The sequence below is a fragment of the Rhizobium sp. RAF36 genome, assembly GCF_052114105.1.
Lineage (GTDB): Bacteria > Pseudomonadota > Alphaproteobacteria > Rhizobiales > Rhizobiaceae > Rhizobium.
Genome location: NZ_JBFREC010000001.1, coordinates 54,508 through 276,201, shown reverse-complemented (window position 1 = coordinate 276,201; position 221,694 = coordinate 54,508). Strand labels below are relative to the sequence as shown.

Annotated in this window: 222 protein-coding genes, 2 pseudogenes and 1 other annotated feature (2 of these 225 cut by a window edge); of the genes and pseudogenes, 125 read left to right on the top strand and 99 right to left on the bottom strand. The window is 61.7% G+C overall.

Annotated elements, in window-relative coordinates:
- Positions 1-728, bottom strand: partial view of a putative DNA modification/repair radical SAM protein gene (locus tag AB4Z25_RS01425; protein ID WP_112537833.1) — the 5' portion only. 505 nt of this gene lie to the left of the window's left edge; 728 of the gene's 1,233 nt are visible here — the first part of the coding sequence; it begins with the start codon at positions 726-728; the stop codon falls past the left edge of the window.
- Between the two features lie 241 nt (positions 729-969).
- Here AB4Z25_RS01425 and greA point away from each other — a divergent pair, with 241 nt between their 5' ends.
- Positions 970-1,446 (top strand): transcription elongation factor GreA, encoded by a 477-nt coding sequence (gene greA / locus AB4Z25_RS01420; RefSeq protein ID WP_112515781.1) that lies wholly within the window; start codon positions 970-972, stop codon positions 1,444-1,446.
- Between the two features lie 30 nt (positions 1,447-1,476).
- A complete protein-coding gene (locus tag AB4Z25_RS01415; RefSeq protein WP_112538011.1) occupies positions 1,477-2,526 on the top strand; it encodes a glycosyltransferase family 4 protein in 1,050 nt (349 codons plus the stop codon).
- A gap of 91 nt (positions 2,527-2,617) precedes the next feature.
- On the opposite strand, the gene AB4Z25_RS01410 is transcribed toward AB4Z25_RS01415, so the two are convergent.
- Positions 2,618-3,592, bottom strand: coding sequence for a glycosyl transferase (locus tag AB4Z25_RS01410; protein ID WP_112537834.1), 975 nt, complete (start codon positions 3,590-3,592; stop codon positions 2,618-2,620).
- A 115-nt stretch (positions 3,593-3,707) separates the two neighbouring features.
- On the opposite strand from AB4Z25_RS01410, the gene AB4Z25_RS01405 reads away from it, so the two are divergent.
- The gene (locus AB4Z25_RS01405; RefSeq protein WP_112537835.1) at positions 3,708-4,757 is read left to right on the top strand and encodes a polysaccharide pyruvyl transferase family protein; all 1,050 of its coding nucleotides are present in this window, start codon (positions 3,708-3,710) and stop codon (positions 4,755-4,757) included.
- 29 nt (positions 4,758-4,786) lie between these two features.
- Here AB4Z25_RS01405 and AB4Z25_RS01400 read toward each other — a convergent pair whose 3' ends face one another.
- Genes AB4Z25_RS01400 through AB4Z25_RS01390 form a run of 3 tightly spaced genes read right to left on the bottom strand, consistent with a single transcriptional unit; the run spans position 4,787 to position 6,795 of the window.
- Positions 4,787-5,446, bottom strand: coding sequence for a glycosyltransferase family 29 protein (locus tag AB4Z25_RS01400; protein WP_162698680.1), 660 nt, complete (start codon positions 5,444-5,446; stop codon positions 4,787-4,789).
- Between the two features lie 28 nt (positions 5,447-5,474).
- On the bottom strand, positions 5,475-6,320 hold the full coding sequence (locus AB4Z25_RS01395; RefSeq protein WP_112537837.1) for a hypothetical protein: 846 nt from the start codon (positions 6,318-6,320) through the stop codon (positions 5,475-5,477).
- A gap of 10 nt (positions 6,321-6,330) precedes the next feature.
- A complete protein-coding gene (locus AB4Z25_RS01390; protein ID WP_112386306.1) occupies positions 6,331-6,795 on the bottom strand; it encodes an Lrp/AsnC family transcriptional regulator in 465 nt (154 codons plus the stop codon).
- Between the two features lie 235 nt (positions 6,796-7,030).
- On the opposite strand from AB4Z25_RS01390, the gene trxB reads away from it, so the two are divergent.
- The 6 genes from trxB (at position 7,031) to AB4Z25_RS01360 (ending at position 13,138) form a co-directional block, all read left to right on the top strand.
- Positions 7,031-8,005, top strand: coding sequence for a thioredoxin-disulfide reductase (gene trxB / locus AB4Z25_RS01385; protein WP_112386305.1), 975 nt, complete (start codon positions 7,031-7,033; stop codon positions 8,003-8,005).
- Positions 8,006-8,028: 23 nt separating this feature from the next.
- A complete protein-coding gene (locus AB4Z25_RS01380) occupies positions 8,029-8,925 on the top strand; it encodes a LysR family transcriptional regulator VtlR (protein ID WP_112386304.1) in 897 nt (298 codons plus the stop codon).
- 548 nt (positions 8,926-9,473) lie between these two features.
- Positions 9,474-9,767, top strand: coding sequence for a metalloregulator ArsR/SmtB family transcription factor (locus AB4Z25_RS01375; RefSeq protein ID WP_112386303.1), 294 nt, complete (start codon positions 9,474-9,476; stop codon positions 9,765-9,767).
- A 2-nt stretch (positions 9,768-9,769) separates the two neighbouring features.
- Positions 9,770-10,936: an MFS transporter gene (locus AB4Z25_RS01370; RefSeq protein ID WP_112537838.1), complete on the top strand. Its 1,167-nt coding sequence runs from the start codon at positions 9,770-9,772 to the stop codon at positions 10,934-10,936.
- Positions 10,937-10,963: 27 nt separating this feature from the next.
- The gene (locus AB4Z25_RS01365) at positions 10,964-12,088 is read left to right on the top strand and encodes an alkene reductase (RefSeq protein ID WP_112537839.1); all 1,125 of its coding nucleotides are present in this window, start codon (positions 10,964-10,966) and stop codon (positions 12,086-12,088) included.
- Between the two features lie 252 nt (positions 12,089-12,340).
- Positions 12,341-13,138 (top strand): aminoglycoside phosphotransferase family protein, encoded by a 798-nt coding sequence (locus AB4Z25_RS01360; RefSeq protein WP_112537840.1) that lies wholly within the window; start codon positions 12,341-12,343, stop codon positions 13,136-13,138.
- On the opposite strand, the gene AB4Z25_RS01355 is transcribed toward AB4Z25_RS01360, so the two are convergent.
- Entirely contained in the window at positions 13,135-14,139 is a 1,005-nt protein-coding gene (locus AB4Z25_RS01355; protein ID WP_112537841.1) for an NAD(P)H-binding protein, read from the bottom strand. The genes AB4Z25_RS01360 and AB4Z25_RS01355 overlap by 4 nt on opposite strands.
- 87 nt (positions 14,140-14,226) lie before the next feature.
- On the opposite strand from AB4Z25_RS01355, the gene AB4Z25_RS01350 reads away from it, so the two are divergent.
- Complete coding sequence (locus AB4Z25_RS01350) at positions 14,227-15,135, top strand: LysR family transcriptional regulator (protein WP_112537842.1); 909 nt, start codon at positions 14,227-14,229, stop codon at positions 15,133-15,135.
- A gap of 33 nt (positions 15,136-15,168) precedes the next feature.
- Here the strand turns inward: AB4Z25_RS01350 and AB4Z25_RS01345 are convergent, their stop codons facing one another.
- Positions 15,169-15,453: a DUF2188 domain-containing protein gene (locus tag AB4Z25_RS01345; RefSeq protein ID WP_112537843.1), complete on the bottom strand. Its 285-nt coding sequence runs from the start codon at positions 15,451-15,453 to the stop codon at positions 15,169-15,171.
- A 224-nt stretch (positions 15,454-15,677) separates the two neighbouring features.
- On the opposite strand from AB4Z25_RS01345, the gene AB4Z25_RS01340 reads away from it, so the two are divergent.
- On the top strand, positions 15,678-16,775 hold the full coding sequence (locus tag AB4Z25_RS01340) for a calcium:proton antiporter (protein WP_112537844.1): 1,098 nt from the start codon (positions 15,678-15,680) through the stop codon (positions 16,773-16,775).
- Positions 16,776-16,781: 6 nt separating this feature from the next.
- On the opposite strand, the gene AB4Z25_RS01335 is transcribed toward AB4Z25_RS01340, so the two are convergent.
- The 3 genes from AB4Z25_RS01335 to AB4Z25_RS01325 form a co-directional block, all read right to left on the bottom strand.
- On the bottom strand, positions 16,782-17,042 hold the full coding sequence (locus tag AB4Z25_RS01335) for a type II toxin-antitoxin system Phd/YefM family antitoxin (protein ID WP_442207815.1): 261 nt from the start codon (positions 17,040-17,042) through the stop codon (positions 16,782-16,784).
- An 83-nt stretch (positions 17,043-17,125) separates the two neighbouring features.
- Positions 17,126-17,422, bottom strand: coding sequence for a nucleotidyltransferase domain-containing protein (locus AB4Z25_RS01330; RefSeq protein WP_112537846.1), 297 nt, complete (start codon positions 17,420-17,422; stop codon positions 17,126-17,128).
- A gap of 105 nt (positions 17,423-17,527) precedes the next feature.
- Positions 17,528-18,730, bottom strand: a complete 1,203-nt coding sequence (locus AB4Z25_RS01325) for a pyridoxal phosphate-dependent aminotransferase (RefSeq protein WP_112537847.1) — start codon at positions 18,728-18,730, stop codon at positions 17,528-17,530.
- A 364-nt stretch (positions 18,731-19,094) separates the two neighbouring features.
- On the opposite strand from AB4Z25_RS01325, the gene AB4Z25_RS01320 reads away from it, so the two are divergent.
- From AB4Z25_RS01320 to AB4Z25_RS01310, 3 genes are all read left to right on the top strand, one after another.
- Positions 19,095-21,434, top strand: coding sequence for a marine proteobacterial sortase target protein (locus AB4Z25_RS01320; protein ID WP_112537848.1), 2,340 nt, complete (start codon positions 19,095-19,097; stop codon positions 21,432-21,434).
- The gene (locus tag AB4Z25_RS01315) at positions 21,434-22,201 is read left to right on the top strand and encodes a class GN sortase (RefSeq protein WP_112537849.1); all 768 of its coding nucleotides are present in this window, start codon (positions 21,434-21,436) and stop codon (positions 22,199-22,201) included. Before AB4Z25_RS01320 ends, AB4Z25_RS01315 begins: the two co-directional genes overlap by 1 nt.
- A gap of 68 nt (positions 22,202-22,269) precedes the next feature.
- Positions 22,270-23,412 (top strand): PQQ-dependent sugar dehydrogenase, encoded by a 1,143-nt coding sequence (locus AB4Z25_RS01310; protein ID WP_112538012.1) that lies wholly within the window; start codon positions 22,270-22,272, stop codon positions 23,410-23,412.
- Here the strand turns inward: AB4Z25_RS01310 and AB4Z25_RS01305 are convergent.
- A complete protein-coding gene (locus AB4Z25_RS01305; RefSeq protein ID WP_112537850.1) occupies positions 23,409-23,828 on the bottom strand; it encodes a DUF3052 domain-containing protein in 420 nt (139 codons plus the stop codon). The genes AB4Z25_RS01310 and AB4Z25_RS01305 overlap by 4 nt on opposite strands.
- A gap of 151 nt (positions 23,829-23,979) precedes the next feature.
- Between AB4Z25_RS01305 and AB4Z25_RS01300 the strand changes: the two genes are divergently transcribed.
- The 3 genes from AB4Z25_RS01300 to AB4Z25_RS01290 all read left to right on the top strand — a co-directional run bounded on the left by AB4Z25_RS01300 (position 23,980) and on the right by AB4Z25_RS01290 (position 26,163).
- Positions 23,980-24,870, top strand: coding sequence for a DMT family transporter (locus tag AB4Z25_RS01300; RefSeq protein ID WP_112386343.1), 891 nt, complete (start codon positions 23,980-23,982; stop codon positions 24,868-24,870).
- Positions 24,871-25,352: 482 nt separating this feature from the next.
- On the top strand, positions 25,353-25,568 hold the full coding sequence (locus AB4Z25_RS01295; RefSeq protein ID WP_003581120.1) for a cold-shock protein: 216 nt from the start codon (positions 25,353-25,355) through the stop codon (positions 25,566-25,568).
- A gap of 178 nt (positions 25,569-25,746) precedes the next feature.
- A complete protein-coding gene (locus AB4Z25_RS01290) occupies positions 25,747-26,163 on the top strand; it encodes a BA14K family protein (RefSeq protein WP_112537851.1) in 417 nt (138 codons plus the stop codon).
- A gap of 57 nt (positions 26,164-26,220) precedes the next feature.
- Here AB4Z25_RS01290 and AB4Z25_RS01285 read toward each other — a convergent pair whose 3' ends face one another.
- The gene (locus tag AB4Z25_RS01285) at positions 26,221-26,865 is read right to left on the bottom strand and encodes an MBL fold metallo-hydrolase (protein WP_112537852.1); all 645 of its coding nucleotides are present in this window, start codon (positions 26,863-26,865) and stop codon (positions 26,221-26,223) included.
- A gap of 257 nt (positions 26,866-27,122) precedes the next feature.
- Here AB4Z25_RS01285 and AB4Z25_RS01280 point away from each other — a divergent pair, with 257 nt between their 5' ends.
- From AB4Z25_RS01280 to AB4Z25_RS01260, 5 genes are all read left to right on the top strand, one after another.
- A complete protein-coding gene (locus AB4Z25_RS01280) occupies positions 27,123-27,749 on the top strand; it encodes a DUF1236 domain-containing protein (RefSeq protein ID WP_112516100.1) in 627 nt (208 codons plus the stop codon).
- 428 nt (positions 27,750-28,177) lie between these two features.
- Positions 28,178-28,621 carry a MarR family winged helix-turn-helix transcriptional regulator gene (locus AB4Z25_RS01275; RefSeq protein ID WP_112386341.1) on the top strand — a complete coding sequence of 148 codons (444 nt, stop codon included), beginning with the start codon at positions 28,178-28,180 and terminating at the stop codon, positions 28,619-28,621.
- Positions 28,622-29,320: a response regulator gene (locus AB4Z25_RS01270; protein WP_112386284.1), complete on the top strand. Its 699-nt coding sequence runs from the start codon at positions 28,622-28,624 to the stop codon at positions 29,318-29,320.
- A 28-nt stretch (positions 29,321-29,348) separates the two neighbouring features.
- Positions 29,349-30,725: an ATP-binding protein gene (locus tag AB4Z25_RS01265; protein WP_112537853.1), complete on the top strand. Its 1,377-nt coding sequence runs from the start codon at positions 29,349-29,351 to the stop codon at positions 30,723-30,725.
- A gap of 10 nt (positions 30,726-30,735) precedes the next feature.
- On the top strand, positions 30,736-31,314 hold the full coding sequence (locus AB4Z25_RS01260) for a DUF1349 domain-containing protein (RefSeq protein ID WP_112537854.1): 579 nt from the start codon (positions 30,736-30,738) through the stop codon (positions 31,312-31,314).
- Here AB4Z25_RS01260 and AB4Z25_RS01255 read toward each other — a convergent pair whose 3' ends face one another.
- From AB4Z25_RS01255 to AB4Z25_RS01240, 4 genes are all read right to left on the bottom strand, one after another.
- Positions 31,315-31,656, bottom strand: coding sequence for a tRNA-binding protein (locus AB4Z25_RS01255; protein ID WP_112537855.1), 342 nt, complete (start codon positions 31,654-31,656; stop codon positions 31,315-31,317).
- A 6-nt stretch (positions 31,657-31,662) separates the two neighbouring features.
- Positions 31,663-32,481 carry a pyrroline-5-carboxylate reductase gene (proC, locus tag AB4Z25_RS01250; RefSeq protein ID WP_112537856.1) on the bottom strand — a complete coding sequence of 273 codons (819 nt, stop codon included), beginning with the start codon at positions 32,479-32,481 and terminating at the stop codon, positions 31,663-31,665.
- A gap of 6 nt (positions 32,482-32,487) precedes the next feature.
- Positions 32,488-32,988 (bottom strand): YbjN domain-containing protein, encoded by a 501-nt coding sequence (locus AB4Z25_RS01245; protein WP_112515757.1) that lies wholly within the window; start codon positions 32,986-32,988, stop codon positions 32,488-32,490.
- 394 nt (positions 32,989-33,382) lie between these two features.
- The gene (locus tag AB4Z25_RS01240) at positions 33,383-33,643 is read right to left on the bottom strand and encodes an accessory factor UbiK family protein (RefSeq protein ID WP_112386278.1); all 261 of its coding nucleotides are present in this window, start codon (positions 33,641-33,643) and stop codon (positions 33,383-33,385) included.
- A 193-nt stretch (positions 33,644-33,836) separates the two neighbouring features.
- Here AB4Z25_RS01240 and lgt point away from each other — a divergent pair, with 193 nt between their 5' ends.
- The 7 genes from lgt to AB4Z25_RS01205 all read left to right on the top strand — a co-directional run bounded on the left by lgt (position 33,837) and on the right by AB4Z25_RS01205 (position 40,448).
- Positions 33,837-34,685, top strand: a complete 849-nt coding sequence (lgt, locus tag AB4Z25_RS01235) for a prolipoprotein diacylglyceryl transferase (protein WP_442207814.1) — start codon at positions 33,837-33,839, stop codon at positions 34,683-34,685.
- Between the two features lie 22 nt (positions 34,686-34,707).
- Positions 34,708-35,808, top strand: a complete 1,101-nt coding sequence (locus tag AB4Z25_RS01230) for a class I SAM-dependent methyltransferase (RefSeq protein ID WP_112537858.1) — start codon at positions 34,708-34,710, stop codon at positions 35,806-35,808.
- Between the two features lie 100 nt (positions 35,809-35,908).
- Positions 35,909-36,703, top strand: a complete 795-nt coding sequence (gene pgeF, locus AB4Z25_RS01225; RefSeq protein WP_112538013.1) for a peptidoglycan editing factor PgeF — start codon at positions 35,909-35,911, stop codon at positions 36,701-36,703.
- A gap of 4 nt (positions 36,704-36,707) precedes the next feature.
- Positions 36,708-37,859: a M24 family metallopeptidase gene (locus AB4Z25_RS01220; protein ID WP_112386274.1), complete on the top strand. Its 1,152-nt coding sequence runs from the start codon at positions 36,708-36,710 to the stop codon at positions 37,857-37,859.
- Positions 37,860-37,957: 98 nt separating this feature from the next.
- The gene (locus AB4Z25_RS01215; protein ID WP_112537859.1) at positions 37,958-38,785 is read left to right on the top strand and encodes a hypothetical protein; all 828 of its coding nucleotides are present in this window, start codon (positions 37,958-37,960) and stop codon (positions 38,783-38,785) included.
- Between the two features lie 105 nt (positions 38,786-38,890).
- Positions 38,891-39,823 carry a ribose-phosphate pyrophosphokinase gene (locus AB4Z25_RS01210; RefSeq protein WP_112386272.1) on the top strand — a complete coding sequence of 311 codons (933 nt, stop codon included), beginning with the start codon at positions 38,891-38,893 and terminating at the stop codon, positions 39,821-39,823.
- Positions 39,824-39,941: 118 nt separating this feature from the next.
- Complete coding sequence (locus tag AB4Z25_RS01205) at positions 39,942-40,448, top strand: Kazal-type serine protease inhibitor domain-containing protein (protein WP_442207897.1); 507 nt, start codon at positions 39,942-39,944, stop codon at positions 40,446-40,448.
- 62 nt (positions 40,449-40,510) lie between these two features.
- Here the strand turns inward: AB4Z25_RS01205 and AB4Z25_RS01200 are convergent, their stop codons facing one another.
- Positions 40,511-42,118, bottom strand: a complete 1,608-nt coding sequence (locus AB4Z25_RS01200) for a hypothetical protein (protein WP_442207813.1) — start codon at positions 42,116-42,118, stop codon at positions 40,511-40,513.
- A 95-nt stretch (positions 42,119-42,213) separates the two neighbouring features.
- The gene (locus tag AB4Z25_RS01195) at positions 42,214-44,301 is read right to left on the bottom strand and encodes a sensor domain-containing diguanylate cyclase (RefSeq protein ID WP_112538015.1); all 2,088 of its coding nucleotides are present in this window, start codon (positions 44,299-44,301) and stop codon (positions 42,214-42,216) included.
- 319 nt (positions 44,302-44,620) lie between these two features.
- On the opposite strand from AB4Z25_RS01195, the gene AB4Z25_RS01190 reads away from it, so the two are divergent.
- The 5 genes from AB4Z25_RS01190 to AB4Z25_RS01170 all read left to right on the top strand — a co-directional run bounded on the left by AB4Z25_RS01190 (position 44,621) and on the right by AB4Z25_RS01170 (position 49,791).
- Entirely contained in the window at positions 44,621-45,235 is a 615-nt protein-coding gene (locus AB4Z25_RS01190; RefSeq protein WP_112386270.1) for a 50S ribosomal protein L25/general stress protein Ctc, read from the top strand.
- A gap of 190 nt (positions 45,236-45,425) precedes the next feature.
- Positions 45,426-47,783 carry an EAL domain-containing protein gene (locus tag AB4Z25_RS01185; protein ID WP_112537860.1) on the top strand — a complete coding sequence of 786 codons (2,358 nt, stop codon included), beginning with the start codon at positions 45,426-45,428 and terminating at the stop codon, positions 47,781-47,783.
- Positions 47,784-47,808: 25 nt separating this feature from the next.
- The gene (locus AB4Z25_RS01180; RefSeq protein ID WP_112386268.1) at positions 47,809-48,522 is read left to right on the top strand and encodes a substrate-binding periplasmic protein; all 714 of its coding nucleotides are present in this window, start codon (positions 47,809-47,811) and stop codon (positions 48,520-48,522) included.
- Positions 48,523-48,608: 86 nt separating this feature from the next.
- Entirely contained in the window at positions 48,609-49,328 is a 720-nt protein-coding gene (gene pth / locus AB4Z25_RS01175; RefSeq protein WP_112538016.1) for an aminoacyl-tRNA hydrolase, read from the top strand.
- 4 nt (positions 49,329-49,332) lie between these two features.
- Positions 49,333-49,791: a GNAT family N-acetyltransferase gene (locus AB4Z25_RS01170; protein ID WP_112537861.1), complete on the top strand. Its 459-nt coding sequence runs from the start codon at positions 49,333-49,335 to the stop codon at positions 49,789-49,791.
- 2 nt (positions 49,792-49,793) lie between these two features.
- Here the strand turns inward: AB4Z25_RS01170 and AB4Z25_RS01165 are convergent, their stop codons facing one another.
- From AB4Z25_RS01165 to AB4Z25_RS01150, 4 genes are all read right to left on the bottom strand, one after another.
- Positions 49,794-50,177: a hypothetical protein gene (locus AB4Z25_RS01165; RefSeq protein WP_112537862.1), complete on the bottom strand. Its 384-nt coding sequence runs from the start codon at positions 50,175-50,177 to the stop codon at positions 49,794-49,796.
- An 80-nt stretch (positions 50,178-50,257) separates the two neighbouring features.
- Entirely contained in the window at positions 50,258-50,569 is a 312-nt protein-coding gene (gene clpS / locus AB4Z25_RS01160; protein WP_112386265.1) for an ATP-dependent Clp protease adapter ClpS, read from the bottom strand.
- 59 nt (positions 50,570-50,628) lie between these two features.
- Positions 50,629-51,036, bottom strand: coding sequence for a type II toxin-antitoxin system VapC family toxin (locus AB4Z25_RS01155; protein WP_442207812.1), 408 nt, complete (start codon positions 51,034-51,036; stop codon positions 50,629-50,631).
- Positions 51,033-51,353, bottom strand: coding sequence for an AbrB/MazE/SpoVT family DNA-binding domain-containing protein (locus AB4Z25_RS01150; protein ID WP_442207811.1), 321 nt, complete (start codon positions 51,351-51,353; stop codon positions 51,033-51,035). The genes AB4Z25_RS01155 and AB4Z25_RS01150 overlap by 4 nt, the downstream gene beginning before the upstream one ends.
- Before the next feature lie 73 nt (positions 51,354-51,426).
- On the opposite strand from AB4Z25_RS01150, the gene ychF reads away from it, so the two are divergent.
- On the top strand, positions 51,427-52,530 hold the full coding sequence (gene ychF, locus AB4Z25_RS01145) for a redox-regulated ATPase YchF (RefSeq protein ID WP_112537865.1): 1,104 nt from the start codon (positions 51,427-51,429) through the stop codon (positions 52,528-52,530).
- Between the two features lie 41 nt (positions 52,531-52,571).
- On the opposite strand, the gene AB4Z25_RS01140 is transcribed toward ychF, so the two are convergent.
- Positions 52,572-53,693, bottom strand: a complete 1,122-nt coding sequence (locus AB4Z25_RS01140; RefSeq protein WP_442207810.1) for a hypothetical protein — start codon at positions 53,691-53,693, stop codon at positions 52,572-52,574.
- Between the two features lie 173 nt (positions 53,694-53,866).
- On the opposite strand from AB4Z25_RS01140, the gene AB4Z25_RS01135 reads away from it, so the two are divergent.
- Both AB4Z25_RS01135 and AB4Z25_RS01130 read left to right on the top strand, forming a co-directional pair.
- Positions 53,867-54,337, top strand: a complete 471-nt coding sequence (locus AB4Z25_RS01135) for a MaoC family dehydratase (protein WP_112537867.1) — start codon at positions 53,867-53,869, stop codon at positions 54,335-54,337.
- Complete coding sequence (locus AB4Z25_RS01130) at positions 54,334-54,801, top strand: MaoC family dehydratase (protein ID WP_112537868.1); 468 nt, start codon at positions 54,334-54,336, stop codon at positions 54,799-54,801. Before AB4Z25_RS01135 ends, AB4Z25_RS01130 begins: the two co-directional genes overlap by 4 nt.
- Before the next feature lie 13 nt (positions 54,802-54,814).
- On the opposite strand, the gene AB4Z25_RS01125 is transcribed toward AB4Z25_RS01130, so the two are convergent.
- The 5 genes from AB4Z25_RS01125 to AB4Z25_RS01105 all read right to left on the bottom strand — a co-directional run bounded on the left by AB4Z25_RS01125 (position 54,815) and on the right by AB4Z25_RS01105 (position 60,382).
- Positions 54,815-55,357: an adenine phosphoribosyltransferase gene (locus AB4Z25_RS01125; protein WP_112515742.1), complete on the bottom strand. Its 543-nt coding sequence runs from the start codon at positions 55,355-55,357 to the stop codon at positions 54,815-54,817.
- A gap of 117 nt (positions 55,358-55,474) precedes the next feature.
- Positions 55,475-56,356: a cytochrome c1 gene (locus tag AB4Z25_RS01120; protein ID WP_112386257.1), complete on the bottom strand. Its 882-nt coding sequence runs from the start codon at positions 56,354-56,356 to the stop codon at positions 55,475-55,477.
- A gap of 25 nt (positions 56,357-56,381) precedes the next feature.
- Positions 56,382-57,647, bottom strand: a complete 1,266-nt coding sequence (locus AB4Z25_RS01115) for a cytochrome b (protein WP_112386256.1) — start codon at positions 57,645-57,647, stop codon at positions 56,382-56,384.
- A gap of 14 nt (positions 57,648-57,661) precedes the next feature.
- A complete protein-coding gene (gene petA, locus AB4Z25_RS01110; protein ID WP_112515740.1) occupies positions 57,662-58,240 on the bottom strand; it encodes a ubiquinol-cytochrome c reductase iron-sulfur subunit in 579 nt (192 codons plus the stop codon).
- A 240-nt stretch (positions 58,241-58,480) separates the two neighbouring features.
- Complete coding sequence (locus tag AB4Z25_RS01105; protein ID WP_112537869.1) at positions 58,481-60,382, bottom strand: ABC transporter ATP-binding protein; 1,902 nt, start codon at positions 60,380-60,382, stop codon at positions 58,481-58,483.
- Positions 60,383-60,546: 164 nt separating this feature from the next.
- Between AB4Z25_RS01105 and AB4Z25_RS01100 the strand changes: the two genes are divergently transcribed.
- The 3 genes from AB4Z25_RS01100 to AB4Z25_RS01090 all read left to right on the top strand — a co-directional run bounded on the left by AB4Z25_RS01100 (position 60,547) and on the right by AB4Z25_RS01090 (position 61,416).
- Entirely contained in the window at positions 60,547-60,777 is a 231-nt protein-coding gene (locus tag AB4Z25_RS01100; RefSeq protein WP_112386253.1) for a CopG family transcriptional regulator, read from the top strand.
- A gap of 48 nt (positions 60,778-60,825) precedes the next feature.
- On the top strand, positions 60,826-61,038 hold the full coding sequence (locus AB4Z25_RS01095) for a type II toxin-antitoxin system RelE/ParE family toxin (RefSeq protein WP_442207809.1): 213 nt from the start codon (positions 60,826-60,828) through the stop codon (positions 61,036-61,038).
- Between the two features lie 87 nt (positions 61,039-61,125).
- Entirely contained in the window at positions 61,126-61,416 is a 291-nt protein-coding gene (locus tag AB4Z25_RS01090; RefSeq protein WP_112386251.1) for an addiction module antidote protein, read from the top strand.
- Positions 61,417-61,458: 42 nt separating this feature from the next.
- On the opposite strand, the gene AB4Z25_RS01085 is transcribed toward AB4Z25_RS01090, so the two are convergent.
- On the bottom strand, positions 61,459-63,315 hold the full coding sequence (locus AB4Z25_RS01085) for an ABC transporter ATP-binding protein (protein WP_112537870.1): 1,857 nt from the start codon (positions 63,313-63,315) through the stop codon (positions 61,459-61,461).
- Between the two features lie 374 nt (positions 63,316-63,689).
- Between AB4Z25_RS01085 and AB4Z25_RS01080 the strand changes: the two genes are divergently transcribed.
- The 5 genes from AB4Z25_RS01080 (at position 63,690) to AB4Z25_RS01060 (ending at position 69,227) form a co-directional block, all read left to right on the top strand.
- Positions 63,690-64,151: a tRNA (cytidine(34)-2'-O)-methyltransferase gene (locus tag AB4Z25_RS01080; RefSeq protein ID WP_112537871.1), complete on the top strand. Its 462-nt coding sequence runs from the start codon at positions 63,690-63,692 to the stop codon at positions 64,149-64,151.
- Between the two features lie 180 nt (positions 64,152-64,331).
- A complete protein-coding gene (locus AB4Z25_RS01075; protein ID WP_112537872.1) occupies positions 64,332-65,006 on the top strand; it encodes a L,D-transpeptidase in 675 nt (224 codons plus the stop codon).
- 12 nt (positions 65,007-65,018) lie between these two features.
- Positions 65,019-65,555 carry an OmpA family protein gene (locus AB4Z25_RS01070; protein WP_112515733.1) on the top strand — a complete coding sequence of 179 codons (537 nt, stop codon included), beginning with the start codon at positions 65,019-65,021 and terminating at the stop codon, positions 65,553-65,555.
- 61 nt (positions 65,556-65,616) lie between these two features.
- Positions 65,617-67,560: an adenylate/guanylate cyclase domain-containing protein gene (locus AB4Z25_RS01065; RefSeq protein WP_442207808.1), complete on the top strand. Its 1,944-nt coding sequence runs from the start codon at positions 65,617-65,619 to the stop codon at positions 67,558-67,560.
- A 74-nt stretch (positions 67,561-67,634) separates the two neighbouring features.
- Positions 67,635-67,690: a sequence feature (sul1 is cis-regulatory element that is thought to sense ions involved in sulfur or methionine metabolism; They are found in Alphaproteobacteria), on the top strand.
- 70 nt (positions 67,691-67,760) lie between these two features.
- Positions 67,761-69,227: a SulP family inorganic anion transporter gene (locus AB4Z25_RS01060; RefSeq protein ID WP_112537874.1), complete on the top strand. Its 1,467-nt coding sequence runs from the start codon at positions 67,761-67,763 to the stop codon at positions 69,225-69,227.
- Between the two features lie 66 nt (positions 69,228-69,293).
- Here the strand turns inward: AB4Z25_RS01060 and AB4Z25_RS01055 are convergent, their stop codons facing one another.
- On the bottom strand, positions 69,294-70,274 hold the full coding sequence (locus AB4Z25_RS01055) for an SDR family oxidoreductase (protein WP_112537875.1): 981 nt from the start codon (positions 70,272-70,274) through the stop codon (positions 69,294-69,296).
- Between the two features lie 183 nt (positions 70,275-70,457).
- Here AB4Z25_RS01055 and AB4Z25_RS01050 point away from each other — a divergent pair, with 183 nt between their 5' ends.
- Both AB4Z25_RS01050 and AB4Z25_RS01045 read left to right on the top strand, forming a co-directional pair.
- The gene (locus tag AB4Z25_RS01050; protein ID WP_112537876.1) at positions 70,458-71,108 is read left to right on the top strand and encodes a glutathione S-transferase family protein; all 651 of its coding nucleotides are present in this window, start codon (positions 70,458-70,460) and stop codon (positions 71,106-71,108) included.
- A gap of 265 nt (positions 71,109-71,373) precedes the next feature.
- A complete protein-coding gene (locus AB4Z25_RS01045; protein ID WP_112386243.1) occupies positions 71,374-73,020 on the top strand; it encodes a Na/Pi cotransporter family protein in 1,647 nt (548 codons plus the stop codon).
- Positions 73,021-73,029: 9 nt separating this feature from the next.
- Here the strand turns inward: AB4Z25_RS01045 and AB4Z25_RS01040 are convergent, their stop codons facing one another.
- Entirely contained in the window at positions 73,030-73,293 is a 264-nt protein-coding gene (locus tag AB4Z25_RS01040; RefSeq protein ID WP_112386242.1) for a hypothetical protein, read from the bottom strand.
- A 165-nt stretch (positions 73,294-73,458) separates the two neighbouring features.
- Between AB4Z25_RS01040 and hemF the strand changes: the two genes are divergently transcribed.
- The 3 genes from hemF to AB4Z25_RS01025 all read left to right on the top strand — a co-directional run bounded on the left by hemF (position 73,459) and on the right by AB4Z25_RS01025 (position 75,056).
- On the top strand, positions 73,459-74,370 hold the full coding sequence (gene hemF / locus AB4Z25_RS01035; RefSeq protein ID WP_112537877.1) for an oxygen-dependent coproporphyrinogen oxidase: 912 nt from the start codon (positions 73,459-73,461) through the stop codon (positions 74,368-74,370).
- 119 nt (positions 74,371-74,489) lie between these two features.
- The gene (locus AB4Z25_RS01030) at positions 74,490-74,756 is read left to right on the top strand and encodes a hypothetical protein (RefSeq protein WP_112386240.1); all 267 of its coding nucleotides are present in this window, start codon (positions 74,490-74,492) and stop codon (positions 74,754-74,756) included.
- 114 nt (positions 74,757-74,870) lie between these two features.
- A complete protein-coding gene (locus tag AB4Z25_RS01025) occupies positions 74,871-75,056 on the top strand; it encodes a DUF1059 domain-containing protein (protein ID WP_112386239.1) in 186 nt (61 codons plus the stop codon).
- Here the strand turns inward: AB4Z25_RS01025 and AB4Z25_RS01020 are convergent, their stop codons facing one another.
- Genes AB4Z25_RS01020 through AB4Z25_RS01010 form a run of 3 tightly spaced genes read right to left on the bottom strand, consistent with a single transcriptional unit; the run spans position 75,057 to position 77,577 of the window.
- Positions 75,057-76,310 (bottom strand): CCA tRNA nucleotidyltransferase, encoded by a 1,254-nt coding sequence (locus tag AB4Z25_RS01020; RefSeq protein ID WP_442207807.1) that lies wholly within the window; start codon positions 76,308-76,310, stop codon positions 75,057-75,059.
- A complete protein-coding gene (locus AB4Z25_RS01015; RefSeq protein ID WP_112537879.1) occupies positions 76,307-76,957 on the bottom strand; it encodes a CoA pyrophosphatase in 651 nt (216 codons plus the stop codon). The genes AB4Z25_RS01020 and AB4Z25_RS01015 overlap by 4 nt, the downstream gene beginning before the upstream one ends.
- A complete protein-coding gene (locus AB4Z25_RS01010; protein WP_112537880.1) occupies positions 76,954-77,577 on the bottom strand; it encodes a DUF1285 domain-containing protein in 624 nt (207 codons plus the stop codon). Before AB4Z25_RS01010 ends, AB4Z25_RS01015 begins: the two co-directional genes overlap by 4 nt.
- A gap of 157 nt (positions 77,578-77,734) precedes the next feature.
- Here AB4Z25_RS01010 and AB4Z25_RS01005 point away from each other — a divergent pair, with 157 nt between their 5' ends.
- The 5 genes from AB4Z25_RS01005 to AB4Z25_RS00985 all read left to right on the top strand — a co-directional run bounded on the left by AB4Z25_RS01005 (position 77,735) and on the right by AB4Z25_RS00985 (position 85,064).
- The gene (locus tag AB4Z25_RS01005; protein ID WP_442207806.1) at positions 77,735-78,745 is read left to right on the top strand and encodes an AAA family ATPase; all 1,011 of its coding nucleotides are present in this window, start codon (positions 77,735-77,737) and stop codon (positions 78,743-78,745) included.
- Between the two features lie 19 nt (positions 78,746-78,764).
- On the top strand, positions 78,765-79,685 hold the full coding sequence (locus AB4Z25_RS01000) for a DUF58 domain-containing protein (protein ID WP_112386234.1): 921 nt from the start codon (positions 78,765-78,767) through the stop codon (positions 79,683-79,685).
- Positions 79,682-82,495: a DUF4159 domain-containing protein gene (locus AB4Z25_RS00995; protein ID WP_112537882.1), complete on the top strand. Its 2,814-nt coding sequence runs from the start codon at positions 79,682-79,684 to the stop codon at positions 82,493-82,495. The genes AB4Z25_RS01000 and AB4Z25_RS00995 overlap by 4 nt, the downstream gene beginning before the upstream one ends.
- 1 nt (position 82,496) lies before the next feature.
- Positions 82,497-84,566, top strand: coding sequence for a hypothetical protein (locus AB4Z25_RS00990; protein ID WP_112537883.1), 2,070 nt, complete (start codon positions 82,497-82,499; stop codon positions 84,564-84,566).
- Between the two features lie 69 nt (positions 84,567-84,635).
- Entirely contained in the window at positions 84,636-85,064 is a 429-nt protein-coding gene (locus AB4Z25_RS00985; RefSeq protein ID WP_112537884.1) for a GNAT family N-acetyltransferase, read from the top strand.
- On the opposite strand, the gene AB4Z25_RS00980 is transcribed toward AB4Z25_RS00985, so the two are convergent.
- Both AB4Z25_RS00980 and AB4Z25_RS00975 read right to left on the bottom strand, forming a co-directional pair.
- Positions 85,061-86,374 carry an MFS transporter gene (locus AB4Z25_RS00980; protein WP_112537885.1) on the bottom strand — a complete coding sequence of 438 codons (1,314 nt, stop codon included), beginning with the start codon at positions 86,372-86,374 and terminating at the stop codon, positions 85,061-85,063. The genes AB4Z25_RS00985 and AB4Z25_RS00980 overlap by 4 nt on opposite strands.
- A 68-nt stretch (positions 86,375-86,442) precedes the next feature.
- The gene (locus tag AB4Z25_RS00975) at positions 86,443-86,943 is read right to left on the bottom strand and encodes a GNAT family N-acetyltransferase (RefSeq protein WP_112537886.1); all 501 of its coding nucleotides are present in this window, start codon (positions 86,941-86,943) and stop codon (positions 86,443-86,445) included.
- Positions 86,944-87,224: 281 nt separating this feature from the next.
- On the opposite strand from AB4Z25_RS00975, the gene AB4Z25_RS00970 reads away from it, so the two are divergent.
- Positions 87,225-88,211, top strand: coding sequence for a glutathione S-transferase family protein (locus AB4Z25_RS00970; protein WP_112537887.1), 987 nt, complete (start codon positions 87,225-87,227; stop codon positions 88,209-88,211).
- Between the two features lie 3 nt (positions 88,212-88,214).
- Here AB4Z25_RS00970 and AB4Z25_RS00965 read toward each other — a convergent pair whose 3' ends face one another.
- Complete coding sequence (locus tag AB4Z25_RS00965) at positions 88,215-88,694, bottom strand: NUDIX domain-containing protein (RefSeq protein ID WP_112537888.1); 480 nt, start codon at positions 88,692-88,694, stop codon at positions 88,215-88,217.
- A 71-nt stretch (positions 88,695-88,765) separates the two neighbouring features.
- On the opposite strand from AB4Z25_RS00965, the gene AB4Z25_RS00960 reads away from it, so the two are divergent.
- The 4 genes from AB4Z25_RS00960 to AB4Z25_RS00945 all read left to right on the top strand — a co-directional run bounded on the left by AB4Z25_RS00960 (position 88,766) and on the right by AB4Z25_RS00945 (position 91,892).
- A complete protein-coding gene (locus AB4Z25_RS00960) occupies positions 88,766-89,674 on the top strand; it encodes a metallophosphoesterase family protein (protein WP_112515717.1) in 909 nt (302 codons plus the stop codon).
- A gap of 133 nt (positions 89,675-89,807) precedes the next feature.
- Entirely contained in the window at positions 89,808-90,368 is a 561-nt protein-coding gene (locus tag AB4Z25_RS00955; protein WP_112537889.1) for a hypothetical protein, read from the top strand.
- A 165-nt stretch (positions 90,369-90,533) separates the two neighbouring features.
- A complete protein-coding gene (locus AB4Z25_RS00950; protein ID WP_112537890.1) occupies positions 90,534-91,043 on the top strand; it encodes an RNA polymerase sigma factor in 510 nt (169 codons plus the stop codon).
- Positions 91,044-91,046: 3 nt separating this feature from the next.
- The gene (locus tag AB4Z25_RS00945) at positions 91,047-91,892 is read left to right on the top strand and encodes an anti-sigma factor family protein (protein WP_112537891.1); all 846 of its coding nucleotides are present in this window, start codon (positions 91,047-91,049) and stop codon (positions 91,890-91,892) included.
- Positions 91,893-91,960: 68 nt separating this feature from the next.
- Here the strand turns inward: AB4Z25_RS00945 and leuA are convergent, their stop codons facing one another.
- Complete coding sequence (gene leuA, locus AB4Z25_RS00940) at positions 91,961-93,694, bottom strand: 2-isopropylmalate synthase (RefSeq protein ID WP_112537892.1); 1,734 nt, start codon at positions 93,692-93,694, stop codon at positions 91,961-91,963.
- A gap of 324 nt (positions 93,695-94,018) precedes the next feature.
- Positions 94,019-95,203 (bottom strand): benzoate/H(+) symporter BenE family transporter, encoded by a 1,185-nt coding sequence (locus AB4Z25_RS00935; protein ID WP_112537893.1) that lies wholly within the window; start codon positions 95,201-95,203, stop codon positions 94,019-94,021.
- Positions 95,204-95,390: 187 nt separating this feature from the next.
- Between AB4Z25_RS00935 and AB4Z25_RS00930 the strand changes: the two genes are divergently transcribed.
- Positions 95,391-95,627 carry a hypothetical protein gene (locus tag AB4Z25_RS00930; protein ID WP_112386220.1) on the top strand — a complete coding sequence of 79 codons (237 nt, stop codon included), beginning with the start codon at positions 95,391-95,393 and terminating at the stop codon, positions 95,625-95,627.
- A 45-nt stretch (positions 95,628-95,672) separates the two neighbouring features.
- Here AB4Z25_RS00930 and AB4Z25_RS00925 read toward each other — a convergent pair whose 3' ends face one another.
- The gene (locus AB4Z25_RS00925) at positions 95,673-96,257 is read right to left on the bottom strand and encodes an ATP-dependent Clp protease proteolytic subunit (RefSeq protein ID WP_112386219.1); all 585 of its coding nucleotides are present in this window, start codon (positions 96,255-96,257) and stop codon (positions 95,673-95,675) included.
- A gap of 160 nt (positions 96,258-96,417) precedes the next feature.
- Here AB4Z25_RS00925 and AB4Z25_RS00920 point away from each other — a divergent pair, with 160 nt between their 5' ends.
- Positions 96,418-97,137, top strand: a complete 720-nt coding sequence (locus AB4Z25_RS00920) for a hypothetical protein (RefSeq protein WP_112537894.1) — start codon at positions 96,418-96,420, stop codon at positions 97,135-97,137.
- A gap of 99 nt (positions 97,138-97,236) precedes the next feature.
- A complete protein-coding gene (locus AB4Z25_RS00915; protein WP_112386217.1) occupies positions 97,237-98,019 on the top strand; it encodes a DUF2076 domain-containing protein in 783 nt (260 codons plus the stop codon).
- 44 nt (positions 98,020-98,063) lie between these two features.
- On the opposite strand, the gene AB4Z25_RS00910 is transcribed toward AB4Z25_RS00915, so the two are convergent.
- From AB4Z25_RS00910 to emfA, 4 genes are all read right to left on the bottom strand, one after another.
- Positions 98,064-98,636, bottom strand: coding sequence for a cytochrome b (locus AB4Z25_RS00910; RefSeq protein WP_112515710.1), 573 nt, complete (start codon positions 98,634-98,636; stop codon positions 98,064-98,066).
- 206 nt (positions 98,637-98,842) lie between these two features.
- Entirely contained in the window at positions 98,843-99,307 is a 465-nt protein-coding gene (gene queF, locus AB4Z25_RS00905) for a preQ(1) synthase (RefSeq protein ID WP_112516094.1), read from the bottom strand.
- 146 nt (positions 99,308-99,453) lie between these two features.
- On the bottom strand, positions 99,454-102,114 hold the full coding sequence (locus tag AB4Z25_RS00900; protein ID WP_162698681.1) for an autotransporter outer membrane beta-barrel domain-containing protein: 2,661 nt from the start codon (positions 102,112-102,114) through the stop codon (positions 99,454-99,456).
- Positions 102,115-102,659: 545 nt separating this feature from the next.
- Positions 102,660-103,574 carry a CDF family cation efflux transporter EmfA gene (emfA, locus tag AB4Z25_RS00895; RefSeq protein WP_112516093.1) on the bottom strand — a complete coding sequence of 305 codons (915 nt, stop codon included), beginning with the start codon at positions 103,572-103,574 and terminating at the stop codon, positions 102,660-102,662.
- 202 nt (positions 103,575-103,776) lie between these two features.
- Here emfA and AB4Z25_RS00890 point away from each other — a divergent pair, with 202 nt between their 5' ends.
- Positions 103,777-104,268, top strand: a complete 492-nt coding sequence (locus tag AB4Z25_RS00890; RefSeq protein WP_112537896.1) for a MarR family transcriptional regulator — start codon at positions 103,777-103,779, stop codon at positions 104,266-104,268.
- Positions 104,265-104,945 carry a GNAT family N-acetyltransferase gene (locus AB4Z25_RS00885; RefSeq protein WP_112537897.1) on the top strand — a complete coding sequence of 227 codons (681 nt, stop codon included), beginning with the start codon at positions 104,265-104,267 and terminating at the stop codon, positions 104,943-104,945. The genes AB4Z25_RS00890 and AB4Z25_RS00885 overlap by 4 nt, the downstream gene beginning before the upstream one ends.
- A gap of 20 nt (positions 104,946-104,965) precedes the next feature.
- Here AB4Z25_RS00885 and AB4Z25_RS00880 read toward each other — a convergent pair whose 3' ends face one another.
- From AB4Z25_RS00880 to AB4Z25_RS00845, 8 genes are all read right to left on the bottom strand, one after another.
- A complete protein-coding gene (locus AB4Z25_RS00880; RefSeq protein ID WP_112537898.1) occupies positions 104,966-105,619 on the bottom strand; it encodes an Isoquinoline 1-oxidoreductase subunit in 654 nt (217 codons plus the stop codon).
- A gap of 11 nt (positions 105,620-105,630) precedes the next feature.
- Entirely contained in the window at positions 105,631-107,790 is a 2,160-nt protein-coding gene (locus AB4Z25_RS00875; protein WP_112537899.1) for a xanthine dehydrogenase family protein molybdopterin-binding subunit, read from the bottom strand.
- Between the two features lie 3 nt (positions 107,791-107,793).
- A complete protein-coding gene (locus AB4Z25_RS00870; RefSeq protein WP_112515704.1) occupies positions 107,794-108,252 on the bottom strand; it encodes a (2Fe-2S)-binding protein in 459 nt (152 codons plus the stop codon).
- A gap of 142 nt (positions 108,253-108,394) precedes the next feature.
- Positions 108,395-109,090 carry a DUF2161 family putative PD-(D/E)XK-type phosphodiesterase gene (locus AB4Z25_RS00865; RefSeq protein WP_112537900.1) on the bottom strand — a complete coding sequence of 232 codons (696 nt, stop codon included), beginning with the start codon at positions 109,088-109,090 and terminating at the stop codon, positions 108,395-108,397.
- A 9-nt stretch (positions 109,091-109,099) separates the two neighbouring features.
- Positions 109,100-109,339, bottom strand: coding sequence for a hypothetical protein (locus AB4Z25_RS00860; RefSeq protein WP_112386207.1), 240 nt, complete (start codon positions 109,337-109,339; stop codon positions 109,100-109,102).
- A gap of 51 nt (positions 109,340-109,390) precedes the next feature.
- The gene (locus AB4Z25_RS00855) at positions 109,391-110,098 is read right to left on the bottom strand and encodes a TIGR02117 family protein (RefSeq protein ID WP_112537901.1); all 708 of its coding nucleotides are present in this window, start codon (positions 110,096-110,098) and stop codon (positions 109,391-109,393) included.
- A 70-nt stretch (positions 110,099-110,168) separates the two neighbouring features.
- Positions 110,169-112,358: an anthranilate synthase gene (locus AB4Z25_RS00850; protein ID WP_112515702.1), complete on the bottom strand. Its 2,190-nt coding sequence runs from the start codon at positions 112,356-112,358 to the stop codon at positions 110,169-110,171.
- A 256-nt stretch (positions 112,359-112,614) separates the two neighbouring features.
- On the bottom strand, positions 112,615-114,726 hold the full coding sequence (locus AB4Z25_RS00845; protein ID WP_112537902.1) for a TonB-dependent receptor domain-containing protein: 2,112 nt from the start codon (positions 114,724-114,726) through the stop codon (positions 112,615-112,617).
- A gap of 278 nt (positions 114,727-115,004) precedes the next feature.
- Between AB4Z25_RS00845 and AB4Z25_RS00840 the strand changes: the two genes are divergently transcribed.
- The 3 genes from AB4Z25_RS00840 to AB4Z25_RS00830 all read left to right on the top strand — a co-directional run bounded on the left by AB4Z25_RS00840 (position 115,005) and on the right by AB4Z25_RS00830 (position 116,564).
- Positions 115,005-115,937: an extensin family protein gene (locus AB4Z25_RS00840; RefSeq protein ID WP_442207805.1), complete on the top strand. Its 933-nt coding sequence runs from the start codon at positions 115,005-115,007 to the stop codon at positions 115,935-115,937.
- Between the two features lie 94 nt (positions 115,938-116,031).
- Entirely contained in the window at positions 116,032-116,277 is a 246-nt protein-coding gene (locus AB4Z25_RS00835) for a CopG family ribbon-helix-helix protein (protein WP_442207804.1), read from the top strand.
- Positions 116,274-116,564 (top strand): type II toxin-antitoxin system RelE/ParE family toxin, encoded by a 291-nt coding sequence (locus AB4Z25_RS00830; RefSeq protein WP_112537905.1) that lies wholly within the window; start codon positions 116,274-116,276, stop codon positions 116,562-116,564. The genes AB4Z25_RS00835 and AB4Z25_RS00830 overlap by 4 nt, the downstream gene beginning before the upstream one ends.
- A 2-nt stretch (positions 116,565-116,566) precedes the next feature.
- On the opposite strand, the gene AB4Z25_RS00825 is transcribed toward AB4Z25_RS00830, so the two are convergent.
- A complete protein-coding gene (locus AB4Z25_RS00825; RefSeq protein ID WP_112538017.1) occupies positions 116,567-118,288 on the bottom strand; it encodes a formate--tetrahydrofolate ligase in 1,722 nt (573 codons plus the stop codon).
- Between the two features lie 157 nt (positions 118,289-118,445).
- Between AB4Z25_RS00825 and AB4Z25_RS00820 the strand changes: the two genes are divergently transcribed.
- Positions 118,446-118,979 (top strand): TIGR00645 family protein, encoded by a 534-nt coding sequence (locus tag AB4Z25_RS00820; protein ID WP_112444202.1) that lies wholly within the window; start codon positions 118,446-118,448, stop codon positions 118,977-118,979.
- A gap of 8 nt (positions 118,980-118,987) precedes the next feature.
- Here the strand turns inward: AB4Z25_RS00820 and AB4Z25_RS00815 are convergent.
- Positions 118,988-119,941, bottom strand: a pseudogene (locus AB4Z25_RS00815) (hypothetical protein); the annotation flags it as partial.
- 382 nt (positions 119,942-120,323) lie between these two features.
- Between AB4Z25_RS00815 and AB4Z25_RS00810 the strand changes: the two are divergent.
- Positions 120,324-121,049: a helix-turn-helix transcriptional regulator gene (locus AB4Z25_RS00810; RefSeq protein WP_112537906.1), complete on the top strand. Its 726-nt coding sequence runs from the start codon at positions 120,324-120,326 to the stop codon at positions 121,047-121,049.
- Between the two features lie 43 nt (positions 121,050-121,092).
- Positions 121,093-121,536 (top strand): diguanylate cyclase, encoded by a 444-nt coding sequence (locus AB4Z25_RS00805; protein ID WP_112538018.1) that lies wholly within the window; start codon positions 121,093-121,095, stop codon positions 121,534-121,536.
- Positions 121,537-121,546: 10 nt separating this feature from the next.
- On the opposite strand, the gene AB4Z25_RS00800 is transcribed toward AB4Z25_RS00805, so the two are convergent.
- On the bottom strand, positions 121,547-122,692 hold the full coding sequence (locus AB4Z25_RS00800; protein WP_112537907.1) for a DUF2333 family protein: 1,146 nt from the start codon (positions 122,690-122,692) through the stop codon (positions 121,547-121,549).
- A gap of 209 nt (positions 122,693-122,901) precedes the next feature.
- On the opposite strand from AB4Z25_RS00800, the gene AB4Z25_RS00795 reads away from it, so the two are divergent.
- Positions 122,902-124,308 (top strand): adenylate/guanylate cyclase domain-containing protein, encoded by a 1,407-nt coding sequence (locus AB4Z25_RS00795; protein WP_112537908.1) that lies wholly within the window; start codon positions 122,902-122,904, stop codon positions 124,306-124,308.
- 3 nt (positions 124,309-124,311) lie between these two features.
- On the opposite strand, the gene AB4Z25_RS00790 is transcribed toward AB4Z25_RS00795, so the two are convergent.
- The 3 genes from AB4Z25_RS00790 to AB4Z25_RS00780 form a co-directional block, all read right to left on the bottom strand.
- Positions 124,312-124,941 carry a GNAT family N-acetyltransferase gene (locus tag AB4Z25_RS00790; protein WP_112537909.1) on the bottom strand — a complete coding sequence of 210 codons (630 nt, stop codon included), beginning with the start codon at positions 124,939-124,941 and terminating at the stop codon, positions 124,312-124,314.
- A gap of 96 nt (positions 124,942-125,037) precedes the next feature.
- Positions 125,038-126,111 (bottom strand): hypothetical protein, encoded by a 1,074-nt coding sequence (locus AB4Z25_RS00785; protein ID WP_112537910.1) that lies wholly within the window; start codon positions 126,109-126,111, stop codon positions 125,038-125,040.
- A gap of 66 nt (positions 126,112-126,177) precedes the next feature.
- The gene (locus AB4Z25_RS00780) at positions 126,178-126,780 is read right to left on the bottom strand and encodes a thymidine kinase (protein WP_112515688.1); all 603 of its coding nucleotides are present in this window, start codon (positions 126,778-126,780) and stop codon (positions 126,178-126,180) included.
- A 236-nt stretch (positions 126,781-127,016) separates the two neighbouring features.
- On the opposite strand from AB4Z25_RS00780, the gene AB4Z25_RS00775 reads away from it, so the two are divergent.
- From AB4Z25_RS00775 to AB4Z25_RS00750, 6 genes are all read left to right on the top strand, one after another.
- Positions 127,017-127,973 carry a choline ABC transporter substrate-binding protein gene (locus tag AB4Z25_RS00775; RefSeq protein WP_112537911.1) on the top strand — a complete coding sequence of 319 codons (957 nt, stop codon included), beginning with the start codon at positions 127,017-127,019 and terminating at the stop codon, positions 127,971-127,973.
- A gap of 80 nt (positions 127,974-128,053) precedes the next feature.
- Positions 128,054-128,899 carry a choline ABC transporter permease subunit gene (gene choW, locus AB4Z25_RS00770; RefSeq protein WP_112386191.1) on the top strand — a complete coding sequence of 282 codons (846 nt, stop codon included), beginning with the start codon at positions 128,054-128,056 and terminating at the stop codon, positions 128,897-128,899.
- Positions 128,896-129,948, top strand: coding sequence for a choline ABC transporter ATP-binding protein (choV, locus tag AB4Z25_RS00765; protein ID WP_112537912.1), 1,053 nt, complete (start codon positions 128,896-128,898; stop codon positions 129,946-129,948). The genes choW and choV overlap by 4 nt, the downstream gene beginning before the upstream one ends.
- Before the next feature lie 32 nt (positions 129,949-129,980).
- Positions 129,981-130,736 (top strand): HugZ family pyridoxamine 5'-phosphate oxidase, encoded by a 756-nt coding sequence (locus AB4Z25_RS00760; RefSeq protein WP_112386189.1) that lies wholly within the window; start codon positions 129,981-129,983, stop codon positions 130,734-130,736.
- 106 nt (positions 130,737-130,842) lie between these two features.
- Entirely contained in the window at positions 130,843-131,160 is a 318-nt protein-coding gene (locus AB4Z25_RS00755; RefSeq protein ID WP_112386188.1) for an ArsR/SmtB family transcription factor, read from the top strand.
- Between the two features lie 317 nt (positions 131,161-131,477).
- Positions 131,478-132,803 (top strand): aspartate aminotransferase family protein, encoded by a 1,326-nt coding sequence (locus AB4Z25_RS00750; protein WP_112386187.1) that lies wholly within the window; start codon positions 131,478-131,480, stop codon positions 132,801-132,803.
- A 79-nt stretch (positions 132,804-132,882) separates the two neighbouring features.
- On the opposite strand, the gene AB4Z25_RS00745 is transcribed toward AB4Z25_RS00750, so the two are convergent.
- A complete protein-coding gene (locus tag AB4Z25_RS00745) occupies positions 132,883-133,833 on the bottom strand; it encodes an HD-GYP domain-containing protein (protein WP_112537913.1) in 951 nt (316 codons plus the stop codon).
- Positions 133,834-134,351: 518 nt separating this feature from the next.
- Here AB4Z25_RS00745 and AB4Z25_RS00740 point away from each other — a divergent pair.
- From AB4Z25_RS00740 to AB4Z25_RS00725, 4 genes are all read left to right on the top strand, one after another.
- Positions 134,352-135,458 carry a branched-chain amino acid ABC transporter substrate-binding protein gene (locus tag AB4Z25_RS00740; protein WP_112515680.1) on the top strand — a complete coding sequence of 369 codons (1,107 nt, stop codon included), beginning with the start codon at positions 134,352-134,354 and terminating at the stop codon, positions 135,456-135,458.
- A 130-nt stretch (positions 135,459-135,588) separates the two neighbouring features.
- Positions 135,589-137,286 (top strand): adenine deaminase, encoded by a 1,698-nt coding sequence (gene ade / locus AB4Z25_RS00735; protein ID WP_112537914.1) that lies wholly within the window; start codon positions 135,589-135,591, stop codon positions 137,284-137,286.
- 56 nt (positions 137,287-137,342) lie between these two features.
- A complete protein-coding gene (locus AB4Z25_RS00730; RefSeq protein ID WP_112538019.1) occupies positions 137,343-137,543 on the top strand; it encodes a hypothetical protein in 201 nt (66 codons plus the stop codon).
- Complete coding sequence (locus AB4Z25_RS00725; RefSeq protein WP_112537915.1) at positions 137,540-137,797, top strand: ParE family toxin-like protein; 258 nt, start codon at positions 137,540-137,542, stop codon at positions 137,795-137,797. The genes AB4Z25_RS00730 and AB4Z25_RS00725 overlap by 4 nt, the downstream gene beginning before the upstream one ends.
- A gap of 11 nt (positions 137,798-137,808) precedes the next feature.
- Here the strand turns inward: AB4Z25_RS00725 and bglA are convergent, their stop codons facing one another.
- On the bottom strand, positions 137,809-139,449 hold the full coding sequence (gene bglA, locus AB4Z25_RS00720) for a beta-galactosidase BglA (RefSeq protein ID WP_112537916.1): 1,641 nt from the start codon (positions 139,447-139,449) through the stop codon (positions 137,809-137,811).
- 267 nt (positions 139,450-139,716) lie between these two features.
- Here bglA and AB4Z25_RS00715 point away from each other — a divergent pair, with 267 nt between their 5' ends.
- The 8 genes from AB4Z25_RS00715 to AB4Z25_RS00680 all read left to right on the top strand — a co-directional run bounded on the left by AB4Z25_RS00715 (position 139,717) and on the right by AB4Z25_RS00680 (position 147,987).
- Positions 139,717-141,297, top strand: coding sequence for a peptide ABC transporter substrate-binding protein (locus AB4Z25_RS00715; protein ID WP_112537917.1), 1,581 nt, complete (start codon positions 139,717-139,719; stop codon positions 141,295-141,297).
- A gap of 48 nt (positions 141,298-141,345) precedes the next feature.
- Entirely contained in the window at positions 141,346-142,269 is a 924-nt protein-coding gene (locus tag AB4Z25_RS00710; RefSeq protein ID WP_112386177.1) for an ABC transporter permease subunit, read from the top strand.
- Positions 142,266-143,183: an ABC transporter permease gene (locus tag AB4Z25_RS00705; protein WP_112537918.1), complete on the top strand. Its 918-nt coding sequence runs from the start codon at positions 142,266-142,268 to the stop codon at positions 143,181-143,183. Before AB4Z25_RS00710 ends, AB4Z25_RS00705 begins: the two co-directional genes overlap by 4 nt.
- Position 143,184: 1 nt before the next feature.
- Positions 143,185-144,177 carry an ABC transporter ATP-binding protein gene (locus AB4Z25_RS00700; RefSeq protein WP_112515665.1) on the top strand — a complete coding sequence of 331 codons (993 nt, stop codon included), beginning with the start codon at positions 143,185-143,187 and terminating at the stop codon, positions 144,175-144,177.
- Positions 144,170-145,153 (top strand): oligopeptide/dipeptide ABC transporter ATP-binding protein, encoded by a 984-nt coding sequence (locus tag AB4Z25_RS00695; RefSeq protein ID WP_112537919.1) that lies wholly within the window; start codon positions 144,170-144,172, stop codon positions 145,151-145,153. The genes AB4Z25_RS00700 and AB4Z25_RS00695 overlap by 8 nt, the downstream gene beginning before the upstream one ends.
- A gap of 151 nt (positions 145,154-145,304) precedes the next feature.
- Positions 145,305-145,652 carry a hypothetical protein gene (locus AB4Z25_RS00690; RefSeq protein WP_112537920.1) on the top strand — a complete coding sequence of 116 codons (348 nt, stop codon included), beginning with the start codon at positions 145,305-145,307 and terminating at the stop codon, positions 145,650-145,652.
- Positions 145,653-145,778: 126 nt separating this feature from the next.
- Positions 145,779-146,690, top strand: coding sequence for a sugar kinase (locus tag AB4Z25_RS00685; RefSeq protein WP_112537921.1), 912 nt, complete (start codon positions 145,779-145,781; stop codon positions 146,688-146,690).
- A 139-nt stretch (positions 146,691-146,829) separates the two neighbouring features.
- A complete protein-coding gene (locus tag AB4Z25_RS00680) occupies positions 146,830-147,987 on the top strand; it encodes a glycosyltransferase family 4 protein (protein ID WP_112537922.1) in 1,158 nt (385 codons plus the stop codon).
- Between the two features lie 253 nt (positions 147,988-148,240).
- Here the strand turns inward: AB4Z25_RS00680 and der are convergent, their stop codons facing one another.
- The 3 genes from der to AB4Z25_RS00665 form a co-directional block, all read right to left on the bottom strand.
- Positions 148,241-149,656, bottom strand: a complete 1,416-nt coding sequence (der, locus tag AB4Z25_RS00675; RefSeq protein WP_442207803.1) for a ribosome biogenesis GTPase Der — start codon at positions 149,654-149,656, stop codon at positions 148,241-148,243.
- A gap of 15 nt (positions 149,657-149,671) precedes the next feature.
- On the bottom strand, positions 149,672-150,355 hold the full coding sequence (locus tag AB4Z25_RS00670) for a tetratricopeptide repeat protein (RefSeq protein WP_112537924.1): 684 nt from the start codon (positions 150,353-150,355) through the stop codon (positions 149,672-149,674).
- A gap of 100 nt (positions 150,356-150,455) precedes the next feature.
- Positions 150,456-151,052, bottom strand: a complete 597-nt coding sequence (locus AB4Z25_RS00665; protein ID WP_112537925.1) for an NnrU family protein — start codon at positions 151,050-151,052, stop codon at positions 150,456-150,458.
- Positions 151,053-151,177: 125 nt separating this feature from the next.
- On the opposite strand from AB4Z25_RS00665, the gene AB4Z25_RS00660 reads away from it, so the two are divergent.
- A complete protein-coding gene (locus AB4Z25_RS00660; RefSeq protein WP_112537926.1) occupies positions 151,178-152,173 on the top strand; it encodes a polysaccharide deacetylase in 996 nt (331 codons plus the stop codon).
- 217 nt (positions 152,174-152,390) lie between these two features.
- Here AB4Z25_RS00660 and sbmA read toward each other — a convergent pair whose 3' ends face one another.
- Positions 152,391-153,659 carry a bacteroid development protein BacA gene (sbmA, locus tag AB4Z25_RS00655; protein ID WP_112537927.1) on the bottom strand — a complete coding sequence of 423 codons (1,269 nt, stop codon included), beginning with the start codon at positions 153,657-153,659 and terminating at the stop codon, positions 152,391-152,393.
- A 122-nt stretch (positions 153,660-153,781) separates the two neighbouring features.
- On the bottom strand, positions 153,782-154,963 hold the full coding sequence (locus AB4Z25_RS00650; RefSeq protein ID WP_112538020.1) for a YbfB/YjiJ family MFS transporter: 1,182 nt from the start codon (positions 154,961-154,963) through the stop codon (positions 153,782-153,784).
- A 158-nt stretch (positions 154,964-155,121) separates the two neighbouring features.
- Between AB4Z25_RS00650 and AB4Z25_RS00645 the strand changes: the two genes are divergently transcribed.
- Positions 155,122-155,712 (top strand): PadR family transcriptional regulator, encoded by a 591-nt coding sequence (locus AB4Z25_RS00645; protein ID WP_112537928.1) that lies wholly within the window; start codon positions 155,122-155,124, stop codon positions 155,710-155,712.
- Between the two features lie 17 nt (positions 155,713-155,729).
- On the opposite strand, the gene AB4Z25_RS00640 is transcribed toward AB4Z25_RS00645, so the two are convergent.
- From AB4Z25_RS00640 to AB4Z25_RS00615, 6 genes are all read right to left on the bottom strand, one after another.
- Entirely contained in the window at positions 155,730-156,962 is a 1,233-nt protein-coding gene (locus AB4Z25_RS00640; protein ID WP_112537929.1) for an acyltransferase family protein, read from the bottom strand.
- A gap of 178 nt (positions 156,963-157,140) precedes the next feature.
- Entirely contained in the window at positions 157,141-157,899 is a 759-nt protein-coding gene (gene map / locus AB4Z25_RS00635; protein ID WP_112390296.1) for a type I methionyl aminopeptidase, read from the bottom strand.
- 43 nt (positions 157,900-157,942) lie between these two features.
- Positions 157,943-159,004, bottom strand: coding sequence for an LLM class flavin-dependent oxidoreductase (locus AB4Z25_RS00630; protein WP_112537930.1), 1,062 nt, complete (start codon positions 159,002-159,004; stop codon positions 157,943-157,945).
- Positions 159,005-159,202: 198 nt separating this feature from the next.
- A complete protein-coding gene (locus AB4Z25_RS00625) occupies positions 159,203-159,670 on the bottom strand; it encodes an SRPBCC family protein (protein WP_112390294.1) in 468 nt (155 codons plus the stop codon).
- A gap of 102 nt (positions 159,671-159,772) precedes the next feature.
- Positions 159,773-161,032 (bottom strand): RNA polymerase sigma factor, encoded by a 1,260-nt coding sequence (locus AB4Z25_RS00620; RefSeq protein ID WP_112537931.1) that lies wholly within the window; start codon positions 161,030-161,032, stop codon positions 159,773-159,775.
- Entirely contained in the window at positions 161,029-161,403 is a 375-nt protein-coding gene (locus tag AB4Z25_RS00615) for a YciI family protein (protein WP_112537932.1), read from the bottom strand. Before AB4Z25_RS00615 ends, AB4Z25_RS00620 begins: the two co-directional genes overlap by 4 nt.
- Before the next feature lie 187 nt (positions 161,404-161,590).
- Between AB4Z25_RS00615 and AB4Z25_RS00610 the strand changes: the two genes are divergently transcribed.
- Positions 161,591-162,544 carry a hypothetical protein gene (locus tag AB4Z25_RS00610; protein ID WP_112537933.1) on the top strand — a complete coding sequence of 318 codons (954 nt, stop codon included), beginning with the start codon at positions 161,591-161,593 and terminating at the stop codon, positions 162,542-162,544.
- Here AB4Z25_RS00610 and AB4Z25_RS00605 read toward each other — a convergent pair.
- From AB4Z25_RS00605 to glpK, 3 genes are all read right to left on the bottom strand, one after another.
- Positions 162,534-163,091 carry a TetR/AcrR family transcriptional regulator gene (locus tag AB4Z25_RS00605; protein ID WP_112537934.1) on the bottom strand — a complete coding sequence of 186 codons (558 nt, stop codon included), beginning with the start codon at positions 163,089-163,091 and terminating at the stop codon, positions 162,534-162,536. The two genes, AB4Z25_RS00610 and AB4Z25_RS00605, sit on opposite strands and share 11 nt — an antisense overlap.
- Before the next feature lie 12 nt (positions 163,092-163,103).
- Positions 163,104-163,565 (bottom strand): nuclear transport factor 2 family protein, encoded by a 462-nt coding sequence (locus AB4Z25_RS00600; RefSeq protein ID WP_112537935.1) that lies wholly within the window; start codon positions 163,563-163,565, stop codon positions 163,104-163,106.
- Between the two features lie 298 nt (positions 163,566-163,863).
- Entirely contained in the window at positions 163,864-165,357 is a 1,494-nt protein-coding gene (gene glpK, locus AB4Z25_RS00595; protein ID WP_112537936.1) for a glycerol kinase GlpK, read from the bottom strand.
- A 242-nt stretch (positions 165,358-165,599) separates the two neighbouring features.
- Between glpK and AB4Z25_RS00590 the strand changes: the two genes are divergently transcribed.
- The 8 genes from AB4Z25_RS00590 to xdhC all read left to right on the top strand — a co-directional run bounded on the left by AB4Z25_RS00590 (position 165,600) and on the right by xdhC (position 174,760).
- A complete protein-coding gene (locus AB4Z25_RS00590) occupies positions 165,600-166,208 on the top strand; it encodes a YkoF family thiamine/hydroxymethylpyrimidine-binding protein (protein WP_112537937.1) in 609 nt (202 codons plus the stop codon).
- Positions 166,209-166,235: 27 nt separating this feature from the next.
- Positions 166,236-167,024: an ABC transporter permease gene (locus AB4Z25_RS00585; protein ID WP_112537938.1), complete on the top strand. Its 789-nt coding sequence runs from the start codon at positions 166,236-166,238 to the stop codon at positions 167,022-167,024.
- On the top strand, positions 167,021-167,785 hold the full coding sequence (locus tag AB4Z25_RS00580; protein WP_442207802.1) for an ABC transporter ATP-binding protein: 765 nt from the start codon (positions 167,021-167,023) through the stop codon (positions 167,783-167,785). Before AB4Z25_RS00585 ends, AB4Z25_RS00580 begins: the two co-directional genes overlap by 4 nt.
- A complete protein-coding gene (locus AB4Z25_RS00575; protein ID WP_442207801.1) occupies positions 167,782-168,798 on the top strand; it encodes an ABC transporter substrate-binding protein in 1,017 nt (338 codons plus the stop codon). The genes AB4Z25_RS00580 and AB4Z25_RS00575 overlap by 4 nt, the downstream gene beginning before the upstream one ends.
- A 76-nt stretch (positions 168,799-168,874) precedes the next feature.
- Positions 168,875-169,651 carry a 3-hydroxybutyrate dehydrogenase gene (locus tag AB4Z25_RS00570; RefSeq protein WP_112537941.1) on the top strand — a complete coding sequence of 259 codons (777 nt, stop codon included), beginning with the start codon at positions 168,875-168,877 and terminating at the stop codon, positions 169,649-169,651.
- A gap of 29 nt (positions 169,652-169,680) precedes the next feature.
- Positions 169,681-171,147 carry a xanthine dehydrogenase small subunit gene (gene xdhA / locus AB4Z25_RS00565; protein ID WP_442207800.1) on the top strand — a complete coding sequence of 489 codons (1,467 nt, stop codon included), beginning with the start codon at positions 169,681-169,683 and terminating at the stop codon, positions 171,145-171,147.
- Positions 171,148-171,390: 243 nt separating this feature from the next.
- The gene (xdhB, locus tag AB4Z25_RS00560; RefSeq protein ID WP_112537944.1) at positions 171,391-173,730 is read left to right on the top strand and encodes a xanthine dehydrogenase molybdopterin binding subunit; all 2,340 of its coding nucleotides are present in this window, start codon (positions 171,391-171,393) and stop codon (positions 173,728-173,730) included.
- A 223-nt stretch (positions 173,731-173,953) separates the two neighbouring features.
- Positions 173,954-174,760: a xanthine dehydrogenase accessory protein XdhC gene (gene xdhC / locus AB4Z25_RS00555; RefSeq protein WP_112537946.1), complete on the top strand. Its 807-nt coding sequence runs from the start codon at positions 173,954-173,956 to the stop codon at positions 174,758-174,760.
- Here the strand turns inward: xdhC and AB4Z25_RS00550 are convergent.
- Positions 174,739-175,047 (bottom strand): hypothetical protein, encoded by a 309-nt coding sequence (locus AB4Z25_RS00550; RefSeq protein WP_112537947.1) that lies wholly within the window; start codon positions 175,045-175,047, stop codon positions 174,739-174,741. The genes xdhC and AB4Z25_RS00550 overlap by 22 nt on opposite strands.
- On the opposite strand from AB4Z25_RS00550, the gene AB4Z25_RS00545 reads away from it, so the two are divergent.
- Positions 175,046-175,951, top strand: coding sequence for a LysR substrate-binding domain-containing protein (locus AB4Z25_RS00545; protein WP_112537948.1), 906 nt, complete (start codon positions 175,046-175,048; stop codon positions 175,949-175,951). The two genes, AB4Z25_RS00550 and AB4Z25_RS00545, sit on opposite strands and share 2 nt — an antisense overlap.
- Here AB4Z25_RS00545 and AB4Z25_RS00540 read toward each other — a convergent pair.
- Together AB4Z25_RS00540 and AB4Z25_RS00535 are read right to left on the bottom strand one after the other, a co-directional pair.
- On the bottom strand, positions 175,945-176,277 hold the full coding sequence (locus AB4Z25_RS00540; protein ID WP_112537949.1) for a hypothetical protein: 333 nt from the start codon (positions 176,275-176,277) through the stop codon (positions 175,945-175,947). The genes AB4Z25_RS00545 and AB4Z25_RS00540 overlap by 7 nt on opposite strands.
- Before the next feature lie 84 nt (positions 176,278-176,361).
- Entirely contained in the window at positions 176,362-177,060 is a 699-nt protein-coding gene (locus tag AB4Z25_RS00535; RefSeq protein ID WP_112537950.1) for a Type 1 glutamine amidotransferase-like domain-containing protein, read from the bottom strand.
- 128 nt (positions 177,061-177,188) lie between these two features.
- Between AB4Z25_RS00535 and puuD the strand changes: the two genes are divergently transcribed.
- From puuD to AB4Z25_RS00520, 3 genes are read left to right on the top strand one after another with little or no spacing between them, the layout of a single operon-like run.
- Entirely contained in the window at positions 177,189-178,433 is a 1,245-nt protein-coding gene (gene puuD / locus AB4Z25_RS00530) for a urate hydroxylase PuuD (RefSeq protein ID WP_112537951.1), read from the top strand.
- Positions 178,430-179,737 carry a guanine deaminase gene (gene guaD / locus AB4Z25_RS00525; protein ID WP_112537952.1) on the top strand — a complete coding sequence of 436 codons (1,308 nt, stop codon included), beginning with the start codon at positions 178,430-178,432 and terminating at the stop codon, positions 179,735-179,737. Before puuD ends, guaD begins: the two co-directional genes overlap by 4 nt.
- 26 nt (positions 179,738-179,763) lie before the next feature.
- A complete protein-coding gene (locus tag AB4Z25_RS00520) occupies positions 179,764-180,681 on the top strand; it encodes an adenylate/guanylate cyclase domain-containing protein (RefSeq protein ID WP_112537953.1) in 918 nt (305 codons plus the stop codon).
- A 31-nt stretch (positions 180,682-180,712) separates the two neighbouring features.
- Here AB4Z25_RS00520 and AB4Z25_RS00515 read toward each other — a convergent pair whose 3' ends face one another.
- Positions 180,713-181,516: an SDR family oxidoreductase gene (locus AB4Z25_RS00515; RefSeq protein WP_112537954.1), complete on the bottom strand. Its 804-nt coding sequence runs from the start codon at positions 181,514-181,516 to the stop codon at positions 180,713-180,715.
- Between the two features lie 86 nt (positions 181,517-181,602).
- On the opposite strand from AB4Z25_RS00515, the gene AB4Z25_RS00510 reads away from it, so the two are divergent.
- From AB4Z25_RS00510 to AB4Z25_RS00490, 5 genes are all read left to right on the top strand, one after another.
- Entirely contained in the window at positions 181,603-181,977 is a 375-nt protein-coding gene (locus AB4Z25_RS00510; protein WP_112537955.1) for a winged helix-turn-helix transcriptional regulator, read from the top strand.
- Between the two features lie 90 nt (positions 181,978-182,067).
- Positions 182,068-183,210, top strand: coding sequence for an alpha-hydroxy acid oxidase (locus AB4Z25_RS00505; protein WP_112538021.1), 1,143 nt, complete (start codon positions 182,068-182,070; stop codon positions 183,208-183,210).
- 110 nt (positions 183,211-183,320) lie between these two features.
- A complete protein-coding gene (locus tag AB4Z25_RS00500) occupies positions 183,321-184,475 on the top strand; it encodes a PspA/IM30 family protein (RefSeq protein ID WP_442207799.1) in 1,155 nt (384 codons plus the stop codon).
- A 4-nt stretch (positions 184,476-184,479) separates the two neighbouring features.
- Complete coding sequence (locus AB4Z25_RS00495) at positions 184,480-185,136, top strand: OB-fold-containig protein (RefSeq protein WP_442207798.1); 657 nt, start codon at positions 184,480-184,482, stop codon at positions 185,134-185,136.
- Positions 185,133-186,836, top strand: coding sequence for a flotillin domain-containing protein (locus AB4Z25_RS00490; RefSeq protein WP_112537958.1), 1,704 nt, complete (start codon positions 185,133-185,135; stop codon positions 186,834-186,836). Before AB4Z25_RS00495 ends, AB4Z25_RS00490 begins: the two co-directional genes overlap by 4 nt.
- A gap of 8 nt (positions 186,837-186,844) precedes the next feature.
- Here the strand turns inward: AB4Z25_RS00490 and AB4Z25_RS00485 are convergent, their stop codons facing one another.
- The 13 genes and pseudogenes from AB4Z25_RS00485 to AB4Z25_RS00425 form a co-directional block, all read right to left on the bottom strand.
- Positions 186,845-187,582, bottom strand: coding sequence for a metallophosphoesterase family protein (locus AB4Z25_RS00485; protein ID WP_112537959.1), 738 nt, complete (start codon positions 187,580-187,582; stop codon positions 186,845-186,847).
- Positions 187,583-187,585: 3 nt separating this feature from the next.
- A complete protein-coding gene (gene uraH / locus AB4Z25_RS00480; protein WP_112537960.1) occupies positions 187,586-187,942 on the bottom strand; it encodes a hydroxyisourate hydrolase in 357 nt (118 codons plus the stop codon).
- On the bottom strand, positions 187,939-188,439 hold the full coding sequence (locus tag AB4Z25_RS00475; protein ID WP_112537961.1) for an ureidoglycolate lyase: 501 nt from the start codon (positions 188,437-188,439) through the stop codon (positions 187,939-187,941). Before AB4Z25_RS00475 ends, uraH begins: the two co-directional genes overlap by 4 nt.
- A 2-nt stretch (positions 188,440-188,441) precedes the next feature.
- Entirely contained in the window at positions 188,442-188,804 is a 363-nt protein-coding gene (locus tag AB4Z25_RS00470; RefSeq protein ID WP_442207797.1) for a HepT-like ribonuclease domain-containing protein, read from the bottom strand.
- Complete coding sequence (locus AB4Z25_RS00465; protein WP_112537963.1) at positions 188,801-189,094, bottom strand: nucleotidyltransferase family protein; 294 nt, start codon at positions 189,092-189,094, stop codon at positions 188,801-188,803. The genes AB4Z25_RS00470 and AB4Z25_RS00465 overlap by 4 nt, the downstream gene beginning before the upstream one ends.
- Positions 189,095-189,143: 49 nt before the next feature.
- Positions 189,144-189,413: pseudogene (locus AB4Z25_RS00460) on the bottom strand (nucleotidyltransferase family protein); the annotation flags it as partial.
- Between the two features lie 65 nt (positions 189,414-189,478).
- The gene (uraD, locus tag AB4Z25_RS00455) at positions 189,479-189,976 is read right to left on the bottom strand and encodes a 2-oxo-4-hydroxy-4-carboxy-5-ureidoimidazoline decarboxylase (RefSeq protein ID WP_112537964.1); all 498 of its coding nucleotides are present in this window, start codon (positions 189,974-189,976) and stop codon (positions 189,479-189,481) included.
- Positions 189,976-190,899 carry an allantoinase PuuE gene (puuE, locus tag AB4Z25_RS00450; protein WP_112537965.1) on the bottom strand — a complete coding sequence of 308 codons (924 nt, stop codon included), beginning with the start codon at positions 190,897-190,899 and terminating at the stop codon, positions 189,976-189,978. The genes uraD and puuE overlap by 1 nt, the downstream gene beginning before the upstream one ends.
- Before the next feature lie 111 nt (positions 190,900-191,010).
- Positions 191,011-191,316 carry an AzlD family protein gene (locus AB4Z25_RS00445; RefSeq protein ID WP_112537966.1) on the bottom strand — a complete coding sequence of 102 codons (306 nt, stop codon included), beginning with the start codon at positions 191,314-191,316 and terminating at the stop codon, positions 191,011-191,013.
- Positions 191,313-191,978: an AzlC family ABC transporter permease gene (locus AB4Z25_RS00440; protein WP_112538022.1), complete on the bottom strand. Its 666-nt coding sequence runs from the start codon at positions 191,976-191,978 to the stop codon at positions 191,313-191,315. The genes AB4Z25_RS00445 and AB4Z25_RS00440 overlap by 4 nt, the downstream gene beginning before the upstream one ends.
- Before the next feature lie 106 nt (positions 191,979-192,084).
- On the bottom strand, positions 192,085-192,942 hold the full coding sequence (locus AB4Z25_RS00435; RefSeq protein ID WP_112537967.1) for an AraC family transcriptional regulator: 858 nt from the start codon (positions 192,940-192,942) through the stop codon (positions 192,085-192,087).
- A 47-nt stretch (positions 192,943-192,989) separates the two neighbouring features.
- Positions 192,990-193,697 carry a DUF1045 domain-containing protein gene (locus AB4Z25_RS00430; protein WP_112390259.1) on the bottom strand — a complete coding sequence of 236 codons (708 nt, stop codon included), beginning with the start codon at positions 193,695-193,697 and terminating at the stop codon, positions 192,990-192,992.
- 115 nt (positions 193,698-193,812) lie between these two features.
- Positions 193,813-194,988, bottom strand: a complete 1,176-nt coding sequence (locus AB4Z25_RS00425) for an NAD(P)/FAD-dependent oxidoreductase (RefSeq protein ID WP_442207796.1) — start codon at positions 194,986-194,988, stop codon at positions 193,813-193,815.
- Here AB4Z25_RS00425 and mnmD point away from each other — a divergent pair.
- A complete protein-coding gene (gene mnmD, locus AB4Z25_RS00420; protein WP_112537969.1) occupies positions 194,987-195,706 on the top strand; it encodes a tRNA (5-methylaminomethyl-2-thiouridine)(34)-methyltransferase MnmD in 720 nt (239 codons plus the stop codon). The genes AB4Z25_RS00425 and mnmD overlap by 2 nt on opposite strands.
- Here mnmD and AB4Z25_RS00415 read toward each other — a convergent pair.
- The gene (locus tag AB4Z25_RS00415) at positions 195,701-199,081 is read right to left on the bottom strand and encodes a response regulator (RefSeq protein ID WP_112537970.1); all 3,381 of its coding nucleotides are present in this window, start codon (positions 199,079-199,081) and stop codon (positions 195,701-195,703) included. The two genes, mnmD and AB4Z25_RS00415, sit on opposite strands and share 6 nt — an antisense overlap.
- Positions 199,082-199,402: 321 nt before the next feature.
- On the opposite strand from AB4Z25_RS00415, the gene AB4Z25_RS00410 reads away from it, so the two are divergent.
- Positions 199,403-199,705, top strand: a complete 303-nt coding sequence (locus AB4Z25_RS00410; RefSeq protein ID WP_112390255.1) for a hypothetical protein — start codon at positions 199,403-199,405, stop codon at positions 199,703-199,705.
- A gap of 43 nt (positions 199,706-199,748) precedes the next feature.
- On the opposite strand, the gene AB4Z25_RS00405 is transcribed toward AB4Z25_RS00410, so the two are convergent.
- Both AB4Z25_RS00405 and AB4Z25_RS00400 read right to left on the bottom strand, forming a co-directional pair.
- Positions 199,749-200,150, bottom strand: coding sequence for a GFA family protein (locus AB4Z25_RS00405; RefSeq protein ID WP_112515585.1), 402 nt, complete (start codon positions 200,148-200,150; stop codon positions 199,749-199,751).
- Positions 200,151-200,218: 68 nt separating this feature from the next.
- Positions 200,219-200,803 (bottom strand): TetR/AcrR family transcriptional regulator, encoded by a 585-nt coding sequence (locus AB4Z25_RS00400; RefSeq protein ID WP_162698682.1) that lies wholly within the window; start codon positions 200,801-200,803, stop codon positions 200,219-200,221.
- A gap of 153 nt (positions 200,804-200,956) precedes the next feature.
- Here AB4Z25_RS00400 and dctP point away from each other — a divergent pair, with 153 nt between their 5' ends.
- From dctP to AB4Z25_RS00385, 3 genes are all read left to right on the top strand, one after another.
- Positions 200,957-202,045: a TRAP transporter substrate-binding protein DctP gene (dctP, locus tag AB4Z25_RS00395; protein WP_442207795.1), complete on the top strand. Its 1,089-nt coding sequence runs from the start codon at positions 200,957-200,959 to the stop codon at positions 202,043-202,045.
- Between the two features lie 365 nt (positions 202,046-202,410).
- Positions 202,411-204,066, top strand: a complete 1,656-nt coding sequence (locus tag AB4Z25_RS00390) for a DEAD/DEAH box helicase (protein WP_112537972.1) — start codon at positions 202,411-202,413, stop codon at positions 204,064-204,066.
- A 262-nt stretch (positions 204,067-204,328) separates the two neighbouring features.
- Complete coding sequence (locus AB4Z25_RS00385; RefSeq protein ID WP_112537973.1) at positions 204,329-206,113, top strand: radical SAM protein; 1,785 nt, start codon at positions 204,329-204,331, stop codon at positions 206,111-206,113.
- Here the strand turns inward: AB4Z25_RS00385 and AB4Z25_RS00380 are convergent, their stop codons facing one another.
- The gene (locus AB4Z25_RS00380; protein ID WP_112537974.1) at positions 206,114-207,004 is read right to left on the bottom strand and encodes a DMT family transporter; all 891 of its coding nucleotides are present in this window, start codon (positions 207,002-207,004) and stop codon (positions 206,114-206,116) included. It abuts the gene before it with no gap.
- A 171-nt stretch (positions 207,005-207,175) separates the two neighbouring features.
- Positions 207,176-208,168 (bottom strand): inositol 2-dehydrogenase, encoded by a 993-nt coding sequence (gene iolG, locus AB4Z25_RS00375; RefSeq protein ID WP_112537975.1) that lies wholly within the window; start codon positions 208,166-208,168, stop codon positions 207,176-207,178.
- 154 nt (positions 208,169-208,322) lie between these two features.
- Between iolG and AB4Z25_RS00370 the strand changes: the two genes are divergently transcribed.
- Positions 208,323-208,568, top strand: coding sequence for a hypothetical protein (locus tag AB4Z25_RS00370; protein ID WP_112537976.1), 246 nt, complete (start codon positions 208,323-208,325; stop codon positions 208,566-208,568).
- Here the strand turns inward: AB4Z25_RS00370 and AB4Z25_RS00365 are convergent, their stop codons facing one another.
- The gene (locus tag AB4Z25_RS00365) at positions 208,569-209,072 is read right to left on the bottom strand and encodes a hypothetical protein (protein WP_112537977.1); all 504 of its coding nucleotides are present in this window, start codon (positions 209,070-209,072) and stop codon (positions 208,569-208,571) included.
- Positions 209,073-209,135: 63 nt separating this feature from the next.
- On the bottom strand, positions 209,136-210,137 hold the full coding sequence (locus AB4Z25_RS00360) for a LysR family transcriptional regulator (RefSeq protein ID WP_112538024.1): 1,002 nt from the start codon (positions 210,135-210,137) through the stop codon (positions 209,136-209,138).
- 273 nt (positions 210,138-210,410) lie between these two features.
- Here AB4Z25_RS00360 and chvE point away from each other — a divergent pair, with 273 nt between their 5' ends.
- From chvE to AB4Z25_RS00315, 9 genes are all read left to right on the top strand, one after another.
- Positions 210,411-211,475 carry a multiple monosaccharide ABC transporter substrate-binding protein gene (gene chvE, locus AB4Z25_RS00355; RefSeq protein WP_112537978.1) on the top strand — a complete coding sequence of 355 codons (1,065 nt, stop codon included), beginning with the start codon at positions 210,411-210,413 and terminating at the stop codon, positions 211,473-211,475.
- Positions 211,476-211,572: 97 nt separating this feature from the next.
- Positions 211,573-213,111 (top strand): multiple monosaccharide ABC transporter ATP-binding protein, encoded by a 1,539-nt coding sequence (mmsA, locus tag AB4Z25_RS00350; RefSeq protein ID WP_112537979.1) that lies wholly within the window; start codon positions 211,573-211,575, stop codon positions 213,109-213,111.
- A complete protein-coding gene (gene mmsB / locus AB4Z25_RS00345) occupies positions 213,108-214,313 on the top strand; it encodes a multiple monosaccharide ABC transporter permease (protein WP_112515568.1) in 1,206 nt (401 codons plus the stop codon). Before mmsA ends, mmsB begins: the two co-directional genes overlap by 4 nt.
- A gap of 113 nt (positions 214,314-214,426) precedes the next feature.
- Positions 214,427-215,422 carry an AraD1 family protein gene (araD1, locus tag AB4Z25_RS00340; RefSeq protein WP_162698683.1) on the top strand — a complete coding sequence of 332 codons (996 nt, stop codon included), beginning with the start codon at positions 214,427-214,429 and terminating at the stop codon, positions 215,420-215,422.
- A gap of 69 nt (positions 215,423-215,491) precedes the next feature.
- Positions 215,492-216,925, top strand: coding sequence for an aldehyde dehydrogenase family protein (locus tag AB4Z25_RS00335; RefSeq protein ID WP_112537981.1), 1,434 nt, complete (start codon positions 215,492-215,494; stop codon positions 216,923-216,925).
- Between the two features lie 60 nt (positions 216,926-216,985).
- Positions 216,986-218,725, top strand: coding sequence for an L-arabinonate dehydratase (gene araD, locus AB4Z25_RS00330; protein ID WP_112537982.1), 1,740 nt, complete (start codon positions 216,986-216,988; stop codon positions 218,723-218,725).
- A 117-nt stretch (positions 218,726-218,842) separates the two neighbouring features.
- Complete coding sequence (locus AB4Z25_RS00325; protein ID WP_112537983.1) at positions 218,843-219,085, top strand: hypothetical protein; 243 nt, start codon at positions 218,843-218,845, stop codon at positions 219,083-219,085.
- 43 nt (positions 219,086-219,128) lie between these two features.
- Positions 219,129-220,013, top strand: coding sequence for a transglutaminase-like domain-containing protein (locus AB4Z25_RS00320; protein ID WP_112537984.1), 885 nt, complete (start codon positions 219,129-219,131; stop codon positions 220,011-220,013).
- A gap of 89 nt (positions 220,014-220,102) precedes the next feature.
- On the top strand, positions 220,103-220,996 hold the full coding sequence (locus tag AB4Z25_RS00315; RefSeq protein WP_112515561.1) for a transglutaminase-like domain-containing protein: 894 nt from the start codon (positions 220,103-220,105) through the stop codon (positions 220,994-220,996).
- Here the strand turns inward: AB4Z25_RS00315 and AB4Z25_RS00310 are convergent.
- Positions 220,944-221,694, bottom strand: the 3' portion of a protein-coding gene (locus AB4Z25_RS00310; protein ID WP_112537985.1) for a transglutaminase-like domain-containing protein. 74 nt of this gene lie beyond the right edge of the window; 751 of the gene's 825 nt are visible here — the last part of the coding sequence; the start codon falls outside the window, past its right edge; it ends in the stop codon at positions 220,944-220,946. The genes AB4Z25_RS00315 and AB4Z25_RS00310 overlap by 53 nt on opposite strands.

The window sequence follows — 221,694 nt, the reverse complement described above, 5'->3', positions numbered from 1 at the left end:
GCACTGGTGTCAAGAATGGTGGCATCATTGGCGCCATCGGCTCCGATGATCATCTGCGTGCTCTGCCCGGCCGGCACGAAGCGCTTGCGCCGCTTCGTCTGCAGCGTTGGCTCGCCGGCTTCCTCGATCTTCAGCCGCAGATCCCCCATCGAACGTCGGATGCCAGAGGGTTTCTTTTCCGGCGCCAGACGGGTGATGCCGCTATCGGTCGGCAGCTCGATATTGAGCGATAGGCGGTCAGCATAGAGCCCCGCCTCCTCGATCAGCTTCGCAGACGCCTCCGGAATGGATTTCAGATGGATATAGCCGCGGAAATTATGGGTGACGCGCAGCTCCCGCACGACCCGCACCATCTCCTCCATCGTGTGATCGGATGAGCGAATGATCCCCGACGACAGGAACAGGCCCTCGATATAATTGCGCCGGTAGAATTCCAGCGTCAGCCAGACCACCTCCTCAGGCGTGAAGCGCGCCCGCTCGACATTGCTGGACGAGCGGTTGATGCAGAAGGCGCAGTCATAGATGCAGAAATTGGTGAGCAGGATCTTCAAGAGCGAGATACAGCGTCCGTCAGGCGCATAGGCATGGCAGATACCGGACCCTTCCGTCGAACCCAGGCCGCCGCTCGCTCCCGAATCACGCTTCGTGGTGCCACTGGAAGCGCAGGAGGCGTCATATTTCGCAGCGTCCGAAAGGATCGCCAGTCTTTCTTTCAGCGTCTTCTTCATTGTTTTGTTCACTATATGTTCCATCGCTAAAAGTCAAGCGAACCACGGGCATTTGCCGGAAACGGCTGCGAATACAGCGCTGGGTTGGAGATCCCGATACGAATTTTATGGCAATCGGCATTTGCGATCTGCTATAAGCAAAGCAACTAGGATGGTTTGCACGGTTCCGAAGTTCTCTTCGGGACCTGTTTTCTTTTGTGTCTGTGCCTACCGGAAGACACGAAGATCAAAGGACGGGAAAATGGTAGATAAGGTACCGATGACGCAGGGTGGTTTCGTCAAGCTGCAGGAAGAACTGCGCTGGCGCCAGCAGGAAGAGCGTCCCCGCATCATCGAAGCGATCGCCGAAGCACGTGCTCATGGCGACCTGTCGGAAAATGCCGAATATCACGCCGCCAAGGAAGCCCAGAGCCATAACGAAGGCCGTATCGGCGAGCTCGAGGATCTGACGGCGCGCGCCGAAGTCATCGACCTCTCCAAGATGTCCGGCGACAAGATCAAATTCGGCGCCAAGGTAAAGCTCGTCGACGAGGACACCGAGGAAGAAAAGACCTACCAGATCGTCGGCGATCAGGAAGCCGACGTGAAGGCCGGCCGCATCTCCATCTCCTCGCCCATCGCCCGCGCGCTGATCGGCAAGGAAGTCGGCGATTCCATCGAGGTCAATGCGCCCGGCGGCTCGAAGGCTTACGAAATCCTCCAGGTTTCCTGGGGCTGATCTTCCGTGGCCGCAGATCGCGACCCCGCCATCATCGATATCCGTGACGTCGAGATCATCGCGCCGAACTTCAAGCGGCGCCTGTCCGGCGTCACGTCGACGATCATCCAGTTGATTCCCGTGCAGCGGGCGCTCGGCCAGAAGATCGCCGCCCTCGGCCCCGGCCTGCCCGCAAGCCTGCCGCATATCCGCTTCCGCGACCTCATCCATCTCTGGACGCCGCCAGCAGGCAGGAAACACCGCGTCTGGCACGCGCGGCGCAATGTCGAGATGCTGCCGGCGATCATCATGCGCGATCTGCTGCGCATGAAGCTGAAGATCGTCTTCACCTCGGCCTCCCAGCGCAAGCATACCGGCTGGACCAAATGGCTGATCTCGAAGATGGACGCGGTGATCGCCACCAGCGGCAAGACCTCGGCCTATCTCGAAGTCGCGAACACCGTCATCCTTCACGGCATCGACACTGCCCGCTTCTCTCCGCCTGCTGACAAGGCGGCGGCAAAGGCAGCCGTCGGCCTCGACTCCACGAAGAAAATCGCCGGCTGCTTCGGCCGTGTGCGGCATCAGAAGGGCACCGACCTCTTCGTTGACACGATGATCCGCCTCCTCCCGGATCGCCCGGACTGGATCGCCATCATCGCCGGTCGCGCCACCGCCAAGCATATCGATTTCGAAAATCGCCTGAAAACCCGCGTCACCGCAACAGGCCTTACAGACCGCATCCTTTTCGTCGGCGAGCACACCGATATCAACGAGTGGTACCGCGCCCTCGACCTCTTCATCGCCCCCCAACGCTGGGAGGGCTTCGGCCTGACGCCGCTGGAAGCGATGGCATCGGGCGTGCCTGTCATCGCCACGGATGTTGGGGCGTTTCCGGAGCTGCTGATGAATAGCGGCGATGGCCCGGAGGCCATGATTGCACGCGACAGCCTCGAGGCGATGGCAAGCGCGGCAGCGCTGTACATGGATGATATGCCGCTGCGCGAAACGCTGGCCGAAAAAGGGCTTTCCCACGTTCTTGAAGATTTTCAGATCGACATGGAAGCCAAGCGCATCGCCGCCGTCTACCGCTCCGTTTGACGCAAATTACTGGCCGCGCTTGAAAAACTCGAATCTGCGCGGCAGACCGCCCAGAGCACGGCTTAGCGTCTGAATTCACGAACGATACGCATCATTCACTATGTTCGACGGCCAAATCATCCTTCTGCGCGGAAGCCCAGGCATAGCGTGAATCATACGGCAATCCGCATTCAGACAGTGCGGAAATCGGCGAGAAATTCAGTACTTCAGTCCCTTGAGCGATACAGACGCCGATCCCAAGCACGATGTGGGCGAGAATACGCCGTTTCGCATGCGCTATTCCCGACTTCGCGATGCTACCAATTCTCTCGTAGAAGCGCGGCCCGTTTGCATTGGAAATATCGACGCCAAAGAAACCGATGGTCGCCGGGTTGCAGTAAGCAGCAAACTGAAACGCGCTAATCGCCACCGAACCACCTTGAAAGACACCTTTGGATGGGTCGGATGAAAATCCGGCCTCGTCGGCATGGACCCGTACGAAGTCCAGGTCAGCCAACTGATAATATTCCCGCCGCTTGCCGCCGTAAGGTTTGCGAATGTTGTCGATCAGGATCACGGTCTTGTCAGCAAGCCAGTCGTCATTGATTTCGCATATGGCGCGGATAACCGCCGTCGAAAACAGGCAGGTACTTCCCGCCCCAATCTTTTCGGCCATAAGCTGGAAATGCCTCCAGACAAAGCGCTCATCCTCTATAGCGATAGCGAGGGGCGCATCGATCCCTTCCGTCAACAGGCTGATCGCCCCGTTCAGCAGGATAGCCGTGCGCGGACCAATAAGGGACAAATCGTTCGACCGCAGAGAAGGGCCCGAGCCGATGATGAAAATTTCCTGACTTGCAGAGTTCTTCAAGACAGCGGGGTGCAACAGGGGCGAAATGCTATTGCCGCGATAGACGATCGTTCCTGTCTCAAATGGCTGCTGTGGAATGGTCAAAGAGAGGCCGGGTAGCCAGTCCTGAGTGTGCGCTCCGCTTCTACCCCACAGAACGTACATAAGAATTCTAAAGATGGACCGGCGCCACGGCCGTTCGGATCCCAGCACAATAAGGCCTTCCTTGCCCACCATTTACTTTGCCATTCAAACAGGAAATCGCAAACGCACCGGCAGGCGTCAAGCATGCAAAAGTTGATAGGTATTCTGCGAGAGCGTAAACGCTTTAAAGGCATCGATAGTTCAATAGATGGCGACCTGGGAAGGCACCGAATTGTCAATAAATGCAGTCATTTTGAACGATACGCGCGGCGACAATCATTTCGGCTGTTTCCGTGTGATGCGAACCATCGAAGACAATCTCGTCAGTCGCAGAATCAACATTGCCGCGCGGAGCATTGTCCGCAACAACTGGGAACACGACAAGCCGCTTTTGCGTGCCATCGCTGAATGCGACCTCATCATCATCAATGGCGAGGGTACACTGCATCATGGAGCGCGCGCCGGCGAGCGTTTATTGCGGATCGCCACCCATCCGGCGCGCGGCAAAAAGCCGGTCGCCCTGATCAATGCGCTCTACCAGGAAAACCCGCCGGAGTGGGCTCGATATCTTGAGCGCATAGATTTGATATCGACCCGCGATTCCTGGAGCGCCGAGGCCGCATCCGCTGCCGCTGGCCGAAAGATCGACTTCCTGCCGGACCTCTCGCTTTGCAGCGACCCCATCAGCCCCAATGCCACAGTTGCGCGCGATATGCTTCTTGTTGGAGATTCAGTGTCTCGAGAGGTATCGAAAGCCCTGCTTGATCTGGCTGCATCCCGCCCTGACGCGCGTTTGCTGCCAATCCTCAAGACCATCAAGGCCAGCAAACCACATTTCCCAGCACCGCTGAAAATGTTACGCGAGGCCTACATTCGCCTCCATGCAGAAGCTTTCAGACTGCGGAGGCGCAACGTCTGGTTCAACAAGGACGAAGCCGGTTTCATCAATGCGCTTCAGCATGGCTACCTGCATGTGACAGGCCGTTTTCATGCCGTATGCCTCTGCATTCTGTCAGGCACGCCCTTCCTGGCTCTGAAATCCAACTCCTGGAAGACAAAAGCCCTGCTCAAAGACCTTGGCCTAGATGACAGCCGCCTGACCGAAATCGGACAGCTTCAGGAGCGTTTGAGAAGGCCGGAAGAGTTTGCCTACACATCGGAAGAAGAAAAAGCGATCGCCAGTGCCCTCCACCGGGCCAGCATCGATGCTTCCAAACTTTTCGATCGCATTCGGGCTCTGGCTGACGATCGGCGATGACGAAATTACGCCGCCTGCGCCCTCAATATTCAAGCATTGATATTCAGCGAGAATCGGTGATCGGAAGCCAGAAGCTTCCGGACATAGCTTTCCTCTGTGCCGTAGTCGTGCGGTGTCTCGCGGCTGTTATGCTCGTTGGACAATGAAAGGCTCCGATAGAAATCAAAGCCATAGAGCGACACCGCCAGGCATGGCGAACGTTCGAGCAGATCAACCAGCATCAGTCCTGTCGTCGGCCTATTGCCAACTTTAGCGCAGAGTGCCTTGTGGCTCGCAGGCGGGTAAAGGAAAAAATTCGGCCATTTCAATATCCAGCCCGGTAGCGCGTTGCGTGGCGGCGACATCCACAACAGGTGGCTGGCTCCCTTTTGCGCCATGATCTGGCGATCGAGTTCTATGCTGGTCGCAATCCAGTCTGTTCTCGCCCCGTGAGAACGCTTGTCAGGCATAGGCGCCTGATTGCAGCGAATGACAAGGTCGTGGCTATCGATCGACGCGCCGAAATCACTCTCAGACAGGCTACGCGCATTGCCAACCAAGGCGACGGACTTGAACCGGAGGGCTTCGAACATATCGGCCTCGCTCAACGGCGACACATAGGTCAGGCCAAACAGCCGGCGAAACTTTCCGACCACGCGGCCTCGCCTCTTCTCCAGTTTAGCGCTGAAGCGATTGGTCAGCCGCTGCAAGGTTCCTCTGCTCACAGACGCGCCCCGATCATCTAAGCGCTGATGCATCGGTCACCAGCGCATAGACGAGCCGGGCCAGATACATGTTCTTCGGCCGCAGAAACTTTCTAAAATAAGGGATGTCAGACAGATCCCGCTCATCCATCGCACGCTTTTGACGCTGCGAAAGCTCATGAAACTCGTAGGTCCCCCGGTAAAACGGCAGAAGCGAACGCTTCTTCTTGCCGCCGCGATATGAGACCGGAAACGGTACATGCATCATGATCGGGGTGAAGGGAAACAACCGGACGCATCCCAAACGGCTCAACATTTTCTTGTTGTCGGCTTCGCTGTCGCGAAATTCCCACTTGAGCGAATTCAGCACAGATAGCCGGATGATGCCTACGTCAGCATAGGAGCGGCGCGGGTCGCCTGCAGGAAACGCGTAAGCGCGCTGCGGCTCCAATATTTCATATTCGTATCCCTTCCGCAGGAACCGGGGATCGACCTGCAGAACCATTTTATCGCTGTTGAACAGATCGTAATATTGCTGGCAAATAGCCTCATCCATCGGCCGCACGAACTGCATGTCGTCCTGGATCAGGAAGATATACTCGTAGCCCTGAGCGCCTGCCAGCTCGCACATTCTTTGAATGTTGTTGTATAAGTGGCCGTGGCGGCGCCCTTCTTTGGCACCTTCCGATGTCAGGCAATACCGGAACGAACCGCGATGCCTGTGGATGACCGCCCTCGTCTGTTCGTCCTCGCTCTGATCATCGATGATCGCCAGATCAAAGCCCGGGCACATCTTGAGCGTCGACAAGATACACCGCTCCAAGGTCTGCCCCATATTGTAGGAGAAGATGCAAAGCAGCGTATTTTCGGCAGTGAGCATAGCCTGCCCCTTAAACCTCAACCAGTCCCAACCGCTTGACCTGCCGGATCGTCAGCATCGTGCGCACGGTATCGACATGCTCGTTCGCCGTCAGCACCTCGATCACGAAGTCTTGGAAGCGGGTCAAATTCTCCGCCACGCAATGCAGCAGGAAGTCGCTGTCGCCGGAGACCATCCAGGCCTGGCGGACCAGCGGCCAGTTGGACGTGGCGGCGGCGAAGGCTTTCAGGTTGGCTTCGGACTGGTGCTTCAGGCCGACCATGCAGAAGGCGACGAGGTCGAAGCCGAGCTTCGGGCTGTTCAGCATCGCGTGGTAGCCCTCGATGATACCGGCTTCCTCGAGCTTGCGTACGCGGCGAAGGCAGGGCGGCGCCGAGATGCCGACCCGGTCGGCGAGCTCGACATTGGTCATGCGGCCGTCCGCCTGCAGCTCTCTCAGAATCTTTATGTCGATGACATCGAGTTCGGCACGCACAGAGCCTTAGCCTTTCTTTAATTCGGTCGCGCCAGCTTCTATATAAAGTGCCGTAATAGGCAAGAATGTTTCGCCGTCGCGGTGGATTCTTGCACAGCAGATCGCAATGCCTTGTTGGTAATGCAAGGCTGCCCTTGAATAAAAGCACTGGACGTTCATAAATGAGCGAGGAACGCGAAACGGCCTCATTCGCTCTCTAGCCGCAGCGTCCCCGCCAGTCGAAAGGAAATCAGACATGTCCGCCCGCCACACGAAGGTGCTCATCATCGGCTCCGGCCCTGCCGGCTATACGGCTGCCGTCTATGCGGCGCGTGCGATGCTGAAGCCGGTGCTGATTGCAGGCATGGAGCAAGGCGGCCAGCTGATGATCACGACCGACGTCGAGAATTATCCGGGTTTTGCCGATCCGATCCAGGGCCCGTGGCTGATGGAGCAGATGCTGCAGCAGGCCAAGCACGTCGGCGCCGAAATCGTCAACGACCTCGTCACCGAAGTCGAGATGAACCAGCGCCCCTTCGTCGCCCGCACCGACAGCGGCCAGGTCTGGACCGCCGATACGCTGATCATCGCCACCGGCGCCAAGGCCAAGTGGCTCGGCATCGAGAGCGAGCAGCATTTCCAGGGCTTTGGCGTGTCTGCCTGCGCCACCTGCGATGGTTTCTTCTACCGCAACAAGGACGTCATCGTCGTTGGCGGCGGCAACAGCGCCGTCGAGGAAGCGCTTTATCTCTCGAACATCGCCAAGTCGGTCACGGTCGTGCACCGCCGCGACAGCTTCCGCTCGGAAAAAATCCTGCAGGAGCGCCTGTTCGCCAAGGAAAACGTCAAGATTCTCTGGAATACCGAGATCGCCGAAATCACCGGCACCCCGGCCAAGCCGCCGATGCCGCCGTCGGTTTCGGGCGTCAGGCTGCGCGATACGCGCACCGGCGCAATCTCCGATACCGTCATCGACGGCGTCTTCGTGGCGATCGGCCACGCGCCGGCCACCGAACTCTTCAAGGGCAAGCTGAAGCTCAAGGACAACGGCTATCTCTGGACTGCCCCCGATTCCACCGCAACCAGCATAGAGGGTGTCTATGCTGCCGGCGACGTGACGGATGATACCTTCCGGCAGGCGATCACCGCCGCCGGTCTCGGCTGCATGGCCGCGCTCGAGGCCGAGCGATATCTGACGGGCCACATGCCCGTTGCCGTGGCCGCGGAGTAAGCATGGCTATGAGGGGTGGGGGAATGCCATTGGATTGGGACAAGCTGCGTATTTTTCACGCAGCTGCCGAAGCGGGTTCATTCACGCATGCGGCCGATAAACTGCATCTGTCTCAATCCGCCATCAGCCGCCAGGTCAGCGCGCTGGAGCAGGATGTCGGCACCAAGCTGTTTCACCGCCACGCGCGCGGCCTGATCCTGACGGAACAGGGCGAGCTTCTGTATCGCACCGCGCATGACGTGCTGCTGAAGCTCGAAACCGTGAAGATGCAGCTTACCGAAACGACGGAAACGCCGTCCGGCAAGCTGCGCGTCACGACGACGGTCGGTCTGGGCCAGGGCTGGCTGACGGACAAGATCCAGGAGTTCATGCAGCTCTATCCGGATGTTCAGATCCAGCTGATCCTCGACAACGAGGAAGTCGACGTGAACATGCGCCACGCCGATTGCGCCATTCGCCTACGCCAGCCACAGCAGTCGGACCTCATCCAGCGCAAGCTGTTCACCGTGCATATGCACGTCTATGCGGCCCCCTCCTACATCAACCGTTACGGCGAGCCGCAGACGGTGGAGGATCTCGACAATCACCGCATCATCACCTTCGGTGAGCCGGCGCCGAACTACCTGCTCGACGTCAACTGGCTGGAGATCGCCGGCCGCTCGTCGGACAACAAGCGCATTCCGCATCTGCAGATCAACAGCCAGACCTCGATCAAGCGCGCCTGCCTGCTCGGCATGGGCGTCGCCTGCATGCCGGATTATATCGTCGGCCGCGACCCCGGCCTGATCCAGCTGGCGATCAATGCGGACGTGCCGTCCTTCGATACCTATTTCTGCTATCCCGATGAAATCAAGAACGCCGCGAAGCTCAAGGCCTTCCGCGATTTCATCGTCACCAAGGCCAGAAACTGGAACTTCTAGGCGGCGTTTCCTGGAATAAATTGCCGACTATGCAACTCACGCATGACTGACATGCACAAAAGGGGGTTGCCGTTTGCCCATTTAAACACCATATCGCACATAGCTGATGCACATGGCGGCTTTTCCTCCCAGTTCCGCCGCATTAGCTGTTCCCCTCTGGAGGTTTTTGACCTTCACACCTTAAAAGGGCCCCGAGCTTTCGGTGGCCCTCTTTTTTTGCCCAAAATTCGCTGCACCGCAGCATAATTTGTGCAGCGCATAGCAGGCATGCACAAAAGTGCATTGCAACCTGCCCAATAAACCACCATATCGCACATAGCTGATGCATTTCGTGGTTCTCTCCCAGTGCCACCGCATTAGCTGTTCCCCTCTGGAGGTTTATTGACCTTCACACCTTTAAAGGGCCCCGGCTTTCCGGTGGCCCTCTTTTTTTGCTTAAAATTTAATCAGAAAAATATCTCGCAGGAGCTCACACCGTCGTGACTTGCATATCGTAGACCGTCGATCCATATATCGGGAAATTTCGATTTACGGATCGGCACGGAACGATGGATAAGGACGAAATCCTCAAGGCGCTTTCTCATCCGACACGGATGGAAATCCTCAACTGGCTGAAGAATCCCGAGGCACATTTCAAGTCTCAGGAGCATCCGCTGGAAATGGGTGTCTGCGCCAGCCAGTTCGAACGTTGCGGTCTGTCGCAATCCACCGTCTCCTCGCATCTCGGCACCCTGCACCGCGCCGGCCTAGTGACCACCCGCAGGGTTGGCCAGTGGATCTTCTACAAGCGAAACGAAGAAACGATCGCCGACTTCCTCAAGCAGCTCTCCCGGGATCTTTGATCATGCCCCTCGCCCTCCTCGTCCTTGCCCTGAGCTCCTTTGCGATCGGCACCACGGAATTCGTCATCATGGGCCTGTTGCCGGAGGTCGCTGCCGATCTCTCCGTCAACATTCCCCAGGCAGGCTGGCTCGTCACCGGCTATGCGCTGGCTGTTGCCGTCGGCGCGCCGCTGATGGCCGTCTCGACCGCCAAGCTGAAGCGGCGCACGGCGCTGATCGCGCTGATGGCGATCTTCATCGCCGGCAATATGCTCTGCGCCATCGCCCCGAACTATTGGGTGCTGATGTTCGCGCGCGTCGTCACCGCGCTCTGCCATGGCGCCTTCTTCGGTATCGGCTCTGTCGCCGCCGCCGGCCTCGTCAGCGAAGACCGCAAGGCGCGCGCCGTCGCCCTGATGTTTACCGGCCTGACGCTGGCAAACGTGCTTGGCGTGCCGATCGGCACCGCCATCGGCCAGGCCTATGGCTGGCGCTCCACCTTTGCCGTGGTCACCGTCGTCGGCATCGTCACCATCCTCGGCCTGATCGCCATCCTGCCGAAGGACAAGAACGAAACGCAGGGCAGCCTGCTCGCCGAAATCTCGGCGCTGCGCAACGGCCGCCTGTGGCTGGCGCTGTCGACCACCGTGTTCTTCTCGGCCTCGATGTTCGCGCTCTTCACCTATATCGCGCCGCTTCTGCGCGACGTTACCGGCCTGTCGCCGAAGGGCGTCACCTGGACGCTGTTCCTGATCGGTCTCGGTCTCACCGTCGGCAATCTGCTGGGCGGCAAGCTCGCCGACTGGAAGCTCGGCGTAACGCTTGCCGGCGTCTTCGCCGCAATCGCCGTCACCTCGATCGTCTTCAGCTATACCAGCCGCTTCTTCATCCCGGCCGAAATCACCCTGCTCGTCTGGGCGATCGCCACCTTTGCCGCCGTCCCTGCCCTGCAGGTCGGCGTCGTCAGCTTCGGCAAGGATGCTCCGAACCTCGTCTCGACCATCAATATCGGCGCCTTCAACACCGGCAATGCGCTGGGTGCCTGGGCCGGCGGCATGGTGATCGAGAGTGGCTTCGAGCTGACCCGCGTTCCCCTGGCCGCAGCGCTGATGGCCTTTATCGGCCTCGGCGCCACGGCACTCACCTATCTCTCCGCCAAGGGCAAGACAGCCCCCGCCCCGGCCGAGTGATCTCCCGCCAGAAAAGGAAATACCTTTATGACCAAGCTTTTTGAACCCACACAGGTTGGCGATATCGCCGTCAAGAACCGCATCGTCATGGCGCCGCTGACGCGCAACCGCTCGCCGGGTGCCGTTCCGAACGACCTGAATGTCGAATATTACCGCCAGCGCGCCACCGCCGGCCTGATCATCACCGAAGCAACCCCGATCACCCATCAGGCCCAGGGATATGCCGACGTGCCCGGCCTCTACACCAAGGAAGCGCTCGACGGCTGGAAGCGTGTCACCGATGCTGTTCACGCCGAAGGCGGCAAGATCGTCGTGCAGATGTGGCATGTCGGCCGAATCTCGCACACCACGCTGCAGCCCAATGGCGGCAAGCCTGTTTCCTCCACCAATCGCGCCGCCAAGGGCAAAACCTATCTCGTCAATACCGACGGCACCGGTTCCTTCGCCGAGACGTCCGAGCCCCGCGCGCTCGAAACCTCCGAAATCCCCGGCATCATTGAGGATTACCGCAAGGCCGCACGCGCAGCCATCGATGCTGGTTTCGACGGTGTCGAAATCCATGGTGCCAACGGCTACCTGCTCGACCAGTTCATGCGCGACGGCATCAACGACCGCACCGACCAGTATGGCGGCTCGATCGAAAACCGCACCAAGCTGACCTTCGAAGTGGTCGACGCCGTGACCAAGGAGATCGGTGCCGGCCGCACCGCGATCCGCCTGTCGCCGGTCACACCCTCCAACGACAGCTACGATTCCAACCCGCAGGCGCTGTTCACCCATGTGGTCGAAGGCCTGGCGAAATATGACCTTGCCTATATCCACATCGTCGAGGGCCAGACCGGCGGCGAGCGCGACTACAAGCAGGGCGACAATCCGTCCTTCGACTACAAGGCGCTGTGCCAGGCCTATGAAAAGGCCGGCGGCAAGGCCGACTGGATGGTCAATAACGGCTACGACCGCGCAACGGCCATCGACGCCGTCGAAACCGGCCGTGCCGACCTCGTCGCCTTCGGCAAGCCCTTCATCGCCAATCCCGATCTGGTGAAGCGCCTGGAGAAGAACCTGCCGCTCAACACCCCGGATCAAACCACCTTCTATGGCGGCGGCCAGAAGGGCTATATCGACTACCCGCTGGCCGACAAGGTCGCGTAAGCCTGCAAAAGACAGTTGGAGATCCCGCCTTCGTGGCGGGATTTCTTTTTGGGCCCGCCTCCACGGTTTCCCTCATTCCTGTGCTTGTCACAGGAATCCAGCGCCGCGCGTCTGCGCGGCAGAAGACTTCCCCAACGCTGTCATTCACGCGCAGACGCGCCGTGGCTGGATTTCTGTGACAAGCACAGAAATGAGGGCGTGCGGGAGCCGGAACTCTTCAAACGCAGGTCCCGGCCCACTACCTTCACCCACATGTTCGAACCCTACCTCTCCCGCTGGGCGCTCACCCCGGACGGCTCGCCGATCACCACCCATTGCAGCAATCTCCTGCCCGTCATCTGGCGCGGCAAACCGGCGATGCTGAAAATGTCCGACGACGAGGCCGAGCAAGCTGGCGGGGCGGTGCTCGACTGGTGGGATGGCGACGGCGCGGCCAAAGTCTATGCACATGACGCGCATGCGGTTCTCATGGAGCGCTCGCTCAGCACCCGCTCGCTGCTGACCATGGCGCGACAGGGCAGCGACGACGAGGCAACGCGGATCATGTGCCGCACTGCCAAGAGGCTGCATGCCTCGCGCGGCAAACCATTGCCGAAGCTGATACCGCTGGAACAATGGTTCCGCGACCTTGCACCCGCCGCCGCCCGCCATGGCGGCACGCTCGCCGATTGCGACCGGATCGCCCGCCAGCTTCTGGCGACCCCTCAGGATATCACCGTGCTTCACGGCGACATCCATCACAGCAACATTCTAGACTTCGGCGATGACGGCTGGCTGGCGATCGACCCCAAGGGCCTCCATGGCGAACGCGGCTTCGACTTCGCCAATACCTTCGCCAACGAGGATCTGGAGATCATTGCCACACCCGGCCGGCTGCAGCGCCAGTTGCCCATCGTCGCCGAAGATACAGGCATCGATCCACGCCGCCTGCTGCAATGGATCGCCGCCTATTCCGGTCTTTCCGCTGCCTGGTTCCTGGGCGACGGCTCGACGGAGAGTGCCGAGCTGCAACTCACCATTGCCCGCATTGCCATCGCCGAACTCGGCTAGCGCACCACAGCCGCGCGGCTATCGCTCAGCAATCCCGCCGGCTTCGGCAGGCAGCCGAGCGCCATCAATGAGGCCCGCACAGCGTCGTCGACAGGCGTCTGCGGCTCACGCCCAAGCTCTGCGACAAGCTTCTCGTTCGACATGCGGATCGGCTCCTTCCAGAGGTAGCCCATCTCCTTGACCTCCCGCATGACGGTGACGAAGGGCGCCGCAAGCGGCACGATCCACCACGGAAAGGCGCCGATCTTCGCGCGCCCGCCGGAGACGCGGCGGATCGCCTCGGCCATCTGCCTGCCGTCGCGGTCCCAGAAACCGTCCATGTGATAGACGGCGAAATCAGGCAGCGAGGATGCCCGTTCGATAAGCTCGGCCATCGTTTCGGCGACATCCGGAAGATAGGCCCATTGATGGCCGATGCCTTTGGGCGACGGGTTCTTCAGGGTCTTTACCGGCTTTCCGGGCGCGACGATCTGCGAAAACCAGCTGTTGCCGGTCGCACCCGGCCCGAAGAAATCGCCGGCACGGACGATGATGACGCCGGTCCCCGCATCCGCCGCACGCTTCAGCCGCCTCTCCATCTCGGCACGGATCGCGCCCTTGCGGGTGACGGGGTTTTGCGGGCTATCTTCCCGCAGGATGGGAAAGGCGTCCGGGCCGAAATTATAGACCGTTCCCGGCAGCACGATCCGCGCGCCAACTGCCCGCGCCGCGGCGATCGTATTGCCGAGCATCGGCAGCACCAGCTTTTCCCAATCGCGATAGCCTGGCGGATTGACGCCGTGGACGATGACGCTGGCGCCATCGGCGGCGGCGGCAACATCAGCAGCATTCATCGCATCGCCCTGTACCCACTCGAATGCCGGCTGGCTTCTGGAAGCCTTCGCGGCGTCGCGATTAAGCGCCCGAATATGCCATCCGCGTCCAGCGAGGTTCCGCGCCACCGAGCCACCGATGCCGCCTGTCGCACCAAGCACGAGCGCAATCTTCCGATCTTCAGTCATATCGATCTCCTTTGATGGAGATGATTGTCCCGCAGATGACAAATAAACGAAATTGACGAAATAAATGCATCATCTATACATAAATTTATGATCGAAGAGCCGAGCTGGGATTTCTACCGCACCTTTCTGACCGTGCTCCGCCACGGATCGCTCTCGGCCGCCGCCCGCGAACTCGGCCTGACACAGCCGACCGTCGGCCGCCATATCGACGCGCTGGAGCAGGCTGTCGGCACGCAGCTGTTTACCCGCTCGCAGAGCGGATTGCTGCCGACCGAGGCCGCCCGCGCATTGGCGCCCTTCGCTGAAACCATGGCGTCAAGTTCGTCGGCGCTATTGCGGGCCGCATCAGGTCACCGCGACCGGATCGAGGGAACGGTGCGCATCAGCGCCAGCGAGGTGATTGCCGTCGAAGTGCTCCCGCCGATCCTTGCATCCCTGCAGGACCGCCACCCGGCGCTCGAGATCGAGCTGTCCGCATCGGATGACGTCGAGGACCTGCTGAACCGCGAGGCCGACATTGCTGTGAGGATGATGGAGCCGCAGCAGGATGCCCTTGTCGTCCGGCGCATCGGCGACATCCCGATTGCCTGCTACGCTCACCGCGCCTATCTGGCGCGCCACGGAACACCGGAAACGCTTGAGGATATCGGCAATCACCGGCTGATCGGCTTCGACCGGCAAACGGCCTATGTGCGGACGATGGTGCAGCGCTTTCCGGCCGCCGGCGGCATCGCCTTTGCGTTCCGCACCGATAGCTACCTGGCGCAACTCGCCGCCATCAGAAGCGGCTGCGGCATCGGCATGTGCCAGACCGGTCTCGGTGACGCCGACCCGAACCTCGTGCGCGTCCTTCCTGGCATCATGGACATGCATATCGGCACCTGGGTGGCGATGCACGAGAACCTGAAGACCTCGCCGCGCTGCCGCGCCGCCTTCGATGCCCTGGTCGAAGGGTTGAAGATCTATCTGGACAATTGCGTGAGCACGCGCGCCTGACGGCGCACGATCGAAAGACGGATTTCCGGCGCCTCAGGCGCCGGGAGAGGCTTCCGCCCCGCGGCGGCCGGCAAGAAGGCCATCCACCACTTCGGTTTCCGGACGGTCGCCGCCCTCGGCATATTCCTCGTGCCACTTGCCCTTGTCGTCCTGCCAGCTGATCTCGGCGGAATCGCCGCCGACCTGCTGTTCGGCAGCAACGATACGGGCCGCTTCGAGCGCCTCGGCATGCGACGGAAAGGCCTCGGAATAGACGCCACCGAGCCTGTAGGCCCAGCCTCCGTCATGCGGGACAACCTCATAAACCACCTTGACCATGCACCTCTCCTTTTTCTCGTGGGCGCGACGAAAAACTTCCGGGAGTGATCCGGCCGGTCGCGGTGGCAAAAGAAGACGAGGGCACGCCGCGATTGTGTCCGGCAAACCGATGAGGCAGTATTCCATTAAATTCGCATTAGCGCAAACTGCACCCTCGAAGCGCCATCTTGATTAAAGAAATCATCGGCTTAGATTGATCGCATGAATCAAATCCGGAGCCAGGCGTGACACTGATTTCACGATTGCGGGACGAGAAATTTCTGATTGTCGCGTTCCTTGCCGCCATCGCCGGCTACGGGCTCGAACATAGCGTCATGGCGATGGGCCGCGGTGCCGCGCTGATCGCCGCAGCAGCCCTTGTCGGCACCATAGTTCTCGCCTCGATCCGGGTGGCACACCATGCCGAAATCCTCGCCGTCAAGGTCGGCGACCCCTATGGCACGATGATCCTGACGCTGTCGGCGGTGATGGTCGAAGTCATCATCCTCGCCATCATGATGTCCGGCGAAAGCTCGCCGACGCTGGTGCGCGACACGATCTATTCGGCGCTGATGCTCGACATCAACGGCATCCTCGGCCTCGCTGCCCTGCTCGGCGGTCTGAAGCATGGCGAGCAGCCCTATAACGACAACTCCGGCAAGACCTATGGCGTGATGATCCTGACGGCCATCGGCATCTCGATGATCGTCCCGGAATTCGTGCCGGAAGCCAAATGGCACTATTACTCGGCCTTCACCATCGTCGCGATGATCGCCCTCTACGGCCTCTTCCTGCGCATGCAGGTCGGCCAGCACAGCTATTTCTTCAGCTACAGCTACCCTCGCGTCGAGCGGAAGGCAGGATCCGCAGACAAGGAACATGCTGACGAACCGGCATCCGCCTCGATCATCACCATTTTGGTCGGCGTCGTCATCATTGGCGGTCTTGCCGAATTCATGTCGGCCTTCATGACCGAAGGCCTGCGCGACACCGGCGCTCCGATCGCCCTGACCGCCATCGTCGTCGCCGCCATCTCCGCCGCCCCCGAAATCCTCACTGCCCTTCGTGCGGCGCTGAAAAACCGCATGCAGGCAACCGTCAACATCGCCATGGGCGCCTCGCTCTCGACGGTGATCCTGACCGTCCCGGTGATGGAAGCCATCGCGCTCTACACCGGCCAGCCCTTCGTCATGGCGATGACGCCCGTCCAGACCGTGATGGTCGCCATCACCCTGATCGCCGCCGCCATCAACCTCAACGACGGCGAAACCAACGCCATCGAGGGCATGACGCATTTCATCCTGTTCGCAACGTTCCTGATGCTGACGGCTCTGGGGCTTTAGATCAAGTCACGGCAGGGGCCGGAGCAGAAAGTCTTCAGGCAAGGGATTGTCGAAGTCATCGGCGATAAAGCCAACAGCGTTCTTTATGCCGCGCGATTCCAGATACGCTTGTCCTGCGGCAAGGTTGATACCGCCGCGAGACTTATGCGGCACAAGATCAAAAACCGGACGTCCGTAGCGAGTAACAACGACCGTTTCGCCCTGCTCCACCTCGCGGGCAAGTTCGGTTAGCCGTTTCTTGGCGTCGCTTATCGATACAGTTTTCATGAGCCTACTTTAGCTACAGCGGCTGCATCGTCAAATCAGATCGTTCAGCCTTGCAGTCGGGTCAATGCGAGCCCTCCGCGCCATCAAAAGACCCGGATGGCGTTCTGCTCGATATCAGCCTTCAGCATCGGATGCAGGCTGTCGCGGGTTGTGACATCGACTTCCACGTCGAGCTTGTCCTCAAGAAACTGCTTGATGGCGACCAGATCGAGAAGCGAGAAATGCAAGCCGGCTTCATGGTCGATGAAAATATCGAGATCGCTATCGGGAGTCGGCTCATCGCGGGCCACCGAGCCGAAAAGATAAAGGCCCGTCGCGCCCATGCCGCGAACGGCATCGGAATGCTCCTTCAAGCTTTCGAGCGCTTTTCTTCTATCCATGAGCGAAAAACTAACACATGCGCCGGCCGATCTCCACAGCCGCCTGCCCAAACAAAAAGCCCGCCGTCTCCGGCGGGCTTCTGTCGTTCCGATTATTGACGTCGCTTACTTGCAAGCGCCGCAGAAGCGCTGGATGCGCCGGCAAGCTTCTTCCAGCAGGTCTTCCGAGGTCGCATAGGAGATACGGAAGTTCGGGCCGAGGCCGAAGGCCGAGCCGTGGACGACGGCGACGCCTTCGGATTCCAGCAGTTCGGTGACGAAGTCTTCGTCGTTCTCGATCACCTTGCCCGAGGGCGCAGTCTTGCCGATCAGGCCCTTGCAGGACGGATAAACGTAGAACGCGCCTTCCGGAACCGGGCAGGAAATGCCCTTGGCCTGGTTCAGCATCGAGACGACCAGATCGCGGCGTCCCTCGAAGATCTTCTTGTTGGTCCCGATGAAGTCCTGCGGACCGTTCAGCGCCTCGACGGCTGCCCACTGGGCGATCGAGGTCGTGCCCGAGGTCTGCTGGCCCTGGATCATGTCCATCGCCTTGATCAGCTGCAGCGGTCCGGCTGCATAGCCGATGCGCCAACCGGTCATGGCATAGGCCTTGGAGACGCCGTTCATCGTCAGTGTGCGGTCGTAAAGCTTCGGCTCGACTTCGACAGGGGTCGCGAACTTGAAGTCGCCATAGGTCAAGTGCTCGTACATGTCGTCGGTCAGAACCCAGACATGCGGATGCTTGACGAGGACGTCGGTCAGCGCCTTCAGCTCGTCATGCGTATAGGCGGCGCCCGAGGGGTTGGACGGCGAGTTGAACATGAACCACTTGGTCTTCGGCGTGATCGCCTTTTCGAGGTCGGCTGCCTGGAGCTTGAAGTTGTTCTCCTGGGTCGTTGCGACGAAGACGGGCGTGCCGCCGCAAAGTGCGACGATCTCAGGATAGGAAACCCAGTAAGGCGTCGGGATGACGACCTCGTCGCCGGCATTCAGCGTCGCCATGAAGGCGTTGAACAGAATGTGCTTGCCGCCGGTGCCGACGATCGTCTGCTCCCAGGTGTAGTCGAGATTGTTCTCGCGCTTGAACTTGGCGGCGATCGCCTTGCGCAGTTCCGGGATACCGGAGATCGGCGTGTACTTCGTCTCGCCGCGCTTGATCGCGTCGATCGCTGCGTCCTTGATATTATCAGGCGTATCGAAATCCGGTTCACCGGCGCCGAGCCCGATCACGTCGCGTCCTTTGGCTTTCAGCTCGCGCGCTTTCTGAGCGACGGCGATGGTGGCTGAAGGCTTCACACGGGAAAGAGCATCGGCAAGAAAGGCCATGATATCGGTCCTATACGGTTGAAACGGGCAGAAGACCGGGACCGGAGTTCTGCGCTAAGGTCTATGTCCAATGTGCGCAGGCATTTCAAGCGCAAAGGCGCGATGACGCCGATGATTCTTATTGATCGATTGCCGCACCCTGAGAAATCGTTTGTGACGGATAGTTGAATCAGTTTGCGAGGATCTTGAATCAATCTCTGATGCCATCGGGATTTACCCCTTAAAAACAGAAACTTCCCCGTTTCGGGCCTTTGCCGCAAATAAGCCGCAACAAATACCGCGGCATGCCGCAATTCCGTCGTGAGCCCGCCGGGATCGGAGCCTCAATCTTGCACATCCGAAGTTGGTTATTGAGGGTATGCCAATGTTTCTGGAAGACGAGTTTGCGACGGAGCGGCTCCGCGTCCGCCGTGTGGCCATTTCATTCCTTATTGCGTTCACCGCATTTTTTGCATCGATCATGATGACGGCAGGGCTGGTGTCCGTTGCCCGCGCCGAAGAGGCCGCTGCACCGAAGGCCACGCAGCTGGCCGGTCTCGTTCGCCCGAACGATGTCAACAGCGGCTCGCTGCTCTTCCCATCGAAGGACCCGGGCTTCTTCATCGAGGCGCCGCGGCTGAAGACCGATGTCGAGATGGACGTCTCCGGCCCGGTCGCCCGCGTCAAGGTCACCCAGCGTTTCCAGAATCCCAGCAAGGGATGGGTCGAAGGCACCTATGTCTTCCCGCTGCCGGAAAATTCTGCCGTCGACGAATTGAAGATGCAGATCGGCGATCGCTTCATCGAGGGCCAGATCAAGCCGCGCCAGGAAGCCCACGAAATCTACGAGCAGGCGAAAGCCGAGGGCAAGAAAGCCGCCCTTCTGGAACAGCAGCGCCCGAACATCTTCACCAACCAGGTTGCCAATATCGGCCCCGGCGAAACCATCGTCGTGCAGATCGAGTATCAGCAGGCCGTCCATCAGTCCGGCGGCGAATTCTCGCTCCGCTTCCCGATGGTCGTCGCGCCCCGCTACAATCCGGCTCCCGTCGTCCAGACCGTCGAGTTCAACAATGGCGCTGGCTTCGCCGTGCCGACCGATCCGGTTCCGAACCGCGACAAGATCGAGGCACCGGTGCTCGATCCGCGCGAGAATGCCAAGATCAACCCTGTCGCGCTGACCGTGAACCTGAAAGCCGGCTTCCCGCTCGGCGACGTCAAATCCGCCTTCCACGATGTCGATATCAAGCAGGACGGCGACCAGAACCGCGTCATCAGCCTGAAGGGCGAGTCCGTACCCGCCGACAAGGATTTCGAGCTCACCTGGAAGGCAGCACCGGGCAAGACGCCGAGCGCCGGCCTGTTCCGCGAAGTGCTGGATGGCAAGACCTATCTGCTTGCCTTCGTCACCCCGCCCGCAACGCCGGATGCATCGGCTGCACCTTTGAAGCGCGAAGTCATCTTCGTCATCGACAATTCCGGCTCGATGTCCGGCGAGTCGATCGCCCAGGCGAAGGAAAGCTTGGCGCTGGCGATCTCCAAGCTCGGTGCGGACGACCGCTTCAACGTCATCCGCTTCGACGACACCATGACCGATTATTTCGGCGGCCTCGTCGGCGCCACGCCCGACAATCGCGAAAAGGCGATCGCCTATGTCCGCGGCCTGACGGCCGACGGCGGCACCGAGATGCTGCCGGCGCTCGAAGACGCGCTGCGCAATCAAGGTTCGGTCGCCAATGGCGCTCTCCGCCAGGTCGTCTTCCTCACGGATGGCGCGATCGGCAACGAGCAGCAGCTGTTCATGGAAATCACCAACAACCGCAGCGATGCCCGCGTCTTCACCATCGGCATCGGTTCGGCGCCGAACTCCTATTTCATGACCAAGGCCGCCGAACTTGGCCGCGGCACCTTCACTCATATCGGCTCGACCGATCAGGTCGCCACCCGCATGGGCGAGCTCTTCGCAAAGCTGCAGAACCCGGCGATGACCGATATCGCCGCCACCTTTGAAGACACGCAGGCAAGCGACATCACCCCGAACCCGATGCCCGATCTCTATACCGGCGAGCCGGTTGTCCTGACGGCGGAACTGCCAACAGGTAAACCCGCAGGCAAGCTGCAGATCACCGGCAAGACCGGCGCCCAGCCCTGGCGCGTCGAGATGGACATCGCCAATGCGGCCGATGGCAAGGGCCTATCCAAGCTCTGGGCCCGCCGCAAGATCGACGATCTCGAAGCCCGCGCCTATGAGCGCCAAGATCCGGCCGCACTCGACAAGGATGTAGAGACGATCGCCATGGCGCATCATCTCGTCTCCCGCGTCACCAGCCTCGTTGCCATCGACGTCACGCCATCGCGCCCTGACGGCCAGCCGGCTACCTCGACCAGGCTGCCGCTGAACCTGCCCGATGGCTGGGATTTCGATAAGGTGATGGGCGAACCCGCAGCCCCTGCTCCGGCAGGCAGCGCACCGGATCACGCCATGGCCAAGCCGCAGATGGAGTTCGCGGCCCTCGCCAACCAGATGGCCGCCGCTCCGACCCCGGCCGCCGCCAACCTGATCGCGCAGCGTTCCGCCTCGGTAAAGCTGCCGCAGACGGCAACGCTCGCCGACCAGCAGATCATGCAGGGCCTGACCATGCTGTTGGCAGCGCTCGCCGCAGCCGGTGGCTTTGCCATCTGGCGCCGCCGCCTGCGCGGCCTCGTCATCCCGGGAGGCCGCTGATGGCGAATATGCAGAGAGGCAGCTGGAGCGAGGAAACGGGCGAATTCGCGCCCCTTCCGAGCTATCTGGAAATGATGATGGCGAATGCGGCCGCTACCGCATTTGACGTGGAGCAGCCGCGCAGGAGCTTTTTCTCCCGACTCTCGCCGATGGAAAAGATCGTCGCCGTCGGCATTCTCGGTCTTGGTCTCTATGGTGTCGCACTGGTGAGTAGCGGCTTTTATCTGAAGGGCAAGGCGGAGCTTTCGCAGGTTCTCCTGAAGCGCGCCTTCGCCGCGGAGCTGCGGGGCGAAGATGCCAAGCCGTGGCCCTGGGCCGATTTCACCACCGAAGCCGAAGTCAGCGCCCCGCGTCTCGGCAAGACGGCGATCGTGCTGTCGGGCGCATCCGGCGAAGCGCTGGCCTTCGGCCCGGCCTGGCTCAGCAACACGCCGCAGCCGGGCGACGAAGGCACATCGGTGATCGCCGCCCACAGGGACACCCACTTCCGCTGGCTGAAAGACGTCAAACCCGGCGACGACATCGAAATCAAGCGCCGTGACGGCACCGTGCTGACCTTCAAGACCACCGACGCCCGCGTCGCGCGGTGGGACGAAAGCGGCATCGATGCGGCGGCAAACGGCCGCCATCTGGTGCTGACCACCTGCTGGCCCTTCGGCGCCACCGAGCGCGGCCCGATGCGCTACATCGTCGAGGCCGAGCTGGTCGATACGATCCAGACCGGCACCGTTCAAACCGGCAACACAAAACCGTTATCCGGCACCTAGCGAGGTTGAAGCGATCGCCCCCGCGCGCCACCTAACCGGCTGGATGGTAAAACGGGGAGATCATGAACATGCTCAAGGGATTGCGCATCGCTTTGACGGCAGGTGCCGCATTTGCAATGGCTGGCGCTGCATATGCAGCCGACAGGGTGCAGACCAAGGACGTCGCGGTCAGCGTCGATACGCTGGCAACCGGGCTTGATCATCCCTGGGCTGTCGAGGTCATGCCCGATGGCGCTTATCTCGTGACCGAACGTCCCGGCAATATCCGGATCATTCGCGATGGCAAGGTCTCAGAACCGCTTGCCGGCGTGCCCGAGGTCAGCGCCCGCGGCCAGGGCGGCCTGATGGATGTGGCGCTCTCCCCCGATTTCGCCCAAAGCCGCATTTTCTATTTCACTGCCGCGACTGCCAATGCCGGGGGATCCGGCACCGAAGCCTTTTCCGCAAAGCTCTCGGCCGACGAAAGCAGGCTCGAGGACGTGAAGCCGATCTTCACCATGGCGAAATTCACCGGCGGCAACATCCAGTATGGCTCGCGCATCGCCATCGCTGGTGATGGCAGTCTGTTCATCAGCGTCGGCGACCGCGGCAGCCGCGACCGTTCGCAGGACTTCAAGGATGACGCCGGCTCGATCGTCCATGTGAACGCCGATGGCACCATTCCTGCGGATAATCCGTTCCGCGACGGCGCCAAGGCACGGCCCGAAATCTGGTCGAAGGGTCACCGTAACCCGCAGGGCATCACCTTCGATGCCGCCGACGGCAAGCTCTACACCGTCGAGCACGGCGCCCGCGGCGGCGACGAGATTAATCTCATCGCGCCGGCCAAGAATTACGGTTGGCCCGTCATCACTTATGGCGTCGATTATTCGGGCGCCAAGATCGGTGAAGGAACGGAGAAGGCCGGACTGGAACAGCCCCTCCACTATTGGGATCCATCCATTGCCCCCGGCGCCATCGCCGTCTATCGCGGCAAGATGTTCCCGGAATGGAATGGCGACATGCTGGTCGCCGCGCTGAAATTCCAGCTGCTGTCGCGCATGCAGCGCGATGGCAGCGGCAAGTTCGTTGGCGAGGAGCGCATGTTCGAAGGCCAATACGGCCGCATCCGCGATATCACCGTCGCACCCGATGGAGCATTGCTGATGGTGACGGACGAGCGCGACGGCGCCTTGCTGCGCGTCTCACGCGCCACAAACCAGGATGGCTAACTGCCCCTGAGCTCTCTGCGGACGACGAATTTCAGGCCCGACCATATCTCGTCGATCGCACAGACTTTCACATCGACGAGACCGGTCGGCAGCAGCACCTCACGCAGCACATCTTCAGCAATATCGGTCGGCAGCTTCGATGCCTTCTTCGGCCAGGATATCCAGATCATGCCGTCAGGCTGCACCAGCTGCCGCAACCGCGGAGCCAATGCTTCCAGCGCTGCACGCCGGGTCTCGAAGATATGGATGTAGTCGAAGCGTGCCTCCTCTTCAGGCGCCACTACTTCGACCCGGCTGAAATCCGTGAAACCGTTAAGCGCTGGGACGCTTTGGGGCACGCCGATCAGCAGCGCTGCCTGCCCTGCCTTCAGCCCCAGCTTCTTTTCGAGCGGCGTTCCCGAATAGCCGGCGCTCATCTAGCCGTGCCGGCTGATGGCAAAACGTCCTGCCGTTATGCTGCGTCATCCGATCACCCTTGAGACCATCCTCTCCGTTTATTCCGGCTTGCTGAAACAAAAGGCAACTGCTAACCACGATTTCATCACCCTCCCCGCATCGAGGAATGCCATGACTCGCGTCCAAGCGAACCTGTTGCTGTTGCTTGCGGCCGCCATCTGGGGCGGCGGGTTTGTCGCGCAATCGACGGCGATGGAAGCCATCGGCCCGTTCTGGTTCATCGGCCTGCGTTTCGCAGTTGCCACCGCCGCCGTCCTGCCCTTCGTCTTTCTGGAAAGCCGCAAGGCGAAAGTAAAAACCAGCAAGCGGCAGCTCGGCATCTATCTTGCAATCGGACTGGCGCTCTTCGGCGGCGCCTCGACCCAGCAGATCGGCTTGCAGACCACATCGGTCACCAATTCGAGCTTCATCACCGGCCTCTACGTCGTCTTCGTCCCGGTCATCGCGGTTCTCTTCCTGCGCCGCCCGCCGCACTGGATCATCTGGCCGGCAGCGGCCATGGCGATCGCCGGCATCTTTCTTCTATCGGGCGGCCATCTTTCGGCACTCACGGTCGGAGACGGATTGACGGTGATCTGCGCCGGCTTCTGGGCCATCCAGATCACCCTTGCCGGCATCACCGTCAAGGAGACCGGGCGGCCGCTGGCGCTCTCGGCATCGCAGTTCGCCGTCACCGCGGTCTGCGCCCTCATCGTCGCTGCCATCATCGAGCCGATCAGCCTCGACGCCATCCGCGGCGCAGCACCCGAGATCCTCTATGTTGGTATCTTCTCGTCGGGCGTCGCCTTCGTGCTGCAGGTCATCGGCCAGCGCTACACGACGCCGTCGCAGGCGGCGATCTTCCTGTCTTCGGAAGCTTTGTTCGGTTCGTCGCTGGCCGCCCTCATCCTCGGCGAAACCATTCCGCCTGTCGGCTATATCGGATGCGCGCTGATGTTTACCGCTATGCTTGTGGTCGAGATCGTCCCGGAATTGACCCGCCGCCGCACCCAGCCTGCCTGAAACCGCATCCACTACGCGCACCCTGCCCGATTCGAAATTTTTTTTCGAATGCTCCGATAACCCGCTAGCGTTGTGTTTTTGGGAAAATCTCCTCACAAAATATATTGCAGACGATACAAAACGTTAATCATGCGCGCGCGGGGAGCGATTTTTTGCGTTTTGGCGCAAATAGGATACCCGGCGGGACTGCGCCCCGGACAACACGTTAAAAAACTTTTGCTTGCCAATTCTCAATAATCGCAGCAATCTCGGGGCGTTCGGGCATTTTGCGAGCATGGGAAGTCCTTAAGAAAGTGCGCGCCGGAAACGCTAATATTCCGGTCAGCCAGTCTCAATAAGATGGGGAATAATCCCACCACGAGACAGGCCGAGGTAGAGGGGACCTTTTTCTCGAAATTCAAGAACTGCCTGCCAACGCTCCGGAAGGGGCTTAATTGATGCTGCCCGTGTGGATGGCGGGCAGAGAGAAAAGGACCTGACGCATGGCCGAGACTGGGACTGTGAAATTCTTCAATACTGACAAGGGCTTCGGCTTTATCAAGCCGGACAGGGGTGGCGCGGACATCTTCGTTCACATCTCTGCCGTTCAGGCTTCCGGCTTGGCCGGCCTGACGGAAAATCAGAAGGTAAGCTTCGACACGGAGCCGGACCGCCGCGGCAAGGGACCGAAGGCCGTCAATCTTCAGATTTCCGGCTAAATCCCGAAACAACGCGATCTATTCGAGTGGAAGCCCGGCAGAGATGCCGGGTTTTGTTATTCAGCATCCGTTCAGATAACCGCCACTATCGTCTCATCCTAACGGCGCAGGAACCCGCTGCCGCTTTGAAGAGTTTATAGACAGCACTTCTCGCTGTCTTGGAAAGTAGGACAAGGTCATGAACAACATCGCAAAGACACTTATTCTGACGGCCGCAGCCGCCGCTCTCAGCCTTTCCGCTGTCAGCGAAGCCTCCGCCGACAGCTGGCGCCGTCACCACAACAACGACGCCCTCGTTGGCGGTGCTGTGGGCCTCGCAACCGGCCTGATCGTTGGCTCGGCAATCGCCAACTCGAACCAGCCGCGCTACTATTACGACGAGCCGCGCTATGCCGAACCGGTCTACGAGCCGGAATATGACGCGCCGGTCTATCGTGCGCCGCCGCCGCGCTACTACCAGCCGGTCCGCGCTGGCCTTGAGCCCTGGACGCCGCAGTGGCAGCGTTATTGCTCGTACCGTTACCGCAGCTTCGACCCGGGCACCGGCACCTTCATCGGCAACGATGGCCGCGAGCATTTCTGCACCGCTGGCTGAGTTCGCAAGCTGTAGCGAATAACGAAGCGCCGCTCATCGAGCGGCGCTTTTGTTTTGTCAGATGCTCTGCAGAAATGGATTGCTGCGCCGCTCGTCGCCGATCCGGCTCCCTGGCCCATGACCGCAGATGAAGCCGACGTCATCACCCAGTGGCAGCACCTTCTCGCGAATGGACTGAAGCAGCTGCTCGTGATCGCCGCCCGGAAGATCAGTGCGGCCGATCGAGCCGTTGAACAGCACGTCGCCGAGATGGGCGAAGTTTTGCGCGCGGTTGAAATAGATGACATGCCCGGGCGCATGGCCCGGCGTGTGATAGACCTCAAATTCGTGGCTGCCGAAAGACACCTTGCCGCCATCTTCGAGCCAGCGATCAGGCTCGACATTCTTCAGCCCCGTTATGCCGTATTTCTGCTGCTGCGTTTCGATCCGCTGCAGCAGTGGCAGGTCATCCTTGTGCGGACCGACGATATCGATACCGAGCGCCGCCTTCAGATCCTTCGCTCCTCCGGCATGGTCGAGATGGCCATGCGTCAGCCAGATTTCCTTGATCTTGAAGCCGTTCTCCTTGATCACATCCAGGATCGCCGGAACGTCGCCGCCCGGATCGACGATCACGCCCTCCTTGGTATCGGGGTCGAAAAGAACCGTGCAGTTCTGCTGGAAGGGTGTCACCGGAATGATGCCGGCCTGGAGCATGCCCATGTGTGCCTCTCTTGTTTCAGGCCCTAGCTATAGCCGGAAAGCCGTCCGTTGAAAGCAGCTTTTGCCCAAGCCTCACGCGGCCGCGACAGGTCGTAACAACAGTTTACAGCGCAAGAGCAGGTTAAAAATTCATCGATAATTACATAACATCAATAACTTACAGAAATATCACCCGAAGGTGGAATTAATAGGCTGGCCGGTTTTGGAACCGGAAAGTGAACGGTGCGTTTCCAGCCCAGCAAAAAGGAGAAATGGAAATGACCATGACGAGAAACCTTTTCCTGGCAGGCGCCGTGCTTGCCGCAAGCGCTGGCTTTGCCAATGCGGAAATGGCCGCCACGGCCATCAACGATCTCAACGTCCGCGCCGGCCCCGGCCCTCAATATCCATCTGTGGGCATCGCGACCCGGGGCTCTTCCGCCTATCTCGATGGCTGTATCGAGGGTAGCCGTTGGTGCCGCGTCGATGTGAACGGTGTTCGCGGCTGGGTCTATGCCGATTATCTGCAGGTCGAGCGCGAAGGCACGCCTGTCGTCGTACAGCAGAACCAGACAACGCTTGGCGTGCCCGTCGTAACCTATGAAAGCACATCGAGCGTGGTTGCCACAGATCCGCAGCCTGTCGATCCGCAGCCCGGTGACGAACTGATTGGTCCGGTCGGATCGGTCGAGGAAGTCACGCCTCCGGAGATGGTCCGCACCTATATCGACACCAATCCCGGTCAGACTGTCGAGCTTGGCGGTCAGGTGGTCGTCGGTGCCGAAGTGCCCGATGACGTGACCTTCCAGGAAATTCCGGACTATCAGTACCGCTATACGCGGATCAACGACCGGCCCGTCCTGGTTGATCCCGGCACGCGCCGCATCGTCTACGTCTATCAGTAAGACCGGCCGGACGTTCCGCAATGAAACAGAAAAGGCGGCCGCCTGGCCGCCTTTTTGCATTTCTGTGGACAAGTTACTCCGTAAAGGTTGCCGCAGGCGTGAACAGGAGAGTGCAGCCGCAGTTTATCCTTCGGCGCGCGCATGCCATCCCTTGTTGATTGTTGTCCCGTTTGCGTTTTATCGACTGACGCCGCCGGGAAAATATGCCTTGTATTGGGAAGCGGAGATCGGCCGGCTTCGAAAGAGGCGGGTCGAGGCCGATACTCTGCAAAGTCCGGGGGAACTGTCGGCAGCATAGATTTGCATCGGATAATGCTGAGCCGTTGTCTGCGCGTATTTCCCGGAACGCATTGGATGAGAAAGGAAATGACGTGCCGGCAAGACAGACAAGCCCGAGAGCAGGCAAGCCTGAACCGTTGGCCACGCCGATGGAAAACACCGGCATCATCGACTTCGAGATCATCGAGCTGTTCTTCTTCGCCTACCGCGATTTCGTCTCCGATCCGGACGCGATCCTCGAAACCAGCGGCTTCGGACGGGCGCATCACCGGGTGGTACACTTTGTTAACCGTGAACCCGGCATGACCGTTGCCGATCTTCTGGATACATTGAAGATTACCAAGCAGAGCCTCGCTCGAGTGCTCAAACAGCTGATCGATTCTGGATATATCAGGCAAGTCGCAGGCCCGGAAGACCGGCGCCAGCGCAAACTCTATCCGACAAAGACGGGGCGCGAACTGGCGCTTGCTCTGGCGGAGCCGCAATCGCGCCGCATTGAGAGGGCATTCGACAATGCTTCTCTTGAGACGCGCGAGAGCGTGAAGGCATTTCTGAGGGGCATGCGGGACAGGCAAACATCGAAAGCGGACTGAATGACGGGAAAGACAATCATTTCAGATGATGCGGCGCATTTGCTTGTCGTCGACGACGACACACGCATCCGGGCGCTGCTGAACCGTTACCTGACCGAGAACGGCTTCAGGGTAACCGTGGCGGCAGATGGCGCCGAGGCGCAGCGCAAGCTTGCCGGCCTCGACTTCGACCTGATCATCATGGACGTGATGATGCCGGGAGAGTCGGGCATCGACGTCACCCGCGGATTGCGGGCGATCAAGAACGTTCCGATCATCATGCTGACAGCGCTGGCAGAGTCGGACAATCGCATCGCCGGGCTTGAGGCCGGCGCCGACGATTATCTGTCGAAGCCTTTCGATCCGCGCGAGCTGGTGCTGCGCGTCAACAACATCCTTCGCCGCAACGCATCGGATGCGCCGAAGATCGAGCAGATCATGTTCGGCCCCTACACCTTCTCGCTGACTCGCAAGGAGCTGAAGAAGGCGGCGGAAGTCATCCGCCTGACCGATCGCGAACAGGAAATCATGCTGCTCTTCGCCAAGCGCGCCGGCGACACCATTCCGCGCCACGAGCTGATCGGCGACGATGTCGAGGTTGGAGAACGAACCATCGACGTGCAGATCAACCGTCTGCGCCGCAAGATCGAGGACGATCCGGCGAACCCTGTCTGGCTGCAGACGGTTCGTGGTATAGGATACAGGCTGAGTATCGATTGAAGCTCCGGACGTCAGGATCGCAACTGAGATGGTGACTTTCGAAAGCCTGCGGCGCGAAGAGCGCTTGCCCGCCACCGGCTGGAAGTGGTTCGCGCGCTTTCTGCGCCGCCGCCTCCCCACGGGCATCTACGTCCGCTCGCTGTTGATCATCATCATGCCGATGCTGCTGTTGCAGTCGGTGGTCGCCGCCGTGTTCATGGAACGCCACTGGCAGATGGTGACGCAGCGCCTGTCGATGGCCGTCACCCAGGATATCGCCGCGATCATCCAGATCATCGATACCTATCCGCAGGACGCCGACTATACCGCGATCACGCGGATCGCCCGCGAGCAGATGAAGCTGCAGATTTCGGTCGAGCCTGATGGCGACCTGCCCCCGCCGCGCGAGAAACCGTTCTTCTCGATCCTTGACGGCATCCTGTCCGATGAGCTCACCGACCAGATCAAGCGGCCCTTCTGGCTCGATACGCTCGGCGATTCCAATCTCGTCGAAATCCGCATCAAGCTGGACGGCAAAATCCTGCGGGTTCTGACCAAGCGCAATCAGACATACGCCTCGAACACTCACATCTTCATCGTCTGGATGGTCGGCGCCTCCCTGGTGCTGATCGGCGTCTCCATCCTCTTCCTGCGCGGCCAGATTCGGCCGATCCAGGCGTTGGCCGCCGCCGCGGAAAGCTTCGGCAAGGGCCAGAAGGCCGAGAACTTCTATCCGCGCGGCGCGGACGAGGTCCGCCGCGCCGGCCTTGCCTTCATCCTGATGCGCGAGCGCATAGAGCGGCAGATGGAGCAGCGCACCGCCATGCTGACGGGCGTCAGCCACGACCTGCGCACCATCCTCACCCGCTTCAAGCTGCAGCTGGCGCTCGCTGGCAACAATCCCGACCTGCAGGGCATGGCCGACGACGTCAACGACATGCAGTCGATGCTCGAGGCCTACATGGCTTTCGCCCGCACGGAGGTGGAGGAAGATGTCGGCGAGCTGAAGCTCAGCGAGATCATGGAACGGATCGAGGCCGACTTCTCGCTCCACGAAAAGGCCCTCACCTATTCTATCGAAGGCGACGACGAGATTTCCGTCCGCCCCAACGCCTTCACCCGGTTGGTCATGAACCTCGCCTCGAATGCACGCCGCTACGCCAGCTCCTTGAATATCGAGGCCAAGCACAGCGCCAAGTGGCTGACGCTGACGTTCGACGACGACGGCCCCGGCATTCCCGAGAAGAACCGCGAAGACGTCTTCAAGCCGTTCTTCCGTCTCGACGAAGCCCGCAACCTCGACGATTCAGGCACCGGCCTCGGCCTCGCCATCGCCCGCGACATCGCCCGCAGCCACGGCGGCAACGTGACGCTCGGCGAAAGCCCGTTGGGTGGCCTGCGCGCCATCATCCGCGTTCCCGCGTGAGGTCTTGGCAATGACCGATTTCAACCAGATGACCTGGCTTAACCCGCCTGTTTCAGCAGATGTCCGCGACGGCGCGCTGCAGGTGCGCTCCGGCGAGAAGACAGATTTCTGGCAAGGCACATATTACGGGTTCCACCGCGACGACGGGCATTTCCTGCATCAGCTACGCAATGGCGATTTCACCGCCGAGGTGAGCTTCTCCGGCCGCTACGAGGCGCTCTATGATCAGGCGGGACTGATGATCCGCGCCGATGAGAGGCGCTGGATGAAATGCGGGATCGAATATACCGACGGCGCCATGCATTTCAGCACCGTCGTCACCAACACTCATTCCGACTGGTCCGCCTTCCGCATCGACCACGCTTTCGACGTGATGTCCGTCCGCGTCACCCGCAACGGCGACGCGCTGTTCATCCAGTATCGCACGGATGTCATGACCGAATGGCGCATGGCGCGCCTCGCCTGGTTCGACCCATCGATAGAGGACTTGCAGGTCGGTCCCGCGTTCTGCTCACCGCAACGCGCCGGCTTCGAGGCAACATTCCATTCCTTCGCGCTGACTGACCCGGTCTCGCGCGATATTCATTGATTACATCAACTTCTTGCCGTTTGGCACCGGCTTGTCCGTTGCCGCAAGCACGATGGCGCCTGCCTCATCCTCGAAGCCGAGCGTTAGCACTTCCGAGCGGAACGGGCCGATCTGGCGTGGCGGGAAGTTGACGACGCCGAGGACCTGGCGGCCGACGAGGTTGTCGAGATCGTAGTGTACGGTGATCTGTGCCGAAGACTTCTTGACGCCGATCTCGGGGCCGAAATCGATCAGCAGCTTGATCGCCGGCTTGCGCGCCTCGGGAAATGGCGAGGCTTCGATGACTGTGCCGACACGGATATCGACGCGTTCGAAATCGGCATAGGTGATCTCGTCAGCCATATCGGGTCAGCCTGCCAGTTCCTGCGCGCGCGCGCGCGCCGCCTCGAGAGCTTCGTCGAACAGCGGCTGCATTCCCTCCTCCGCCATCAGCACGGCAAGAGCTGCGGCAGTGGTGCCGCCGGGAGACGTAACATTCTGGCGAAGTTTGGAAGCGTCGTCGGGGGACTGGTGGAGAAGTTCACCAGCCCCCGCGACCGTTTCCCGTGCAAGACGCATGGCCAGGTCCGCCTGCAGGCCAAGTTTACGGCCTGCCTCAGCCATGCACTCGACGAGATAAAACACGTAAGCAGGGCCGCTGCCCGACAAGGCCGTAACGGAATCGATGTCGGACTCGGCCGGAACCCACTCAACTGGACCGGATACGCGAAGAAGAGAATGAACACGGTCGCGCTGATCGGCGCTGACCTTGGAATTGGCAAAAGCGCCGGTGACGCCGCGCCCGACCATAGCAGGCGTATTCGGCATGGCGCGAACCATGGCCGCTTCGCCGAGATGCTTTTCGAGGAAGCCGAGCGTCTTGCCAGCCGCGACCGAAACCACGACCGTGTTCGGCCCGACCGTCTTCTTCACTGGCGGCAGAACCGCTTCCATCACCTGCGGCTTGACCGCGATGAACAGGACGCCGGCCTTCAGACCATCCGGAGCCGCCGTCACATGCGTGGCACCGGCATCGGAGATCGTCTTCATCATCGCCGGCGACGGACCGGGATCGACGACGACCACGGACGAACCGGGCACGCCGTTCTTCAGCCAGCCGGAGAGCATCGCGCCCCCCATATTGCCGGCGCCGATGAGAACGATGGGATCAGAAGACAGGCTGGACATGAGGAATTACGCTTCGCCGACGGTTTCGAACAGAACGGCTTCCATCGCCTTGGCGGCATCGAGGCCGGACCAGATGACGAACTGGAACGCCTGATAATAGACTTCGCAGGTATCGAGCGCGCTGGAAAGCAACACTTCGACCTGACGGTTGGTGGGTTCCGCGCCACCGGCCAGCAGCAGCGACTGACGGAAGATCACGACGTCTTCCTGGCGCCACAGGTCGAAATGGCCCATCAGCACCTGACCGTTGATCGCCGCGAGCAGCTTGGTGACCTCGTTGACCCGATTTTCCGGCACCTTGATGTCGAAGGCGCAGCCGAGATGCAGGGCTTCGAACTCCTCCATCCAGGAAAAGGAGATGTGGTAATCGGCCCACTTCCCCTCGACCGTCATCGCGATCTCGTCCTCGCCTGACCGTTCAAATGCCCAGTCATTATTGGCGGCGACGTACTCGATCATATCGACCGGGTTCGACTGACGCTCGAATTCAATTTCCATCAGGCTCATGCAGCACCTTCTTGACCGGGAATGAATGCGACTGACTTGGGTCTACAAAACACAAGCAAAGCACACGCAAAGACCGGAACACCATTTCGATGACCCTTGAACCGCAACCCAGACTTAACGCAGGAAACCTGCCTGGAGCTTACCGCCGTCCGGTTCGAATCATCATTTAAAATCAGTGTATAATCAGACCGGCGACAAGCCAGCCCCCGACCGGGCTATTTCCCGAAAGGTACTGTGGACAGCTTCTCGAAATCAGATTCAGGAGGGGGAGATAAGCGACTCTGCCCATTGGCTTTTTTGGCAGTGTCCACAGGTGGATAAACCCACCCGATTTTCTGTCTGAGATGCGGCGTGTCGCAAAAGCGCCACACCACATCTTGTAGCAAAACGGGAATTATTTCTTCTTTGCGGCCAGTTGCGCCTCAAGCGCTGCGACTCGTGCCAGCAGCGCATCGTTTTCGTCGCGCGCCTTGATGGCCATCTCGCGCACGGCTTCGAATTCCTCGCGCTTGACAACGTCCATGCTGTTCAGCCAGCGCTCGGCCTGAGCGCTGAAGGCCGTCTCGACCTCCTTGCGCACGCCCTGGGCGGCGCCGGCTGCGTCGGTCATCAACTTTGCGAATTCGTCCATGATGCGGTTTGTTCCAGTCGTCATGGCAGTCTTCTCCTTCGCGCGACAAGTTTCTTCAGGCCCGTGGCCTCTGAAAATGGAGGTAGGGCTTCGCCGTTAAGGATGCAAGCGCTTTGCTCTGGATAAGAGCCCGCCTCGCCCTGCCCTGCCTCACAATCGACTTGACCGCCTCGTATCGCAACGCCATGTTCCGCGCACATCAACGGGTGGGAAAGCCTTGCCGACTGCAGCCAATCTTATGGCAATCATGCCGTTTCCGGATATCGATCCGATCGCCTTCTCGATCGGCCCGCTCGCCATCCACTGGTATGGCCTGGCCTATGTCGTCGGCATCATGCTCGGCTGGTCTTACGCGCGGCGCATCGCCGGCAACGACAGCCTGTGGCCGGGCAATGCTTCGCCGGTCACCAAGACGCAGCTCGACGATTTCGTCGTCTGGGCCGCCCTCGGCATCGTTCTCGGCGGACGCATCGGCTACATCCTCTTTTATGACATGCCTGCGGTGATCGAGAGCCCGATCCGCGCCATCCAGATCTGGAACGGCGGCATGTCCTTCCATGGCGGCATCATCGGCACGACGCTCGCCATGATCCTCTTTGCCCGCAAGAATAGCATCCCGATCTGGAGCCTGTTCGACATCGTCGCCGGTGTCGTTCCGATCGGCCTGTTCTTCGGCCGCATCGCCAATTTCATCAACGGCGAGCTCTGGGGCCGCCTTGCAGACGTTCCCTGGGCCGTCGTCTTCCCCAGCGGTGGTCCCTTTGCCCGCCATCCGAGCCAGCTCTATGAAGCGGGCCTTGAGGGCATCGTTCTTCTCTCCGTTCTGGCGCTTCTGATCTACGGCTTCCGCGCCCTTAAATCGCCGGGCCTCATTTCCGGCGTCTTCGTCTGCGGCTATGCACTGTCGCGTATCCTCGTGGAATTCTTCCGCGAGCCGGATGCGCAGCTTGGCTACCTGCTCGGCACCGGCTGGCTGACCATGGGGATGGTGCTGTCCTTCCCGATGATCCTGCTTGGCCTCTGGGCGATCATGCGCGCCCGCCGCCAGGTCGCGCTGCAGAACTGAACGCAGACCGGACGCGACCACCATGACCACCGCACTCGGTGAAAAGATCAAGGCGATCATCCAGGCGAACGGCCCGATCAGCGTGACCGATTACTTCTCGCTGTGCCTCGCTGACCCGGAACACGGCTACTACCGTGTCCGCGAACCCTTCGGCCGTTCCGGCGATTTCGTCACCGCCCCGGAGGTCAGCCAGCTGTTCGGCGAGATGATCGGCGTGTTCATCGTTCACGCCTGGCAGCAGCATGGCACACCGGCAGGTGTCCGCCTCGTCGAGATCGGCCCCGGCCGCGGCACGATGATGGCCGACATGCTGCGCGTCATCGCCCGTCTCGCCCCGCCGCTCTTCGAAAACATGAGCGTGCATCTGGTCGAGACCAGCGAGCGGCTGCGCGACGTCCAGAGCCAGACGCTCGAGGCTCATGATGGCAAAATCACCTGGCACAATGATTTCGACGAGGTCCCTGATGGATTCACGCTGATTGCTGCCAACGAACTCTTCGACGCCATCCCGATCCGCCAGTTCGTCAAGACACCGACCGGCTTCCGTGAACGCATGGTCGGCCTCGACGCCGAGGGCGAGCTGACATTTGCCGCCGGTGTTGCCGGTATCGATCCGGCGCTGCTGCCGGATGGCGCGCAGACCATGCCTGCAGGCACGCTGTTCGAATTCTCGCCGGCCCGCCAGTCGGTGATGATCGCCATCTGCGAGCGGCTCAAGGCCTTCGGCGGCACAGCGCTCGCCATCGACTACGGCCACCTCGTCAGCGGCTTCGGCGATACGCTGCAGGCGGTGCGGATGCATGAATTCGACCCGCCGCTCGCCAATCCCGGCGAAGCCGATCTGACCAGCCATGTGGATTTCGAACATCTGGCCAGAACCGCCGTTGCGGCTGGACTGCATCTGAACGGTGCGCTGCATCAGGGCGACCTCCTCGTCGGCCTCGGCATTCTCGATCGTGCCAGCGCTCTTGGGCGCGACCGCGAGCCGCGGACCCAGCAAATCATCCAGAGCGCCGTCGACCGGCTGGCAGGTTCGGGTGAAGGCCGCATGGGCGAGCTTTTCAAGGCGATGGCGGTCTCCTATCCGGCCGTCGATCTCATGCCTTTCCGCCCGGTGGATTGACAGAGCGCGCCGCCCTGCGCCAACATCCGGCGCAATCGACAATGCTTCACCGGACGATCCGGTGAACAATGACCCCGTTCTAAACATCCCGGAATCGCTGATGCAAAACGCGGCTTCACCCGCACCGATCGAAAGCGCGCTGCTGAAACAGGCTGCGGACGATGCGATCATTCATGGCTACTTCACCCGGCAGGGCGGCGTCTCCGAAGGTCTCTATCGCGGCCTCAATGTCGGCCTCGGATCGAACGACGACCGCGACCATGTCAACGAGAACCGCCGCCGCGTCGCCGCCTGGTTCGGCCAGCCGCTGGAGAAGCTGGCGACCGTCCATCAGGTCCATTCGCCCGATGCCGTGACCGTCGATGGAAAGTACGATGGCGATCGCCCGCAGGCCGACGCGCTGGTAACGGCGACGCCCGGCATCGTCCTCGGTGTGCTAGCCGCCGATTGCGGCCCGATCCTGTTTGCCGATGCCGAAAACCGCGTTATCGGCGCAGCCCACGCCGGCTGGAAGGGGGCGCTGACCGGCGTGCTCGAAAACACGATCATTGCCATGGAGAAACTGGGAGCCCGGCGCGAGGCGATCGTCGCCTGCCTCGGACCATCGATCAGTCAGGCAAGCTATGAGGTCGGTCCGGAATTCGTCGATCGCTTCGTCACGCAGGATCCTGCTTACGCGCAATATTTCATTCCGTCGGCAAAGCCCGGTCATTCGATGTTCGACCTGCCGGCCTTGACGGTCGGCCGGTTGAAGAAGGCCGGTGTGCGCGCCGAAAGCGTCGGGCTCTGCACCTATCCGGATGCCGAGCGCTTCTTCTCGTACCGCCGCACCACCCATAACAACGAGCCGGATTACGGCCGCCAGATTTCAGCGATCAGCATCAGGGAGATTTGAGACAATGGCACTGCACTTCGAACGGAGCGAATTCGCCAGCCGCCTTGCCCGCGTCACCGAGCAGATGCGCGAGGAAAAGCTCGACGCTCTCCTGATCTTCGCCCAGGAAAGCATGTACTGGCTGACCGGCTATGACACCTTCGGCTACTGCTTCTTCCAGACGCTGGTGGTCAAGGCGGATGGCACGATGGCGCTGATCACCCGCTCGGCAGACCTTCGCCAGGCCAAGCACACCTCGATCCTTGAGGACGTCCATGTCTGGGTCGATCGCGTCAACGCCGATCCGACCGTCGATCTCAAGAACCTGCTGGTCGAAATGGATCTGCTCGGCGCCCGCATCGGCATCGAATACGACACGCACGGCATGACCGGCCGCGTTGCCCGCCTGCTCGACGCGCAGCTTTCGAGCTTCGGCCAGATCAGCGATGCCTCCTATCTCGTCAGCCGCCTGCGCCTGATCAAGAGCGCCGCAGAAGTCGCCTATGTCGAGCGCGCCGCAGCCCTCGCCGACGATGCGCTGGATCAGGCAATCCGGCTCACCAAGGCCGGCGCCGACGAAGCCGACATTCTCGCGGCCATGCAGGGTGCCGTCTTCAGCGGCGGCGGCGACTATCCGGCCAACGAATATATCATCGGCTCCGGCGCCGACGCCCTGCTTTGCCGCTACAAGGCCGGCCGCCGCAAGCTCGATGCCAATGACCAGCTGACGATCGAATGGGCAGGCACTTACGCGCATTACCATGTGGCGATGATGCGCACGATCGTCGTCGGCGAGCCAACCCACCGTCACCGCGAGCTGTTCAGCGCCTGCCTCGAGAACCTGCAGGCGATCGAAACCGTGCTGACGCCCGGCCACACATTCGGCGACGTGTTCGACATGCATGCGAAGATCATGGACGAGCGCGGCCTTGCCCGTCACCGCCTGAACGCCTGCGGTTATTCGCTCGGCGCCCGCTTCTCGCCGTCCTGGATGGAGCACCAGATGTTCCATGTCGGCAATCCGCAGCCGATCGAGCCCAACATGTCGCTCTTCGTGCACATGATCATCGCCGATTCCGACAGCGGAACCGCCATGACGCTCGGCCAGACCTATCTGACGACATCAGGTGCACCGCGGGCGCTTTCCCGCCACGGACTGGATTTCCTCGGCGCCTGAGAGACTTCACCGGCAAGAATCCGGAATTGACACAAGACCATCCCCGCCCGCATAAACTGGGCGGGGCTGATGCGAATGACGGAAGGAAAGCTGGAAGGATGACGCGATCGCTGACTGCGCCAGCACTTCTTGCATGCCTCGCCAGCCTGCTTGCCGCCTGCAATACGACCGATGCGATGACGCCGCTCGTCGATATCGGCGATTCCTCCATGGCGCCGCGCTCCTCGCCGGTGACCCAGCGCGAAGTCGAGCGTATGGCCGGTTCGCAATCCCGCCAGGCCTTCGCCGCCGAGCCGCAGGAAGGCTACCACCCCGCCTATAATCAAGCCTACCGCCCCGGCCCCGGCGCACCGCCGACATCCATGCAGGCCCAGGCCGACGCCCTTTCGGCGCAGGCGCCGCAAAGCTATCGCGCGCCCGAGGCTGTCGAGAGCGAGCCGCTTTCCAACGCCGAAGCCGAAGAGCAGGATATGGGCGACCAGGCGCCGCCGCCGCGCCGGCAGCGTCAGGAGACACAACAGGTGGCCGCCATCGATCCGGTCGAGTCGGGCTCGACCCGCGGCAATACCGTCCGCTTCCTGCCGATCATTGGTGCTCCCGTTCAGGCCGTCACCCCGCTCTCGCGCCAGCTCGGCACTGAGGCCCGTTCGCATGGCCTTGCGATCAAGAGTTCGACCGACAACAGCAGCGATTACATCCTCAAGGGCTATCTTTCGGCCTTCACCGACGCGGGCAATGTCACCGTCACCTATGTCTGGGACGTTCTCGACAGCAGCGGCGGCCGCCTGCACCGCATTCAAGGCGAAGAGAAGGTCCCCTCCGCCGCTCAGGACCCCTGGGCCGGTGTCCCGGCCTCGGTCATGCAGCAGATCGGCACCAAAACCATCGCCGAATTCAACGTCTGGCGCCAATCTCAGGGCGGTTAGCAACAGGGTTTTGATAAATATCAAGGCCTGTGTCGCCTTTGCGCTTGCATTCAGAAGCAAGCTGGCTAAAAAGCGCGGCTATCAGCAGACAATAGGCGGGCCAAAATGAAGGTTTTCGCAGGCAATTCGAACCGGCATCTCGCCGAAGCGATCTGCACCTATCTCAATGTGTCCTTGGGCAAGGCCAGCGTCAGAAGATTTGCCGACCAGGAAATCTTCGTCGAAGTTCAGGAGAATGTGCGCGGCGAGGACGTGTTCCTCGTTCAGTCGACATCGTTCCCGACCAACGACCATCTGATGGAATTGCTGATCATGATCGATGCGATGCGCCGCTCGTCGGCCCGCCGCATCACGGCAGTTCTTCCCTATTTCGGCTATGCCCGCCAGGATCGCCGCGCCTCGGGGCGCACGCCGATCTCGGCCAAGCTGGTCGCCAACCTAATCACCGAAGCCGGTGCCGATCGCGTTCTGACGCTCGACCTGCATGCCGGCCAGATCCAGGGCTTCTTCGATATCCCGACCGACAACCTTTATGCCGTGCCGGTCCTGACGCGCGACATCAAGGCTCATTACGACACCAGCAACATCACCGTGGTTTCGCCTGACGTCGGCGGCGTGGTGCGCGCCCGCGCGCTTGCCAAACGCCTCGACTGTCTGCTGGCGATCGTGGACAAGCGCCGCGACCGCCCGGGTGAATCCGAAGTCATGAACATCATCGGCGAAGTCGAAGGCAAGGACTGCATCCTGATCGACGACATCGTCGATTCCGGCGGCACGCTCTGCAATGCTGCCGATGCGCTGCTCGCCCAGGGCGCAGCCAGCGTCACGGCCTATATCACCCACGGCGTTCTCTCGGGCGGCGCGGTCACCCGCATCACCTCGTCGAAGCTGCGCGAACTTGTGATCACCGACACCATCCAGCCGACCACGGCTGTGCAGTCTGCCCACAACATCCGCGTCATCACGACCGCTAACCTGATCGGCGAAGCCATCAACCGCACCAGCCAGGAAGAGTCCGTCTCCAGTCTCTTCGACTGACGGTTCCATCCTTTCCCCGTTCGGAGCGGCGAAGTTGCATTTGCCGCTTCATCACGTTGACTGTTTCAACTAGGCTTCCTCTGTGATTTGTTTGCACGGGGGAGCAATTGTGACGAACATCCGAAACCATCTGAAAACCGGCAGGCGCCTGGCGCTGGTAGCGCTTATTCCGCTGCTATCGGCCTGCACCGTCGATGTCGATCCCGGCTACTCGCGGCCACCGCCGCGTCCCCGGCCGCCGCAGCCGCAGATGTGCACGATGGAATATGCCCCGGTCTGCGGCGAGCGCGGCGGGCGCACGCAAACATTCAGCAATTCCTGCCAGGCGCGCAGCAGCGGCTTCATGATCGTTGGACGCGGCGAATGCCGCGGCGGACCACCAACCTTCCCGCGCCCGGAACCAGACCGTCCCGGCCGCCCGGACTGGCCGGATGGTCCAGGCAGGCCCGACCGGCCTGAAAGACCGGATAGACCCGACCGCCCGGGCCGCCCCGATGGCATCTGCACCCGCGAATACCGCCCGGTCTGCGGCGAACGCGGCCGTCAGACGCAAACCTTCCCAAATGCCTGCGAAGCCGGCAATGCGGGCTTCCGCATCATCAGCGGTGGAGAGTGCCGCCAGTAGGCCCGCATTTTCCACTATCCAGCCGAACGAAAAAGGCCCGCTTCGAAGCGGGCCTTTCTAAATCAGGGCTTGGTCTCTTCGGAGGGCGTAGCATCATCCGAGGGCGCCGCGTCGTCAGACGGAGCGGTCTCATCCGGAGTAGCCTCGTCTGAAGGAGCGGCCTCATCCGAAGGATCCGTCTCGTCGGAGGGAGCAGCTTCTTCAGTGGCCGGTGCATCCGGACCCTTGATCTGCTGGCCATTGACGCTGACCGAGCCGTCGCTTGCTACAGCCACATCCCAGCGCTGCGCGCCATCAGGATCAGCCTTGGCAAAACCCTTGATCATCATCAGGCCGAAGGATGCCTGGGTCAGGTCCGGGTTGGTCTTTGCAAGTTCCTGGATGGCGGCGATCGTCTTGTCGTAGTCGCGCGCCACGATCGAAGCATTCAGCTTGTAATCTTTCTGCGTATCGACCCGGCCTTCCAGCTCGCCGGAAACCTCGACGTCATAGACGCTGGACTTAGCGCTGACCTTCGGAAAATCGACCCTCAGAATACCGCCTGGGAAAAGCTTCTCGGCAGCCTGCTGCCCGGCCTTCTCGCTGTCGTCGGTGGACTTGGTGAAGTCCATCTTCATGAACTCGTCCGCGAAGGCCGCAAAATCCATGCCGGGAACGCCGAACTGGATATCGAGCGCCTGCGGCAGGAAGGCGGTGTAACCGGCAGGAACGAGCGCGCTGTCGAGTGTCACGTCGGCAGCATCCATCGCGACGCCGATACGCGTTGCATTGCTCGGACCATCGACGGTGAAGTGATAGCCGAAGGACTTGGCGCCGCCGCTGCCAACCGCACTGGTGACGGCGAGGTTGTTGAGCTTGATGGTTTCCTCAAGCGAGCTCAGCAGCGGGAAGGCATTGCCGAGCATGCCCTTCAGCTTCGCCTCGCTCTCCTTGGTCAGCTGCTTCTCATCGGCATGATCGAGCACGAAAAGGACCATCTCCTTGATGTCTTTGGCGGCGATGCCGTTGACCTTGGCATCGAAATCCAGGCTGTCGGCAGAGATCTGGATCGGCGGCATTTCCTTGCCGCTGACCTGCTCGGCAAAGGCGCTGAACTTGCCGTTGGCGGCAAAATCCAGACGCCCGGCCGTGGCGCTGTCTGCCGAGCTCAGCTTGTAGACCATGTCCCCGAAGCTGGCATTGACGGATTCCGTATCGGTCGTGGAGCTGATCTTCAGGTCCTTGGCGCTGAAATCACCCGAGCGCAGATAGCTGATCGCCGGGTCGAAGACCGAGGTGAAATCCATCTGCGCGATCGAGTAGGTGAAGTCCGTGCGCGCCTTGTCCGGTCCGCCGAAATGACCGGTCACATTCAGGTTGTTGTTGCCTTCGAGGTTCCACAGCCCGCTATCCTGCGGTGTCGCGAACATCTTGAACGGCACGAGACCCTTGATCTCGAAATCCTGCTTCTTGACCTTCTCCAGGAGCTTGGCGAAATCATAGGTGATCTCGTAGCGCGAGCCTGCCGGCTTGACGGTGACCGGCTGGCTCTTGGCGATGTCCTTCGGCAGCAGGTGATTGAGATTGTCACGGATGGCGTTCGCGCCGTCCTGACTGATGTCAGCGGCGGACGCTCCCGTGGCCAAAGCCAGAACAATGGCGCTCGTCGCCGTGATAAGCCTGTGACGCATCTCGATAATTCTCCCTTGGGGCATGAAGGCGCGCATGTGAGATTGCCAGAGGCCGGATGTCAAGCCAGCCTCATCCGCGGGTTGATATTTTCTTCTCAGGCGGCTGCCGCGGCCTTGATCTCATCCACAGCCATCACTTCAGGTTGAGGCTTGGCGGGCGCGTTGGTGCCGACGATCGCCTCGATGCCCGACCGCGGCACCGGCTTACCGAACAGGAAGCCCTGCACCTGCAGGCACCCTTCCCGGCGCAGGAAGTCGATGTGATCTTCATTCTCGACGCCTTCGGCCAGAACCGGGATGTCGAGACTTGCGGCCAGGATCAGCGTCGAGCGGACGATTGCCGCCGACTGCTTGTTGGTGACGACGCCATCGACGAAAGCGCGATCGATCTTGATCTTGTCGAAGGGGAAGCTCTGCAGTGTCGAAAGCGACGAGTAGCCGGTCCCATAGTCGTCCATGGCCACTTTGATCCCCAGCGCCTTCAGCCTGCGGATCGCATGCAGCGCGTGCTGGTGGTCGGCGATGATGCCGGATTCGGTGATCTCGATTTCGAGGCGCGAAGCCGGGAGGCCGGTCTGCAGCAGGATTTCGTGGACGATCTGCGGCAGGCGGGGATCGCTCAGCTGCTGTGGGGCGACGTTGACGGCGATGCGCAGCGGGTTCTTCCAGGTCGCAGCCTCCGCGCAGGCGGCTCGCATCACCCATTCGCCGAGTTCCAGAATGAAGCCGTTGCGCTCGGCGATCGGAATGAATTCCATCGGCGCGATATAGCCGCGCACCGGATGCTTCCAGCGCAGCAAGACCTCGAAGCCAACGACCTCGCGCGTCACCGTATCGTTCTGCTGCTGGTAGAACAGTTCGAACTCCCGGCGCCGCAATCCTTCACGCATCTCGATTGCAAGCGCGTTCCGCTCGCGGGAGATCTGGTCCATCGAGGCATCGTAGAAGCAGATGCTGTTGCTAGAGGTCGATTTCGCCCGGTACATGGCAATGTCGGCCTGCGACAGCAGATCGTCGATCGTGGTTGCCTGGCCCGGGAAGGTCGAGATGCCAACGCTGGTGCCGACGCAGAGCGTCTGCTCTTCCCAGGAAACTGGCTTGGCGATCTCGTCGATGATCCGTTGCGCCAGAGCGGTGGCATCCGCGCGGATGAAATACTTATGCATCACGGCCACGAACTCGTCGCCGCCGACGCGGGCCATGAACTGGCTGTCGTTGCTGAGCAGCATCAGCCGCTCGGCAACCGTCCGCAGCACGGCGTCGCCAGCCGCATGGCCGTGGACGTCGTTGATTTCCTTGAAGCGGTCGAGATCGAAGGAGAGCACAGCGATATTCGCCGTCATGTCCTTCGGCCGTTTCGTCAGCGCCGCGAGATGCTCGTTGAAGGCGGCGCGGTTGGGCAGATTGGTCAGCGGATCGTGCAGCGACAGATGGCGATAGCGCTCGACGGCCGCCTGGCTGGACTGAATGTCGATGACATAGGTCGAGGCACCAAGCGCGAGGATAACCACCATGACTGCGACGACAAGGCCAGTCATGATGTTGACGGAGATCAGCTCTCCCGCAACCGGAATGGCGCTGTCGGGAACGATCGTCAGGCCAGCCATGCCGGTAAAATGCGTCAGCACGATCGCAAGGATCAGCGCCAGGCCGGAGCCGTGCTTGCAGAAGCGGGTGACCGGACGCGCAACGCGATTGGTAGCGACGGCGCCGAAGGCAGCGGCCAGCACCAGCGAGGTCAGGACATAGGACTGGCTCCAGACCATGTGGCCTGCAACCTTGTATCCGGCGATCCCGACATAATGCATGCAGGCAATACCAAGGCCGACGATCGCCCCGCCCGCTTCGACCAGCATGGTCTTCGGCGTGCTGGCGGCAACGGTGAAACCAATGATGCTGGCAGCGATGCCGATGAACAGCGACATCAGGGTGAGTTCGGGCTCATAGCCGTTCATCGCCGGCGACTGGTAGCCGAGCATGGCGATGAAATGCGTCGTCCAGATCGTCGATCCGCCGACGAAGCCGGAGAGAAACAGCCAGTTGAATTTCTGCAGGCCCTCTGTGCGCCGTACCCGGGTGAAAAGCCGCATCGTCAGCAGTGAGCCCAGAACGCAGATCACGGTCGCGAAAAGGAGATGCGACAGGCTGTGTTCGACTGTGATGCAGGAGATGATACGCAACATGATTGAGACCGCGATTGAAACCGTGATCACCTATATGTATTCGCATAGTAGGATTCATTAATTGGCGTTTTAATTGCGATTCATTGGTTAAATAAGCGTCAGATTTTACAACCACGCAAAAGAAAGCCACAACCACAGGAGCAAAGGGCGCGCCCGGCCCTGCCGAGCTTGCGTTTCAGCCGGACTTATACTATAGCGCACGCGTCCGCACAGACACCCTTGGAGGCAATGCGGATGAAGCTTCCCAAAAAGGTGCTTCCAGTCAAAGGACGGCATATGCCGGACTTCGACTCTCCATATAACCTCGAAAGGAATAGCCATGAGCCACGAAACTTACGAGCTCAAGGCCGAGGCGCGCGAACGGGTTGGTAAGGGGTCCGCCCGTGAACTTCGCCGCAACGGTTTGATTCCCGCTGTCATCTATGGTGACAAGCAGGCCCCGATTTCCATTACGCTCAACACCAACGAGGTGACGAAGCGTATCCATGCCGGCGGTTTCATGACCACCGTTGCCACGATCGACCTCGGCGGCAAGAAGTACCAGGTTCTCCCGAAGGACTACCAGCTCGACCCGGTTCGTGACTTCACGATGCACGTGGATTTCCTCCGCGTTTCCGGCAACACGCAGGTTACCGTTGAGATCCCGGTTCACTTCATCAACGAAGAGAAGTCGCAGGGTCTCAAGATCGGTGGCGTTCTCAACATCGTTCGTCACGAAGTTGAAGTTCACTGCCCGGCCAATGCCATCCCGGAATTCTTCAATGTCGACCTGAGCGGCAAGAAGATCGGCGACAGCATCCACATCTCGGAAGTGACCCTTCCGAAGGGTGTCACCACGGTTATCGACCGTGACTTCACGATCGCCACCATCGTTGCTCCGGCAGCTGGCGTCGAAGAAGACACGTCTGAAGCCGAAGGCGGCGCTGAAGCCTGATAAGCTTCCTATCAATTTGTAAAGCATAAGGCCCGCTTCCTTCCCGGAAAGCGGGCCTTTTCATTTGCTGGCTACAACCGTTTCAGCAAGCTTTAACACATTCATGGAAGCATTCTCCCCAAAGTTATTGCCATATCGCCGTATATTAGAAGGCGGCCGAAGAAGAAGCGGCCGGGGAGAAAACGGAACAATGAATAATTCCGTTGAAAATAGATTTTTTGCGATTGTCTGCGGTGCGCTACTTGTTTTTGTCGCGCCGCTTTTTGTGCTTTTTCTCTTCCTCTCTTCAGAACGCGCCGACAAGGAAATCCGCGACCACATCTCCGTGCTTCTGGTTGCCAACTCCCAGGCGCTCGCCAAGCCGCTCTGGGATCTCGACGAAGACAGCGTCACGCAGATTTCCGCGACGATCGTTTCCCAGGGTGCCATCGTCAAAGTCGAGGTCCGCGACCAGTCCGGCCAGCTTGATATCACCCAGAGCACCATTCCAAAGTCGTTCAGCGGCGAGCTGGAGCAGGTCTCGCGTGCCATTATCTACAACAATGTCGACGGTCCGAAGAACCTCGGCAGCATCTCCGTCTACTATCCGAAGCTCGGCCTCTTCTCCGGCCTCAAGCATGAGGAAGTGGTCTTCATCTCGATCTTCATCTTCGCCGTTCTCGCCGTTTTCGGCAGCGCGCTGATTGGCAACCGCATCTTCGTCATCCACCCGCTGATGCGCCTGATCGCCGCCATCGAAGCCACCAGCCAGCTTGGGTCGCGCCATCACGTCGACTGGCAGTCCGGTGACGAGATGGGCCGCCTTGCCAGCAGCTTCAACGACATGCAGACCAAGCTGGAGCGCGAGGAAAAGGAGCTGAAGCTCGCCCATCGCCGCGCCACAGACATCTACGACCTGACGCCCGCCATGCTCTTCTCGCTCGACGAAGACGACCGCATCACAGCCGTCAGCGATTACTGGCTGGTCGCCACCGGCTACAGCCGCACCGACGCCGTCGGCCGCAAGTTCGCCGATCTCGTCATGCCGGATACCCGCGACATCTTCCTGTCGCGCAGGAACACTGCCGAGGAGGGCGCACTCGACGTCACGGTCAAGTTCAGATGCGCCGATGGCCGCGTCATCGACGTACTGATCCTGGAATCCAACGCCGCGACCGGCGGCACCGACAAGCTGTCGCTGTCGGTCATGACCGACGTGACCGAGCTCAAGGCCTCCGAAGACCGCAACCACCGCCAGGCAATCACCGATCACCTGACCGGCCTCTTGAACCGCCAGGGCTTCGAAGCCGTGCTCGACCGCAAAATCGCCGAAGCGGACGCAGCGGGCCAGGAGCTTGCGTGCCTGTTCGTCGATCTCGACCGCTTCAAGTGGATCAACGACAATATGGGCCATGCCGAAGGCGACCGGGCGCTGCGTGAGCTCGTTGCCCGCTTCAAGACCCATCTCGCCCCATCCGACGAAGCCGCCCGCCTTGGCGGCGACGAATTCGCCATCCTGCTGCCCGCCGCCGATGCCGAGAAGCGAGCGCGGGCCATGTGCGATCAGATCGCCACGATCTTCGACACGCCTTTCGGCCCCGAACTGCATCTGAGCGCCTCCGTCGGCGTCGCCATCTATCCGCGCCATGCGGCCAATGCAGCAGAACTGCTGCAGAAATCCGACATGGCGATGTATGCCAAGAAGCGCGACGGCAAGAACGGCGCCCGCCTGTTCGACAACGCGATGCTCGATACCGCACGCAGCCGCGCCGAGATCGAAAGCTGCATCGAGGCAGGCCTCGCCGAGGACTGGTTCGAAGCCTACCTGCAGCCAATCGTCGGCCTGACCCACGGCAACATCGCAGGCTTCGAAGCGCTGATGCGCCTCAACCACCCGCAAAAGGGCCTGATGCCACCGGCCGAGATCATCAACGTCGCTGAAGAGACCGCCAAGATCGTCCGCATCGGCAACGTCATCATGGAGAAGGCGATCTCCAACCTCTCCCGCATCTCCCGGATCACCGGCATGCAGGACACCTATCTGGCGATCAATTTCTCGCCGCTGCAGTTCGAGCCCGCCCTGCCCTCGCGTCTGGCCGGTCTGCTCGGCCGCCATGGCATACGTCCCGAACGCATCGTCGTCGAGATCACCGAGGCCGTGCTGATGCACGACAACCCGCAGATCCGCATGATCGTCACCGAGCTGCGCCGCTTCGGCTGCCGCATCGCGCTGGATGATTTCGGCACCGGCTACTCGTCTCTGAGCTATCTCAACCGTTTCCCGGTTGATATCATCAAGATCGATCAGTCCTTTACCCGCGCCATCAACGAAGGCAACGACGATGTCGGCATGAAGAGCCGGATGCTGATCGAGGCGATCACCACGCTGTCGCACAAGATGAACTGCACCGTGATTGCCGAGGGCATCGAGACCGAAGAGGAATGCCGGACGCTGCAGCAGATGGGGCTGGATTATGGACAGGGCTATCTCTTCCACCGGCCGCAGACCGCAGCGCAGCTGATCGAGAAGCTGAGCGGCGTCATCCCCTTCGTGGCGCGTGCGTCATAGACCAACGAACATCAGGAGTTATGCGATGAAAAAGCTGCTGCTTCTCGCCTTCCTCATCCTGCCTGCCGCAGCCTCCGCGCAAACGGTGTCCTTCACGACTGAAGACTACGCACCCTTCAACTACCGCGACGGCAAGGTCATCAAGGGCGCCACCGTCGAGCAGGTCGAGAAGGTGATGGCCGATATCGGCGTCGATTATACGATCGAGATGATGCCTTGGGCCCGCGCCTATACGCTGGCGCAAAGCACGCCGATGACCTGCGTCTTCGCCACAGCCCATAACGGTCTTCGCGATCCCCTGTTCAAATGGGTGGAGCCGCTGCTCATCGACCGCAACATCCTGATCAAGGCCAAGGACTCCGCTGTCACCGCCGACAATCTGGAAGAAGCCAAGAAGTACCTGGTCGGCACCTGGCGCGAGGACTACACCGAGACGACGCTGAAGGAAAAAGGCTTCCCCAAGCTCGATGTCGCCAGCGATTTCAACGCCACGATGCGCAAGCTGCTGGGCGGCCGCATCGATATGATGCCGATCTCGGAGCTCTATTTCGACAAGCTGAAGCAGGATCAACCGCTGGAGATGGTGACGGTGCTCTCCAGCCAGCCGATGGGCATTGCCTGCCAGAAGGACTTTCCGGACGATCTGCTGCGCAAGATGCAGGCCTCGCTCGACAAGCTGATTGCCGATGGCACGCAAAAGCAGATCTTTCTGAAATACGGCCTCAACCTGCTGCAATGACAGGCTGCTCCAGCCTTAGCGCTTGACTTCACGCCCGTTTCGCGGTGGTGAAACGGGCATCGGATTTTCAAGGAATGGATTGGCCCATGCTGATCATCGCGGGTCTCGGCAATCCCGGCAGCAAATATGCCGGCAACCGCCACAATATCGGTTTCATGGCCATCGACGCCATTCACCGCCGCCACCGCTTTTCGCCCTGGTCGAAGAAGTTCAAGGCCGAGATATCGGAAGGCGAACTCGACGGCGAAAAGGTGCTGCTGATCAAGCCGCAGACCTACATGAACCTGTCGGGCGAATCCGTCGGCGAAGCCATGCGTTTCTACAAGCTGCAGCCGTCCGATCTCGTCGCCATCTATGACGAGCTGGATCTGGCGCCCGGCAAGGCGCGGCTGAAGACCGGCGGCGGCCATGGCGGGCACAACGGCATCAAGTCGCTCGACGCCCATTGCGGCCGCGAATACCGCCGCCTGCGCCTCGGCATCGGCCACCCCGGCGTCAAGGAAATGGTTCAGCATCACGTCCTCGGCGATTTCGCCAAGGTAGACCAAAGCTGGCTGGAGCCGCTGCTGGACGCGCTGGCCGACAATGCCGGCATGCTGGTTCGTAACGAGGATTCGCAGCTGATGAACAAGCTGGCGCTTGCCACCGGCGGCAAGGCCGACGAAGAAAAGCCGAAGGCGGAGAAGAAGCCGGTGGCCAAATCCCATATCCATCAGGCCCGCAACCACAACCAGCCTAAGATCCTGCCGGCCAGCGGCCCGATGGCGGAGATGCTGAAGAAGCTGCTCGGCAACAAGGGCGACTGACCGGATGAGCACACCGCTCGCGATCCGCGTAGCCGAGGCCAGCGATCTCCCTGCCCTGCTTGGGCTCTATGCTCAGCTCAATCCAGCCGATCCGCCGATCGAGGCAGCCGTTGCTATCGAGCGCATGACCGCGATCCTGGCACAGCCGGGCATGCGCATCTTCATCGGCTTTGCCGGAAAGGTGGCCGCCGCCACCGTGACGCTGGTCGTCGTCCCCAATCTCACCCGCGCAGGCGCATCCTACGCGCTGATCGAGAATGTCGTCACCAGTGCTGACCATCGCAAGCAGGGCTTTGGCGCGGCACTGATCGCCCATGCGATCGACGCAGCCTGGGTCGCCGGATGCTACAAGGTGATGCTTTTGACGGGCTCGAAGGATCCGGCCACATTGCGCTTCTACGAGGGCTGCGGCTTCGCGCAGGACAAGACCGGCTACCAGATGCGGCGCCCGGCAGGGCGCTGACCTCAGAACAGCCCGGTCTCGTGCAGCCGGTAGAGAAAGAGGTTCCACAGCGCCGAAAGCCCGCTGTCGATCATCCAGGCGACAGCACCGGAGGCACCCGGCGAAAACAGCATGACAAGCAATCCGCCAGCTGTGCTGAGCATCACCGAGATGCGGAAGTTCTTGAGACTGTCTAGCCGGTAATAGCCGTTGTCGTCATATTCGGTGCCGAACAGCAGGTCGGGAAGATTGTAGCCGCTGGAGAGGGGGAGATCGAGCAATGGCCGGTCGGTGATACGGTCCGGCAATACGTTGAACACCGCCCTGCAGACATGGCCGATCGCGCCGAGCAGCGCAAAGATCGCCGCCGCCACGAAATAATGCCAGGTCGCCGCTTCCGCAGGCATCTCGAGCCTCCGCCGTTTCCGCCATGCTACCGGAAAACCTCGGACATTCGATTAAGGAGGCTGGTTAAGAGATCGCCAAGCTATTCCTCGGGCTCGGCCGTCAGCATTAGCGGGAATCCCGCTTCCTTGGCATAGTCCATCGCCTCCTTGACCTTGGTCTCGGCGATGTCCTTGGTGCAGACGACCACGACGCTCGACCCGAGCTTGTGCGCCGTCAGCATGACGCGATAGCCCGCCTCCTCACTCATCCGGAACACGGCCTTCAGCACCATGGTCACGAATTCGCGCGGCGTATAATCGTCGTTGAACAGAATGACCTTGTAGAGCTTCGGCTTGTCGAGCTTCAGCTTCGTCTTAGTTTTCGGTGTCAGGACAACATCATTGTCACTCATCGGAAGTCTGCCATTATCACATGGGAAAGATGCGCCTGATCGCGATCAGCTATGCGCAATCATTTATGTGGCCGTAGAAGTCTGCAGTTCAAGCCCGAAGCAGTGAGAAGTGCCACAGCCTTCTTGTCGAAGCTGACGAAAGTCTCGCCACCGAGACGCCTGCCGTCGAGGGCGATGAGACCATAGGCAAAATCGCCGCCCCGCTCCATCATGTTTAATCCCGCCTCGACGGCAACCCGGTCCATAAGAAGCTTATCCGTTTCAAGAAGACGCCTCACAAACGCCTGCAACGGCTCTCTTCCGACCTTATAGCGGCTTCGCAGAACCCATATTGCTTCGCAGATTGCGACAACAGGTACAACAACCCGGCTGGCGCTGGCCAAGGCATCCTGCGCTTGCTCCGTCTCTCCGGTGTCATCTTCGATCACCAAGCGCAACAGCACGTTCGTGTCGATGACAACCGTCATCGCCTGTTGGCCCACCCGTCAGCAATCGCTTCGTTGATTTCGTCAATGGTAAGATGCACGCCTGCCTCGTTCTTGATCATCCCAAATAGGGATTCGATCGGCAGCTTGCCTGAAATCGCATGGAGTGTTGCCTGACGCTGCGGTTGAAGATTGACGTCGATCTCATCGCCCGGGCTGATGCCCAGGTGATCGAGCACCTCCTTCTTCAGCGTGATCTGTCCCTTGGCGGTCACTTTCAAGCGAACCATCGACTTCTCCTTCTCTTTTAAAGTAAGGCAAATCTGCCTTACCGGCAAGGTTGATGCCTCGCGGATCATTGCAAGTCTTGACCGCGGGGCGCCATTCCCCCATAGGCAAGGCAACGATTTTAGCGAATACGGACATTCAGCCATGGGCTTCAAATGCGGTATCGTCGGTCTGCCGAATGTCGGCAAGTCGACCCTTTTCAACGCGCTCACCAAGACGGCAGCGGCGCAGGCGGCAAACTATCCGTTCTGCACGATTGAGCCGAACACCGGCGAAGTCGCCGTTCCCGACGCGCGCATGCAGAAGCTGGCAGCGATTGCCGGCTCAAAGGAAATCATTCCGACGCGCATCTCCTTCGTCGATATCGCCGGCCTGGTGCGCGGTGCGTCGAAGGGTGAAGGCCTCGGAAACAAGTTCTTGGCCAACATCCGCGAAGTCGATGCCGTGGTCCACGTGCTGCGCTGCTTCGAAGACGACGACATCACCCATGTCGAGGGCCGCATCAATCCGGTCGGCGATGCCGACACGATCGAGACCGAGCTGATGCTCGCCGACCTCGAGAGCCTGGAGCGCCGCGTCGAGCAGACCCGCAAGCGCGCCGCCAGCAAGGACAAGGATTCGCTGGCCCAGCTGCCGGTCATGGAAGCCGTCATCAAGCTGCTGAACGAAGGCAAGCCGGCCCGTCTTCTCCTGAAGACGCTGGCACCGGAAGAGATCGAGATCCTCAAGGGCCTCAACCTCCTCACCTCGCATCCGGTCCTCTACGTCTGCAACGTCGCCGAGGCAGACGCCTCCACCGGAAACGAGCACACCAATGCCGTCGCCGAAATGGCAAAGCAGCAGGGTGCGGAATGCGTCGTCATCTCTGCGGCGATTGAATCCGAAGTCGCACAGCTGCCGGAAGAGGAATCGAAGGAATTCCTCTCCGCGCTCGGCCTGGAAGAAGCCGGTCTCGACCGCCTCATCCGCGCCGGCTACCACCTGCTCGACCTGATCACCTATTTCACCGTCGGCCCGAAGGAAACGCGCGCCTGGACGATCGTGCGCGGCACCAAGGCGCCTGCCGCCGCCGGCGTGATCCACACCGATTTCGAGCGCGGATTCATCCGCGCCTTCACCATCGGTTACGACGACTACATCAACTTCAAAGGTGAAGTCGGCGCCAAGGAAGCTGGCAAGGGCCGCGACGAAGGCAAGGAATACGTCGTCGCCGACGGCGACGTCATCCACTTCCGCTTCAACACCTGATCAAAAAGCGCTGCCGCCCTGGCGGGCAGCTCATGCCGGCGTTATCGCAACGCCGGCAATTTTGCCTGCAGGCCGAGCGGCAGCCTACCGACGATGGCACGGCGCAATGGCAGCCAGCTCATACCGATCAGCAGCACGAAAATTCCGATAGTGACGAGCTCTGCGGACAGCAAGCCGTCCATCCGCATATTGCTGTGCTGCAGAATTGCGCTGAGCGCGACACCCAATGAAAGCAGGCCGGACGTGACGAACGCACGGCGGTCGATGATCAGCCCAACCGCCATCATGACAAGGACGATAGCAACCACGACAGCCGGTCCGGTGTAGTTGTCGACATCATTCGTGGTCACGCCGAGCAGCAGGAAGCACAACAACACCGTTCCATAGAGAAGCGCCGGCGCAGTCGCGAGATGCATCCAGAAAGCAACGTCAGAACTGCGCGTCACCCGCTCGCGATCCCTGAGATCGAACGACATGGCAACGGCGAACATGAAAATCACGCAGACGAAGAAGATGCTGACGGTCTGATATCGTATGGAGCCTGTTGCATCGTGCCACCCGGCCGCAGGCGCCATGAAAGCCAAAACGCCTGCGAGGAACACGAGGAAGAGCGAAATCAAAAGCGCCGCGAGGGCTATTGGTACACGATAGCGCCAATGAAACAGCGCCAGTAGCGGTGGAAAAGGCACGAGCAACAGGAACGCGCCCAAAGACGGGTACGGGTGGATGTATCTCTGCTCCAGTCCGAGAGAGGGGTCCGTGGTCAATAGCATGACTGAAGCTCCTATCCAGAGCACCGTCGCGACGGTAAGCGCGACGGCTGGAAGCGCTAGCCTCTGGCGGCGAACAAATATTTCGGCAAAAATGATGATCGCAGGCAGGGTTGCATAGACGGAACCCACCCCGCCGAAGCCGAGAAGCGCAACGATGATGCCGATCGTGATCAGAATGTCATGAAACCCGCGAACGAACCTGGGCGCCTCGCTATCTTCCAGCGGGTTGGCGTCATCTCCTTGGCGTTTCGCCAGCAGTTGCTCTCCCCCCGCGGTCGGCTCGGCCGCTGCAAGTCTTTGGCCGAGATAGGAAAACAACGTCTGCGCCTGGGTTTCGGTGATGATGCCGTCTTCGGCTGCGCCCTGCAGCGCCGTCTCCAGATTGCTCATGAACATCCCGCATCGTTGAATACAGCCCATGAAGATCACAGGATCATTTCGCAATCAATAGGCGAAAAGCGTGGCGATCCCGTGCCTGACGGTCCCGTCTCCATGTCTGAAAAGACTTGCACTCCCGACACCTCACATGCCATCTGCGAAGGCAGGGATTGACGAGGCCTGCAATGAACAATCAGAAACTGAGCTATGAAGATTTCGCGCCGGGCCGCAGCTTCCCGCTTGGCCCGATCCCTGTCACATCAGAAGAGATCATCGAATTCGCCACCGAATTCGATCCGCAGCCGATGCATACTTCCGAAGCCGGCGGCAAGGCGAGCATCCTCGGCGGCCTGGCCGCTTCCGGTTGGCACACCTCGGCCTTGTTCATGCGGATGATGGCTGAGGGCTATCTCTTGAACTCCCATTCGCAGGGCGCGCCGGGCATCGACATCATGGAATGGAAGAAGCCGGTTCTGGCGGGAGACACGCTCTCCGGCAGCTCGATCGTGCTCGAATCCCGGCTGATGCGCTCGCGCCCCGGCATCGGCATCGTCCGCTTCAAGCACGAGATCGAGAACCAGCGCGGCGAGCTCGTCTGTTATTCGGAAAACTGGATCATGTTCAGCACCCGCGAAGCGGCGGAGGCACGCCGATGAGGATGACCGAGCTATATGCCATCGGCCAGAAGGTCGAGATCGGCAGCTACACCTTCACCGAGGAACGCATCGTCCATTTCGCCACCCGCTTCGATCCCCAGCGCTTCCATGTCGACCGCGAGGCCGCGAGGCACACGCTGTTCGGCGATCTCTGCGCCTCCGGCTGGCACAATTGCGCCGCATGGATGCGCACCTTCCTGGATTACTGGATGGCGCAGAGCGTCCGGCTGGCGAAGGAGGGTCTTGCGGCGCCCAAGCTCGGCCCCTCGCCCGGCTTCGAGAAGCTGCAATGGCTGAAGCCCGTCTTCGTCGACGAGACGGTCACCTATTCGGTGACCTTCCTGTCCAGCCGCCCGCTGGCATCGCGCCCGGGCTGGCATCTGAACAAGATCCTCAACGAAGGCATCAACCAGGACGGCATCCCGGTGATCCGCTTCGAAAGCAGCGTCCTCGAATTCGAATAGGACAAGCCGGGCGTCAGTGCCCGGCAAACTCCACCAGCGTGTGAACGTCGACGCCGAGCTCTTCGAGCTTCTTGCGGCCGCCGAGATCCGGCAGGTCGATGACGAAGCAGGCGCCGACGACTTCGGCGCCGATCTGGCGCAACAGCTTCGTCGCGCCGACCGCCGTCCCCCCGGTCGCGATCAGATCGTCGACGAGGATCACCTTCTCGCCCGGCTGCACCGCATCCCGGTGCATCTCCATTTCATCGACGCCATATTCAAGGCTGTAGGCGATCCGCACCGTCTCATGCGGCAGCTTGCCCTTCTTGCGGATCGGCACGAAACCGGCGGACAGTTGGTGCGCCACGGCGCCGCCGAGAATGAATCCACGCGCTTCCATGCCGGCGATCTTGTCGACCTTCAGACCGGCATAGGGCTGCACCAGCTCGTCGACGGCGCGGCGGAAGGCGCGCGGATTGCCGAGCAGCGTGGTGATGTCGCGAAAGATGATGCCGGGCTTCGGATAATCGGCGATGGAGCGAATGCTGGCGGCAAGCTCCGAGGCAATGTTGTTCATGGAAAGTCCGTCTGTCTGCGAGGGCACAAAGAGGCTGCACCCTATCAATTGCCATTCCCGGAACCAACAAAAAAGGCGGCCCGGAGGCCGCCTTTTGCTTATTCGAACGAGAACCGCTCAGTGGTCCTTGCTGGCATAGACCGAGCGCTTCGTCAGGTAGATGAGGCCCGAGAAGATCAGCAGGAAGATCATCACCATGAAACCGGTGCGCTTGCGCTCTTCGAGATGCGGCTCGGCAGCCCACATCAGGAAGGCCGAAACGTCGCGCGAATACTGATCCACGGTCTGCGGCGAACCATCGTCATAGGTGACCTGGTCGTCGGAGAGCGGCTTCGGCATGGCGAAAGCGGCGGCGGCGTGGAAGTACGGGTTATAGTGTGCACCAGCCGGAACCTGGAAGCCAGCCGGCGGATCCTGGTAGCCCGTCAGCAGCGAGTGGATGTAATCCGGGCCGCTTTCCTGGTACTGCGTGAAGATATCGAAGACGAACTGCGGGAAACCGCGCTCGACTTCGCGTGCCTTGGCGAGCAGCGACATATCCGGCGGGGCAGCACCATTGTTGGAGGCCGCAGCCGCTTCCGGGTTCGGATATGGCGACGGGAAATGATCGGACGGAACAGCCTTGCGGGTGAACATCTCACCGCTGGCGTCAGGGCCGTCCTGCACTTCGTAGTTGGCCGCGAATGCCTTCACCTGCGCATCCGAGTAACCGAGGTTGCTCAGCATGCGGAACGGGACGAGGTTCATCGAGTGGCAGGCGGAACAGACTTCGGTATAGACCTTCAGACCGCGCTGCAGCTGACCCTTGTCATAGTGACCGAAGGGACCAGCGAAGCTCCACTTTTCCTCGGTCGGCTCCTTCAGGGGATAATGAGGCGTCGCTTCCTCGTGATGAGCAGGCGCTGCGCCAGCCGCGGGCGCCGCGTCTTCGGCAAGAGCAGCACCGGCGAAGGTGGCTGCAATTGCGAGCGACAGAATGCTTGTAACAAGCTTTTTCATGTTTTTAATTCCTTCCGCCGCTCGGTTATGCCTTGGCCGCAGACTTGTTCTTCTTCTCGAGCACCGCTTCGGTGATCGAGTTAGGAACGCGCAGCGGTGTCTCGACAAGACCCAGCACCGGCATCGCCACCAGGAAGAAGGCGAAGTAGAGGAGCGTGCAAATCTGCGAGATGGTGGTGAAGAGACCTTCAGCCGGCTGGGAACCAAGCCAGCCGAGGATGATCGCGTTAATCACGAACAGCCAGTAGAACAGCTTGTACCACGGACGGTAGACGGCCGAACGGACCTTCGAGGTATCGAGCCAGGGCAGGAAGAACAGCACGATGATCGCGCCGAACATCACCAGAACGCCGCCGAGCTTCGAGTCGATCGGGCCGACATTGAACGTGATCGAGCGCAGCATCGCGTAGAACGGCAGGAAGTACCATTCCGGAACGATGTGAGCAGGCGTCTTCAACGGGTCAGCCGGGATGTAGTTGTCGGCGTGGCCGAGGAAGTTCGGCAGGTAGAAGACGAAATAGGCGTAAACCAGCAGGAAGATCGAAACGCCGAGCGCATCCTTGAGGGTCGCGTAAGGCGTGAAACGGACGGTATCCGTCTTCGTCTTGACTTCGACGCCTGTCGGGTTCGTCTGGCCGGTCACGTGCAGTGCCCAGATGTGCAGGATAACAACGCCTGCGATCATGAAGGGCAGCAGGTAGTGCAGCGAGAAGAAGCGATTCAGCGTCGGCTGATCAACGGCAAAGCCGCCGAGCAGGAACTGCTGGATCCATTCGCCGACCAGCGGGAAGGCCGAGAAGAAACCGGTGATAACGGTCGCGCCCCAGAAGGACATCTGACCCCAGGGCAGAACGTAGCCCATGAAGCCGGTTGCCATCATCAGAAGGTAGATGACGACGCCGAGGATCCAGAGGATTTCGCGCGGCGCCTTGTACGAACCGTAATAGAGGCCACGGGCGATATGCAGGTAAACTGCAACGAAGAAGAACGATGCGCCGTTGGCGTGCATGTAGCGCAGCAGCCAGCCGTGATTGACGTCACGCATGATCTTTTCAACCGAGTTGAAGGCGATCGACGTGTCGGCGGCGTAGTGCATGGCAAGCACGATGCCGGTCAGGATCTGAACGATCAGCATGACCGAAAGCATGGCACCGAAGGTATAGGCATAGTTCAGGTTACGCGGAACCGGGTATGCGACGAAGCTGTCATAGATCATACGCGGCAGCGGAAGGCGCGCATCGATCCATTTTTCCAAGCCGGTTGATGGCTCGTAGCTGGAATGGCCACTCATGTATCAGTCTCCCCTCAACCGATCTTGATCTTAGTGTCGGACACGAACGAAAAGGTCGGAATAGCCAGGTTCTGCGGCGCAGGGCCTTTACGGATACGGCCGGCCGTATCGTAGACAGAACCATGGCAGGGACAGAACCAACCGTTGTATTCGCCGGCCTGGCCGAGCGGTACGCAACCGAGGTGGGTACAGGTACCAACCATGACGATCCAGTTTTCCTTGTCCTTGCCGGCGGAGCGATCGAGGTCGGTCGCCTGGGCATCGGGAGCAAGGTTGGCATTGCGCGCAACCGGGTCCTTGAGGTCGGCCAGCGGCGTATCCGCAGCAGCCTTGATCTCTTCCGGCGTACGATTGCGGATGAAGATCGGCTTGCCGCGCCACTTGACGGTCAGCGACATGCCGGGCGTCAGACTCGTCACGTCGACTTCGATCGAAGCCAGTGCCAGCGTCGATGCGTCCGGACGCATCTGATCGACGAACGGCCATGCAACCGCAACGGCGCCGACAGCACCCGCCATACCAGTGGTGAGATATAGGAAATCACGGCGAGTGGGCTCTGATGAAGCCCCGCTTGTCGTATCGTGTTCGCTCACGGCTAAACCATCCTCTGCGCAATTTTCGCGGAATTCCGCCCTGCCCCTCTCAGCGACGAATCTGTTGAAGACACAATTCGGCCACAGACTCCCCACCAATCCGGCGCGTTCTATGCTTGATCGCAAATTATGTCTACCCTTGACAAGGGGCTGACGGCACAATGTCGCGGGAAATTTCGGATGAAATTTTCAAGTCAATCCGTAGGCTTCGCGGGATTGGAGGGCGCTGGAGCCTCTGCTCTAGACCACCTTGGCCTCGCGTCCGCCCGTACCCTCGCCAGCGCCGTCATCGGAGGCGAGGAACCCGCCGGACTGCCGGGCCCAGAGTTCGGCGTAAAGCCCGCCCTTGGCAATCAGCGCCTCATGCGTGCCTTCCTCGATGATTCGCCCCTGATCGACGACGATCAGGCGGTCGAGCGCGGCGATGGTCGAGAGCCGGTGAGCGATCGCCAGCACCGTCTTGCCGTCCATGATGCGGTTGAGGTTCGACTGGATCGCCTCCTCGACTTCGGAATCGAGCGCCGAAGTGGCTTCGTCGAGCACCAGGATCGGCGCATCCTTCAGCATGACGCGAGCAATCGCGATACGCTGACGCTGGCCGCCGGAAAGCTTGACGCCGCGCTCGCCGACATGGGCGTCGAAGCCCTTTCGGCCGTTCTGGTCCTGCAGCCTGTCGATGAAACCCATGGCTTCGGCGCGCTTCGCGGCTTCGATCAGCTTGCCCTCGCCTGCATCCGGGCGGCCGAACAGAATGTTGTCGCGCACCGAGCGGTGCAGCAGCGACGTATCCTGGCTGACGACACCGACCTGCATGCGCAGCGTCTCCTGGCGCACGGCGGCAATGTCCTGGCCATCGACGAGAATGCGGCCGCCCTCGACGTCGTACATCCTGAGCAGCAGGTTCACGAGCGTCGATTTTCCGGCACCTGAACGCCCGACGATACCGACCTTTTCGCCGGGTGCGACTGTCAGCGAGAAGTTATCGATCACACCCTTGCTCTTGCCGTAGTGAAACGAAACGTTCTCGAAGCGGATGCTCGGCTCGCGGATGACCAGTTCCCTCGCATCCGGCTGATCGACGAGACCGAGGGGCTGAGAAATCAGCTCCGCGGAGTTCTGGATCGTGCCGAGATTGCGCATGATGCCGTTGAACTGCGTCATCAACCGGCCCAGCAGGAAATTCAGGCGCAGCACCAGCGCCAGCGAAAAGGCGACGGCGCCGGAGCTTATGAGTCCGCGCAGCCACAGATCGACGCTGAGACCTGCCATGGTGACGATCATCAGGCCCGACAGCAACGCCATCGAGGCGCGCACGCCGGTGATGAAGCGTGTGAAGCGCAGCACCGTTTCCTGATAGATATCGAAGCCCTGCCGCATGTAGCGGTCGCTTTCCTCGTCGCGGGCAAACAGCTTCAGCGTCTGGATATTGCTGTAGGAATCGACCATGCGGCCATTCAGCATCGACGCCGCCTCGGCCGTTTCGCGGGAGTGGAAGCGGATGCGCGGCACGAAATAGCGCGCCAGCACGCCAAAGGCGACGATCCAGAAAAACACCACGGCCGCGAGCGAGAAATCGAGCCTCGCAACGAGCACCAGCGTCGCCGCCGCATAGATGCCGACGAACCAGACGCTCTCCATCAGCGACGTCACGAGATCGCCGACCGCCTGCCCCGCCGACCAGACCTTGGAAACGATACGGCCGGAAAAATCACTCTGGAAGAACTGCAGCGACTGGCGCGACACATGCAGATAGGACTGCCAGCGGGCCAGATTGTAGAATCCGGGCGTGATTACCTGCTGATCGACCAGCGCGATCAGGAAGGCGACGACGAAGCGCACGATGCCGATCAGCGCCAGCATGCCGAAGAGCTCTGCGCCGTGATCGCCCAGCAGTTTGCTCCAACCGTCGCCGGGCTTGATGGTGCTCAGGATATCGACGAGCCGGCCGACGAACCAGAAGAGCGCCGCCTCGATCGCCGCCGACATTCCGCCGAGCACGAGCATCGCAATGAAGGGCCATCGTGCCTGGCCGATATAGAACCAGATGAAGCCCAGCGTCGAACGCGGCGGCTGGATATTATCCCGCTGACGGAAGGGGTCGATCCACGTTTCGAACAGGTTGAGAATGGGGCGCAGCAACATGATTGCCGATATAGGCAAAAACCCCGGACCGGCAAAGAGTAACGGCGGCTGACACAACCTTATATTTTGGTAATATTCGATAATATCGGCGTGAGGCGTGTTGAATGCCGCTGACCTCGCCACAATCTCGGAGTACAATCGCCGCTCAACGGAGACATCCAGGCATGGAAACGAAAATGCTGAGAGTGCATATTCCGCTTCCAATTGCGGAAAGGCTGATGGCCGCCGCCGAACATCTCGGGATCGAGCACGACGCGATCGTCAGCGAGGCCGTCGCCGTATGGCTGGAGCGAGAAGAAGAACGCCGCCTGCTCGACCTGCGCACGCTCGCCAGCGCCAACACCATGTTCATCGTCGAGACCCACCGCATCCGCGACTGGGCGGATAGCCTTTAGGCGTCACACTTGAAAAATTCAGGTTTGTGATTTATAAATCACAAACCAATGATCAGACTTTCGCAAACCGATATCTATCGAAAATGGGAGCGAAAGCTGAGGGACGAGCGCGCTCGTGCGGCTATCGCTGCCAGATTGACGCGGTTGAGCTATGGCCTAACGGGCGATGTAGAGCCGGTTGGCGACGGCGTCAGCGAGTTGCGCATTCATTACGGGCCGGGCTACCGGCTCTATATCACCTGGCGCGCGGCAAAGAGCTGATCATTCTTCTCTGTAGAGGAGACAAGAGTTCGCAGAGCCGCGACATAGCGCTTGCCAAGAGGCTTGCGCGCGAACTGGACGAGAACGATGGCTGAGAAATTACACGATTACGATCCGGCGGATGCGCTGACCTCGGACGAGGCGATCGACGAATTCATGAAGGACGCGTTTGAAAGCAGAGACGCGGGCTATATCGCCCATGCGCTCGGCATCGTCGCAAGGTCGCGCGGGATGAGCGAAATCGCCAAGGAGACGGGTTTGGCACGCGAAGCACTCTACCGTTCCTTCGCCGAAGATGGGAACCCGACGCTGAAGACGGTCCTGGCGGTGATGCAATCGCTGGGCTTGGAACTCACCGCAAAACGCCATACCGCCTAAGCAAAAGCCCTCCCGGCTTCCGCCGGAAGGGCTTTCTGATTTTCACTCCGCCGCGGCGTCGGCTTCTTCCTCGTGATCGGCCAGGAAACCGCCGGACTGGCGGGTCCAGAGGTCGGCATAGATGCCGCCCTCGCCGACCAGTTCGCTGTGCGAGCCTGACTCGATGATCTTGCCCTTGTCGAGCACGATCAGCCGGTCCATCTCGGTCAGCGTCGAGAGGCGGTGGGCGATGGCGATGACTGTCTTGCCCTGCATCAGCGCGAAGAGGTTTTCCTGGATCGCCGCTTCCACTTCGGAATCGAGCGCCGAGGTTGCCTCGTCGAGCACCAGGATCGGCGCGTCCTTCAGGAAGACGCGGGCGATCGCGATACGCTGGCGCTGGCCGCCCGACAGTTTCACGCCGCGCTCGCCGACCTGCGCATCCAGCCCCTTGCGGCCATGCATGTCGGAAAGCCCGTCGATGAACTCCCAGGCATTCGCCCGCTTCGCCGCCTCGATCACCTCGGCGTCCGTCGCATCCGGACGGCCGTAGGCGATGTTGTCGCGGATCGAGCGGTGCAGCAGCGACGTGTCCTGCGTCACGACACCGATCAGCGCCCGCAGGCTTTCCTGCGACACGGCGGTGATATCCTGACCGTCGATGGTGATACGCCCTGCTTCCAGGTCGTAGAACCGCAGCAGCAGGTTCATCAGCGTCGTCTTGCCGGCGCCCGAGCGGCCCACCAGACCGACCTTCTCGCCGGCCTTGATGTCGAGCGACAAGTTCTCGATGACGCCCTTGCCCTTGCCGTAGTGGAAGCCGATCCGCTCGTAGTGGATCGCCCCGCGCTTGGCCTGCAGCACCGGCGCACCCGGCAGATCGGTGATGTCGTGGTTCTTCGTCATCATATCCATGCCGTCATAGACGGTACCGATATTCTCGAAGAGCGCCGACACTTCCCACATGATCCACTGCGACATGCCGTTGACACGCATCGCCAGGCCAATGGCGATGGCAATGGCGCCGACCGAAATCTCGCCGTTCAGCCAGAACCAGATCGACAGGCCCGAAATCACGAACAGCGCGATGCAGTTGTTCATGTAGACCGACATGTGGAACAGCGTCACACGGCGCATCTGCGCATGCACCGTCTGCAGGAATTCGTCCATGCCTTCCTTGGCATAGCTCTCCTCCCGCCCGGCATGCGAAAACAGCTTAACGGTCGCGATGTTCGTATAGCTGTCGACCACGCGGCCGGTCATCATCGAGCGCGCATCGGCCTGCTGCTTGGCGATCCGGCGCAGCCGCGGAACGAAATAGGAGACGATGCCGACATAGACGCCGAGCCAGACGAGGATCGGGATCATCAGCCGCCAGTCAGCCGCAGCGATCACCACGATCATCGAGATGAAATAGGTGACGACATAGACGAAGACGTCGAGGATCTTCATCACCGTTTCGCGCACAGCAAGCGACGTCTGCATCACCTTGGTGGCAACGCGTCCGGCGAACTCGTTGGCGAAGAAGGTCATGCTATGACGCAGCAGGAAGCGGTGCATCTGCCAGCGGGCGATCATCGGATAGTTGCCGAGCAGCACCTGATGCATGATCAGCGAGTCGATACCCGCTGCCAGCGGCAGGCCGATCAGGATCAGCGCGCCCATCCAGGCGAGCCTTTGCCACTCGTTCTGCATGAAGGTCGCCTTGTCGGCGTTGCCGAGCCAGTCGACGATATCGCCCAGGAACTGGAAAAGCGCCACTTCGCCGACAGCGATCAGCGCGGTGAGGACCGCCATGATCGCCAGCCAGGGTGCCGCCGGCTTGGTATAGTGCCAGCAAAAGGCGAAAAGCCCCGTGGGAGGCGCCACAGGCTCCTCGCTGGGGAAGGGATTCAACCGCTGTTCGAACCAGCCAAACATGAAAATGCTCCGGAACCGTACCGTTCCGTCTCCCGGCCCGCGCAAATCCGCGCTTGAGCACATATGGGAACCGGACGTTCAAGGGGCGAGGCCACAACAGCCGCGCAATGGATCAATGGGGGATTTTGAGAAAGCTTTTGCGCGTCAGGAACGCGCCATCACCAGCGGTCGGATGACGGCCGGAAGGCGCGTGAGCAGCAAAATATTCATGTCGGCCTCCCTGCTGGCGTTTGAAGATGTGCACCGATAACGCGAAAATCGCCAAATTTCCAGCTGAAAATCGGCAGAAATTGAACATTTCAGGGTCAAAACGCGTCCTGTTGCGTTCAAAACACACATGTTCTAGGGCTGGCACACCCTTCCCGGAGATAACGATGACCGACCTCAGACTGGCGCTCTACCAGCCGGACATTCCCGGCAACACCGGCACGATCCTGAGACTGGCCGCCTGTCTGGGTTTTGCCGTCGATATCATAGAGCCAGCCGGCTTCGACATATCGGACCGCAATCTGAAGCGCTCCGGCATGGACTACATCTCATCGGCCGCCCTCACCCGCCATGTCAATTTCGACCGCTTCGAGGAATGGCGCGCAACCACAAGGCGCCGCCTTATCCTCGCATCGACCAAGGCCTCCAGCCCCTACACCAGCTTCGCCTTCCGGCCTGATGACATCCTGCTCTTCGGCCGCGAAAGCGCCGGCGTGCCCGACCACGTCCATGACAAGGCCGATGGGCGGCTCCTCATCCCGATGGTCGAGGGACAGCGCTCGATCAACGTCGCCGTCTCTGCCGCGATGATAACGGGAGAAGCGATGCGGCAGACGGTTTGGAGCTGAAGCGCCGGGCCGCTTCGGCGAAATATTGGGGCGAGATTGCCATCGCCGAGTAACGGCGAAGGAACCAGTTTCCCGAAAGCCGTAACGTGAGCCACCCATGCTGGAGAATTTTCTGTTGTAGCAAATAGAAAACCTGATTTACTGCGGTTTCGCTGCTTGGCTTTGAGGGGGATCTTGCCGATGGAGTGGACCCGCAGGACTGTTTTGCATGGGGGCATGGCATTACTTGCAGCGGGCGCGGTTCAGCGCCCGGCATTTGCCGCCGCCGCCTCGTATTTTGCCGGAACCGCCGTCGATAACGGCACAACCTATCAAAGCACCAACTTCGCCAAGATCGACAGGCGCTGGCAGCGCCAGGTCGTCAAGTATTTCAGCACCGAGCCGATCGGCACCGTTGTTGTCGATACCCGGCACCATTTCCTCTACCTGATCATGGAAAACAAGACGGCGATCCGCTACGGCGTCGGCGTCGGCCGCGAGGGTTTCAAGTGGTTCGGACGCGCCACGATCGACCGCAAGGCGCTCTGGCCACGCTGGACGCCGCCGCCGGAGATGCGCAAGCGCCATCCGGAACTGCCGGAATTCGTAGCCGGCGGCTCGCCGAAGAACCCGCTCGGGCCACGCGCCATGTATCTGCTGCGTGATGGCGTCGATACCGGTTACCGTTTCCATGGCACGCTGGAGCCCTGGAGCATCGGCAAGGACGCCTCGAGCGGCTGCATACGCATGTTCAACGAGGATGCGATCGACCTCTATCAGCGCTGCCCGATCGGCACCGCGGTGCAGGTCCTGCCGCATATTGCCGATCAGGCAGAGCCTGCAGCCCAGGTCAGCCAGACAACCCCGGTCGAATGAGGAAATCACCAGATGCCTTTCAAGACCGGATTTGCCGGCCGTCTCGCCGCCACAGCCATGCTGATGGCCCTTGCCTCCTGCACCACGAGCAATATTGCGTCGGTGGAGGAACCCGCGCCAACGCCGATGACCGGCAAGACTAATGACCCCGCCCCAGGCTTCGAGACGGTCGCGGCGGGCAGCGAGGAGGACTTCATCCTCAATGTCGGCCGCCGCATCTATTTCGCCCAGGATTCCGCCACGCTCGATTCCGTTGCCATGGCAACGCTGGACAGCCAGGCCGCATGGCTGAGCCGCAATCCGGCATGGCTGATCAAGCTGCAGGGTTTTGCGGATGATTCCGGCTCCGAATCCAAGATGCAGACGCTGTCGCAGAAGCGCGCCGATGCCGCCATGGCTTACCTCGTCTCGAAGGGTGTCGATGCCAAGCGCATGTGGGCCAAGGGCTACGGCAAGGACCGCGAGGTTCGCGACTGCACGGACCGCTCCTGCAAGGTGCAGAACCGCCGCGTCGTGACCAATCTGCGCAAGGAACCGGACGCCGTCTGATCGGATTGGTGGCGCGCTTTCTCCAAGCGCCGCCGCCTCTCCTGATGTCGAGGAAAATCGCGTGGGCTGGTCCAAACCCCTAAGGCTGCATCTCGGCGTCCTCGTCGTCGCATCGTTGCTCTGTACCTCGACGCCAATCATCTGGCTGGCCTTCAGCCATGGCCGCGAGGCGGCTGTCAGCGCCGGCGTGCAGCAGATGCGCGAAATGAGCCTGCGGCTGATCGATGGCTATCGCAACACGCTGCAGGGCGGCACCGAGGCCGTTGCCCTCGCCTCGACCTTGCCACAGCTCGCCTCCCCTCCGCCGCAGGATCTGCAGGCAAAGCAGGAATTTCTGCTCGAAGCCCTGCGCAATATTCCGGATGCTACGAGCATCTATACCGGCTATCCCGATGGATCCTACGTACAAGTCATCAACACCAGCAGGCGCGATGTGCGCCAAACCCTTGCGGCACCCGATGGCACCGCCTTCGCGATCAGAACCATCGCCGGACGGCAAAGCGCCGACGTCATTTCGACGCTCCGTTTTCTCGACAGTCAGGCAAGACCGCTCGGCGAGAAGAACATCGACTACGCTTCCTTCGATCCGCGCCAGCGCCCATGGTATCAATCCGCCGTTCGAGATGGCCAGGCGATCTCGAACGGCCCCTATGTCGCCGGAACGCTCCAGATCCCGACACTGACCGTCGCCGCGCCGATGCGCGACAACGTCAAGGTCGTCGTCGGCATCAATATCCACCTGCAAACCGTCGGCCGCCTGCTCGATGCGCAGGGTATCGCTCCGCGTGCACGCGCCTATATCATCGACGATGCAGACGACCTGGTTGCCCACTCCGACCCTGCCATCATGCAAAGGCTGCTCGATATCTGGTCGAAAAGCACGGGCCCGGCCGATACGACCGCCAACAGCTTCGACAGCAGCCTCGAAACCGTGGCCCGGCTGCGCCACGACCCGGCCTTTGCCAATGGCGGGTTGGCGCGCATCGAGCTCGACGGCGAAAGACACCTGCTGCAGATCGCCCCGGTCAGCGTCTCCGGTCTGTTCAAGGGCGATGTCGTCGCCATCGTCGTGCCGCTGGAGGATTTGGTAGCGCAGGCCAACCGGCTGCTGATCCACAATCTCCTGATCGCCGCGGGGTTCCTGATCGCCGGTGTCGCGGCATCGGTGATCCTGTCGCGCATCGTCAGCCGCTCGCTGAACAGGCTTGCCGACGAGGCCCGGCGGATTGGCGATCTCGATGTCGGCGAGAAGGCGGCCTCGCATTCCTGGATCTCGGAAATCAACACGCTGGCGACGGCGCTGGCTGCAAGCCGCCACGCCATCCGCCAATTCGCGCTCTATGTTCCCCGCGAAGTGGTCCGGCGGATCGTCGGTTCCGAAGACCGCACGATGGTCAAGGCGAGACGGCAGGAAGTCACTGTCCTCTTCACCGATATCCGCGACTTCACCACCATATCCGAGCAGCACTCGCCCGAGGACGTGGTCGATATACTCTCGGCCTATTTCGAGCTCTTGAACACCATCGCCGAGCGCCATGGCGGCACCGTCGTCCAGTATCTCGGCGACTCCATCTTCGTCATGTGGAACGCCCCCGTCGAAGATCTGAGGCACGCCGAAAACGGCTGCCGCTGCGCGCTCGCCATGAAGGCTGCGATCGATGCGATGAACGAAACCAATTCCGGAAACGGCCTGCCGGAACTCTTCACCCGCTTCGGCCTGCACACCGGCCCCGCCGTCGTTGGCAGCTTCGGCGCCATCTCGCGGCAGCAATACACGGCCATGGGCGACACGATCAACGTCGCCTCGCGGCTCGAAGGGCTGAACAAGCAGTTCAACACCTCGATCCTGCTGAGTGCGGCAACACGCGATGCCGTTGCCGGGCAGTTCGAAATGCACCCGCTCGGTCTGGTGCAGGTCAAGGGGCGCGCAGAGAAGGTGGATATATGGGAGCTTGCGGGGGTAGGCAGCGAGGAGAACATCGACGAACGGAAGGTCGCCGGATGATGTAGCAGCCGTTTCGCGCCAGAGCGGCGCCATATTGCATTGCGGAAGAATTGCGATAATACGAATTCACTCACCACGGACCCGGTGAAACTCCGGGTGGCTCTTCTGGCCGCCGATCCGCCAGACCACGCAAAACCTGCATGCCAATCAACCGGCCGCTCGTAAGAGCGCGCTAGTCATGCTTTGCGAGAACTTATCACATGCAATTTTCTTCCGTCCGCAGGGATTGGTCCGCCAATCCCAAGCGCGAAATGCTCGCTGGAGCAGTCGCGACATTCGCTTTGATCCCGGAGGTCATCGCTTTCTCCTTCGTCGCCGGTGTCGATCCTCAGGTCGGCCTGTTCGCGTCCTTTGTCATCGGCATCGTCATTGCCTTCACGGGCGGCCGTCCGGCAATGATATCGGCTGCGGCAGGGTCGGTCGCTCTCGTCGCGGCACCGCTGGTTCATGCGCACGGACTTCATTACCTCTTCGCCGCCGGATTGCTCGCGGGGCTGGTTCAGATCGCCTTCGGGATTCTGCGCCTCGGCGTCCTGATGCGCTATGTCTCGAAATCCGTACGAACGGGCTTCGTCAATGCGCTGGCAATCCTGATCTTCGCCGCTCAGCTGCCGCACATCATCCACGGAGACTGGCTGGCTTACTGCATGTTGGCCGCGGGTCTGGCGGTTATCTACATCGCGCCCAGGGTGACCACCGCCATCCCCTCTCCGCTGATTTGCATTCTGGTGCTGACGGTCGCTGCGATCTCGTTCAACCTTCCGGTGATGAGGATTGCCGATCTCGGCAAACTTCCTGATTCCCTCCCGGTCTTCGGCTGGCCCGCCGTCCCGATCACGCTCGAAACACTGACGATCATCGCCGGACCGGCGCTGGCCATTGCCATGGTCGGGCTGCTGGAATCGATGATGACGGCGAGCGTCGTTGACGATCTGACCGGAACGCCGAGTTCGAAGAACAGGGAATGCACTGGCCTCGGCATCGCCAACATGGCCTCCAGCCTGTTCGGTGGAATCGCCGGATGCGGCATGATCGGCCAGACGGTGAGCAACGTGAAATACGGCGGCCGTGGCCGGCTTTCCACTCTCTTCGCCGGCGCGTTGCTGCTCGTGCTGATGGTGCTGCTGAAGCCTTGGGTCTCTCAGGTTCCGGTCGCCGCACTCGTTGCCATCATGGTCATGGTGTCTATCGATACCTTCGACTGGTCGTCGTTGAAGACGATGGTCGTTCACCCAAAAATGTCGAGCGCCGTCATGCTCGTAACTGTTCTCGTCACGGTGTTCAGCGCCAACCTGGCTCTGGGCGTCACCGTCGGCGTCCTGCTGAGCGGCGTGTTCTTCATGTTCAAGGTGGCCCGCCTCCTGCAGGTGAAAACGGAGATCGACGCCGATGCCGGTCAGGTCAGATATCTGGTGTCGGGGCAGGTATTTTTTGCCTCGGCCGACGTCTTCATCGACGCATTCGACATCGAGCAGTCCAAGGGCATGGACGTGACGATCGACGTTTCAAAGGCCCATTTCTGGGACATCACGGCAGTCGCCGCACTCGATCGGGTCGTAGACCGTTTCAATACCCATGGCATCGCATCCCGTGTCTTGGGATTGAATGATGCCAGTGCCACTCTGATCAAAAGCCTGGATGGCTCAACGAAGCTTGAAGAAATCTGACCACGCCTCGGCAACGGGATCGATGACGGCAGATCGTCGTCATCGATCGTTTGCTCAAGGGAAGCCCTACCCCAACGCGCTCTGCGCCGCGCAGATCCGGTCGATCAGCGCATCGAACTCGCCCTTCGGCGGGCGGTTCTTCGCCAGACGCTGCTTCAGATGCAGGATCGGTTCCGCCAGGATGTCGTCGAGGTTCTCGGCACAGCTGAAATCACCCGCCACGCGCTTGACCTTCGAATTGTCGAAGATGGCGGTCCAGGCCTTGTCGCCGACCAGCGGACCGACCCAGTCCGGATTGTACTTGATCAGCGTGTCGGTCGGGACATGGACGATCTTGGCCTCGACGCCGAGCAGCCGCGCGATCGCTTTCTGAATGTCGTTCCAGATATGGGCGCGGTCGGAAGTGATGTGGAAGATCTCACCGAGCGCCGCCTGCTTGCCGAACAGTCCGGCAAAGGGAACGGCGAAATCGACGGAACGCGTCAGGGTCCAGGGCGTGTGGCCATCGCCGGCGACGATCGTCGGCTCGCCATCCAGCATGCGCCGCGCCATGATATCGCTCTCGCCCATCATGATCGGCAGGCCGGTGCGGACGGTATGGCTGGGCCGGACGATCGTCCAGGCGAGATTGCCGGATTTCTTAAGCAGCTCCTCGCAGGCGATCTTCGCCTGGCTATAGGGCCAATAGGGATTGATGGCAGGCGTGTTCTCGGTGATCACATAATGGCGCGCCGGCTTTTCATAGACCGAGGCCGACGAGATGAAGATGTATTGGCCGCAATGGCCGGAGAATATCTCGATATCGTGGGCGATCTGATCCGGCGTGAAGGCGATGAACTGGCAGACCACGTCGTAATTGGCCTTGGCGAGATCGGCATAGGCTGCCGATCCGAGTTCGCCGGTGATCGAGGTCACGCCGGCAGGCAGCGGATCGCCCCTGAGCCCGCGGTTGAAGACGCTGACATGGTGCCCCTGCGCAACCGCGCGCTCGACGCAGGGATAAGAGATCTGGCCGGTACCGCCGATGAAAAGCACGTTCAAAGCCATGGAAAAGACCTCGGTATGTGATGGGCAGGATCTGTGGTTGCTTTTCATAGCGCGAATGGGCCTGATCGTCTCCCGCAAATCCTAGGGGCGCGCCGCGGCCGGAAAGCGGTGCCAAGATACAAGCCGATGTCGGAACCCTGGCTGTCCGGACGTCTTCAAGAGAGACATGTTCTGGAGGAAACGATGACGATCACCATCACCGCCTTTGAATGCTCGCCCGATCGCGGCCGCGGAATGGCCCGCGACATGCGCGTCCGCTGGGCACTCGAAGAGATCGAGCAACCCTATGAGGTCCGTCTCGTGTCCTTCGAGGCGATGAAGCAGCCCGCCCATCTGGAGCTCCAGCCTTTCGGGCAGATCCCGACATACGAAGACGGCGACCTGGCGATCTTCGAGTCCGGCGCCATCGTGCTCCATATCGCGCAACAATTCCCCGGCCTGCTGCCCGCGGATCAGAACGGCCGCGCTCGCGCCATCGCCTGGCTGTTTGCCGCCGTCAGCACCATAGAGCCGCCGATTGTCGAACGGGAAGCGACAGGCTTTCTGGAGCGCAACGAGACCTGGTACGAACAACGCCTCCCCCTCCTCACCGGCCGCATCCGCAAGCGGCTGGCCGAGCTGTCACGACGCCTCGGCACTGCCGATTGGCTGGACGGCGATTTCAGCGCCGGTGACCTGCAGATGATCTCGGTCCTGCAGCGGCTCAAAAGCTCCATTCTGCTCGATGAATTCCCGAACCTTGCGGCCTATGTCGCCCGCGGCGAGGCGCGGCCAGCCTACAAGCGCGCGTTCGACGCACAGTTGGCAGTTTTTCTCGCCTCCTCGCAGAGGTGACCAAGGCCCTCCGAACCCGAAATCATCTGCGGCATCCGGTAGCATTCGCCGCCGGATGCCATTGATTTCCAGCGGCTCCGCCGTAGATGACGGCACATCCCTGCAATATGTCGCAAACGGCGTTGTGTTGCTGCCAAATCGGCCTATTATTGTTAGCCGGGCAAACAAAAATCCGTCACTGCGCAGCAATTTCAACGAATTGGCAATGACGTGATTCTAATATGCACAGCATTGCAAACGCCAACCAAGAAGAAGACTGCTGATAATGGAATCCACGATCGTCATGATAAACCTGTTCGGTGCCGTAGCCTTGCTGCTATTCGGCCTGGCGCAGGTCAAGGATGGCGTGTCGCGGGCCTTTGGCGCCAAGCTCCGGACAGGGCTTGCGACCGGCACGCGCAGCGGTCTGCGCTCCTTCTTCTCCGGTTTTGTCGCCACCGTCGCATTGCAGAGCTCGACGGCCACCGCGCTGATGGTCGCCTCCTTCGTCGAACGTGAGCTGGTCAAGCCGCGCATGGCGCAGATCGTGCTGCTCGGCGCCAATGTCGGCACCGCCGTCACCGCCTGGATCGTCGCCACCGGCATCGAATGGCTGTCGCCGCTGGTGATCCTTGCCGGCATCGTGCTTTATCGCAGCGGCTCCACCTCCCGCCAGGGCGGCGGCACGGCGCTGATCGGCATCGGCCTGATGCTCCTGTCGCTGCACCTGCTGAGCAGCGCCACAGAACCGATGCGCCAGTCGCCGGCACTCGCGGCCTTCGTCGGCCTGCTCGACAATGCCTGGCCGGTTGCGCTCGCCTTCTCGGCAGGCATTGCCTTCATCTCCTCGTCCAGCCTGGCTGCGGTGGTGCTGATCCTGTCGCTGGCATCAACAGGCATCCTCTCTGCGGATCTGGTGATCATCCTGGTGCTCGGCGCCAATCTCGGCGGGGCCATTCCGCCGGTTGTGGCCTCGCTCTCCGGCCCGGCTTCGGCCAAACGGGTGACATTGGGCAACCTGATCGTGCGCGCCATCGGCTGTCTCATCGCCCTGCCGCTCGCAGGATACGGCGCCGAATTGCTGGAGCTTCTGCCGCTGGCGCCTGCAAAGCTGCCGGTCGACGCCCATCTCGGCTTCAACCTGATGCTTGCCGCCGTCGCCTGGCCCTTCTCACGCCTGCTGTCGAAGCTGATGCTGCGTCTGGTGCCGGAAGAAGCGCAGCCCGATAACGCCCCGAAATATCTGGATCAGGGCGAACTTTCGACCCCGGTCGTGGCACTCGCCAGCGCCACCCGCGAAACGCTGGGTGTCGGCGATCTCATCGAGCGCATGCTGATGCGCGCCTCCGATGCCTTCGAGAAGGACGATCTCGCCAAGCTCAAGGAAATTCCCTCGCTCGAAAAGCGGGTCGATAGCCTGCAGCAGGAGGTGAAGATCTATCTCTCCAAGCTCGGCCGCGAAGGGCTCAGCGAAGAGAACGGCCGCCGCTCGATCGTCATCATCGACTATGCGATCAATCTCGAACATATCGGCGATATCATCGAGAAGGGTCTGCTGCCGCAGGTCACCAAGAAGGCTTCGCTCGGCCTGAAATTCTCCGAGGACGGCTATGAGGAGCTGAAGAAGCTTTTCCACCTGACGATCGACAATCTTCGCATCGCCCAGACGATCTTCGTCACCCGCGATTTCAAACTCGCCAAGCAGATGATGGAAGTGAAGGTCGAGGTCCGCAGGATGGAGAAGCAGTCCTCCGAGCGCCACCTGGAGCGCCTGCGTGACGGCCGCGCCGACAGCCTGCAGACCAGCTCGCTGCATCTCGACATGCTTCGCGACTTGAAGCGCATCAACGCCCATATCGTCTCGGTCGCCCACCCAATCATGGACGAGCATGGCCTGCTGATCGAAAGCCGCCTCAAGGACGCTGCGGAATAGGGATCGAAGTCAATCTGCCGATGGCAGCCGGCGCATCGTGAATTCTATCTGATCATTGTCCAGCTGCCGCCAGCTCTCGACCTCGGTCCAGTAGGCTGCCTTCGGATATTCGGCAAACCATTCGCGGGCCTTGGCCCGCGCATCGAGCAGCGCAAGCCGGTATGTTTCGCGCACGAAGCGGTCCGCGCCCGTTCGGGGCGTCCCCTCGGCACGATGCCGCTCGATCCTTCGTTTCAAGCCGTCGAATGACGGAGGTCCCGGAATTTTATTCATGAAACCTACCTCTGCCGGAAAAAGGTAGTATCGAAGCCGCTAATTTGCGAGTCGAATCTTGGCTGCGGCCTTCCGCCCGCTGGCGACTGGCGTTCCTAGCTGATAGGAGGCGTCGCAATCAGGAATGACGGGTCGCGGCTCCGGCTGCGGCCTATGGGGGTTAGTATGGAAAGACCAGTATTGCCGGCAGGCCTTCCCGCCGACATCGAAGACAAGAAGCTTGCGGCCCAGACGTGGTTCCGGCAGCTGCGCGACACGACCTGTTCCACCTTCGAGGCACTGGAAGACGAACTCGCCGGACCGATGTCCGATCGCGAGCCGGGCCGCTTTATCGGCAAAGACTGGTCGCGTGACAATGGCGCGGGCGGCGGCGGACGCATGTCGATGATGCATGGCCGCGTCTTCGAAAAGGTCGGCGTCCACACCTCGACCGTCTATGGCGAATTCGCACCCGATTTCCGCGCCCAGATCCCCGGCGCCAACGAGGACCCGCGCTTCTGGGCCTCCGGCATCTCGCTGATCGCCCATCCCGTGAATCCGAATGTGCCCGCCGTCCACATGAACACCCGCATGGTCGTCACCTCCACCCGCTGGTTCGGCGGCGGTGCGGACCTGACGCCGGTTCTCGACCGGCGCCGCAGCCAGGAAGACGAGGATACCCAGCTCTTCCACAAATCACTGGAGCTCGCCTGCCGCCAGCACGCGGTTGCCGATTACGATGCCTACAAGGCATGGTGCGACGAATATTTCTTCCTGAAGCACCGCAACGAGCCGCGCGGCACCGGCGGCATCTTCTACGACTGGCTGCATTCGAGCCCTGAGGCCGGCGGCTGGGACGCCGATTTCGCCTTCACGCAGGACGTCGGCCGGGCCTTTGCCGCAGTTTATCCACAGATTGTTCGCGCCAATTTCAACAAACAATGGACGGAACAGGATCGTGAGGAACAATTGATTCGTCGCGGCCGCTATGTGGAGTTTAATCTCCTTTACGATCGCGGTACGATCTTCGGGTTGAAGACGGGTGGCAATATCGAGTCGATTCTCTCGTCCATGCCGCCGACGGTGAAATGGCCGTAGGCGCCGCAGATCAGACTGTACGATAACGTACGGGTAAAAACATGTTGAATGCCCTTCAAGAAGGGTGAACGCGTTCTAAATCAATTTGTATGTGCATAACAATCGGAGGAGGATTGTCCATGACGATACAAAGCGGTTCATCCGCGGATGCGCAGCAATCATCCCGCGTAATCGATGCCCCGGAATTTCTGAGCCGTCTCGCAGAAGACATGCGGGCGAAAAGCGGCTCGGATCTGCCCCTTTCCTGCTTCATCGAGCAGGTCAAGCTTCAGCTCGCCGGCGGAAAGTCGCCCGAAGAGCTGCAGGGACAGGGCCGCGAAAGCGCCAATTCCAACACGCCTTACCAGTCTTCGGACTGCTACCGTTTCTGGGCCATGCCGGAATAACGATATCAATCCGGCCGATCGCCGCGATCGGCCGGAACCTTCTCCTCTCTTTGCACATTCAAGCTACGCGTGAATTTGCGCGATCCTGTCACGTTCCGGATCAAGGAGGATACAATGCGACTATTCGAATGTGGTACGCTCGTTCCAGGCTGCGACTGGCATACCCGTGCCAATGACGACGCCGAAGTCGTCCGCCGCGCGGTCGAGCATATGAAGACCGCCCACGGCGAGACTACCATCCGCGAAAACATGGTCGACAATATCAAGGCCCGCATCCGCAACGAAGCGAACGCGGCCTGATCATTTCGTGAGATCGTTCAGCCGGGCGAGCAGCGCCGCCCGGTCGGCAACGAAATTCTCATCGACCCATTGCTCTTCAAGCGTCTGCAACAACTGGCCGACGCGCGGACCCGACGGTATGCCGAACGCCATGACATCGCCGCCGCTCAGCGGAAATTTCGGCTTCTGCCACCGCTCCGCCTGCTCGAGCAGCTTGCCGAGACGCGCCGCCCGGCTCATCTCCTTCATGTCACCTTCCGCTTTGCTCCGCGCCACCGCAAGCGCCAGCTTCAGCCGTGCGATGATGCCTTCGGGCGCATTGCGGTAAAGCAGCCGGTCAAAGGCGGCAGACGAAATCTCGTCGTTGACAGGAACGGCAAGCGCCCAGGTTTTCAGCCAGGCAGCTTCGGCATTGGCAAGCTTCAGCCGCGCCGACATCGCCACCAGGCGGGGAACATCGGGCGGCACGATCGAGGCCAGCCGGAGCAGCGGATCCGGCGTCCAGCCCAGCGCCTGCTCGGTCGCCACCAGCCCCGGAATGGCGTCGATGCCCCACTTCTCCGTTTCTGGCAGGATCTCGTTCAGCGTCGCGACGGTTCGCATCCAGAGCAGCGCGCGGCCGGGATCCTTGGCCGACAGCAGCTTGCGAAGCTCGGACCAGACACGCTCGGCCGAAAGCGTTGCGAGCTTCGAGCGCGCCGCAGCAGAAGCTTTCAGCCCGGCCGCATCAGGCCTGCCGGAGCCGTAATAGGCGAAGAACCGGAAGAAACGCAGGATCCGCAGATAATCCTCGGATATCCGTGTCGCCGCATCGCCGATGAAGCGGATGTGGCGTGTCTCGATATCCGCAAGCCCGCCGACGAGATCGATCACCTCGCCCGCCGCATTGGCATAGAGCGCATTGATCGTCAGGTCGCGGCGCTCGGCGTCAACCTGCCAGTCGGTGCTGAAGGCGACCTTGGCGTGCCGTCCATCGGTCTCGACGTCGGTGCGCAGCGTCGTCACCTCGAAGGGCTTGCTGTCGAGAACCAGCGTCACCGTGCCATGCGCGATCCCTGTCGGCACCGCCTTGATACCCGCGGCCTTCGCCCGCTCGATCACGGCCTCCGGCGTCAGCGTCGTGGCCATATCGATATCGCTGACATCGAGCCCCATCAGGCTGTTGCGCACCGCGCCGCCGACGACCCTGCCCTCGCCGCCATCGGCATTGAGCAGCGAAAAGACGCGCGTCAGGCGCGGATCCTGAAACCAGGCTTCGTGAGCCACACTGGTCATGCATACATTCTTTCGTAAATCGTGCGGATGATGCCGGCGGTAATGCCCCAGATCATCCATTCCTCATAGGGCATGCGGTAAAACTGGCGCTGCACTCCGTTCCAGGGGCGGCTGTCCAGCGCGTGATTATCAGGGTTCATCAGGAATGACAGCGGCACCTCGAACACGCTTTCCACCTCATCCGGGCTCGGCGTCAGCGTGAAGCCGGGCTTGATTACGGCAAGAACCGGGGTGATGCGGAAGCCGGTCGCCGCCAGATAATCCGGCAGGCGGCTGACCGGTTCGATGAACATGTCGGCGAGGCCGATCTCCTCGCCAGCCTCGCGGATCGCCGCCATCTCCAGCGACTCATCGGTCGGATCCATCGAACCGCCCGGAAATGCGATCTGGCCGGAATGCTTGCGCAGCGTCTCGGTGCGCTTGGTCAGGATCACCCGCGCGTCGTCGCCGTCATCGATGACAGGCACCAGCACCGCCGCATCGCGCAGCTTGATGGTCTCGACATAGGGCAGAAGATCCTGGTTGATCAGGTGATCGCCATGATCGCGCCAGGCGAGATCGATCGGCCCGCCCTTCTGGTTGAGCGCCCGGCGGCGGAATTCGTCCGCCGAATAGAGCGGATAGCGGGAAGCAATCGGTTCGGTCATCGGGACAGCGCATCCAGTTCGTCTGCAGGCATGACGGGAAAGATCCGCCCGCCGGATCGAAGGCAGAACATCTGGCGCCCCTCAACCTCGATCACTTCGCCAAGCTCGACCAGCTCGTACATCACAGGACGCGCAACCAGCGCCTCCAGTCTGCCGCGCACATGCAGATAGGGCTTCAGCTCACTGTTCTCGCCATGGATGACGAAACGCAGCGCATGCTCGTCTCCGGCCTCGACGACATCGCCGGTATTGGTGCGAAACGTCAGCACCTGCGCGTTCCCACGTCCCGTCACACTCATCTCGACGGCGAGAAACGGCGCATCGGCGACGCGGATGCCGACCTTTTCCACAGGAGTCACAAGATAGGTCTTGCCGTCCTCATCCTTGCGCAGGACCGTCGAAAAAAGGCGGACAAGCGGCGCCCGGCCGATCGGCGTGCCCATGTAGAACCATGTGCCGTCGGCGCGGATTTCCATGTCGATATCGCCGCAAAAGGGTGGATTCCACTTGTCCACGGGCGGAAGACCGCGCGTTTTGCCACCGGTTTCGCCGGCGGCACGCGAAATCAGCGCGGCCAGCCCCGCTGCATCTTCGCTCGCCCTGATCTCTTCGCCTGCCATTCTTCTGTCCCGGTTTGCACTTAACGAGGGAAAGTCACGAGATAGTCATTCGAAACGAACTTGTCAGCCCGCAACATCTTCATAACTCTATCGGGTATGAGGCAGAGGTGTAAGTCCGCCGATTCGCGACGAATGATTTAGCCGTTGGAGATGCCTGATGGGTATGATGAAGACCGAAGACAGCCTCGATGAAAAGGCGATCGTTGCTGCCGCCGAAAAGGCGCTTGCCGATATCGCCCTTGTCCGTGAAGAAGTTTCGAAGGTGATCTTCGGTCAGGAAAGCGTCGTCGAGAACACGCTTCTCGCCGTGCTTTCGGGCGGCCATGCGCTGCTGGTCGGTGTTCCCGGCCTTGCCAAGACCAAGCTCGTCACCACCCTCGGCGAAGTGCTCGGCCTCGGCGCCAACCGCATCCAGTTCACCCCGGACCTGATGCCCTCGGATATTCTCGGCTCCGAAGTCATGGACCAGGACGAGAGCGGCCGCCGCTCCTTCCGCTTCGTCAAGGGGCCGGTCTTTGCCCAATTGCTGATGGCCGACGAAATCAACCGCGCTTCGCCGCGCACCCAGTCGGCGCTGCTGCAGGCCATGCAGGAATATCACATCACCGTCGCCGGCCAGCGCTACGACCTGCCGGCGCCGTTTCACGTTCTCGCCACCCAGAACCCGCTGGAGCAGGAAGGCACCTATCCGCTGCCCGAAGCACAGCTCGACCGCTTCCTGATGCAGGTCGACGTCAACTATCCGGAGCTTGCTGCCGAGCGGCAGATCCTGCTCGAAACCACCGGCCTCAGCGAGACCAAGCCGCAGGCGGTGCTCGATGCGGGCCGGCTGACGCAGATCCAGAGCCTGATCCGCCAGATGCCGGTCAGCGACAAGGTGGTCGATGCCATCCTCGCCCTCGTGCGCTCGGCCCGTCCCGGCCAGGGCAATGCGGCGACCGACAAGCATGTCGCCTGGGGCCCCGGCCCGCGCGCCGGCCAGGCGATGATGCTCTGCGCCCGTGCACGCGCACTCTACGAAGGCCGCCTCGCGCCTTCGCTCGATGACGTCTATGCTCTGGCCGAACCCGTGCTCGAGCATCGCATGGCCCTCACCTTCGCCGCCCGCGCCGAAGGAATGTCGGTCCGCGATGTGATTGCCGGCCTCGTCAAGCAGGCCCGGGGATAAGAACAAGGATAGAGAACGCGTGGCGTCTATCGGACAGATCGTCAATCCGACACCGGGCAGCGATGCGCTTGCACGAGCAAGGCAGCGCGCCTCGCTGGTGCCCGATTGTCTGGTCGAAGCCAAGCGCATCGCCAACACGGTGATCGCCGGCTGGCACGGCCGCCGCAAGCGCGGCATCGGCGAGAATTTCTGGCAGTTCCGCCCCTATACCGAAGGCGAAAGCCTGTCGCGCATCGACTGGCGCCGCTCGGCCCGCGACGACCACACCTATATCCGCGAACGCGAATGGGAAGCCGCCCACACGATCTGGCTCTTTGCCGACATGTCGCCGTCAATGATGTACAAGTCGACGCTCGGCAGCGTGTCCAAGGAAAGCCGCGCGCTTGTCATCATGCTGGCGCTCGCCGAAATCCTGGCGCGCTCAGGCGAACGCATCGGCTGCCCCGGCGTCATGGAGCCGGTTTCGGCACGCAATGCCGCCGAGCGTCTGGCAACCGCGCTGATGCATTCGCAGCTCACCGGCGGCCTGCCCGAAGTGGCGATGATCCGCGGCTGGAGCGATCTGGTACTGATCGGCGATTTCCTTGACGATGCCGATGCCGTCATGGCGCGGCTGACGCCGCTTGCCCGCCGCGGCCTGCGCGGCCATGTCGTCGAAGTGGCCGATCCGGCCGAGGAAATCTTCCCCTATAGCGGCCGCACCGAATTCACCGATCCGGAAACCGGCTCCAAGCTCGTCTCCGGCCGCGCCGAAAATATCCGCGATGCCTACACCCGGGCCTATCTCGCCCGGCGCGACAGTCTCGGCCAGTCGCTGCGTCATCTCGGCTGGACCTTCGTCACCCACCGGACCGACCATCTGGCATCCGAAGCGCTGGTGGCGATCCACATGTATCTCTCCGGCATGCCGGCCAAGGCAACGCATGGAGGGCAGCTGTGAACGCCCTTCCCTTCGCTTTTGCCTACCCCGCCATCCTCGGCGCTCTCATCGCCCTCCCCGTCATCTGGTGGCTGCTGCGTCTCACGCCGCCGCGCCCGAAGACCGAAGTCTTTCCGCCGCTGAAAATCCTCGCGACCGTTCTGAAGCGCGAGGAAACACCGGCGCAGAGCCCTTGGTGGCTGACGCTGCTGCGCATGCTGCTCGCCGCCGCGGTGATCCTGGCGATCGCCGACCCCGTCTTCAATCCGCGCACCAATTCGCTGGCCTCCGGCGGCCCGCTCGTGCTCTTCGTCGATAACGGCTGGGCAACCGCACCGGATTGGGAGCGCCGCGTGCAGACGGCCGAAGCGCTGATCGACGACGCGGAATCCGCAGGCAGCCCCGTAGCCATCGCCTTCACCGCCGACCCGACCAACGATGCCGTTCCCGGCACCGCGGCCGTCGCCCGCGACAAGCTGCGCGCCGCCGAACCCAAGCCGCTCGTCCCTGACCGCCAGCGCGCCTTCGAAGCATTGCGCGCCGCCTTGAACGGTACCAAGCCCGGCACGCTCGCCTTCCTGTCCGACGGCGCCGCCTCCAGGGACAACGAAACCGTCGTCCGCGACCTCGCCAACCTGCAGCCGGCAGAACTGCGGCTTGTCGAAGGCGATAGGGCGCAGACGATCGCCATCACCGGTGCTGCCAACGCCGCCGATGCGATGACCGTCACCGCCACCCGCCTCGACACGTCGGCCGCCTCGCAATTGCCGCTGACGGCGCAGGACGCCCAGGGCCGTGCGATCGCCGCCGGTTCCGTCACCTTCCAGCCCGGCCAGTCGGTGGCAACAGGGTCGATCGCCGCGCCCTTCGAGATGCGCAACGATTTCGCCCGCGTCAGCATCGACGCCCACGCGACGGCCGGTTCCGTCCACCTGCTCGACGACGGCTTCAAGCGCCGCCGCGTCGTGCTGCTCTCGGGCGAAGCAGGCGACGAATTCCAGCCGCTGCTCTCGCCGCTCTATTACATCCAGCGCGCGCTGCAGCCCTACGCGGATCTGATCGAACCGAATTCGCCCGATCTCGCCACCTCGATCCCGGATCTTCTTGCGCAGAACCCGTCTGTGATCATCATGGCCGATATCGGTCGCCTGCCGCAGGAAACCTACGAGCCGCTGCAGCGCTGGATCGCCAATGGCGGCACGCTGATCCGCTTCGCCGGTCCGCGCCTTGCCGCAGCCCCGGCTGACGATCCGCTGGTGCCGGTGACGCTGCGCCAGGGCGAGCGCGCGCTCGGCGGCGCGCTCTCCTGGGCCGAACCGCAGCCGCTCGCCGACTTCCCGAATTTCGGCCCCTTCGCCGGCATGGCGAGGCCAACCGACGTGACGATCAAGCGGCAGGTGCTCGCCGAACCGACACCTGACCTTGCCGAACGCACCTGGGCCAGCCTTGCCGACGGCACGCCGCTCGTCACCACCAAGCCGATCAGCGCCGGGCGCATCGTGCTCTTCCATGTCAGCGCCGAGGCCACATGGTCGAACCTGCCGATCTCTGGCAACTTCGTGGAAATGCTCCGCCGCATCGTCCAGCTCTCCCGCTCCGGCGGCGTGACCTCCGAGGCCGGTGCGGCATCCACCGCCGAGGCGCTGCCGCCCTTCCGGCTGCTGGACGCCAAGGGCGTGCTGACCACAGAAACCGGAACCGCCCGTCCGCTGATCCCGAACGCCAAGGCCGCACCGGTCTCGAATTTCGACAATCCACCCGGACTCTATGGTTCAGAAGATGGCTTTACCGCGTTGAATGTATTGCCTGATAATGCCGAACTGAAGCCGCTGGACACCGCAGGCGTCACCGTCATCCGCGCCGGATTGATCGGCGGCGAGACATGGTCGGCCAAGCCTGCGCTCTTCCTGATCGCCTTCCTGCTGCTGCTCGCCGACAGCCTGATCGTGATGTTCATGAGCGGCGCCTTCTCGCGCCTTCGCCCCGCCGCCCGCAGCGCCGCGCTGATTGCCGTGGCGATCGCCGCCGGCCTCTTCCTGCAGCCGCATGATCTCAGGGCCGACGATTCCAAACCCGGCGACGACCTGATCCTGCAACGGCTCGACAACACCCATCTCGCCTACGTCGTGACCGGCGAACAGGACGTCGACAACATCTCCGAGCGCGGCCTCGAAGGGTTGACGGAATTCCTCACCTACCGCACGACCTTGGAGCCCGCACCGCCGGTCGGCCTCGACCTGACCAAGGACGAGCTCTCCTTCTACCCGATCATCTACTGGCCGGTTTCCGCCTCCGCCCCGATGCCCTCGACGGCAGCGATCAACCGCATCGACGCCTATATGCGCTCGGGCGGCACGGTGCTCTTCGATACCCGCGACCAGTTCAGCGCCCTCGACAATTCCGGTGGCGCGCAGAGCGCCAATGGCGAGCGGCTGCAGCAGATCCTTGCCAATCTCGATATTCCGCCGCTCGAACCGGTGCCCTCGGACCACGTGCTGACGAAGTCCTTCTATCTGCTGTCGAGCTTCCCCGGCCGCTATGCCGGCAGCCCGCTGTGGATCGAGGCGCGCCAGGACAATCGCGCCAGCGATCCCAAGTCCGCCGCCTCCGCCGACGGCGTCTCGCCGATCCTGATCACCGGCAACGACTTTGCCGGTGCTTGGGCGGTCGATGAAAACGGAACGCCGCTGCTGCCGACCGTGCCGCCGGACGAGGCGCAGCGCGAATATGCCTATCGCGCCGGCGTCAACATCATGATGTATATGCTGACCGGCAACTACAAGACCGACCAGGTCCACGTCCCCGCCCTCCTCGAACGTCTGGGGCAGTGACATGACGCTCAATTTCGCCCCCTTCATTCCCTGGCCGATCCTTGCCGTCCTCGCCGTGATCGTCGCTGCCGTTGCCGCGCTTGCCATCCTGCGGGGCGTCCGCGGCGCCTGGATCCGCACGGTCGCGGCCATCGCCCTGCTTGCCGCCCTCGCCAACCCCCTGCTGATGCAGGAAGACCGCGAGCCGCTTTCGACGGTAGTCCCTGTCATCGTCGACCGCAGCCAGAGCCAGCAGACGCCTGAGCGGATCAAGATGACCGACGATGCGCTGGCGCAGCTGAAGGACCGCCTGTCGCGCTTCCCCGATATCGAGCCGCGCTATGTCGAGGCGACCGAACCCGAGGATTCCGACGCGCCCTCGACACGGCTGTTCAACGCCCTGTCAGCCGCCATCGCCGACGTTCCGCCCGCCCGCATTGGCGGCGCGATCATGTTGACCGACGGCGAGGTTCATGATGTTCCCGGCGTCAATCAGGCACTCGGTTTCGACGCCCCGATCCACGGGCTGATCACCGGCAAGCCCGACGAATTTGACCGCCGCATCGAGGTCATCAAGGCGCCGCGCTTCGGCATCGTGAATGAGGAGCAGCAGCTTGTCCTGCGGGTCTTCGACGATGGACCGAGCCCGGGCGGCACGGCGACCGTTACCGTCAAGCTGAACGGCGACGAGATCGCCACGCTGCAGGCCACACCCGGTCAGGATACGCCCTTCTCTTTCCGCGTTCCGCGCGGCGGCAGCAACGTGCTGGAATTCGCCGTCGCCGCCCTGCCGGGCGAAGTGACGGAAGCCAACAATCGCGCCGTCCATGTCATCGACGGTATCCGCGAAAACCTGCGCGTGCTCTTGGTGTCAGGCGAGCCGCATGCCGGCGAACGCGCCTGGCGCAATCTGCTGAAGTCGGATGCCTCGGTCGATCTGGTGCATTTCACCATCCTGCGTCCGCCGGAAAAGCAGGACGGCACGCCGATCAACGAGCTGTCGCTGATCGCCTTCCCGACCCGTGAGCTGTTCGTCGACAAGATCAAGGATTTCGATCTCATCATCTTCGACCGCTACCAGCATCGCGGCGTGCTGCCGATCCTCTATTACGATTACATCGCTCAATATGTCGAAAACGGCGGCGCGCTGCTGATCGCCGCCGGCCCCGAACATGCCGGCCAGGATTCGATCGCGCTGACGCCGCTGCAATCGGTTCTGCCTGCGGCACCGACGGGCCAGATGATCGAGAAAGCCTTCTATCCACGCCTCTCGGACGAGGGCCGCAAGCACCCGGTCACCCGCGGCCTCGACGGTTCCGCCGACGAGCCGCCGCATTGGGGCCGCTGGTTCCGCTCCGTCGGTGTCGAGCAGCCGCAGGGCCAGACCGTCATGGTCGGCGCCGACAACAATCCCCTGCTGGTCCTGAACCGCGCCGGTCAGGGCCGTGTCGCCATGCTGCTCTCCGATCAGGGCTGGCTCTGGGCCCGCGGCTTCGAGGGCGGTGGCCCGCACGTCTCGCTCTATCGCCGCATCGCCCACTGGCTGATGAAGGAACCGGCACTCGAGGAAGAGGCGCTGACCGCCCGCGCCCAGGGCCGCATGCTTGAGATCACCCGCCAGACGATCGGCGGCGATCCCGGCGAGGCAACCGTCCGCTACCCATCCGGCAAGACCGAGAACCTGCCGCTCGCCCAATCCGAACCGGGCCTCTACAAGGCCGAGAAGAAGATGGACGAGATCGGCCTCTTCGAGATCCGCAACGGCGACCTGACGACCCTCGTCCATGTCGGCGCCGTCGATGCGCCGGAATTCAAGGCGATGGTATCGACGACCGAGGCGCTGAAGCCGATCACCGACAAGACCCGCGGCCTCGTTGCCCGTGTCTCGGACGCAACTGGCGCCATCGAAGTGCCGCCGGTTCTGCCGGTGCGCGGCCAGATCCGTGTCGCCGACAGCGAGCGGATGCAGATCAAGCTCACCAACGAGACCGTGCTCAAGGGCATCAACACGCTGCCGCTGTTTGCCGGTTTTGCCGGTGTCGGCGTTCTGCTGCTGGCCTTCGGCGCCATGTGGTGGCGCGAAGGGCGCTGAGCGGCTTTGTGCGAAGGCGAGACTCTGATATCGGCAGGGCGATAGCAATCGCCGCCGAAGAGTGCAGCCATGGCCCCGCAGAAGCTGAAGGTCACCAAGGTTCTTTCCAAGAAGGACCGCAAGAAGATCGCCGACCCGCTGATCGCCTACAATCTCGCCCGCTTCGGCGAGAGCGGCCGCGAAAAGCTGGCGATCCGCCTGCGCGGCGATGACGGCGAGATATCCGGCGGGCTCGTCGGCTACACCGCCCGCGACTGGCTCTATATCGAGATGCTCTTCGTTCCCGAGGACCTGCGCGGCAAAGGCATGGCGGGAACGCTGCTGCAGATGGCAGAAGATGAAGCGAAGCGCCGCTGCTGCATCGGCGCCTTTATCGATACGATGAGCCCGGACGCCCTGAAGGTCTACCAGCGCTATGGCTATGAGACGATCGGCGCGCTCGGCGAATTCGCCGGCGGCCACACCTTCACCTGGCTGAAGAAGCGTTTCGAGGCTTAAGCAAGCGAGGCCTGGCGCGTTTCCGCGTCGATCGCCAGCGCCGCCAGAGCTGCAATCACCAGCAATCCGGCAAACAGCCCGATCGCCACGCCAAGCCCCATCGTCACCACGAAGGTCATCACCGAAGGCGCGACGAGACCGCCGAGGCGGGCCATGGCGCCCGCAGCACCCATGCCGGTGGCGCGCGATGCGGTCGGATAGAGTTCGGGCGTATAGGCGTAAAGCGCACCCCAGGTGCCGAGCAGCGCGAAGCTCATGATCAGCAGCGATGCGCCGATCAGGAGATCATCGGGCGACAGGACGAACAGCAGGCACCCGGCAGCTGACAGCAGGCAGAAACCGATGAGCGTCGGGCGCCGTCCCCACGCTTCCACGCCGTAGGCCGCAAGCGCATAGCCCGGGATTTGTGCCAGCGCGACGAAGACCAGGAAGCCGTAGCCGCGCACGAAACCGAAGCCTTCGCCCGCCAGCTTTGCAGGCATCCAGGTGAAGACGCCGTAATAGGAAACCGAGACCAGGAACCAGATAGCCAGGATCATCAGGCTGCGGCGGCGAAGATCGGGCGAAAACAGCCCTTCCGAGACGGCATGCGGCGCGGCGACAATCTCGTCGGCGGCGGCAAGCGGTGGCTTCCCATGGGCCTCGAGCATCCGGTTGACGATCGCTTTGGCATCGGCAGCCCGGCCCGACCGCAGCAGGTAATGCGGCGATTCCGGTACGAAGAAGCGAAGTGCCACGCCGAGGATCGCCGGTACCGCCGTGACGGCAAAGATATAGCGCCAGGCGTCTGCCACGCCCGCCACACTTGCCGCCCAGGCCGCGAGTGCCACGATCAGCGTCCCGATCGCCCAGAAGCCTTCGAGCATCACCAGCCAGCGGCCACGGTTCTTCGACGGCAGGAATTCGGCCATCATCGCGTAGTCGACCGGCAGCGTGCCGCCAACGGCCATACCGGTCAGGAGGCGCAGGATCAGCAGGCTGGTAAAATCAGGCGCAAAGATCGACAGCAGCCCGAAGATCGCATCGCAGGCGACGGTGAGGATCAGTACGTAGCGCCGCCCCAAGCGATCGGCCAGCCGCCCGAAGACGACGGCACCAATCAGCATGCCCAGGAAGAATACCGTCCCGGTCTGCAGTGCCTGCGCCACGGTGATCTCGAAGGTCGCGGCGATCGAGGCGGCGGTAAAGCCGACGGCCAGCACCTGCATCGCATCCGCTGTCCAGACGAGCCCGAAGATCCCCATCAGCCGCCGCTGGAAAGCGCCGGTTCCGGCACGCTCCAGCGCTTCGTCCATCGATAGTCCGCTCATGCCGCCCCCCAGCTGAAACTCGCCTGGTGAGTCCCAAGCAAAATCAGGGGCTTGATAAAGCATAAGCTCTATTTACGCCAGCTAATTGAGCCCCTGAGCCGCTGATGCGCGTCATCGCTGACCGGCACGACAAGAACGCGCGCCGGATCGACCGGCCCCGGGAAGGCCAGCGCGTTAAGGGCGACCCTTTCGAAGCCGAGCTGGCAGTAATAGGGCGGATCGCCGACGAGAATGATCGCCTCCGAACCCTTGCGTTTTGCGGCTTCCACCGCAATCCGCACCAGTTCGCGCCCGATGCCCCGGCTCTTGTGCGACGGGCGCACCGCGAGCGGCCCCAGCAGATGCCCCTTGACGCCGCCGGCCTGCACCGGCGTCATTCGCACCGAGGCGATCGTCTCGCCGTCGTCGGCGCAGATGAAGGAGAGCGACAGATCATGCGGCCCCTGCTCGCGGATACGCGCTGCCGCCCGGGTGTGCCGGCCGGGACCAAATGCTTCTTCGTTGATGAGTTCGATTGCGGCGTCGTGAGACGCATCCTCAGTGAGGTAGACCAGATCGTGCTTGTGCATGATGAGACAGAAACCGGATAGACAGAAAGCTGGGGTTCTCGAGCACGCCCTCAGGCGTTCGGGAGCTTCAGCGTCGTCGCAGGCTTCTGATTGCGTGCATCAAATCGGGTTCCGCAGGAAAATCGTGAAAAGGCCGATAGCAGGAAAAAAATCCGCCGTCCAACGCAAAATGCAGGCCGCGCAAAATGGCCTGTGACGCACTGTTCAATCTTTGCCCGCTGCAAAGACCGGCCGTCTGCGATATCTTTGCCTCAACGAGACCAATTCGAAGGAAACACACAATGGGCATGCTGGTGGAAGGCGTCTGGCATGACGTCTGGTACGATACGAAGGAAACCAAGGGCCATTTCAAACGGGCCGCATCGCAGTTTCGCAACTGGGTGACCGCCGATGGCGCAGCCGGCCCTTCCGGCACCGGCGGTTTCAAGGCCGAGCGCGACCGCTACCATCTCTACGTCTCGCTCGCCTGTCCCTGGGCACACCGCACGCTGATCTTCCGCAAGCTGAAGAAGCTGGAAGACATCATCTCCTTCTCCGTCGTCGATCCGCTGATGGTGGAAAACGGCTGGGAATTCCAGATCAGCGAAGGCGCCACCGGCGACCACCTGTTCGGCGCAAAGGCGCTCTGGGAAATCTACGTGAAGGCCGATCCGAAATATTCGGGCCGCGTCACGGTTCCGGTTCTCTGGGACAAGAAGACCGGCACCATCGTCAACAACGAGTCGGCCGAAATCATCCGGATGTTCAACAGCGCCTTCGACGGCATCACCGGCTCGACGCTCGACCTCTATCCGGCCAATCTCGCCACCGGGATCGATGAGCTGAACGCGCTGATCTACGACACCGTTAACAACGGCGTCTACAAGGCCGGTTTCGCGACCACGCAGGAAGCCTATGGCCAGAGCGTCGTCAAGCTGTTCGAAACGCTGGATGTGCTGGAAGCCCGGCTTGGAAAGGGCCGCTACCTGTTCGGCGATACCCTGACGGAGGCAGACTGGCGGCTGTTTACCACACTGGTGCGCTTCGACCCCGTCTATGTCGGCCATTTCAAGTGCAATATCCGCCGCATCGACGACTACCCGAACCTGCCGGGCTACCTGCGTGATCTCTACCAGACGCCTGGCGTCAAGGAGACGGTGAACATGCGCCACATCAAGGAGCATTATTACCGCAGCCACAAGACGATCAACCCGACCGGGATCGTCCCTGTCGGCCCTGAGCTCGATCTCGACCGGCCGCATGGCCGCGCCAAGCTTGCGGCCGCCTGACCCCTACCAATATTGAGCGGCCGGCTCTGCGCCGCTCAATTCCCTGAGGCGGCGCTTTGTCGCCTCGGTGGTTCCCTCCGGCAGCGCATCGAGCGCGAAGAAACCGCTCTCGACGATTTCCATATCGGGCTGGCGTGGCGCAGTCTGCTCGACATCGGCACGGTAGAAGACGACATGGTCGCGCCGGCTGGCCGACATGTTGAGATAGACCTGAAAGAGCTTCGGCTCGCCGATGATCCGAAGGTTCCCCTCTTCCCGCAATTCCTTGACCAGCGCCTCATGCGACGTTTCCCGCCGCTCGATGCCGCCACCCGGCATATGCCAGCCCGGCACATAGCTGTGGCGGACCAGGAAGACGCGGCCTGACGGATCGAAACACGCGGCCCTGACACCCATCGTCATTCCCCGCGTCGCGGCGAAATAGACGTGGACGACCCGCATCAGGATTTTCGACTGCCAGGACCTGATCTCGTTGCTCGCCATCGTTCCGTTTTCACTATTTCGTTCAAGCAGATGTGTTTGAATTGTAAATATCCTGGTCTATGTGTCGTAGCATGTTCAAGCTCGCGCATATCTCAGACATTCACCTCGGCCCACTTCCCCGTCTTTCATTCCGCGAGCTCTTCTCGAAGCGCATCACCGGCTTTGTGAACTGGCACCGTAACCGGCGCAAGCATCTTTTCGGCGGAACGCTGGATCTGCTGCTGGAGGATATCCGCGCCCACAATGCCGATCATCTGGCGGTCACCGGCGATCTCGTCAATCTGGCGAGCGGGCTGGAAATCCGCTCCGCCGCCGGCTGGCTGCGCGATCTCGGCGATCCCGAGGAGACGTCGATCGTCCCCGGCAATCACGACGCCTATGTGCCGGGTGCCTACGAGAAGTCGATGCGCGCCTGGTACGACTATGTGCGCGGCGACCTGGCGCCTGCCGAATGGCAGGAAGACAAGCACATCTTTCCCTATCTGAGGGTCCGCGGTAAAGTCGCGATCATCGGCTGCTCGACGGCTGTCGCAACGCCCCCCTTTGCCGCCAGCGGTTTCTTCGGCCAGCGCCAGGCCCGAGAGGCGGTCAACATGCTGCGCGCCGCAGGCGAAGCCGGGCTCTTCCGCGTGGTGATGATCCACCATCCGCCGATCCGCGGCGCCACCTCGTTCCACAAGCGGATGATCGGCATCCGCCGCTTCGCCGCCGTCGTCACATCAGGCGGCGCCGAGCTCGTGCTGCACGGCCACACCCATCTCAATACGCTATACTGGCTGAAGGGACAGACAGGCCCGGTCCCCGTCGTCGGCATCGCATCCGCCTCTCAGGGCCCCGGCGGCATGAAGCCGCGCGCCGCCTATAATCTCTTCTCGATCGATGGCTCGCCCGGCGCCTGGGAACTGAAGGGCGAACGCTTCAGCCTCAACGATCAGGGCGATGGCGTTTCGCCCGAAAGCGTCGATATTTTCAAGCTTTAGCAGCAAAAGCGGAATCAGTTTCGCCGCAGCTTGAATCGCTTTGCGAGGATTTTTCCCGCGCGGTAATCCTGCCCTTGGTATTTCCAGATCGAGGCGTACAATCGCGCCATCGACGCCGATCAGGGAGCCTCTCATGCGCATCGCCGCCAGCCGTATCTGCCGCCTCACCCTCGCCTTCGGCCTTGCCGCCGGGCTTGCCGCACCGGCCTTCGCGGTCGGTGACGAGAACGACGAGACGAGCCCGCCGCCGAAAACCGAGACGACAACCAAATGCGCTGACGGCAAGGTGTGGGACAAGGACAAGAAGGAATGCGTCGATGCCAAGAAGCAGAGCTTCAACGACGACGACCTTTACAAGTTCGCGCGTGAATTCGCCTATGCCGGCCAGTATGAGAATGCCATCAACATTCTGAACCTCGCCAAGAACCAGAGCGATCCGCGCATCCTCAACTATCTCGGCTATGCCAACCGCAAGGCCGGCCGCTTCGAACTCGGCATGTCCTACTACCGCAAGGCACTGCAGGCCGATGAGAATTATATCCTCGCCCGGTCATACATGGGCCAGGCTATGGTGGAACAAGGAGACGTGCAGGGCGCCAAGGTTCAGCTCGTCGAAATCCGCGATCGCGGCGGCGAAAACACCTGGGCCTACCGCGCGCTGCTGCAAAGCCTGAACGGTTACAGGACCTATTGAAACACGAGCGTGTGATGAGCGGCGGAAAACCTTTGGGAAATCGCCGCTTAGCCTCTCTTCTTGTTGCGAAGCACGTCAAACTTGTTTCATAAAGGTCACATTCGCGATATAAAATCGTTTACCCGCACCGGCGCTTCGCGCCGGACATGTTCATGAAATGAGACTATGCGTCAGCCCGTAACGACCATCGACATCCGACGCGACCTAGTCGGCTTGCTGCCGCGGTTGCGCCGTTTTGCGATGACGCTGACGGGTGATGTCGCGGCAGCCGATGAACTGGTGCAGAGCGTCTGTCAGCGCGCCGTCGCCAAGAGCCAGCAGTGGAACGGCGAAGGACGGCTGGAAAGCTGGGTCTATACGCTGGCGCGCCACCTCTGGAACGACGAAGGCCGCAAGCGCCGCCCCCGCCCTGCCGCGCCGAAAGGCAACGTCACCGACATCCGCGAGGCCGCCCGCGAGCGCACCACCGTTACCGATACCGATCTCGTCCACCGGATGCTTGCCGAAATGCCCGAGAACCTCGCCAGCATCTTCCTGCTGAACGTGGTCGAAGGTCACAGTTACGAGCAGACGGCCGAGATCATGGGCATTCCGGCAATCGGCGTTTCGGCGCAGCTTGCCGCCGCGAGACTGCATTTCGCCAGCCTCGCCGACGACTTTCACCACAGGTACTGACCTTTGCCGGATTTCAAGAAACTGCCGCTCGATGCACAGCTGACCGCCCTTCTCGACGGCGAAACGACGCCGGAGCAGAAGCATGAGCTGGAAGAGCGCATCGCCACAGACGAAGGCGCCCGCCGGCTTTACGACAAGCTGAGGCACGGCGCCGATTTCGGCCGCCGCAGGCTTGAGGATGTGCTGAAGGAGCCCGTTCCTCTGGCGCTGGTGCGCTCGATCAAGAGCGTGCAGCCGCCGAAGGCGCCTGTCGCGCCGCGGGCCACGCGCCCATCGCTGAAGCTGTCGCCTTCCGGGCCGAAGGCGCTTGCCGCCGCACTCATTCTCTTCGCTGCCGGCTGCGGCATCGGCTATCTCGTCGGCATCGGCCCGGGCGATCCGACGCCGGGCGACGACCAGCACGTCACCGACGACAGCCCGCGTACCAAGGACTGGCTGAACGATGTGGCCGGCTATCAGCGGATGATCATCCGCCAGCCCCGCCATCTGGTGGAAGTGCCTGCCTCGCAGGCGGAAGAGATCTCAAGCTGGCTGACCTCGACCGTCGGCGTCGCCTTCCGCGTACCCGACCTGACCGGCGAAGGCTGGACGTTCCAGGGCGCCCGTGTCGTGCTTGGCGATGGCCGTCCGGCCGGGCAGCTGGTCTATTCGAGCGCCGACGGCGACCTGATCTCGATCTATTTCCGCAAGGATAGCCAGCCTGCCGATACCGAGGACTTCAAGGAAACCATCAAGGACGAAGTCGGCCTGGTGACCTGGCACAATGCCGGTACGTCCTACGCCCTCGTCGGCCCCTCCGCCGAAGCCTCGCTCAGCCAGATCGCCATGGAAGTCGCGGCAGAGATCTAGGCTGATAGCAAAACGGAATCAAAAAGGTGCAGCGGATCGCTCCGCTGCACCTTTTCATTTTCGATATCTCAGTTCTTACCGGCCTTGACGTCGAGCACGCGGTTGGCGGCCGAGACGATCGCTTCCAGCGAGGCGCCGACGATATTGGTGCTGATGCCGGCGCCGAACAGCTTTCCACCCGGATAGGCGGTCTCGACATAGGAGATCGCCGAGGCGTTCGAGCCGTGCTGGAGTGAGTGCTCGGAATAATCCTGCACCGACATCTCGACGCCGAGATAGTCCGAGAGCGCGTTGATGAAGCCGTCGATCGGGCCGTTGCCGCGGCCTTCGATCTTCTTGGTCACGCCGTTGTCGGTGATCTCGGCGGCAACCACACGCACGCCCTTGCGCTCGGGATCGGCGAAGGTGTGGTGATCGACGAACTTGATGCGGCCCTTCGGCTGCGTCACGTAGCGGTCGATGAAGTGCTCGTAGATCCGCTTCGACGGCACTTCCTTGCCTTCTTCATCGGTGATCCGCTGGATTTCCTCGCGGTATTCGACCTGCAGGTTGCGCGGCAGGTTGAGCCCGTAATCCTGCTGCAGGATATAGGCGATGCCGCCCTTGCCCGACTGCGAGTTGATGCGGATGATCGCCTCGTAGGAACGGCCGACATCCTGCGGGTCGATCGGCAGATACGGCACTTCCCAGACCGGATGATTGGCGACCTTGATCGCCTTCATGCCCTTGTTGATCGCATCCTGATGCGAGCCGGAGAAGGCGGTATAGACCAGTTCGCCGACATAGGGGTGGCGCTCCGGAATGACCATCTCGTTGGAATATTCGTAGACGGCCTTGATCCGCTCAATATCGGAGCAATCCAGTTCCGGATCGATCCCCTGCGTGTACATGTTCAGCGCCAGCGTGACGACGTCGACATTGCCGGTGCGCTCGCCATTGCCGAACAGCGTGCCTTCGACACGGTCGGCACCCGCCATCAGACCGAGTTCGGTCGCGGCGATGCCGGTGCCGCGGTCGTTATGCGGATGCAAGGAGATGATGATGTTGTCGCGGTTGTCGATCTGCCGGCACATCCACTCGATCTGGTCGGCATAGATGTTCGGCGTCGCCATCTCGACGGTCGACGGCAGGTTGATGATCAGCTTGTTGTCGGCGGTCGGCTTCACTTCGGCGATAACCGCGTTGCAGATTTCCAGCGCCACTTCCAGCTCGGTGCCGGTAAAGCTCTCCGGCGAATACTGGAAGCGATAGCCACCACCGGCCTTTTCCGCCATGTCGGTGATCATTTTCGCTGCATCGACGGCGATCTGCTTGATGCCGTTGACATCCTTGGCGAACACCACGCGGCGCTGCAGCTCGGAGGTCGAATTGTAGAAATGGATGATCGGCTTGTGGGCACCCTGCAGCGATTCGAAGGTGCGGGTGATCAGTTCGGGACGGCACTGCACCAAGACCTGCAGGGAAACGTCGTCAGGCACACCACCCTCTTCCACGCACCAGCGGGCGAAGTCGAAATCGGTCTGCGAAGCCGAGGGGAAGCCGATCTCGATTTCCTTGAAACCCATGTCGAGCAACAGCTGGAACATCCGGGCCTTGCGGTCGTGGCCCATCGGGTTGACCAGCGACTGGTTGCCGTCGCGCAGATCCACCGAACACCAGATCGGTGCCTTGGTAATGGTCTTCGACGGCCAGGTACGGTCAGGAATGTTGATCGTCGGATAAGCGCGGTATTTCAGCCCGGCTTCGGGCATGCCGGCCTTCGGGGAGGTGCTGGTTTTGGAGGAATTGCTGTTGGCATCCATTGTCGTCGTCTCTTCTCGCTTCACGCATAAGCCGGCGCCCGTTCGGGGATGAGCCGTCTTCGATGCGGACCTGTAGGGGTCTTGTGTGGCCTGGTCTTGAACGTTCGTGAGAGGAGCTCTTATGCCGGCAGGCTTTTCGGCCGCCGGGCGCTCCTCAACGGACCCGGCAACCGCGCGTAAGGCCGAGGAGAAGAAGCGAGGTCAGGGCATGCGCGTTGTCGCGCAGGGCGATACGCCCGCGTGCAATCGTGCCAGAAATCTTTGCGCCTGTGGTCTTCATGCTCGGGCTTATAGCCGTGCGCTAAAAAACTGGCAACCCCCCACCTATGCTTTTGCCTTTTTCACCAGATGCTGCAGCGTCAGCATCAATCCGCCCGCCAGCAATCCCCAGAAAGCACCGGAGATCCCCGCAAAGGAGACGCCAGACGCTGTGACCAGGAACGTGATCGCCGCCGCCTCGCGCGATTCGGACGCCTGGAACGCCGCCATGGCGGAGCTCGAGAAGGCACCGACCAGCGCAAGACCGGCGACCGCCTGGATCAGCACCGGCGGCGCCAGCGCCACCGCAGTCGTCACGGCACCGGCAAGCGGCCCGAGGATCAGGTAGCAGATGCCACAGACCAGCACTGCCCAGTAGCGGCGGGCCGGATCCGGATGCGCATCGGGACCGGCACACATCGCCGCGGTGATCGCCGCCAGATTGACCGCATGGCCGCCGAATGGCGCAGCCAGCAGCGAAAAGACGCCGGAGATAGCAAACAGCGGCCCCGGCTTCGGCTCGTAACCGTTGACCTTCATGACCGCGATGCCGGGAATATTCTGCGAGGCCATGGTGACGATGAACAGCGGCAGGGCGATCGAGATGAAGGCCGGCAGATTGAAGACCGGGGCGACAAACGCGACGGTTGGCAGCAGCGCCCGCCCGACCGCCGCCCCTGCCCCGTCGGGAACATCGACGCCGAAGACCACGACCAATCCGAAGGCCGCAAGCGCTGCCGGAACCGCCCAGAGCCGCTTGAAGGCGCCGACAACCATCCAGGTGAGAACGATCGGCAATCCGAGCAGCGGATTGAACGCCACGGCCTTCACCGGCGCAAAGCAGAGCCCAATCAGCACGCCCGCCAGCATCGCATTGGCAAGCGGCGCGGGAATGGCCGCCACTGCCCGACCCAGCGGCTTGAAGAGACCGGCAATCACGATCAGCAGCGCACAGACGATGAAAGCGCCGACAGCCGCATTGAAACCGCCCTCGACGATCCCGGTACTGGCAAGCAGCGCCGCCCCCGGCGTCGACCATGCCATGCTGACCGGCAGCCGTGTGGTGAAACTCAGCACTATGGCGCAGATCCCGAGCCCCAGAGACAGTGCCATCAGCCCCGAAGCCGCCTGCGCCTCTGTGGCACCAACGGCCTGCAGCCCGTGCAGCACGACGGCAAAGGAACTGGCGAAACCCGCGAAGGCCGCGAGAACGCCCATGAACAGGCTTTGAACGGAAAAGTCTTTGAGCATGGCGGGACTCGGGGGATGACTGAGGTCGTGGCATGGAGCACGAGGCGCGCCCGGCATGCAAGGCCGCCGGCACTTCAAGCCGTACGACAAAACACGTCAGGTCGAACACACAACTGGCAAATGCTTGCTATGCGAGCAAAAAAGCCTAATTTAGTTGCGGTGGAGAACCAAAAATCCAGGTGAATGAATGTCGGACGATCCCGATGACCTCAGCAGAGCAGCGGTTGGCCTTTCTTCGGCGGCAATTCTCGCATCGCTCATCAAAACATTGAACGAAAAGAATCTTCTTTCGGACGACGAGGAAAACGCCGTCTATGACGCGGCGATCGCGCTGCTCGGCGACAATGCGGGCGAAGATGAAGATGGCGTCTTCGAACTGGCGCAGGAGATCATCGAAGAGCGCTGGAAGCCGGCGCCGGGCTGACCGGCAGGCGGAAAGAAAAACGGGGCGCGAACGCCCCGGCTTGTATCAGATCTCGCTCTGCGAGGTGATGACGCGCGACACCAGGCCGTAATCCTTGGCCTCTTCGGCCGAAAGCCAGTAGTCGCGATCCGTGTCCCTGGCGATCTTGTCGACCGGCTGGCCGGTTGCCACCGAGAAGATCTTGTTCAGACGCTCGTTCATCTTGATGATTTCGCGTGCCTGGATTTCGATGTCCGACGCCATGCCGCGCGTGCCGCCGGAGGGCTGGTGCAGCAGGAAGCGGGTGTTCGGCAGGCAGAGACGCTGTTCCTTCGGAACGGCGACATAGATCAGCGCGCCGGCAGAAGCGACCCAGCCGGTACCGATCATCCAGACCTTCGGCTTGATGAACTTGATCATGTCATGGATCGAATCGCCCGACTCGACGTGGCCGCCAGGCGAGCTCACGTAGATGCGGATGTCTTCGTCGCTGGCTGCGGCAAGCGCCACGAGCTGCGAGCAGACCTTCTGGCCGAGCTCCATGGTGATCGGGCCGTAGATGAAGATCGAACGCGATTTGAAGAGGTTAGCCTCTGCGTCCTTCCCCAAAGACAGTTCCTTGGTCTTGTCCTCTTGTTCTTCGTCGTTCATTCGAACCTCTCTCGGCTTCATTCGGGTTTCCCGGACATAGTGTGACTCAATGCGTAAAACAATGCGGGAAAAAGACAAGCCACGGAACGGGTGAAGATATTCTTATGACAAACCCGAGAACTGCCAGCATTATGCTGCTATCCCCAGGCGGGAGGAAAAGATGACATCGCTTTTGCTTCATCGCGCCGTCAGAAACAACGCGCTCTGGTGCGACATCGTCTCAGCCGTGCACGGCCAGCGCGGCGAGTTTACCCGCACACTCTGGCTGCATCGTCAGGGCACCCCGCCCTTCTATCCCGATGCGATCACGCTGACCGGCGCCGGCAGTGCCGCCGAACAGGAAGAAGCAATCGCTGTCCTCACCCGCTCGCGGCCGGGCGGCTGGGGCATCAAGGACAGCTACTGCGCCCTCGATCTCGCGCCGCAGGGTTTTACCGTGCTGTTCGAGGCCGAATGGATCGGTCTCGATGCCGATGATGACCTTGATGACGACGGCTCTGGCCTGACATGGGAGCGTGTCGAAACCGCCGGGAAACTGGCCGCCTGGGAGAAAGCCTGGGCGGGCGGAGAACCGCAGGCCACACCCATTTTCGCCGAACCGCTGCTGCAGAGGCCCGAGATCGCCTTCCTCGCTGCCTATTCCGACAAGGCGCTGCAGGGCGGCGCCATTCTCAATCACCAGGCCGAGGTGATCGGCCATTCGAATGTCTTTGCCATCGGCGGCAATGAGCAGCCGATCCGCACCGGGCTCGTCAGAGAAGCGCGGCGGCTTTTTCCCGGCGAACCTATCGTCGGCTATGAGAGCGGCGACGACCTGGAAAATGCCCTGGCGCTCGGCTTTACCGCGCTCGGCCGGCTGCGGATCTGGGCGCGCGACTGAGCTTACCGAAATGTAAGTTGCCAAGGCTTTGAAAAGCCGGAATCCGTTCCTACGTCATTTGTAGGCGGGCTTATCCCGCACGTAACACAGGAGAGAGCCATGTCACCAGAAGAACGCCAATTGCTGACCGGCCTTTTCGACAGGGTACGCACCGCATCCGCAACGCCGCGCGATCGCGACGCCGAGGCGCTGATCGATCAGGGCGTGCGCGAACAGCCCTACACGACGTATTATCTGGCACAGGCCGTTATCGTGCAGGAAAAGGGGCTGGAAGCAGCCGCCAACCACATCAAGGAGCTCGAAGAGCGCGTCCGCCAGCTGGAAGCCGGCGAGAGCGAGCACCGCCAGGCCGAGCAAGGCGGCGGCTTCCTGAGCTCGATCTTCGGCAGCGGCCAGACACAACAGGCGGCCCAGCCTTCCGGCCCCTGGGGCAATGCCCCGCGCCAGAGCTATCAGGACCGCGGCTATGACGACAATGTACGCCCGATGCAGCCGCGGCAGCAGCAGCCGTCCGGCCCCTGGAACCCGCAGCCGGACGCTCCTTCGGCCGGTGGCAGCTTCCTGCGCGGCGCGCTTGGCACGGCAGCCGGCGTTGCCGGCGGCATGCTGCTCGCCAATTCGCTGAGTGGCGTCTTCGGCAATCACATGTCGTCGCTCGGCTGGGGTTCGCCCTTCGGCTCAAGCCCGTTCGGCAACACGCCTGCACCCACGGAAGAGACCGTCATCAACAACTACTACGGCGGTGACGACAGCAAGCAGGCGGCCGACAATTCGGCCGGCAACGACGACAACAGCAATATCCAGCAGGCAGACTACGATCCGTCCGACGATGACGATAGCTTTGACGATTCACAGGATAGCGGCGACACGTCGGACGTCTGATATGGGTGGCATACGGCGCAGGGCGCCGTATGCCACCTCGATGGTTAGCCGTGCGGCATCATCCGCTTGAGAACGCCGTCTCGCAGCAGATAGTGGTGGCCGAGCGCTGCGAGCGCGTGGCCGGCGGCCAGCACGATGATGATCCAGGCCGCATCGTTGTGCAGCATCTCATAGGTATGAGCGAGCGGCTTGTCCTGCGCAAACAGGCTCGGCACCGAGAACAGCCCGAAAAACTCGAAAGGCTCGCCCTGCGCCCAGCGCAGCAGGAAGCCGAGAACCATCTGCGCAATCAGCAGACAGTAGAGAAGCCAGTGCATGCCCCTGGACAACAGCGCGTTGATGCCGGCCTCGGCGGCCGCGAGCCGCTTGCCGCCAGAGCTGCGCCAGACGAGGCGGACGATGAACACGACGGTGAACAGCAGTCCGAGCGAAATATGAATGGCCTGCAGCTCCTTGCGAAGCGGCGTACCCTTTGGAAGCGAGTTCCAGACATAGGCGGCGGCAAAGAGCGCAATCACGAGGATCGCGGTCAGCCAGTGCAGGGCAATCGTCATTTTGTCGTAGCGGGACGTATCGGCGGCCGCGCGCGGGGCTGCGGCGGCTTGATCAATGGCCATGATTTTATCTCTTGAATGAAGTGTGTGACAGGATGCCCTCCGCACATAGCGGGGAGGAAACTCTGCTGCAATCCAAGCCACTTAACGCAAAAAGGCGGCCGCGAAATCCGCGACCGCCAAAAGATGATTATAAATATCGACTTAACGCCGATGCGGAACGCCGCGGCAGGTTTTGCCCAACGATCACATTTTCGTGCGCGCGCAGGTCAGCCCCGGCCGCGATAGGTCGCGACGCCCTGATCCGGAAGCCAGACATGCTCCGGCGGCTTGCCGGTCTGCCAGAAGACGTCGATCGGGATGCCGCCGCGCGGATACCAGTAGGCGCCGATGCGCAGCCATTTCGGATCGAGCAGCTCAACGATCCGCTTGGCGATATAGACCGAGCAATCCTCGTGGAACGCACCGTGATTGCGGAAGGAATGCAGGAAAAGCTTCAGCGACTTCGATTCCACCAGCCAATCGTTCGGGATGTAATCGATGACGATATGGGCGAAATCCGGCTGACCCGTCATCGGGCAAAGCGAGGTGAACTCAGGCGCCGTGAAGCGCACGACATAGTCGGCGCCCTGGCTGCCGTTCGGCACCTTTTCGAGAACGGCCGCTTCCGGGCTCGTTGGTGATTCAACCTGCGAACCGAGCTGCGAAAGCCCGCTGACATCCGTCATCGCCATTTCCATGTTCCTTCCAAATCGATCGTCCGTCCACGGGCGCCGATCGTCGCGCACCACATGGATTGCTCATGTGGGACCGCAAATAGTCCTTTTGCGCCGATCTTCCAAGCGGACAAAAAGCGGCGGCGTCTGTCAGCCGGCTTGGCCTACCACTTGACGCGAACGCCCAGCGAGCCGCCCTGGGAGAAATTTTCACCGGCGCCAGACAGCGAGGATTTCGCGGCCATCTCGCCATAGACCGAATAGCGTTCGTCGCCCCAGCTATAGGAACCGCCAAGACCAAGCCCCGCAGAAAGGTCATCGCCACGGCTGGCGAAATGGCTGCCGGCCACGTTCACCGAGACACCGTCCAGAAACTCGTAATAGAGATTGGCCGCGCCATAGAGCTTGAGCCGTGTCGCGGTCCCGTCGTCGGCTTGCCAGCTCGCTTCCCGATCGACCGCCATCCCCAACCGGCCGTTCAGGCTGGCGCCGCGATCAAGCGACACCTCGGCGCCGAACTTGTCGTAGAAGCTGCCGAAATCCACGGATGAATAGGTCAGCTGCGCCTGCGGCGTAACCGACCAGGAGCCTGCGATATCAAGACGCTGGCCGGTCTCGATGCTGAGAATGTAGCCGGCGGCGCCACTGCCGCTCTTCAGCGGCGAAGCGACGAGATCGGAGCTCAGGTTGCTGTCGTAGAAATTGAGCTGGCTCTGGGCATCGGCATAGAAGCCCTGATCGCCGTACCACGTCAGGGTGCTGCCAAGTCCGAAGCCCGACGTATCGATATGGCCATTGCTGATGCTGGAACTCAGGTCGCTCGACATCGTGCCAAACTGCGCCGTCAGCCCGCCGATCAGCCTGCCATTACTGCCGTCATAAAGCGCGCCGTCCAACCCGCCCTGCACTCGCCAGATGTCGTAATCATGGCTCGTATCGACGGTGCCATCATTGGCCGTGAGGCGGCCATGCAGACCTTCGGTGCGCATCCACACGCCTTCGATCTCATCCGCGGCTCCGCCTGCAGATCCATCGGAAACTGTCTGGAAATCACTCGACAGCATCCGGTCGCCGATGCGCTGCTGAAGCGTGCCGGCCTGATTGAGCCCAAGCAGCATCAGCAGTGGATAGGCCTGATAGACCGGAATACCGGGCTGCAAACCGGCCGAGCGCAGATACCAGTCGCCATTGCCCGGGGTGGCGATGCCGTTCTGATAGAGCCGGTAGGCATAGGCGCCGCCCACGACGGCCTGCTGTCCGTCCAGCACGTAGTCGCCGATGAGCGAGAACGTCCCCGCCGAGGTGCCACCGGCATCGACGATCTTGATGCCCTCGACCGTCTGCCCGCCTGCACCACCGAGATTGACGACACGGACATTGGTATTGCCCGACGTATTGCCGGTCACCACGAGACGGTCGGTCGATGAGGTATCGTCGCCGAGCACACTCTCGATTTCGAGCACGCCGCCGCTGCCGGCATAGTCGCCTGAAATCGTCAGCGTGCCAATCGAATTGCCGGGCGCGATCGTGCCGGCATTGACCGTATTGCCAACTTGCCCAATGCCCTGCAGCCGCCCGCCGGAGAATATGTCGAGCGTGCCGCCGAGAATGCCGTTGACCGACAACGTTCCAGCCTCGACCGAGGTGGTGCCGGCAAAGGCCGCGTTGTTGCCCGTCAGGAAAGTCGTGCCGCTGCCGATCTGGCGGATCGTACCGCTGCCGGTGACGAGATTGGCGAAGGTGAAACTGTCCGAACGGTCAAAGGCGAGCGTGCCGTTGTTGGTGATATCGCCGGTGACACTGCCGCTGGTGCCGCCATTGCCGATCGCCAATGTGCCCGCCTGGATATCCCAGTCGGTCACCGCGCTCCCGGTGCCGGTCAGGAACCAGATGCCGGTGCCGGTCTTCTGGAAGATATCGAAATTCTGGTACTGCGGGCCAATCGCCGAAACATCGAAACTGTCGCTGCCCGTACCGCCGAGGCGCAGCGTATCGGTGGCAACCCCAGCCCCTGCCACGACATTGCCCTCGATCACCGACCCTGCCTGCAATTCAAGCGTCATGGTACCCGTGGTCGCCGCAACGGTGCGCGTGATCGCGTCGCTCTGTCCTGCACCGGCCCGGATGGTACCGCTATTGGTGATGTCGATATCGCTAGCCCCGGTGTTCGACAGGATAGCCACTCCCCCGGCGCCACCTTCGATCGTTCCGCTGTTTGTGACCGCGCCGCTGCCAGCGCGGACAATCAGACCGACACCGCCCAGGCCACCGGTAAGGCCGCCGTTGCCGCCCCGGATCGTCCCATTGTTGACAAGCGTGCCAGCGGCGCCGATGCCGCCGAAATCGACGGCCGCTCCACCCGCACCGGAGGCGCTGGAACCACCGGCAATCGTGCCGTTATTGACCAGGCTCGAACTGGCAAAAATGCGAGTTCCCACACCGCCCGAGCCACCGGCGCCGCCGCCTGCGCCACCGGTGATCGTCCCATTGTTGGTAAATGCGGTACGTGTCGTCCACACCGCCACCTGCCCCGCAGTCGTATCCGCCGCACCGGCATTGCCACCGGTCAGCGTTCCCGAGAACGTGACGCCGATACCACCAGATCCGCTTTCCTGAATCGTCAGATTGGCGCGTGTACCGACGGTCGAGGCGTCATAGAGCCCGGTCAGCGTGAAGCCCTGCGTATCGATCGAAATCGGACTGGTCGGCTCCGGCAGGATGCCGGCCGATATCGAGAAGCTGTTGGCCATGACGATCGTCGAACTGGGATCGCCGCTGGCATTTGCCGACGTGATCGCATTGCGAAGCTCCGTCTCGTTGGTCACCACATAGTCGGCCGCGCACGCAGGAGTGGGCGATAGGCAGGACAGAACGATGGCTGAAAAGCTGACACTTGAAAGCAAGATTGCGGATATCGGTTGGCGCGCAGAGTCAACGCCGCATGAAATGGCACGCTTGTAAGGTCCGGTCATGGAAATCCTAGATATTGCTAAAACAGAATAATAAGTTTGCAATTCAAAATGTCGGGCCAAGACTTTGACTTCGGCGATCTAGGGATCGATTAGATTGGAATTATTAAACCGATATTGCAGCGCAACAGAGATTATTACTGGACAAAATTGTAGTACTGCGCGGCGCGGCGAAGCAACTTTATGATGCATAGCAAATTGAATTTATATGCAGCTCCCGGAAGCACAGAGCGAACACCGGCTCTATTGCAACCCGAAGATGCCGTCACCATCAGCAACGTTGCACCGCGCCAATGCTGCCGCGCACATGCAGATTTTCACATTACCCACATGCTCAGGAGCGCTCTGAGAGTGTCTCCGTTCGGAGACCTTAACCGGCAGACGACCATATCGGCGCGCCGTCAGGCTTCCTTTATGACTTTGACGCGCAACCCATGGGCTTTTTCGCCTTCCGGCTCGACGTGAATGGCAATGCTGGCGCCCGGATGCACCGCGCGGATGGCATCTTCAAGGCGGTCGCAGATATCATGCGCCTGGCGCACCGACATGGCAGCCGGAACGACCATATGAAAGTCCACGAAGGTCACCGCCCCTGCGCGGCGCGTCTTCAGATCATGGACGCCGAGAGACCCCACCGCATGCGTAGCGATCGCCTGTTTGATCGCCTCCTCTTCTTCCGGTTCCGCCGCATGGTCCATCAGCCCGCCGATCGAGTGGGAGATGACCTTGTAGCCCTGATAGAGAATGTTGATGGCGACCAGGATGGCGAGCACCGGGTCGAAGATCGGATAGCCGGTGGCAAGCGCCAGAAGCAGGCCAACGAGCACGCCAACTGAGGTCACGACATCCGACATGATATGCTGGCCGTCGGCTGTCAGCGCCGCCGAGCGATGCTGCGTTCCAACCCGGATCAGCAGCCTTGCCCAGACGAAGTTGATGACACCGGCCGCAAAGTTGATGGCTAAGCCAAGCACCGGCGCTTCCAGCATCTTGGGATCGCTGAGAAACCCGACGGCTTCCTTGACGATCAGGATGGCGGCGACGACGATCAGCACGCCCTCGGTGACCGCAGAAAGATATTCGGCCTTGTGGTGGCCGAACGGATGGTCGTGGTCGGCAGGCTTCTGCGCATAGCGGATCACGAAGAAGGCGATGAAGGCCGCCACGACATTGACGAAGGATTCGAGGCCGTCGGAGAGCAGCGCCACCGACCCCGTCACCCACCAGGCGGCGAGCTTCAGCCCCATCACGCCGAGCGACATCGGGATGCCCCAGAATGCCAGCCGCCGGACTGTCATATTGCCTTGTTCCGTCATCTCGTATCCCTCTGCGGATGCGAATGAATTGCAGCATTTGGCCCATTCAAACGCAAAACCGCCCACGCGAAAATCGCGCAGGCGGCTAATGCGGCTCATATGGTCGAAGACGGACGATTTGTCAAAGGGCAAGCTCATAAATCCACGTTGACGGATATTACATAACGCGTTATATAACTCGGCATACATAATGGAGCACAGCATGGTCGAAGACATCGTGCGGACATCGGGCCTGTTGACACTCGGCAGCCGCATGCGCCGCATCGGCGAGCGCCTGCAGGCCGACACGCAACAGTTCATCGACGAGGCGGGCCTCGGCATCCAGGCTGGACAATATCCGTTCCTGGCGGCGATCGACGGCGCTGGAGCGCTGACGATCGGCGAGCTTGCCCAGTCGGTCGGTATTACCCAGCCCGGCGCCACGCGCACCGTCGGCCAGCTATTGGAGCTCGGACTGGTCGATATGCAACCGGCGCCGGACGATCAGCGCCGCAGGCTCGTGTCGCTGACGGAAAAGGGTAAGCATCTCGTCGATTTCTCGCGCGCCGACGTCTGGCCGCGCATCGCCGGCGCCGTCGCCGACCTCTGCGGCAGCCTCGACGGCCCGCTTCTCGATCAGCTTGCAACAATCGAAGACGGCCTGACCGCAGCATCGCTCATCCGCCGCGCGCCGCCGAAGGAGAAGACACCATGACACATATCCTCGACCGCCCGATCTGGAACGCGCTGCAGACGGCGCATGCAGGCATCGCCGAAGGCGGCCCGCTGGCCCGGCGCTACCCGCCAGGCATCGTGCCCTTCGCGGCGGCGGCTGACGACACGCCGGAGAGCCTGGAAGCGTTGGCTGCGCTCCCCCGGCCCGATGAGACGATGGCGCTTGTGGAGCCCGGATCGGCGACAGTTCCGGATGGTTTCGACATCGTCGGCGCAGCAACGCTGATCCAGATGATCGCTAGGACGCCGCATGATCCGCTTTCCGATCCCCGTATCACTCCGCTGACAGAGGCCGACGCCGAAGAGATGCTGGCGTTAGCGCAGCTAACCAAACCCGGTCCCTTCACCCTCGGCGCCCAGAAACTCGGCACTTTCTGGGGAATCAAAAACAGCGGCAAGCTGATCGCCATGGGCGGCCAGCGGTTGCGCCAGACCGGCTTCACCGAACTCAGCGGCCTCTGCACCCACCCGGACTTCCAGGGCAAGGGTTTCGGCAAGCTGCTCTTCCGCTATGTCGCAGGCCATATCGCGGCATCCGGCGCAACTGCGTATCTGCATGTCAACGCGCTCAACACCGGGGCGATCGCGCTTTACAAGACGCTGGGCTTCGAACAGCGCTGGGAACTCAATCTGAAAATCGTCAGGCGCCGGGACTGACCGGCGCCTGAATGCTCGTCTCAGCCTGCCGGGCAGGCAGCACCGGTATCGACCCAGGCCTTGATCAGATCGCCGAATTCGGCCTGCGTGCCGGGCGCCGGCTCGCGCCCGTCGCCCGGGTTCCATCCCCAGCCGACCAGACTGTCATGCGCCATGTGCTCAACGATCTTCGACAGATCGCGCCCGCCATTGCGCTTCGGGTCCTTCAGCTGCTGGCAGATCTCGCCGAGCGACTTGCCCACCCACGCCATCTCGATCGGCGCCAGATGCCAGGCGGGATTACCGGGGATGCTCTTCAGCGTCGGCGACTGGCCGACAATCGCCGCATTGTCAGGCCCGTGGCAGGTGTTGCACATCATGCCCGGCACGCCCATGCCGCCATCGCCGCGCGTCACCGGCGGCTGGTGCGGATGCATCGCCATCGTCTGAAGTGGCCTGTCGCCCGCCGGATGGCAGTTCAGACATCGCGGATGCTCGATCACCTTGCCCGCCTCTTCGAAGAGGGCCACCGACCGCGCCTTCTGATCGGCAATCGATGCGAAGGAGGCGACCGGCTTTAGGGTCGTCTTGTCGGTTTCAGGCGCCGTCTCGGCCAATGCCATAAACGACGCGGGCAAGGCCGCAAGGAGCGAGAGACCGCCTGCCATGCAGGCGAGTACCAATTTACTTGTCATCTCCGCCCCCCTCAGCTCGTCGCCACGGCAACGATCGGCAGGCTGCGCACCGGCGCACCAGTGAGCCGCCGCCAGGCATTGGCCGTCGCGGGTCCGACCGGCGGCACGCCCGGCTCTCCCACCCCGGTGGGCGGCTCGCCGGATTTGATGACGGCGACCTCCACATCCGGCATCTCGTTGATGCGGATCGAGCGGTAATCGTGGAAGTTCGACTGCATGATCGCCCCGCCCTCGCCGAGCGTCACCGCATCGAACAGCACCGCACCAAGCCCGTAGCCGATGCCGCCCTCCATCTGGGCCTTGACGACATTCGGATTGATCGCGACACCGCAATCGACGGCGCACCAGACCTTGTGGACCCTGGGCGCCCCGTCGGCACCGGCAGAGACCTCCACCACCTGGCCGACATAGGTGTTGAAGCTCTTGACCACGGCAACGCCACGCTGCCGTCCCTCGGGGATCTTGCCGCCCCAATCGGCCATCTCCGCCGCCTTCTTGAGAACGCCGGCATAGCGCGGGTCCTCCGTCAGCTGCTCGAGCCTTCCCTGCACCGGATCCTTGCCTGCCATCTGGAACAGCTCGTCGAGGAAGGTCTCGACCGCGAAACCGGTATGCGTATGGCCGACCGAACGCCACCAGAGCGGCGGGATCGCCAGCTTCACATTATGTGAGATGACCCTGAGGTTCGGCACATCGTAAGGCAGGTCGGAGGCGCCCTCGACCGAGGTGCTGTCGAGATCGGCCTTGCCCATGATCGACTGCCCGACGATCGCCTGATCCCAGGCGACGATCCGGCCATCGGCATTGATCGCGCCACGCATCTTGTGGAGATACATCGGCCGGTAATAGCCGCCGCGAATATCGTCTTCGCGCGTCCACATATGCTTGACCGGCCGCGACTGGTCGGTCGCGGCGAAGACCGACGCCGCCTCCTGCATATAGGGCGAACCGAACTGCGCCTTTCGCCCGAAACTGCCGCCGGTGATCTGCGTGTTCAGACGCACCTTCGCCGGATCGATGCCGGTGATCTTGGCCGCCGTCGCCTTGTCCATGCCGGGGAACTGCGCCCCGTTATAGACATCGAGGCTGCCGTCCGCCGCCTTGATGAACACCGCGTCGAGCGGCTCCATCGGCGCATGCGCCAGGAACGGGAAGATGATCTGCGCCTCCAGCGTCTTCAGCGAGGTATCGGTGAAGGCCTTCTCGACGTCGCCCTTTTCGGATGCGGTGATGCCCTTCTCCGTCAGCGCCTTCGCATAGTCGGCCGAGAGCTGACCACTCGAACGTGTCTCCGCCTGCGACAGATCCCAATCGACCTTCAGCACAGACCGGCCCTTCAACGCCGCAAACGTGTTGTCGGCATAGACGGCAACGCCCTGCGGCAGCTGCTTGACATCGACGACGCCCTTGACCTTACGCGTCTCGCTATCGTCGAAGGATTTCACCGCCGCGCCGAAATGGTTCGGATGCGCGACGACGGCGACCAGCAGATCGTCAGGAATGATGTCCAGCGTATAGATCGCCTGGCCATTGGTCTTCGACACCGTGTCGAGCTTCGGCAGTTCCTGGCCGATCAGCGTGAACTTGGAGGGATCCTTGAGCTTCACGTCGGCCGGCGGCTTGATACCGGCAGCCTTGGTGGCCAGCGCTCCGAAGCCGCTGTCCTTGCCGGAGGCCGCATGTTTGACCCGACCTTTCTCGACGGTGATCTCACTGGCCGGAACCTTCCACTCATCAGCCGCCGCGGCGACCAGCATGGCGCGCGCCGTTGCCCCCGCCTGACGGAACTGCTCATAGGAATTGGCGATCGACGACGATCCGCCGGTCCCCTGCAGGCCGAAAGCGAGGTTCGCATAGACCTTGTCATCGGCCGGCGAATGCACCGCGCGCATCTGCCCCCAGTCGGCATCGAGCTCTTCGGCGACCAGCGTCGCAAGACCGGTGAACGGCCCCTGCCCGAATTCGATATGCTTGGAAAGGATCGTCACCGTATCGTCAGTGCCGATCCTGACGAAGGTGTTCAGCGTCACCAGCGCGTCCGCGCCGCCCGCCTGCACACCCTTTTCTGCGGCAAAGGCCGAAGTCTTCGGCAGCAGCGCAAAGCCGATCACCAAGCCGCCTGTTGCGGCCAGAAAGCCGCGGCGTGTCGTTGCAATCTCCTGAATGGTCATCGCTCAACCCTCCATCGACGCGGCGGCATTGTGAATGGCCGCGCGGATCCGATGGTAGGTGGCGCATCGACAGATATTCCCGGCCATCGCCCCGTCGATATCCTCGTCGGTCGGCTGCGGGATGTTCTGCAGCAGCACCACGGCCGACATGATCTGGCCGGATTGACAGTACCCGCATTGCGGCACGTCGATCTTGACCCAGGCAGCCTTCACCGCATCGGCTTCCTTGCCTTCGACACCTTCGATTGTGAAAATCTCGGATCCATCGACGGTGGAGATCGGAGTGATGCAGGAGCGGCGGGTGAAGCCGTCCATATGCACGGTGCAGGCGCCGCACTGGGCGACACCGCAGCCATATTTGGTGCCGGTCAGCTTCTCGAAATCGCGGATGACCCACAGCAGCGGCGTATCCGGATCGCCGTCGAACGTTTTCGTCTGTCCATTGAGCGTGAAAGTAACCATGGTCGAGCCTCGGGAAATTTGGCTGGACCCATTGCGGCCCCAGCGAGCATCGCAGCTTTGTTCACGACGAATAAGCTAGGGCGACGATCAACCTCGGCCATGGCAAGAACTGATAAAAGCGCGGCGTTCCAAACGCCTGAGATCAGGCGCCCTCTACGGACGCCTCACCATCATCGGTGCCAAAGACGACAGTCTGCGGCCAGCGCAGCAGCGCCTCGGCGCCCGCAGGCGTCAGGGCATAGACGCCCTTCGCCTGCTTTTCGAACCAGCCATAGACATTGCCGAGCAGGATTTTTCCGGCATCCGGCGCATACGCCTTCATATCCCGCGGCCTGACCAGCCCCTGCTGCAGAGCGGCGGCGCAGATCAGCGCCTGCTGTCGGTAGGCAGTCATCTGCGGCACGCGCGTGCTCCCGCCGAGAACGGGATCGCCACGGCGGCGCTGATGCTCCCTGACCAGCCGCGACCGCCGTTTCGGATTGGTCCGCGGCATCGGCGAGATGGACGAGACGATGACGCTCACGTCGCCGGTATCGGAAACGCCGAGCATGCCGATCCCCAGCCTGCGGCAGAGATCGCGATAGCGCTTGTCTGCCTCGCGCCCGCGCCCCTTGGCCGAAACCCGCGCGGCGATCCAGACTTCGTCGCTCATCGCCGCCCGGTCGACCGCCTGCAGGATAAGCTCGAGATTGAAGCTGAGCTTCAGCTCGCAAACGACGACCACGCTTGGGTCGCCTTCGCTGAGGCCCACGAGATCGCATCCGCCGATCTCGCCTTTGACGGCATAACCCGCCGCCTCCAGAAAGGCTTTGACCGGCAGATAAAGCGAAGTTTCCATCGGGAAGCGTTATGCCGGATTGAGATCGGCGATCTCGCCATGGCGAATGAGCAGCCGCGGCGACGACATATCGCCGGTCTCGTCATCGACCATCACCGCATAGGCGGCTACGCCGATAAACCGAGCGGCCATCGAGGTCGCAATCTTTTCTGCACTCATGGCATTCGATGCTTGCCGCATCTCGCCCGGCACCAGGTTGCCCCGGTTCTTGCGGTACGGGAGGACGATAAACTTCTCAGCATTGGCCACGACGATATCCTTATTCATCGTTCCTGAAATGTTCTGATTTGGAATGGGAAGTCAACCAGTTACTTCCTCTCCTGGGCGAAAGGCCCCGGGAGGGTTGTGAAGCCGGAGCGAAATACGCAGCAGCCACGGCAGCGGCGTCCACAGGCCGGTCGCAATCCCGGCTTCGCGCAAGCCGGCAGCGGTCCACGTATTGCAGCCGACAAGCGCGTTGAAACGGCCCTGCCCCTCGAAGAAGGCGTCGCCCTGACCATAGGAGAAGCCAAGCGGCACAGGCTTTTCATCGCCAACGGTGAAACTCGACGCGATGTAGTCCGACAGCCGCGCGAAACCTGCGGCGGACACGTCGATCGGCGTCACATCAGGATGATCAAGCGGAATATCTCCCGCCAGTTGCACATGCATGACGGCGCTATCGAGCGTCAGGCTCTTGAACACCGGCATCGGCTTCAGGTCGGCCCAGGTCGGCGTTTCGGTATAGAAAGCGCGCCCTCCCCAGCCGAAGATGATGTAGCGCACATCAGGATTGCCGAGATCGAGACCGGCATCGGCGAGAAAGCTGAAACGCTTGAGAATATCGGGCGTGGCAGGGATCGCGAAATCTGTGTGAATGGGATTGCTGAGAACGAGAATGCGGTCGGTCGCACTCGTCGTTTCGGGCGGCGGCGCACGCCAGGGCCTTGGAATCACCGTTCCGGCAACGACGGCCATGGCGGCCAGCACGACAATGATCACCAATCCCTTGAGCAGCTTCACGAGCATGCGATCTTCCGCACGAGAGATGGGAAAATGATCGGCCACCGGATGGCGGCGGCCGATCGGTATCCTTGGCTCAGGCAGCCTTAGTCTTCGCTTTCCGCGCCAGATGCGCCACCACATTCTCGATCATCCGCATCCCGGCATCGCCGCCGAGCGTCATGATCGATTCCGGGTGGAACTGCACCGCCGCGATCGGCTCCTTCGTATGCTCGATGCCCATGATCGTGCCGTCCTCGCTTTCCGCCGTGATCATGAACTCACGCGGCAGGGTCGAGGGATCGGCGAAGATCGAGTGGTAGCGGCCGACGGTGACTTCCTTGCCGAGGCCGGAGAACACCAGGCCGGGCTCCAGAACGCGGATGCGCGACGGCTTGCCGTGCATCGGCAGCGCCAGATGGCGAAGCTCGCCGCCATAGGCCTCGGCGAGCGCCTGCAGACCCAAGCAGACGCCGAAGATGGGCAGGTTGCGGGCGCGCGCCTTCTTGATCGTCGCCTTGCAATCGAAATCCTTCGGATTGCCCGGTCCCGGCGACAGCACGACCAGGTCAGGATCGAGCCGGTCGAAGATTTCGTCCGGCACCGGCGTGCGCACGGTCGAGACCGTCGCGCCCGTCTGGCGGAAATAGTTCGCCAGCGTGTGGACGAAGCTGTCTTCGTGGTCGATCAACAGGATATTGACGCCCTTGCCGACGGCAGCGACGTCGCGGCTGACCTTGCCGGAATTGCCGGCCTTGGCATCGCGAATGGCGGAAAGCATGGCGGAGGCCTTCAGTTCGGTTTCGGCTTCTTCTTCCTCGGGGATGGAATCGTTGAGCAAGGTGGCCCCTGCCCTGACTTCGGCGATCCCGTCCTTGATGCGCACGGTGCGCAGCGTCAGCCCCGTGTTCATGTCGCCATTGAAGCCGACCATGCCGATCGCTCCGCCATACCAGGCGCGCGGGCTCTTTTCATGGCTTTCGATGAAGCGCATCGCCCAGAGTTTTGGCGCACCTGTCACCGTGACCGCCCAGGCATGGCTAAGGAAGCCGTCGAAGGCATCCATGTCGTCGCGCAGGCGGCCCTCGATGTGATCGACCGTGTGGATCAGGCGCGAATACATCTCGATCTGGCGGCGGCCGATGACCTTGACCGATCCCGGCTCGCAAACGCGGCTCTTGTCGTTGCGGTCGACATCCGAGCACATCGTCAGCTCGGACTCGTCCTTCTTGGAGTTCAGCAGCTTCAGGATCTGCTCGCTGTCGGCGATCGGGTCCTCGCCGCGCTTGATGGTACCCGAGATCGGGCAGGTCTCGATGCGGCGGCCGGAAACGCGCACAAACATTTCGGGCGACGCGCCGACCAGATATTCCTGGTTTCCAAGGTTGATGAAGAAGGAGTAAGGCGACGGATTGATCGCCTTCAGCCGCTTGGAAATGTCTGATGGTTTGCTCTCGCAGCGCTCCATGAACTTCTGGCCGGGAACGACCTCGAACAGATCGCCGCGGCGGAAGCTTTCCTTCGCCTTGGTGACCAGCTCGGCATATTCGCCGGGGCGATGATCGCTCTTTGGCGGAATGGCATCGGTGCGCACGAAAGGCTCCGGTGCGATATCGCCGGCCTTGCCCTCGGTCGTCAGGCCGCCCTTGGCGAAGTCGTAGCGATCGACCCAGGCCTTGGCCGAGTAATTATCGACGACGAGGATCTCGTCCGGCAGATAGAGCACCATGTCACGCTGGTCATCGGCACGCTTCAGCTTCAGGTCGATCGCATCGAACTGGAAGGCCAGATCGTAGCCAAAGGCGCCGTAAAGCCCGAGGCTGGCATCGGCCTGCGAATAGAAGAGATCGGTGACGGCGCGCAGCACCGTAAACACCGTCGGCATCTTCGAGCGCTCTTCTTCGGTAAACACCCGGTCGGGCAGCTTCACCTTGAGATCGAGCCGGCGGGCGGTGGCAGCACCAAGCTCCAGCTCGCGCACGGCCTTCAGACGCTCGGTCACGAAGCCGAGCAGCACTTCGCCGCGCTCGTTATAGGCTTCGATCCAGACATCGCGACCGAAGGAGGAAATGCCGAGCGGCGGATCGACGACGGCCGTATCCCAGCGCGTGTAGCGGCCCGGATATTCGTAGTTCGAGGAGAACACCGCGCCGCGGCGCTCATCGAGCTTGTCGACATAGGAAACCACGGCATCCGCATAGGGAATGGGCCGCCGCTGCCGGGTGACGGTGATGCCGCCCTTGGTCTCGTAGATTTCCGCACCATCGTCCCGAAGGATCGTAACCATAGTTCCACTCCGTTATCGGTGCCCGGACGCAAGGCGGCCAGAAAACAAAAAAGCCGCCTCGAAAGTTTCGGGCGGCTCACTCGTCGTCTGAAGACACGATTGGTCGAGGCCGCCTCAGCGAGCCCACCACCAAACTGCAATGTTCTTCGACGTGTTCATGGCGAAATTGTTAGCGTGAGATGAGAGAGAGCGCAAGAGGCGAATATGGAATGAAAAAGGGCGGCCCGAAGGCCGCCCTTGTCGTTGAATCCGTCGATCAGAACTTGGCTTTTGCCGTCAGCATGAACGTACGGCCGCGGCCGGTATCGATCGTGCTGCCTGCGATTGTGCTCGACGCTGGCGTATAAGCCTTGTCGAAGACATTGGTGACGCTGGCGGTGACTTCGAAGCCCTGCTCGAACTTGTAGTTGGCGAACAGGTCGACAAGGCCGTAACCCGGCTTGTAGGGGCTGGCGCCCGCTGCGACGTTGACATCACCGATGTTCGCACGGCTCGCGGCATAGAAGCGCGTACCGACCGTCAGGCGCTGATCTTCGAGGAAGCGTGCGCCAAGCGTCGCCGTGAAGATGTCGTCAGGCAGGTAGGACTGGACGCCAAAACCGTTGATCTGCGATGGCAGGTCGGTGTCCGTGTGGGTGTAGGACAGATCGCCGAAGACGAAACCGGCATCGTAGCCAGCCTGAATTTCGATACCTTGAACCGTCGAAGTACCGGGATTGTTGGTGAAAAATACACCGCCCGTCGGCGTAAACGCGGCCGTTATGTAATTATCGACACGATCATAGAAGTAGTTCGCTTTGAACCGGAAGCTGTCACCGGAATCAAACAGACCATCGACCTTGACGTTTGCCCCGATTTCCCAGCCTTTCGAGACTTCCGGCTCTAGGAACGGATTTGGGAAGAAGGACATCCGGCCGCCAGGATGCGTACCGCCAACAAATGTCTCGTTGATCGTCGGCGAACGCATCGTTTCGGCATAGGTCACATAGGGCTGGAGCCAATCGGTGGCGTTGACTGCCAGCGTCACACTCGGATCAAGCCGGCCATCGGAGCGATCGACCGAGTACGGTCCTGCAGGCAGCCCAGCAGGATTGCCTGCGGTAACGGCCCCGGAGCCGCTGAGATCGAAATGGTTGTAACGCAGACCGAGCGTCAAATCCGTGATGCCGTATGTAAACGTCGTGCTGTTGAAAACACCGAGCGTGCCATTCTTGCCGTCGCCGTTCACTCCGCCCTGCGGCTGCGCCGTGCTGTTCATGACATCATAAGTGTCGTGGAAATATTCGACACCATAGTTCGATGAGACCGAGACATCGCCGAGATCGAATTTCGAGGTGTTCGAGACGTCGAAACCGATACCGGTATCGGTTATCTCGCGTCCGGCCGCAGTTCCTCCGCCAGTCGCGTTTGTATCATACGTCATCTTCAAACGGTTGTAATAGAAACCGGTCTTGAAATCGATGAGATCGTTGTCGCCGGGCTTGTATTCGTAGGTCGCGCTGAAGGTCTTGTTCTTCAAATTCTGATAGTAAGAGTTGGCAAAGAAGTCGTTGTCATAGGTCAATCCGCCGATGCGGATGGTGTTTTCGGCGTTCGGCGTGATTTCAGCCTTGAGCAGGCCCGAGATCAGATCCTCTTCGGTAAACGGAACCTCGACGCCATCGCCGTTGTCGAAATTCTTGGGATCGCTTTTGCTGATGCCGCCGACAACGGCAAACACATCATTGAACCGGTAGGCACCGACTGCGGATTCAGACCAGCCCATGCCGTTATCGCCGGTGGTCGCCGAAACGATGCCGCCATAGCTCTTGTCGCCCTGGATAAGATCGTCGACATTGTAGGTCTGGAAATTGACGGAACCGGCAAGCGCACCGCCGCCAATACCGGTGACCGCCCCGCGCGTGATATCGATGCCAGCCAGGAACGCCGGATCGACATAGGTGAGGCCCTGCGCCTCATGGCCGGTGAAGCGGAAGTTCTGCCGAACGCCGTCGATCATCATGTTGACACGGCCAGAACCTTCAAAGCCGCGGATGTTGACGGCAACGCCAGGATTCTGCGGATTGTTAGCGGTCGACGTGCCTGGAACGCCACGCAGCAGATCGTCCGTTTCCTGCCCAGATTGAAGGTCGATCTGGTCCGCTGTCACCGTGCTAGAAGGACCGGCCTTGTCGTAGGGGTCATTCGCTGCCTTGCGATCGCCCTTGACGATGATGGGAGAAAGGAACGTTTCTCCGTCCTTCGTCTGCTTATCGTCCGACTGCTGCCCGGCCGGGGTCGCGCTCTGCGCAAGGCTGATCGACGAATGAGAAATTAGAGCAAGCGCCGTGCAAGCAAGCAGCAGCGAACGCGAATTGCGGACAACCATAAAACCAACCCTCTATATGATGAAGTACCGGGCTGGCTGGTCGGTTCGCATGGCGCGATCGAGGGGCTGGCTAGGTGTTTTCAGATTGAGGCGGCCCCAAAAACCGCCTTCTTTTTGCCGCAATAAAAAACATGACTATTTGTGTCAATATATCGGTGCCGATTATCTTGATAATAATCATCATGTTTTAACGATCCACACAAACGTTGCGAAATTGCAACGAAAACAGCCCGTTTGCGTTGTCCCTCCTGCCGCTAACAGCAACGTGGGATGGGCATGTGAAAATCGCTTCCGCAATTGCCGCCATGAGCCTCACCGTCTTCATGCTCTCGGGCGCCACCCTGCCCCGCAACGGGCCGGTACCGGAACAGAAGCCTGAAGCAGCCGAACCGGCAGCGCCGCAAGACCAGACTCCGCCGGTGCAGACAGCACCCGTTCCCCAACCCAAACCCGAAGAGGCAAAGCCCGAACAGCCGAAATCCGATGACGGCAAGCCGGCGCCTGCCACGTCAGGCAAACCGGAAGAGACCGCCCCGGAAACGGCCAAACCCGATGCGTCGCAACCCACCGATCAGAAACCGGAGGATGCCAGGCCCGAAACGCCGAAAGCCGAGACGCTGGAAGATCAGCACCTGACGATCGAGCCGGAGAGCGATACCGACCATGCCGATTGCATCAAGGAGCTGCAGAGCCTCGGCGTCGTCTTCAAGGAGATCCCCCGGATCGACGACGGCAACGGCTGCGGCATCGACAAGCCGATCGTGCTGTCGGAAGCGCTCCCCGGCATCAAGGTGAAACCCGAAGCGACGCTGCGCTGCCCGACGGCGCGGGCGCTCGCTCACTGGATGAAGGAAAGCGTCATCCCGGCCGCCGCCGTTGCCGCCAAGGATCAGGGCAAGATCACCACGATCAATCAGGCCTCGGCCTATATCTGCCGCCTGCGCAACAGCGCCGAAACCGGCAAGATCTCCGAACACGCCCGCGGCAACGCCATCGATGTCGCAAGCTTCAGCTTCGAGAAGGGCGAGGATATCGCCGTCAAGCCGCGCCGCGAGGATTCAACGCTGACCGGCGCCTTCCAGCGCACCGTCAGCGCCTCCGGCTGCCTCTATTTCTCGACCGTGCTCGATCCGGAAAGCGACGCGGCGCACGAGACGCATTTCCATCTCGATGTTCTCGAGCGCAAGGGCGGATACCGGTATTGTCACTAGCGAAACCCCAGTAGATCAATGACTTGCGATTCCAGCTTGAATCGAAATATCGGCGCATTAAACTTCCATCACAGGAACGCACAAAAGAGCTCCGATGACGCTACTCAGCTTTCAAGTCGATCAATCCACGATATCCCGCCTCGACCGCCTCGCCGAGCGCCGAAAACTGTCGCCGGAAGAAGTCGCTACTCTCGCTATCGAAGAGTTCGTCGAGCGCGAGGAATGGCAGATCTCCGAGATAGAAGCAGCCGTCAGAGAAGCAGACAAAGGTGACTTCGCAAGCGCCGACGAGGTCGACACCGTCCTTTCCAAATATACGGCGCCGCCCACCGAACGATGAAGCGCGAGCTGCTATGGACCCGCCGGGCGCTCGCCCGCCTCGACCAGATTGGCACCTACATCGCGAAGCATGATCCGGCGGCCGCAGGCCGGGTCGTCCACCGGCTGTCCTCAATGGCAGCAACGCTTCAGACACGCCCTCTTATCGGTCGCGAGGGCCGCGTTTCCGGAACCAGGGAGATGGTGCTGAGCGACATCGCTTATATCATCGCTTACCGGGTGACGGAAACGAAGCTCGAAATCCTCACTATCCTGCATACATCCCAGCGCTGGCCGGACAAGCTCTGACCTCAGAACAACCCCTCGATATACCCCTGGTCGTTCAGGAATATCCGCTCCGCTGAGGGCGACTTGGGCAGGCCCGGCATGGTCATGATCTCACCGGTGATGACGACGACAAAGCCGGCGCCGGCCGAGAGGCGCACTTCGCGCACCGGCACGATATGCCCTTCCGGCGCGCCGCGCAGATTGGGATCGGTCGAGAATGAGTATTGCGTCTTCGCCATGCAGACCGGCAGCTTGCCGTAGCCTTGCTCTTCCCAGGCGATGAGCTGATCGCGCACCGCCTTGTCGGCGGTCACTTCGCCCGCATGATAGATCTTCGAGGCGACGATCTCGATCTTTTCCAGCAGCGGCAGGTCGTCGCCATAGAGCGGCTGGAATTTTGCCTGACCGGAATCGGCAAGTTCGACGACTTTGTGGGCAAGCTCCTCGATCCCGGCGGAACCCTCGGCCCAGTGGCGGCAGAGGATGGCTTCGCCGCCGAGACGCGCCACATACTCCTTCACGGCTGCGATCTCCGCATCGGTATCCGAAACGAAATGATTGATGGCGACGACGACAGGCACGCCGAACTTGCGGACGTTCGAGACATGCCGTCCGAGATTGGCGCAGCCCTTGACGAGGGCGGCGACATTCTCTGCGCCGAGGTCTTCCTTCTTCACGCCGCCATTCATCTTTAGCGCCCGGACGGTAGCGACGATAACCGCAGCATCCGGCTTCAGCCCGGCCTTGCGGCATTTGATATCGAAGAACTTCTCAGCGCCGAGATCGGCACCGAAGCCTGCTTCCGTGACGACGTAGTCGCCAAGCTTCAGCGCTGTCTTCGTCGCCGTCACCGAGTTGCAGCCATGGGCGATATTCGCGAAGGGGCCGCCATGCACGAAGGCCGGATTGTTTTCCAGCGTCTGCACCAGGTTCGGCTGCATTGCGTCCTTCAACAGGACGGCCATCGCGCCGTCCGCCTTCAGGTCACGGGCATAGACGGGCGTCTTGTCGCGCCGGTAGGCGACGATGATGTTACCAAGGCGCTTTTCCAGGTCCTTCAGATCGGAAGCCAGGCAGAGGATCGCCATGACCTCGGAGGCAACGGTGATGTCGAAGCCGCCCTCGCGCGGAAAGCCGTTGGCAACGCCGCCGAGCGAACTCACCATTGAGCGCAGCGCCCGGTCGTTCATATCCATCACCCGCCGCCAGGTGATGCGGCGAATGTCGATATCGAGCTCGTTGCCCCAGTAGATATGATTGTCGATCATCGCCGCCAGCAGATTGTGCGCCGAGGTGATCGCGTGGAAATCGCCGGTGAAGTGCAGATTGATGTCTTCCATCGGCACGACTTGCGCATAGCCGCCACCGGCAGCCCCGCCCTTGACGCCGAAGCAGGGGCCGAGCGAAGCCTCGCGGATGCAGACGATTGTCTTCTTGCCGATGCGGTTCAGCCCGTCGCCGAGGCCGACCGTGGTCGTCGTCTTCCCCTCGCCCGCCGGGGTCGGGTTGATCGCTGTGACGAGGATCAGCTTGCCGTCCTTCTTTTCCGCTTGCGCGGCGATGAAACTGGCGCTGATCTTCGCCTTGTCGTGGCCATAGGGCACCAGATCCTGCTCCGGAATGCCGAGCTTGGCGCCTATCTCGAAGATCGGCTTCTTCTTGGCCGCGCGGGCGATTTCGATGTCGGATTTGATAGCCACGGGGTAGTCCTCGGAGTTTGTGTTATTGTCCGACCATGCCGCCATCGCCTCGTCGGAAACAAGACCCCGCATGCCGCTTTTCACGCCGTTCCACGACAAACCGCGCCATCGGCCGGGATGAAATCCGCCGCCAAGGCTTGCTGCAACTTGCATGGATGGGCTATGCCGCCTCTATCGTTTCAGCGTGCGGGGGCACCTAAAGATGAAATCACTTGAGCTGCTCGTCGAGCGCATCATCCTGTCGAGCCGCTGGCTGCTCGTCGTGTTCTATCTCGGTCTCGTCGCGGCACTTGCCGTCTATGCGATCTCCTTCGGCTACAAATTCCTGAAGGTCGCAAGCGCCGTCTTCACGCTTGGCGAAGACGAGATGATCCTCGCCATGCTCGGCCTCATCGATGCCGCGCTGGTCGCCAGCCTGATCGTCATGGTGATGATCTCGGGCTACGAGAATTTCGTCAGCCGCTTCGACGAGGCGGACGGCGAAAAGGAGCACGAAGTGTCCTTCCTCGGCAAGCTCGATTCCGGCAGCCTGAAGATCAAGGTCGCTTCGTCGATCGTGGCAATCTCGTCGATCCACCTGTTGCAGGTGTTTCTCAATGTCGATCAATATGAAGACGGCAAGATCATGTGGCTGACGCTGATTCACATCGCCTTCGTCGTCTCCGCGCTCATGCTCGGCTTCCTGGAAAAGCTGATGAGCTCGACCAAGAAGAACGATCTCAAGGACAAGGACTAACCGCCGGGAGCAGCCGGTGCCGGCTGTGATTCCGCGGGCGTTCCAGTCGCCGGCGGCGGTTCGCCGTGCTGGTGGCAGCGGGCGCCCGCCGGATCGTCCGCCTGGCAGAGCCGGATGCCCGGGTTCTCGTTCGAGGCAAGCATGTCGGTGATCAGCCCCAGCTTCAAAGCCTCCGATGTCGGCAGAAGCCGCAGCGTCTGCGGCGTCGCACTCATCATCAGTGCGATGATATCCTGGCTGACGCCCATTTCCTTCAGATAGGCGGAAAGTGCAGCCGCGGCCTTCTTCCCAAGCTTGGTCGATTTCGTCTCGCCCTCGCTCCTGCGGCCGATCTCCGTGCGGGAAACCTCGTGTTTCCGCCCGTTCACCATCCGGTATTCGATGCGGTAGGACACCCGGATCCTGTCATAGATCGTGGTGATCTGATGCACGCCGATATAGGCCCACTGCGACGCAACCCGCGACGTCCCGCCGGCAAGTGCGATCGGACAGACCGAAAGACAATAGGCGCCGCCTGAATAAGTGAGGCCAGCAGCCGTGCCGTCCTTGGCGATCGCCGCCTTGCATCGCATGTCGGCGATCGGACAATCCTTGAGCCGCGTGCCGCCGACTGCCGTTTCCAGATCATTCTTGCGGATCATCCGGCCCATCGCATAGGCGGCATCCACCTCCCCGCCTTCCGACCGGAAGACGATCGGCAGCTTGCGCCCGTTCAGCTGCTTCAGAATTTTCTTCAGCCGCAGCGGTGTGTCGCGCGTGATCCGGCCTTCTGCCGATACCCACTCGGCACAATCCGCCAGACAATCGGCGCTGCGGACGAGGATGAAACTCATGGAAGGTGGCTGGCTCCGCTTGGGTTTGGCAGCCCACGCATCGGAACCGGAGACAGGAGGCAATTGGAAGCAGAAAATCAGCGAAAGAATGACGAAATATTTGACGGCGAGAATGGTGGCACAGCGCACGAGCGGTCGTCCCGTTTGGATCGCCTGACGCTAGCAATAGCGACCCGAAGCAGCAAGCGCCACAGCCGCACGTTATGCTAAAGTGAAACCGTATTCATCGCTTCAGAGGCAGCCTTTTAGGAATTTGAGTCTACCGTCGACCAACTTCTGAGGTGATTCTTCTCCTCCCGGCGCGGGAGAAATCCACAGCTTCGTAGTAATGGAAGAAGTAAAATAGCCGCGATCACTACCTGCATAATACATTATACAACCAATGAGTGCGTATGTGTGATTAATTTTTAACACTATAAATTAATCAGCATGGCCGATGCGAATTGTGGCTAGCATCCCGTGGAGTTTTACGTATGTGTTAGCGGTAACATTCGAGTGATCGGGGCGCATAATGTCATACATGACTACCTCTGAACGGCAATCGCTGCTGACAGGAGAGCTGGCTGCTGCCCGCACGCGTGTATTGTTCGTTCACGCACTGCACAGGGTTGCCGGCGCATTCGGCCTGTCGCAGACGACGCTCCTGCACACACCGTCCGCCGAAGACCTGCTGTTGAAGTCGCTGATCATCGAAAGCTCGCTGCCCGCCTCCTATATCCGCGAATTCGACCGGGCGCATATGCTGCGCAGCTGTCCCTTCACGGCAAAGCTTCGTGAATCAGCCGTTCCACAGCACTGGAATCTGGCGGAAACTCTGCAAGGGCTCAACTTCCCGGCCGAGCTGCGTAACCTGATGATGCATTACGCCATGCCGACGGGCATCACCTTTCCGATCAACGCACTCGATGGAAACCGGCTGGTCTTCTGGTTCGGCGGCGAGCGTGCGCCCTTCGCCCAGAACGAGATCAACGAGCTGGCGATGATCATGCTGCATGCGCTCGACGCCTATAACACCGTGCGCCGCAACGAGGACAGCGCCTACAATGCCCTGTCGGCCCGCGAGCTTGAGGTCGTGCGCTGGACGGCGCAGGGCAAGACCTCGGTCGAGATCGGCCAGATCCTGGCGCTCTCCGACCATACCGTGAACGCCTACATGACCAATGCGATCAAAAAACTCGATTGCGTGAACAGAACGCAGTTGGTAGCTAAGGCCATACGCTTGAAGCTGATCAGCTGAGAAATCAGAAGAGAATCAGTGCGCAAACCTCATGGGAGGGAACGTGCCTCTTCGATTTGAACAGCCCGCCAACGGCAAAGAAAAGCAGACGCGCGACCATATCGGCATCTCTGATCTTGAGATCGTCCAGATGGTTGCAGCCTACCGAAATTTCGGATTCTGGCGCATCGAGGTGGAATCGGGACATTTCTTCGCCAGCGAAGATGTCTTCGCGATTTTCCGCATGGCCTTCACCTCTGGCCCCGCCAATCTGGTCGAGCTCCTCTCGCGCATTCATCCCGAGGACCGGGTTCTGATCACCGAAACCTTCGAGCAGGCGAGCCTGCACAAGACGGGTTTCCACTTTTCCTATCGCGTCGATAACGGGCTTGGCGGCTACAAGACGGTCCGCTCCGTCGGAAAATTCCGCAACAACGAGATCGTCGGCATTACCTACGAATTCGTCGAGCAGCTCCGCGTCGTCGGCTTCGAGGATAACGGCGCCTGAGCCGGCCGCATCAGCGGCCGAGCACCGCGCGCATCTCGACGATATTCGAGCGCACCCTCAGCATATAGAAGCCCATCGTCGCCAGGTGGCTCGGCATGATCCAGCCGTCTTCGCGTCCATTGGAAATGATCGCCGGCTGGATGCGCAGCGCCGCCTGAAACTGCTTGGTGGTGCCGCTGAACAGCGCCCCGAGATTGCGCTCGGCCACCACCTGCGAAAAGTCGGATCGGGCTGCCGTCAGGATCGCGTAATAACCATAGAGCTGACCATAGGCGAACCAGAAACGGTCGTCCGCCCGGGTGTCGAACCAGCCGAAATTGTGGTTCTCCGAGCGCTCCGCCAGAATGTCGGACGTGCCGCCGAGATCGTTGGCGATGCGATCGATGAACTGCAGCAGGTTGTCGGCGCGGCCGTCGAACACGGCATTGCAGTTCGCAAGATCGGTGTTGAACTTCCGCAGGCTCTCGATCGCCGAACGATAGTAGCTCGGCGTCGGCGTCTTCGGGCCGAACGGGTTCATGCCGAAATACCAGCTGTACTCGTCATATTGAAGATTGCCGCGGGCGCTCTGCAGGTCGCCGTTGATCCCCGAGGTGCCGCGAACGCGCCCCAGCGTATCGACCAGTTCGGCCGACGTGCGGCGAACCGCCTGGTTGATGCCGCGCTGGAAGGAGGCTTTGTTGTCGAGGAACGGTGTGTGATCCCAGTCGACGCCGAAGAAGCCCATGCGATAGAGCAGCATGGAGGAGATCCAGGCATTCTGGTTGACGTTGGAATCGATCAGATCGGCGGTGACATCGACGATCGCAGAACGCTGGCAGGTCTTGGCAGGCGCCGGCGACGCCGCCGAAGCCGTGCCGGTATCAGCAACCGGAATTTCCTGCCCGGCAGCGACCTTGCGCTCCGAGAAGCGGTACTGATCGACGAAGTTCGGATTGAAGCCCGACCAGACCTGCGTTTGCCAGAAGAAATAGCCGTAGAGCACTGCAAACAGCGCGACGACAGCGATGACAGGTAAACGGATCATCCAGCTGCGCCGCTGATACCAGCCATGTGCGGCCATGAAGGGCCAGAGGATGCCGGCAGCCAGAACGCCGAACCAGCGGCCGATGGCGCTTCCGATAGACCTGAAGAAACCGGTAATCCGGTCGAGCATTGCCATCTCCCCTTGCGCAGAATTTACTCATCCACATAAGTGCTTGCCGAAGCGAGCACAACAAGAGCACGAGATTTTTGCCGCGCGCACCGAAGCGCTACCCTGTGGGCCGCGGCTCCGGCGGCTCGGATTTCTATGAGCAAATCCTCATGGTACAATGCCGCGCTTGGCGCCGTCCGCCGTGGGCCCGCCTGCCGGGAGGTTGTGTGATGAGCGAAGTCGACGTGCTGTTCGCCACCCTGAGGCATGCGGCCGGCCAGCAGACGGCCGACTGCATCGAGAATGCGGTCAGGAACGGCTCGGATCGCGATCTCAACCGCATCAACGCGCTCGCCTTCGCCAAGGCGCATGATCTCGACGAAGAGAAGACGATCGCGGGCTTTCTGCATGCGGCCCGGATCGGCGCCTTCGAAATGACCTGGAATGTGCTCTGCCCCGGCTGCGGCGGCGTCCTCGACAGCGGCACCACGCTGAAGGCTGTTGATCGCGAGAGCTATCATTGCGCGCTCTGCGCCGCCGGTTACGAGCCGACCCTCGACGAGATGGTCGAGGTCACCTTCACCGTCAGTCCACGCGTGCGCAGGATCGCCGCCCACGAGCCCGACCGACTGCCGGCGCTCGAATATTACCGTCAGGTGTTCTTCAGCACCGGCGTCGACCTTCCCGATGATCTCGAAGAGCGGTTCGGCCGCATCCTCCTGGAGATGATTGAGCTGGACCCCGGTGAAAAGGCCTTCGTCTCGGTGCAGCTGCCACCGCAATTCATCATCATCTTCGATGCCGTGACGCATTCGGCGCAGTTCATCGACGTCCAGGGCGAGCCAACCGGCGAGCGCCAGAACCTCTCGATGGTCATCAGCCGCGGCCATACGCCGAACGAGACCGAGACCCTGCGCCCCGGTCTGCTGCGGCTGACGCTCGAAAACCACACCGACCGCCGCGTGCTACCAAATGTCTGCATCGCCGGCGACGACCTGCACGAGATCCTCGGCCGCAGGCGGCCATTCCTGACCGCCAAGCGTCTGCTGACCAACCAGAGTTTCAGGGATATCTACCGGACCGATACGCTCGACGTCGACCAGCGCCTGAGGATCACCAGCCTGACATTCCTGTTCACCGACCTCAGAGGCTCGACGGCACTTTACGAGCGTGTCGGCGATCTGGCCGCCTTCGATCTGGTGCGCGCTCATTTCCGGGTGCTGCACGAAATCGTTGCCACCGAGACAGGAGCGGTCGTTAAGACCATTGGCGATGCCGTGATGGCGACCTTCCCGAGCCCCGACCGCGCCGTCACCGCAGCCCTTCGAATGCGCGAAGCGATGCTCCGCCTGAATACCGAACGCGGCAGCGAAGATCTGCTGCTCAAGATCGGCATCCACGAAGGCCCCTGCCTCGCCGTCAACCTCAACGACCGGCAGGATTACTTCGGCCAGACCGTCAACATCGCCTCTCGCGTCCAGAACCTTGCCGATCCTCACGTGATCCTGACGACTGAAGCGATTGTCGGAAACGAACGGGTCTGCGAAATCCTGCGCGACAGCGGCATCACCTCAGTCTCCCGCATGGAGGAGCTGCACGGCATTTCCAGAGAGGTGAAGATTTTCGCGCTGCCGTGACCGCTATTCCAGGATCGGAACATGCGGCGCGGCGGTCCGCGGCAAGATGCCGGTCACCCGCGGATCGTCGGCGACCTCGATCAATAGGGCATAGGGCGAAAAGCCCGAGCGCCGGTAAAACGAGAGCGCATTCGGATGGTCGAAATGGCAGGTATGGAGCCACAGCCTTTCGATCGGATGCGCCCAGGCGAAAGAAAGCGCATGGTTCATCAGATAACGCCCGGCGCCGGTGCCGATCGTCTCCTTGATGACGCCGAAAAACACCAGTTCGCAGGCGCCCGGCTCCCGGAAATCGAGTTCGATCATCCCGGCAGGCTTGCCGCCCGATGACAGCACGTAGATCTCCACCCTGGGATCGCGGAGGATATCGGCCAGTTCGCCGTCGCTGATCACCAGCCGTGAAACCCACATCCATTCCTCGCCGATCGCCCGGAAAAGCTGCCGGTAGGTATCGAGATCGGGGACGGTCATGCGCGCGAGGGAAAGGTCTGAGCGTTCGGCGGCGGCGATAGCTTCCGGCTTCTCCCGCATTTCCAGGCAGGTGACGGCGTTGGCAAGCTTGCCCTTTGGGACAAGAGAATAGCCTTCCGGCAGGACCGGATTGGAGTTTCCTATCGTTTCAATCGTTTCCATCGTTTGGCCCTACCATGCGTGTCGCGGAATTCCCCGGTCGAGGCATAGCGGCTTGGCCGGTTCTTGCAAAGACCGGAGGTCCGGCGCTGATGCCGGCTAGGAGCGCCCGAACCGCAATCTCAGACGCGGCAGCCGCTTGGTCAGGTCGATCAGCGGCCTGTCGTGCTCCATGCTGATAACAGGCACAAACGCGGAAAACTTCTTCTCGAAGGCGATACTTGCGGCGCTCTTGCGCTGCTCGATATCCTGCGGCACCAGCATGCCTCGCTCGAAAAGCGAGATCGGTGCGGCGATATTCGGAAAGATCGTCTGGCTGATCTTCGCCTTGGCACCCGGCCGGTCGGTATCGACCTGGGCACGGTAGAGCACGAGGCGCTCTTCGGTATCGACCATCAGCTTCCGGGTCAGCACGTTGCAGAGCGCGATCTGGCTATTCAGCGCATCGACGAAACTCTGGAACATGGTGATGAAGCGCTCGCGCCGCTGGCTCTCGTCGCGCATCACCTGCTCTTCGCTGGAAATCCGGTCAGCCTCGCCTTTCAGAGCACGGCGCTCTTCCTCGAGCCGCTCCCACTCCGTTCTGCCGCCATAGACGCCGATGCGCCCCTGCGTCGTCAGCGCCTTGGCGTTCAGCTCCTTCATCCGCATCCGCGCGATATCGATCGCATCGACGAGGCGGCGGCGGTGCTCGATGATATCGACGACACCGCCTTCGGCCGTCTTGTGGCACTCGCCGGCAAAGCCGCGGTGCTGGGTTACAAGGCCTGCAAGCGCATCACTCTTGGCGAAAAGATCAAGCAGCCGCTCGACGACAGGTGCCTCGCTGACGCGCTGGCTGTGCAATCTCCACATCCGCTGGCGCGAGAACCACCCGGTGATCCGTTCGCGGCGCGTCAGTCCGCGGAAGCTGTCGAGATCGGCGGAGACGTCTTCAGACAACCGGTCGAGTTCACCGGCGAGCTCGCCAAGCGCGGCATCCAGCGCCTCGCGCTTCTGGCCTGCGGCCTGGAAACGCTGGTTCTCGTCCAGAAACGTCTCGTCGCTGGACTGCGCCTCGTTGCGGGCAAAGCTGGCGATGAAGGCAGCGCAATCGCCAGCTTCGGCGCGCAGCTCTTCCGCCAGCGCGCTTGCCGTTTCCATGAGAATTTCGAATGATGGAGCCTTGCGCACCCGCTTCTCCTGGGAATCGTTGGCCTCAAGCTAACCGGTCGGAGACGGGATGAAAATCCGCCTTTTTCAGACGGCCTCGGCCACGAAGGGGCCGTTCATTTCGTCGTCCCAGTGCCTGCGGCAGAGCGAAACATATTTCTCGTTGCCGCCGACATCGATCTGCGCGCCCTCGTGCAGCACCTTCCCCTCGCCGTCGAGCCGCACCACCATTGTCGCCTTGCGGCCGCAGTGGCAGATGGTGCGCACTTCGCGCATCTCGTCAGAAATGGCGAGCAGCTCCTCGGAGGCCGGAAACAGCTTGCCCTGGAAATCGGTGCGCAAGCCATAGACCATGATCGGGATACCGAGGCGGTCGACGATGCGGGCGAGCTGCCAGACATGCTCGCGCGTCATGAAATGCGCCTCGTCGACGAAGACGCAGGCGATCGGCTCTCCCTCGCCGGCAAGGCGCGTCACCAGCGCCAGCAGATCGGTCTCCGCCTCGAAGGGGATGGCCTTGGCTTCCAGGCCGATCCGCGAGCCGATGATGCCCTTTCCGGTGCGCTCGTCGAAGGCGGCGATCAGCATCACCGTGCGCATGCCGCGCTCCTGGTAATTGTAGGAGGCCTGCAGCAGCATCGTCGTCTTGCCGGCGTTCATCGTCGAGTAATTGAAGTAGAGTTTCGCCATGTTTTTCTCCGTTCCTCGCTTTTGACGGCTCGAATCGCCGATGAGAAGAGCACAGAGCTGATAACCACAGGAAATCCACGCGCGAATCCCGCCGGAATCCTTGCTTTTCAGGCCATCACGGAAAATTGCGCGACGTCGCAATCGAGTATGCCAAACCGCCGCAAACGCACTGTGGTCGCTTGTAAATGTCAGCTATTGATGGTTGGCTTGGGGACGATAAGACTGGGAGTCTATAAATGAGAACGACAAGCGCATCCAAACTGCTTACCGCAACTGCCGTTGCAGCTCTTTCCATTGCCACGGCCGCATTCGCAGCAGATCCTGAAAGCTGCACCGCCGTGCGTTTTTCCGACGTCGGCTGGACTGACATCACCGCAACCACCGCAACCGCAACCGTCGTGCTGAAGGGCCTCGGCTATGAGCCGAAGACCACCGTGCTTTCGGTACCGGTCACCTACCAGTCGCTGAAGAACAAGGACATCGACGTGTTCCTTGGCAACTGGATGCCGACGCAGGAAAAGGACGTCCGTCCCTTCCTCGACGACAAGTCGGTCGAATCCCACGGTCCGAACCTGGTTGGCGCCAAGTACACGCTGGCGACCAATGCCAAGGGTGCCGAACTCGGCATCAAGGACTTCAAGGACATCGCCGCCCACAAGGATGACCTGGATGGCAAGATCTACGGCATCGAACCGGGCAACGACGGCAACCGCCTCGTCATCGACATGATCGACAAGGACACCTTCGGCATGAAGGGCATGGAAGTCGTCGAGTCCTCCGAACAGGGCATGCTGGCGCAGGTCGCTCGCGCCGAGAAGGCCGGCAAGCCGGTCGTCTTCCTCGGCTGGGAACCGCACCCGATGAACACCAACTTCAAGCTGACTTACCTGACCGGCGGCGACGACGTCTTCGGTCCTGATTTCGGCGGCGCCAAGGTGTTCACCAACGTTCGTGCCGGCTATTTCGGTGAATGCCCGAACACCGGTACCCTGATCAAGAACATGACCTTCTCGCTCGAGATGGAAAACCAGATCATGGGCAAGATCATGAATGACGGCGAAGAGCCGGAAAAGGCTGCTGCGGAATGGCTGAAGGCCAACCCGTCGGCGCTCGATCCGTGGCTCGCAGGCGTCAAGACGCGTGATGGCAGTGCCGATGGCCTGCCCGCCGTCAAGAAGAGCCTTGGCCTCTGACGATGACGTGCGCGGGGCGGCTTTGCCGTCCCGCCTCCATTTCATCCCGAATTTTTGATCTTTTTGGATAGGCACGCCCCTTGGACTGGATCACTGACGCTAAAATTCCGATCGGCTCTTGGGCCAAGTTGTTCGTTGACTGGCTGACGACCAATGCCGACTGGTTCTTCAACCAGCTGGCCTTCATCCTGTCGCATGTCATCGACGGCATGCTGTTCGTGCTGCAGGCGCCGCATCCATTGATCGTCATCGCCGCCATCACCGGCATTGCCTACTGGATACGCCGTTCTGTCGTCGTCGCGGTCTTTACCTGTCTTGGGCTGCTGCTGATCACCAACCAGGGTTACTGGAAAGAGACGACGGAAACGCTGGCGCTCGTGCTCGCCTCCACTTTCGTCTCCATGCTGGTCGGCATCCCGCTCGGCATCGCCGCAGCGCGGCGCGCCTGGGTCTATTCGGTCCTGCGCCCGATCCTCGATCTGATGCAGACGATCCCGACCTTCGTCTATCTGATCCCGGCACTCATCCTCTTCGGCCTCGGCATGGTCCCGGGCCTGATCGCTACGGTGATCTTCGCCATTCCCGCCCCGATCCGCCTGACGCGCCTCGGCATCATCTCGACCCCGCCGTCTCTCGTCGAAGCCGCCGAGTCCTTCGGCGCGACACCGATGCAGGTGCTGCGAAAGGTCGAACTCCCCTTCGCCACGCCGCAGATCATGGCCGGTCTGACCCAGACCATCATGCTCTCGCTGTCGATGGTGGTCATCGCCGCCCTCGTCGGCGCCGATGGTCTCGGCGTGCCGGTTGTCCGCGCGCTGAACACCGTCAATGTCGCCAAGGGCTTTGAAGCCGGTCTCTGCATCGTCATCCTGGCGATCATCCTCGACCGCATGTTCCGCACTGCAGGTGAAGGAGACGGCGTATGACCTCCGTTCGTTTCGACAATGTCAGCATCATCTTCGGCGACAAGCCGGAGACCGCCCTCTCGATGGTCGATCAGGGCAAGACGCGCGACGAGATCGGCGCTTCGACCGGCCTCGTGCTCGGTGTCGCAGATGCCTCTATCACCGTCGAGGAAGGCGAAATCCTCGTCCTCATGGGCCTCTCCGGCTCCGGCAAGTCCACCCTCCTGCGCGCCGTCAATGGGCTGGCGCCCGTCGTGCGCGGCTCGGTCACGGTCTCCACAGCCACCGGCCCCGTCGACCCCTATAAATGCAGCGCCAAGGCGCTGCGCGATCTGCGCATGCACACCGTCTCGATGGTCTTCCAGCAGTTCGCCCTGCTGCCATGGCGTACGGTCGCCGACAATGTCGGCTTCGGCCTGGAACTCGCCGGCATGGCCGACGCCGAGCGCAAGAAGCGCGTTGATGAGCAGCTCGAACTTGTCAACCTGACAAAGTGGGCAAACCGCAAGGTCAACGAACTCTCGGGCGGCATGCAGCAGCGCGTCGGCCTCGCCCGCGCCTTCGCAACCGGTGCGCCGATCCTCCTGATGGACGAGCCGTTCTCCGCCCTCGATCCGCTGATCCGCACCCGCCTGCAGGACGAACTGCTGGAGTTCCAGCGCCGCCTGAAGAAGACCATCCTCTTCGTCAGCCACGATCTCGACGAAGCCTTCCGCATCGGCAATCGTATTGCCATCATGGAAGGCGGGCGCATCATCCAGTGCGGCACCCCGCAGGAAATCGTCAAGAACCCGGCCGACCAATATGTTGCGGACTTCGTGCAGAACATGAACCCGATCAACATGCTGACCGCGCAGGACGTCATGCAGCCCGGTCTCGGCCAGTCTGCCGTGGGCGCCACCGTCACGGCGACAGCCAAGCCCGCAACGCCGCTCGTCGATATCCTCGATGCCCTGTCCCGCCAGCCTGGCAGCATCGGCGTCGTCGACAACGGTACGATCGTCGGCACGATTTCGGCGCAGGACATCGTCAGCGGCCTCACCCGCCACCGGCGCAAAGAACAGGCTTGATCCTTCCGTCCACTTCCGACAGAAAAGTGGACATGAAAGATCAAGCTTCCGTATTGCGGGAGACGGACGGGCAGGCCCGGACGCTCGCCCGCACCCTGCTCCGTTCGGCCCGCTATGCCGGCCTCGCCGTACTCGATCCGGCGACCGGCTTTCCCTTTGCCAGCCGCGTGCTACTCGGCACCGATATAGACGGCACGCCCGTCGTCCTCGTCTCGGCGCTCTCGACCCATACCAAGGCACTGGAAGCTGATCCCCGCGCCTCGCTGCTAACAGGCGAGCCCGGCAAGGGCGATCCGCTCGCCTACCCGCGCCTGACGACGCAATGCATCGCCGAGCCGGTGGAGCGCGGCAGCCCGCTTCACGAGCGCATCCGCGGCCGTTTCCTGAACCGGCATACCAAGGCCAAGCTCTATATCGACTTCCCGGATTTCCGGTTTTTCCGCTTGCTGCCGCAGTCCGCCAGCCTCAACGGAGGCTTCGGCCGGGCCTATCTCCTGGAGGGTTCGGACCTTGCGATTCTCTCTCCCGCCAACGATGCGGTGGCGGCGGAAGCCGATGCCATAGTGCGAGATTTAGTAGACAACCACCCAGAGGTGCTTAGGGCGCTTGAAACCCGTTTCAAGGGGACAATTGACGGGACTTTGAGGGTTTGTGGTCTGGATAGTGCTGGTTTTGACGTGATTTCGGGCGATAACTTGTCACGTTGTGAATTCGAAGAGCCTGTCACAAAACCCGGGGAAATTATTCCACACATATCTAAAATAGCATACTCGATACCCGAAATTTAGGTATATACAATCTTCATGCCCAATTGCTACTTTTCGGGCGTCCGCCAAACCCCGTCTAACGCCCTGTGCCTATACGGAAAAAATTCGCATTAGGAAGATTGGAATAATGGAAAATACTGACTTGTCAGATCACGCTAATGTGGCGGCCGCGCTTCTGTCAGCAATGGCAAACCCCAAGCGCCTGCTCATCCTCGTGAGCCTCGTGAAGGGTGAAGTTCCCGTCGGCGTCCTCGCGACGCAGGTTGGCCTTAGCCAGTCTGCCCTGTCGCAGCATCTCTCCAAGCTTCGCGCCCAGAAGCTGGTCCGGACCCGCCGCGATGCGCAGACCATTTATTACTCGAGCAATTCCGAGCCTGTGATGAAAATCCTGGCAACGCTCGAAGACATTTACGCTGTTCAGAACCGGAGCCGTTCCGCGGCCTAAAGTCAACGCTGACATCACGTCAGCCAAGAACCGGTCCGCCAATGGAATAATTCCGGAATGGACCGGACGCAGTATTTCAGCACGTCAACCCTACTTCTTGACCGGCAGATCGCTCGATTTGCCGGTCTTTTTCGTTTCGGCCGGATACCGTTCTGGCGGTATTTCAATGCGGCGGCAAAGCGCATAGCAATGAACGGTAAACTCTGGTTTCGTGCGCTTTCGGTCTCTTGACGCCCGATTCCGCGCTGATAGTTTGACCGGACGGTAAAAATACGGGCTTAAGCCCGGGGAACGGGCCTCGCGGCCAGGAGAACAGCATGTCCAATCGCCTCAACACCCCCAACGACCTTCGCGCCTTCTGGATGCCGTTTACGGCGAACCGGCAGTTCAAGAAGGAGCCGCGCATGTTCGTCGGCGCCAAGGACATGTATTACACCACCCATGATGGCCGTCAGGTGCTCGATGGCACCGCCGGTCTCTGGTGCGTCAATGCCGGCCACTGCCGCCCGAAGATCACCGAGGCGATCCGCGAACAGGCGGGCGAACTCGATTACGCCCCAGCCTTCCAGCTCGGCCACCCCAAGGCCTTCGAACTGGCGAACCGCCTGGTCGATATCGCCCCTGAAGGCATGAACCACGTTCTCTACACCAACTCCGGCTCTGAATCGGTCGAGACCGCGCTCAAGGTGGCGCTGGCCTATCACCGGGTAAAAGGCAACGGCTCGCGCTTCCGCCTCATCGGCCGCGAGCGCGGTTATCACGGCGTCAATTTCGGCGGCATCTCGGTTGGCGGCATCGTCTCCAACCGCAAGATGTTCGGCACGCTTCTGACCGGCGTCGATCACATGCCGCACACCCACCAGCCCGGCAAGAACAACTTTACACGCGGCGAGCCTGAACATGGCGGTGATATCGCAACCGAACTCGAGCGTATCGTCACCCTGCACGACGCCTCGACCATCGCCGCCGTCATCGTCGAGCCGGTCGCCGGCTCCACCGGCGTGCTGATCCCGCCGAAGGGCTACCTGCAGAAGCTGCGCGAGATCTGCACCAAGCACGGCATCCTGCTGATCTTCGACGAAGTCATCACCGGTTTCGGCCGCCTCGGCGCTCCCTTCGCCGCCCAGTATTACGACGTCATGCCCGACATGATCACCACCGCCAAGGGCCTGACCAATGGTGTCATCCCGATGGGCGCGGTCTTTGTCACCTCGGAGATCCACGACGCCTTCATGAGCGGCCCCGAGCACATGATCGAGTTCTTCCACGGCTACACCTATTCGGGCAACCCGATCGCTTCGGCCGCTGCACTCGCCACGCTCGACACCTATAAGGAAGAAGGCCTGCTGACCCGCGCCGCGGAGCTTTCCGACTACTGGGCCGACGCGCTGCACTCGCTGAAGGATTGCCCGAATGTCATCGACATCAGGAACACCGGCCTGATCGGCGCCATCGAGCTCGACCCGATCGCCGGCGAACCGACCAAGCGCGCCTTCACCGCCTTCCTGAAGGCCTATGAGAAGGGCCTGCTGATCCGCACGACCGGCGACATCATCGCGCTGTCTCCGCCGCTGATCATTGAGAAGCACCATATCGACGAGCTGTTCGGCAAGCTGCGCGAGATCCTTCAGAACAACATCTGATCGTCACGAGACCAAACGAAATGCCCGCCGGAACTGATCTCCGGCGGGCATTTTTACGTCTTGATCTTACGCCTTGATCTCAGGCCTTGTGCGCCGAAGCGACCGACAGGCAGAGCGCAAAGCGCTTCAGCAGCTTGATGTCGAAATGCCCTTCTCGGCTCAGCATCCATTTCAGGGCGTCGGCAGGCGACCAGGGCTGCTTGTAGGGCCTGATCGAGGTGATCGCATCATAGACGTCGCAGATCGCTGCGAGCTTCGCATAGGTGCTGAGCTTCGAGCCCGGCACCATATTCGGGTATCCCCGCCCGTCGATCCGCTCATGATGGTTGAGGCAGACGTCGAGAACGATGTCAGGCATGCCCGCCTGCCGCTTCAGGATCGCATGGCCAAGTTCCGGATGGCTGCGGATCAACTGCATTTCCTCGTCGTCGAGCTTGCCTTCCTTGGCGAGAATTTCGTGCGGGATTTCCACCTTGCCGACATCGTGCAGCAGCCCGGCAATGCCAAGGACGCGAACCGTCTCCTCGTCGAAATCCAGATAGCGGGAGAAATGGATCATCAGCGCGCTGACCGACAGCGAATGCACGAAGGTCGTCTCGTCCTTCGACTTCAATCGCGTGACGCTGAGGAAGATCGCCGGGTTTTCATCGAGCGACGTGGACAGTCCCGAAATGACGGGCGCGATATCATCGATCGCGACACCCGCCCCGCCCTGAATCTTGCTGAAGACATCTTCGAGCTGCTCGGCGGATTTCTGGATGGTTTCGCGCGCAGCCTTGGTCTGCGCCTCGACGGCACGGGGATCCTCGGACGCATAGGCAGGCACATTGGAGCGCAGGCCGTTCGTATCGACGCCCTTGGCTGTGTTGATGACCACCCCGGCGACACCGCTGCCGCGCAACCGTTGGGCATCGGATTCCCGCCTTACGAGAAACCGGTGACGCCCGAGCAATGGGTCGTTCCAGGCCCCTTCGACGGCCTCGATAAACATCCCAGCCCTGACCTGGCTGGCTTCAATGCGCTTTAGCATTCAGTCGCTTAGTCCCAACGCACGATTAGACTTGCCGGGCCGAGTTTATTCTTGAGACACACTCCAGACCGGCCACCCCTCTACAACCTTCATAGCATGCAAATGTTAATCGGTTCTATTTTACGAATATTCTCACGCACAAAGATTCACTGACTATTCTTGGTATCTTTCCGGCGTTATTTGCAACTCGTGGATTAAATCGATTTGAGCACTTAGCCCAAGGTAGATGCCGGCTAATGACCTCTGAAAAACTCCGGAATTTTACGAAAATGACGCCGGAGCCCGGTCGTTTCGCGCAATCCAGAACAATTTTGGCGGTGATTTTGTTATTTCCTTGCGAAATCAAATGAGAATTCCTAGAAAATCGCCATGCGCCCGCTGAAGTCAAAGATGACCGGCCGGGGGCATTGACCGCACCGGAACCGCCGTCTTGGCGCAACTCGGAAGAGTTGTTGTACGCGCCGGCTCCGATGTCGCGGCAGCCACGCGGGCGAAAGCCCCACCCAAGGAGAACGAAAATGAGTCTGAAGACTTTGACTGGCGCGACGATGCTCGCATCGCTGGCTTTTGCACCGCTTGCCCATGCCGATATCACCATCGGCCTCATCGCGCCCCTCACCGGCCCGGTTGCCGCTTACGGCGATCAGGTGAAGAACGGCGCGCAGACCGCTGTCGACGAGATCAACAAGAACGGCGGCATTCTCGGCGAGAAGGTCATCCTGAAGACCGCTGACGACGCCGGCGAACCGAAGCAGGGCGTTTCCGCCGCCAACCAGCTGGTCGGCGAAGGCATCAAGTTCGTCGTTGGCCCGGTCACCTCGGGCGTTGCCATCCCGGCATCCGACGTGCTGGCTGAAAACGGCGTGCTGATGGTTACCCCCACGGCAACCTCTCCTGATCTGACGAACCGCGGCCTGACCAACGTCCTGCGCACCTGCGGCCGTGACGACCAGCAGGCTGGCGTTGCTGCCGAATATGCCCTGAAGCATTTCAAGGACAAGCGTATCGCCATCATCAACGACAAGGGCGCTTACGGTAAGGGTCTCACCGACAACTTCAAGGCAACCCTGAACGCCGGTGGCGTCAAGGAAGTCATCGACGACGCCGTTACGCCTGGCGACAAGGACTTCTCGGCACTCACCACCCGCCTGAAGGCTGAAAAGGTCGACGTCGTCTATTTCGGCGGCTACCACCCGGAAGGTGGCCTGCTCGCCCGCCAGCTCGCGGACCTCTCGGTCAAGGCGACGATCATCGGCGGTGACGGCCTGTCGAACAACGAATTCTGGAACATCGGTACCGAAGCCGCTGCCGGCACCATCTTCACCAACGCCTCCGACGCCACCAAGAGCCCGGACTCCAAGGCCGCTGCTGCAGCGCTCGCCGCCAAGAAGATCCCGGCCGAAGCCTTCACGCTGAACGCCTATGCCGCCGTCGAAGTCATCAAGGCCGGCATCGAGAAGGCCAAGAGCGCCGAAGACGCGGAAGCCGTCGCAGCAGCCCTCAAGGGCGGCGAAGCCATCCCGACCGCCATCGGCAAGCTCACCTACGGCGAAACCGGCGACCTCTCCTCGAAGAGCTTCGAGCTCTACAAGTGGGAAGCCGGCAAGGCCGTTCCGGTCGAATAAGGCGCTCTGCCATCGCATTTCTGCCGGGCGCCTTGTGCGCCCGGTTTTCGTTTGGGGCGCAGCCTGCCACATATCGCCTTGTGCAACACAGTTCGGCTATAACGGTGGCACGAAGCAATTGGGGACGCGCATGACCAGCAAGCTCGAACACCACATCGACCAGGGCACCGGCCGCGCGCCGGCCGATATCGTCCTCAAGGGCGGCCGGTTCTTCGATCTGGTGACCGGCGAACTCGTGGCCTCCGATATCGCCATCTCCGGCGACCGGATCGTCGGCACCTGCGCCGATTATCGGGGCGTCACCGAGATCGATATATCCGGAAAGATCGTCGCCCCCGGCTTCATCGACACGCATCTGCACATCGAATCCTCGCTCGTCACCCCGCATGAATTCGACCGCTGTGTCCTGCCATACGGCGTCACCACGGTGATCTGCGATCCGCACGAGATTGCCAATGTCATCGGCGACGACGGCATCCGTTTCTTCCTCGAGTCTGCGCAGGAGACGATCATGGATATCCGCGTCCAGCTCTCCTCCTGCGTTCCGGCAACCCATCTGGAGACGGCAGGCGCCGACCTGCCGATCGAGAAGCTTTTGCCGTTCCGCGATCATCCGAAGGTCATCGGCCTTGCCGAATTCATGAATTTCCCCGGCGTGATCCACAAGGATCCGGTCTGTCTTGCCAAGCTCGAAGCCTTTCAGGGCGGCCATATCGATGGCCACGCGCCGCTGCTGCGCGGCACCAATCTGAACGGCTACCTCTCGGCCGGCATCCGCACCGAGCACGAATGCACCACTGCCGAGGAAGCGCTCGAAAAGATCCGCAAGGGCATGCACATTCTGGTGCGCGAAGGATCGGTGTCGAAGGACCTTCACGCGCTGATGCCCATCATCACCGAGCGCCTATCGCCTTTTCTGGCGCTCTGCACCGACGACCGCAATCCTCTCGATATCGCCGAGCAGGGCCATCTCGACTACATGATCCGCACGGCGATCGCCTCGGGCGTCGAGCCGCTGGCAATCTATCGCGCCGCCTCGATCTCGGCTGCCCGCGCCTTCGGCCTGAGGGATCGGGGCCTCGTCGCCCCCGGCTGGCGCGCCGATCTCGTGGTCATCGACAGCCTCGAAAGCTGCAAGGCCGAAATGGTCTTCTCCGCCGGCCGCCGCGTCACCGCAGAACTCTTCGCCACCCGCAAACCCGTCGCCCCCGTCGGCCTCGACAGCGTCAAGGCGCGGCCCGTCCAGGCGATGCATTTCGGCGTGCCGGTTGCCGAGGGTGAAACGCCTGTCATCGGCGTCATGCCCGGCAAGATCATCACCGAGCATCGCCGCTACCGCCTGCCGGTCAAGGGCAACCAGACCGATCTCGACCTCGCCAACGACATTATCAAGGTCGCCGTCATCGAGCGCCACGGCAAGAACGGCAACCATGCCAACGGCTTCGTCCAGGGCTTCGGGCTGAAGAAGGGGGCGATCGCCTCCACCGTCGGCCATGACAGCCACAATATCTGCGTCGTCGGCGTCAACGAGGACGACATGGCGCTCGCCGCCAACCGCCTCGGCGAGATCAAGGGCGGCTTCGTCGTCGTTGAGGACGGCAAGGTGACTGGCGAAATCCCGCTCCCCGTCGCCGGCCTGATGAGCCTCGAACCCTACGAGAGCGTCCGCGACACGCTGCATCACTTGAGAAAGGCCGCCTATGCCCTTGGAACGACTCTCGAAGAGCCCTTCCTCCAGGTCGCGTTCCTGCCGCTCCCGGTGATCCCGCACCTGAAGATTTCGGACAAGGGGATGGTGGATGTCGACCGGTTCATGCTGATCGGGTGAGCGATCTTGGCAATGCGCTGCAGCTTCACTATCTTTCGATCAGACCGGAGAGTGCCATGAGCAAACTTGAGCAGATCGAAAAATCAGTGACTGAACTGACCCAGCAGGAGTTCAGCGCTTTTGCAGAATGGTTCGAGACGCTGCAGATGGAGCGTTGGGATCGGCAATTGGAAGCCGATGCAGCGAGCGGCAAGCTCGACCAATTCGCCGATGAAGCCCTTGCTGAATTCCGCGCCAAGAAGACGAGACCGCTTTGAGGCATCACGCCACCGACTCCTTCTGGCGAGCCTATAATAAGCTCCCCGAACACGTAAGGCAGCGCGCCGACGAAAGCTTCGAGCTTCTAAAATCCGATCCCAAACACCCCTCTTTGCACTTCAAGAATATCGGCCGTTTCTGGTCCGCGCGAGTCGGTGCGTCATGGCGAACCATCGCCGTCAGAGACGGCGACGACTTCATCTGGTGGTGGATTGGCTCGCACGCGGAATACGACAAGCTGCTCAAGCCTTAGTCAACGGCGTATCACGTCAAGCGACCGCAATACCCGCTCAGCGGCGCAAGCTTCAGCGAAGTTCCGGAAACCGCTCCCTTGAGCCCCGGCACCGCAACAGCGCCAGCCACCTTCACACCCGCAGGCAGTTCAAACGCCGCCGCCTCGCGCGTCAGGTTGAAAACAAACAGCAGCTTCTCACCAGCCTTCGTTCGCGTAAATGCCAGCAGGTCCTGGTTGGTGCCGAGGAAGTCCATGTCGCCGTCAATGAGCGCCGGATGCTGTTTGCGGAATGCCAGCGTTTCCCGGTAATGCGAAAGCACAGAAGCGGCGTCCGCTTCCTGGGTGTCGACGGATAGCGCCGCCTGCTCGTAGGGCACCGGCAGCCAGCTCTTTTCCGCGCCCGTGAAACCGGCATGCGCCTTGGCGGCTTCCCAGGGCATCGGCGTGCGGCATCCGTCGCGGCCCTTGAAGGCCGGCCAGAAGCGGATGCCATAGGGATCGCGGAGGTCCTCGAACGCGAGCTCGGCTTCGGGCAGGCCGAGTTCCTCGCCCTGATAGAGGCAGATCGAGCCGCGCAGCGCCGCCAGCACCGAAATCGCCAGCTTGGCGATCACGGGCCGCTCCGCCTCGGTCTTCGCGAAGCGGCTGACATGGCGGTTGACGTCGTGATTGGAAAAGGCCCAGCAGACCCATCCGTTCGCCACCATGCGCTGGAACGTATCGACGCATTTGCGGATATGGGCAGCGGTGAAATCGGGGCCGAGCAGGTCGAACGTGTAGCACATATGCAGCTTGTCGCCGCCATCGACATAGGCCGCCACCGTCTTCAGCGAACGCGCGCCGTCGCCGACCTCGCCGACTGTCGTCCGGTCCTCATACTGGTCGAGCAGCGCCCGGAAGCGCTTTAGGAAATCGACATTCTCGGGCTGCGTCTTGTCGTAGAGATGGTTCTGCATGCCGTAGGGATTGCTGTCGGGGGCATCGAGCCCCGCATCGCTCTCGTCGGGCTCGTGCGGAGGGTTGTCGCGCAGGAGCTTGTCGCAGAAGTAATAGTTGACCGTATCGAGCCGGAAGCCATCGACGCCGCGGTCGAGCCAGAATTTCACGGTCTTCAGCACCGCGTCCTGAACCTCCTTGTTGTGGAAGTTCAGATCCGGCTGCGAGGTCAGGAAGTTGTGCTGGTAATATTGGCGGCGCACGCCGTCCCATTCCCAGCCCGGCCCGCCGAAGATCGACAGCCAGTTGTTCGGCGCCGTGCCGTCGCGCTTCGGATCGGCCCAGACATACCAGTCGGCCTTCGGATTATCGCGGCTCGCCCGGCTCTCGACGAACCAGGGATGCTGGTCCGAGGTGTGGGAGATCACCTGGTCGATGATCACCTTGATGCCATGCGCATGCGCAGCCTTCATCATCTCGTCGAAATCATCGAGCGTCCCGAAGATCGTATCGACGTCGCAATAATCGGAGACGTCGTAGCCCATATCGGCCATCGGTGACTTGAAGAAGGGCGAGAGCCAGATCGCATCGACGCCGAGGCTGGCAATATACGGCAACCGGCGCGTGATTCCCTTCAGGTCGCCCAGACCGTCGCTGTTCGTATCCTGAAAAGAGCGTGGATAGACCTGATAGATCACCGCGCCCCGCCACCAGTCCGCCGACTTCACCGCCATGAATGCACTCTCCGAATAGTCCCAATGCAGACAGACTAAAGCCGTGAAAACAAAAAACAACTGCGTTAACAGCCTATTCTGGGGTGGACGCGGAAAGGCAAATTCGTGCCGCATATAGGCTTGTCCACACCCATGGCGACCCCTTCGCAAAGGGGGTTGCAACGCCAAACCTTTGCGATAAGGTGCGCGTTGACCTGCACGTAACAGGTCAAAACCGGGAACAAATGACTAAAAACAGGCGACAAAGCCTGGAAAGGTGGCCAAACCATGAACCATATAACGAAAAAAATTCTAGCTTCCGCAATGTTTGGCACATTGCTGGCTTTCTCGGCCCAAGCGGCCACGATCAACATCCACAATGGCGGCGACCCGACGTCGCTCGATCCGCAGAAACTGTCAGGCGACTGGGAAAACCGCATCGCCGGCGACATTTTCGAAGGTCTCGTCACGGAAGATGCCAAGGACAATCCGATTCCCGGCCAGGCCGAGAGCTGGAAAGTGTCCGATGACGGCAAGGTCTACACCTTCAAGCTTCGCGACGGCATCAAGTGGTCCGATGGCCAGCCGGTAACGGCCGGAGACTTCGTCTTCGCCTTCCAGCGCCTCGTCGATCCGAAGAACGCCGCCGATTATGCCTACCTGCAGTTCACCATCAAGAACGCGGAAAAGATCAACAAGGGCGAGATCGCAGATCTCAACCAGCTCGGCGTCAAGGCTGTCGATGACAAGACGCTCGAGATCACGCTCGAAAATCCGACCCCCTATTTCATCAACGCGCTGATGCACTACACCGCCTATCCGCTGCCGAAGCATGTGGTGGAAGCCAAGGGCGCCGATTGGGTGAAGATCGGCAACATCGTCACCAACGGTCCCTATAAGCCGACCGAATGGGTTCCGGGCTCGCATGTCACCACCGTCAAGAATGACCAGTATTACGGCGCCAAGGACCTGAAGATCGACGGCGCCAAGTTCTTCGTTCTCGAAGACCAGGAAGCGGCGCTGAAGCGCTACCGCGCCGGCGAATTCGACATCCTCACCGACTTCCCGACCGACCAGTACGAGTGGATGAAGAAGAACCTGCCGGGCCAGGCGCACGTCGCCCCCTTCTCCGGTCTCTACTATTACGTCATCAATTCGCAGAAGCCGCCCTTCAGCGACAAGCGCGTCCGCCAGGCTCTGTCCATGGCGATCAACCGCGAGGTCATCGGCCCGCAGATTCTCGGCACCGGCGAACTGCCGGCCTATTCCTGGGTCCCGCCGGGCACGGCGAATTACGGCGATCCGGCCTACGTCTCCTGGAAGGACCTGCCCTACAAGGACAAGGTCGAGGAAGCCAAGAAGCTGCTGAAGGAAGCAGGCTTCGGTCCTGATCACCCGCTGACGGCCGAGCTCAAGTACAACACCAACGACAACCACAAGCGCATCGCCGTGGCGATCGCCTCGATGTGGAAGCCGCTAGGCGTCAATGTCGAGCTCGTCAATGCCGAAACCAAGGTGCATTACGACCAGCTGCAGCGCGGCGAAGTGCAGATCGGCCGTGCCGGCTGGCTCGCCGACTACAACGACCCCGACAACTTCCTGAACCTGCTCGTCACCGGCGTCCAGATGAACTATGGCCGCTGGTCGAACCCGGAATACGACAAGCTGATCAAGGACGGCAACGCCCAGACCGATCTGACCAAGCGTGCCGAAATGTTCAAGAAGGCCGAGCAGATCGCGCTGGATGATTCCGCCGCGCTGCCGATCTACTATTACGTCTCCAAGAACGTCGTTTCGCCCAAGATCGAGGGCTTCGTCGACAACGTCCAGGACATCCACCGCACCCGCTGGCTGTCGATGAAAGAGTAAAGGAAAACGGCCCTTTCCGCCCCGCGCGGAAAGGGCCGGTCCACGATCATGATCAAATATGCACTCCGTCGATTGCTGTCGACGATCCCGGTTCTGTGGATCGCCGTCACAGCCTGCTTTTTCGTTTTGCGCCTTGCCCCCGGCGGCCCCTTCGATGGCGAAAGGCCATTGCCGCCGGTGATCCTGAAGAACCTGGCTGTCCACTACAATCTGGATAAGCCGCTCATCCAGCAGTACCTCATCTATGTGGGGGATCTGCTCAGAGGCGATCTCGGCCCGTCATTTGCCAGCGAAGACTTCACCGTCGCGCAGCAGATCATGATCGGCCTGCCCTATACCTTCACGATCGGCACGGCCGCTTTCCTGCTCGCCATCATCGTCGGCGTCTTCGTCGGCTGTCTTGGGGCGCTCTATCAGAACAAGACGCCGGATTACATTCTGGGCGCGCTTATCCTGGTGGGCGTCGTGCTGCCGAACTTCCTGATCGCGCCGATCCTGCAGCTGGTCTTCGGCATCCATCTCGCCTGGCTTCCGGTCGGCGGCTGGGGTGACGGCTCGCTGAAATACCTGGTGCTGCCCGTCGTGGTGCTGGCGCTGCCGCATGCCGGCCGCATCTCGCGCATCACCCGCGGCTCGATGATCGAGGTGATGGGCCAGAACTATATCCGCACCGCCAAGGCCAAGGGCATCGGCCCACGCCTGACGGTCATGCGCCATGCGCTGAAGCCCGCCATGATGCCCGTCGTCTCCTATCTCGGCCCGGCGGCCAGTTATCTTCTCACCGGCTCGCTGGTTGTCGAAAGCGTCTTCGGACTGCCCGGCATCGGCCGCTATTTCATCAATGCAGCGCTGAACCGCGATTACGGCATGGTTCTCGGCACGGTCATCTTCTACATGGTGCTGATCGTCTTTTTGAACCTTCTCGTCGATATCGCCTATGCGTGGCTCGATCCGAAAGTGAGAAACCGATGATCCTCAATCCTGCCAAACGCGAGTTGCTGGCAGCCGAGCTGCTGGAGGCTGAAGGCCTGGCGCCGGAAGGCCGCTCGCTCACCAAGGACGCGCTCCGGCGCCTGTCGCGCAACAAGGCCGCAGTCGTCTCGATCGTCGTCCTCGTGCTCCTGATCCTCGTCGCCTTCATCGGCCCGTGGTTCATCCCCTATAACTACGAGGACCCGGACTGGGCCGCCTTCCGCATCCCGCCCTCCTTCGAAACCGGCCACTATTTCGGCACCGACCCGAACGGCCGCGACCTGCTGGCCCGCGTGCTCTACGGCACCCGCATCTCGCTCGCCGTCGCCTTCACCGCAACGCTGGTCTCGGTCGTCATCGGCGTGCTCTATGGCGCCATCTCCGGCTATATCGGCGGCAGGCTGGACTCGATCATGATGCGTTTCGTCGACATCATGTACGCCTTCCCCTATATCCTCTTCGTCATCCTCTTGATGGTGATCTTCGGCCGCAACGTCTATCTGCTCTTTGCTGCGATCGGCGCGCTCGAATGGCTGACCATGGCCCGCATCGTTCGCGGCCAGACGCTGTCGATCAAGCACCGCGAGTTCATCGAGGCCGCACGCGCTTCCGGCCAGCGGCCGCTCAAGATCATCATCAAGCACATCATCCCGAACCTGATCGGCCCTGTCGTGATCTTCGCGGCACTGACCGTGCCCGAGATCATCGCCACGGAGAGCTTCCTCTCCTATCTCGGCTTCGGCGTGCAGGAACCGCTGACCTCGCTCGGCACGCTGATCGCCGAAGGCACGGATGCCATGGAAAGCATGCCCTGGCTGCTGATCTTCCCGGCCGGTTTCCTTGTCGCCCTGCTGCTCAGCCTGCTGTTCATCGGCGACGGCCTGCGCGACGCTTTCGACCCGAAGGATCGCTGACATGACCGAAAACCTTCTGGAACTCAAAGACTACTCGATCACCTTCGAGACCCCCGACGGCCAGGTAAAAGCCGTCTCCAACATGAACCTGTCGATCAAGCGCGGCGAGCGTGTCGCCATCGTCGGCGAATCCGGCTCCGGCAAGAGCCAGACCTTCCTCGGCGTCATGGGCCTGCTTGCCAAGAACGGCAGGACATCGGGTCAGGCGCTGCTCGAAGGACGCGACGTGCTGTCGCTGAAGCCGAAGGAGCTCGACCAGGTGCGCGGCAAGGACATGGCCATGGTCTTCCAGGACCCGATGACCGCCTTGAATCCGTCTCTGAGGATTTCCCGGCAACTGACGGAACAGCTTGAGGTTCATCGCGGCTTCACCGCGCGTGCCGCCTCCGCCGAAGCGCTCGACATGCTGAAGCGGGTCGGCATTCCTGACCCGGACAGGCGCTTCAACCTCTACCCGCACGAGCTCTCCGGCGGCATGCGCCAGCGCATCGTCATCGCCATGGCGCTCCTGACCAAGCCAAAGCTCCTGATCGCCGACGAACCAACGACCGCGCTCGACGTCACCATCCAGGCGCAGATCCTCGATCTGTTCAACGACCTGACCTCGGAGATGAACACGGCGCTGGTGATGATCACCCACGATCTCGGCGTCGTCGCCGGCCTCGCCGACCGCGTCGCCGTCATGTATGCCGGCCGCATCGTCGAGGAAGCGCCGGTCGACGAACTCTTCGACAACCCGGCACATCCCTACACGGCAGCACTTCATGCCTCGATCCCGCGTCCGGATCAGGATGTCGACGAACTCGTCGTCATTCCCGGACGGCCGCCGAACCTGCAACACCTGCCGAAGGGCTGCAATTTCTCGCCCCGCTGTTCGCAGGTCCAGGACGATTGCATCGATCGCCCGCCAACCCTCGAAACGCTGGCGCCACGCCACTGTGCCGCCTGCTATCACCCATTCCCGCGCCGCGAGGAGCTTCTGATCCATGGCTGACCGTTCCCTGCTTCGGGTCGAGAACCTGACGACCCAGTTCGAACTGCCCGCCAAGGGCTTCTTCAAACCGCCGGTCATGCTGACGGCGGTCAACAATGTGAGCTTCGATCTCAAGGAAGGCCGCACGCTCGGCATCGTCGGCGAGTCCGGCTGCGGCAAGTCCACGCTCGGCCGCTCCATCCTGCGCCTGCTGACCTCGCAGAAAGGCCGCATCCTCTGGCAGGGCCGCAACCTGCTCGATCTTTCCGACGAGGAGATGCGGGCCGCACGCCGCGACATGCAGATCATCTTCCAGGACCCGATCGCCTCGCTCGATCCGCGCATGACGGTCGGCGACATCATCGCCGAACCGCTGACCGTCTTCGAGCCGAAGCTGTCGAGAGCACAGCGCCTGGAGCGCGTCCGCGACATCATGAATGCCGTCGGCCTCGTGCCTGAAATGATCAACCGCTACCCGCATGAGTTCTCGGGCGGCCAGGCGCAGCGTATCGGCATTGCCCGTGCCGTCGTGACCAAGCCGAAGCTGATCATCTGCGACGAGCCGGTCTCGGCTCTCGACGTCTCGATCCAGGGCCAGGTCATCACCCTGCTCAGAAAGCTGCGCAAGGAATTCGGCCTGACGCTGATCTTCATCAGCCATGACCTTTCGGTCGTGCGGCTGATTTCGGATGACGTGCTGGTGCTCTATCTCGGCAAGGTTGTCGAGGCAGGCCATTGCGCGACGGTGTTCGAAAACCCCGCTCACCCCTATACGCAGGCGCTCTTCTCGGCAGCCCCGATCCCGGATCCGAAGCTTGCCCGGCAGCGCACCCGCATCCGTCTGCAGGGCGATCCGCCTTCGCCGCTCAACCCGCCGAAGGGCTGCGTCTTCTCGCCCCGCTGCTGGAAGGCGACCGACATCTGTCGCACCGAAATGCCGCCGACAGAGCAGGTTCGGCCCGGGCAATCGGCGGCCTGCTATCACATGGATCGCTGATCTCAAATCCGCCCTGGCGACTGACGCGCGCAACACGCGGACAGCTCCAGCGCTTGCCCCGGAGCGGAACAAATGACGCTCCGGGGCAGTTTCCCCTCTCGTAAAATACATGTTCCGGGTCTTGGTAGGGCTCCGAATGGAGGAAAGAATAATGCTGAAATTGATCTCGAATGCCGGTCTTGCTCTGGCACTCACCCTGGGCAGCGTCGCGCTGCCCGCAAGCTTTGCGCAGGCGCAGGACGTGCAGTTCCGCATTGGTCCCGACGGCGTACGCATTTACGATCGTGACCGCGACAGGGACCGCTACGGTGACCGTGATCGCGATTTCCGCCGCGGCTGCAGCCCGCGCGAAGCCGTGATGGCCGCCCGCGATGCGGGCCTGCGTCGCGCCGAAGTCGTGCGCGTCACAGACCGCAGTGTCACCGTTCGCGGCTGGACGCGCGGTGGTCCTGACCGGATCATTTTCGCCAATCGCCGTGGCTGCCCGGAAATCGGCTAAGCTTCAAAAACTGCGTTTCGAAAACAGACGGCCCGCCCAAAGCGGGCCGTTTGCGCGTCCTGTGCGCTTGCCACCTGAAGCCTCTGCGCGTAAGCAGCAGACGCTTAGGAATTCCGGGAGGCTGATTTGAGCGGACGCTTTCTTTCGATCGGTGAATGCATGGTGGAGCTGTCGCAGGCGGGTGAAGGCCTGCTGCGAAAAGGCTTTGCCGGAGATACGCTGAACACAGCCTGGTATGCCCGCGCCTGCATGCCCTCCTCCTGGGCCGTCGATTACTTCACCGCGCTCGGCGACGACGCCATGTCCGACGAGATGGCCGCCTTCTTCGAGAGCCACGGCATCGGCACGGACCATATCCGCCGCATCAAGGGCAAGGCGCCCGGCCTCTACATGATCAATCTCAGGAACGGCGAACGCTCGTTCAGCTATTGGCGCGACAGCTCCGCCGCCAGGCAGCTGGCCGCCGACCCCGACCGCCTGCGCGAAGCGGTGGAAGCCTCCGACGTCATCTATTTCTCCGGCATCACGCTCGCCATCCTGCCGCGCGAGGATACCGATACGCTGCTGGCCGAAACCCGCCGCGCCAAGGCCTCCGGCAAGCTGGTGGTTTTCGATCCGAACATCCGCCCGCGGCTCTGGTCGAGCTATGACGTGATGCACACGGTCATCAGCGAGGGCGCCCGCGCCTCGACGCTGGTCATGCCGAGCTTCGACGACGAAGCCTCGCATTTCGGCGACGATTCGATCGAGGCGACCATCCACCGCTACCGCGCGCTCGGCGCGCCCAACATCGTCGTCAAGAACGGCGCCGATGGCGCCACGCTGGATTTCGAAGGCAAGCGTGCGATGGTTCCGGCCGAAAAGGTCGAGACCGTCGTCGACACGACCAGCGCCGGCGACAGCTTCAACGGTTCCTTCCTGGCGAAATACTTGGAGACCAAAGACGCCGAGACAAGCGCCCGCTTCGCCGCCAAGGTCGCAGCCCGTGTCGTCAGCGAACATGGCGCGCTGGTTGCCAGGGACAAGCTTGGGCTCTAGGCCCGGCTCTCCAGGCGCTCTGTAATAAATCCATCACGGAAAGCCTTCAAAATAAGGCACGCGGGAATCGCTCCATCTGTGGAGCAAGCCCGCCTGGGGTCGTGTCCGCCGAAGCCGGCGGCCTGGATGGATACGGGATATGCTTCAACATCCTTCGAAGAGCCTGAGTGGCGAGAGCTGGGCCAATGCCGGGCCTGGCCAGATGCCGGAACGCCTTGTCATCGTTACCGACGCCTGGCACCCGCAGGTCAATGGTGTCGTGCGCTCGATCGAGAACACCAATCGCGAACTGGCGAAGATGGGCGTCGAGGTGTCGATGGTCACGCCAGAGCGCTTCGCGAGCTTCCCCTGCCCGACCTATCCTGAGATCCGCCTGTCAGTCGCCCGCTATGGCCGCGTTGCCCGCGAGATCGAAAAGCACCGGCCGTCCTACGTTCACATCGCCACCGAAGGCCCGCTCGGGCTGACGGCGCGGCGCTGGTGCCTGAAGAACCGAATGCCCTTCTCCACCAGCTATCATACCCGCTTTCCGGAATATGTCTCGGCCCGCCTGCCGGTGCCGAAGAGCTGGCTCTACGCCTTCGTGCGCTGGTTTCACAATTCGGGCGCCGGCTGCATGGTGGCGACCCCCAGCCTCGCCCGCGAACTGGCGGAAAAGGGTATCCGCAACCTGATGCCTTGGACACGCGGCATCGACGCCTCGCAGTTCCATCCGGCCGAACTTGAGGAAAGGCCTTTCGGCCTGCAGCGCCCCGTCTTCATGACCGTTGGCCGTGTGGCACTGGAAAAGAACCTGCCCGCCTTCCTCGATCTCGATCTGCCCGGCTCGAAGGTCGTCGTCGGCGATGGCCCGGCCCGTGCCGAGCTTGCCAAGCGCTACCCCGATGTTCTCTTCACCGGCATCAAGTTCGGCGAGGAACTGGCCGCGATCTACGCCCAGGCCGACGTCTTTGTCTTCCCGTCGCTGACCGACACCTTCGGCAACACCATCTTGGAGGCGCTCGCCTCCGGCGTCCCGGTCGCCGCCTATCCGGTCACCGGCCCGCTCGACATCATCGGCGACGATGGCGAGGTCGGCGCACTTGATGATGACCTGCGTGCCGCCTGCCTTGCCGCACTTTCGGCCTCCCGCGAAAAAGCCCGCGAGCTGGCGCTGAACTATTCCTGGGAAGCGGCGACGCAGCAGTTCATCAACAACATCCGCGCCGCCAACGGCGTCATCGCCCCGAAATGGAAGCGCGCCTGGCAATATGCCAAGACCCTGCCAAGGCGGAAGGCGGCGATCGCTGCGGAGTGATTGGTTGAGGCCTGAAGTAATTTGAGGTTGACGCAAGCAGCCCCCTCATCCGCCCTACGGGCACCTTCTCCCCGCTGGGGAGAAGGGAAAACATCAGCGTATTCATTCCTGCACCATCAAGCGGAACGGCGCGGCGAATCCCTTCTCCCCAGCGGGGGTCCGAAGGACGGGTCGAGACTGTCGGCTCGACCCCGGTTGGTGGCGGCAGCCGGATAAGGGGGCCGCACGCTCAAAGCTAAAAGGCTAGCTAACCCTAAGTCCGCCGCCTCTTCCCCTCGTAAGGGTTTTCCTTCTCGCGGTAGTGGATCCGGATCGGCACGCTCGGCATGTCGAAATCGACGCGCAGGCTGTTGATCAGGAAGCGCGTGTAGGATTCCGGCAGGGAATCGGCGCGCGTGCAGGAAATCATGAAGGCCGGCGGGCGGGCCTTGACCTGCGTCATGTATTTCAGCTTCAGGCGGCGGCCGGAGACGGCGGGCGGCGGATGCTGCACCTGCTGCTGCTCCAGCCAGCGATTGAGCTTCGAGGTCGAGATGCGTTTGTTCCAGACGCGGTCGGTCTCGATGATCGACTGCATCAGCTTGTCGAGCCCGCGGCCGGTCTGGCCGGAGATCGGTACGGCGCGGATACCGCGCGCCTGCGGTAGCAGCCGCTCGGTCTTCTCCCGGAGATCGGCAAGCACCGCCTGCTGATCCTCGATCATGTCCCACTTGTTGAAGGCGAGAACCGCGGCGCGGCCTTCGCGGATCACCAGATCCACCAGCTGCAGGTCCTGCTTTTCGAACGGAATAGTCGAATCGAAGACGATCACCACCGTTTCGGCAAAGCGGATCGAGCGCAGCGAATCCGCAACCGACAGCTTTTCAAGCTTCTCGGTGACGCGCGCCTTTTTGCGCATGCCGGCGGTATCGAACATCTTGATCGTCCGGCCGTGCCAGTCCCACTCGACGGAAATGCTGTCGCGGGTAATGCCGGCTTCCGGACCCGTCAGCAGACGGTCTTCGCCGAGGAAGCGGTTGATCAGAGTCGACTTGCCGGCATTCGGACGGCCGATGATCGCCACGCGCAACGGCTTGGTGTCGTGGTATTCGGGCTCGTAGTCGTCGTCTTCGAATTCGTCGCGGACATCGACGTCGGTGACGGCGTCGTCTTCCTGCTTGGCATAGGCGCGGTCCTTGCCGATCGCCTCGACGATGGCGTCGCGCAGATCGAGCATGCCCTGGCCGTGTTCGGCAGAAATCGGCGTCGGTTCGCCGAGGCCGAGCGTATAGGCGTCGTAGAACCCGCCATCGGAACCCTTGGCTTCCGACTTGTTGGCAACCAGCACCACCGGCTTGCCGCGGCGGCGCAGCATCTCGGCGAGGTCCTTGTCGACAGGCGTCAGGCCGAACTTGGCATCGACGACGAAGAGCGAAAGATCCGCCTCGTCGATCGCCGCTTCCGTCTGCATGCGCATGCGGCCCTGCAGGCTCTCTTCGTCGGCCTCTTCGAGACCGGCGGTGTCGATGATAGTGAAGGTCAGGCCCATCAGCCGCGCGTCGCCAGGACGGCGGTCGCGGGTAACGCCCGGCGTGTCATCGACAAGCGCCAGCTTCTTCCCAACCAGGCGGTTGAAAAGCGTCGATTTACCGACATTCGGGCGACCGACGATGGCGACCGTAAAACTCATCAGGTTTCCTTAAGCTCAGCCCTGTGCGGCGGGCGCTTTGCCGGATGCGGTGATATTATCAAGCATCATCTGCGCCCGGTTGGCAACATTGCGCGGGCTCGCGGCATCTTCAGTGATCTGCGTGAACCAGGTACGCGCCTGCGTCATGTTGCCGGCCTTGTAGGCGGCAATGCCGAGCGCTTCGCGGGCCGAGTGGCGGAAGGCATTGGCCGGGATCGCCATGTCCTCGAGTTCGGCAACGACCTGGTCGTAGGTACCGGTATCGATCAGCAACCAGCCGGCGCGAAGCTTGGCCGCGCTGCGCACGGCTTCCGGAACCGACTGATCCTTGCCGATCACCTGGAAGGCAGCAACGGCGCCGGCATTATCGCCCTTGGCCGACAGGACAGTCGCGGCGCGCATGCGGGCCAGAACCGGATAGGCGCCATGGCCTTCCTTCTCCAGCTTGTCGAGAGCAGCGATCGCTTCGTCGTTCTTGTTCTCGTCTGACAGCTTCATCGCCGCCAGGAATTGGTCGCCGGTGCTGGACGAGGCATTGTCGTCCCAATACTGGTAGACCTTGAAGCCGACGGTGCCGAGAACGATCAGGACGGCGAGCGCGATCAGGTAGCGGCCAAAGCGGCGCCATGCGCCCTTCATCTGGTCGGAACGCAGTTCCTCATTGACTTCACGAATGAAGCTGTCGTCGTTGAATGCCATTCTCGTCTCCGGCAGGAAAAGCCCAGTTTATGCGTTTGCGCATATTGTTGGGCCTTCTACCCCATTTTGCGGCCGATGTAAGGGGGATATCTGAGATTCCTCAGGAAGCCAGCATCGGCAGCGGCGCCACGCCGATCAGCCATTCATGCACGCGCCAGATCATCAGTGCCCAGACGATGACGCCGATGACCCCGGCATAGAGATCGTATTTGCCAGAAACGAACACCGGAAGGGTGATCTCGCCGCGGCGCCAGCGGCGCTTCAGCGAGATGCGCAGGATGACACCCCAGGCGAGAAACGCGGCAAACAGCAGCACGGAATAGGCCTCGCCGTTCGACAGCAGGTGGGCGAGCGCCCAGATCTTCACCGACAGCACCACCGGATGCTTGGTCTTTGCCCGGATATGGCCCGCCGGCAGAAAGCCGGCGACGAAACAGATGACGGCGACAAGCATCAGCGTCACGGTCAGATGCGCCATGCCCGCAGGCGGATTGTAGAGCATGCCGATCGGCTCGCTGCGCGCCGTCACGAAGGCATAGGCGACGAACACAAGCGTCAGGATGCTGGCGATCGAATGGAAGGCGATCCACACGGGCTTGCCGAGCTTCTCCATCATCGCCAGCCGGAAGCTGGGTGCGACGACGCGGATCAGATGAAGACCGAGGAAAAGAACGAGGCTTAAGGCAAGCAAGGCCATGGCTGATATTCCTGATTGATAGATGCTGATGCTGGATACCGGTTGACCGGCGAAAATGCCAGCGCGACCGCAGCTTCGCCGCAATTCTGTAACAGGAAAGCCGCAAACAAATTGTCGCGGTGCCCATGTTTCGTTCCATTTCCTCTGCCTGTCTCGCCCTTTCCGTTGCCCTGCCCTCCGCAGCCATCGCTGCCGATCAGCCGAAGCAGCTCGTCATCATCTCCTTCGACGGCGCCCACGACAACGCGCTATGGCAGAAGAGCCGCGAGATGGCGGCCAAGAACGGCGCCCACTTCACCTATTTCCTCTCCTGCACCTTCCTGATGAATCAGGATGCGAAGAAGGCCTACCAAGCCCCTCATCAGAAACGCGGAAAGTCGAATGTCGGCTTCGCCCAGAGCGATGATGAAATCCGCGAGCGGCTCGGCAACATCTGGCACGCCCATCTGGAGGGACACGACATCTCCAGCCATGCCTGCGGCCACTTCGACGGCCGCCAGTGGAGCGCTGCCGACTGGTCGGATGAATACACGACCTTCAAGACGACGCTGAAGAATGCCTGGAAGAGTGTCGGCCTCGAGGAGCCCAATGGCTGGCAGGATCTCGCCGATCACGGCATCAAGGGTTTTCGCGCCCCCTACCTCTCGGCAACGGCGGGCAGCGACATGATCACGGCGGAAAAGAAGGCGGGCTTCACCTATGACGCCAGCCTCGTCACCAAGGGACCGGCCATGCCGGTCATCGAAGACGGCATCATCCGCTTCGGTCTGCCGCTGATCCCCGAGGGTCCGAAGGACCGTCCGATCATCGGCATGGACTACAACCTCTTCGTCCGCCACTCCAAGGGCGAAGAAGACGCCGCCGACAGCAAGACCTTCGAAGAGCGCTCCTACGCCGCCTTCAAGGAAGCCTTCGACAAGCAATATGCTGGCAACCGCATCCCGCTGCAGCTCGGCTTCCATTTCGTCGAAATGAACGGCGGCGCCTATTGGCGGGCACTCGACCGGCTGGTCAGCGACGTCTGCCACAGGAGCGATGTCGCTTGCGTCAGCTATTCCGAGGCGATTCCGATGATTTTGGCGCGCGGGAAATTGAAAGAGCAGGACGCTTCGGGGCTGTAACGTCTACTGGCGTCAGCGCAAGCGGCCCCCTCATCCGCCCTTCGGGCACCTTCTCCCCGCTGAGGAGAAGGGAAGTCTGGCGGCGGCATCCACAAAACTTGCGTAAAGAGGAAGCGAGCGCTTAAGGCTCGTTCCCTTCTCCCCATCGGGGAGAAGGTGGCGGCAGCCGAATGAGGGGGCTGCTCGCTCAAAGCTATCGGCAAGTTAGCTCGGGTGCTCAGCCGTCCTGATGGACAACCCCACCTTCACGGTCCAGATACCGCTGATCGATCGCCGGCAACGGCTCCCCATCAATCGCCGATTCGAACGTCCGAAGACGCTTGTAGATGGACAGCAGCTCGACGATCGTCGTCCAGGAATTGACGAGATACTGGAACGATTCACGCACCTGTCCGAACACATTCTGGATCTGGCTCATGACGCCAAGCGTCAGCTTGCCGGCAACGATCGACGGCACGAGGACGAAGGTGCCGAACAGATTGTCCGCCTGCAGATAGAAGATGCGGGCAACGTTGAAATACATGTAGTGGAAATAGAGGCGGAAGTAGTTGCGCCGCACGTTGGCGAACAGCTGCGCCACTGTGATCGGATCCGCGCGGTCGTCATGGTCCTCGCCATAAACCAGTTCCTTGCGGTAGGCCGCTTCAACGCGCTGGTTGCGGAATTCGAGGCCCGGCAGCTTGATACCGACCGCCGCCAGAAAGACCGTACCGAACAGCGACCAGAAGATTGCCGCCCAGACGAGCGCATGCGGCACCGTGCCGACGATCGGCAGCTCCGTGACCGTGCTGGAGAACTTGAACAGCACCGGCAGGAAGGCGATCAGCGTCATGATCGAGCTGACGAGGTTGACGCCAAGGCTTTCGACCGTGGTCGAGAAGCGCATCGTATCTTCCTGAACACGCTGCGAAGCGCCTTCGATATGGCGCAGCTTCGGCCAGTAGGACATGTAGAATTCGTTCATCGCCGTGCGCCAGCGGAAGATATAGTGGCTGACGAAGAACAGGTTCAGCACGCCGACGGTGATGGCGACGAAGGCGATGCCCGCAAAACCCGTCATGCCCCAATAGAGGTCGGCAGCGCTCGGGATGGGGTCCTGACGCGCCAGCGCCCGCTGGATCATGTCGTAGAACGGACCGTACCACGCATTGATCGCCACGCTCACCTGCACCGAGAAATAGGTGTTGAAGATGATCAGCGCCGAGCCGAGCACCGACCAATTCTGCCAGCGGTGCGGGCTGTAGGTAAACCAGAAGCCCGCGAACAGGGCGACGAAGACCGCGTAATAGATGTAGAACCACAGGAACGGTTTCGACCAGAAAACGGAAACGCCGATCACTGCCTCCTCCCCGGCCGGCAGTGGCGGCAGGCCGATCGCGGCACCGAGGCTGGAGCCTCCGAAATACCAGAGAAGAACGCCGATCAGCGCCCAAACGATAGCGGATGTGAAGAACAGTTTCGGCTTCGGGAAATAGGAGACGAACACGTTTGCGCGGCTTTCTTGAACAGAGTCGGCATTTGCTTTGACAGCACTGATTGTGCGGGAAATTAAGGCAGTTCGAAGAAGGCAGCAATGGCCGCGGGCCATTCTTACGTATTTGTAACGGCTTATCCCAGTTTCTTGATGACCGGCAGCACCAGGAGCGCGCAGACGACGAGTGCGGCCGCCGCCATATAGGTCGGCAGCGTGAAGCTTCCGGTGCCCTGCGCCACCCAGCCGGCGACCAGCGGCCCGACGATCTGGCCGAGCCCGAAGGCCGCCGTCATCATCGCGAAGATCCGCCGCGGGCTATCGGGCGACAGCTTGCGGCCAATCTGCAGGCCGAAGGCGGTTATGGCCAGAAAGGTCGCGCCGAACAACCCACCGCCGATCAGCGGCGCCAGCGAATGCGGCAGCATCACGGTGGCCAGAACGCCCGCCGCCTCGACCACCAGCGCGGCCACATAGACGCCGCCGAGGCCAAGCGGCCTGACGAAGGGCTTCCAGGCAAACAGCGCGACCGCCGATGTCAGCCCCGCGATGAACCAGCAGAGAAACTCCACCATCTGCCCGGCTGCATCCATGCGCGCGATGGCAACGAGGAAGGTGGCGGTGATCACATAGCCGAAGCCGAAAATGCCGTAGGAAAGCGTCACCAGCGTCATCGGCCGGTTCCAGCGGATGGCAGGCTCCGGCCCTGACTGCTGCGAACGTGCCGGGCCGGCCGGCAGCAGATACCAGACGGCGGCAAGACTGACCGCAGAGAAGATCGCCCCGCCGAACCAGTCGGCTCGCCAGGCGCCGACAACGGGATAGAGGAGACCGATCAGCAGCACCATGACCGACGATAGCGCGATCCCCGCCCCCGGCCCGCCGAAATGCGCCGATTGCACATGGTCGTTCCCCGCTGCAGCCCCATGGCTGAGGACGATCGACGAGGTGAAGATCATTGCAAAGGCGCTGGCGAGACCGGCGAGGAACCGGATTGCAGCGAAGACGGGCACCGAGGTCGTCACGCCCATCGCTGCCAGTAGCAGCGTGCTGAGTGCCAAAGCCGACAGCGCCACGAAGCGCTCCCGCCCCGCCGCCCAGCCATAGGCGGCAAGAATGGCACCCGCGAGATAACCGACGAAATTCGCCGAGGCGATGAAGCCGGCATCCGATGCCGAGAGCGGAACGCCGCTCATCATGCCCGGCAGGATCGGCGTGTAGGAGAAGCGCCCGAAGCCCATGGCCGCGGCCATGGCGATCATCCCGGCAAGCGCCGTGCGGAACAGACTGACGGGCTCATTGTCATTGCGTGCCAACATGCCACGCTTATCGCGCCGTTCTTGCTGCACCGCAAACAAGTAATTCTCATCGATCGATCAATTTCAGAAATTCGAGATGTGTATCTTGAAACGCAATATCGTACGATATATGTTTTACGACATAGCATTCGATATGACTAACGATGAAAGGAAGAGCTATGAGAGGCTTTAGAGGCGGTGGCGGCGGCATGTTCGGCGATGCGATCCGCATGGGAATGGGCCGGAAATTTTCGGCAGGCGATCTGCAGATCGTGCTTCTGGCGCTGCTCAACGAGCAGCCGCGCCACGGCTATGAACTGATCAAGGTACTGGAAGAGCGCTCCGGCGGCTTCTACGTGCCGAGCCCCGGGGTCATCTACCCGGCGCTGACCTACCTGGAAGAAACCGGCCTGACCGCAGTCGAGGCCGAGGGCACCAAGAAGCTTTACAAGATCACCGAAAGCGGCAAGCGCAAAGTCGAGGAGAACCGCGCCATGATTGACGGCATTTTCAGCAAGCTTGAGCGCGTCGGCGAGAAGATGGCCTTCGTCAACCGCATGTTCGATCCGGAACAGCATGGCCGCCGCCACGAGGAAAACGAGGAGTTCATGCGCGACGACCGTGAGGTTCGCGCCGCCCGCGAACTGCTCCGCTCGGCGCTGCGCATGCGTCATCCCTGGTCACCGGCTGAAGCGGCCCGCATTTCAGGCATCCTGGAGCGCGCCGCAATGGAAATCCTCCAGGGCGGTGACGCCAAGCCGCAAGGCTGAGCTGTCCACGCCGGACCTTAAAGCGGACTGCCGTCGCGCGTTGCGTGGCGGCCGTCTTTTTGCAGGACGGGGCCGATCTGCGCCATGTCGCGCCGCACCGAACTGCCCGGCAGCCCGTCGCGCTCCGCGACCCAATATCCGGCAACGCCAATCGCCGTCATCACCGCAAACAGTGGAACGGCCACGGCCGATTTCCTGAACCGCCCAAAGCGGATCGGCTTTTCGATCAGCAGATAGGTCAGGGCCGCAAGGGCAAAGCCGGCGGCAAGCAGGCCGATGCGAACGGAAAGCGCCGGCGTGTCCTTCTCGACGATGTAGCCGAACGACAAGAGCGGCCAGTGCCACAGATAAAGCGGATAGCTGATCAGGCCGACGGCGATGGCAATCGGATTGCTGAAGATCGCCTGTTTCAGGAATGCGGTCCTCCCCGCAGCAATCACCAGCACGGCTCCGAGAACCGGTGCGGCGGCGATGATGCCCGGAAAAGCCTGCTTCTCGCGGATCAGCGCGAAACTCAGAACCAGCAACACGATGCCGGAGATGGCGGCGGCATTGGCCGCCGGTTTCGAAAGATTGCCGCGGGATCGCTCAAGCTCGGCCAGTGCAGCACCGGCAAGCAGCTCCCAGAAGCGGGTAATCGGCAGGTAGAATGCCGTTGTCCGGTCAAGGTAGACGATGACAAGATTGGCAATCATCGAGACAAGCGCCACGACGGCGATCGTCTTGATCACGTTCATGCCGCGCCGCCAGGCAATCCAGGCCGCCAGCGGCCAGACGATGTAGAATTGCTCCTCGACGCCCAGCGACCAGAGATGCAGCAGCGGATTGGAAATCCCGCCATCCTTCTGGCTGCCGATCTCGAACCAGAACAGCAGGTTGGCGACGAAACCGGCGCCACCCGCCACATGCTCTCCAAGCTCCCGGTTATCTGCCGCCGACAAGGCGATCCAGCCAACGCACAGGCAGAACAGCAGCACGGCGATCAGCGCCGGAAAAATCCGGCGGATGCGGCGGCTATAGAAATCGAAGATCGAGAAGCGGTCGTCATGCAACTGCTGCAGGATATGCCCGCTGATCAGATAGCCCGAAATCACGAAGAAGATATCGACGCCGACAAGGCCGCCCGGCAGCCAGGTGGGAAAGGCATGGAAGATGACGACGGACAGAACCGCGACAGCGCGCAACCCGTCGATATCCGAGCGATAGCCGTGCTGAACGGCCGATCCACTGCCCTGTTGTCTCTGCAGCATTCCCGACCCTCCGCAACAGCCGGCGGGCAAGGCAACGGTTCAGCCGGCATGTCTCAAGCGGTACCGCGGAAATGCCGCAGCCGCTAATCGGCCATAGGCGGTAGACGCCTGAATATTCGGATGAGTGTGGTGCTAAGCCTGGCCGCCGGGCGCCGTAAAGGATGAGCGCCCTACCCGGTTAAGCAGCAAGATCCGGCAGCGTCAGGATCAGCGGACCGTTGCGGGTCGCAACGACCGTATGCTCGTATTGCACGGTCGGCGCCTGCGGATCGGCATAGAGCGTCCAGGCATCGTCGCCACCCTCGGCCCAGGTGGCGCCGAGCGACAGGAACGGCTCGACGGTGAAGACAAGACCATCGGTCATGATCCGCTTTTCGGAAGGATCCGGCCATGTCGAGAGTTCGCCCGGCTCCTCGTGCAGCGACCGACCGACGCCGTGGCTCGCCAGGTTGGCGACCAGCGTGTAGCGGTTCTTCGCCGCAAAGGCGCCGACGGCATTGCCGATCTTCGCCAGCGGCTCGCCCGACTTGATCTGGTTGAGGCCGACGAACAGCGCCCGCTTGCCGTCACGGCAGAGCCGCTCGATCTTCGGCTTGACCGGCGGCACGGTGAAGGAGGCGCCGGTGTCGGCGAAGAAGCCGTTCTTCTCGGCCGAGACGTCGATATTGACGAGATCGCCCGGGCGGATCACCCGCGGGCCGGGAATGCCGTGGGCGATTTCCTCGTTGACGCTGATGCAGGTCGCACCGGGAAACTGGTAGCAGAACTCAGGCGCCGAACGGGCGCCTGCATCTTCGAGAACCTTGCGGCCGATCTGGTCGAGCTCCAGGGTGGTGATCCCCGGCTCAAGCGCTGCCGCCATGATCTGGATGGCGTTGGCGCAGATGCGCCCGACATCCTTCAGCTTTTCCAGTTCGTCGTCGTTTTCGATTACCATCGTTCTTCCCGGCTGCCGCATCGGCGGCAGGCCAATTGCGGGTCTAGGCGGTCGCTTTCGCGCCTTCGCCCGTTTCAGTCAATGCCTTTCTGACCAGCGGCGCGACTTTCGTGCCGTAGAGCTCGATGCCGCGCATGATCTGGTCATGCGGCATCAGGCCGATCGCCATCTGCAGCAGGAAGCGGTCATTCCCGAACACCTTGTGCGCAGCAACGATCTTCTCGGCCACCTGTTCCGGATTGCCCAGGAAGAGGTTGCCGATCGGTCCGCGCGCCGCATCGAAATGCGCTCGGTTCGTCGGCCCCCAGCCGCGCTCGCGCCCGATGCGGTTCATCACCTCGGCCTGCGGCCCGTAGAACTGGTCGGCAGCCGCCTCGGTCGTATCGGCGATGAAGCCGTGAACGTTGATGCTGGTCTTTAGCTTCGAAGCGTCCTGCCCTGCCCGGCGTGCCGCCTCGCGATAGAGATCGAAGAGCGGCGCAAAGCGCGGATATTCGCCGCCGATGATCGCAAGTGCCACCGGCAGACCCATGGCGCCTGCCCGCGCCACCGACTGCGGCGTCCCGCCGACGGCAATCCACAGCGGCAGCGGATCCTGCAGCGGACGCGGATAGACGCCGCGCCCGTTGATCGGCGCCCGCAGCTCGCCCTTCCAGTTGACGACTTCCTCGTCACGCAGCGCCATCAAGAGATCGAGCTTCTCTTCGAACAGCTGGTCGTAGTCTTCGAGATTGTAGCCGAACAGCGGGAAAGACTCGATGAAGGAACCGCGCCCCGCCATGATCTCGGCGCGCCCATTGGAGAGCAGATCGAGCGTTGCGAACTGCTGGAAGACGCGGACAGGATCTTCGGAGGACAGAACGGTCACTGCGCTCGTCAGCCGGATATTCTTAGTCTTCACCGCAGCCGCCGCCAGCGCCATGGCGGGAACGGAGGCCGCATAGTCAGGACGGTGATGCTCGCCAAGCCCGAAGACATCGAGCCCCACCTGGTCGGCAAGCTCGATTTCCTCGATCAGATGCTTCAACCGCTCGGCACCCTCCGCGCCCTTGCTGCGGCTCGGATTGGGATTGACATCGGCGAAAGTATAGAGACCCAGTTCCATTGTCGGCATCCTGTTGAACTTGCTCCTCAGATAAGGATCGGCAAGCCCCCGGGCAAACGGAAATTCTGGAACGCATCGTTCGATAAAGTTGATGGCTGGATGGGATCAGGCCAGCGGCCAATCCGAATCCAAATTCAACGGCTTGCGGGCGCAGGCGGAATCGAAGTCGAAGCCGCCTCAGCGCCCGCTTTAAGCCGGTCAGGTCCGCTTCAGATATTCCTCGAGCTGGCCGGCGACGGTACCCCAGCCCTCGTGAAAACCCATCTTCTCGTGGGCGTCCTTGTCCTCGGCACGCCAGTGCAGCGCCTTGGCGGTATATTTCGTCCGGCCGTTGCCGAGATCTTCGAGCAGGATGACGGCGGTGAAGAACGGTTTTTCGGACGGCACCCAGCCGCTGGTATAGGCATCGGTGAAGACGATCTTCTCGTTTTCGACGAGCTCCAGATAGACCCCGGAATTCGGATACTTGTTGCCGTCAGGATCCTGCATGACGACGTAGCTGGAGCCACCCGGGCGCACATCGAGCTTGGCTTCGGCGATCGTCCAGGGCTTCGGAACGAACCATTCCTTGATCGAATTCTCGTCGGTCCAGGCCTTGTAGATCTTCTCGCGCGGCACATCCATTTCACGGACGAGAACCAGTTCATGCTGTGTCGTGGCGGTCATTTCGGCATTCCTCCTGTTATAGCGAAACCTGTGTACGATCAGGTTATTCCAAGGACGTGGCGGCTCCCGCCATTCCGACATCGTGATCGATTTTTTCGAAGCTTATTTGACGCCGGACAGCACTGGCGGTTTCTGCAGGCCATCGAGCTGCAGGCGGATATGGGCGGCCTCGGCGGCGGAATTGGCGAGCGCGATCGCCCGGTCGAACGCCTCGCGCGCCTCGCGCGTCCGCCCCATCTGCTTCAGCAGCCCGCCTCTCAGACCATGGAAATAGAAATAGCCGTCGAGCTTCTCGGCAAGCGTATCGACCAGCGCCAGCGCCTCTTCCGGCCCCTTGAGCTTGGAGACGGCAACCGCGCGGTTCAGCGTGATCACCGGCGAAGGCTGCAGGCGCTCCAGCACGCGGTAGAGGATCTCGATCTCTTCCCAATCGGTATCCTCCGCCCGCTTGGCGCGCGAATGGATCGCGGCGATCGCGGCCTGGATCTGATAGGGACCGGGCCGGCGATGGCGGATCGCCTTGTCGAGCAGGTTCAGCGCCTCGTTGATCAGCGCATCGTTCCAGCGCGTCCGGTCCTGATCCTCGAGCAGAACCAGCTCGCCCTTGGCGTCGAAACGCGCCTCGCGCCGCGAGATCTGCAGCAGCATCAGCGCCAGCAGCCCCATGATCTCGGGTTCACCCGGAAAGATCCGCAGCATCAGCCGCCCGAGACGGATCGCCTCGTCGGCGAAGGCGGCCGCATCGCGCTTCGGGTCGCCCTGCGAATAGCCCTCGTTGAAAACCAGATAGATCATCGTCGAGACGATGGTGAGCCGCTCAGCCCGCTCTTCCGGTCCCGGCGTCTCGAAGGGTACGCCTGCTTTGGCGACACGCGCCTTGGCGCGGGTGATGCGCTGCTCCATGGCGCTCTCGCCAACCAGGAACGCCTTGGCGATTTGCTGCACCGACAGCCCGGAGACGATGCGCAGCGCCAGCGCGATCTGCTGCGTCGCCGGCAGATCCGGATGGCAGCAGATGAACAGCAGTCGCAGGATATCATCGCGATAATTGGATTCGTCGAGCCGATCGGCGATATCGCTTTCGGCATCCTCCGTATCGGAGATCAGCTCCTCATCCGGCAGCGCCTGCGTCTTCTTCCGCTTGCGCACCGCGTCGATGCCGCTGTTGCGGCCGACGAATACAAGCCATGCCGTCGGATCGCGTGGCGGGCCTTTGTCCGGCCAGGTGCGGATGGCGCGCAGGCAGGCCTCCTGAAAGGCCTCTTCCGCGATATCGAGATCGCGGAAATAGCGAAGCAGCGCGCCCAGCGCCTTCGGCCGGGCCGAAGCCAGCGTCACGTCGATCCAGGCAATGTCTGTCATGTGGCTCTATCTCCCGGATGGAACACGTAGAAGGGGCGGATCTCATAGGAGGTCGAGCCCGGATTGGCTGCCGACAGGTCCTTGGCAAAGGCAATCGCCTCATCCAGCGTATCGAAGTCGATGCAGTAGAAACCGAGGAGCGCTTCCTTGGTTTCGGCGAAGGGTCCGTCGAGCACCAGCGGCTCGTCCTTGCCCTTGCGCAGCGTTGTTGCCGAAGTCGTCGGCATCAGCCGGCCGGTGGGGCCGAGCTTGCCAGATTTGGCAAGCGGCTCCTGCACCGCATAAAGCCTGGCCATGACGGCATCCTCCTCTTCCTTCGACCAGGAAAAGACGGTTTCTTCATTGGCATAGCAAAGGATCGCATACAGCATCGGTTACTCCTCTTCCTCAATGACGAAGGAGTAACCCGGCATCCGACACGGCGCAGCAAAAAATTACGCCAGGCAAATTTAGCATTGGGGATTGTATCGGCCATCCCGCGTTTCGCCATCGAGTTGCCACCTTCGGCTTCGATGTCTCCAGCGGCTGGAGTTCCAACACCATATTTCAGGACGAAACATGCATCTTTTCAAAAGCCTGCTGCTATCGGCTGCGATCACCGTGGCGGCCTCCGCCGCCTGCGCCGCGCCGCAGAATTTCATCTATACCGGCTCCGGCGACATCGAGGCGGCAAAATCTTTGCTGGAGCGGCCGGATATCGGCGGCGCGCAGGTGGTCTATAACTGGAAGATGCTGGAAAAGGCCAAGGGCGAATACGACTTCTCACCGATCGAGAAGGATCTGGCGATCGCCGAGAGCCTGAACAAGAAACTGTTCATCCAGGTCCAGGACCGCTTCTTCAATCCTAAGGCCCGTAACATCCCTGACTACATGCTCGAAGGCGCCGAATATGGCGGCGGTCTTGCGCCGCAGTTCGACAATCCGGGCGAGAACAAGGGCATCGGCTCCGGCTGGGTGGCGCAGCAGTGGAACGCCGCCGTGCGCGCCCGTTATCAGGCGCTGCTGACCGCGCTTGCCCAGAAATTCGACGGCCGCGTCTACGGCATCAACCTGCCTGAAACTTCGATCGACCTCGACCCGAAGAACGAGCCGAAGGATTTCACCTGCGACGCCTATTTTGCCGGCGAGATGGAAAATCTCGGCTTCGCTCGCAAGGCGTTCTCAAAGTCGATGGTCGTCCAGTACGTCAACTTCTGGCCCTGCGAATGGGAAAACGACCACAAGTACATGAGCCGCCTCTTCGACTTCGCGGCGAAGAACAATATCGGCCTCGGCGGTCCCGATATCGTGCCGAACCGCAAGGCGCAGATGAAGAACTCCTACGCGTTCTTTAACCAGTACAAGGGCAAGCTCGCCTATGTCGGCATGGCCGTGCAGGAGCCGACGCTGACCTACAAGAACCCGCAGACCAAGAAGCCCTTCACCAAGGAAGAATTCACCGCCTTCGCCGACGACTATCTCGGCGCCAGCGTCATCTTCTGGAGCACCAGAAGCCCCTGGCTCAAGAAATAGCTTTCAGCCTCGACTGCATGCCGGCGATTGCCCGGCGGAAGACATCGTGATCATCTAGGGCGCGCGACAGAACGAGCGCGCCCTGGATACCCAGCACCGCCTGCTCGGCCTCGGCCCGCGCCTCGCCGGAGTTCCGGCCAGCCCGCGTCAGCGCCCCGGCCAGCGCCCCGACCCAGCGCCTGAAATAGCTGTTGATCGCCTCGCTGAAGCGCTCTCGTGTCCCATCCAGCGCAAAGGCGCCGACCAGGCAGATGCGCCCGCCCGAGCGGAAGTAATCGTCAACGCCACGCCACATCGCCGCGATCGCCACGGCGGGCTCGTCGCGGCGCAGCGGCTCATAGATGAAGTCCTCGAACCAGCGGTCGACCTCGGCAAGCACGGCGCCCGCCATCTCCTCCTTCCCGCCAGGGAAGAAGTGGTAGAGGCTGCCCTTGCCGATCCCGGTGCGTTCGGTGATCCGGCTGAGCGTCGTGCCCTCATAGCCGAGCTCGCGAAAGATCTCGGCAAGTAGGGGAACGACATCGCGGCGTTCGTAGACGGTCTTCAGGGCATCAATCCTTCAGAGGCCAAGCTCCGACAGCCCCGGATGATCATCCGGGCGGCGGCCGAGCGGCCAATGGTATTTGCGGTCCGATTCCTTGATCGGCATGTCGTTGATGCAGGCGAAACGCCGCTGCATCAAGCCGTCGGCATCGAATTCCCAGTTCTCGTTGCCGTAGGAGCGAAACCAGTTGCCACTGTCGTCGTGCCATTCATAGGCATAGCGCACGGCAATGCGGTTTTCCCGGAACGCCCACAGCTCCTTGATCAGCCGGTAGTCCAGCTCCTTGGCCCATTTGCGTGACAGGAAGGCAACGATCTCCGGACGTCCGTTGACGAATTCGGCACGGTTTCGCCAGGCGCTGTCAGGCGTATAGGCGAGCGAAACCTTCTCGGGATTCCGGCTGTTCCAGCCGTCTTCGGCGAGGCGGACTTTCTGCAAGGCGGTTTCAAGCGTGAAGGGAGGAATAAGCGCAGTCATCGTCTTTCTCCTGTACTGATAAGGATGCATTGTACTGATCGGTACAAAAGACGCAAGCAGCAAGGTTGCGGCATTCGCGCACACTCAAGACGGTGGTGATTTTGCGAGTGTTGTCAGGGGCTCGTCGCGAGCGGCACGCACCCTCGACGTCATCCTCGGCCTTGTGCCGAGGATCCAACGCCCCCTACATCAGCCGTTGCAGATGCTCGGGACAAGCCCGAGCATGGCGGCGGCGGGTGGGGCTAGGCCTTCCTCCACGCTCGACAAGCCGCCAAGACCAGATCGCGGCCTGAGGCCGCTAAGCGTCGCTCAGCGTCCGCTTCACCGCATTCCGCCAGCCCTTGAGCTTGGCGGCGCGCGTCTTCTCATCCATATCGGGCTCGAAGCGCTTGTTGCGCTTCCACTTGGCGGAGAAGGTTTTGCGATCCGGCCAGACACCCGCCCGGCTGCCGGCCAGCCACGCAGCCCCCAGCGCGGTGGTCTCCAGGATCACCGGCCGGTCGACGGGCGCATCGAGCAGATCGGAGAGCCGCTGCATCGTCCAGTCGGAGGCGACCATGCCGCCATCGACGCGCAGCACGGTATCGTCGGTGCCGTTCTTCCAGTCCTTCTGCATCGCATCGAGAAGATCCCGCGTCTGGTAGCAGACGGCCTCGAGCGCCGCGCGGGCAAGCTCCGCCGGGCCGCTGTTGCGGGTCAGGCCGAAGATCGCGCCACGCGCCTTCGGATCCCAGTGGGGCGCCCCGAGGCCGGTGAAGGCGGGCACCAGATAGACCTCCTGCGAGGGATCGGCGCTCTCGGCCAGCTTGCCGGTTTCGCCAGCTGAATCGATGATCCCGAGACCGTCGCGCAGCCACTGCACCGCCGCTCCGGCAATGAAGATCGATCCCTCCAGTGCATAGGTCGTCTCGCCGTCCAGCCGGTAGGCGATCGTCGTCAGCAGCCGGTTCTTCGAGCGCACCATGTCGGAGCCGGTATTGAGCAGCGCGAAGCAGCCGGTGCCATAGGTGGATTTCATCATGCCGGGCTCGAAGCAGGCCTGGCCGATGGTCGCCGCCTGCTGGTCGCCGGCAACGCCGAGGATCGGGATCTCGGCGCCGAACAGCGACTTCTCGGTGATGCCGAAATCGGCGGAGCAGTCCTTCACCTCAGGCAGCATGGCAGCCGGAACGCGCAGGATCTCCAGCAGATCCCTGTCCCAGCTATTGTCGGCGATGTTGTACATCAGCGTCCGCGAGGCGTTCGTGGCGTCAGTGACGAAGCTCCTGCCGCCGGTCAGCCGCCAGATCAGGAAGGTATCGATCGTGCCGAAGCAGAGTTCGCCCTTGGCGGCACGGGCCCGCGCGCCCTTCACATTGGCCAGCATCCAGGACAGCTTGGTCCCGGAGAAATACGGATCGAGGATCAGGCCGGTCTTTTTGGTGAAGAGCTTTTCGAGGTCCTGGCGCTTGAGATTGTCGCAATAGCTGGCGGTGCGGCGGTCCTGCCAGACGATGGCGTTCTGGATCGGCTTTCCCGTTGCACGCTCCCAGACGACGACGGTTTCGCGCTGGTTGGTGATCCCGAGTGCTGCAATGTCAGTCGCATTTACCTTGGCTTCGCGCAGCGCCATCTGGATGGTCGAAACCACCGAATCCCAGATCTCTTCCGGGTCATGTTCTACCCATCCCGAGCGCGGATAGATCTGCGTGAACTCCTTCTGGCCGACGCCTGCAATCTTCATCTCGCCATCGAAAACGATTGCCCGTGTCGATGTCGTGCCCTGATCGATCGCCAGAACATACCCGCTCATGCCTGCCCCTCCCTCTAAGCTCAGCGGCTTTCAGATAGATCATTTAAGACGCAGAAACGAAAGAGAAAAGAAAGCCGATCGCAATTTTGCCTCGCCGGAAATCAGCCGCTTTACAAGCCAGGCGACGCATGCTTAAAGGGCACCAACGACAGGGGTGCTCCGTATAGCCGGGGCTGAGATGCGGCCGCATGGTCTCAAACTCTTTAGCTGATCTGGATAATACCAGCGGAGCGAGGCGAGCGATGTTTTCTGGCGCACAAATTTCCCTTTACCCGATGACCGACCGTTTCGTCGATGTCATCCTCTCGGCCCTTCCGGCACTCGACCCTTATCGAGACAAGCTCAGAATCGAGACCGACGACATCTCGACGCTGATCGTCGGCACGCCCGATGTGGTCTTTGCGGCGATGCGCGATCTCTATGTCAGCGGTTCGGCCGATGGCATCCATGCCGTGCTGCGCGCCACCATCTCCCGGGGCTGCCCCGGCGAGCCTGACGATCCGATGTGCCATACCGAAGCCCTCTCGGGTCCGGTCCTGCCGCTTGCCGAGCGCAAGGCGTCAGCGCTGGAAGCCGTTGCCTCCTCGCCGGTCACCGGCCGCCACGCGGCGGCACAGTTCTCGCTCTATGTCATGGGCACCGGCGATCACATGGAAGAGATCTACGGCTGCATCGACTTCCTGAAGAATTCGGGCGTCTTCGACCGCTCGAAGAATTTCTGCACCCGGGTCAAGGGCGATGCCGGTGCGGTCTTCGCGACGATCCACGAAGCCTTCGTCCGCTTTGGTCCGCCGAATGGCCATGTGACCATCGACCTTACCGTATCGGCCAACAGCCCTTCCGCCGTCTGATCGCTGCCTCACGTCAGGAGACTGCCGATGCTGCGGTTCATCCGATTGCCGGAACTTGCCATGCGTTCTGCGCCCGCCGTGCTGTCGGTCAGCGCGCTGCTCGCCATTTGGGAAGCCTATGCTGACCTTGCCGGTGTGCCGCCGACGACCCTGCCTGCGCCATCGCGCGTCATCACCCAGGCAGTCGTCGAACGCGCAGCGCTGCTGAACAACAGCTGGCCGACGCTGCAGGCGACGATCTCCGGCTTCGGCCTGTCGCTGGCAATCGCGTTCCTGTTCTCGGTCGCCATCGACTTTGCGCCGCGCCTGCGCGCCGCTCTGATACCGGTCTTCGTCATCAGCCAGACATTGCCGCTGGTCGCCATCGCGCCGCTGATCGTGCTCTGGTTCGGCTTCGGCCTGCTGCCGAAAATCCTGCTCGTCGCCCTCATCACCTTCTTTCCGATGCTGGTGGCCCTTGCCCGCGGCTATGCGGCAGCCGAACCGGAGATCGAGGAGCTGCTGGCCTCGATGGGCGCCTCCCGCTGGAAGCGCTTCATCGTGGCGCGGCTGCCGGCATCCCTGCCCTATTTCTTCGCCGGGCTGCGCATCTCGATCACCTATGCGGTGGTCGGCGCGATCTTTGCCGAATATGCAGGGGCTGCCCGCGGGCTCGGCATCTATATCCTCAACGCCAAGAACAATTTCCGCGCCGATCTCGTGCTTGCCGCCGTGCTCGTCAGTTCGCTGCTGACACTTATCCTGTTTTCGCTGGCCGTGCTTGTCGAATGGCTCTCCATGCCCTGGCACCGCACCAGCCGGGACGAACGCCGATGAGCGATCAGCCTCTTCTCGATATCCGCGATCTCAGCTGCCGCCTCGGCACCGTCGATGTGCTCGATGGCATTTCGCTGCAGCTTCACGCGGGCGAATTCGTCTCGATCCTCGGCCCGTCGGGCGCGGGAAAGTCCACCCTTTTCCGGATCCTGACCGGAAGCGTCGCCAAGACAGGCGGCAGTGTCTGCATGAACGGCAATGCGCTGGTCTCAGAAACCCGCCCCTTCGCCTTCATGCCGCAGCGCGATGCGCTGATGCCGTGGCGGCGGTTGCTTGCCAATGCAGCACTCGGCCTCGAAATCGCGGGGATGTCGAGACGGGACGCGAGCGCCGAAATCACGCCGCTGCTGGCCGAATTCGGCCTGGAGGGCTTCGGCCGCAGCTGGCCGCATGAACTCTCCGGCGGCATGCGCCAGCGTGTCGCCCTGCTGCGCACCGTCGTCCAGCAGCGGCCGATCCTGCTGCTCGACGAACCCTTCGGCGCGCTGGATGCGCTGACCCGCCTGAAGATGCAGCGCTTTCTCGAAGCGCTTTGCCGGCGCCGGGGGCTGTCGGTGATCCTGATCACCCATGATGTGCGCGAGGCCGTGCTGCTGTCCGACCGCATCTATGTGTTCTCCGCCCGCCCGGCCCACATCGTCCTCGAAACCAGGGTCGATCTGCCGCGCCCGCGCACCGAACCCGGCAGGCAGCAGACGGACGTCATCACAATCGAAAACCGTATCCTCGCAACGCTCTTCGAAGGAGAAGATCAGCCATGACCCTTCCGTCCATCACTCGCCGCACCGCCCTTGCCGGCATTCTGTCGCTGGCCACTGCACCGCTCACCGTTCGCGCCGCCAATCCCAAGGTTTCGGTCGCCCTCGACTGGACGCCGAACACCAATCACGTCGGCCTCTACGTGGCCCGTGACAGGAATTTCTACCGCGACGCCGGCCTCGATGTCGAAATTCTCCCCTACACGGACGCCTCGGCCGCGACCCTCGTTGCCAGCCGTGTCGCCGATTTCGGCGTTCTCGGCTCGATCGGCCTGATGACCCAGCGCGCCGCCGGCGCCGATCTCATCGGCACCTTCGCCATCGTCCAGAAGGAAACCGGCCGCGTCGTCTTCAAGGCGGATCGCAGCGACATCCAGACGCCGAAGGATCTGGACGGCAAGACCTATGGCGGCTTCGGCAGCGCCTGGGAAAACGCCCTGCTCGGCTCGATGATCAAGAACGCCGGCGGTAAGGGCGAGTTCGAGACCGTGACGCTCGGCACCTCCGCCTACCAGGCGCTCGATAACGGCGCCGTCGATTTCACCCTCGAAGTCTATACCTGGGAGGGCGTTCAGGCCGAGCTGGAGAACAAGGCCCAGCGCGCCTTCGTCTATGCCGATTACGGCGTGCCCGACGAACACACGGCCATTCTGGGCAGCAGCAACGCCTACCTTGCAGAAAAGCCGGAGCTTGCCCGTGCCTTCATGCAGGCAACGCGCCGCGGCTACGAATTCGCCGCCGACCACCCGGATGAAGCCGCCGATATCCTGATCAAGGGATCGGACGGTGCGCTCACCAACCCCGAGCTGGTCAGGGCCTCGCTCAAAACGCTTGCGGCGGACGACTACCTGCGCACCGCCCCCGGCCAGGCCGGAACCATCGATCCCGCCAAGATGACGGCAATCGGCGACTATCTCTTCGACGCCGGCATTCTGAAGGATGCCGATGGCAAGGTGCTGACCGCCCGTCCGGATTTTGCCGCCGCCTTCACCACCACGCTTCTCGCCGCAAGCTGAGAACGCCATTCGGCGATTGTCAGCCGCAAGGCTTTGCGCATAACCTTGGTCCGACCCGGACCAAGGAGAAGCGCTTATGAAAAGAACCGTCGTCGTCACCGGCTCCACCAGCGGCATCGGCCTGGCGATCGCCACCGCCTTTGCCGGCAAGGGCGACAACGTCGTCATCAACGGCTTCGGAAAAGCCGAGGAAATCAAGGCGATCACCGAGCGGCTTGAATCACTTTCGGAGGCACGCGCCCTCTACCATCCGGCCGACATGACCAAGCCCGCCGAGATCGCCGACCTGATCGAAACGGCGGCAAAGACCTTCGGCACCGTCGATGTGCTCGTCAACAATGCCGGTATCCAGCATGTCGAGAAGATCGAGGATTTCCCCATCGACAAGTGGGACCAGATCATCGCCATCAACCTGTCGAGTTCCTTCCACACGATGCGCGCGGCCATTCCGCACATGAAGGCGAAGAAGCATGGCCGCATCATCAACATCGCCTCGGCCCACGGCCTCGTCGCCTCGCCGTTCAAATCCGCCTACGTGGCGGCGAAACATGGTATATTAGGATTAACGAAGACGGCCGCCCTGGAACTTGCTGAGTCGGGCGTCACGGTGAACGCCATCTGCCCCGGCTATGTGCTGACGCCGCTGGTCGAAAAGCAGATCCCGGATACGGCCAAGGCCCGCGGCATGACCGAGGAGCAGGTGAAGACCGAAGTGATCCTCAAGGCCCAGCCGACGCACGAATTCGTCAAGGCCGAAGAGATCGGCGCGCTGGCGCTCTATCTCGCCAGTGACGATGCCCGGCAGGTGACGGGCACGCACATCTCGATTGACGGGGGCTGGACTGCGGCATAACCATTAGAAAAACAAGAATAAGGAACATCATGAGCGACAGCATCCGCTTCATCCTCAATGGCGAGGACATCACGCTCAGAGATGTCCGCCCGACCGAGACTCTGCTCGATTTTCTGCGGTTGAAGCGCCGGTTGACCGGCACGAAGGAAGGATGCGCGGAAGGCGATTGCGGCGCCTGTACGGTGCTGGTCGGCCGTCTCGTCGATGGCAAGCTCGCCTATGAATCCGTCAATGCCTGCATCCGCTTCATGGGTTCGCTGAACGGCACCCATGTCGTCACCGTCGAGCATCTGGCGGCCAAGGATGGCACATTGCATCCGGTGCAGCAGGCGATGGTCGATTACCATGGCTCGCAATGCGGCTTCTGCACGCCGGGCTTCATCATGTCGCTCTATGGTCTGTGGCTCTCCAACGACAAGCCCGGCCGCCCGCAGATCGAAAAGGCGCTGCAGGGCAATCTCTGTCGATGCACGGGCTACGAGCCGATCGTCAAGGCAGCCGAAGCCATCGCCAGGGCGCGCCCGAGCACGCTGTTCGACCCTCTGGAAAAGACCCGCTCCGATATCGTCGCCCGCCTCTGGGCGATGCAGCCGCGCGAGACCATCACCGTCACCTCCGATGACGGCAGGCTGATGATCCCCGGTTCGGTCGAGGCGCTGGCCCGTATTCTGGCGGAAGAAAAATCCGCCACCATCGTCTCCGGCTCCACCGATGTCGGGCTCTGGGTGACGAAGCAGATGCGGGCGCTGAATCCCGTCGTCTTCATCAATCACCTGAGCGAATTGCAGACGATCAAGGTCACCGACGGCGGCGTCACCTTCGGGGCCGGCGTCACCTATACCAAGGCCTTCGAAGTGCTGGCGAAGAAGGTGCCGGCGCTTGCCGCCCTGATCAACCGCATCGGCGGCGAGCAAGTGCGCAACATGGGCACCATCGGCGGCAACATCGCCAACGGCTCGCCGATCGGCGACAGCCCGCCGCCTTTGATCGCCCTCGGCGCCACGCTGAAACTGCGCTCCGCCGCCGGCACCCGCATGCTCCGGCTCGAGGACTATTTCATCGCCTATGGCAAGCAGGACCGCAAACCCGGCGAATTCGTCGAAAGCGTCTTCGTGCCCTACCCAGCCGAAGGCAGCCATTTCGCCGTCTACAAAGTCACCAAGCGCCGCGACGAGGACATTACCGCCACCCTCGGCGCCTTCTACCTGACGCTCGACGACGCCGGCGACGTCAACGACATCCGCATCGCCTTCGGCGGCATGGCCGCGACCCCGAAACGCGCCCGCACCGTCGAATCCGACCTGATGGGCAAGCCCTGGACAGAAGCAACCATCGACGCCGCCCGCCCCACCTTCGACGCCGACTTCCAGCCGCTGACCGACTGGCGCGCCACCGCCGAATACCGGCAGCTGGCGGCGAAGAACTTGCTGATGCGGTTTTATCTGGAGACTGTGGGAACGCCGGTGGAGCTCAAGCGGTTCGAGGGGGTGGCGTGATGCAAACGGCCGTGACCTTGCCCCTCGCTGAGTTGCCGACGATGAGCACTGCGCTCTCCTCCCCTCCCTCATTCCTGTGCTTGTCACAGGAATCCAGTGCGCCCAAGTCCTTGGGCGCGGGAGACCCCTGCCATCGCGAAAAGTCATTCACGGCGCAGATGCGCCGTGGCTGGATTCCTGTGACAAGCACAGGAATGAGGATGGAATTGAGGGCAGCCTCCAAAACTAGGGCGGAGCATCCCCATGGATAAATCCACCTTCGAAAACCCAAAGGCCATGATTTCCGGCCCGATGCACGGCTCGCTGCGCCATGATTCAGCGCATAAGCACGTCACCGGAAGTGCCGATTATATCGACGATATTCCGGAACCAGCGGGCCTGTTGCACGGCGCGCTGGGCACCTCCGACCGCGCCCATGCCGATATCCTCAGCATGGATCTCTCGGATGTCCGCCGCCACCCCGGTGTCATCCTCGTCTTCACCGGCAAGGACGTGCCGGGGGTCAACGACGTCTCCTCGAACGGCAGCCATGACGAGCCGCTGCTTGCCGAAACCAAGGTCGAATTCCACGGCCAGCCGATCTTTGCCGTCATCGCCGAAACCCGGGAAGCCGCCCGCCACGCCGCCCGCAAGGCGAAGATCGAGTATCGCGACCTGCCGCATTGGAGCGATATCGACGGCGCGCTGGAAAACGGCAGCCCTCTCGTCATCACCCCGATGACGCTGAGGCGCGGTGAAGCCAAGAGCGAGATGGACAATGCTAAGCACCGGCTGCGCGGTCAGATGCGCATCGGCGGCCAGGAGCATTTCTATCTCGAGGGACATATCGCCATGGCGATCCCCGGCGAGGATGACGAGGTCACCGTCTGGTCCTCGACGCAGCATCCGAGCGAGATCCAGCATATCGTCGGCCATGTGCTCGACATTCCGTCCAACGCCGTCACCGTCAACGTGCGCCGCATGGGCGGCGGCTTCGGCGGCAAGGAAACCCAGGGCAACCAGTTTGCAGCACTCGCCGCCATCGCCGCCAAGAAACTGAAGCGCGCCGTGAAATTTCGCCCGGACCGCGACGAGGACATGACCGCGACCGGCAAACGCCACGATTTCCTCGTCGATTACGAGCTCGGCTTCGACGACGAAGGCCGCATCCACGCGGTCGATGCCACCTATGCGGCACGCTGCGGCTTCTCGTCCGATCTCTCCGGCCCGGTCACCGACCGCGCGCTGTTCCACGCCGATTCCAGCTATTTCTACCCGCATGTGCATCTGCAGTCGAAGCCGCTGAAGACCCATACCGTCTCCAACACCGCCTTCCGCGGTTTCGGCGGCCCGCAGGGCATGCTCGGCGCCGAGCGCTTCATCGAAGAGATCGCCTACGCCACCGGCAAGGACCCGCTGGAGGTTCGCAAGCTGAACTTCTACGGCCAGCCCGGCTCCGGCCGCACGACGACCCCCTATCACCAGGAGGTCGAGGACAGCATCGTCCTGCGCATCGTCGAGGAACTCGAGGAAAGCGCCGATTACCAGGCCCGCCGCAACGCCATCATCGCCTTCAACCGCGACAGCCGCTACATCCGCAAGGGCATTGCGCTGACGCCGGTGAAATTCGGCATCTCCTTCACCATGACCGCCTTCAATCAGGCGGGCGCCCTCGTCAATATCTATCAGGACGGCTCGATCCACCTGAACCATGGCGGCACCGAGATGGGCCAGGGCCTCTATACCAAGGTGGCACAGGTCTTGGCCGACAGTTTTCAGGTCGATATCGATCGGGTGAAGATTACGGCGACGACCACGGGCAAGGTGCCGAACACCTCGGCAACGGCAGCCTCCTCGGGTTCCGACCTCAACGGCATGGCCGCCTATGACGCCGCCCGGCAGCTGAAGGAACGCCTCGTCGCCTTCGCGGCGGAAAAATGGAGCGTCGATCCGGCGGACGTCCTGTTCCTGCCGAACCGCGTGCGCGTCGGTGAGACCGAAATTCCCTTCCCCGATTTCATCAAGCAGGCCTATTTCGCCCGTGTCCAGCTTTCGGCGGCTGGCTTTTACAAGACCCCGAAAATCCACTGGGACCGCGCCGCCGGCCGCGGCACGCCCTTCTATTATTTCGCCTATGGCGCCGCCTGCACCGAGGTTACGATCGACACGCTGACCGGCGAATACCTCATCGACCGCACCGATATTCTCCACGATGTCGGCCGCTCGCTGAACCCGGCGATCGATATCGGCCAGGTCGAGGGCGCCTTCGTTCAGGGCATGGGCTGGCTGACGACCGAAGAGCTCTGGTGGGATGCCAAGGGCCGGCTGCGCACTCACGCCCCCTCCACCTACAAGATCCCGCTCGCCTCCGACCGCCCGAAGGTCTTCAACGTCAAGCTGGCGGAGTGGTCGGAAAACAAGGAAGCGACGATCGGCCGCTCGAAGGCCGTCGGCGAGCCGCCGTTCATGCTGGCGATCTCGGTGCTGGAAGCGCTGTCGATGGCGGTTGCCAGTGTCGCGGATTACAGGGTCTGCCCGCGGCTCGATGCGCCTGCCACGCCGGAGCGTGTGCTGATGGCGGTCGAGCGGATGAAGATGGTGTGAGGGTCGGCGGGGTGGCGTTCGTGGCTTACCCCCCTCTGCCCTGCCGGGCATCTCCCCCTCAAGGGGGGAGAGCAGCTGGAGGCATCCGCTCGCACCATAATGATCCTTCGACGTCAGTTGTTTGGGGAAACCGGCGCCCCCAGCCAATCTCCCCCCTTGAGGGGGAGATGTCCGGCAGGACAGAGGGGGGTGCCCCACCCACAAACCTCCCGGTCACAAAACAATGACCATCTTCAAGGACTTCCTCCTCACCCACCCCGCCACCATTCTCATCGAAATCACCGGAACCCAGGGCTCCACCCCGCGCGAAACCGGCACCTTCATGCTGGTCTCCCCCACCGCTATCTGGGCCACGATCGGGGGCGGTCAGTTCGAATATCTGGCGATCGAAAACGCCCGCAGCCTGCTCCAAAACAGCGGCAAGGAAACCATGGACATCCCGCTCGGCCCGGAGATCGGCCAATGCTGTGGCGGGCGCACGCAGCTGCGCTTCCGCAGGGTGACCACCGATATCCTGGAGGAGCTGGAAACCAAGCGCGTCGACGAAGCCGAACACCGGCCGGCCGCCTATCTGTTTGGCGCCGGCCATGTCGGCCGGGCGCTGGCCGCCGCCCTCGCGCCGCTGCCGCTGGCAGTGACGGTCATCGAAACCCGCAAGGAAGAACTGGAAAACCTGCCCACGGAAACCCGGACCCTTCTGATGCCGATGCCCGAGGCGCTGATCGCCAAGGTCCCGGCAGGCTCGGCCATCGTCATCCTGACGCATGACCATGCCCTCGATTTTCTCATCGCCCGCGAGGCGCTGGCAAGAACCGACCTCGCCTACACAGGCATGATTGGCTCGGCCACCAAGCGCGCTACGTTTTCGAGCTGGCTGGCGCGCGAGGGCGGCGAAAGGCGCTGGCTCGAGCGTCTGACATTGCCGATCGGCGGCTCCGCCGTCCGGGACAAGCGCCCGGAAGTGATCGCCGCCATGACCGCCGCCGAGATTCTGGCAGCGTTGGCTGTTTATGGCCAGCGCTCGAAATGATCGCGCGGTTCCCGGCCATCCAGGAACCCCAGATCGCGCCTGACCCGGTCGGGCATAGTGTCGGGGTCGAGCCGCGAGGAGTATACGAACGTGCGATAGACCCATGCCCGAAGACGCGAGACAAGCGCTTTAACCGGCAGCTCGTGGTGCAGTTCATTGCGTTCGATCGTTGAGTCTTTCATGACAGTCACCTTCATTGACTTGACGGTATGACTTGCAGTCTGCGCCTGAAAATGCTGCAATTCCAATCGAACAAACATGCGAATGCATAAAGAGAACTTATCCATGAAGCTCTCCAGGCAATTCCCGCTGAATGCGCTGCGCGTCTTCGAGGCCGTGGCGCGGCATGGCAGTTTCACGAAGGCGGGCGAAGAGCTCGGCATGACCCAGACGGCGGTGAGCTATCAGGTGAAATTGCTGGAAGAGAATATCGGCGAGCCGCTGTTCCTGCGCCGCCCGCGGCAGATCAGCCTGACCGAAACCGGGGAAAGGCTGGCGCCGCAGGTGACGGAAGCCTTCGAGACGCTGCAGCTCGCCATGGCCGAGGCGCGCGGCGAGACCGAAGTGACGCTACAGATCACGTGCCTCGCAACCTTCGCCTCACAATGGCTGGCCCGGAGGCTCGGCCTCTTCCAGCTCGCCCATCCCAATATCGCCGTGCGCATGAACACCTCGGACACGCTGGTCGATCTCGGCCGCGAGGCCTTCGATATCGGCATCCGCTCCGGCACCGGCGAGTGGCCGGGCCTGCGCGCCGAAAAGCTGATGGATGTCTATTTCACCCCGATGCTGAGCCCGGCGCTCGCCGAAACCATCGGCGGCATCCATGAACCCGCCGATCTCCTGAAGCTACGAATCTTCGATACGACCGACCCCTGGTGGCACCAGTGGCTGGAAGCGGCAGGCGTCCCGGCATCGAACCTCAAGCCGCGGGCGAACAGCTATTACGGCGCGCAGGCCTTCGAGGCCTCCGCCGCTGTCGCCGGCCAGGGCGTCGCCATCCTGACCCCGGATTTCTACCCGGACGAGCTCGCCAGCGGCAAGCTGATCCGCCCCTTCGACCTGGAATGCACAGATGGCCGCGGCTACTGGCTGGCCTATCCCGAAAACCGCCGCAACGTCCCGAAGATCAAGGCTTTCAGAAACTGGATCCTGAACGAGATGCACGGCACCGAGGCACCCCCTCAATAGCCCATTTCGGGCGCATAAAAGCAGCGCGGCGTATCCTCGTTGGGAAACAGGCAGAGGTGATAATCGCCATCGCCGGAATGCATCGCCTTGGTCAGCGGCAGCAGGAAAACGTGATAGCGCGTCACCAGCCTGTGGTCGCCCGGCACCAGCGTCACCCGGTAGCCGTTGGGTGTCACCTTGACGCTTTTCGACGGGATCATCTGGCAATCCCCGGTCTCGCTGTCGCCGTTGCAGCAGAAGGGATCATAAGCCCATCCGGACGCCGCATCATGCGCCAGAGCGCCGGGCGCAAAGGCAATCAATACGCATGCCAGTAAGCTTCGCATGGGCACATCTCCAGATGAATGCCCCACCGGATATGCGCTCTCGCAGCAATGCGGCGGCCCTCAAATGAAGGTGTAACGAAGCCGTCACATTTCAAGACGGCCGTGCGGTCCCATCAGTGCATCGAGACCGTCCAGGCCGATGACATCAGCCGATCCGCGAAAGATCAGCCGCGGCTTGCCAAATATTTCCACCCCGTCCTTGTGGACGATCAGCCCCTCGCCATCCCGGCAGGCGACGATCCGGTTGGTGATCGTCTCGCTGTAGCGCAGCAGCGCCGGAAGGAAGCGTTCATCCTCGTTCAGATGCGGGAAATACTCGAAGGGCACGAGGTCGAGTGCCTCGCCATCGGTGATATCCTCTGGCTGCTGGCCCAGGAAAAAGGCATCGACGGCGATTGTCGGCGTCATCAGGATGGCTCCGGCGCTGGTGCCGATCAGGATGCCATCGTCGTGCGTCCAGGTCCGCAGCCGCTCGAGCACATTGGCTTTGCGCAAGCGGTGCAGGAAATGCCCGGTATGGCCGCCGGAGAGGTGGATGGCGTTGCAGGAAAACAGCCGCTCGAGATCGTCAGACACGATGTCGTCGAGATCGATGAACGGATCAAGCTTCAGCCCATATTCCGCATAGTAGGCCACTTTCTCGTTGAAGAAATGGCGGTCGGGATCGGGGCCGGAGGAGACATAGCCGATATGGTCGCCGCGCTGGCGCACGATCTCTGCCAGCCGCCTGTCCATCGGCGCATTCTCGGCAATCACCTGGTCGCTGTAGAGCGCAAGGATCATCGGCCCTCTCCTTCAGAACTGCCCCGCAACTATCGGCGATCCGGCACGCGATGGGAAGCCAACTTCCCCCTTCCCTCGCGCATCAACATTCTGCAATGTGACGAGTCGGAGGAAGACAGGGGAACAGCATGTATGAATACGCCATAGCGTGGGAATGGTTCGCCTTTGCAGCGCGCTGGTTTCACGTCATCACCGCGATTGCATGGATCGGCTCGTCCTTCTATTTCATCGCCCTCGACCTCGGCCTGGTGAAGCGGCCACATCTGCCGGTCGGCGCCTATGGCGAGGAATGGCAGGTCCATGGCGGCGGCTTTTATCACATCCAGAAATACCTGGTGGCGCCGGCACAGATGCCGGAGCATCTGACCTGGTTCAAATACGAGAGCTATTTCACCTGGCTCTCCGGCTTCCTGATGCTCTGTATCGTCTATTATGGCGGTGCCGATCTCTTCCTCATCGACCGCCATGTGCTGGATATCAGCCCGATGACGGCGATCCTGATTTCACTGGCCTCACTTGCCGGCGGCTGGCTGGTCTATGACCTGCTCTGCAAATCGCCGCTCGGCCGCAATACCTGGGGCCTGATGATCGTGCTCTATGCGGTGCTGGTGTTCATGGCATGGGGCTACACCCAGCTCTTCACCGGCCGCGCCGCCTTCCTGCATCTCGGTGCCTTCACCGCGACCATCATGTCGGCCAATGTCTTCATGATCATCATCCCAAACCAGAAGATCGTCGTCGCCGACCTGATCGCCGGGCGCACGCCCGATCCGAAATACGGACAGATCGCCAAGCAGCGCTCGCTGCACAACAACTACCTGACGCTGCCCGTCATCTTCTTCATGCTGTCGAACCATTATCCGCTGGCCTTCGGCACCGCCTTCAACTGGGTGATCGCCGCCCTCGTCTTCCTGATGGGCGTCACCATCCGCCACTGGTTCAACACCACGCATGCCAGAAAGGGTCGCCCGACCTGGACATGGATCGCAACAGTCATCCTGTTCATCCTGATCATGTGGCTCTCGACCGTGCCGAAGGTGCTGACCGGTGAAAAGGATGCCGATGCGGCGGCTGTCGCCCCTGCCTTCCAGCAGTTCGCCGGCGATCCCCACTTCCCTGCGGTCAAGCAGCTGGTCGGCACCCGCTGTTCCATGTGCCATGCGGCAGAGCCCGTCTATGAAGGAGTCGTGCGGCCACCGAAGAACGTCATGCTGGAAAACGACGCGGAAATTGCCGCCCACGCCCGGGAAATCTATATACAGGCAGGCCGCAGCCATGCGATGCCGCCCGGCAATGTCACAGAGATCACCGCCGACGAGCGCAAGCTGCTCGTCGCCTGGTTCGAAAGCGCAGTCGAAGGCAAACAGGAATGACAGTGAAACTTCTGCGCGGGCGCCTGCTCTCGTTCAAGCGCGCCCCGCAAGGCCTGAGCGATCAGGAAAGCTACAGCTATGAGACCGATGGCGGCCTTCTGATCGAAGGCGGCAAGATCATCGCTGCGGGCAGCTATGCCGATGTGAAGGCAAAGGCGCCTGACGATGCCGAGGAAATCGATCACCGCCCGCATCTCATCATGCCCGGCTTCATCGACACCCATCTGCATTTCCCGCAGATGCAGGTCATCGCTTCCTATGCCGCCAACCTCTTGGAATGGCTGAATACCTATACCTTCCCGGAGGAATGCCGCTTCGTCGAAACCGCCCATGCGCAAAAGATCGCCACGCATTTCTACGACGAGCTGATCCGCCACGGTACGACGACCGCCGTCGCCTATTGCTCCGTCCACAAGACCTCCGCCGACGCCTTCTTTGCCGAGGCCATGAAGCGCGGCATGTGCATGGTCGGTGGCAAGGTGATGATGGACCGCAACGCCCCGCAGGGCCTGCTCGATACGCCCGAAATGGGGTATGACGAAACCCGCGCCGTCATCGCCGAATGGCACGGCAAGGGCCGCAACCATGTTGCCATCACCCCGCGCTTCGCCATCACCTCGACGCCGCAGCAAATGGAAGCAGCAGCGGCGCTCGCCCGTGAATTCCCGGACCTGCATATCCAGACGCATCTTTCCGAGAATCACGACGAGATCCGCTACACCTGTGAGCTCTACCCTGAGGCGATCGACTACACGGATATCTACGCGCGCTACGGCCTGCTCGGAAGAAAGACGCTCTTCGGCCACTGCATCCATCTCTCGGATCGCGAAGCCGATGCGATGAGCGAGGCCGGATCGATCGCTGTCCACTGCCCGACATCGAACCTGTTCCTCGGATCCGGCCTCTTCCCGCTGAAGGCCCTGTCGCGCCGCGAAAAGCCCGTCCGCATCGGCGTCGCCACCGATATCGGCGGCGGCTCCAGCTATTCGATGCTGCGGACGATGGACGAGGCCTACAAGATCCAGCAGCTGCTCGGTGAACGCTTGAACCCGCTGGACAGCTATTACCATATGACATTGGGTAATGCCGGAGCCCTGTCGCTCGCAGACAGCATCGGCACGCTGGAGACCGGCACCGATGCCGATATCGTCGTCCTCAATGCCGCCGCGACACCGGCCATGGCGCTGAAGATGGACGTGGTCAAAACGCTGGTGGAAGAACTCTTCCTGCTGCAGACGATGGGCGACGACCGGTCGATCGTCGAGACATATGTCGCCGGCAACGCGATGAAGGCAGTGCTTTGAGATAGGGACTCAAAATCGGGGGAAGCATGAGCGAGACGCAACGCAGGTTGACGACCATCTTCTCCGCCGATGTGCAGGATTATACGCGCCTGATGGGCCTTGACGAAGAAGGCACGCTGGCGACGCTGAAGCGCTACCGCGAGGCCATGTCCGGTCTGATCGCATCGCATGGCGGCCGCGTCGTCAATACCTGGGGCGACGGCCTGATCGCCGAATTCCCGAGCGTCGTCGAGGCCGTCCGGGCTGCCGTCGATGTGCAGACCGAGCTCGCAGGCTTCAACAGCGCCAAACCTGCGAGCGAACAGATGCTCTTCCGCATCGGCATCAATCTCGGCGACATCATCGTCGAAGGTGCCGATATCTACGGCGACGGCGTCAACATCGCCGCCCGCCTGCAGGCCTCGGCACCGGCAGGCGGCATCGTCATCTCCAACACCGTCTATGACCAGGTCCGCAACAAGGTGCCTGTTGGTTTCGATTTCCTCGGCCCGCTTAGCGTCAAGAATGTCTCCGAAGCGATACCGAGCTACGCCATCCGCATCGGCGAGAGTCATCCAGCCCAAGCTGCCGCGCAAGCCGCAGCCTCCGGAGCACCGGCCGCCTCCCCCGCCCGCCCGGATCAGCGGTCAACGGCTTCGCCATCACGCGCCCGCAAGCTGCTCGGCATCTTCGCCATCGCCGCGGCTTTTTTCGCCCTGATCAACGCGCTCACCTGGGAGGGAAATCTCTGGGCCGTCTGGCCGATCCTCGTGCTCGCTTTCGCCGCCGTCATGACCATCGCCCGCCTGCAAAACCGCGTCGACCAGCAGCTCGCCGGTCTCGCCATCATCGGCCTCGGCCTGATCGCCATCAACCTGCTCTCCTGGAGCGGCACATTCTGGGCCATCTGGCCGCTGATGGCTTTCGCCGCCGTCGGCGCCATCCGCTGGGTGATGCGCGGCTGAAAGGGGCGGCCAAGGCCGCCCCGCCAAAGCTTCACACGGTCGGCACCGTTCCGCCATCGATGGTGAACTCGGCGCCATGAATCGACGCCGCCCGATCGGACGCCAGGAAGGCAACGAGCTCGGCAACTTCCTCGGGATAGGCTGGGCGGCCGGCCGGAATACCGCCGAGCGCATCCATGATGCTCTGTTTCGCCGCCTCTGTATCGATGCCGTTCGCTTTCGAAATGCGCGAGACCAGCGCATCGGATGCCTCCGTCAGGATCCAGCCCGGCGCCACCGATGTCACCCGCACGCCCTTCGGACCCAGCTCCTTGGAGAGCGCCTTGCTGTAATTGCTGAGCGCCGCCTTTGCCGCCGCATAGGCAATCGTCGCCTCGTGCAGCGGAAGCCGCCGCTGGATGGACGATATGTGGATCACCACACCCGTTCGCCGCTCGATCATCTGCGGCACGAGCAGCCGGTCGAGACGAACGGCAGGCATCAGGTTGAGAGCCAGCTCGTTTTGCCAATGTTCCTCCGTCAAGGCAGCAAAACCGCCGCCGGGTGCTGCCGATCCGCCGAGCGTATGAACGAGAATGTCGATCCCGCCGGATTTTTCGAGCGCAGCACGCGCCAGTATCTCGACGCCTTCCGGTGTCGAGAGATCGGCGGGCACGAAGAGCGTCGCAGACGTGCCCGCCTCCGGCACCGAACGGGCACTGGTGATGGTCTCAGCGCCCGCCGCTGCAAACCTGCGCAGGATCGCGGCACCGGCCCCCTTCGTACCGCCGGTCACCAGCACACGCTTGCCGGAAAACTCCGCGGGAAGGATCGGAAATGTCTGAGCTATGGTCATATCAGTCCTCTTGTGTTGGAGGACGGGGCGCCGCCGTCCAAAACAATCGCGTTGCTTGAAGGCGAAGATGGCTTTAGACTTTCGAGATGACAAGTACGCACGAAAAAGTAGGGTACTTACCTGAAAGTAAGTCCACCGATGACCTGACCCCATCGACCGCCGCCGAGGGTGTCGAGAATGTGCTGCGCATGCTCGAAGGGCGCTGGAAGCTCGTCATCCTCTTCCATCTCTTCGGTGGCAATGTGCTGCGCTTCTCCGATCTGGAACGCGCGATCCCGGCGATCTCGCAAAAGATGCTGATCCAGCAGCTGCGCCAGATGGAAGCCAATGGCATCGTCAAGCGGATCGTCCACCATCAGGTGCCGCCGAAGGTGGAATATTGCCTCACCGACTGGGGCCAATCGCTCTGCCCGGCGCTCGACGCGCTATTGACATGGGCCGCCGCCAAGCCTGCCGGATAGTCCGGAAACCCTGCCCTAAGCATATGTTTCTGCTGGCAGAGGGACGTGAATATGCTACCTCTCGGAAGCTTTCCGGAGGATGCCGATATCATGTCAAAGCCGCTGACGATTGCCGATCTGAAGACGCTGGCCCGGCGCCGCGTCCCGAAGATGTTCTTCGACTATGCCGACTCCGGCGCCTGGACGGAGACCACCTACCGCGCCAACGAGAGCGACTTCGCCAAGATCAAGCTTCGCCAGCGCGTGCTGGTCGACATGACCAATAGGTCGCTCGAAACCGAGATGATTGGCCAGAAGGTCTCGATGCCCGTGGCGCTGGCGCCGACGGGCATGACCGGCATGCAGCATGCCGATGGCGAGATGCTGGCGGCGCGCGCAGCGGAAGAATTCGGCGTGCCCTTCACGCTCTCCACCATGAGCATCTGCTCGATCGAGGATGTCGCCTCGGTGACGACGAAACCGTTCTGGTTCCAGCTTTACGTCATGCGCGACAAGGATTTCGTGCTCGACCTGATCAACCGTGCGAAGGCGGCAAAGTGCTCGGCGCTGGTGCTGACGGCCGACCTGCAGATCCTCGGCCAGCGCCACAAGGATCTGCGCAACGGCCTCTCCGCCCCGCCCAAATTTACCCCGAAACATATCTGGCAAATGGCAACGCGTCCGCTCTGGTGCCTTGACATGCTGCAAACCAAACGCCGCACCTTCGGCAACATCATCGGTCACGCGAAGAACGTCACCGATCTCTCCTCGATCTCGATCTGGACGCACGAGCAGTTCGACCCCAGGCTCTCCTGGACCGATGTCGCCTGGATCAAGGAGAAATGGGGCGGCCCACTGATCATCAAGGGCATCAACGACGTGGAAGACGCCAGGCTCGCCGCCGAAACCGGTGCCGACGCCATCATCGTCTCCAACCACGGCGGCCGCCAACTGGACGGCGCCCCATCCTCGATCAGCATGCTGCCTGCGATCGCAGACGCTGTCGGCCACAAGATCGAAATCCACCTCGACGGCGGCATCCGCTCCGGCCAGGACGTGCTGAAAGCCATGGCCCTCGGCGCCAAAGGCACCTATATCGGCCGCCCCTTCCTCTACGGCCTCGGCGCCATGGGCAAGGACGGCGTGACACTGGCCCTGGAGATCCTCCGCAAGGAGCTTGATATGACCATGGCGCTATGCGGAAAGCGAGACATCAAGGATGTGGGTGCGTCGGTGATTGCCGGTCCGCAATAAAGCCGGTCCCTCGCATCACCGTTCCAAGCCGGATCACAAATCTTCGTGCAATCATGCGTTGTTAATTCTCAAAGATTCTTTTTTAGCGCCATCTTGAAAGCACCAAAGCGGTGCTTTATGTTAAACCCATGGTATCCGCGACGAGGACATTACCGCAATCCATGCTGCGCTACAGGTTGGCGCCAGGGCATGATGCGCGTGCCGCAATCGACGAAACGGTAGCTGCCTACGAGCACATGGCCGGGATACTGGCCGATCTTCTGTCGGGAAAGGCCGGAGCCAATCTCGTTGTGCTGCATGATCTCGCCTATGAAACGGTAAGAGAACAGACCGGCCTGCCTGCACGGCTGGTGACGCTCGGGCTGCGGGATTTCGCATCTGGGCGCCTGGAACGGGGCATCACACGGCTACCTCTGGATGAAAAACTCTTCGCGATCAAAGGCCCCGCAGATCTGACGCTTGCGACCGTCAGAGGCCGTGTTGCCGTCCCCTTCGATGTCGCCGGCTATTCGCCGGGATGGGACAATATCTTCCCCGCCTATCTGGCCGTCACGGGCGGCCGGTATGAAATTCACATCGGCGTCACGCCGAATTCCCCACGGATGGAGGAAAACATGAATGAGGGTGTTCTTTCACGCATGGGCCGTCTGATTGCCGGCATTGCCAATGCCGCCATCGACAAGGCCGAAGGCGCTAACAAACTGGCGATCATCGAGCAGGCGATCCGCGAGATCGACGCCGCCGCCGACGAGGCGCGGACCGATCTCGGCAAGGCACGCGCCGAGGAATATCGGATCACCAGCCGCCGCACCGAGATTACCGATGACATGACCGCGCTGGATGGCAAGATCCGTCTTGCGGTATCGTCGGGACGCGAGGATCTGGCAAAGGCCGGGGTTGCGCGACAGATTGACCTTGAGGCCCAGATCGCCGCGCTTGACAAGGCGCTGACCGATGCCCGAGAGCATGTTGACGAGGGCCATAAGGCTCTGCAGGCCGTTCTTGCTACCCGAAGGGAAGCGGAGGCACGCCTTTCCGATTACAAGCGCAGCCTCGCGCAGCACGCACCTGCCGAGGTCTCGCCCGGCATCACCCGCGCCCAGCCCGGCGCCACCGCCGCAAAGGCAGCCGCCGCCGTATCGCGCATGACCGGCGTGCCCTCGGGCGAAGTCGCAAGCAGCGCCGAACTCGATGAGCTGGACCGCCTCCACCGCGAGCAGGCGATCGAGGCCAGGTTGGCGCGCTTCAAGGCCGGCGGCCAATAAGCCCATGAGCCTGCTCTTCGCCCCCGAGTGCACGCCCTTCGCCATCGCCGCCGTCATGCTCGCGGGCCTGACGGCCATCGAAATTCTGGCGATGTTGCTGGGCTTTTCGATCAGCGAGATGATCGGCAAGCCGCATGCGCCGCATACCGATGGACATGAGGGCGTCACCGGACTGCTGTCATGGCTGAATGTCGGCGGTGTCCCGATCCTTATCCTGATCCTGTTGATACTCGGCTTCTTCTCGATGACAGGCTTCGTCATCCAGGCGATCGCCAGCGCTTTCTGGGCGCCTCTGCCGGCTCTCGCCGCTTCGATCCCGGCCGTCCTGCTCGCAGCCCCGATGGTGCGCGCCTCGAGCCGCATGGTGGCGCGGATCGTGCCACGCGACGAGACCTATGCCGTCGACCTGTCGGAATTCGTCGGCCGCACCGCAGAAGTCGCCATCGGCCCGCTGGACCAGGGCCTGCCGGGGCGTGTCCGGTTGAAGGACTCACACGGCAACTGGCATTCGCTACGCGCAAAGGCCGCCAAGGATCAGCCGCCGCTTGCCGGCGGCGCCAAGGTTCTGCTGGTCGATCGCGCAGCCGACATCTTCATCGCCGTTTTCGCGCCGGACGAGCTTCTCGATACGGCCAGATCATCTTTGGGAGAGAATTCATGATCTATGACGTCATACTGCCCGCCGCGATAGGCATCGTCCTTGTTCTCGGCATTGGCTTCGTGCTCGCCTCGCTCTACACCCGCTCCAGCCGCGACGAAGCCTATGTGCGAACCGGCCTCGGCGGCCAGAAAGTCGTCCTCGATGGCGGCTCGGTCGTGCTGCCGATCTTCCACTCGATCGCCCGCGTCAATCTCAAGACCCTGCGCCTGGAAGTACGCCGCGGCGAAGGCGACGCGCTGATCACCAAGGACCGCATGCGTGTCGATATCGGCGCCGAGTTCTACGTCCGCGTCAAGCCCGATGGGTCCTCGATCGCGCTCGCCGCACAGACGCTCGGCAACCGCACCAATGATGCCGAACAGTTGCGCGTGCTCATCGAGGCGAAGTTCGTGGACGGCCTGCGCTCGGTCGCGGCAACGATGAACCTCGACGCGCTGCAGGAACAGCGCATGGATTTCGTCAAGGCCGTCCAGGAAGCCGTCGGCGCCGACCTGCAATCGAACGGCCTCGAACTTGAGTCGGTATCGCTGACGCGCCTCGACCAGACCGACATCAAGCATTTCAACGCCAATAACTTCTTCGACGCGCAGGGTCTTGCCGCGCTAACGCGCATCACCGAAAGCCGCAAGAAGGAGCGCAACGAGATCGTTCGCGATACCGAAGTGGCAATCGCACAAAAGGATCTGGAAGCGCGCCAGCAGTCGCTCGCCATCGAGCGGACCAAGCGCGAAGCCGAACTCAGCCAGGAACGCGACATCGCCAACAAGTCGGCGGCAACGCGCGCCGAAACCGCGCAGCAGGAGCAGGCCGCAAAACGGGCAGAAGAAGAGGCGCGTATCGCCTCGCAGCAGGCGATCGCCGAACGCGAAGCGTCGGCCAAGCAGGCCCGCGAGAGCGCCAATATCGACGCGACCCGCGCCGTGCAGCAGCGCGAGACCGAAGCCAAACGCGACCTGCAGATCGTCGCCCAGGAAAGCGCCATCGCGGTTGCCAACAAGAGCCGCGAAGAGTCCGAAGCCAAGGCTGCTGCAGAGGCGGCCCGTGCGCTTGCTATCGCCGCAGAGGAAAAGGTCGGCACGGCCAAGGCCGTTGAAATCGCCGAACGCGAAAAGCAGATCGCCGTCATCGACGCCCGCAAGAAGGCCGAGACGGAAGCAACAGCAGTGACCGTTGGCGCCGAAGCCGAAAAGCAGGCAGCGATCGACCAGGCCGAAGCGATCAAGACATTGGCCACCGCAGAGGCTGACGCCGCCATCATCAAGGCCAAGGGCATCCTGGAAACCGGCAAGGCCGAAGCAGAAAGCGAGGCGCTGCTGAACGACGCGCGCAACAAGCTGAGCGCCGCCATCATCGAGTTCGAAATCACCCGCGAGCGCATCCGCATCATCCCGTCGGCGCTTGCCGAAGCCGTCAAGCCGATCGAGAAGATTTCGGACATCCGGATCTTCGACACCGGCGGCATGCTGGGCCGCGGCGGAAACACCGGTGCCGGCGGTTCAGGCATCGGCATGGGAGAAGGCCTTGCAGGACAGCTGCTCGCCTACCAGGCCAACAAACCGATCCTCGACAAGCTGATGAAGGAAGCGGGGTTCGAGGGCGATAACGCTATTTCCTCGCTGCTCGGCAATCTCGAAGGTTCGAAGCCGAATGCCGAGCCTGCAGCGGCCCGCCCCCGCCCGGCGAACGAAAGCGACAGCTGAGACGGCGGCTACAACCGCCCCGTCGCCAATCCGGCCGCCCATTCCGGGCGGCCTTTTGCTTTGGCAAGCGCCGACATCGCCATGTGGTCGTAGGCAACCGTGCGAAAGGTCGGGATCCAGCCGGAACCCTGCTTTTCGAGGATGGCGTAGCTCGCCATTGGATGACCGCTCTCCACCTTGTGGGCATGGGGAAGGTCGTCGTCATAGGCCGGGCAGCCGACGCTGCCGGGATTGACGAGCAGGCGACCGCTGGAGAGAGCAATCATCCGCGGCAGATGGGTGTGGCCGCAGAGGATCAGCGGCTGGTCGATACCCTCGGCCAGCGCCTCGATCTCCGCTTGTGCCTTCAGGAGGACATGGCCTTCAGGCGAAACCGTTTCGGTCCAGTAGAGATTATCGTTTCCGGGCGTGGCATGGCAGAGATAGACCTCGTCGCGATAGATAAGCTCGGGCGGAAGCGTCCGCAGCCAGTCGAGATAGCGTGGGCTGAGATCGTGATAGGCGGCTTCATCGGAGGTGAACATCTGCTCCGGCGCGAACTCGATGAGATATCGGTCGTGATTACCACGCACCGTCGGCAGGTTGAGCGGCAAGAGCCGGTCGCCGGTCTTTCCGGCCTCGAGCGGGCCGCTGAAGCAATCGCCGAGATTGACGATGTCGGTAATGCCGAGCGCCGCAATATCGGCGAGCACCGCCTCCAGCGCCAGGGCATTTCCGTGGATATCGGCGATCGCCGCAAACCGCATGGCTCAGCTGCCACGATAGGTGGAATAGCCGTAGGGCGAGATCAGCAGCGGCACGTGGTAATGCGCTGTCGTATCGGCGATCCCGAAGCGGATCGGCACGAGATCGAGAAAGGCCGGATGCGGCAGCGCCGTGCCTGTGGCACGAAGATAGTCGCCGGCGTGGAAAAGGAGCTCGTAGGTTCCTGCAGTGAAGCTGTCGCCAACAAGGATAGGCCCGCCATCGACGCGTCCGTCAGCGTTGGTCTCGACCGTCTTGAGAAGCTTGCGCAGATCGCCTTCGACCGAATAGAGATCGATGCGCAGACCCTCGGCCGGCTTGCCGAGCGCGGTATCGAGGACGTGGGTGGTCAGTCCGGTCATAGGGCAGGCTCTCTGATAATGAAGGGTTGGTCGAAGAAGAATTCTTCCAGATTGTTGCCGGGTCCATCGCGATCGACGACGATGAAGCTGCTCGGCTTGCCGAGCGACATCAGAGGATGATGCCAGACATTGCGGCGGTAGTTCACGCCCTGATCACCGCGCGCAGAAAACACCTGCGGCCGCCCCGGCTTGCCATCCTCATCCTCCGAAACAACGACGAGGAACGGCCGGTTCGAAACCGGCGAAAAGCTCTGGCTGCCGAATGGATGGCGCTCCATCATCCCGACTTCATAGGGAAAAGCGCGCGGCTGGCCACGGAAAAGATTGATGATGACGCGTGCGCCCTCGCCCGCCGCCTCGGCAGACGCAAGCGCATGAAACCGTTCGGTCGTGCCGCCGTTGATATAACGCATCGTCGACGGATCGGCTTCGATGACATCGCCGAAGGGCGCGAAGGCGGCTTTGGTGAGGGGCTGGATGTCGAGGGAGTCTGGCATTGTCATTCGCCTTGTGCCCGCCAATGGCGGATCGCGTGAAGCGCATTGAGGAGGTCGGGAATAGCAGTTTGCGCTGTGTCCCAAACGGTATCGAGATTGATGTTCATATAGCCATGAGCGATGCGGTTGCGCATTCCGCGGATTTTGAGCCAGGGAACGGCCGAAAACTCGGCGGCGAACTCGGGATGTTCCTCTATGACGCGCGCGGCGGCCTCGCCGATGATCAGCAGATTCATGGCCAAGGCTCTCTGAAGAATGAGATCGCTGAGAAAGGTCTCCTTGGTCCGGCCCTTGACGAAATCGGCGGTCTCGCGGGCCACGCTCTGCATCTCTTCGATATAGGTCTGCAGTCTATCGAGACTCATACAGGCTTGGCCTCTTCGAGGACACGTGCGCGTACGCGCTCCGGAAAATCGCCTGGCGTCAGCAGATGGATTTCCGTTTCTGTCATCAGCGACTGTAGCTCCTCCAGCAGCCCGCCCAGATCGAGCAGCGTTGTCCCCGGCGGCGCATCGACCAAAATATCGAGATCGCTATCGGCGCGGTCTTCGCCGCGCGCCACGGAGCCGAAGACGCGCGGGTTCGCCGCGTTGAAACGCTTCGTTGCGTCGCGGATCGCCTGCCTGTTCTTCTCCAGCACTTCCGATGGCTTCATTGCACCGTCTCCTGCAACGTAAACTATAGGCGAGCCGCAGCGGCAAAGAAAGAACGCGAGCCTTGATCTTGTCGGGCAGCCCGCCTGGTGTGACGAGGTCCACCTTAACGCCAAGGATATCCTGCAATTCCTCCAGCAACCCGCCGAGATTGAACAGCGTCGTCCCTGGCAGTGCATCGACCAGAATATCGAGATCGCTATCAGCCCGGTCCTCGCCGCGCGCCACGGAGCCGAAGACGCGCGGGTTGGCCGCGTTGAAACGCTTCGTCGCGTCGCGGATCGCCTGCCTGTTCTTCTCCAGCACTTCCGATGGCTTCATTGCACCGTCTCCTGCAACTGAGACTATAGGCGAGCCGGAACGGCGAGGAAAGAATTCCGCGTCATTCAGCGCTCCGGAAGCATGGAGGTGAGGCGCAGGAGTGCGATCTTCTCGACCTGTCCGGCCGCCGTCGCAAACTCGTCCTCGCGGCTGTTTTCGATCCGCCTCTCGAACGCCGAGAGGATATCGTCCTTGTTCAGGCCCTTGACGGCGATGATGAAGGGGAAACCGAATTTTTCGGTGTAGCGGTTGTTGAGCTCGGTGAAACGCTTGTGTTCCGCCGCGCTCAGCCGGTCGAGCCCGGCGCCCGCCTGTTCCTTCTTGCTGTCCTCGGTCAGTTCGCCTGATATCGCCAGACGTCCGGCGAGATCGGGATGGGCGCGCAGCACGCCAAGCCGCTCCTCGCTGCTCGCGGCCCGGAAGATCGCCACCATCGGCGTATGAACACGATCGGCCGTCAGCTCGCCGTGGATGAAGCCGTCGTCATAGGCGCGCTCGGCGATGAACGGCGAATGCTCGAAGACGCCGCCGAAGCGGGTGACGAATTCCTCCCGCGCACTCATCAGATCGCCTCCGGCTTGTGGTGCTGGTGCCAGTGCCTGGCGATCTCGATGCGCTGCGGCACCCAGACCTTCTCGTGACCAAGCACATATTCCATGAAGCGCTTCAGCGCCGCCGCGCGGCCCGGACGGCCGACGAGGCGGCAATGCAGGCCAACCGACATCATCTTCGAGCTGCCCTCCTTGCCTTCCGCATAGAGCGTGTCGAAGGCGTCTTTCAGATAGGTGAAGAACTGATCGCCGGAATTGAAACCTTGCGGGGTGGCAAAGCGCATGTCGTTGGTCTCGAGCGTATAGGGAATGATCAGGAACGGCTTGCCATCCACGCCCTTCACCCAGAAAGGCAGATCATCGGCATAAGAGTCCGACGAATAAAGGAAACCGCCCTCTTCCTGGACCAGCCGCAGCGTGTTGTCCGAAGGCTTGCCCTGATACATGCCGTAGGGACGCTCGCCGGTCAGTTCGGTATGCAGGCGCACGGCTTCGAGAATGTGCTTGCGCTCCAGATCCTCCTGAAAATCCTTGTATTCCAGCCAGCGGTAGCCGTGGCTGGCGATCTCCCAGCCGGCCTCCTTCATCGCATCGACGGCTTCCGGATTGCGGGCCATGGCCAGCGTCACGCCATAGACGGTTGCCTGCACCTTGAGTTCTGTGAACAGCCGCCACAGCCGCCAGAAACCGGCGCGCGAGCCATACTCATAGATCGATTCCATGTTGAGGTTGCGCTGTCCCGGCCAGGCAGCACCGCCGACGATTTCCGACAACAGGTTCTCGGACGCTGGATCGCCATCGAGAATACAGCTCTCGCCGCCTTCCTCGTAGTTGATGACGAATTGAACGGCGACATGCGCGCCGCCCGGCCATTTCGGATCAGGCGTGTTGCGGCCGTAGCCGATCAGATTGCGCGGATAGGTATCGGATGCCATGAAATCACCTTCTCGAGGACAGGCGAAACGGTAGCACCCGGGGAGCGAAAGTCGAGCCGGAAATGCGAAAGAGGCTTTCACGGAAATCGCGGAAGTCTCTCACGAAATCACTCAGCTAAGCCCGATCGCCCTGAGGACCGCGACGCAGACGACGCCCGATGCGACGGCCGCCAGCATTGGCAACCGAAGCGCTGCGAGCGCGGTGACGGCGCAGGCGATGGTCTCGGCAATCCCGGTTGCGAAGGCGGTCGGCGCGACGACGGCCATCAGCACCGCCGGTGGAATGGATTCGATCGCCTTGCGCCTGCTGCCGTCGAGCGACACATGGCGAATGAGGAAAAGACCGCTGACACGCGTCAGGATGGTTGCCGCCGCCATCGCCAGGATGGCAAGCAATGTCGAGAAATCGAGCGTCATGGCGTCACCTCCACGCGGCGCTTGCCGCTGACCATCGCGGCGGCAAGCCCTGCCAATGCGCCGGCGGCGATGTACCATACACCGGGGATGAAATGCTGCGTCAGGACGGCCGCCGCACCGCTGGCGAGCAGGACCGCACCGGTCTCCGATCCCTTCCAGAAACCCATGACCAGCACGATGAAGACCGCAGGAAAAGCGAAATCGAGGCCCAGAGTGACGGGATTACCGAGGAAGGCGCCGAGTGTTGCCCCCGCGAGACTGGACAGCAACCAGGTCAGATAAAATGGCGTGGCAAGCCCAGCAAACCAGGCCGGCGTCAGCCGCGCGATACCGGCCCGGAATTCGGCCATCGCCCAGATCTCGTCGGCGAGGAACAGCACCGAGAAATAACGGGCACGCGGCGGAAAGGCCTGCATCTTCGAGCCGATCGAAGCGCCCATCAGCACGTGGCGGATATTGACGAGCAGCGCCGCGAAGCCCAGTCCCGCCCAAGAGGCCGGATGCGTCCAGATATCCATCGCCACGAATTGCGAGCCGCCGGCAAAGACCAGCGCGCTCATCAGCCCGGTCTCGACCGGCGAAAGCCCCTTGGTGGCAGCCACCGCGCCGAACACCAGCCCGATGGGAATGACCGCGGCGATCAGTGGCGCGATCGCCCGCATGCCGCCTGTAAATTCCGCCCAGAATTCATTCTTGTTCACTTTCAAAAACTCCGCTTGCTGCGGAGGTCATAAAGCGGCGCAAGAACGCCGTCTTGAACGAAAGTGATTACCGGGCGCGGTACTGGCCGGGTGTCAGTCCGGTGCGGGCCTTGAAATGCCGGGTGAAATGCGCCTGGTCGGCAAAGCCGCATTCGAGCGCGATCTCCGCCGGCAGCTCGCCTGCCTGCAGCTTGCGCCGGGCAATCCTGACGCGGACATCTGTGAGGAAGGCATGCGGCGTGATGTGGAATTCCTTGCGGAAGGCGCGGATCAGATGCGCACGGCTGAGTCCGGCGATAGCGGCCAGTTCTTCGAGACCGATATCGCTTTCATATTGCTCCACTAGGTAGTCGCGCGCCCGGCGAGCCGCCGATCGTTCGGCACTATCGACGGGAACGATGATCGAGCTGCCATGCTGGCGGAACATCGCGTCCAGCACCAGGAACATGCCCTGCCCGGTCTCCAGCGCTCCGGCGCCCGCCTCCAGTGTCCGATGCGCCTCCAGAAAGGCATTGGCGAGCTTTGGATCATGGAGAATCTGCTTGCCGAAGGCCGGCGTACCGTGGAAGGCCCGGCCGGTCACGTCCTCAAGAATTTCCCGGAACAGTGCCATGTCAGGGTAGATCATCCGGTAGCGGTAACCGCCATCCGTCGGCGCACCGTCATGCGTCTCGCCGGGATTGATCAGGTAGAGATCGCCGGGACCGGAGGCCTCGCGCGCACCGCGGATCGTGGCGATCTGGCTGCCGCTCTCGATGGCGCCGATGCTGAAAGTATCATGCGCATGCGGCGCAAACTCGTGGGTCAGGAAGGTCGCGCTCAGGCATTCCATGCCGTCGAAGCGCCGGTCGCGCCAGAAGCGGGTCGTCTCCGCCCCGGCGAGCGGCATGGCAACAGTCGCCTGTTCCTGGGAAATATTCTGCATCGCGCGGATATAGCAGTTTTCCGCAGCCGCTTCTTGAACAAAAGTGATCAGGCGATCTTGCGGGCGCTGACCTTGCCCATCGGGTGCAGCGAATGCACCCGGAACGGCCCGCCCATGCCTTCTTCCATCATCAGCGCGATATTGGAGATGGCGATCGGCTCCGCCAGCACCGGCTCGAAGATGCCGCGCAGCGCCTGTTCGATGCGCGGCATGTCGACAACATTGACCGGGCCGGTCACCGGCATGTGGAACCGGTATTCGTCCATCACATAGGGGTTGCCCCAGCGGTGTAGATTCGTGAACTGCGCCGCCGACAAGCCGTCGGGATCACTCCGCTCGATATCGGCTTCCGAAAGTGGCGCCCGGAAGCCATCGAAATGCTGAACGATCGACGATGCGAGATAGCGGACATTCTCGCAGGGCAGCGTCGGAACGAGGCTGTAATAGTTTCCAAGCCGCGCCACTTCGATGCGCGGCACGCTGAACGGCTGGAACGTGCCGGAAAAGCGCATCAATTCCCGCAATAGTTGCGCTTCGGATACCTCCGCGGAGAGGTGGAACGGCGCTTTCAGCACGCCATGAAAGCCATAACGGCGCGGCACGGCCGTGTGGAAGGCAATTTCGTGAATGCCGAGACCGCGAACGGCCGGCGGCTCCAGCATCTCGCCCGAAAAAACGTTACGGCCAAGCCAATTGGCCGCCACATGGCTGAGCGGATCGCTCGGCGAAGGCGTGAAGCAAATGGCATAGCGCATGCGATTTCCTCCATCTGAGAATGCGGCGCACGGCCGAATCCGGCGCCGTCGATGCGCAAGCAGATAGGTGATTTGCATGACAGAATAACGAAATATACTCTGGACGAATTCACGTTTAGCGTGAAGCGGCCGTGATATGGCTCGAAAGCGCGAAGCTTTCAGGCAGGTCGAAGGAGAGCTTTTTGCCTGCAATTGGTGCAACGACAGCTTCGGCAAGCCGATGCGCCAGGCCGAAGCTGACCTTGAAACCGCCGGTTAGCGCATGCAGATGCGGATGAAGCGGGTGTGGCCCCACCATCGGATCGCGGTCGATCGCCTTCGGCCGCAGCCCGGCCCAGCGCTCGATTACGGGCGCATCACGGAGGACCGGCGCCATCTCACGCGCAGCGGCAATCAGCGGATCGAGTAGCGCATCTGTGGACAACGGTTCCGCAAAGCTGTTCTCGCTGGTGCTGCCGACCGCGACATGCCCGCCCTCATGCGCAACGACATAGAGCCCGTCGCGGAAGATCGTCGGCATTGCTGGGTCGATATCGGCCTTCAGCAGCGCTGCCTGCCCCTTCACCGGTTGTCCGAGCGGCTGCGGCAAATCGGGCGTGAAGCGCTGAAGGATTGGGAACGAGCCATGCCCGGCGGCAATGATGCAATCGCCGAAGGCGATGCTCCGACCACCGATAACGGCAATCCGCGCCCCTGTATCAAGGCTGTCGAGCGCCGCCTCCTCCAGAAGCCGAACATGCTTCGCCCGCATCAGGAACGCCCGGAGCACGGCGATCAGCGCGCGCGGCGCCACCCGACCGGCCAGCGTATCGTGAACGAAGCCGCTCTCGCCTGCTGCCGCGTCGATCCAACCCTGAACAGGTGGTACATCGCTGACATGCCAGTGAAACGCCCGTCCCTGCTGACGCCAGTTGGTCTCGGCATCGGCGGAGTGGCGGAGCGCAATGGTCTTCAGATGCGGCTTCGGCAGCGGGATAAGACGGCCGGAGCGCCGGTAGCCGGCCGAAAGCCCGGTTGCCGCCTCAAGCGCCGCGATCTCGCTCTCAAGGCTGACGAGGGCATCGAACTGGAACTGCTTCTTGGCATTCCATTTGTCCGGCATATGCGGCATCAGCGCGCCGAGCAGACCGCCGCTGGCACCCTGCCCGATCGTTGCTGCGTCGATCAGCAACGTACCGATACCCAGCCGCTCGGCATGAACCGCTGCCCACAGACCCATGATGCCGCCGCCGACGATCAGGAGATCGGCGGATTGACCGGAGAGAAGAGCCGGACTATCGGCTTGTGGCATGACAGATATCGATCCCGATCAGATTGGCAGCAAAAGCCAGCCGCTCGAATGGCGAAACGGCGATATGCCCTATTCGCAGGCCTTTGGCGACCACTTTTATTGTCAGACCGACGGCCGCCTGGAATGCGGCCACGTCTTCCTCGCGGGCAACGGCCTACCGGAACGCTGGGCTGAAAAGCAGAGTTTCCGGATCGGCGAACTCGGCTTCGGCACAGGCCTGAACTTCGCCGAGACCTGGCGGCAGTGGAAGCTGCAGCGCAGCGACGGCCAGCACCTGCATTTCATGTCCTTCGAGCTTTATCCGATGCAGCGCGACGAGATTTTCCGCGCCCTGTCGCACTGGCCCGAGATCGATGCCGAGCGCGATGGACTGACGTCCGCCTGGCCGGATGCACCAACCGGCATCGTCAGCCTCGATCTCGATCCACAAACTCGCCTCAGCGTGGTCTGCGGTGCCGCGTTAGACGGCGTGAAGGCCGCCGAGCCGCGCTTCGATGCCTGGTATCTCGATGGCTTCGCCCCGTCGCGTAATGGCGACATGTGGTCGGAAGAGCTGATGCGGCTGGTCTGCGAGAAGACGGTTCCGGGCGGCAGCTTCGCCACTTATGCGGCAGCGGGATTCGTCCGGCGCAATCTTGTCGCTGCAGGCTTTGTCGTCGAGCGCCGCAAGGGCTTTGCGGGAAAGCGCGAAATGCTCTGCGGCGCCAAGGGCCTATAGGCCCGAGCGGCCCGGCACCGGCTCGGTCTTGCCGAGCCATAGCTGGATCTTCTCCTCCAGCAGTTCCGGGCTGATCGGCTTCGACATGTAGTCGTCCATCCCGGCATCGAGGCAAAGCTCGCGGTCGCTTTCCAGCGCATGCGCGGTAACGCCGATGATCGGCACACGATGCCCCTGCCCGCGCTCGCGGGTCCGGATCGCCCGCGTCGCATCGTGGCCGTTCAGAACAGGCATCGACACGTCCATCATGATGATGCGCGGCGAATGCGTCTCCCAGGCATTGACCGCTTCCTGGCCGTTGTTGACCACGAGGAAGCTGAGGTTAGTGCCCTGCAGGATCTGCGTGAAGACGATCTGGTTGACCTCGTTATCTTCGGCCACCAGCACATCGACGAACTCGGCCTTGCGCCGAGGCTCCTCGCGCACGGGTTCCTCGAACTCCGGCTCCTTGAGTTGCGCTTCCGCCTGCAGCCGTGCGAGCTCGGTTTCCGAGGCCTGCTTGACACGCTTGGCACGGACCACCTCGACGATCGTGCCGCGCAGCAGATTGGCGCGCGCCGGCTTCATCAGATGCGCCTGGCCGTTCAGCGCCGCGAACTCCTTCTCGGAGCCCGAAATATCCATCGACGTCAGAAAGATGATCGGCAGGTTCTCGAAGCGCGGATCGGCGCGCAGGCGGCGCGCCACTTCGGCGCCGTTCATGCGCGGCATATGATAATCGAGCACCAGCGCATCGACCTCGACGCCCACCTGATGCGCGGCCTCCAGAATGGCAATCCCCGTCGCCCCGCTTTCAGCCGCCACGCCATCGAAGCCCCAGAGCGTCAGCTGTTCGCTGAGAATCGCGCGGTTCACCTCGTTGTCGTCGATAACGAGAATGCGGGCGCCGCGCACATTGACCGGCAGCGGCTTGGGATCGAGCTTGGCCGCAGCGACCGCGAACGGCAAATTGACGGTGAAGACCGAACCCTTGCCCGCGTCGCTCTCGGCATGGATATAGCCGCCGAAGAGATCGACGAGACCGGCGGTGATGGCCAGCCCGAGACCAGTTCCCTCATGGCGCCGCGTCGAGGAGGAATCGACCTGCGAGAACTTGTCGAAGACCGATTGCAGCTTTTCGGCCGGAATGCCGATGCCGGTATCCTCGATCCGGAGCTCGACCATCACCTCGCCGTCCGATCCCTGCCGGAAGCCGATATCGACGAAGACATGGCCCTTCTCGGTGAATTTCACGGCGTTGCCGACCAGATTGGTGACGACCTGCCGGAACCGCCCGGCATCGCCGATGACCGCGGCAGGCAGGTTGGGATCGGCGCGCACCAGAAGTTCCAGATCCTTCTCCGCCGCCTGCGATGACAACAGCGTCGCGACGTCCTCGACCGCCTCGACGAGATCGAACGACGCCTTGCGCAGCTTCATCTGCCCGGCATCGATCTTCGAGAAGTCGAGAATGTCGTTGATGATCGTCAACAGCGCATTGCCGGATTTGACGATGATATCGATGAAGGTCTTCTGCCGCGCGTCGAGATCGGTCTTCGCCATCAGCTCGGCCATGCCGAGAACACCGTTCATCGGCGTGCGGATCTCGTGGCTCATATTGGCAAGGAATTCGGACTTGGCACGGTCGGCGGCTTCGGCGCGCGATAAGAGCCGCTGCAGCTCCCCTTCGCGCTGCTTCATCTCGGTGACGTCGGTGAACAACGCGATCCAGTGGCCGCGTTCGCTGATCGTCGCCTCCATGTTCACCCAGCGCTCGCCGAGGATATGGAAGACGGTGATGATCGGCTGGCGCGCGGCAATCGAGCTGCGCCAGTAATGCAGCGTATCGGCGGCCGAACCGTTGAAATCGCCGCGCTCGGCGCAGAAATTGAAGAGATCGATCCAGCCACGCCCGGCAGCGAGATATTCGGCAGGGATCTGCAGCACCGGCGCCAGCGCCTCATTAGATAGCTGGATGATGCCATCCTGGACGATCGCCAGCCCCTGCGGCATCGCCCGCGTTGCATCGCGCATCAATTCGCCGAGCGTCTCGATCGCCGCCCGTGCGTCATGCACTTCCTGCTCGCGCTGGCGGATGGTGCTGATATCCGAATAGGTCAGCAGGATGCGGTCGTCGGAAATCCGCCGGCTGTCGAAGATGATCGACTTGCCGCCCGACCAGTTGAGCTCTACCGGCTCCGGATCGCCCTCGGCGGTGAAATGGTGGCGCCGCGATTCCAGCACTTCCTCCGGCGTCTGGCTGTAGCCATAGCGCCCAAGTTCGTGATTGCGGCGGATCACATCGAGAAATGGCCGGCCGTCGAAACGGTCCTCGATCGGCAGATCGCTGATCGTATAGAACTCGTCGTTGACGTAGAGAATATCGAGCTTGTTATCGAGGATCAGCACGCCAACTGGCAGCGAGCGCAGGATGCTTTCGATATCCCGGTGCAGCACTTCGGCATGCTGCTGCGAATTGATGATCTCGGCTTCGCGCTCCTTGAGCGGCGAAATGTCGGAGAAGGAGCCGACGACGTAAAACTTGCCGTCAGGGGTCTGCACACGATTGACGCGCGACAGGATCGGGTAGGACTTGCCGTCGGTACTCGGCACGCGGCCTTCGATCTCCGTTAGCGAACCATTCTTCAGCGCCAGCATATTCTCTTCGTAGATGCCGCGTCCGCTCTCTTCACCGAACATCTCGAATTCGGTGAGGCCGAGCACCTTCGAGCGCTCGTGTCCGGTAAAGGTCTCGTAATACTGGTTGGCATAGACGAGCCGGTGGGCCTCGTCGCGCACGAAGGCGGCGACCGGCAGATCCTCCATGATCGTGCGCAGAAGATCGAGCTCGGCCACGCTCTCGTGCCATCGGCCGTCGTTCGGTCCCTGCGCGCCGTTGCGATAGGCGGCGTTGACGGCCAGCGGCCGGCCATCGTCGGCAAAGATACCGACCGGATGCGCGAGCGTCTCGATCGCAGAACGCACCCGCTCGAAATCGGCAAGCAGCGCCTGATCCGGACCCGACGGCACCGGGCGGCGCGGCTTGGCAGGCTTTTCGAAGATGCCGAGCACATAGGATCGGTCTTCCGACGGCATGAAGCTTTCGATCTGCACGCGCTCATGGCCCTGCTCCGGACGGTCGAAGCAGATCGCGTTTTCCTCGGTGCCGAAGACCAGCGCCCGGCGCTCCTTGTCCTCGCGCTCCTCTTCCTCGGGGCGATCATGCACCTCGCGGCTGCGGCGGCCGATGAAATCGGAGATCTCCATGCCGAAGAAGCGCGCATAGGCTTCGTTGACGGCAACGTAGCGAAGCTCGCTATTCTTGACATAAGCAGGGGTATCCAGATCCGCGATCCGGCTGCATGCCAGTTCCAGAAGGTTACCTGCCGATGTCAAAAAGCGTCCACTCCCGCTGTGAATGAAATATTCACGACTGCAACCATAATGCCAAGCCGCTTAACAAGCTTTTAACCATAAAATCTTAGCGCGCGAGCACCGGGCGCCAAAAGCGATGTTAAAGTTGAATCAGAAGACCAGCCGGACGTCTCATCTATTTGCCATTGCTTATTCTTTTCCGGCTGCTTCGTTGCCCCGCGCCCTTGGAATCATGGAGAAAATTTAATCCCGCAGGCGCTTGCGCGACCATCAACGCGCCGCGATCGGGGCGGATTCTGACCATGGCTTCAAGACGAGCCTTGTCCATGAAAGGAATTCGACATGTCCGTTCTTCATAAGACCATGGCGGCGGGCCTGATTGCGCTGACCTTTGCCGGCGCCACCCTCGCCACCACAGGAACTGCCAATGCCCGCGGCGGCAACGCCTTCTGGGGCGGCGTTGCCGGAGGCGTCGTTGGCGGCGTGGTCGGCGGCGCGATCGCATCGCGCCCCTATTATCCGCCGGCCTATGCCTATTACCCGCCACCGGCCTATCCGGCTTATTATGCCCCGCGCTATTGCCATCCGGCATGGCGCTATGACCGCTGGGGCCAGCCCTACCGGATCGAAGTCTGCAGACGCTGAGTGAATTGCGGCGCCGCTTCCTCCCGGCGGCGCCGTCTTCTCTCTAAAACCAGAGATCGCGCACGCAGCGCCCTTTCGACGGCAGATCGGTGAAGGTCACCAGCCCGTCGAAATGGTCGATCGCGAGATCCTCCACCGCCTCCGGCGGCGCAAGCCTGACATTGACCGCCATCCGCCGCCGCCCGTCCGGTTCCAATACCAGGCCGCGCCAGGCGAGCACGCAGGCGCAGGCAGGGCAGAACAATATCTCCAGCGGCGACTTGTCTAATCCGGAGCGCGTATAGGACGCGACCGGTCCGCTGACAGCAACCCGCTCATTTTCATAATCATACGCCCAGAGCGTCCCGTAGCGGCGGCAGAGCGTACAGTTGCAGGCTGTGATCGATCCCGGATCGCCCTCCAGCGTCCAGTGCGCCTTGCCGCAATGACATGATCCGATCATCATCGATGCCGCTCCTCTTCGTCCACCGCATTCTGCCTCAGCGAGGCTCCAACCGCAAACGCAGCGCCGAATCAGGCGTCCGCAGCAGCCCGCAGATAGGCCGCCGACAGCAGGCGTGCCTCCGCACCGAGCCCGTCAAGCGCATCGTCGGCCACCGCCAGCTTTCCGAAGCTGCCCCTCGATAGCCCCGCCAGCGAGGAAAGCAGCGTGAAGGCCGTCTTCTCCGCCTGACGAAAGGATGCATCCGCCGCGTCGGTCAGGAGCCTGACGACGGCGGCCTCCAGCCTTTTCAGCACATCGGCCGACATCCTGAACTGGTCAATCGCGCCAGCCACCCGGTAGAGCGCGGTGGTAGCGTCGGGACGCGCGAGCTTCACCGAGACATAGGCATCCGCAATATCTTCCGCGATCGCCGCAATCGGCTTTCCGTCACCCGATATGGCCTCGATCGCCTCGGCGATCTGTTCGAAATGGCGCAGCAGAATTGCGAAGAGCAGCGCCTGCTTGTTGGGGAAATATTGATAGAGGGTGCCGACGGAGACACCGGCACGCTCGGCCACCCGCGTTGTCGTAAACAGCGCCAATCCACCCGTCAGCAAAACCTGAATGGCTGCCTCGTGAATGGCCTCAACCGTGGCGCCCGATCGTGCCTGCACCGGCGCTTTCCTCGGCTTCAGCCGTGATGGGATGGCGTTTTCCAAATGCGAATACCGAACTGAAGGATCCTTCAGGTATATTTGCGGCTGACGTGAGGGTCAAGCAAACGGCGCCTCACCCGGCAGCATCAGAAACAGGGAAAGAGCATCGCGATGATCGAGAACCAGATGACCACAGGCGAAAACGGCATCAGCCGCAGGCTGTTCCTCGCCACGGCCGCAGGCGCGGCCATGGCATCCTTGCCGTCGAATGCCTCGGCCCAGCAGACCGCCTCGCCCCGCGTCCTGACGTTCAGCGATCACGAGCCGCTCGGCGGAATGCGCACCCGGTTTCTCAAGGATGTGCTGTTCCCGGCAATCGAACGGCAATCGAACGGGCGGCTGAAGATCGAGGATCACTGGAACGGTGAGATCGCCGCCGCCTATGACGCGCTCGGTGCGGTCAGCACATCCAAGGCCGACATGGCGACCGTCGTGCCGGAATATACGGCCAAGGAATTACCGCTGCACCAGATTTTCAAGAGTTTTCCGACCGGCCCGGCCGGAAGCGCGCAGGTCGATTTCTTCCGCCGCGTCTACGCCGAAGTTCCGGCCTTCCCCGCGGAGCTGGAGAAAAACAACATCGTTCCGTTTTTCTGCGGCACTGGATATCCCGTGGCCTTCTTCAGCACCAAGCCGATGGCGGGTCTCGATGGCTTGAAGGGCGGCAAATGGCGTTCGGCGAGCTTCTGGCATCTGGACTTCCTACGCAATGCAGGAGCAACCCCTGTCACCATGCATTGGGGACCTGAAATCTATGATGCTTTGAAAGCCGGAACGCTTGATGGCCTGATGGTGAATGTCGACAGCGGCTACATGCTGAAGGTCCACGAAGCCGCGCCCAATGTGCTGGTGTCGAAGGATCTGTGGCTCGGCCACCTCTATATGCTGACGATCAACAAGGACGTCTGGAACACCCTCGCTCAGGAAGACAAGGATGCCATCGCCCGCGCCGCAGAGACGTCGTACAGGGCTCTCGGCCCGGTGATGGATCGCAGCTTCGATGCACAACTGGCGGAACTGAAAACCGCTGGGGCGTCCGTGCGAATTCTCGAGCCCGCCGAGCCCGTGCGCTTTGGCTCGGCCGCCAAATATCGCGACGTGCAGTCGGCCTGGGCGGAAGAGCAGAAGCGTAGCGGCACTGGCATTGCCGGTGCCGTACTGGCCGAGGTTACAGCGATCATGAACGATATCATGGGGTGAGTGGCAGCGGTCCCACCCTGCTTCTCCGTGACATGATCGAGGTGCCGGTCGCCGCTCCGGCGATCGGCACGCAATCGCCATATAGCCATCGCCTCTTGACTTTGCGCGCGAACTAGACCAAATGCAGCCCAGCTTTCACCTTCCGGCCGCCGCGTGAGCGTGCCCCTGCCAGCAAATAGGAGCAGGAAGAAGGACAAAAGCGCATTTCGTATTGACCGCATCCCAAGACGCGGCAGAAGCGCTGGAAAGCTTTTTCCAACAAGACAAGTTCCCACTTCACGCGGGGTTCTTGACGCCAGAACAACACCGGGCCGCATTCCGCGCTCCGGCGATTTGGTTTTGGCGCGCCCTGAAAAGGTTATGACTTGACCAATTTTGAATCGCTTGGTGTCTCCAAGCCGATCGTCGCCACTCTTTTCCAGCTCGGCATCGAAACGCCGACTCCCATCCAGGAAAAGGCGATCCCCCTGCTCATCCAGGGCCGTGACCTCATCGGTCTCGCCCAGACCGGTACCGGCAAGACCGCTGCCTTCGGCCTGCCGCTCATCGAAAAGCTGATCCCCGAAGAGCGCCGCCCCGACAACCGCACGACCCGCACGCTGATCCTGGCGCCGACCCGCGAACTGGTGAACCAGATCGCCGTCAACCTGAAGAACTTCCTGCGCAAGTCGCATCTGCGCATCAACGTCGTCGTCGGCGGCGTGTCGATCAACAAGCAGCAGCTGCAGCTCGAAAAGGGTACCGACATCCTGGTCGCCACCCCCGGCCGCCTGCTCGACCTCGTCAACCGCCGCGCCATCGGCCTGACGGCCGTGCGCTACCTCGTGCTCGACGAAGCCGACCAGATGCTCGACCTGGGCTTCGTGCATGACCTGCGCAAGATCTCCAAGATGGTGCCGAAGAAGCGCCAGACCATGCTGTTTTCGGCCACCATGCCGAAGGCGATTGCCGATCTTGCCGCCGACTTCCTGACCGATCCTGTTACCGTCGAAGTCACGCCTCCGGGCAAGGCTGCCGACAAGGTCGAGCAGTATGTCCACTTCGTCAACGGCAAGAACGACAAGACCGACCTCTTGAAGAAGTCGCTGACGCAGAACCCGGATGGCCGCGCCATCGTCTTCCTGCGCACCAAGCATGGTGCCGAGAAGCTGATGAAGCATCTCGATTCCGTCGGCTATTCGGTCGCCTCGATCCATGGCAACAAGAGCCAGGGCCAGCGCGAGCGCGCCCTCAAGTCCTTCAAGGACGGCGATATCAAGACGCTGATCGCCACCGACGTTGCCGCCCGCGGCATCGACATTCCGGCTGTCAGCCACGTCTACAACTACGACCTGCCTGAAGTCGCCGAAGCCTATGTCCACCGCATCGGCCGTACGGCCCGTGCCGGCCGTGACGGTATCGCGATCGCCTTCTGCGCTCCGGATGAAGCCCGCCTGCTCCGTGACATCGAGAAGCTGATGAACATCAGCATCACCGTTGCCAGCGGCGAAGCGCCGGCCGACATGCGCGCCGCCCCGCGCCGTGCAAATGGCAACGGCAATGGCAACAACCGCAATCGCGGTGGCGAGCGTCAGGCCCGTGGCGGCGAAGGCCGCAGCGAGCAGCCCCGTGGCGAAAACCGCGGCAACCGTCCGCAGCGTCCGCGCCGCGAAGGTGAAGGCGGTGAGGTTCGTGCAGGTGGCGAGGAGCGCCGCGAGCGCCGTCCCCGTCCCGAGCGCCAGACCCAGCGCAACGAGGACTTCCGCGGCCAGCGCCGTGGCGAAGTCGCTCCGGACCTCGGCCCGGACAACGATCTCGCAACGACGTCGGATTTCCGTCCTGCCGCCAAGAAGCCGCAGCGTCCGCACCATGGCGGTGGCGAAAACCGCCATCATCCGGGCGGCGCCCGCAATGCCCACGGCCGTCCAGCCCGCAAGCATGGCGAAGGCCAGCAGGCCCAGGGCGAGCGCAAGGATGGCTCCGGCGGCATCCGCCGCAAGGGCCCGCGCAACGGCGGTGGCCAGCGCCGCGAACAGGCCTGAGCGTCTGTCCGAATACTGAATTCACGAAGAGGCCGGTATATTCCGGCCTCTTTTTGTTTTAAAACACAGGAGACGGCTTACATCCGGATAAGCGGCCTCGAAGCGCCGTGAACCGGTCACATGTGAAAAACGACATTGCAATCTGCATGCGAGACGCCGGGATCGTCATCCAAGCAGTATTGTTGGGCGCGGGCTCCCAGGCAGGAGCGCGCGCCGCTAACTGTGTTTATTTTCAAGTCCATTGGATTAAGTGAGATAGCCAGTGTCATTGCCTTCGAGATCGAGCGCGCGCCGCTTTCAGTTCATCCTGATCAAACCGTCGCATTATGACGACGACGGTTACGTGATCCGCTGGTGGCGGGCGATGATCCCCTCCAATTCGCTGGCCGCGCTTTACGGCATCGCCGCCGACTGCGCCGAACGCGAGGTCCTCGGCCCCGGTGTCGGCGTCGATATCAAGGTGATCGACGAGACCAACACCCGCGTCAATATTCCCGAACTCCTGTCACTGCTTGCCCGCAACGGCAATTTCGGTATGGTCGGCCTCATCGGCGTGCAGTCCAACCAGTATCCCCGCGCCCTCGATATCGCCCGCCCCTTCCGGGCTGCCAGCATTCCTGTGTCGATGGGCGGTTTCCATGTCTCCGGCTGTCTGTCGATGCTCGACGGCAAGGCCGTGGAACTCGACGCCTGCCGCGAGATGGGCATCTCGATGTTTGCCGGTGAAGCCGAAGGGCGCCTCGACAAGGTGCTGCAGGACGCAGCCTATGGCCAGCTGGAACCCGTCTACAATTTCATGAACGATCTGCCCGGCATCGGCGGCACGCCCGTGCCCTTCCTGCGCAAGGAAAACATCCAGCACACGCTTGGCCTCTCCAGCAGCTTCGATGCCGGGCGCGGCTGTCCCTATCAGTGTTCCTTCTGCACGATCATCAACGTTCAGGGCCGCAAGTCGCGTTTCCGCTCGGCCGACGATATCGAGAAGCTCGTCCGGATGAACTGGGCGCAGGGCATCCACAAATTCTTTATCACCGACGACAACTTCGCCCGCAACCGCGATTGGGAAGCGATCTTCGACCGGCTGATCGAACTGAGGGAGAAGGACGGCATTCCGCTCGGCCTAATGATCCAGGTCGATACGCTCTGCCACAAGATCCCGAACTTCATCGAGAAATCGAAGCGCGCCGGCGTCACCCGCGTCTTCATCGGCCTTGAAAACGTCAACCCCGACAATCTGACAGCCGCCAAGAAGAACCAGAACAAGATCACCGAATACCGCAAGATGCTGCTCGCCTGGAAGGCACAGGGCATCATGACGCTGGCCGGCTACATTCTGGGCTTCCCCGCCGATACGCCAGAGAGCATCCGCCGCGACATCCAGATCATCCAGCATGAACTGCCACTCGATGTCATCGAGTTCTTCGTGCTGACGCCCCTGCCGGGTTCAGAGGACCATCAGACGCTATGGCGCAAGGGCGTCGAGATGGATGGTGACCTCAACACCTACGACGTCGAGCATGTCTGTACCGCCCATGACAAGATGAGCCGCGAGGAGTGGGAAACCGTCTACCGCGAGGCTTGGTCGCTCTATTACTCGCCCGAGCATGTGAAGACGCTGCTGCGCCGCGCGGTCGCCACCGGCGTGCCGCTCGCCAGCCTCGTCAAGGTCCTCGTCTCCTTCGCAACGACGGTCCCGCTCGAAAACGTCCACCCGCTGCAGAGCGGGTTGCTGCGCCTGAAGCACCCCTCGGAACTGCGACCCGGCCTGAAGCCGGTCCATCCGATGCTCTTCTGGCCTCGCTTTGCGTGGGAAACCTTCAGCAAGCATATGAAGCTTGCCGGCGTCATCCTGAAAATGAGCTATGCCGCCTTCAAGATTGCCAGAGACCCGGCCTCGAAGACCTACATGGATCAGGCGCTGACGCCGGTCGAGGACAACGAGGAAGAGCGCCTCGAGCTTTTCACCAAGACCTCGGGCGGCACCGCCGCCGTCACCCACGTCCGCAAGATCGCAAAGCTCACCCACGCGGCTCCGGCCGCCGAGTGATCAGGCGTCAATCGTCTGCACGCTCTTTGGATTGGTCAGATAGACACCAGTGACAACAACGACAGTCCCGAGGATGAGCGGCAGTGTCAGCGGCTCGCCGAAGGCGATAAAGGCCTCGATCGCCACCGTCGGCGGCATCAGGTAGATCAGCGACGCTGCGCGCGACACCTGACCGCGGCGGATCAGGTAGAGCAACAGGCCAATGCCGCCCATCGACAGACCGAAGACCGACCAGGCCAGCGCCGCGAAGGCTTCGGCGGTGCCGTCGAAATGCAGGCTTTCGAAGGCGAGCGCCAGCGGCACTGTGATGATGAGCGCGCCGAGATACTGCAGTGTCGCTATGGTCTTCAGGTCGCCGCTGTGAAGATGCTTCTTCTGATAGATCGTGCCGTAGGTGACCGAGGCCATGCCGATCAGGTTGATCGTCAGCGGCACCGCCGCATGCATAAGATCGGCGGTCGCCGGTTCCAGAATCTTGGGCGACACGGCAATGATGATGCCGAGGAAACCAAGCGCCAGACCGAATTTCTGTGCCGGCTGCAGACGCTCACCGATCAGGAAGGGTGCGGCCATCGCCGTCAATAGCGGCTGCATGGCGGCAATCACGCCGGAGATGCCGGCCGGTACGCCATTGGCGATCGCCCACCATATGGCGGCAAGATAAAAGCCGTGCAGGAAAAATCCGGAATAGATCGCCCGCCAGATGGTCGCGCGGTCGGGCCACTTCGCCTTCAGCACCAGACAGAGCGCCAGGAAGGCGAGCGCCGACAGCGTGTAGCGCATGACGAGAAACGTGAACGGCTCCGAATGCATCGCCGCATATTTCGCCACGACCCAGCCGGTCGACCAGAGAAGCACGAAAATGGCGGGAGCGAAGCGGTCGAGGGTCATGATGCGGCTCGGGGCAAGAGCAAGAACATCCCCGGCTGATAGCCTCCCCGCTCCGCTGCGTCAAAGGCGAAACGTTGATGCTAAATTCAAATCCGGCTGATGCCCAGAAACCGAAATGGCCGGGCGATTGCCCGGCCATCTCATGGTCAGCTTTCGGTCGGGAGAAGGCCGTCAGCCGATCTTGATGAGCTTGCCTTCCTTGACGGACTGAACCGCGGCATCGGCAAGCGCCAGCGCTGCGAGACCATCGGCACCCGACGGCGCGATCTTGCTGCCCTTTTCGATCGCGGCGATGAAGCTGGCGATCTCGTTGGCATAGGCTTCGGTGTAGCGGGTCATGAAGAAGTCGTGCAGCGGCGGGCGGGTATAGCCGTCGCCATTGGCAACCTCGATCGAAACGGGACGCTGGTTTTCGGCGGCAACCATGCCCTTGGAACCATGCACCTCGATACGCTGGTCGTAGCCGTAGGTGGCACGGCGTGAATTGGAGATCATCGCCTGCTTGCCGGATTTCGTCTGCAACAGAACCGAAACGCTGTCGTAATCGCCTGCTTCGCCGATCGCCTTGTCGACGAGAACGGCAGCCGTTGCGAAGACCGAGACCGGCTCTTCGCCGAGCAGGAAGCGCGCCATGTCGAAGTCATGGATGGTCATGTCGCGGAAGATGCCGCCCGAACGCTTGATGTAGTCGACCGGCGGAGCGCCGGGATCGCGCGAGGTGATCGTCACCATCTCGACATCGCCGATGCGACCGTCGTCGATCGTCTTGCGAACGGCCATGAAATGCGGGTCGAAGCGGCGGTTGAAGCCAACCATCAGCTTGCCCTTGTTTTCTTCGACCACCTTCATGCAGGCCCGGACGCGGTCGACGTCGAGATCGATCGGCTTTTCGCAGAAGATCGCCTTGCCGGCGCGGGCGAAACGCTCGATCAGATCGGCATGGGTGTCGGTCGGCGTGCAGATGACGACGGCGTCGATATCCTTGGCGGCCTCGATCGCCTCGATCGTGCGCACTTCGCAGCCATAGGCGGATGCGATGGCGTCAGCCGCCTGCGGAAACGCGTCGGCGACGGCGACGAGCTTGGCATTCGCATCGCCGCTTACCGCCTTGGCATGCACCTTGCCGATACGGCCGGCACCGAGAAGACCAAATCTGACAGTCATGAGAACCTCCCTGGGAATTCGGAACAAATGGACCGAATTGCAATATTTCTGGAATTTTCATTCCATTTTCTATGCGAGCCGTCAAGCCCGCCACCCTTTCACATTTGTGAAATCCATCCTAAAGACAAGTGATGGAAATATGACCGGGGAACTTATGCAGCTGATTGATCCAACCCATCCCGCCTATCGCAACGTCTGGGTACGTGCGCTCATCGTTGCAGTCTGCCTTGGCTGGGCGGGTGTGGAGTTTTTCGGCGGCGATCCCTTCTGGGGCGTGCTGTCGGGCGCCGCGGGCATCTACGCCTTCTATATGCTGTTCTGGACCTTCAAGCCGCAGCCGCCAGCGGAAGAGAAGACGGAAAGCGCGGAGCCCATCGCCGAAGACAAGGATCCGGAGTGATCAGCGGCTGAGGCGGCGCACCGCTTCATCGATCAGAAGATTCGCCAATGTCATGCGCCGCGTCGCGTTGTCGCGAAACTGCGGCAGCACGCGATCGGGATGATTGGCCTTGGCAAAGGCTCGGCGCTTTTCGCCGAGCGACTGCACCGTATCCGTCGATGAGATCGCCAGCTCCGCCGCAATGTCGGCCGGGGCGATGCGAGACAGATGTTCGGGCATGACGGGTTCCGGCTCAGGCTCCGGTGCGGGTTCAGGCTCCGGCTCGGCCACAGGCGCTTCCGGCGCGGGTGGTGGCGCTTCGAATTCGAGATTGTCGAAATAGGCGTGGCCGGGCTTCTGCGCCCCGGCTGCTGACACCCCTTCCATCACATCGAAGGCAAGGCCGGTCGCGAAACCGCGAACGCGATACGCCGCGGGCTGATCGCCAGCCTCGTCGTCTTCCTCGCCCTCTTCCGCCTTCAGGCGCTCCAGAACCGACTGGAACACCGATTGTCCGAACAGCATGTCGCCTTCCCGTTTCGAAGGGGCGCAGTCTCGCGTCCCAACATGGCGCCGGGCTTGCGGCCATTACGACAGCGCCATCGCCTCCGCGAGGATCAGGTCGTAGAGCAGCCGTGCGCTCGGCGGCAGCGCCCGCTCTCGCGCCGTGATCAGGCTGTAAGGCTTGACGTTGATCTCGAATTCGGTCGGCAGGATGCGAACATCGGCGGCCTGCGAATTCTGGCTCGCCAGGAACTGCGCAACGTCGATCGCCACCGGCGCGATCGCATCGGTCTTGCAGACGATGGCGCAGGTCAGAAGCAGCGATGAGGTGTTGACGATATTTCCGGGCACCGGAACGCCCGCCCCCAGGAAGATGTCCTCGACCGTCCGGCGCAGCAGCGTACCCGGCGGCTGGAACACCCAGTCGTAGTCGCTGAGGTCGGACAGGCTGCTCGGGCCACCCTGCAGCAGCGGATGGCCGCTGCGCACGATCAGGCAGGCCTTCTCGATGCCGATCTCGCGCACCTCGAAAAGCCGCGGATTGAGATCGTCGGGTATGCGGCTGATGATGAAGTCGTGCCGTGCCGCCAGGAGCTCGCGCGCCAGCACGTTGCTGGTCTCCACCTGGATGTTGACCTCGATCCCCGGGAAGCTCTTTCGCACCTTGTCGATGGCGGGAACGACGAGGCTCATGGCCGGCGCGGTGACCGCGCCGATGAACACCGAACCGCCCTTCCCGCTCTTCAGTTCGGCGATCTCCCGGCCCGCCTCGCGCAGCTCCAGCAGGATCTTGCGTGCACGTCTGGCGAGTGCTTCTCCGAAGGTCGTCAGTACCACGCCGCGTGCCACCCTCTCGTAGAGCGCGGTCTTCAGGATTGATTCCATTTCGGACAGCATCCGCGATGCGGCGGGCTGCGAGATGGCGAGCGTCTCCGCAGCGGCCGAAATCTGGCCGCTATCTTCGATTGCGACGATCATACGCAGGTGATTCAGCTTTAAACCCGCACGCAGAAAGGCATCGTCGGCAAAATTATCGCTGTGGATATCGACGTGATCCAGCGAAAGCGGCTCGGAAATGATCGGCATGGTTGCGGCCTCCTCTCCGCCTTCCATTAAAAGTAATACTTTTTAACGATATACCAAATTTGTTATGCACTTTACCACTTATTCTATTTGACAGTTATAGGATTCCGTACGAGTTTGCCGCCGTGTGCTGGTTGGCACTCAACACGTGTGAGATCGTGGAGGAGACCTACTTCGTTTCTCACCATCTGAAGTAACTATCCGATCTACGGAACCTGCCACAGTTTCGTGGTGGGCGATTTTTCGTCCGCCGATCTATTAACAAGGGAGAGAGAAATGAAATCCATTATCTCATTGATGGCTGCGGCTGCCTTCGGCGTCGCTTCGTTCGTTGTGCCGGCAATGGCAGCTGACAAGGGCCTCGTTGGTATCGCAATGCCGACCAAGTCTTCGGCTCGCTGGATCGACGACGGCAACAACATCGTCAAGCAGCTCACGGACGCCGGTTACCAGACCGACCTCCAGTACGCTGACGACGATATTCCGAACCAGCTTTCGCAGATCGAAAACATGGTCACCAAGGGTGCCAAGGTTCTCGTTATCGCTTCGATCGACGGCACGACCCTTTCGGACGTTCTCCAGAAGGCTCACGACGCCGGCATCAAGGTCATCGCTTATGACCGCCTGATCCGCGACTCGGGCAACGTTGACTACTACGCAACGTTCGACAACTTCCAGGTTGGCGTTCTCCAGGCTGGCACGATCGTCGACAAGCTCGGCCTCAAGGACGGCAAGGGCCCGTTCAACATCGAACTCTTCGGCGGTTCGCCGGACGACAACAACGCCTTCTTCTTCTATGACGGTGCAATGTCGGTTCTTCAGCCTTACATCGACAGCGGCAAGCTCGTCGTAAAGTCCGGCCAGACCGGCATGGACAAGGTTGGCACGCTGCGTTGGGACCCGGCAACGGCCCAGGCTCGCATGGACAACCTGCTCTCGGCTAACTACACCGACGCCAAGGTCGACGCTGTTCTGTCGCCTTACGACGGTCTCTCCATCGGCATCATTTCGTCGCTGAAGGGCGTTGGCTACGGCACCACGGACCAGCCGCTCCCGGTCGTTTCCGGCCAGGACTCGGAAGTTCCGTCTATCAAGTCGATCATCGCTGGCGAGCAGTATTCCTCGATCTTCAAGGATACCCGCGAACTCGCCAAGGTCACCGTCGCCATGGTTGATGCCGTCATGTCTGGCAAGGAGCCGGAAGTGAACGACACCAAGACCTACGACAACGGCGTCAAGGTCGTTCCGTCCTACCTGCTGAAGCCGGTAGCTGTCACCAAGGACAACTACAAGACCGTCCTGATCGACAGCGGTTACTACAAAGAAGACCAGCTGAAGTAATTTCAGAAGTCGGCCGGAACCCGCTTTGTTGCGGGTTCCGGTCTTCGATTCTATGATCGCCTGGCAGTTTTTAAGTCACGGCGCTGGATTTTTGACTATGGACAATACAATCCTCGAAATGCGGAACATCACCAAGACGTTCCCGGGTGTCAAAGCGCTCGAGAATGTGAACCTCAAGGTTCGCCAGGGTGAAATCCACGCATTGGTCGGCGAAAACGGAGCCGGCAAGTCTACCCTCATGAAAGTTCTCTCCGGCGTCTATCCGTCCGGAAGCTACGACGGCGAAATCGTCTACGAAGGTGACGTCCGCAACTTCAAGGTCCTGAAGGACTCCGAAGAGATCGGCATCGTCATCATCCATCAGGAGCTGGCCCTCGTGCCGCTGCTCTCGATCGGCGAAAACATCTTCCTCGGCAACGAGAACGCCAAGAACGGCGTCATCAGCTGGCAGGAAACCTTCAATCGCACGCGCCAGCTGCTCGCCAAGGTGGGCCTGCGCGAATCCCCTGATACGCTGGTCACCGACATCGGCGTCGGCAAGCAGCAGCTCGTCGAAATCGCCAAGGCGCTGTCGAAGAGCGTCAAGCTGCTGATCCTCGACGAACCGACGGCATCGCTGAACGAAAGCGATTCCGATGCGCTTCTCAATCTGCTGATCGAGTTCCGCAATCAGGGCATCACCTCGATCATCATCTCGCACAAGCTGAACGAGATTCGTAAAGTCGCCGACCACATCACGGTCCTGCGCGACGGCATGACCGTCAAGACGCTCGACTGTCACGCGGACGAAGTCAGCGAAGACATCATCATCCGCAACATGGTGGGCCGCGATCTCGAAGACCGCTATCCGCCGCGTTCTGTGCCGATCGGCGAAACCATTCTCGAAGTGAAGAACTGGAACGCCTATCACCAGCACCACCGCGACCGCCAGGTGCTGCACGACATCAACATCAACGTCCGCAAGGGCGAGGTCGTCGGCATCGCCGGCCTGATGGGTGCCGGACGCACCGAGTTTGCCATGAGCGTCTTCGGCAAGGCCTACGGCCACAAAATCACCGGTGACGTTCTGATGCACGGCAAGCCCGTTGACGTCAGCACTGTCCGCAAGGCGATCGACGCTGGCCTCGCCTACGTCACCGAAGACCGCAAGCATCTCGGCCTGGTGCTGAACGACAGCATCCTGCACAACACCTCGCTTGCGAACCTCGCCGGCATCTCCAACAACACGATCATCGACGACATCAAGGAAAGCAGGGTCGCGACCGACTACCGGTCGAAGCTGCGCATCCGCTCGTCGGGCATCTTCCAGGAAACGGTCAATCTCTCGGGCGGCAACCAGCAGAAGGTTGTCCTCTCCAAGTGGCTGTTCTCCGATCCCGATGTTTTGATCCTGGACGAGCCGACCCGCGGTATCGACGTGGGTGCGAAATATGAAATCTATACTATCATCAACCAGCTTGCCGCCGACGGTAAAGGCGTTCTGATGATCTCATCGGAAATGCCCGAGCTTCTCGGTACGTGCGACCGTATCTACGTCATGAACGAAGGACGGATCGTCGCGGAACTGCCGAAGGGAGAAGCGAGCCAGGAAACCATCATGCGCGCTATCATGCGCTCAGGGGAGAAGAAACAATGACTCCGGTCAACCCGACAACCGAGGAAAGCAACGTCGTTTCCGTTGTTGACTACATCCGCGGCAACATTCGCGAATACGGCATGCTGATTGCGCTGGTCGCGATCATGCTGTTCTTCCAGATCTATACCGGCGGCATCCTGTTCCGCCCGGTCAATCTGACCAACCTCGTTCTCCAGAACTCCTTCATCGTCATCATGGCGCTCGGCATGCTGCTGGTCATCGTGGCGGGTCATATCGACCTCTCGGTCGGCTCGATCGTCGCCCTTGTCGGCGCGATAGCGGCGATCCTGACGGTGTCGCTCGGCGTGAACTTCTGGTTGGCCGGCGTGATCTGTATCCTCGTCGGCGCGCTGATCGGCGCGGCACAGGGCTATTTCATCGCCTATCACCGCATCCCGTCCTTCATCGTCACGCTGGCAGGCATGCTCGTCTTCCGCGGCCTGACACTGACGGTTCTCGGCGGCAAGAACATCGGCCCCTTCCCGAAGGAATTCCAGGTCATCAGCACCGGCTTCCTGCCGGGCGACATGATCGACATCGCCGGCATCCCGGTCCAGTCGACCTCGCTCATCCTGACGCTGATCATCCCGGCCGTTCTCTTCTACCTCGCTTGGCGCCGCCGCAAGGTCAATGAAAGCCACGGCATCGATGTCGAGCCCTTCGGCTTCTTCATCGGCCAGAACGCTATCGTGACGCTGGCGATCATCGCACTCGGCTGGCAGCTCTCGACATATCGCGGCCTGCCGAACGTCCTCGTCGTCATGCTGGTGCTGATCGCGGTCTACACCTTCGTCACCCGCCGCACCACGATCGGCCGCCGCGTCTACGCCATGGGCGGCAACGAGAAGGCCACCAAGCTCTCCGGTATCAACACCGAACGCCTGAGCTTCTACACCTTCGTCAACATGGGTGCGCTTGCCGGTCTCGCCGGCATCATCGTCGCGCTTCGCCTCAACTCGGCAACCCCGAAGGCCGGCGTCGGTTTCGAACTCGACGTCATCGCGGCCTGCTTCATCGGCGGTGCATCGGCATCCGGCGGCGTTGGCAAGATTACCGGTGCCGTCATCGGCGCCTTCATCATGGGCGTCATGAACAACGGCATGTCGATCATCGGCCTCGGCATCGACTACCAGCAGATGGTCAAGGGCGCCGTCCTTTTGGCCGCCGTCTTCTTCGACGTCTATAACAAGAATAAGGGCTGAGCGCTTCGGCGCCGGCTCCATGCATTCGCAGTCATGAAAACGAATAGTTCCGGCTCCCCAGGGAGCCGGACGGGCGGAGCATTATCCGCAGCTACCCAAAGAGGATGAAGACCGTGCTCATTTCGCAGATCAAGGGTTCGAACGGAGAGATCATCGTCGCCGTGCGCGAGCCGGGCGGTGCAGCGAAAGCCGTGAAGAATGCAGGCAGCGTCTATGCGCTGGCGATGGAAGCGGCAAACGCCGGCAAGTCCCTCGTCTCGGTCATCGAGGCGCATGGCCTCGGCGATGCCGTCGATCTGGAGAAGGCTTACGCGGATGGCAGCTTCCTGCCGCCGATCACCCATCCCGACGCCGCCCACCTGCATCTGACCGGCACCGGCCTGACGCATCTGGGCTCGGCCGCCACCCGTGACAGCATGCACAAGAAGACCAGCGAAGCCGCTGAGGAAACCCTCACCGACTCGATGAAGATGTTCAAGATGGGCATCGAGAACGGCAAGCCGAAAGCAGGCGAAAAGGGCGTCCAGCCCGAGTGGTTCTACAAGGGCAACGGCTACGGCGCTGCGGCACCGGGCGCTCCCCTCGTCTCCCCCTCCTTCGCGCTCGATGGCGGCGAAGAGCCCGAAATGGCCGGCATCTACGTGATCTCGGCAGACGGCAACCCGTTCCGCATCGGTTTTGCGCTGTCGAACGAATTTTCCGACCACGTTACCGAGCGGATCAACTATCTCTACCTCGCCCATTCCAAGCTGCGTCCAGCAAGCTTCGGCCCGGAAATCCGGATCGGCGTTGCCCCTGAGGATATCCGCGGCACCTCGCGCATCAAGCGCGGCGACGAGGTGATCTTCGAAAAACCGTTCCTGTCAGGTGAAGCGAACATGTCGCACACCTTTGCGAACCTCGAATACCATCACTTCAAATACGGCCTGTTCCGCGTACCAGGCGACGTTCATGTCCACATGTTCGGCACGGCGACACTGTCCTTTGCCGACGGCATCAAGCCGGAAGCCGGCGACGTCTTCGAAATCGAGGTCGCCGAATTCGGCCTGCCGCTGAAGAATCCGCTGAAAATCGACGCCGAAGAAGAAATCGTCGTCAAGCAGCTCTAATTTCCCATGACCCGGCTGCCGCTACGGCCGGGTCATTTTTCATAAAAGGTAAAGGAGGCTCGCGAGCCCATGACCATTTATCAGAACCTGATCGCCGGCGAATGGGTCGGCACCAATGCGACGAAGAACATCAATCCGTCCGACACCAACGAAGTCGTCGGCCTCTATGCTGATGGCTCCGCCGAAGACACCAAGAACGCCATTGCCGCCGCCAAGGCCGCCTTCCCGGCCTGGTCGCGCTCCGGCATCTGGGAACGCCACGTCATCCTGAAGAAGACCGGCGACGAGATCATGGCCCGCAAGGACGAGCTCGGTGCGCTGCTTGCCCGCGAAGAAGGCAAGACCCTGCCGGAAGCCATCGGCGAGACCATCCGCGCCTCGCAGATCTTCGAATTCTTCGCAGGCGAAGTGCTGCGCCTTGCCGGCGAGATCGTTCCCTCGGTGCGTCCGAATATCGGCGTCGAGATCACCCGCGACCCGCTCGGCGTCATCGGCATCATCACGCCCTGGAACTTCCCGATCGCCATCCCTGCCTGGAAGATCGCCCCTGCCCTCTGCTATGGCAACACCATCGTCTTCAAGCCGGCCGAACTCGTTCCGGGCTGCTCCTGGGCGATCGTCGATATCCTGCACCGCGCAGGCCTGCCGAAGGGCGTCCTCAACCTCGTCATGGGCAAGGGCTCGGTCGTCGGCCAGGTCATGCTCGACAGCCCTGATGTTTCGGGCATCACCTTCACCGGCTCGACCGGCACCGGCAAGCGCGTCGCTGCCGCCTCCATTGAGCATAACCGCAAGTTCCAGCTGGAAATGGGCGGCAAGAACCCGATGGTCGTTCTCGACGATGCCGACCTGACGGTCGCCGTCGAAGCCGCCGCAAACTCCGGCTTTTTCTCGACAGGTCAGCGCTGCACCGCCTCGTCGCGCCTGATCGTCACCGAAGGCATCCACGACAAGTTCGTTGCCGCACTCACGGAAAAGCTCAAGACCATCGTCGTCGACAACGCCCTGAAGCCCGGCACCCATATCGGCCCTGTGGTCGATGAGCGCCAGCTGAAGACCGACACCGATTACATCGAGATTGGCAAGAAGGAAGGCGCTAAGCTTGCCTTCGGTGGTGAAACCATCACCCGCGAAACGCCCGGCTTCTATCTGCAGCCGACGCTCTTCACCGAAGCGACCAACCAGATGCGCATTTCGCGCGAAGAGATCTTCGGACCTGTCGTCTCCGTCATCCGCGTCAAGGATTACGAAGAAGCGCTGGCAACCGCCAACGACACGCCGTTCGGCCTTTCGTCGGGCATCGCCACAACCAGCCTCAAGCATGCGACGCATTTCAAGCGCAATGCCGAAGCCGGCATGGTGATGGTCAACCTGCCGACCGCAGGCGTCGATTTCCACGTTCCGTTCGGCGGCCGCAAGGGCTCTTCCTACGGCCCGCGCGAGCAGGGCAAGTACGCCGCCGAATTCTACACAACCGTCAAGACCAGCTACACACTGGCCTAAGACATCCATTGGCGTTCCGGGCCGTGCGAGGCGGTCCGGCGCCCTTGAAGGACAGAGACTATGTTCAAGAAAGCGGAATGGCCGCGCAAGCTTCGGTCGCAGGAATGGTACGGCGGCACCAGCCGTGACGTCATCTATCACCGCGGCTGGATGAAGAACCAGGGACATCCCCACGACCTGTTCGACGGACGCCCGGTGATCGGCATCCTCAACACCTGGTCGGACATGACGCCGTGCAACGGCCATCTGCGCGAGCTCGCCGAAAAGGTGAAGGCCGGCGTCTGGGAAGCCGGCGGCTTCCCGATGGAAGTGCCTGTGTTCTCGGCCTCCGAAAACACCTTCCGCCCGACGGCGATGATGTACCGCAACCTTGCCGCTCTCGCGGTCGAGGAAGCGATCCGCGGCCAGCCGATGGATGGCTGCGTGCTGCTCGTCGGCTGCGACAAGACCACGCCGTCGCTGATCATGGGTGCTGCCTCCGTCGACCTGCCGTCGATCGTCGTCACCGGCGGTCCGATGCTGAACGGCTATTTCCGCGGCGAACGCGTCGGCTCCGGCACGCATCTCTGGAAATTCTCCGAAATGGTGAAGGCCGGCGAGATGACGCAGGCCGAGTTCCTCGAGGCTGAAGCCTCGATGAGCCGTTCGTCCGGCACCTGCAACACCATGGGCACAGCCTCGACCATGGCGTCGATGGCCGAAGCCCTCGGCATGGCACTGTCGGGCAATGCCGCGATCCCCGGCGTCGACAGCCGCCGTAAGGTGATGGCGCAGCTGACCGGCCGCCGCATCGTGCAGATGGTCAAGGACGACCTGAAGCCCTCCGACATCATGACCAAGCAGGCCTTCGAAAACGCCATCCGCACCAACGCGGCCATCGGCGGCTCGACCAATGCCGTCATCCACCTTCTCGCCATGGCCGGCCGCGTCGGCATCGACCTTACGCTCGGCGACTGGGACCGCTGTGGCCGCGACGTGCCGACGATCGTCAACCTGATGCCGTCGGGCAAGTACCTGATGGAAGAGTTCTTTTATGCCGGCGGCCTGCCCGTCGTGCTGAAGCGCCTCGGCGAAGCCGGTCTCCTGCACAAGGATGCGCTGACCGTCTCCGGCGAAAGCATGTGGGATGAGGTCAAGGACGTCGTCAACTGGAACGAGGACGTCATCCTGCCGGCTGAAAAGGCGCTGACGCAGTCCGGCGGCATCGTCGTCGTGCGCGGCAATCTGGCGCCGAAGGGCGCCGTCCTGAAGCCGTCCGCCGCCTCCCCGCACCTGATGGTCCACCGCGGCCGCGCCGTCGTCTTCGAAGACATCGACGACTACAAGTCGAAGATCAACGACGACAATCTCGACATTGACGAGACCTGCGTCATGGTCATGAAGAACTGTGGTCCGAAGGGCTATCCGGGCATGGCCGAAGTCGGCAACATGGGCCTTCCGCCGAAGGTGCTCAAGAAGGGCATCACCGACATGGTGCGCATCTCCGACGCCCGCATGTCCGGCACCGCCTACGGCACCGTCGTCCTGCACACCTCGCCGGAAGCTGCCGTCGGCGGCCCGCTGGCTGTCGTCAAGAACGGCGACTTCATCGAGCTCGACGTCCCGAACCGCCGCCTGCACCTCGACATTTCCGAAGAGGAGCTGGCAAAGCGTCTCGCCGAATGGAAGCCGCACCACGACCTGCCGACCTCGGGCTACGCCTGGCTGCACCAGCAGCACGTTGAGGGCGCCGACACCGGCGCCGACCTCGACTTCCTCAAGGGATGTCGTGGCAGTGCTGTCGGCAAGGACAGCCACTAAACAACCATGTCTTGAACGTGATGGAAGGCGGGGCGAAAGCTCCGCCTTTTCTTTGTGAGCGGAAAGCCTATCTGGAACGAACCAGAGCCAGAACCGTTAGCGGTCATGGAGAGCGCCATGCCCGGAATACGAAAGCTGATTGTGCTGAGTGCCTTCAACAGGGATTCCGAAGGTGGTTTGACACCGGCCTTCGAACCACGCCGGATGAAACAGGAAGACACGGCAGTCTATGTCGCCCAGACGCTCGTCAACGATTACGCCGGCGTGGTCGTGTGGACGCGTGAATCCAATGTGGCGATCGGCGAAGCAGGACCCTCGGTGATCCTGTTTCAGTCCGGGCAGGTACCGGAATTCGAATAGCGGCGGCTCCTGCCTCTGCTCGAATCCGGCAGACAGGGGCACCATGACCGTCTACGCCGTCAGACACGTAACGCACTATAGCTACAAACGCCCTGTCACCTTCGGCCAGCATCGCGTGCTGTTCCGGCCGCGCGACAGCTTCGATCAGCGCCTCCTTGATGCGACGATTGCGATCATGCCCAAGCCCGCCAACATTCGCTGGATCCACGATGTCTTCGGCAATTGTATCGCCCTTGTGGACATGGCCGGACCGTCTGATCACCTGCGTTTCGAGACCAACATCCGCCTGGATCACACCGCGCAGGTCCCTCTCGATCTGGAGATCGACACTGAGGCTCTGACCTATCCCTTCGCCTATGACGAGGAGGAAATGCCGGATCTCGATTGCACGATTATCCGCCGCTACCCCGACCCCGAAAATGAGGTTGCGCATTGGGCACGCCAATTCGTCGGCACCGAGCCGGCGGCGCGTACAGGGCATATCCTGATGACGCTCTGCTACGCGATCCGCCAGAGCTTCTCCTACGCGCGCCGCGTCGAGCGCGGGACGCAGACCCCCGTTCAGACATTGCAGAAGCGCCAGGGCACCTGCCGCGACTTCGCGCTGTTGATGATGGAGGCAGCCCGCTCGCTCGGCTTCGCGGCCCGCTTCGTCACTGGCTACATCTATGTGCCCGACCGCGATGGCTCGACGACTCTCGGCGGCGGCTCGACGCATGCGTGGTGCCAGGTCTATCTCCCGGGCGCCGGATGGGTCGAGTTCGACCCAACCAACGGCATCGTCGGAAACCAGGATCTCATCCGTGTCGGCGTCGCGCGCGACCCGGTTCAGGCCATCCCGCTATGGGGCAGCTATGATGGCGATGCCGGCGATTTCGGCGACATGACCGTGCAGGTCAATGTCACCACTGAGCCCGGACCGTCCTAGAAGCATTGGCGCCATGGAACCGATCGACTGCAGTGGCGTTCCCAGATGGCCCGCTGCCGGGTGTCAACCCGCTCCGCAAAGGACATTCCATGAAGATCCACGCTGGTTTTACGATTGGCTATGAATGCGTTCAGCCCACCCCGATGCTTTTGGTGCTGAACATCCATCCCTCGCGGCGGGGTGACCTGCTGACGGAGCAACCGCTATCGTTCAATCAGCCGATCGATGCCTGGGGCTATACCGACACGTTCGGCAACGCCTGCACGCGCATCGTCGCCCCGGCGGGGCTGACGACGATCTCGACCGAATTCGACATCTACGATAGCGGCCAGCCGGATCTCGTGCCTGTCGATGCCGCACAGCACGACATCAAGGATCTCCCCGATGACGTCCTGGTCTTCCTGCTGGGCAGCCGCTACTGCGACACCGACAGGCTTGCCGATTTTGCCTGGAAGACCTTTTCCGGCACGCCGCTCGGCTGGGCGCGGGTCCAGGCGATCGCCGATTTCGTGCACGGCCATATCCGCTTCGACTACATGAACGCCGACTTGCTGCGAACCGCGCATGGCGGCTACACGGACAGAACCGGCGTCTGCCGCGACTTCGCACATCTCGCCATCACGCTCTGCCGCTGCATGAACATCCCGGCGCGCTATTGCACCGGCTATCTCGGCGATATCGGCGTTCCCAGGGATCCCGCGCCGATGGACTTCAGCGCCTGGTTTGAGGTCTATCTCGGCGGCCATTGGCACACGGTGGACGCACGCCACAATACCCCGCGCATCGGACGAATCCTGATGGCGACCGGCCGCGACGCGACCGACGTTGCCCTATCGACCGCTTTCGGTCCCGCGAAGCTTGCGCAATTCGAGGTCGTCACCGACGAGATCCCGGCCGCCGGCGATATCGCGCCGCCGCCGGGTGCGGCCATCAACTCTGGCTCTGGCTTTGCCCCTGCGCCTTATCTTCCACCTTCACCGTAACCGTCAGCGTCTCGCCCGGCATGCCGATGCGCATGCCGGAGACAGGTGCAGCATCCCGGTAGCATAGGCCAGATGCGGTGCGGACGTAGCGGGCGTCGGGGCAGATCTCGTTTGCCGGATCGAAACCGACCCAGCCGAGACCGGGAATGTGGGCCTCGCCCCAGGCATGCGTTGCCGCCTGCTCGACCTTCTCTTCCATCATCAGATAGCCGGAGACGTAGCGTGCCGGCACTTTGAGCGCGCGGGCGGCCGAAACGAAGATGTGGGCGTGGTCCTGGCAGACGCCGCTCTTTCGCTCCATCGCCTGCTCGGCGGTGGTTTCGCTGTCGCTGGTGCCCGGCTTGTAATCGACGGCCTCGTGGATCGCTGCCATCAGCGCATGCATGCGGGCGAGTTCGTTGTCGCCGCTGACGCCCTTGATCAGTTCCCTGATGAGCTTGCCAGGCTTGGTGCGCGGCGTATCGCGCAGAAACAGCCAGAGCGGGCAGAAGCCGGTATGCGGGCCGGTGACGCCATTGCGGTCATCGGTCTCGACCTCGCCTTCGGCAACGATCCGCGTCACCTTCTGCGCACCCTCCAGCGACACCAGATTGACGTGATTGCCGAACTGGTCGTCATACTCGACTTCGGGTGTGGCACCCTCGACATTGAGCGACCAGTTGACGACGACCTGTCCGAAACCGCTCGGCGGTGTCAGC

What these genes read in the sequence shown, in the direction of transcription:
- AB4Z25_RS01150 (WP_442207811.1), bottom strand. Translation starts at nt 51,353, where the DNA reads ATGATCCGCGAGGCATCAACCTTGCCGGTAAGGCAGATTTGCCTTACT.
- AB4Z25_RS00495 (WP_442207798.1), top strand. Translation starts at nt 184,480, where the DNA reads ATGAGCCTGCTCTTCGCCCCCGAGTGCACGCCCTTCGCCATCGCCGCC.
- AB4Z25_RS00430 (WP_112390259.1), bottom strand. Translation starts at nt 193,697, where the DNA reads ATGCGCTATGCCATTTGCTTCACGCCTTCGCCGAGCGATCCGCTCAGC.
- AB4Z25_RS00475 (WP_112537961.1), bottom strand. Translation starts at nt 188,439, where the DNA reads ATGCCAGACTCCCTCGACATCCAGCCCCTCACCAAAGCCGCCTTCGCG.
- AB4Z25_RS00780 (WP_112515688.1), bottom strand. Translation starts at nt 126,780, where the DNA reads ATGGCGAAACTCTACTTCAATTACTCGACGATGAACGCCGGCAAGACG.
- AB4Z25_RS00410 (WP_112390255.1), top strand. Translation starts at nt 199,403, where the DNA reads ATGTCCGTTCTTCATAAGACCATGGCGGCGGGCCTGATTGCGCTGACC.
- AB4Z25_RS01125 (WP_112515742.1), bottom strand. Translation starts at nt 55,357, where the DNA reads ATGAACAACATTGCCTCGGAGCTTGCCGCCAGCATTCGCTCCATCGCC.
- puuE (WP_112537965.1), bottom strand. Translation starts at nt 190,899, where the DNA reads ATGGCATCCGATACCTATCCGCGCAATCTGATCGGCTACGGCCGCAAC.
- AB4Z25_RS01305 (WP_112537850.1), bottom strand. Translation starts at nt 23,828, where the DNA reads ATGAGCGCCGGCTATTCGGGAACGCCGCTCGAAAAGAAGCTGGGGCTG.
- AB4Z25_RS00820 (WP_112444202.1), top strand. Translation starts at nt 118,446, where the DNA reads ATGAAATCACTTGAGCTGCTCGTCGAGCGCATCATCCTGTCGAGCCGC.
- AB4Z25_RS01085 (WP_112537870.1), bottom strand. Translation starts at nt 63,315, where the DNA reads ATGTTTGGCTGGTTCGAACAGCGGTTGAATCCCTTCCCCAGCGAGGAG.
- AB4Z25_RS01295 (WP_003581120.1), top strand. Translation starts at nt 25,353, where the DNA reads ATGGCCGAGACTGGGACTGTGAAATTCTTCAATACTGACAAGGGCTTC.
- AB4Z25_RS00570 (WP_112537941.1), top strand. Translation starts at nt 168,875, where the DNA reads ATGAAAAGAACCGTCGTCGTCACCGGCTCCACCAGCGGCATCGGCCTG.
- AB4Z25_RS00865 (WP_112537900.1), bottom strand. Translation starts at nt 109,090, where the DNA reads ATGGAAACTTCGCTTTATCTGCCGGTCAAAGCCTTTCTGGAGGCGGCG.
- AB4Z25_RS00380 (WP_112537974.1), bottom strand. Translation starts at nt 207,004, where the DNA reads ATGACCCTCGACCGCTTCGCTCCCGCCATTTTCGTGCTTCTCTGGTCG.
- AB4Z25_RS00490 (WP_112537958.1), top strand. Translation starts at nt 185,133, where the DNA reads ATGATCTATGACGTCATACTGCCCGCCGCGATAGGCATCGTCCTTGTT.
- AB4Z25_RS00755 (WP_112386188.1), top strand. Translation starts at nt 130,843, where the DNA reads ATGGAAAATACTGACTTGTCAGATCACGCTAATGTGGCGGCCGCGCTT.
- AB4Z25_RS00835 (WP_442207804.1), top strand. Translation starts at nt 116,032, where the DNA reads ATGACGCTACTCAGCTTTCAAGTCGATCAATCCACGATATCCCGCCTC.
- AB4Z25_RS00665 (WP_112537925.1), bottom strand. Translation starts at nt 151,052, where the DNA reads ATGGCCTTGCTTGCCTTAAGCCTCGTTCTTTTCCTCGGTCTTCATCTG.
- AB4Z25_RS00925 (WP_112386219.1), bottom strand. Translation starts at nt 96,257, where the DNA reads ATGAACGACGAAGAACAAGAGGACAAGACCAAGGAACTGTCTTTGGGG.
- AB4Z25_RS00955 (WP_112537889.1), top strand. Translation starts at nt 89,808, where the DNA reads ATGCGCATCGCCGCCAGCCGTATCTGCCGCCTCACCCTCGCCTTCGGC.
- AB4Z25_RS01365 (WP_112537839.1), top strand. Translation starts at nt 10,964, where the DNA reads ATGACCAAGCTTTTTGAACCCACACAGGTTGGCGATATCGCCGTCAAG.
- mmsB (WP_112515568.1), top strand. Translation starts at nt 213,108, where the DNA reads ATGACTCCGGTCAACCCGACAACCGAGGAAAGCAACGTCGTTTCCGTT.
- AB4Z25_RS00425 (WP_442207796.1), bottom strand. Translation starts at nt 194,988, where the DNA reads ATGCCACAAGCCGATAGTCCGGCTCTTCTCTCCGGTCAATCCGCCGAT.
- AB4Z25_RS00825 (WP_112538017.1), bottom strand. Translation starts at nt 118,288, where the DNA reads ATGGCGGCATGGTCGGACAATAACACAAACTCCGAGGACTACCCCGTG.
- AB4Z25_RS00980 (WP_112537885.1), bottom strand. Translation starts at nt 86,374, where the DNA reads ATGAGCGGACTATCGATGGACGAAGCGCTGGAGCGTGCCGGAACCGGC.
- AB4Z25_RS01120 (WP_112386257.1), bottom strand. Translation starts at nt 56,356, where the DNA reads ATGAAAAAGCTTGTTACAAGCATTCTGTCGCTCGCAATTGCAGCCACC.
- AB4Z25_RS00965 (WP_112537888.1), bottom strand. Translation starts at nt 88,694, where the DNA reads ATGGCGAGCAACGAGATCAGGTCCTGGCAGTCGAAAATCCTGATGCGG.
- AB4Z25_RS01375 (WP_112386303.1), top strand. Translation starts at nt 9,474, where the DNA reads ATGGATAAGGACGAAATCCTCAAGGCGCTTTCTCATCCGACACGGATG.
- pth (WP_112538016.1), top strand. Translation starts at nt 48,609, where the DNA reads ATGCTGATCATCGCGGGTCTCGGCAATCCCGGCAGCAAATATGCCGGC.
- AB4Z25_RS01055 (WP_112537875.1), bottom strand. Translation starts at nt 70,274, where the DNA reads ATGGCTTTGAACGTGCTTTTCATCGGCGGTACCGGCCAGATCTCTTAT.
- AB4Z25_RS00760 (WP_112386189.1), top strand. Translation starts at nt 129,981, where the DNA reads ATGAAAGATCAAGCTTCCGTATTGCGGGAGACGGACGGGCAGGCCCGG.
- hemF (WP_112537877.1), top strand. Translation starts at nt 73,459, where the DNA reads ATGGAAAGACCAGTATTGCCGGCAGGCCTTCCCGCCGACATCGAAGAC.
- AB4Z25_RS00625 (WP_112390294.1), bottom strand. Translation starts at nt 159,670, where the DNA reads ATGACCGCCACGACACAGCATGAACTGGTTCTCGTCCGTGAAATGGAT.
- AB4Z25_RS00550 (WP_112537947.1), bottom strand. Translation starts at nt 175,047, where the DNA reads ATGGATAAGTTCTCTTTATGCATTCGCATGTTTGTTCGATTGGAATTG.
- AB4Z25_RS01325 (WP_112537847.1), bottom strand. Translation starts at nt 18,730, where the DNA reads ATGGCCTTTCTTGCCGATGCTCTTTCCCGTGTGAAGCCTTCAGCCACC.
- pgeF (WP_112538013.1), top strand. Translation starts at nt 35,909, where the DNA reads ATGCAAAACGCGGCTTCACCCGCACCGATCGAAAGCGCGCTGCTGAAA.
- xdhA (WP_442207800.1), top strand. Translation starts at nt 169,681, where the DNA reads ATGAGCGACAGCATCCGCTTCATCCTCAATGGCGAGGACATCACGCTC.
- AB4Z25_RS00370 (WP_112537976.1), top strand. Translation starts at nt 208,323, where the DNA reads ATGCAGCTGATTGATCCAACCCATCCCGCCTATCGCAACGTCTGGGTA.
- AB4Z25_RS00810 (WP_112537906.1), top strand. Translation starts at nt 120,324, where the DNA reads ATGTCATACATGACTACCTCTGAACGGCAATCGCTGCTGACAGGAGAG.
- AB4Z25_RS00610 (WP_112537933.1), top strand. Translation starts at nt 161,591, where the DNA reads ATGCATCTTTTCAAAAGCCTGCTGCTATCGGCTGCGATCACCGTGGCG.
- AB4Z25_RS00845 (WP_112537902.1), bottom strand. Translation starts at nt 114,726, where the DNA reads ATGGTTGTCCGCAATTCGCGTTCGCTGCTGCTTGCTTGCACGGCGCTT.
- AB4Z25_RS01260 (WP_112537854.1), top strand. Translation starts at nt 30,736, where the DNA reads ATGACCGATTTCAACCAGATGACCTGGCTTAACCCGCCTGTTTCAGCA.
- AB4Z25_RS01140 (WP_442207810.1), bottom strand. Translation starts at nt 53,693, where the DNA reads ATGAGCAATCTGGAGACGGCGCTGCAGGGCGCAGCCGAAGACGGCATC.
- AB4Z25_RS00975 (WP_112537886.1), bottom strand. Translation starts at nt 86,943, where the DNA reads ATGCACAAGCACGATCTGGTCTACCTCACTGAGGATGCGTCTCACGAC.
- AB4Z25_RS00885 (WP_112537897.1), top strand. Translation starts at nt 104,265, where the DNA reads ATGACACATATCCTCGACCGCCCGATCTGGAACGCGCTGCAGACGGCG.
- AB4Z25_RS01135 (WP_112537867.1), top strand. Translation starts at nt 53,867, where the DNA reads ATGAACAATCAGAAACTGAGCTATGAAGATTTCGCGCCGGGCCGCAGC.
- dctP (WP_442207795.1), top strand. Translation starts at nt 200,957, where the DNA reads ATGATCGAGAACCAGATGACCACAGGCGAAAACGGCATCAGCCGCAGG.
- AB4Z25_RS00740 (WP_112515680.1), top strand. Translation starts at nt 134,352, where the DNA reads ATGAGTCTGAAGACTTTGACTGGCGCGACGATGCTCGCATCGCTGGCT.
- AB4Z25_RS01265 (WP_112537853.1), top strand. Translation starts at nt 29,349, where the DNA reads ATGGTGACTTTCGAAAGCCTGCGGCGCGAAGAGCGCTTGCCCGCCACC.
- AB4Z25_RS00540 (WP_112537949.1), bottom strand. Translation starts at nt 176,277, where the DNA reads ATGCGAAGCTTACTGGCATGCGTATTGATTGCCTTTGCGCCCGGCGCT.
- AB4Z25_RS01005 (WP_442207806.1), top strand. Translation starts at nt 77,735, where the DNA reads ATGGGTATGATGAAGACCGAAGACAGCCTCGATGAAAAGGCGATCGTT.
- AB4Z25_RS00315 (WP_112515561.1), top strand. Translation starts at nt 220,103, where the DNA reads ATGAAGATCCACGCTGGTTTTACGATTGGCTATGAATGCGTTCAGCCC.
- uraH (WP_112537960.1), bottom strand. Translation starts at nt 187,942, where the DNA reads ATGACCGGACTGACCACCCACGTCCTCGATACCGCGCTCGGCAAGCCG.
- der (WP_442207803.1), bottom strand. Translation starts at nt 149,656, where the DNA reads ATGAGTTTTACGGTCGCCATCGTCGGTCGCCCGAATGTCGGTAAATCG.
- AB4Z25_RS00575 (WP_442207801.1), top strand. Translation starts at nt 167,782, where the DNA reads ATGACCCTTCCGTCCATCACTCGCCGCACCGCCCTTGCCGGCATTCTG.
- AB4Z25_RS00465 (WP_112537963.1), bottom strand. Translation starts at nt 189,094, where the DNA reads ATGAAGCCATCGGAAGTGCTGGAGAAGAACAGGCAGGCGATCCGCGAC.
- AB4Z25_RS01335 (WP_442207815.1), bottom strand. Translation starts at nt 17,042, where the DNA reads ATGAAAACTGTATCGATAAGCGACGCCAAGAAACGGCTAACCGAACTT.
- xdhC (WP_112537946.1), top strand. Translation starts at nt 173,954, where the DNA reads ATGACCATCTTCAAGGACTTCCTCCTCACCCACCCCGCCACCATTCTC.
- clpS (WP_112386265.1), bottom strand. Translation starts at nt 50,569, where the DNA reads ATGAGTGACAATGATGTTGTCCTGACACCGAAAACTAAGACGAAGCTG.
- AB4Z25_RS01190 (WP_112386270.1), top strand. Translation starts at nt 44,621, where the DNA reads ATGAGCCACGAAACTTACGAGCTCAAGGCCGAGGCGCGCGAACGGGTT.
- AB4Z25_RS00470 (WP_442207797.1), bottom strand. Translation starts at nt 188,804, where the DNA reads ATGAGTCTCGATAGACTGCAGACCTATATCGAAGAGATGCAGAGCGTG.
- AB4Z25_RS00435 (WP_112537967.1), bottom strand. Translation starts at nt 192,942, where the DNA reads ATGCAGAATATTTCCCAGGAACAGGCGACTGTTGCCATGCCGCTCGCC.
- AB4Z25_RS01215 (WP_112537859.1), top strand. Translation starts at nt 37,958, where the DNA reads ATGACGCGATCGCTGACTGCGCCAGCACTTCTTGCATGCCTCGCCAGC.
- AB4Z25_RS00680 (WP_112537922.1), top strand. Translation starts at nt 146,830, where the DNA reads ATGCTTCAACATCCTTCGAAGAGCCTGAGTGGCGAGAGCTGGGCCAAT.
- AB4Z25_RS01170 (WP_112537861.1), top strand. Translation starts at nt 49,333, where the DNA reads ATGAGCACACCGCTCGCGATCCGCGTAGCCGAGGCCAGCGATCTCCCT.
- AB4Z25_RS01095 (WP_442207809.1), top strand. Translation starts at nt 60,826, where the DNA reads ATGATCAGACTTTCGCAAACCGATATCTATCGAAAATGGGAGCGAAAG.
- emfA (WP_112516093.1), bottom strand. Translation starts at nt 103,574, where the DNA reads ATGACGGAACAAGGCAATATGACAGTCCGGCGGCTGGCATTCTGGGGC.
- AB4Z25_RS00730 (WP_112538019.1), top strand. Translation starts at nt 137,343, where the DNA reads ATGAGCAAACTTGAGCAGATCGAAAAATCAGTGACTGAACTGACCCAG.
- AB4Z25_RS01070 (WP_112515733.1), top strand. Translation starts at nt 65,019, where the DNA reads ATGCCTTTCAAGACCGGATTTGCCGGCCGTCTCGCCGCCACAGCCATG.
- araD (WP_112537982.1), top strand. Translation starts at nt 216,986, where the DNA reads ATGTTCAAGAAAGCGGAATGGCCGCGCAAGCTTCGGTCGCAGGAATGG.
- AB4Z25_RS01165 (WP_112537862.1), bottom strand. Translation starts at nt 50,177, where the DNA reads ATGCCTGCGGAAGCGGCGACCTGGCATTATTTCGTGGCGGCGGCGATC.
- AB4Z25_RS00745 (WP_112537913.1), bottom strand. Translation starts at nt 133,833, where the DNA reads ATGCTAAAGCGCATTGAAGCCAGCCAGGTCAGGGCTGGGATGTTTATC.
- AB4Z25_RS00850 (WP_112515702.1), bottom strand. Translation starts at nt 112,358, where the DNA reads ATGGTTACGATCCTTCGGGACGATGGTGCGGAAATCTACGAGACCAAG.
- AB4Z25_RS00505 (WP_112538021.1), top strand. Translation starts at nt 182,068, where the DNA reads ATGTCAAAGCCGCTGACGATTGCCGATCTGAAGACGCTGGCCCGGCGC.
- leuA (WP_112537892.1), bottom strand. Translation starts at nt 93,694, where the DNA reads ATGGATGCCAACAGCAATTCCTCCAAAACCAGCACCTCCCCGAAGGCC.
- chvE (WP_112537978.1), top strand. Translation starts at nt 210,411, where the DNA reads ATGAAATCCATTATCTCATTGATGGCTGCGGCTGCCTTCGGCGTCGCT.
- AB4Z25_RS01280 (WP_112516100.1), top strand. Translation starts at nt 27,123, where the DNA reads ATGACCATGACGAGAAACCTTTTCCTGGCAGGCGCCGTGCTTGCCGCA.
- AB4Z25_RS01090 (WP_112386251.1), top strand. Translation starts at nt 61,126, where the DNA reads ATGGCTGAGAAATTACACGATTACGATCCGGCGGATGCGCTGACCTCG.
- glpK (WP_112537936.1), bottom strand. Translation starts at nt 165,357, where the DNA reads ATGAGCGGGTATGTTCTGGCGATCGATCAGGGCACGACATCGACACGG.
- AB4Z25_RS01185 (WP_112537860.1), top strand. Translation starts at nt 45,426, where the DNA reads ATGAATAATTCCGTTGAAAATAGATTTTTTGCGATTGTCTGCGGTGCG.
- AB4Z25_RS01395 (WP_112537837.1), bottom strand. Translation starts at nt 6,320, where the DNA reads ATGCTCACTGCCGAAAATACGCTGCTTTGCATCTTCTCCTACAATATG.
- puuD (WP_112537951.1), top strand. Translation starts at nt 177,189, where the DNA reads ATGTATGAATACGCCATAGCGTGGGAATGGTTCGCCTTTGCAGCGCGC.
- mnmD (WP_112537969.1), top strand. Translation starts at nt 194,987, where the DNA reads ATGACAGATATCGATCCCGATCAGATTGGCAGCAAAAGCCAGCCGCTC.
- AB4Z25_RS00365 (WP_112537977.1), bottom strand. Translation starts at nt 209,072, where the DNA reads ATGCTGTTCGGACAATCGGTGTTCCAGTCGGTTCTGGAGCGCCTGAAG.
- AB4Z25_RS00695 (WP_112537919.1), top strand. Translation starts at nt 144,170, where the DNA reads ATGGCTGACCGTTCCCTGCTTCGGGTCGAGAACCTGACGACCCAGTTC.
- AB4Z25_RS00855 (WP_112537901.1), bottom strand. Translation starts at nt 110,098, where the DNA reads ATGCTCGTGAAGCTGCTCAAGGGATTGGTGATCATTGTCGTGCTGGCC.
- AB4Z25_RS00580 (WP_442207802.1), top strand. Translation starts at nt 167,021, where the DNA reads ATGAGCGATCAGCCTCTTCTCGATATCCGCGATCTCAGCTGCCGCCTC.
- AB4Z25_RS00440 (WP_112538022.1), bottom strand. Translation starts at nt 191,978, where the DNA reads ATGCGGGCGATCGCGCCACTGATCGCCGCGGTCATTCCCATCGGGCTG.
- AB4Z25_RS00920 (WP_112537894.1), top strand. Translation starts at nt 96,418, where the DNA reads ATGACATCGCTTTTGCTTCATCGCGCCGTCAGAAACAACGCGCTCTGG.
- AB4Z25_RS01195 (WP_112538015.1), bottom strand. Translation starts at nt 44,301, where the DNA reads ATGTTGCGTATCATCTCCTGCATCACAGTCGAACACAGCCTGTCGCAT.
- AB4Z25_RS00535 (WP_112537950.1), bottom strand. Translation starts at nt 177,060, where the DNA reads ATGATCCTTGCGCTCTACAGCGACCAGGTGATTGCCGAGAATGCGCCG.
- AB4Z25_RS01010 (WP_112537880.1), bottom strand. Translation starts at nt 77,577, where the DNA reads ATGGCAGGCGAAGAGATCAGGGCGAGCGAAGATGCAGCGGGGCTGGCC.
- AB4Z25_RS01285 (WP_112537852.1), bottom strand. Translation starts at nt 26,865, where the DNA reads ATGGGCATGCTCCAGGCCGGCATCATTCCGGTGACACCCTTCCAGCAG.
- AB4Z25_RS01355 (WP_112537841.1), bottom strand. Translation starts at nt 14,139, where the DNA reads ATGACTGAAGATCGGAAGATTGCGCTCGTGCTTGGTGCGACAGGCGGC.
- AB4Z25_RS01080 (WP_112537871.1), top strand. Translation starts at nt 63,690, where the DNA reads ATGACCGACCTCAGACTGGCGCTCTACCAGCCGGACATTCCCGGCAAC.
- AB4Z25_RS01050 (WP_112537876.1), top strand. Translation starts at nt 70,458, where the DNA reads ATGACGATCACCATCACCGCCTTTGAATGCTCGCCCGATCGCGGCCGC.
- AB4Z25_RS00650 (WP_112538020.1), bottom strand. Translation starts at nt 154,963, where the DNA reads ATGTTGGCACGCAATGACAATGAGCCCGTCAGTCTGTTCCGCACGGCG.
- trxB (WP_112386305.1), top strand. Translation starts at nt 7,031, where the DNA reads ATGTCCGCCCGCCACACGAAGGTGCTCATCATCGGCTCCGGCCCTGCC.
- AB4Z25_RS01115 (WP_112386256.1), bottom strand. Translation starts at nt 57,647, where the DNA reads ATGAGTGGCCATTCCAGCTACGAGCCATCAACCGGCTTGGAAAAATGG.
- AB4Z25_RS00950 (WP_112537890.1), top strand. Translation starts at nt 90,534, where the DNA reads ATGCGTCAGCCCGTAACGACCATCGACATCCGACGCGACCTAGTCGGC.
- AB4Z25_RS01130 (WP_112537868.1), top strand. Translation starts at nt 54,334, where the DNA reads ATGAGGATGACCGAGCTATATGCCATCGGCCAGAAGGTCGAGATCGGC.
- AB4Z25_RS01350 (WP_112537842.1), top strand. Translation starts at nt 14,227, where the DNA reads ATGATCGAAGAGCCGAGCTGGGATTTCTACCGCACCTTTCTGACCGTG.
- AB4Z25_RS01100 (WP_112386253.1), top strand. Translation starts at nt 60,547, where the DNA reads ATGGAAACGAAAATGCTGAGAGTGCATATTCCGCTTCCAATTGCGGAA.
- AB4Z25_RS01275 (WP_112386341.1), top strand. Translation starts at nt 28,178, where the DNA reads ATGGAAAACACCGGCATCATCGACTTCGAGATCATCGAGCTGTTCTTC.
- AB4Z25_RS00930 (WP_112386220.1), top strand. Translation starts at nt 95,391, where the DNA reads ATGTCGGACGATCCCGATGACCTCAGCAGAGCAGCGGTTGGCCTTTCT.
- AB4Z25_RS00690 (WP_112537920.1), top strand. Translation starts at nt 145,305, where the DNA reads ATGCTGAAATTGATCTCGAATGCCGGTCTTGCTCTGGCACTCACCCTG.
- AB4Z25_RS01075 (WP_112537872.1), top strand. Translation starts at nt 64,332, where the DNA reads ATGGAGTGGACCCGCAGGACTGTTTTGCATGGGGGCATGGCATTACTT.
- AB4Z25_RS00485 (WP_112537959.1), bottom strand. Translation starts at nt 187,582, where the DNA reads ATGCGGTTTGCGGCGATCGCCGATATCCACGGAAATGCCCTGGCGCTG.
- proC (WP_112537856.1), bottom strand. Translation starts at nt 32,481, where the DNA reads ATGTCCAGCCTGTCTTCTGATCCCATCGTTCTCATCGGCGCCGGCAAT.
- AB4Z25_RS00910 (WP_112515710.1), bottom strand. Translation starts at nt 98,636, where the DNA reads ATGGCCATTGATCAAGCCGCCGCAGCCCCGCGCGCGGCCGCCGATACG.
- AB4Z25_RS01025 (WP_112386239.1), top strand. Translation starts at nt 74,871, where the DNA reads ATGCGACTATTCGAATGTGGTACGCTCGTTCCAGGCTGCGACTGGCAT.
- AB4Z25_RS01315 (WP_112537849.1), top strand. Translation starts at nt 21,434, where the DNA reads ATGGCGAATATGCAGAGAGGCAGCTGGAGCGAGGAAACGGGCGAATTC.
- AB4Z25_RS00510 (WP_112537955.1), top strand. Translation starts at nt 181,603, where the DNA reads ATGACAAGTACGCACGAAAAAGTAGGGTACTTACCTGAAAGTAAGTCC.
- uraD (WP_112537964.1), bottom strand. Translation starts at nt 189,976, where the DNA reads ATGAGTGCGCGGGAGGAATTCGTCACCCGCTTCGGCGGCGTCTTCGAG.
- AB4Z25_RS00990 (WP_112537883.1), top strand. Translation starts at nt 82,497, where the DNA reads ATGACGCTCAATTTCGCCCCCTTCATTCCCTGGCCGATCCTTGCCGTC.
- AB4Z25_RS00705 (WP_112537918.1), top strand. Translation starts at nt 142,266, where the DNA reads ATGATCCTCAATCCTGCCAAACGCGAGTTGCTGGCAGCCGAGCTGCTG.
- AB4Z25_RS01155 (WP_442207812.1), bottom strand. Translation starts at nt 51,036, where the DNA reads ATGACGGTTGTCATCGACACGAACGTGCTGTTGCGCTTGGTGATCGAA.
- mmsA (WP_112537979.1), top strand. Translation starts at nt 211,573, where the DNA reads ATGGACAATACAATCCTCGAAATGCGGAACATCACCAAGACGTTCCCG.
- AB4Z25_RS01180 (WP_112386268.1), top strand. Translation starts at nt 47,809, where the DNA reads ATGAAAAAGCTGCTGCTTCTCGCCTTCCTCATCCTGCCTGCCGCAGCC.
- AB4Z25_RS01030 (WP_112386240.1), top strand. Translation starts at nt 74,490, where the DNA reads ATGACGATACAAAGCGGTTCATCCGCGGATGCGCAGCAATCATCCCGC.
- AB4Z25_RS00520 (WP_112537953.1), top strand. Translation starts at nt 179,764, where the DNA reads ATGAGCGAGACGCAACGCAGGTTGACGACCATCTTCTCCGCCGATGTG.
- AB4Z25_RS00875 (WP_112537899.1), bottom strand. Translation starts at nt 107,790, where the DNA reads ATGACCATTCAGGAGATTGCAACGACACGCCGCGGCTTTCTGGCCGCA.
- map (WP_112390296.1), bottom strand. Translation starts at nt 157,899, where the DNA reads ATGGTAATCGAAAACGACGACGAACTGGAAAAGCTGAAGGATGTCGGG.
- iolG (WP_112537975.1), bottom strand. Translation starts at nt 208,168, where the DNA reads ATGACTGTCAGATTTGGTCTTCTCGGTGCCGGCCGTATCGGCAAGGTG.
- AB4Z25_RS00325 (WP_112537983.1), top strand. Translation starts at nt 218,843, where the DNA reads ATGCCCGGAATACGAAAGCTGATTGTGCTGAGTGCCTTCAACAGGGAT.
- AB4Z25_RS01255 (WP_112537855.1), bottom strand. Translation starts at nt 31,656, where the DNA reads ATGGCTGACGAGATCACCTATGCCGATTTCGAACGCGTCGATATCCGT.
- AB4Z25_RS00645 (WP_112537928.1), top strand. Translation starts at nt 155,122, where the DNA reads ATGAGAGGCTTTAGAGGCGGTGGCGGCGGCATGTTCGGCGATGCGATC.
- AB4Z25_RS00660 (WP_112537926.1), top strand. Translation starts at nt 151,178, where the DNA reads ATGTTTCGTTCCATTTCCTCTGCCTGTCTCGCCCTTTCCGTTGCCCTG.
- ade (WP_112537914.1), top strand. Translation starts at nt 135,589, where the DNA reads ATGACCAGCAAGCTCGAACACCACATCGACCAGGGCACCGGCCGCGCG.
- AB4Z25_RS01405 (WP_112537835.1), top strand. Translation starts at nt 3,708, where the DNA reads ATGGCGACCTGGGAAGGCACCGAATTGTCAATAAATGCAGTCATTTTG.
- AB4Z25_RS01105 (WP_112537869.1), bottom strand. Translation starts at nt 60,382, where the DNA reads ATGTTGCTGCGCCCCATTCTCAACCTGTTCGAAACGTGGATCGACCCC.
- AB4Z25_RS01310 (WP_112538012.1), top strand. Translation starts at nt 22,270, where the DNA reads ATGCTCAAGGGATTGCGCATCGCTTTGACGGCAGGTGCCGCATTTGCA.
- AB4Z25_RS01410 (WP_112537834.1), bottom strand. Translation starts at nt 3,592, where the DNA reads ATGGTGGGCAAGGAAGGCCTTATTGTGCTGGGATCCGAACGGCCGTGG.
- AB4Z25_RS00405 (WP_112515585.1), bottom strand. Translation starts at nt 200,150, where the DNA reads ATGATGATCGGATCATGTCATTGCGGCAAGGCGCACTGGACGCTGGAG.
- AB4Z25_RS00710 (WP_112386177.1), top strand. Translation starts at nt 141,346, where the DNA reads ATGATCAAATATGCACTCCGTCGATTGCTGTCGACGATCCCGGTTCTG.
- AB4Z25_RS00630 (WP_112537930.1), bottom strand. Translation starts at nt 159,004, where the DNA reads ATGGAACTGGGTCTCTATACTTTCGCCGATGTCAATCCCAATCCGAGC.
- AB4Z25_RS00715 (WP_112537917.1), top strand. Translation starts at nt 139,717, where the DNA reads ATGAACCATATAACGAAAAAAATTCTAGCTTCCGCAATGTTTGGCACA.
- guaD (WP_112537952.1), top strand. Translation starts at nt 178,430, where the DNA reads ATGACAGTGAAACTTCTGCGCGGGCGCCTGCTCTCGTTCAAGCGCGCC.
- AB4Z25_RS00360 (WP_112538024.1), bottom strand. Translation starts at nt 210,137, where the DNA reads ATGCCGATCATTTCCGAGCCGCTTTCGCTGGATCACGTCGATATCCAC.
- AB4Z25_RS00320 (WP_112537984.1), top strand. Translation starts at nt 219,129, where the DNA reads ATGACCGTCTACGCCGTCAGACACGTAACGCACTATAGCTACAAACGC.
- AB4Z25_RS01210 (WP_112386272.1), top strand. Translation starts at nt 38,891, where the DNA reads ATGAAGGTTTTCGCAGGCAATTCGAACCGGCATCTCGCCGAAGCGATC.
- AB4Z25_RS00915 (WP_112386217.1), top strand. Translation starts at nt 97,237, where the DNA reads ATGTCACCAGAAGAACGCCAATTGCTGACCGGCCTTTTCGACAGGGTA.
- xdhB (WP_112537944.1), top strand. Translation starts at nt 171,391, where the DNA reads ATGGATAAATCCACCTTCGAAAACCCAAAGGCCATGATTTCCGGCCCG.
- AB4Z25_RS01345 (WP_112537843.1), bottom strand. Translation starts at nt 15,453, where the DNA reads ATGGTCAAGGTGGTTTATGAGGTTGTCCCGCATGACGGAGGCTGGGCC.
- AB4Z25_RS01320 (WP_112537848.1), top strand. Translation starts at nt 19,095, where the DNA reads ATGTTTCTGGAAGACGAGTTTGCGACGGAGCGGCTCCGCGTCCGCCGT.
- AB4Z25_RS00335 (WP_112537981.1), top strand. Translation starts at nt 215,492, where the DNA reads ATGACCATTTATCAGAACCTGATCGCCGGCGAATGGGTCGGCACCAAT.
- AB4Z25_RS00445 (WP_112537966.1), bottom strand. Translation starts at nt 191,316, where the DNA reads ATGACGCTCGATTTCTCGACATTGCTTGCCATCCTGGCGATGGCGGCG.
- AB4Z25_RS01200 (WP_442207813.1), bottom strand. Translation starts at nt 42,118, where the DNA reads ATGCGTCACAGGCTTATCACGGCGACGAGCGCCATTGTTCTGGCTTTG.
- AB4Z25_RS00970 (WP_112537887.1), top strand. Translation starts at nt 87,225, where the DNA reads ATGGGCATGCTGGTGGAAGGCGTCTGGCATGACGTCTGGTACGATACG.
- AB4Z25_RS00615 (WP_112537932.1), bottom strand. Translation starts at nt 161,403, where the DNA reads ATGCTGTATGCGATCCTTTGCTATGCCAATGAAGAAACCGTCTTTTCC.
- AB4Z25_RS00935 (WP_112537893.1), bottom strand. Translation starts at nt 95,203, where the DNA reads ATGCTCAAAGACTTTTCCGTTCAAAGCCTGTTCATGGGCGTTCTCGCG.
- AB4Z25_RS01240 (WP_112386278.1), bottom strand. Translation starts at nt 33,643, where the DNA reads ATGACGACTGGAACAAACCGCATCATGGACGAATTCGCAAAGTTGATG.
- AB4Z25_RS00600 (WP_112537935.1), bottom strand. Translation starts at nt 163,565, where the DNA reads ATGACTGCGCTTATTCCTCCCTTCACGCTTGAAACCGCCTTGCAGAAA.
- AB4Z25_RS00750 (WP_112386187.1), top strand. Translation starts at nt 131,478, where the DNA reads ATGTCCAATCGCCTCAACACCCCCAACGACCTTCGCGCCTTCTGGATG.
- AB4Z25_RS01015 (WP_112537879.1), bottom strand. Translation starts at nt 76,957, where the DNA reads ATGACCGAACCGATTGCTTCCCGCTATCCGCTCTATTCGGCGGACGAA.
- AB4Z25_RS01380 (WP_112386304.1), top strand. Translation starts at nt 8,029, where the DNA reads ATGCCATTGGATTGGGACAAGCTGCGTATTTTTCACGCAGCTGCCGAA.
- AB4Z25_RS01220 (WP_112386274.1), top strand. Translation starts at nt 36,708, where the DNA reads ATGGCACTGCACTTCGAACGGAGCGAATTCGCCAGCCGCCTTGCCCGC.
- AB4Z25_RS01020 (WP_442207807.1), bottom strand. Translation starts at nt 76,310, where the DNA reads ATGACCAGTGTGGCTCACGAAGCCTGGTTTCAGGATCCGCGCCTGACG.
- AB4Z25_RS01040 (WP_112386242.1), bottom strand. Translation starts at nt 73,293, where the DNA reads ATGAATAAAATTCCGGGACCTCCGTCATTCGACGGCTTGAAACGAAGG.
- AB4Z25_RS01360 (WP_112537840.1), top strand. Translation starts at nt 12,341, where the DNA reads ATGTTCGAACCCTACCTCTCCCGCTGGGCGCTCACCCCGGACGGCTCG.
- AB4Z25_RS01060 (WP_112537874.1), top strand. Translation starts at nt 67,761, where the DNA reads ATGCAATTTTCTTCCGTCCGCAGGGATTGGTCCGCCAATCCCAAGCGC.
- AB4Z25_RS01330 (WP_112537846.1), bottom strand. Translation starts at nt 17,422, where the DNA reads ATGGATAGAAGAAAAGCGCTCGAAAGCTTGAAGGAGCATTCCGATGCC.
- AB4Z25_RS00985 (WP_112537884.1), top strand. Translation starts at nt 84,636, where the DNA reads ATGGCCCCGCAGAAGCTGAAGGTCACCAAGGTTCTTTCCAAGAAGGAC.
- AB4Z25_RS00800 (WP_112537907.1), bottom strand. Translation starts at nt 122,692, where the DNA reads ATGCTCGACCGGATTACCGGTTTCTTCAGGTCTATCGGAAGCGCCATC.
- AB4Z25_RS01245 (WP_112515757.1), bottom strand. Translation starts at nt 32,988, where the DNA reads ATGAGCCTGATGGAAATTGAATTCGAGCGTCAGTCGAACCCGGTCGAT.
- AB4Z25_RS00670 (WP_112537924.1), bottom strand. Translation starts at nt 150,355, where the DNA reads ATGGCATTCAACGACGACAGCTTCATTCGTGAAGTCAATGAGGAACTG.
- AB4Z25_RS01270 (WP_112386284.1), top strand. Translation starts at nt 28,622, where the DNA reads ATGACGGGAAAGACAATCATTTCAGATGATGCGGCGCATTTGCTTGTC.
- AB4Z25_RS00585 (WP_112537938.1), top strand. Translation starts at nt 166,236, where the DNA reads ATGCTGCGGTTCATCCGATTGCCGGAACTTGCCATGCGTTCTGCGCCC.
- queF (WP_112516094.1), bottom strand. Translation starts at nt 99,307, where the DNA reads ATGGCGATGACGGATGTCAGCGGGCTTTCGCAGCTCGGTTCGCAGGTT.
- greA (WP_112515781.1), top strand. Translation starts at nt 970, where the DNA reads ATGGTAGATAAGGTACCGATGACGCAGGGTGGTTTCGTCAAGCTGCAG.
- ychF (WP_112537865.1), top strand. Translation starts at nt 51,427, where the DNA reads ATGGGCTTCAAATGCGGTATCGTCGGTCTGCCGAATGTCGGCAAGTCG.
- AB4Z25_RS00880 (WP_112537898.1), bottom strand. Translation starts at nt 105,619, where the DNA reads ATGACAAGTAAATTGGTACTCGCCTGCATGGCAGGCGGTCTCTCGCTC.
- AB4Z25_RS00545 (WP_112537948.1), top strand. Translation starts at nt 175,046, where the DNA reads ATGAAGCTCTCCAGGCAATTCCCGCTGAATGCGCTGCGCGTCTTCGAG.
- AB4Z25_RS00515 (WP_112537954.1), bottom strand. Translation starts at nt 181,516, where the DNA reads ATGACCATAGCTCAGACATTTCCGATCCTTCCCGCGGAGTTTTCCGGC.
- AB4Z25_RS00795 (WP_112537908.1), top strand. Translation starts at nt 122,902, where the DNA reads ATGAGCGAAGTCGACGTGCTGTTCGCCACCCTGAGGCATGCGGCCGGC.
- AB4Z25_RS00640 (WP_112537929.1), bottom strand. Translation starts at nt 156,962, where the DNA reads ATGCTGCAGAGACAACAGGGCAGTGGATCGGCCGTTCAGCACGGCTAT.
- bglA (WP_112537916.1), bottom strand. Translation starts at nt 139,449, where the DNA reads ATGGCGGTGAAGTCGGCGGACTGGTGGCGGGGCGCGGTGATCTATCAG.
- AB4Z25_RS00775 (WP_112537911.1), top strand. Translation starts at nt 127,017, where the DNA reads ATGAGAACGACAAGCGCATCCAAACTGCTTACCGCAACTGCCGTTGCA.
- AB4Z25_RS01230 (WP_112537858.1), top strand. Translation starts at nt 34,708, where the DNA reads ATGACCACCGCACTCGGTGAAAAGATCAAGGCGATCATCCAGGCGAAC.
- AB4Z25_RS00890 (WP_112537896.1), top strand. Translation starts at nt 103,777, where the DNA reads ATGGTCGAAGACATCGTGCGGACATCGGGCCTGTTGACACTCGGCAGC.
- AB4Z25_RS00870 (WP_112515704.1), bottom strand. Translation starts at nt 108,252, where the DNA reads ATGGTTACTTTCACGCTCAATGGACAGACGAAAACGTTCGACGGCGAT.
- AB4Z25_RS01290 (WP_112537851.1), top strand. Translation starts at nt 25,747, where the DNA reads ATGAACAACATCGCAAAGACACTTATTCTGACGGCCGCAGCCGCCGCT.
- AB4Z25_RS01045 (WP_112386243.1), top strand. Translation starts at nt 71,374, where the DNA reads ATGGAATCCACGATCGTCATGATAAACCTGTTCGGTGCCGTAGCCTTG.
- AB4Z25_RS01370 (WP_112537838.1), top strand. Translation starts at nt 9,770, where the DNA reads ATGCCCCTCGCCCTCCTCGTCCTTGCCCTGAGCTCCTTTGCGATCGGC.
- AB4Z25_RS00790 (WP_112537909.1), bottom strand. Translation starts at nt 124,941, where the DNA reads ATGGAAACGATTGAAACGATAGGAAACTCCAATCCGGTCCTGCCGGAA.
- AB4Z25_RS01300 (WP_112386343.1), top strand. Translation starts at nt 23,980, where the DNA reads ATGACTCGCGTCCAAGCGAACCTGTTGCTGTTGCTTGCGGCCGCCATC.
- AB4Z25_RS00590 (WP_112537937.1), top strand. Translation starts at nt 165,600, where the DNA reads ATGTTTTCTGGCGCACAAATTTCCCTTTACCCGATGACCGACCGTTTC.
- choV (WP_112537912.1), top strand. Translation starts at nt 128,896, where the DNA reads ATGACCTCCGTTCGTTTCGACAATGTCAGCATCATCTTCGGCGACAAG.
- AB4Z25_RS00960 (WP_112515717.1), top strand. Translation starts at nt 88,766, where the DNA reads ATGTTCAAGCTCGCGCATATCTCAGACATTCACCTCGGCCCACTTCCC.
- AB4Z25_RS00830 (WP_112537905.1), top strand. Translation starts at nt 116,274, where the DNA reads ATGAAGCGCGAGCTGCTATGGACCCGCCGGGCGCTCGCCCGCCTCGAC.
- AB4Z25_RS00620 (WP_112537931.1), bottom strand. Translation starts at nt 161,032, where the DNA reads ATGACAGACATTGCCTGGATCGACGTGACGCTGGCTTCGGCCCGGCCG.
- AB4Z25_RS00700 (WP_112515665.1), top strand. Translation starts at nt 143,185, where the DNA reads ATGACCGAAAACCTTCTGGAACTCAAAGACTACTCGATCACCTTCGAG.